The 228,566-nt window shown below is 59.7% G+C and carries 206 protein-coding genes (2 of these 206 only partly in view); 95 read left to right on the forward strand and 111 right to left on the reverse strand.

Going from position 1 to position 228,566, the window contains the following annotated elements:
- From thiL to ACN0SY_RS02875, 14 genes are all read right to left on the reverse strand, one after another.
- On the reverse strand, positions 1–453 hold the 5' portion of the coding sequence (thiL, locus tag ACN0SY_RS02810) for a thiamine-phosphate kinase (RefSeq protein ID WP_417684251.1). The gene continues 570 nt to the left of window position 1, outside the view; only the first 453 of its 1,023 coding nucleotides appear in the window; its start codon is at positions 451–453; the stop codon falls past the left edge of the window.
- A gap of 2 nt (positions 454–455) precedes the next feature.
- Entirely contained in the window at positions 456–1,004 is a 549-nt protein-coding gene (nusB, locus tag ACN0SY_RS02815) for a transcription antitermination factor NusB (protein WP_417684253.1), read from the reverse strand.
- Between the two features lie 4 nt (positions 1,005–1,008).
- Positions 1,009–1,458: a 6,7-dimethyl-8-ribityllumazine synthase gene (gene ribH, locus ACN0SY_RS02820; RefSeq protein ID WP_417684254.1), complete on the reverse strand. Its 450-nt coding sequence runs from the start codon at positions 1,456–1,458 to the stop codon at positions 1,009–1,011.
- A gap of 154 nt (positions 1,459–1,612) precedes the next feature.
- Positions 1,613–2,227: a riboflavin synthase gene (locus ACN0SY_RS02825; RefSeq protein ID WP_417684255.1), complete on the reverse strand. Its 615-nt coding sequence runs from the start codon at positions 2,225–2,227 to the stop codon at positions 1,613–1,615.
- Positions 2,228–2,261: 34 nt separating this feature from the next.
- The gene (ribD, locus tag ACN0SY_RS02830) at positions 2,262–3,386 is read right to left on the reverse strand and encodes a bifunctional diaminohydroxyphosphoribosylaminopyrimidine deaminase/5-amino-6-(5-phosphoribosylamino)uracil reductase RibD (RefSeq protein ID WP_417684257.1); all 1,125 of its coding nucleotides are present in this window, start codon (positions 3,384–3,386) and stop codon (positions 2,262–2,264) included.
- A gap of 72 nt (positions 3,387–3,458) precedes the next feature.
- Positions 3,459–3,935, reverse strand: coding sequence for a transcriptional regulator NrdR (gene nrdR / locus ACN0SY_RS02835; protein WP_417684259.1), 477 nt, complete (start codon positions 3,933–3,935; stop codon positions 3,459–3,461).
- Between the two features lie 116 nt (positions 3,936–4,051).
- Positions 4,052–5,368: a serine hydroxymethyltransferase gene (glyA, locus tag ACN0SY_RS02840; protein ID WP_417684260.1), complete on the reverse strand. Its 1,317-nt coding sequence runs from the start codon at positions 5,366–5,368 to the stop codon at positions 4,052–4,054.
- A 198-nt stretch (positions 5,369–5,566) separates the two neighbouring features.
- Positions 5,567–5,806 carry a DUF6898 family protein gene (locus tag ACN0SY_RS02845; RefSeq protein ID WP_417684262.1) on the reverse strand — a complete coding sequence of 80 codons (240 nt, stop codon included), beginning with the start codon at positions 5,804–5,806 and terminating at the stop codon, positions 5,567–5,569.
- A gap of 189 nt (positions 5,807–5,995) precedes the next feature.
- Entirely contained in the window at positions 5,996–7,354 is a 1,359-nt protein-coding gene (locus ACN0SY_RS02850; protein ID WP_417684264.1) for a L,D-transpeptidase family protein, read from the reverse strand.
- A 317-nt stretch (positions 7,355–7,671) separates the two neighbouring features.
- Positions 7,672–8,184: a transcriptional regulator LdtR gene (gene ldtR, locus ACN0SY_RS02855; RefSeq protein ID WP_417684266.1), complete on the reverse strand. Its 513-nt coding sequence runs from the start codon at positions 8,182–8,184 to the stop codon at positions 7,672–7,674.
- 156 nt (positions 8,185–8,340) lie between these two features.
- The gene (gene mmsB / locus ACN0SY_RS02860; protein ID WP_417684268.1) at positions 8,341–9,252 is read right to left on the reverse strand and encodes a 3-hydroxyisobutyrate dehydrogenase; all 912 of its coding nucleotides are present in this window, start codon (positions 9,250–9,252) and stop codon (positions 8,341–8,343) included.
- A 47-nt stretch (positions 9,253–9,299) separates the two neighbouring features.
- On the reverse strand, positions 9,300–9,713 hold the full coding sequence (locus ACN0SY_RS02865) for a DUF6163 family protein (RefSeq protein WP_417684269.1): 414 nt from the start codon (positions 9,711–9,713) through the stop codon (positions 9,300–9,302).
- A gap of 21 nt (positions 9,714–9,734) precedes the next feature.
- Complete coding sequence (locus tag ACN0SY_RS02870) at positions 9,735–10,769, reverse strand: enoyl-CoA hydratase/isomerase family protein (protein ID WP_417684271.1); 1,035 nt, start codon at positions 10,767–10,769, stop codon at positions 9,735–9,737.
- A 137-nt stretch (positions 10,770–10,906) separates the two neighbouring features.
- The gene (locus ACN0SY_RS02875) at positions 10,907–12,046 is read right to left on the reverse strand and encodes an isobutyryl-CoA dehydrogenase (protein ID WP_417684273.1); all 1,140 of its coding nucleotides are present in this window, start codon (positions 12,044–12,046) and stop codon (positions 10,907–10,909) included.
- A gap of 356 nt (positions 12,047–12,402) precedes the next feature.
- Between ACN0SY_RS02875 and ACN0SY_RS02880 the strand changes: the two genes are divergently transcribed.
- The 6 genes from ACN0SY_RS02880 (at position 12,403) to ACN0SY_RS02905 (ending at position 20,330) form a co-directional block, all read left to right on the forward strand.
- On the forward strand, positions 12,403–14,601 hold the full coding sequence (locus ACN0SY_RS02880; protein WP_417684275.1) for an EAL domain-containing protein: 2,199 nt from the start codon (positions 12,403–12,405) through the stop codon (positions 14,599–14,601).
- A 116-nt stretch (positions 14,602–14,717) separates the two neighbouring features.
- Positions 14,718–15,755 (forward strand): porphobilinogen synthase, encoded by a 1,038-nt coding sequence (gene hemB / locus ACN0SY_RS02885; protein ID WP_417684277.1) that lies wholly within the window; start codon positions 14,718–14,720, stop codon positions 15,753–15,755.
- The gene (locus tag ACN0SY_RS02890) at positions 15,752–17,005 is read left to right on the forward strand and encodes a threonine ammonia-lyase (protein ID WP_417684278.1); all 1,254 of its coding nucleotides are present in this window, start codon (positions 15,752–15,754) and stop codon (positions 17,003–17,005) included. Before hemB ends, ACN0SY_RS02890 begins: the two co-directional genes overlap by 4 nt.
- Before the next feature lie 100 nt (positions 17,006–17,105).
- Positions 17,106–17,597, forward strand: a complete 492-nt coding sequence (locus tag ACN0SY_RS02895) for an RDD family protein (RefSeq protein ID WP_417684279.1) — start codon at positions 17,106–17,108, stop codon at positions 17,595–17,597.
- 125 nt (positions 17,598–17,722) lie between these two features.
- Positions 17,723–19,555, forward strand: a complete 1,833-nt coding sequence (locus ACN0SY_RS02900; RefSeq protein WP_417684281.1) for an SLC13 family permease — start codon at positions 17,723–17,725, stop codon at positions 19,553–19,555.
- A gap of 28 nt (positions 19,556–19,583) precedes the next feature.
- Complete coding sequence (locus tag ACN0SY_RS02905) at positions 19,584–20,330, forward strand: arginyltransferase (RefSeq protein WP_417684283.1); 747 nt, start codon at positions 19,584–19,586, stop codon at positions 20,328–20,330.
- 13 nt (positions 20,331–20,343) lie between these two features.
- On the opposite strand, the gene ACN0SY_RS02910 is transcribed toward ACN0SY_RS02905, so the two are convergent.
- The gene (locus tag ACN0SY_RS02910; RefSeq protein WP_417684285.1) at positions 20,344–20,997 is read right to left on the reverse strand and encodes a uracil-DNA glycosylase; all 654 of its coding nucleotides are present in this window, start codon (positions 20,995–20,997) and stop codon (positions 20,344–20,346) included.
- 7 nt (positions 20,998–21,004) lie between these two features.
- The gene (locus ACN0SY_RS02915) at positions 21,005–21,595 is read right to left on the reverse strand and encodes an NYN domain-containing protein (RefSeq protein WP_417684286.1); all 591 of its coding nucleotides are present in this window, start codon (positions 21,593–21,595) and stop codon (positions 21,005–21,007) included.
- Positions 21,596–21,977: 382 nt separating this feature from the next.
- Here ACN0SY_RS02915 and rpoZ point away from each other — a divergent pair, with 382 nt between their 5' ends.
- From rpoZ to recO, 9 genes are all read left to right on the forward strand, one after another.
- Complete coding sequence (gene rpoZ / locus ACN0SY_RS02920; protein ID WP_417684287.1) at positions 21,978–22,379, forward strand: DNA-directed RNA polymerase subunit omega; 402 nt, start codon at positions 21,978–21,980, stop codon at positions 22,377–22,379.
- A gap of 105 nt (positions 22,380–22,484) precedes the next feature.
- A complete protein-coding gene (locus ACN0SY_RS02925; protein WP_417684289.1) occupies positions 22,485–24,722 on the forward strand; it encodes a RelA/SpoT family protein in 2,238 nt (745 codons plus the stop codon).
- 31 nt (positions 24,723–24,753) lie between these two features.
- Complete coding sequence (gene pyrE / locus ACN0SY_RS02930) at positions 24,754–25,335, forward strand: orotate phosphoribosyltransferase (RefSeq protein WP_417684291.1); 582 nt, start codon at positions 24,754–24,756, stop codon at positions 25,333–25,335.
- Positions 25,336–25,381: 46 nt separating this feature from the next.
- The gene (locus ACN0SY_RS02935; protein ID WP_417684293.1) at positions 25,382–25,981 is read left to right on the forward strand and encodes a DUF2062 domain-containing protein; all 600 of its coding nucleotides are present in this window, start codon (positions 25,382–25,384) and stop codon (positions 25,979–25,981) included.
- Positions 25,982–26,033: 52 nt separating this feature from the next.
- On the forward strand, positions 26,034–26,459 hold the full coding sequence (acpS, locus tag ACN0SY_RS02940; protein WP_417684295.1) for a holo-ACP synthase: 426 nt from the start codon (positions 26,034–26,036) through the stop codon (positions 26,457–26,459).
- A 113-nt stretch (positions 26,460–26,572) separates the two neighbouring features.
- On the forward strand, positions 26,573–27,322 hold the full coding sequence (gene lepB / locus ACN0SY_RS02945) for a signal peptidase I (protein WP_417684296.1): 750 nt from the start codon (positions 26,573–26,575) through the stop codon (positions 27,320–27,322).
- A 26-nt stretch (positions 27,323–27,348) separates the two neighbouring features.
- On the forward strand, positions 27,349–28,056 hold the full coding sequence (rnc, locus tag ACN0SY_RS02950) for a ribonuclease III (protein WP_417684298.1): 708 nt from the start codon (positions 27,349–27,351) through the stop codon (positions 28,054–28,056).
- Between the two features lie 80 nt (positions 28,057–28,136).
- Positions 28,137–29,066, forward strand: coding sequence for a GTPase Era (gene era, locus ACN0SY_RS02955; RefSeq protein ID WP_417685855.1), 930 nt, complete (start codon positions 28,137–28,139; stop codon positions 29,064–29,066).
- Between the two features lie 53 nt (positions 29,067–29,119).
- The gene (gene recO / locus ACN0SY_RS02960; protein ID WP_417684299.1) at positions 29,120–29,890 is read left to right on the forward strand and encodes a DNA repair protein RecO; all 771 of its coding nucleotides are present in this window, start codon (positions 29,120–29,122) and stop codon (positions 29,888–29,890) included.
- On the opposite strand, the gene ACN0SY_RS02965 is transcribed toward recO, so the two are convergent.
- Positions 29,891–31,819, reverse strand: coding sequence for a putative bifunctional diguanylate cyclase/phosphodiesterase (locus ACN0SY_RS02965; protein ID WP_417684301.1), 1,929 nt, complete (start codon positions 31,817–31,819; stop codon positions 29,891–29,893).
- A 414-nt stretch (positions 31,820–32,233) separates the two neighbouring features.
- Here ACN0SY_RS02965 and parC point away from each other — a divergent pair, with 414 nt between their 5' ends.
- Positions 32,234–34,483, forward strand: coding sequence for a DNA topoisomerase IV subunit A (gene parC / locus ACN0SY_RS02970; protein ID WP_417684303.1), 2,250 nt, complete (start codon positions 32,234–32,236; stop codon positions 34,481–34,483).
- Positions 34,484–34,543: 60 nt separating this feature from the next.
- Here parC and ACN0SY_RS02975 read toward each other — a convergent pair whose 3' ends face one another.
- A complete protein-coding gene (locus ACN0SY_RS02975; protein WP_417684305.1) occupies positions 34,544–35,443 on the reverse strand; it encodes an AraC family transcriptional regulator in 900 nt (299 codons plus the stop codon).
- Here ACN0SY_RS02975 and ACN0SY_RS02980 point away from each other — a divergent pair.
- The 3 genes from ACN0SY_RS02980 (at position 35,442) to ACN0SY_RS02990 (ending at position 37,557) form a co-directional block, all read left to right on the forward strand.
- On the forward strand, positions 35,442–35,849 hold the full coding sequence (locus tag ACN0SY_RS02980) for a DUF2000 family protein (RefSeq protein ID WP_417684307.1): 408 nt from the start codon (positions 35,442–35,444) through the stop codon (positions 35,847–35,849). The two genes, ACN0SY_RS02975 and ACN0SY_RS02980, sit on opposite strands and share 2 nt — an antisense overlap.
- 104 nt (positions 35,850–35,953) lie before the next feature.
- Complete coding sequence (locus ACN0SY_RS02985) at positions 35,954–37,117, forward strand: iron-containing alcohol dehydrogenase (protein WP_417685857.1); 1,164 nt, start codon at positions 35,954–35,956, stop codon at positions 37,115–37,117.
- A complete protein-coding gene (locus ACN0SY_RS02990; protein ID WP_417684308.1) occupies positions 37,114–37,557 on the forward strand; it encodes an acyl-CoA thioesterase in 444 nt (147 codons plus the stop codon). Before ACN0SY_RS02985 ends, ACN0SY_RS02990 begins: the two co-directional genes overlap by 4 nt.
- A 77-nt stretch (positions 37,558–37,634) precedes the next feature.
- On the opposite strand, the gene smpB is transcribed toward ACN0SY_RS02990, so the two are convergent.
- Both smpB and dapA read right to left on the reverse strand, forming a co-directional pair.
- A complete protein-coding gene (gene smpB / locus ACN0SY_RS02995) occupies positions 37,635–38,114 on the reverse strand; it encodes an SsrA-binding protein SmpB (RefSeq protein ID WP_417684310.1) in 480 nt (159 codons plus the stop codon).
- Between the two features lie 61 nt (positions 38,115–38,175).
- On the reverse strand, positions 38,176–39,054 hold the full coding sequence (dapA, locus tag ACN0SY_RS03000) for a 4-hydroxy-tetrahydrodipicolinate synthase (protein ID WP_417684312.1): 879 nt from the start codon (positions 39,052–39,054) through the stop codon (positions 38,176–38,178).
- 188 nt (positions 39,055–39,242) lie between these two features.
- Between dapA and ACN0SY_RS03005 the strand changes: the two genes are divergently transcribed.
- Positions 39,243–40,154 (forward strand): alpha/beta fold hydrolase, encoded by a 912-nt coding sequence (locus ACN0SY_RS03005; protein WP_417684314.1) that lies wholly within the window; start codon positions 39,243–39,245, stop codon positions 40,152–40,154.
- Between the two features lie 130 nt (positions 40,155–40,284).
- Here ACN0SY_RS03005 and ACN0SY_RS03010 read toward each other — a convergent pair whose 3' ends face one another.
- The 5 genes from ACN0SY_RS03010 to parA all read right to left on the reverse strand — a co-directional run bounded on the left by ACN0SY_RS03010 (position 40,285) and on the right by parA (position 52,135).
- A complete protein-coding gene (locus ACN0SY_RS03010; RefSeq protein WP_417684315.1) occupies positions 40,285–41,490 on the reverse strand; it encodes a porin in 1,206 nt (401 codons plus the stop codon).
- 450 nt (positions 41,491–41,940) lie between these two features.
- The gene (locus ACN0SY_RS03015; RefSeq protein ID WP_417684317.1) at positions 41,941–43,041 is read right to left on the reverse strand and encodes a porin; all 1,101 of its coding nucleotides are present in this window, start codon (positions 43,039–43,041) and stop codon (positions 41,941–41,943) included.
- A gap of 715 nt (positions 43,042–43,756) precedes the next feature.
- A complete protein-coding gene (pbpC, locus tag ACN0SY_RS03020) occupies positions 43,757–45,847 on the reverse strand; it encodes a penicillin-binding protein 1C (RefSeq protein ID WP_417684318.1) in 2,091 nt (696 codons plus the stop codon).
- A 13-nt stretch (positions 45,848–45,860) separates the two neighbouring features.
- Complete coding sequence (locus ACN0SY_RS03025) at positions 45,861–51,404, reverse strand: MG2 domain-containing protein (RefSeq protein WP_417684320.1); 5,544 nt, start codon at positions 51,402–51,404, stop codon at positions 45,861–45,863.
- 92 nt (positions 51,405–51,496) lie between these two features.
- Positions 51,497–52,135, reverse strand: coding sequence for a ParA family partition ATPase (parA, locus tag ACN0SY_RS03030; RefSeq protein WP_417684322.1), 639 nt, complete (start codon positions 52,133–52,135; stop codon positions 51,497–51,499).
- A gap of 149 nt (positions 52,136–52,284) precedes the next feature.
- On the opposite strand from parA, the gene ACN0SY_RS03035 reads away from it, so the two are divergent.
- On the forward strand, positions 52,285–53,253 hold the full coding sequence (locus ACN0SY_RS03035) for an aldo/keto reductase (RefSeq protein WP_417684323.1): 969 nt from the start codon (positions 52,285–52,287) through the stop codon (positions 53,251–53,253).
- 18 nt (positions 53,254–53,271) lie between these two features.
- Here the strand turns inward: ACN0SY_RS03035 and ACN0SY_RS03040 are convergent, their stop codons facing one another.
- The 5 genes from ACN0SY_RS03040 to phnC all read right to left on the reverse strand — a co-directional run bounded on the left by ACN0SY_RS03040 (position 53,272) and on the right by phnC (position 58,673).
- The gene (locus ACN0SY_RS03040; protein WP_417684325.1) at positions 53,272–54,483 is read right to left on the reverse strand and encodes a lytic murein transglycosylase; all 1,212 of its coding nucleotides are present in this window, start codon (positions 54,481–54,483) and stop codon (positions 53,272–53,274) included.
- A 106-nt stretch (positions 54,484–54,589) separates the two neighbouring features.
- A complete protein-coding gene (gene phnE / locus ACN0SY_RS03045) occupies positions 54,590–55,924 on the reverse strand; it encodes a phosphonate ABC transporter, permease protein PhnE (protein ID WP_417684327.1) in 1,335 nt (444 codons plus the stop codon).
- Positions 55,925–55,936: 12 nt separating this feature from the next.
- Positions 55,937–56,785 carry a phosphonate ABC transporter, permease protein PhnE gene (gene phnE, locus ACN0SY_RS03050; protein WP_417684328.1) on the reverse strand — a complete coding sequence of 283 codons (849 nt, stop codon included), beginning with the start codon at positions 56,783–56,785 and terminating at the stop codon, positions 55,937–55,939.
- A 79-nt stretch (positions 56,786–56,864) separates the two neighbouring features.
- On the reverse strand, positions 56,865–57,779 hold the full coding sequence (gene phnD / locus ACN0SY_RS03055; protein WP_417684330.1) for a phosphonate ABC transporter substrate-binding protein: 915 nt from the start codon (positions 57,777–57,779) through the stop codon (positions 56,865–56,867).
- A gap of 51 nt (positions 57,780–57,830) precedes the next feature.
- Positions 57,831–58,673, reverse strand: a complete 843-nt coding sequence (phnC, locus tag ACN0SY_RS03060) for a phosphonate ABC transporter ATP-binding protein (RefSeq protein ID WP_417684332.1) — start codon at positions 58,671–58,673, stop codon at positions 57,831–57,833.
- Between the two features lie 312 nt (positions 58,674–58,985).
- Here phnC and ACN0SY_RS03065 point away from each other — a divergent pair, with 312 nt between their 5' ends.
- The 3 genes from ACN0SY_RS03065 to ACN0SY_RS03075 all read left to right on the forward strand — a co-directional run bounded on the left by ACN0SY_RS03065 (position 58,986) and on the right by ACN0SY_RS03075 (position 60,963).
- On the forward strand, positions 58,986–59,615 hold the full coding sequence (locus ACN0SY_RS03065; RefSeq protein ID WP_417684334.1) for a DapH/DapD/GlmU-related protein: 630 nt from the start codon (positions 58,986–58,988) through the stop codon (positions 59,613–59,615).
- Positions 59,616–59,786: 171 nt separating this feature from the next.
- On the forward strand, positions 59,787–60,380 hold the full coding sequence (locus ACN0SY_RS03070; RefSeq protein WP_417684336.1) for a L,D-transpeptidase: 594 nt from the start codon (positions 59,787–59,789) through the stop codon (positions 60,378–60,380).
- A gap of 121 nt (positions 60,381–60,501) precedes the next feature.
- Entirely contained in the window at positions 60,502–60,963 is a 462-nt protein-coding gene (locus tag ACN0SY_RS03075; protein ID WP_417684338.1) for a hypothetical protein, read from the forward strand.
- A gap of 6 nt (positions 60,964–60,969) precedes the next feature.
- Here ACN0SY_RS03075 and ACN0SY_RS03080 read toward each other — a convergent pair whose 3' ends face one another.
- Entirely contained in the window at positions 60,970–61,551 is a 582-nt protein-coding gene (locus ACN0SY_RS03080; RefSeq protein ID WP_417684339.1) for a TetR/AcrR family transcriptional regulator, read from the reverse strand.
- 363 nt (positions 61,552–61,914) lie between these two features.
- On the opposite strand from ACN0SY_RS03080, the gene ACN0SY_RS03085 reads away from it, so the two are divergent.
- From ACN0SY_RS03085 to ACN0SY_RS03095, 3 genes are all read left to right on the forward strand, one after another.
- Complete coding sequence (locus ACN0SY_RS03085; protein ID WP_417684340.1) at positions 61,915–62,379, forward strand: DUF1348 family protein; 465 nt, start codon at positions 61,915–61,917, stop codon at positions 62,377–62,379.
- Positions 62,380–62,402: 23 nt separating this feature from the next.
- Positions 62,403–63,047, forward strand: coding sequence for a pyridoxamine 5'-phosphate oxidase family protein (locus ACN0SY_RS03090; protein ID WP_417684342.1), 645 nt, complete (start codon positions 62,403–62,405; stop codon positions 63,045–63,047).
- A gap of 63 nt (positions 63,048–63,110) precedes the next feature.
- Positions 63,111–64,076 (forward strand): hypothetical protein, encoded by a 966-nt coding sequence (locus ACN0SY_RS03095; RefSeq protein WP_417684343.1) that lies wholly within the window; start codon positions 63,111–63,113, stop codon positions 64,074–64,076.
- Positions 64,077–64,157: 81 nt separating this feature from the next.
- Here ACN0SY_RS03095 and ACN0SY_RS03100 read toward each other — a convergent pair whose 3' ends face one another.
- On the reverse strand, positions 64,158–64,532 hold the full coding sequence (locus ACN0SY_RS03100) for a gamma-butyrobetaine hydroxylase-like domain-containing protein (protein ID WP_417684345.1): 375 nt from the start codon (positions 64,530–64,532) through the stop codon (positions 64,158–64,160).
- A 95-nt stretch (positions 64,533–64,627) separates the two neighbouring features.
- Positions 64,628–66,067, reverse strand: coding sequence for a cryptochrome/photolyase family protein (locus tag ACN0SY_RS03105; protein WP_417684347.1), 1,440 nt, complete (start codon positions 66,065–66,067; stop codon positions 64,628–64,630).
- A gap of 391 nt (positions 66,068–66,458) precedes the next feature.
- Here ACN0SY_RS03105 and moaA point away from each other — a divergent pair, with 391 nt between their 5' ends.
- Positions 66,459–67,448, forward strand: a complete 990-nt coding sequence (moaA, locus tag ACN0SY_RS03110; protein WP_417685859.1) for a GTP 3',8-cyclase MoaA — start codon at positions 66,459–66,461, stop codon at positions 67,446–67,448.
- A gap of 3 nt (positions 67,449–67,451) precedes the next feature.
- Positions 67,452–67,778, forward strand: a complete 327-nt coding sequence (locus tag ACN0SY_RS03115; RefSeq protein WP_417684349.1) for a hypothetical protein — start codon at positions 67,452–67,454, stop codon at positions 67,776–67,778.
- 18 nt (positions 67,779–67,796) lie between these two features.
- On the opposite strand, the gene ACN0SY_RS03120 is transcribed toward ACN0SY_RS03115, so the two are convergent.
- A complete protein-coding gene (locus ACN0SY_RS03120) occupies positions 67,797–68,495 on the reverse strand; it encodes a DUF3306 domain-containing protein (RefSeq protein WP_417684351.1) in 699 nt (232 codons plus the stop codon).
- Entirely contained in the window at positions 68,485–69,024 is a 540-nt protein-coding gene (locus tag ACN0SY_RS03125) for a DUF3305 domain-containing protein (protein WP_417684353.1), read from the reverse strand. The genes ACN0SY_RS03120 and ACN0SY_RS03125 overlap by 11 nt, the downstream gene beginning before the upstream one ends.
- 190 nt (positions 69,025–69,214) lie before the next feature.
- On the opposite strand from ACN0SY_RS03125, the gene ACN0SY_RS03130 reads away from it, so the two are divergent.
- Positions 69,215–71,296 (forward strand): 4Fe-4S dicluster domain-containing protein, encoded by a 2,082-nt coding sequence (locus tag ACN0SY_RS03130; protein ID WP_417684354.1) that lies wholly within the window; start codon positions 69,215–69,217, stop codon positions 71,294–71,296.
- Between the two features lie 47 nt (positions 71,297–71,343).
- On the opposite strand, the gene ACN0SY_RS03135 is transcribed toward ACN0SY_RS03130, so the two are convergent.
- The 15 genes from ACN0SY_RS03135 to apbC all read right to left on the reverse strand — a co-directional run bounded on the left by ACN0SY_RS03135 (position 71,344) and on the right by apbC (position 85,703).
- A complete protein-coding gene (locus tag ACN0SY_RS03135) occupies positions 71,344–72,579 on the reverse strand; it encodes a multidrug effflux MFS transporter (protein ID WP_417684356.1) in 1,236 nt (411 codons plus the stop codon).
- 83 nt (positions 72,580–72,662) lie between these two features.
- A complete protein-coding gene (locus ACN0SY_RS03140) occupies positions 72,663–73,547 on the reverse strand; it encodes a DMT family transporter (protein ID WP_417684358.1) in 885 nt (294 codons plus the stop codon).
- A 35-nt stretch (positions 73,548–73,582) separates the two neighbouring features.
- Positions 73,583–74,596: a DUF6352 family protein gene (locus ACN0SY_RS03145; protein WP_417684360.1), complete on the reverse strand. Its 1,014-nt coding sequence runs from the start codon at positions 74,594–74,596 to the stop codon at positions 73,583–73,585.
- A complete protein-coding gene (locus tag ACN0SY_RS03150) occupies positions 74,596–75,090 on the reverse strand; it encodes a DUF6505 family protein (protein WP_417684362.1) in 495 nt (164 codons plus the stop codon). Before ACN0SY_RS03150 ends, ACN0SY_RS03145 begins: the two co-directional genes overlap by 1 nt.
- Before the next feature lie 23 nt (positions 75,091–75,113).
- A complete protein-coding gene (locus ACN0SY_RS03155) occupies positions 75,114–75,881 on the reverse strand; it encodes a biotin/lipoate--protein ligase family protein (protein WP_417684364.1) in 768 nt (255 codons plus the stop codon).
- A 32-nt stretch (positions 75,882–75,913) separates the two neighbouring features.
- A complete protein-coding gene (locus ACN0SY_RS03160; protein WP_417684366.1) occupies positions 75,914–76,105 on the reverse strand; it encodes a DUF6494 family protein in 192 nt (63 codons plus the stop codon).
- Between the two features lie 212 nt (positions 76,106–76,317).
- On the reverse strand, positions 76,318–76,452 hold the full coding sequence (locus ACN0SY_RS03165; protein WP_417684368.1) for a hypothetical protein: 135 nt from the start codon (positions 76,450–76,452) through the stop codon (positions 76,318–76,320).
- Positions 76,453–76,478: 26 nt separating this feature from the next.
- The gene (locus tag ACN0SY_RS03170) at positions 76,479–77,858 is read right to left on the reverse strand and encodes a c-type cytochrome (RefSeq protein ID WP_417684370.1); all 1,380 of its coding nucleotides are present in this window, start codon (positions 77,856–77,858) and stop codon (positions 76,479–76,481) included.
- Positions 77,859–77,882: 24 nt separating this feature from the next.
- The gene (locus tag ACN0SY_RS03175; protein WP_417684372.1) at positions 77,883–79,031 is read right to left on the reverse strand and encodes a formate dehydrogenase subunit gamma; all 1,149 of its coding nucleotides are present in this window, start codon (positions 79,029–79,031) and stop codon (positions 77,883–77,885) included.
- Between the two features lie 130 nt (positions 79,032–79,161).
- Complete coding sequence (locus tag ACN0SY_RS03180; protein ID WP_417684374.1) at positions 79,162–79,368, reverse strand: hypothetical protein; 207 nt, start codon at positions 79,366–79,368, stop codon at positions 79,162–79,164.
- An 88-nt stretch (positions 79,369–79,456) separates the two neighbouring features.
- Positions 79,457–80,056 carry a formate dehydrogenase FDH3 subunit beta gene (fdh3B, locus tag ACN0SY_RS03185; RefSeq protein ID WP_417684375.1) on the reverse strand — a complete coding sequence of 200 codons (600 nt, stop codon included), beginning with the start codon at positions 80,054–80,056 and terminating at the stop codon, positions 79,457–79,459.
- A 14-nt stretch (positions 80,057–80,070) separates the two neighbouring features.
- Positions 80,071–82,968: a formate dehydrogenase subunit alpha gene (locus ACN0SY_RS03190; RefSeq protein ID WP_417684376.1), complete on the reverse strand. Its 2,898-nt coding sequence runs from the start codon at positions 82,966–82,968 to the stop codon at positions 80,071–80,073.
- A 91-nt stretch (positions 82,969–83,059) separates the two neighbouring features.
- On the reverse strand, positions 83,060–83,251 hold the full coding sequence (locus ACN0SY_RS03195) for a twin-arginine translocation signal domain-containing protein (RefSeq protein ID WP_417684378.1): 192 nt from the start codon (positions 83,249–83,251) through the stop codon (positions 83,060–83,062).
- Between the two features lie 93 nt (positions 83,252–83,344).
- On the reverse strand, positions 83,345–83,953 hold the full coding sequence (locus tag ACN0SY_RS03200; protein ID WP_417684379.1) for a TorD/DmsD family molecular chaperone: 609 nt from the start codon (positions 83,951–83,953) through the stop codon (positions 83,345–83,347).
- Between the two features lie 559 nt (positions 83,954–84,512).
- Positions 84,513–85,703 carry an iron-sulfur cluster carrier protein ApbC gene (gene apbC, locus ACN0SY_RS03205; RefSeq protein ID WP_417684381.1) on the reverse strand — a complete coding sequence of 397 codons (1,191 nt, stop codon included), beginning with the start codon at positions 85,701–85,703 and terminating at the stop codon, positions 84,513–84,515.
- 306 nt (positions 85,704–86,009) lie between these two features.
- Between apbC and ACN0SY_RS03210 the strand changes: the two genes are divergently transcribed.
- From ACN0SY_RS03210 to glp, 9 genes are all read left to right on the forward strand, one after another.
- Complete coding sequence (locus tag ACN0SY_RS03210; protein ID WP_417684383.1) at positions 86,010–87,989, forward strand: bifunctional 2',3'-cyclic-nucleotide 2'-phosphodiesterase/3'-nucleotidase; 1,980 nt, start codon at positions 86,010–86,012, stop codon at positions 87,987–87,989.
- A gap of 224 nt (positions 87,990–88,213) precedes the next feature.
- The gene (locus ACN0SY_RS03215; RefSeq protein ID WP_417684385.1) at positions 88,214–88,891 is read left to right on the forward strand and encodes an SDR family oxidoreductase; all 678 of its coding nucleotides are present in this window, start codon (positions 88,214–88,216) and stop codon (positions 88,889–88,891) included.
- A 43-nt stretch (positions 88,892–88,934) separates the two neighbouring features.
- Positions 88,935–89,531 carry a GNAT family N-acetyltransferase gene (locus ACN0SY_RS03220; RefSeq protein WP_417684387.1) on the forward strand — a complete coding sequence of 199 codons (597 nt, stop codon included), beginning with the start codon at positions 88,935–88,937 and terminating at the stop codon, positions 89,529–89,531.
- 193 nt (positions 89,532–89,724) lie between these two features.
- Positions 89,725–90,183 carry a BLUF domain-containing protein gene (locus ACN0SY_RS03225; RefSeq protein ID WP_417684389.1) on the forward strand — a complete coding sequence of 153 codons (459 nt, stop codon included), beginning with the start codon at positions 89,725–89,727 and terminating at the stop codon, positions 90,181–90,183.
- Between the two features lie 123 nt (positions 90,184–90,306).
- Complete coding sequence (locus ACN0SY_RS03230; protein ID WP_417685861.1) at positions 90,307–91,479, forward strand: benzoate/H(+) symporter BenE family transporter; 1,173 nt, start codon at positions 90,307–90,309, stop codon at positions 91,477–91,479.
- A 107-nt stretch (positions 91,480–91,586) separates the two neighbouring features.
- Positions 91,587–92,465, forward strand: coding sequence for a formate dehydrogenase accessory sulfurtransferase FdhD (fdhD, locus tag ACN0SY_RS03235; protein WP_417684391.1), 879 nt, complete (start codon positions 91,587–91,589; stop codon positions 92,463–92,465).
- Entirely contained in the window at positions 92,462–93,112 is a 651-nt protein-coding gene (mobA, locus tag ACN0SY_RS03240) for a molybdenum cofactor guanylyltransferase MobA (RefSeq protein WP_417684393.1), read from the forward strand. The genes fdhD and mobA overlap by 4 nt, the downstream gene beginning before the upstream one ends.
- Entirely contained in the window at positions 93,109–93,630 is a 522-nt protein-coding gene (gene mobB / locus ACN0SY_RS03245) for a molybdopterin-guanine dinucleotide biosynthesis protein B (RefSeq protein ID WP_417684395.1), read from the forward strand. Before mobA ends, mobB begins: the two co-directional genes overlap by 4 nt.
- The gene (glp, locus tag ACN0SY_RS03250; RefSeq protein ID WP_417684397.1) at positions 93,623–94,885 is read left to right on the forward strand and encodes a gephyrin-like molybdotransferase Glp; all 1,263 of its coding nucleotides are present in this window, start codon (positions 93,623–93,625) and stop codon (positions 94,883–94,885) included. Before mobB ends, glp begins: the two co-directional genes overlap by 8 nt.
- 13 nt (positions 94,886–94,898) lie before the next feature.
- Here the strand turns inward: glp and ACN0SY_RS03255 are convergent, their stop codons facing one another.
- Positions 94,899–95,546 carry a glutathione S-transferase family protein gene (locus ACN0SY_RS03255; protein ID WP_417684399.1) on the reverse strand — a complete coding sequence of 216 codons (648 nt, stop codon included), beginning with the start codon at positions 95,544–95,546 and terminating at the stop codon, positions 94,899–94,901.
- A 216-nt stretch (positions 95,547–95,762) separates the two neighbouring features.
- Between ACN0SY_RS03255 and ACN0SY_RS03260 the strand changes: the two genes are divergently transcribed.
- A complete protein-coding gene (locus ACN0SY_RS03260) occupies positions 95,763–96,188 on the forward strand; it encodes a hypothetical protein (RefSeq protein WP_417684401.1) in 426 nt (141 codons plus the stop codon).
- Positions 96,189–96,248: 60 nt separating this feature from the next.
- Here the strand turns inward: ACN0SY_RS03260 and ACN0SY_RS03265 are convergent, their stop codons facing one another.
- Positions 96,249–97,238 (reverse strand): MBL fold metallo-hydrolase, encoded by a 990-nt coding sequence (locus ACN0SY_RS03265; RefSeq protein ID WP_417684403.1) that lies wholly within the window; start codon positions 97,236–97,238, stop codon positions 96,249–96,251.
- Between the two features lie 145 nt (positions 97,239–97,383).
- On the opposite strand from ACN0SY_RS03265, the gene ACN0SY_RS03270 reads away from it, so the two are divergent.
- The 5 genes from ACN0SY_RS03270 (at position 97,384) to ACN0SY_RS03290 (ending at position 102,275) form a co-directional block, all read left to right on the forward strand.
- On the forward strand, positions 97,384–98,346 hold the full coding sequence (locus tag ACN0SY_RS03270) for a LysR substrate-binding domain-containing protein (protein WP_417684405.1): 963 nt from the start codon (positions 97,384–97,386) through the stop codon (positions 98,344–98,346).
- A 204-nt stretch (positions 98,347–98,550) separates the two neighbouring features.
- Positions 98,551–99,327, forward strand: coding sequence for an ABC transporter substrate-binding protein (locus ACN0SY_RS03275; RefSeq protein WP_417684407.1), 777 nt, complete (start codon positions 98,551–98,553; stop codon positions 99,325–99,327).
- 119 nt (positions 99,328–99,446) lie between these two features.
- Positions 99,447–100,160, forward strand: coding sequence for an ABC transporter permease (locus ACN0SY_RS03280; RefSeq protein WP_417684409.1), 714 nt, complete (start codon positions 99,447–99,449; stop codon positions 100,158–100,160).
- Positions 100,157–100,987, forward strand: a complete 831-nt coding sequence (locus ACN0SY_RS03285) for an ABC transporter permease (RefSeq protein WP_417684411.1) — start codon at positions 100,157–100,159, stop codon at positions 100,985–100,987. Before ACN0SY_RS03280 ends, ACN0SY_RS03285 begins: the two co-directional genes overlap by 4 nt.
- Before the next feature lie 136 nt (positions 100,988–101,123).
- On the forward strand, positions 101,124–102,275 hold the full coding sequence (locus ACN0SY_RS03290; protein WP_417684413.1) for a trans-sulfuration enzyme family protein: 1,152 nt from the start codon (positions 101,124–101,126) through the stop codon (positions 102,273–102,275).
- On the opposite strand, the gene ACN0SY_RS03295 is transcribed toward ACN0SY_RS03290, so the two are convergent.
- Positions 102,272–103,168 (reverse strand): LysR family transcriptional regulator, encoded by an 897-nt coding sequence (locus ACN0SY_RS03295; protein ID WP_417684415.1) that lies wholly within the window; start codon positions 103,166–103,168, stop codon positions 102,272–102,274. The genes ACN0SY_RS03290 and ACN0SY_RS03295 overlap by 4 nt on opposite strands.
- 370 nt (positions 103,169–103,538) lie before the next feature.
- Between ACN0SY_RS03295 and ACN0SY_RS03300 the strand changes: the two genes are divergently transcribed.
- On the forward strand, positions 103,539–104,420 hold the full coding sequence (locus tag ACN0SY_RS03300; protein WP_417684417.1) for an NAD(P)-dependent oxidoreductase: 882 nt from the start codon (positions 103,539–103,541) through the stop codon (positions 104,418–104,420).
- Positions 104,421–104,458: 38 nt separating this feature from the next.
- On the opposite strand, the gene ACN0SY_RS03305 is transcribed toward ACN0SY_RS03300, so the two are convergent.
- Positions 104,459–104,977: a DUF302 domain-containing protein gene (locus ACN0SY_RS03305; RefSeq protein WP_417684419.1), complete on the reverse strand. Its 519-nt coding sequence runs from the start codon at positions 104,975–104,977 to the stop codon at positions 104,459–104,461.
- Positions 104,978–105,113: 136 nt separating this feature from the next.
- A complete protein-coding gene (locus tag ACN0SY_RS03310) occupies positions 105,114–105,596 on the reverse strand; it encodes an Lrp/AsnC family transcriptional regulator (protein WP_417685863.1) in 483 nt (160 codons plus the stop codon).
- Positions 105,597–105,829: 233 nt separating this feature from the next.
- Between ACN0SY_RS03310 and ACN0SY_RS03315 the strand changes: the two genes are divergently transcribed.
- Positions 105,830–106,801: a sulfurtransferase gene (locus tag ACN0SY_RS03315; protein WP_417684421.1), complete on the forward strand. Its 972-nt coding sequence runs from the start codon at positions 105,830–105,832 to the stop codon at positions 106,799–106,801.
- Between the two features lie 39 nt (positions 106,802–106,840).
- On the opposite strand, the gene ACN0SY_RS03320 is transcribed toward ACN0SY_RS03315, so the two are convergent.
- The gene (locus tag ACN0SY_RS03320; protein WP_417684423.1) at positions 106,841–107,473 is read right to left on the reverse strand and encodes a uracil-DNA glycosylase family protein; all 633 of its coding nucleotides are present in this window, start codon (positions 107,471–107,473) and stop codon (positions 106,841–106,843) included.
- Between the two features lie 136 nt (positions 107,474–107,609).
- Between ACN0SY_RS03320 and ACN0SY_RS03325 the strand changes: the two genes are divergently transcribed.
- A complete protein-coding gene (locus ACN0SY_RS03325; RefSeq protein ID WP_417684425.1) occupies positions 107,610–109,145 on the forward strand; it encodes a sensor histidine kinase in 1,536 nt (511 codons plus the stop codon).
- An 82-nt stretch (positions 109,146–109,227) separates the two neighbouring features.
- On the opposite strand, the gene cobT is transcribed toward ACN0SY_RS03325, so the two are convergent.
- Complete coding sequence (gene cobT, locus ACN0SY_RS03330; RefSeq protein ID WP_417684427.1) at positions 109,228–110,253, reverse strand: nicotinate-nucleotide--dimethylbenzimidazole phosphoribosyltransferase; 1,026 nt, start codon at positions 110,251–110,253, stop codon at positions 109,228–109,230.
- Positions 110,254–110,452: 199 nt separating this feature from the next.
- Here cobT and ACN0SY_RS03335 point away from each other — a divergent pair, with 199 nt between their 5' ends.
- The 4 genes from ACN0SY_RS03335 to ACN0SY_RS03350 all read left to right on the forward strand — a co-directional run bounded on the left by ACN0SY_RS03335 (position 110,453) and on the right by ACN0SY_RS03350 (position 113,569).
- On the forward strand, positions 110,453–111,235 hold the full coding sequence (locus tag ACN0SY_RS03335; RefSeq protein ID WP_417685865.1) for an adenosylcobinamide-GDP ribazoletransferase: 783 nt from the start codon (positions 110,453–110,455) through the stop codon (positions 111,233–111,235).
- Between the two features lie 131 nt (positions 111,236–111,366).
- On the forward strand, positions 111,367–112,605 hold the full coding sequence (locus tag ACN0SY_RS03340; RefSeq protein ID WP_417684429.1) for an alpha/beta hydrolase: 1,239 nt from the start codon (positions 111,367–111,369) through the stop codon (positions 112,603–112,605).
- Positions 112,606–112,676: 71 nt separating this feature from the next.
- Entirely contained in the window at positions 112,677–112,865 is a 189-nt protein-coding gene (locus ACN0SY_RS03345) for a DUF1289 domain-containing protein (RefSeq protein ID WP_417684431.1), read from the forward strand.
- A complete protein-coding gene (locus ACN0SY_RS03350; protein ID WP_417684433.1) occupies positions 112,865–113,569 on the forward strand; it encodes a TIGR02281 family clan AA aspartic protease in 705 nt (234 codons plus the stop codon). Before ACN0SY_RS03345 ends, ACN0SY_RS03350 begins: the two co-directional genes overlap by 1 nt.
- Positions 113,570–113,583: 14 nt before the next feature.
- Here ACN0SY_RS03350 and ACN0SY_RS03355 read toward each other — a convergent pair whose 3' ends face one another.
- The 7 genes from ACN0SY_RS03355 to ACN0SY_RS03385 all read right to left on the reverse strand — a co-directional run bounded on the left by ACN0SY_RS03355 (position 113,584) and on the right by ACN0SY_RS03385 (position 120,494).
- A complete protein-coding gene (locus ACN0SY_RS03355) occupies positions 113,584–114,432 on the reverse strand; it encodes a sulfite exporter TauE/SafE family protein (protein WP_417684435.1) in 849 nt (282 codons plus the stop codon).
- Positions 114,433–114,543: 111 nt separating this feature from the next.
- Positions 114,544–115,575 (reverse strand): tRNA dihydrouridine(20/20a) synthase DusA, encoded by a 1,032-nt coding sequence (dusA, locus tag ACN0SY_RS03360; protein ID WP_417684437.1) that lies wholly within the window; start codon positions 115,573–115,575, stop codon positions 114,544–114,546.
- 52 nt (positions 115,576–115,627) lie between these two features.
- Entirely contained in the window at positions 115,628–116,326 is a 699-nt protein-coding gene (locus tag ACN0SY_RS03365) for an aspartate/glutamate racemase family protein (protein ID WP_417684439.1), read from the reverse strand.
- Positions 116,327–116,340: 14 nt separating this feature from the next.
- Positions 116,341–117,180 carry an ABC transporter permease gene (locus ACN0SY_RS03370; RefSeq protein ID WP_417684441.1) on the reverse strand — a complete coding sequence of 280 codons (840 nt, stop codon included), beginning with the start codon at positions 117,178–117,180 and terminating at the stop codon, positions 116,341–116,343.
- A 6-nt stretch (positions 117,181–117,186) separates the two neighbouring features.
- Positions 117,187–118,062, reverse strand: coding sequence for an ABC transporter permease (locus ACN0SY_RS03375; protein ID WP_417684442.1), 876 nt, complete (start codon positions 118,060–118,062; stop codon positions 117,187–117,189).
- Positions 118,063–118,140: 78 nt separating this feature from the next.
- Complete coding sequence (locus ACN0SY_RS03380; RefSeq protein ID WP_417684443.1) at positions 118,141–119,433, reverse strand: ABC transporter substrate-binding protein; 1,293 nt, start codon at positions 119,431–119,433, stop codon at positions 118,141–118,143.
- Between the two features lie 68 nt (positions 119,434–119,501).
- Positions 119,502–120,494, reverse strand: a complete 993-nt coding sequence (locus ACN0SY_RS03385; RefSeq protein ID WP_417684445.1) for an ABC transporter ATP-binding protein — start codon at positions 120,492–120,494, stop codon at positions 119,502–119,504.
- Positions 120,495–120,748: 254 nt separating this feature from the next.
- Here ACN0SY_RS03385 and ACN0SY_RS03390 point away from each other — a divergent pair, with 254 nt between their 5' ends.
- Together ACN0SY_RS03390 and ACN0SY_RS03395 are read left to right on the forward strand one after the other, a co-directional pair.
- Positions 120,749–121,483 carry a GntR family transcriptional regulator gene (locus ACN0SY_RS03390; RefSeq protein WP_417684447.1) on the forward strand — a complete coding sequence of 245 codons (735 nt, stop codon included), beginning with the start codon at positions 120,749–120,751 and terminating at the stop codon, positions 121,481–121,483.
- A gap of 65 nt (positions 121,484–121,548) precedes the next feature.
- Positions 121,549–122,835, forward strand: a complete 1,287-nt coding sequence (locus ACN0SY_RS03395; protein ID WP_417684449.1) for a S8 family peptidase — start codon at positions 121,549–121,551, stop codon at positions 122,833–122,835.
- A gap of 15 nt (positions 122,836–122,850) precedes the next feature.
- Here the strand turns inward: ACN0SY_RS03395 and ACN0SY_RS03400 are convergent, their stop codons facing one another.
- The 4 genes from ACN0SY_RS03400 to cydD all read right to left on the reverse strand — a co-directional run bounded on the left by ACN0SY_RS03400 (position 122,851) and on the right by cydD (position 130,882).
- Positions 122,851–124,944, reverse strand: coding sequence for a trypsin-like peptidase domain-containing protein (locus ACN0SY_RS03400; RefSeq protein ID WP_417684451.1), 2,094 nt, complete (start codon positions 124,942–124,944; stop codon positions 122,851–122,853).
- Between the two features lie 143 nt (positions 124,945–125,087).
- Complete coding sequence (locus ACN0SY_RS03405; RefSeq protein WP_417684453.1) at positions 125,088–127,115, reverse strand: TonB-dependent receptor domain-containing protein; 2,028 nt, start codon at positions 127,113–127,115, stop codon at positions 125,088–125,090.
- A gap of 306 nt (positions 127,116–127,421) precedes the next feature.
- The gene (locus tag ACN0SY_RS03410; RefSeq protein WP_417684455.1) at positions 127,422–129,116 is read right to left on the reverse strand and encodes an amino acid ABC transporter ATP-binding/permease protein; all 1,695 of its coding nucleotides are present in this window, start codon (positions 129,114–129,116) and stop codon (positions 127,422–127,424) included.
- Complete coding sequence (gene cydD / locus ACN0SY_RS03415; protein ID WP_417684456.1) at positions 129,113–130,882, reverse strand: thiol reductant ABC exporter subunit CydD; 1,770 nt, start codon at positions 130,880–130,882, stop codon at positions 129,113–129,115. Before cydD ends, ACN0SY_RS03410 begins: the two co-directional genes overlap by 4 nt.
- A gap of 868 nt (positions 130,883–131,750) precedes the next feature.
- On the opposite strand from cydD, the gene ACN0SY_RS03420 reads away from it, so the two are divergent.
- Positions 131,751–132,074 (forward strand): hypothetical protein, encoded by a 324-nt coding sequence (locus ACN0SY_RS03420; protein WP_417684458.1) that lies wholly within the window; start codon positions 131,751–131,753, stop codon positions 132,072–132,074.
- 43 nt (positions 132,075–132,117) lie between these two features.
- Here the strand turns inward: ACN0SY_RS03420 and ACN0SY_RS03425 are convergent, their stop codons facing one another.
- Positions 132,118–132,873, reverse strand: a complete 756-nt coding sequence (locus ACN0SY_RS03425; RefSeq protein WP_417684460.1) for a hypothetical protein — start codon at positions 132,871–132,873, stop codon at positions 132,118–132,120.
- A 91-nt stretch (positions 132,874–132,964) separates the two neighbouring features.
- Positions 132,965–134,464 (reverse strand): CoA-acylating methylmalonate-semialdehyde dehydrogenase, encoded by a 1,500-nt coding sequence (locus ACN0SY_RS03430; RefSeq protein WP_417684462.1) that lies wholly within the window; start codon positions 134,462–134,464, stop codon positions 132,965–132,967.
- Positions 134,465–134,648: 184 nt separating this feature from the next.
- On the opposite strand from ACN0SY_RS03430, the gene ACN0SY_RS03435 reads away from it, so the two are divergent.
- Together ACN0SY_RS03435 and ACN0SY_RS03440 are read left to right on the forward strand one after the other, a co-directional pair.
- Positions 134,649–135,530, forward strand: coding sequence for a LysR family transcriptional regulator (locus ACN0SY_RS03435; protein ID WP_417684464.1), 882 nt, complete (start codon positions 134,649–134,651; stop codon positions 135,528–135,530).
- 97 nt (positions 135,531–135,627) lie between these two features.
- Positions 135,628–136,260: a thioredoxin family protein gene (locus ACN0SY_RS03440; RefSeq protein WP_417684466.1), complete on the forward strand. Its 633-nt coding sequence runs from the start codon at positions 135,628–135,630 to the stop codon at positions 136,258–136,260.
- 70 nt (positions 136,261–136,330) lie between these two features.
- Here the strand turns inward: ACN0SY_RS03440 and ACN0SY_RS03445 are convergent, their stop codons facing one another.
- Positions 136,331–136,732, reverse strand: a complete 402-nt coding sequence (locus ACN0SY_RS03445; protein ID WP_417684467.1) for a hypothetical protein — start codon at positions 136,730–136,732, stop codon at positions 136,331–136,333.
- 264 nt (positions 136,733–136,996) lie between these two features.
- Here ACN0SY_RS03445 and ACN0SY_RS03450 point away from each other — a divergent pair, with 264 nt between their 5' ends.
- From ACN0SY_RS03450 to ACN0SY_RS03470, 5 genes are all read left to right on the forward strand, one after another.
- Positions 136,997–137,920, forward strand: coding sequence for a pirin family protein (locus ACN0SY_RS03450; RefSeq protein WP_417684469.1), 924 nt, complete (start codon positions 136,997–136,999; stop codon positions 137,918–137,920).
- Positions 137,921–138,124: 204 nt separating this feature from the next.
- Entirely contained in the window at positions 138,125–138,832 is a 708-nt protein-coding gene (locus ACN0SY_RS03455) for a class II aldolase/adducin family protein (RefSeq protein WP_417684471.1), read from the forward strand.
- Positions 138,833–138,834: 2 nt separating this feature from the next.
- Positions 138,835–139,728 (forward strand): ROK family protein, encoded by an 894-nt coding sequence (locus tag ACN0SY_RS03460; protein ID WP_417684473.1) that lies wholly within the window; start codon positions 138,835–138,837, stop codon positions 139,726–139,728.
- A gap of 83 nt (positions 139,729–139,811) precedes the next feature.
- Positions 139,812–140,771, forward strand: coding sequence for a glycosyltransferase family 2 protein (locus ACN0SY_RS03465; RefSeq protein ID WP_417684474.1), 960 nt, complete (start codon positions 139,812–139,814; stop codon positions 140,769–140,771).
- 171 nt (positions 140,772–140,942) lie between these two features.
- On the forward strand, positions 140,943–141,707 hold the full coding sequence (locus ACN0SY_RS03470) for an FKBP-type peptidyl-prolyl cis-trans isomerase (protein WP_417684476.1): 765 nt from the start codon (positions 140,943–140,945) through the stop codon (positions 141,705–141,707).
- 24 nt (positions 141,708–141,731) lie between these two features.
- Here the strand turns inward: ACN0SY_RS03470 and ACN0SY_RS03475 are convergent, their stop codons facing one another.
- Entirely contained in the window at positions 141,732–142,742 is a 1,011-nt protein-coding gene (locus ACN0SY_RS03475) for a DMT family transporter (protein ID WP_417684478.1), read from the reverse strand.
- Between the two features lie 216 nt (positions 142,743–142,958).
- Between ACN0SY_RS03475 and ACN0SY_RS03480 the strand changes: the two genes are divergently transcribed.
- The gene (locus tag ACN0SY_RS03480; RefSeq protein WP_417684480.1) at positions 142,959–143,489 is read left to right on the forward strand and encodes a MarR family winged helix-turn-helix transcriptional regulator; all 531 of its coding nucleotides are present in this window, start codon (positions 142,959–142,961) and stop codon (positions 143,487–143,489) included.
- Positions 143,490–143,526: 37 nt separating this feature from the next.
- Here the strand turns inward: ACN0SY_RS03480 and sthA are convergent, their stop codons facing one another.
- A complete protein-coding gene (sthA, locus tag ACN0SY_RS03485; RefSeq protein WP_417684482.1) occupies positions 143,527–144,927 on the reverse strand; it encodes a Si-specific NAD(P)(+) transhydrogenase in 1,401 nt (466 codons plus the stop codon).
- 402 nt (positions 144,928–145,329) lie between these two features.
- Here sthA and ACN0SY_RS03490 point away from each other — a divergent pair, with 402 nt between their 5' ends.
- Entirely contained in the window at positions 145,330–146,595 is a 1,266-nt protein-coding gene (locus tag ACN0SY_RS03490; protein WP_417684484.1) for a hypothetical protein, read from the forward strand.
- A gap of 24 nt (positions 146,596–146,619) precedes the next feature.
- Here ACN0SY_RS03490 and ACN0SY_RS03495 read toward each other — a convergent pair whose 3' ends face one another.
- On the reverse strand, positions 146,620–147,651 hold the full coding sequence (locus tag ACN0SY_RS03495) for an LLM class flavin-dependent oxidoreductase (protein WP_417684486.1): 1,032 nt from the start codon (positions 147,649–147,651) through the stop codon (positions 146,620–146,622).
- A gap of 392 nt (positions 147,652–148,043) precedes the next feature.
- Between ACN0SY_RS03495 and gmd the strand changes: the two genes are divergently transcribed.
- From gmd to ACN0SY_RS03535, 8 genes are read left to right on the forward strand one after another with little or no spacing between them, the layout of a single operon-like run.
- The gene (gmd, locus tag ACN0SY_RS03500; RefSeq protein ID WP_417684487.1) at positions 148,044–149,114 is read left to right on the forward strand and encodes a GDP-mannose 4,6-dehydratase; all 1,071 of its coding nucleotides are present in this window, start codon (positions 148,044–148,046) and stop codon (positions 149,112–149,114) included.
- 4 nt (positions 149,115–149,118) lie between these two features.
- Entirely contained in the window at positions 149,119–150,069 is a 951-nt protein-coding gene (gene fcl / locus ACN0SY_RS03505) for a GDP-L-fucose synthase (protein WP_417684489.1), read from the forward strand.
- The gene (locus ACN0SY_RS03510; protein ID WP_417684491.1) at positions 150,069–150,857 is read left to right on the forward strand and encodes a DUF268 domain-containing protein; all 789 of its coding nucleotides are present in this window, start codon (positions 150,069–150,071) and stop codon (positions 150,855–150,857) included. Before fcl ends, ACN0SY_RS03510 begins: the two co-directional genes overlap by 1 nt.
- Before the next feature lie 9 nt (positions 150,858–150,866).
- Complete coding sequence (locus ACN0SY_RS03515) at positions 150,867–151,808, forward strand: alpha-1,2-fucosyltransferase (protein WP_417684493.1); 942 nt, start codon at positions 150,867–150,869, stop codon at positions 151,806–151,808.
- A gap of 20 nt (positions 151,809–151,828) precedes the next feature.
- On the forward strand, positions 151,829–153,037 hold the full coding sequence (locus ACN0SY_RS03520) for a glycosyltransferase (protein ID WP_417684495.1): 1,209 nt from the start codon (positions 151,829–151,831) through the stop codon (positions 153,035–153,037).
- 19 nt (positions 153,038–153,056) lie between these two features.
- Positions 153,057–153,884 (forward strand): NAD-dependent epimerase/dehydratase family protein, encoded by an 828-nt coding sequence (locus tag ACN0SY_RS03525; protein ID WP_417684497.1) that lies wholly within the window; start codon positions 153,057–153,059, stop codon positions 153,882–153,884.
- Entirely contained in the window at positions 153,877–154,674 is a 798-nt protein-coding gene (locus tag ACN0SY_RS03530) for a glycosyltransferase family 2 protein (protein ID WP_417684498.1), read from the forward strand. Before ACN0SY_RS03525 ends, ACN0SY_RS03530 begins: the two co-directional genes overlap by 8 nt.
- Positions 154,675–154,680: 6 nt before the next feature.
- Positions 154,681–155,841, forward strand: a complete 1,161-nt coding sequence (locus tag ACN0SY_RS03535) for a DegT/DnrJ/EryC1/StrS family aminotransferase (protein WP_417684500.1) — start codon at positions 154,681–154,683, stop codon at positions 155,839–155,841.
- Between the two features lie 272 nt (positions 155,842–156,113).
- On the opposite strand, the gene ACN0SY_RS03540 is transcribed toward ACN0SY_RS03535, so the two are convergent.
- Positions 156,114–157,037, reverse strand: coding sequence for a glycosyltransferase family 2 protein (locus tag ACN0SY_RS03540; RefSeq protein WP_417684502.1), 924 nt, complete (start codon positions 157,035–157,037; stop codon positions 156,114–156,116).
- A 301-nt stretch (positions 157,038–157,338) separates the two neighbouring features.
- Here ACN0SY_RS03540 and ACN0SY_RS03545 point away from each other — a divergent pair, with 301 nt between their 5' ends.
- The 3 genes from ACN0SY_RS03545 (at position 157,339) to ACN0SY_RS03555 (ending at position 161,800) form a co-directional block, all read left to right on the forward strand.
- Positions 157,339–158,349, forward strand: a complete 1,011-nt coding sequence (locus ACN0SY_RS03545; protein ID WP_417684504.1) for a glycosyltransferase family 61 protein — start codon at positions 157,339–157,341, stop codon at positions 158,347–158,349.
- A 77-nt stretch (positions 158,350–158,426) separates the two neighbouring features.
- Entirely contained in the window at positions 158,427–159,314 is an 888-nt protein-coding gene (locus ACN0SY_RS03550) for an NAD-dependent epimerase/dehydratase family protein (RefSeq protein WP_417684506.1), read from the forward strand.
- 308 nt (positions 159,315–159,622) lie between these two features.
- A complete protein-coding gene (locus ACN0SY_RS03555) occupies positions 159,623–161,800 on the forward strand; it encodes an anthranilate synthase component I (RefSeq protein ID WP_417684508.1) in 2,178 nt (725 codons plus the stop codon).
- A 64-nt stretch (positions 161,801–161,864) separates the two neighbouring features.
- Here the strand turns inward: ACN0SY_RS03555 and ACN0SY_RS03560 are convergent, their stop codons facing one another.
- Entirely contained in the window at positions 161,865–162,962 is a 1,098-nt protein-coding gene (locus ACN0SY_RS03560) for an alpha/beta hydrolase family protein (RefSeq protein ID WP_417684510.1), read from the reverse strand.
- 138 nt (positions 162,963–163,100) lie between these two features.
- Here ACN0SY_RS03560 and ACN0SY_RS03565 point away from each other — a divergent pair, with 138 nt between their 5' ends.
- Positions 163,101–164,147: a helix-turn-helix domain-containing protein gene (locus tag ACN0SY_RS03565; protein ID WP_417684512.1), complete on the forward strand. Its 1,047-nt coding sequence runs from the start codon at positions 163,101–163,103 to the stop codon at positions 164,145–164,147.
- Positions 164,148–164,376: 229 nt separating this feature from the next.
- Here ACN0SY_RS03565 and ACN0SY_RS03570 read toward each other — a convergent pair whose 3' ends face one another.
- The 4 genes from ACN0SY_RS03570 to ACN0SY_RS03585 all read right to left on the reverse strand — a co-directional run bounded on the left by ACN0SY_RS03570 (position 164,377) and on the right by ACN0SY_RS03585 (position 169,048).
- Positions 164,377–165,537, reverse strand: a complete 1,161-nt coding sequence (locus ACN0SY_RS03570) for a methyl-accepting chemotaxis protein (protein WP_417684514.1) — start codon at positions 165,535–165,537, stop codon at positions 164,377–164,379.
- 45 nt (positions 165,538–165,582) lie between these two features.
- Positions 165,583–166,134, reverse strand: coding sequence for a PAS domain-containing protein (locus ACN0SY_RS03575; protein WP_417684516.1), 552 nt, complete (start codon positions 166,132–166,134; stop codon positions 165,583–165,585).
- Between the two features lie 297 nt (positions 166,135–166,431).
- Positions 166,432–167,523 (reverse strand): metal-dependent hydrolase, encoded by a 1,092-nt coding sequence (locus tag ACN0SY_RS03580; RefSeq protein ID WP_417684518.1) that lies wholly within the window; start codon positions 167,521–167,523, stop codon positions 166,432–166,434.
- A gap of 154 nt (positions 167,524–167,677) precedes the next feature.
- Positions 167,678–169,048 carry a PLP-dependent aminotransferase family protein gene (locus ACN0SY_RS03585; protein ID WP_417684520.1) on the reverse strand — a complete coding sequence of 457 codons (1,371 nt, stop codon included), beginning with the start codon at positions 169,046–169,048 and terminating at the stop codon, positions 167,678–167,680.
- Between the two features lie 152 nt (positions 169,049–169,200).
- Between ACN0SY_RS03585 and ACN0SY_RS03590 the strand changes: the two genes are divergently transcribed.
- From ACN0SY_RS03590 to ACN0SY_RS03600, 3 genes are all read left to right on the forward strand, one after another.
- Positions 169,201–170,064, forward strand: coding sequence for a DMT family transporter (locus tag ACN0SY_RS03590; protein ID WP_417684522.1), 864 nt, complete (start codon positions 169,201–169,203; stop codon positions 170,062–170,064).
- A gap of 162 nt (positions 170,065–170,226) precedes the next feature.
- On the forward strand, positions 170,227–171,051 hold the full coding sequence (locus ACN0SY_RS03595; protein ID WP_417684523.1) for a hypothetical protein: 825 nt from the start codon (positions 170,227–170,229) through the stop codon (positions 171,049–171,051).
- A gap of 59 nt (positions 171,052–171,110) precedes the next feature.
- Positions 171,111–171,329, forward strand: a complete 219-nt coding sequence (locus ACN0SY_RS03600; protein ID WP_417684525.1) for a hypothetical protein — start codon at positions 171,111–171,113, stop codon at positions 171,327–171,329.
- A 69-nt stretch (positions 171,330–171,398) separates the two neighbouring features.
- Here the strand turns inward: ACN0SY_RS03600 and ilvD are convergent, their stop codons facing one another.
- Positions 171,399–173,243, reverse strand: coding sequence for a dihydroxy-acid dehydratase (gene ilvD, locus ACN0SY_RS03605; RefSeq protein WP_417684527.1), 1,845 nt, complete (start codon positions 173,241–173,243; stop codon positions 171,399–171,401).
- A gap of 315 nt (positions 173,244–173,558) precedes the next feature.
- On the opposite strand from ilvD, the gene ACN0SY_RS03610 reads away from it, so the two are divergent.
- Positions 173,559–174,797, forward strand: a complete 1,239-nt coding sequence (locus tag ACN0SY_RS03610; protein WP_417684529.1) for a GGDEF domain-containing protein — start codon at positions 173,559–173,561, stop codon at positions 174,795–174,797.
- Positions 174,798–174,936: 139 nt separating this feature from the next.
- Here the strand turns inward: ACN0SY_RS03610 and ACN0SY_RS03615 are convergent, their stop codons facing one another.
- Together ACN0SY_RS03615 and ACN0SY_RS03620 are read right to left on the reverse strand one after the other, a co-directional pair.
- A complete protein-coding gene (locus ACN0SY_RS03615; protein ID WP_417684531.1) occupies positions 174,937–176,037 on the reverse strand; it encodes an alkene reductase in 1,101 nt (366 codons plus the stop codon).
- Between the two features lie 104 nt (positions 176,038–176,141).
- Positions 176,142–176,762, reverse strand: a complete 621-nt coding sequence (locus ACN0SY_RS03620; RefSeq protein ID WP_417684533.1) for a TetR/AcrR family transcriptional regulator — start codon at positions 176,760–176,762, stop codon at positions 176,142–176,144.
- Between the two features lie 122 nt (positions 176,763–176,884).
- Here ACN0SY_RS03620 and ACN0SY_RS03625 point away from each other — a divergent pair, with 122 nt between their 5' ends.
- Positions 176,885–177,895 (forward strand): LLM class flavin-dependent oxidoreductase, encoded by a 1,011-nt coding sequence (locus ACN0SY_RS03625; protein WP_417684535.1) that lies wholly within the window; start codon positions 176,885–176,887, stop codon positions 177,893–177,895.
- 3 nt (positions 177,896–177,898) lie between these two features.
- On the opposite strand, the gene ACN0SY_RS03630 is transcribed toward ACN0SY_RS03625, so the two are convergent.
- The 5 genes from ACN0SY_RS03630 to ACN0SY_RS03650 all read right to left on the reverse strand — a co-directional run bounded on the left by ACN0SY_RS03630 (position 177,899) and on the right by ACN0SY_RS03650 (position 182,478).
- Positions 177,899–178,603 (reverse strand): ABC transporter ATP-binding protein, encoded by a 705-nt coding sequence (locus ACN0SY_RS03630; protein ID WP_417684536.1) that lies wholly within the window; start codon positions 178,601–178,603, stop codon positions 177,899–177,901.
- Positions 178,600–179,355: an ABC transporter ATP-binding protein gene (locus ACN0SY_RS03635; protein ID WP_417684538.1), complete on the reverse strand. Its 756-nt coding sequence runs from the start codon at positions 179,353–179,355 to the stop codon at positions 178,600–178,602. The genes ACN0SY_RS03630 and ACN0SY_RS03635 overlap by 4 nt, the downstream gene beginning before the upstream one ends.
- Entirely contained in the window at positions 179,352–180,299 is a 948-nt protein-coding gene (locus tag ACN0SY_RS03640; RefSeq protein WP_417684539.1) for a branched-chain amino acid ABC transporter permease, read from the reverse strand. Before ACN0SY_RS03640 ends, ACN0SY_RS03635 begins: the two co-directional genes overlap by 4 nt.
- A complete protein-coding gene (locus tag ACN0SY_RS03645) occupies positions 180,296–181,213 on the reverse strand; it encodes a branched-chain amino acid ABC transporter permease (protein WP_417685867.1) in 918 nt (305 codons plus the stop codon). The genes ACN0SY_RS03640 and ACN0SY_RS03645 overlap by 4 nt, the downstream gene beginning before the upstream one ends.
- A gap of 95 nt (positions 181,214–181,308) precedes the next feature.
- Positions 181,309–182,478 carry an ABC transporter substrate-binding protein gene (locus ACN0SY_RS03650; RefSeq protein WP_417684540.1) on the reverse strand — a complete coding sequence of 390 codons (1,170 nt, stop codon included), beginning with the start codon at positions 182,476–182,478 and terminating at the stop codon, positions 181,309–181,311.
- Between the two features lie 236 nt (positions 182,479–182,714).
- On the opposite strand from ACN0SY_RS03650, the gene ACN0SY_RS03655 reads away from it, so the two are divergent.
- Together ACN0SY_RS03655 and ACN0SY_RS03660 are read left to right on the forward strand one after the other, a co-directional pair.
- On the forward strand, positions 182,715–183,248 hold the full coding sequence (locus tag ACN0SY_RS03655; protein WP_417684542.1) for a hypothetical protein: 534 nt from the start codon (positions 182,715–182,717) through the stop codon (positions 183,246–183,248).
- Positions 183,249–183,399: 151 nt separating this feature from the next.
- Positions 183,400–184,581 (forward strand): lytic murein transglycosylase, encoded by a 1,182-nt coding sequence (locus ACN0SY_RS03660; protein ID WP_417684544.1) that lies wholly within the window; start codon positions 183,400–183,402, stop codon positions 184,579–184,581.
- 51 nt (positions 184,582–184,632) lie between these two features.
- On the opposite strand, the gene ACN0SY_RS03665 is transcribed toward ACN0SY_RS03660, so the two are convergent.
- The 6 genes from ACN0SY_RS03665 to ACN0SY_RS03690 all read right to left on the reverse strand — a co-directional run bounded on the left by ACN0SY_RS03665 (position 184,633) and on the right by ACN0SY_RS03690 (position 191,665).
- On the reverse strand, positions 184,633–185,127 hold the full coding sequence (locus tag ACN0SY_RS03665) for a cupin domain-containing protein (protein WP_417684545.1): 495 nt from the start codon (positions 185,125–185,127) through the stop codon (positions 184,633–184,635).
- Between the two features lie 58 nt (positions 185,128–185,185).
- Positions 185,186–185,953 carry an SDR family NAD(P)-dependent oxidoreductase gene (locus tag ACN0SY_RS03670; protein WP_417684547.1) on the reverse strand — a complete coding sequence of 256 codons (768 nt, stop codon included), beginning with the start codon at positions 185,951–185,953 and terminating at the stop codon, positions 185,186–185,188.
- 247 nt (positions 185,954–186,200) lie between these two features.
- Positions 186,201–187,559, reverse strand: coding sequence for an adenylate/guanylate cyclase domain-containing protein (locus tag ACN0SY_RS03675; RefSeq protein WP_417684549.1), 1,359 nt, complete (start codon positions 187,557–187,559; stop codon positions 186,201–186,203).
- Positions 187,560–187,689: 130 nt separating this feature from the next.
- Positions 187,690–188,514: an MBL fold metallo-hydrolase gene (locus ACN0SY_RS03680; RefSeq protein WP_417684551.1), complete on the reverse strand. Its 825-nt coding sequence runs from the start codon at positions 188,512–188,514 to the stop codon at positions 187,690–187,692.
- 11 nt (positions 188,515–188,525) lie between these two features.
- Positions 188,526–188,981 (reverse strand): cyclic nucleotide-binding domain-containing protein, encoded by a 456-nt coding sequence (locus tag ACN0SY_RS03685; RefSeq protein WP_417684552.1) that lies wholly within the window; start codon positions 188,979–188,981, stop codon positions 188,526–188,528.
- Positions 188,982–189,070: 89 nt separating this feature from the next.
- On the reverse strand, positions 189,071–191,665 hold the full coding sequence (locus tag ACN0SY_RS03690) for an ABC transporter transmembrane domain-containing protein (protein ID WP_417684553.1): 2,595 nt from the start codon (positions 191,663–191,665) through the stop codon (positions 189,071–189,073).
- A 196-nt stretch (positions 191,666–191,861) separates the two neighbouring features.
- On the opposite strand from ACN0SY_RS03690, the gene ACN0SY_RS03695 reads away from it, so the two are divergent.
- The 5 genes from ACN0SY_RS03695 to ACN0SY_RS03715 are packed head-to-tail and all read left to right on the forward strand — an operon-like array spanning position 191,862 to position 197,458.
- Positions 191,862–193,076, forward strand: coding sequence for a glycosyltransferase family protein (locus tag ACN0SY_RS03695; RefSeq protein WP_417684555.1), 1,215 nt, complete (start codon positions 191,862–191,864; stop codon positions 193,074–193,076).
- 33 nt (positions 193,077–193,109) lie between these two features.
- Positions 193,110–194,330 (forward strand): glycosyltransferase family 4 protein, encoded by a 1,221-nt coding sequence (locus ACN0SY_RS03700; RefSeq protein WP_417684556.1) that lies wholly within the window; start codon positions 193,110–193,112, stop codon positions 194,328–194,330.
- 49 nt (positions 194,331–194,379) lie between these two features.
- Positions 194,380–195,537, forward strand: coding sequence for a glycosyltransferase family 4 protein (locus tag ACN0SY_RS03705; RefSeq protein ID WP_417684558.1), 1,158 nt, complete (start codon positions 194,380–194,382; stop codon positions 195,535–195,537).
- Complete coding sequence (locus ACN0SY_RS03710) at positions 195,534–196,688, forward strand: glycosyltransferase family protein (protein WP_417684560.1); 1,155 nt, start codon at positions 195,534–195,536, stop codon at positions 196,686–196,688. Before ACN0SY_RS03705 ends, ACN0SY_RS03710 begins: the two co-directional genes overlap by 4 nt.
- Positions 196,685–197,458, forward strand: coding sequence for a polysaccharide deacetylase family protein (locus tag ACN0SY_RS03715; protein WP_417684562.1), 774 nt, complete (start codon positions 196,685–196,687; stop codon positions 197,456–197,458). Before ACN0SY_RS03710 ends, ACN0SY_RS03715 begins: the two co-directional genes overlap by 4 nt.
- A 282-nt stretch (positions 197,459–197,740) precedes the next feature.
- Here the strand turns inward: ACN0SY_RS03715 and ACN0SY_RS03720 are convergent, their stop codons facing one another.
- The 3 genes from ACN0SY_RS03720 to ACN0SY_RS03730 form a co-directional block, all read right to left on the reverse strand.
- Positions 197,741–198,139, reverse strand: coding sequence for a hypothetical protein (locus tag ACN0SY_RS03720; RefSeq protein ID WP_417684563.1), 399 nt, complete (start codon positions 198,137–198,139; stop codon positions 197,741–197,743).
- Positions 198,136–198,651: a hypothetical protein gene (locus tag ACN0SY_RS03725; protein WP_417684565.1), complete on the reverse strand. Its 516-nt coding sequence runs from the start codon at positions 198,649–198,651 to the stop codon at positions 198,136–198,138. Before ACN0SY_RS03725 ends, ACN0SY_RS03720 begins: the two co-directional genes overlap by 4 nt.
- A 78-nt stretch (positions 198,652–198,729) precedes the next feature.
- The gene (locus ACN0SY_RS03730; RefSeq protein WP_417684567.1) at positions 198,730–198,993 is read right to left on the reverse strand and encodes a hypothetical protein; all 264 of its coding nucleotides are present in this window, start codon (positions 198,991–198,993) and stop codon (positions 198,730–198,732) included.
- Positions 198,994–199,379: 386 nt separating this feature from the next.
- Between ACN0SY_RS03730 and ACN0SY_RS03735 the strand changes: the two genes are divergently transcribed.
- Positions 199,380–199,832, forward strand: a complete 453-nt coding sequence (locus ACN0SY_RS03735; protein ID WP_417684569.1) for a methyltransferase family protein — start codon at positions 199,380–199,382, stop codon at positions 199,830–199,832.
- Between the two features lie 9 nt (positions 199,833–199,841).
- On the opposite strand, the gene ACN0SY_RS03740 is transcribed toward ACN0SY_RS03735, so the two are convergent.
- Positions 199,842–200,738, reverse strand: a complete 897-nt coding sequence (locus ACN0SY_RS03740; RefSeq protein WP_417684571.1) for a LysR family transcriptional regulator — start codon at positions 200,736–200,738, stop codon at positions 199,842–199,844.
- Positions 200,739–200,834: 96 nt separating this feature from the next.
- On the opposite strand from ACN0SY_RS03740, the gene ACN0SY_RS03745 reads away from it, so the two are divergent.
- A complete protein-coding gene (locus ACN0SY_RS03745) occupies positions 200,835–201,122 on the forward strand; it encodes a DUF1330 domain-containing protein (RefSeq protein WP_417684572.1) in 288 nt (95 codons plus the stop codon).
- A gap of 641 nt (positions 201,123–201,763) precedes the next feature.
- Here ACN0SY_RS03745 and ACN0SY_RS03750 read toward each other — a convergent pair.
- The 8 genes from ACN0SY_RS03750 to ACN0SY_RS03785 form a co-directional block, all read right to left on the reverse strand.
- Positions 201,764–202,360 (reverse strand): class I SAM-dependent methyltransferase, encoded by a 597-nt coding sequence (locus ACN0SY_RS03750; protein ID WP_417684573.1) that lies wholly within the window; start codon positions 202,358–202,360, stop codon positions 201,764–201,766.
- 71 nt (positions 202,361–202,431) lie between these two features.
- Positions 202,432–203,610, reverse strand: coding sequence for an ABC transporter permease (locus tag ACN0SY_RS03755; RefSeq protein WP_417684574.1), 1,179 nt, complete (start codon positions 203,608–203,610; stop codon positions 202,432–202,434).
- Complete coding sequence (locus ACN0SY_RS03760) at positions 203,607–204,632, reverse strand: ABC transporter permease (protein WP_417684576.1); 1,026 nt, start codon at positions 204,630–204,632, stop codon at positions 203,607–203,609. Before ACN0SY_RS03760 ends, ACN0SY_RS03755 begins: the two co-directional genes overlap by 4 nt.
- 110 nt (positions 204,633–204,742) lie before the next feature.
- A complete protein-coding gene (locus ACN0SY_RS03765; RefSeq protein WP_417684578.1) occupies positions 204,743–206,641 on the reverse strand; it encodes an ABC transporter substrate-binding protein in 1,899 nt (632 codons plus the stop codon).
- On the reverse strand, positions 206,638–208,524 hold the full coding sequence (locus ACN0SY_RS03770; RefSeq protein ID WP_417684580.1) for a dipeptide ABC transporter ATP-binding protein: 1,887 nt from the start codon (positions 208,522–208,524) through the stop codon (positions 206,638–206,640). The genes ACN0SY_RS03765 and ACN0SY_RS03770 overlap by 4 nt, the downstream gene beginning before the upstream one ends.
- 161 nt (positions 208,525–208,685) lie before the next feature.
- Positions 208,686–210,572, reverse strand: coding sequence for an adenylate/guanylate cyclase domain-containing protein (locus ACN0SY_RS03775; protein WP_417684581.1), 1,887 nt, complete (start codon positions 210,570–210,572; stop codon positions 208,686–208,688).
- A 172-nt stretch (positions 210,573–210,744) separates the two neighbouring features.
- Positions 210,745–211,938 carry a CaiB/BaiF CoA transferase family protein gene (locus ACN0SY_RS03780; RefSeq protein WP_417684583.1) on the reverse strand — a complete coding sequence of 398 codons (1,194 nt, stop codon included), beginning with the start codon at positions 211,936–211,938 and terminating at the stop codon, positions 210,745–210,747.
- A gap of 40 nt (positions 211,939–211,978) precedes the next feature.
- Positions 211,979–212,470, reverse strand: coding sequence for a class I SAM-dependent methyltransferase (locus ACN0SY_RS03785; protein WP_417684585.1), 492 nt, complete (start codon positions 212,468–212,470; stop codon positions 211,979–211,981).
- A gap of 151 nt (positions 212,471–212,621) precedes the next feature.
- On the opposite strand from ACN0SY_RS03785, the gene ACN0SY_RS03790 reads away from it, so the two are divergent.
- From ACN0SY_RS03790 to ACN0SY_RS03800, 3 genes are all read left to right on the forward strand, one after another.
- Positions 212,622–213,455 carry an alpha/beta hydrolase gene (locus ACN0SY_RS03790; protein WP_417684587.1) on the forward strand — a complete coding sequence of 278 codons (834 nt, stop codon included), beginning with the start codon at positions 212,622–212,624 and terminating at the stop codon, positions 213,453–213,455.
- 65 nt (positions 213,456–213,520) lie between these two features.
- On the forward strand, positions 213,521–216,163 hold the full coding sequence (gene pepN, locus ACN0SY_RS03795) for an aminopeptidase N (RefSeq protein ID WP_417684589.1): 2,643 nt from the start codon (positions 213,521–213,523) through the stop codon (positions 216,161–216,163).
- A 170-nt stretch (positions 216,164–216,333) separates the two neighbouring features.
- Complete coding sequence (locus ACN0SY_RS03800) at positions 216,334–218,700, forward strand: ATP-binding protein (protein WP_417684591.1); 2,367 nt, start codon at positions 216,334–216,336, stop codon at positions 218,698–218,700.
- Between the two features lie 160 nt (positions 218,701–218,860).
- Here the strand turns inward: ACN0SY_RS03800 and ACN0SY_RS03805 are convergent, their stop codons facing one another.
- From ACN0SY_RS03805 to ACN0SY_RS03825, 5 genes are all read right to left on the reverse strand, one after another.
- Positions 218,861–221,878 (reverse strand): bifunctional [glutamine synthetase] adenylyltransferase/[glutamine synthetase]-adenylyl-L-tyrosine phosphorylase, encoded by a 3,018-nt coding sequence (locus ACN0SY_RS03805; protein ID WP_417684593.1) that lies wholly within the window; start codon positions 221,876–221,878, stop codon positions 218,861–218,863.
- The gene (locus tag ACN0SY_RS03810) at positions 221,850–223,316 is read right to left on the reverse strand and encodes an ATP-binding protein (RefSeq protein ID WP_417684595.1); all 1,467 of its coding nucleotides are present in this window, start codon (positions 223,314–223,316) and stop codon (positions 221,850–221,852) included. The genes ACN0SY_RS03805 and ACN0SY_RS03810 overlap by 29 nt, the downstream gene beginning before the upstream one ends.
- A gap of 9 nt (positions 223,317–223,325) precedes the next feature.
- Entirely contained in the window at positions 223,326–224,018 is a 693-nt protein-coding gene (locus ACN0SY_RS03815) for a response regulator transcription factor (protein WP_417684597.1), read from the reverse strand.
- A gap of 182 nt (positions 224,019–224,200) precedes the next feature.
- Positions 224,201–225,748, reverse strand: coding sequence for a Do family serine endopeptidase (locus ACN0SY_RS03820; RefSeq protein ID WP_417684599.1), 1,548 nt, complete (start codon positions 225,746–225,748; stop codon positions 224,201–224,203).
- A 181-nt stretch (positions 225,749–225,929) separates the two neighbouring features.
- Positions 225,930–226,577, reverse strand: coding sequence for a glutathione S-transferase (locus ACN0SY_RS03825; protein ID WP_417684601.1), 648 nt, complete (start codon positions 226,575–226,577; stop codon positions 225,930–225,932).
- A 223-nt stretch (positions 226,578–226,800) separates the two neighbouring features.
- On the opposite strand from ACN0SY_RS03825, the gene ACN0SY_RS03830 reads away from it, so the two are divergent.
- Positions 226,801–227,877: a DUF2336 domain-containing protein gene (locus tag ACN0SY_RS03830; protein ID WP_417684603.1), complete on the forward strand. Its 1,077-nt coding sequence runs from the start codon at positions 226,801–226,803 to the stop codon at positions 227,875–227,877.
- Between the two features lie 121 nt (positions 227,878–227,998).
- Positions 227,999–228,566, forward strand: partial view of a DUF2336 domain-containing protein gene (locus ACN0SY_RS03835; protein ID WP_417684605.1) — the 5' portion only. 428 nt of this gene lie beyond the right edge of the window; only the first 568 of its 996 coding nucleotides appear in the window; it begins with the start codon at positions 227,999–228,001; its stop codon lies beyond the right edge, outside the window.

The raw sequence follows: 228,566 nt of genomic DNA on the forward strand, positions 1-228,566 counted from the left end.
GGGCACCTCGCCTATCGCAGTAATGGAAAGCTGCAAGCCGTTGCCGGAGCGGATGGTGTCACCACCGACAAGCGTGATACCGAAGGCCGCCTGGTCCCCGGACAGCCCGCAGCAGAAGCGTTCAAGCCAGTCAGCCTGCCAGTCGTCGGGCAAAGCCAGTCCGAGCAGATAGGCCCTTGGTTCGGCCCCCTTGGCGGCAAGATCGGACAGATTGACCCGCAGCGCCTTGGCCGCAATCGCCTCAGGCGGGTCGTCGGCAAAGAAATGAACGTCTGCGGCCAGCATGTCCTTTGTCAGGACGAGTTCGAAGCCGGGCCGAGGCTTGTAGACGGAGGCGTCGTCGGTCAGCCCGAGGCTGCCGGGATCACTGGCAAGCGGAGCAAAAAAGCGGCGGATGAGGTCAAACTCACCCGGCCGCCCGTCTTCTGTTTGCTGGGGCGTTTCCCCGGCCATGCCTATTCCCCGTCGGCGTCCGCGTCGTCACCCTCATCGCTCACCGGAGCCGGGACGTCCAGCTCGCTGTTGCGAAGGTCATGGGCCAGACGGTCGAGAATGCCGTTGACGAGGCCCGGCTCGTCGTCCTGGTAGAAAGCCTTGGCGACATCGATATATTCGGAAATGATCACCTTCGGCGGCACATCCTTGCGGCGCAGCAGCTCATAGGCACCGGCACGCAGGATCGCGCGCAGCAGGCTGTCGATGCGCTTCAGCGGCCAGTCTTCGGTCAGAGCGGTATGGATGAAGGGATCGAGGAACTTCTGGTCAGCGACCACACCGCGGACGATGCTCGCGAACCACTGTTCGTCGGCGTCGCGGTACTGTTCGCCGTCCAGTTCCTTGCCAAGGCGGAAGGCGGTAAATTCGCTGATGACGCTGGAAGCCGGAGTTCCACCGACATCCATCTGATACAGCGCCTGCGCAGCCGCGAGACGCGCCGCGCCCCGCTTGTTCGCCGGGCGCGCTTCCCGCGTCTTCGGCTGTGCCTGTTCGACCTTGTCGGTCATATTCTTATACTCCGAGCCTCTCGCGCAGCGCGATCATTGCCAGCGCTGCCTCGGCGGCTGCGCCGCCCTTGTTCTTGTCGTCCACCTTGGCGCGCGCCCAGGCCTGCTCGCCGTTTTCCACGGTCAGGATACCGTTGCCGACGGCCAGATCCGCATCCACCGTCAGGTCCATGATCACGCGGGCAGATTCATTGGCCACGATGTCGTAATGCGAGGTTTCGCCGCGGATCACGCAGCCCAGAACGACGAAGCCATCATAGATCTCGCCGCCATTTTCCATGGAGGTCATCACCATGGACAGGGCAGCCGGAATCTCCAGCACGCCGGGAACGGAAATCCGCTCATAGTGGCCACCGGCCGCCTCGATTGCCTGGATCGCGCCTTCGGCCAATGCATCGGCAAGGTCGGCATAGAAACGGGCTTCGATAATCAGAATCTTCGGCGCAGAGCTCATGGGTCCATTCGTCTTTCTTGGGGGCCGCGACAGGAACCATGTCCGTCCGGCTTTGTCCACCCCGAATGCGGAGCCGGAATGGCTCGGCTGGGGAGAAATGAAATCTCTGGTAAACGCAGCTCAAGGCAGCCGCGCCCGTTCACTTGCGTCTCTGTTACGCCTCGCGAGCGAATTCCGCAAGCCGTGCCGCGTAGCGGGCCATCATATCGACTTCCAGATTGACCAGATCGCCCTCGCCGCGCTCGCCCCAGGTGGTCACGGCAAGCGTGTGCGGGATCAGGAACACGGAGAACAAAAGTCCGTCTGCCTCGTTGACGGTCAGTGATGTTCCGTCGAGACAGATCGACCCCTTCTTGGCGATGAATGGCGCGCTCTCGCGGGACGCCTCGAACTGGAAATAGACGCTGTCGTCATGGTCGACGCGCCTGGTGATCCGCGCGGTACCGTCGACGTGACCAAGAACCAGGTGACCACCGAGTTCCGCTCCCATCGCCAGCGAGCGCTCAAGATTGATCTTCTTGCCTGGCTGCCACGCACCGACGGTGGTCAGGGCCAGGGTTTCCGCAGCCGACTCCACCTCGAACCACCGGGTACCGTCCGCATCCTCGCCCTTGGCAGTCACCGTGTGGCAGGGCCCGCCGCAGGCAATCGATGCACCGATATCGATGCCCGCCGGATCGTAGGCCGTCTTGATGCGGGTGCGCAGTCCCGCCGGGATCTTCTCAACCGACAGGATTTCGCCGAGATCGGTGACTATACCGGTGAACATTCGCGTCCCCACTTCATGCTTCGTGCTTCAACGCCTACGCGCGCTTGCGCAGGTATACATAGGTATCCCGGCCGGAATGGCCGCGGTCGATCCGCTCATATCTGGGATCAGCCAAGATGTCTTCAAGGCTTGTTCCCTGCAGAGGCGGTATGCCGCCAGCGCCGATCTCCACATCTCCGGTGACGATGCACAGGTCATCGACGCAGTCCGCAATGAGGAAGGCACTGGCGATACGTGAGCCGCCTTCCACCATGAGACGGGTGACACCACGCGCTCCAAGCGCCCTCAAGGCCGTGCGCGGATTGATCCGGCCATTCTCAAGCGGGATACGGATGACAAGTGCACCGGCCTCGCTCAGCGCCTTAACTCGACCGGTGTCTGCGTCGTTGCCAACGATAACCCACATTGGGACATCGGCGGCACCCTTCACCATGGCCGACGTGACGGGAAGCCTGGCCCGGGCATCGAGCACCACACGCACGGGCGACCTGTCGGCCATGCCTGGAAGCCGGCAGGTCAGCATCGGGTCATCGGCAAGTGCGGTGCCGATCCCTACCAGGATCGCATCATGGTTGGCACGGAAGCCGTGCACATGGCGCATGGACAATGGCCCCGAAATCATGATCTGTCCCTCGCCTTCACGGCCAATGAAGCCGTCTTTGGATACCGCCAGCTTCAAGAACACATGCGGTCTCTGTTCGCTGATGCGCAGGGAAAACCCGTGATGCAGGGCACGGCACTCCGCTTCCTCGACACCGAGCAGGACGTCGACGCCAGCGTCCTGGAGCATCTTGATGCCGCGTCCCGCAACACGCGGGTTCGGATCACGCATGCCGATGACCACACGGGCCACCCCGGCTTCGATCAGGGCGTTGGAACAGGGCGGCGTACGGCCGAAATGGGAACAGGGTTCGAGCGTGACGTAACAGGTCGCCCCCCTTGCGCGGCTTCCCGCCTGACGCAGGGCATTGACCTCGGCATGGGCGCTTCCGGGCCGGGAGGTGACACCCCGACCGACGACCACCGGTTCGCCGCGCTCGTTGTTGCCCACAATCAGCGCACCGACCGACGGGTTCGGCCAGACCTTTCCAAGCCCCCGGCGGGCAAGCCCGACGGCTGCGAGCATGAAACGGGAATCCTGCTGGGCAAAATGGGTCATGAAAAATCAGGTCCGGCTGGTCATGAAACAAAGTCGGAAAACCGGACGCCTCACGGCGCCCTGACGTCTTTCCTAAAGATCCACCAGAGGTTCCCCATCCGGTCCACTCAATTCATCGAGAAGTGCCTCGAAGTCCTTGGCTTCACGGAAGTTCTTGTAGACAGAGGCGAAGCGGACATAGGCGACGTCGTCAATGCCCTTGAGCCCTTCCATGACATGGTTGCCGATGGTCTCGGCAGTCACGTCGCTCTCGCCAGAACTTTCCAGCTGCCGCACGATACCCGAGACCATGCGCTCGATGCGCTCGGGCTCGACAGGGCGCTTGCGTACGGCGATCTGGACGGAACGCATGAGCTTCTCGCGATCGAACGGAACGCGGCGGCCGGAACGCTTGAGCACGATGAGTTCGCGTAGCTGGACGCGCTCGAATGTGGTGAAACGACCGGCGCAGGTGTTGCACACCCGGCGTCGGCGAATGGCCGTATGGTCCTCGGTCGGGCGGGAATCCTTGACCTGGGTTTCCTCGCCGCCGCAATAGGGACACCGCATGGGTTATTGCTCCGATGCCACAATCGGCATTCTTCGGACCGTGCCGAAAGCGCCAAGCCGACTGATTTGAGAATTTGAGGCCTCCTGCACCATCCGATGCAGGAGGCCCAAGAGCTTTAGAGGGTCGGGTAGATCGGAAAGCGGGCCGTGAGAGCCTCGACCTTGGCCTTTACCGCTGCCTCGACTGCCGCATTGCCTTCCTCGGAATTCGCGACCATGAGCCCATCGAGCACTTCGGCGATCAGATGGCCGATCTCGCGGAACTCCGCGATCCCGAAGCCACGGGTCGTACCGGCCGGAGTTCCAAGACGGATACCGGAGGTGACGAACGGCTTCTCGGGGTCGAACGGAATGCCGTTCTTGTTACAGGTGATGTTGGCGCGGCCGAGTGCCTTTTCCGCGACCTTGCCGGTGGCGTTCTTCGGACGCAGGTCGACCAGCATGGAATGGTTGTCCGTGCCACCCGAGACGATGTCGAGACCCTGTTCCTTCAGGGATTCGGCCAGAGCCTTGGCATTGGCGGCAACCGCCTGCGCATAGGTCTTGAATTCCGGCTGCAGGGCTTCCTTGAAGGCAACTGCCTTTGCCGCGATGACATGCATCAGCGGACCACCCTGGAGGCCCGGGAAGATCGCCGAATTCAGCTTCTTGGCGATTTCCTCGTCGTTCGACAGGATCAGGCCGCCGCGCGGACCGCGCAGGGACTTGTGCGTCGTGGAGGTAACCACATGGGCATGCGGGATCGGAGACGGATGAACGCCACCTGCGACCAGACCGGCGATGTGTGCCATGTCGACCATGAGGTAGGCACCGACGCTGTCAGCGATCTCGCGGAAACGCTTCCAGTCCCAGATACGCGAATAGGCCGTGCCGCCGGCGATGATGAGCTTCGGCTTGTGCTCTTCCGCCTTGCGGGCAATGTCTTCCATGTCGAGGAGGTGGTCGTCCGCACGTACGCCATAGGAAATGACGTTGAACCACTTGCCGGACATGTTGACCGGGGAACCGTGGGTCAGGTGACCACCGGAATTGAGGTCGAGGCCCATGAAGGTGTCGCCCGGCTGCAGCAGGGCGAGGAAAACCGCCTGGTTCATCTGGGAACCGGAGTTCGGCTGAACGTTGGCGAAGTTGCAGCCGAAGAGCTGCTTGGCGCGCTCGATTGCCAGCGTTTCAACGACGTCCGCATATTCGCAGCCGCCGTAATAGCGCTTGCCCGGATAGCCTTCGGCATACTTGTTGGTGAAGATCGACCCCTGAGCTTCCAGAACAGCTCGCGAGACGATGTTCTCCGAAGCAATCAGCTCGATCTCGTGCTGCTGGCGACCGAGTTCCTTGCCAATGGCGTCAAAAACTTCCGCGTCGACACCAGAAAGCGGACGGTTGAAGAAATCATGGATGGAAGACTGGTTGGCTGCGGAATCCGTCAAAGACATCGCACCGTCCTTTTCAGCTGGAGCTCGACACTGTTGGGGCGTTTAGCCCACGGAATTGCGGCATGTTCGCGCCGCGTCATTCGCGTTGGCGAGGGAGTTACCATAGAGCGGCGTCCGAACCAAGAGGCACGCCGACGCACCACCGCATAAATACGGCATGGGCCGCCGGGGTCACACCCACCCGGACAGGACAGGGGATCAGACGATTTTCCCGCGTTGCACCGGAGGCTCTTCCGCACTGCTCGCCGTTTCCTGTTCCAGACGCCTTTGCAGCTTACGGATAGCCAGCGCTTTCAGATCCGACTGTCCAGCGGTATGCGGACCGAAAACAACCACTTCGAGACCGCTTGCGGCGTCGATCGCCGTCACACGCACCTGTCGTCCGACGGCCTGGAACTCCAGGTAGACTTCACCAGGGGTGGGACGATCTCGGTTCATCTGGTCTTGCTCACATCATGCTCTTGCAGGCAAAGGCGTGTTTCAGGTTTTGAGGAAACGGTTCGCCCTGGCCCAACGGCAAACGGCCGCGACATGGGTGCTGCGGCCGGATCAGTTTTCATGAGCTAGAAAGCCACGGGTTTGACGTTCTGGCAAGTGAAGAGCGTCAAACCCGCCTTGAGCCTTGGATCAAAGGCGCGCCTGGGTTTCCACCAGACCGGCCGAATTCGGATCGGCATAGAGCCCATCACGATTGTAGATGTCGTCACGGAAATGCACGACGCCGTCGGCATTGGCCCAGGCAGTGATATAGGTCAGGTAGAGGGGAATGCTGGACTTCAGCTTCACGTCCTCGCGCGCGCCGGTCCGGATCACGTCATCGACCTTCGAACGGTCCCAGTCCGGCGTGGTCGACTGAAGCAGCCAGGTGACCAGTTCCTTGACGTTCTGAACGCGAACGCAGCCGGACGAATGGAACCGATAGTCGCTGCCGAACAGCGTCTTTGACGGCGTGTCGTGCAGGTAGACCTGATGCTGGTTGTGGAAGTTGATACGTACTGAGCCAAGCGAATTGATCTCGCCCGGTTCCTGGCGGAACTGGTACTGGGTCGCCTCTTCCGTGTTCCAGTCGATCTGTTGCCAGGACAGCTCGTTGTCCTTCCAGTCGAAGATGCGAATCTTGTTCTTCGCCAGGTATTCCGGATCTTCCTTCATCTTCGGGATCAGGTCCTTGCGGATGATCGAGACCGGAACCGTCCAGTACGGATTGAAGTTCAGCTCATAGATCTTGGAATTCAGGATCGGTGTCTGACGATCGATCTTGCCGACGACGGCAGTATGGCGGGAGCGAACCAGCCCGTTCTCGACAGCCTCGATTTCGGCCGCCGGAATGTTCACCATCACGTAGCGGTCGCCGAGGAAACCCGACATGGACCGCAGACGGACCAGATTGGTCTCGAGCTGGCGCAGGCGTACTTCCGCCGGAACGTTCAGCGCCGTGACCGTGGAATCGCCGAGGATCCCGTCCGGCAGCAGGCCGTGGCGAAGCTGGAAACGCCGAAGCGCGGCATCGACGTAGGAGTCGAACGTATCGGACATGCCGGCTGTCTGCTCCAGATCGCCGGAGACCATCAGGCGCTTGCGCAGGTCAACGACCTCGCCACCCTTTGCGCCGATCCTCAGGGGACGGCCGCCCGTGGACCTGATCTGCCCCCATCCACCGTATTGGACGATGCGCGAATAGGTGTCGATCGCGACAGCTATATGATCGGCCGTCTCGGGCGACAAGGTCGGTGCACCCGACTTCATCTCGCGCAGGGATTCCATCGTCTGGTCGAACTTGTCTTCCCACTCGACACGCTGGCGGTGCTGCCGGAGCGCTTCGAGCGGCGAATCAGCCTGTGCAGGGACTGCGGACAAGCCGGAGATCACGACCGCTGCCAGCGCCGAAGTGCCCAACGCGAGGCGCGACAACTGCTGCGTCAACGGCATTGCCGGGTTTGCGATCTTGCTCAGGCGGGCCGTCCGGCAAAGGCTCAATACGTTCATCGTGCAGGTCACCAATCGATTTCGTGCAGCGCGGAATCCAGTCGCCTGGATTTATCATCGGTTTGCTTAACAAATTGCCGCGGCGCTCGCCCAAGCTGGCACAGCACACGTGTCGGCAGGCGTCGAACAAGCCATTTCAATGTGTCGAGATAATGTCGGACACCAGAGATCTGCCGGCAAATAAAAAGAAAATGATGTGGCACGAAGCCTTGAGCGAGTACCAGGACCTTGTGGCATCCGGCTCCGTTAAAATGGAAACGCCGCCCCAGCTTTGCCGGGACGGCGTTTCAAGTCATCTGGATCGGCCGCTAAATCCTTTAGAGGCGATACAGGATCTGATCGGTCCAGAAACGTTCCAACCGGCGCAGTGACCTGTTCAGGGTCACGAAATCCTCTGCGCCGATTTCTCCAACCTGTTCGACGGAAAGCATGTGCCGCTCGTAAAGCTCGTTCACGATGCGAGCGACCTCATGGCCCTTGTCGGTCAGCGACACGCGAACCGAACGACGGTCCATGCGCGAGCGCTGATGATGGATATATCCGGTCTCGACCAGCTTCTTGAGGTTGTAGGACACGTTCGAGCCGAGGTAATAGCCGCGGGTGCGCAGCTCGCCTGCCGTCAATTCAGCATCACCGATGTTGAACAGAAGCAATGCCTGCACGCTGTTCACATCGGACCGGCCCATGCGGTCAAACTCGTCCTTGATGACGTCTAGGAGTCGACGATGCAGTCGCTCGACAAGTGTCAGAGCTTCCAGGTAGAGCGGTTTGATTTCCGTCTCCCCTTCGCCCTGTACCACTGCATCGACTGCCCTTGTTGCGGTGATCATATGTTTGCGCCTCTTAGTACCTGTCTTCAGGTGGATATTGTTCCCACCTTGCTAATCACCCTACAGATGCGCTTCTAAGATCCGCTTAAGAGACACGCTGAATCATCCGTTAAATGTTTCAAGACATTTCTCCAAAGCCTTGAAACGTTTGATTCATCATGTTCCCCGCAAGTATTTCACGATGCCCGAGAAGTCTACGCCCTCGCCTCCTGAATTGACGAACATGGAATAAAGCGCGGCGGCCTGTGCGCCGAGCGGGGTAGCGGCTCCCGACGAATGAGCCGCATCCTGCGCCAGTTTCAGATCCTTGAGCATCATCTCGGCAGCAAAGCCCGGCTGATAGTCACGGTTCGCCGGCGAGGCCGGCAGCGGCCCCGGAACCGGGCAATAGGATGTCAGAGCCCAGCACTGGCCCGACGCGGTGGAGGAAATGTCGAACAGCTTCTGGGCATCAAGACCGAGACGCTCTGCGAGCACGAAGGCTTCGCTGACACCGATCATGGAGATACCCAGGATCATGTTGTTGCAGATCTTTGCCGCCTGGCCGGTTCCTGCATCTCCCGTATGGACGATGGTCTTGCCCATGATCTCCAGATAGGGCTTTGCGGCATCGTACGCCGCTTCCGGACCGCCAACCATGAACGTCAGGGTTCCGGCTGCCGCACCGCCAACACCGCCGGAAACTGGCGCGTCAACCATCGGCATGCCCTTCGCCTCAGCCGCAGCAGCGACAGCGCGTGCGCTGTCCACGTCGATCGTCGAGCTGTCGATCAGGAGCGTGCCGGGCGTGGCGTTGTCCAGAACACCTCCCTCGCCCTCATAGATCTTGCGCACATGTTTGCCCGCGGGAAGCATGGTGACGATGATGTCGGCACCGGCAGATAGGTCCGCAACGCTGGCTGCCCGACTGCCACCGGCTTCTTCCAGAGCCTTCAATGCGGCTTCCGACAGATCGAAGCCGGTCACCTTGTGACCAGCCTTGACCAGATTGGCTGCCATCGGACCGCCCATGTTGCCGAGACCGATGAAACCGATTGAGCTTGCCATGATGTTCCTCCCGATGAACATGACGTTTGTCCGGCGAGAACCAGACCAAGGATGGGCCGCTGGCGCGGCTAATTTTTCCGTATCTCGCGTTCCATCAGGTACATGAGCAGCAGATAGATCGCGATGGTGAGGATGTAGAACGCGATTTCATACGGACGGCGTCCGTAGATATCGGCAAAGAGCGAGTGCATGACGATCTGGCTCATGGCTCGGAAAAGCCACATCACCGTGCCCCAGGACACGGCCAGCCACAGACCGATCGCGGCCACCAGATCGAGCACGGCAAAGAACACCGTTGCTGCCTGCCATTCGACGGGCATGTCCCAGAACCACAGGCCACGCCAGGGCACGAAGCCGACGATGCGCGCCCAGTGAATCACTCCACCGCCAATCAGCAGCAGTGCAATTGCTCTCAGATACCAGACCAGCACCGTGCTCCAGGGCGGGCGCGTCTTTATCAGATCCTGAAAGCTTGTGATCATGGGCGGTTCCGATCCGTACGGTCAGTCGAGGGGCAGGTCCCCACCGACGGGCCTTTCGAAATACGCCTGCAGGTCGGCCGTGTCCACCTGATCAAGGCGGTCAGGCGTCCATTTCGGTGCATGATCCTTGTCGACCAGAACGGCACGGACGCCTTCGAAGAAATCGTGACCTTCAACGACCCGGCTCACAATGCGGTATTCCAGCTTCATGCAGCCGTTGAAGTCGAGGTCCGCGCCGCGGCGCATCTGCTCGAATGCCAGATGAACGCTGGTTGGCGACTTGGCGCGGATCTGTTCCGCGGTCCTGACGGCAAAGTCCTCATCGGAAGCATCCAGCCGTTCCATGATGCCTGCCACGCTGCCTGCCGAAAAAGCCGTCTCGATGAGATCGCCGTGGATCATGAGATCCGATGCGCCCGGATCGACGGCATAGGCCTCGATGGCGGCATCCACGTCAGTAGCTGTTTCGAGGTCGGCCAGAAGCGCGCCGACATTTTCACGATCCATGGCGTGCGTCAGGACTCCAGTTGCCAGAAGATCGGCCTGTTTCAGCCGGCCCGCGCTCATCGCACAGTATGTCCCGGTGAAGCGCGGCATGCGCGGCAGGAAATAGGTGCCCCCGACATCTGGGAAGAAGCCAATGCCGGTTTCCGGCATGGCAAACATGACGAACTCGGTGCCAACGCGGTGCGAGCCGTGAACCGACAGACCGACGCCGCCGCCCATCACAATCCCGTCGATCAGGGAAATATAGGGCTTGGGATAGGACTTGATCTGCGCATTGAGCATGTACTCGTCGCGAAAGAATTCGGCCAGCCCCGGCTCTCCCGACTGTTTCATGTCGTAGATCTTGCGAATGTCGCCGCCGGCACAAAAGGCCTTTTCGCCAGCACCTGTAAGCACAACGTGGCGGACGCTGTCGTCGTCGGCCCAAACGTCGAGCTGTCTGGCAAGCGCACTCACCATCGGATGGTTGAGAGCATTCAGCGCCCTGGGCCTGTTCAGCGTCACGACACCGGCATGGCCACGTTTTTCAAACAGAATTTCGTCGGTCAAACCGGCTCTCCTCCTGGGCAACGGTCGGGTGGCTCTGAACACTTCCCGACCTGGTTGCCTTTAATCTACGTCACAAACAACCGGAGCGTCTCCGCATCCGTTGTGCAAAATCCAAAGCAAGGCCTGGCAGGCCAGCGCTATTCCGACAGAAGCTGACGGGCGATGATCAGACGCATGATCTCGTTGGTGCCTTCCAGAATCTGGTGCACGCGCACGTCGCGCAGGTATCGCTCGATCGGATAGTCGCGCAGATAGCCGTAGCCACCGTGCAACTGCAGTGCCTCGTTGACGACGTTGAAGCCCGTATCCGTGGCAAGGCGCTTAGCCATGGCCGCCGTCTTGGTGGCATCGGGCGCCTTGGCGTCAACAAGGCCAGCCGCCTTGTGAAGGAGCAGCCGCGCGGCTTCAAGCTCTGTTGCCATGTCCGCCAGCCGGAACTGCAGGGCCTGGAACTCTGCCAGAGCCTTGCCGAACTGCTTGCGGTCCTTCATGTAGGCGATCGACCTTTCGAGACAGGTTTGCGCGGCGCCAAGCGAACAGGCGCCGATGTTCAGGCGCCCTCCGTCGAGGCCGGCCATGGCGATCTTGAACCCGTCGCCCTCGGCACCGATGCGATTGGTCTTCGCGACACGGCAATTTTCGAAATTGACCTGGGCGGTCGGCTGGCTCTTCCAGCCGAGTTTGACTTCCTGTGCTCCGAAGGAAAGCCCCGGAGTGTCCTTTTCGATCACGAGACAGGAGATCCCCTTGGGACCCTCCACACCCGTTCGCACCATGGTGACATAGACATCACTGACGCCGCCACCGGAAATGAAGGCCTTGGATCCGTTGACCAGATAGTGATCCCCGTCCTCCCTGGCCGTGGTGCGCAGGCTTGCCGCATCAGATCCCGACCCCGGTTCAGTCAGGCAATAGCTTGCGAACCGCTGCATTGAGCACAGGTCCGGCAAATAGGCCTGGCGGATCTCGTCCGATCCATAGGTATCGATCATCCATGCGGCCATGTTGTGGATCGAGATATAGGCAGCGGTCGAAGTGCACCCCTTTGACAGTTCCTCGAAGATAATGGCGGCATCGGTCCGGGTCAGCGCCGACCCGCCAACGTCCTCGCGCACATAAATGCCACCAAAACCGAGAGCTGCCGCCTTGCGCAGGGTCTCAACGGGGAACGTGCTCGTCTCATCCCAGTGGCGGGCGTGAGGTTCCATTTCCTCGCGCGCAAAGGCACCAGCCATGTCCTGAAAGGCACGTTGGTCCTCATTGAGGGAAAAGTCCACGATCGATCCTCCCCAGATCGGGCCCATGTCCTCCCATGGGCGATTGGCTCCTGGGGAAATCGTTACGCCGTTTTGACGTAAACGTCAAACAAGGCCAAAGGAAACTTGTTTTAGAGCACCTTGAGTGCGGAGCCAGACCGCTGCACCGCGACAAACGTCACGCATGCGTCAAAAAATGCAAAGCATCGCGATTCACCCTTCAAAAAAATCGCATGCATAGAAAAATACATCGCTTCGAGTTCAACCGCTTTATCTTATTGTTTACCTTTCGAAAGCACAGAATGCAGATCTCAAAAGGTTGTAACTACTGACAATAAGACCTTTCCCTTTTTGTCGCGGACCAAAAAACAAAGAACATGCGCACGGGTTCCGGGTCTTCCGGCTTCCAGAACAAAATCTACGACGCAGCTGAAAGGCTCGGGCAAAATCACGGCCTGATCGCCCTGCAACGCGGGCTGGCCATAACCTTGCCCTTGATTTCTGTTGGAGCCTTCGCGCTGCTTCTGCGCTATCCGCCCTTCGGGACGTTCGGGATCGAGCTTTCAGAGGCATACTACGAAGCTTGTGAGAGCTTTATCAGTGCGACCTTCGGCATTGCCGCCCTTGTCGCCCTGATCGGGTTTTCCATCACCTTCTCCCTGCTCCACAATCAAAAATACAGTCCCAACTTCGTCAGCCCGGGCGTTACGGCCACCGTCGTTCTATCCTGCTTTTTCATCGCCTTTTCAGACGGCAACGTCCTGCCAGACCCCGAAATGTTTTCCTTGAGCCAGGGATTTATGGGCGCGCTTCTGGTCTCCATGGTCAGCGGGGCAATGTTTCTGCGTCTATCGCGTATCGACCGCCTGAAACTGCCCCTGGGTGCGCTTGGAACCGACCCCCTGATCGGCGATGTGTTCCAGCTTCTTCCTGCGGCTGCCCTCACAATCGGCATTTTCGGCGGCGCCAAACTCGCCTTCGCTGATGCGGTCATTCCTTCCTTATCCGCTCATCTTGACGCCCTGCTGACCTGGGTCCTGGCGTTCGGAACCGATTGCCCGATCTTCTCGGTTGCCTATGAAGTCCTTTCGCAGCTGCTATGGTTCTTCGGCCTTCATGGGCCAAACGCACTCCACGAGGTTCACGATCAGATCCTTCGCCCCGCGTCGGCTGCGAATCTTGCCGCACATGCCAGCGGTCAGGAGCTACCCTATGTCTTCACGGCCCAGTTCTTTGACTTCTTCGTCCGCATGGGAGGGTCCGGCAGCACGCTTTCGCTGATAGTTGCCCTGCTGATCGCCGGACGGTCGCAAACCATGCGCAGGCTGGCACTCCTCGCCCTGGTCCCCGGCCTGTTCAACATCAACGAGCCCTTGCTGTTCGGTATCCCGCTTGTCCTCAACCCTCTCTATTTCATCCCTTGGCTGTTCGCACCGCTGTGCCAGGCGCTGATGACATACGGCGCCATCATCTTTGAGGTGATGCCGAAGACGAACGGGATGGTGACATGGACGACACCTGTGCTGATCAGCGGATACCTCGCGACAGATTCGATCATGGGTTCCGTCGTCCAGCTGGCGGGACTGGCGACGGGTGTCCTTATCTATCTGCCGTTTGTGCGGCTATCGGAGCGGATTGCCGAGGAACGCAGCCAAAAACTGATTGATCGCCTTTCCTCATCAGATCGCGGCGTGCGAACCTCGCAGCACGACCGATTGCTTCACCTCCATGGGTCGACCGGGCGCATGGCCATCTCGCTGGCCCATGACCTGCAGCAGGCCCTGCGCAAGCGCTCGGACGAACTGTTCCTGGAGTACCAGCCACAAATCGACATCTGGGACCAGACCATCGCCGGAGCCGAAGCTCTTCTTCGCTGGGAGCATCCTCTTTACGGCCGCATTCCGCCGCCATTGATCATCGACCTGGCGGAAGAGATCGGTCAGCTCGACACGCTTGGTCTCCTCGTGCTTCAGGAAGCCTGCCGGCAGTATCGGGAATGGCAGGTGCGACTGCCCTACAACTTCACCATTTCCGTGAACGTTTCACCGGCACAGCTTCGCCATCCCGAGTTCGTCTCCCGTACGCTCAAGATCATCAAGGATGCAACGCTGCATCCAAAGATGATCGAGCTTGAAGTCACCGAGACGGCTGCGCTCCTTCCCGAACAGGATTCGGTCCTGGCACTTCACGCATTGCGCAAAGCCGGCGTGCGGATCGCTCTTGACGACTTCGGCATGGGTCACACCTCGATCCATTACCTGCGCGAACTGCCAGTAGACACACTCAAGGTCGATCGCTCGCTGACGACCGCAAGCGGCAACAACGCCAATGAGCTGATCGTCCAGAGCCTTGTCGACATCGGCAGGTCACTCGACGTTCAGATCCTGATCGAAGGCATTGAGGACGAAGACCAGCTTGAACGGTTCACCGCTCTTGGCTGCAAGGTTTTCCAGGGCTATCTCTTCAGCAAGCCGCTCAGCGCCAAGGCATTCCCTGCCTATGCCCGCGCCCTGATGGAACAGCGTCATCGTCAGCAAACGGCACACGGTCCCGGTTCAAACAGCGCAGTTTCCTGACCGCAGATTTGCGGGCATCATGCCTTGACGAACACCCGTCAGACGCGCCATTGAGGACGGGATTTGCCTGATTGCGCAGCGTGGTCGGGCCCCAATGCCACACAGGATCCCACCCTATGTCAGCCGACCACCGTTCCCCGTCGATCCAGCAGAGCCAGATAGATGAAATTCTCGGCGGCAGACGGATGCGCCGGAACCGCCGGGCAGACTGGTCGCGGAGATTGGTCCGTGAAACCGTTCTGAGCGTCGATGACCTGATCTGGCCAATCTTCCTGATTGAGGGAAGCGGCATACGGCAGCCGGTCCCCTCGATGCCCGGTGTTGAAAGGCTGTCGGTTGACGAGGCTGTCCGCGACGCGGTCAAGGCAGAAGCGCTCGGGATCCCCGTCCTGGCCCTGTTTCCGTACACTGACGACGCATTGCGTGACGCAACGGGCAGCGAAGCGCTCAACTCCGACAATCTGGTTTGCCGCGCCTGCCGTGAAATCAAGAAGCTCGGCCTCAACATCGGCCTCATGACCGACGTTGCGCTGGACCCATATACCAGCCATGGCCATGACGGACTGCTATCCGGCGACAAAATCCTGAATGATGAAACCGTTGCCCAGCTGTGCCGTCAGGCGTTGACCCAGGTCGACGCTGGTGCCGACATCATCGGTCCATCCGACATGATGGATGGCCGTGTGGGGGCAATCCGCATGGCTTTGGACGACGCGGGCATGCGCGACGCACAGATCATGTCCTACTCCGCCAAGTACGCCTCAGCCTTCTACGGCCCCTTCCGCGACGCCATCGGCACAAACGCGACGCTCATCGGCGACAAGCGCACTTACCAGATGGACAGCGCCAACACCGACGAAGCCCTGCGCGAGGCAGAGCTCGACATCGCCGAGGGTGCCGACATGATCATGGTGAAGCCCGGCCTGCCCTATCTCGATATCGTCTGGCGCCTGAAGGACACCTTCCGCATGCCGACCTACGCCTATCAGGTGTCGGGCGAATTCGCGATGATCGAAGCGGCCAGTGCAAACGGCTGGATCGATGGAGAACGGGCCATGCTTGAAAGCCTGATGGCCTTCAAGCGCGCGGGTGCCGACGGCATCCTGACCTATTTCGCTCCGCGGATCGCAGACCTCCTGGCTCGCGCGAAATGAACGCCGCCTTCGAGCACTCCGACCCGGCGCAAATCACCATAGAGGGCGTGCGTGCAGCCGCGGCGCTGATCAAGGGATCGATCCTCGCCACGCCATGCCTGCCTGCCCCCAGGTTTTCGAAGCTTACGGGTGCGGACGTTTTCGTGAAATTCGAGAACATGCAAGTGACGGGCGCGTTCAAGGAACGCGGGGCGATCGTCAAGCTTTCGAGCCTGTCTGAAGAAGAACGCAAACGTGGGGTGATCGCGGTTTCAGCGGGCAACCATGCCCAGGGCGTTGCCTATCACGCAGGCCGGCTTGGCATTCCCGCTACGATCGTCATGCCAGCACTAACGCCCTTCGTGAAGATCGCGGCGACCCGGGAGTACGGCGCCGAGGTGGTTCTTGTCGGCGATACGCTGGCGGAAGCCAAGGCCGAAGCCGACCGGCTCGCCGAAGAACGCAATCTCGTCTGGGTTCACCCATACGACGACCCGCATGTCATCCATGGACAGGGCACGATTGCGCTGGAAATGCTGGAAGCGGTTCCCGATCTCGACACGCTCGTCATTCCGGTCGGAGGTGGCGGCTTGATCTCGGGCATGGCAGTCGCCGCCAAGGCGATCAAGCCGGACATCGAGATCATTGGCGTCGAGACGGTCCTCTACCCGGGCATGTGGGGGGCACTTCACGGACGCGAGGTCCGCTGCGAAGGAGCGACGATTGCCGAGGGCATTGCGGTCCGGGATATCGGCCTTCTGACCCAGGAAGTCGTCAAAAACACCGTCGACGAGATCGTGCTGGCCAAGGAAAGCACGATCGAGCGCGCGATCAACGCCTACCTGACGCTCCTGCGCACCATTGCCGAGGGTGCAGGCGCTGCCGGGCTTGCCGGCATGCTGACCGATCCGGAACGGTTCCGGGGCAAGCGAGTCGGCCTCGTCCTGTGCGGCGGCAATATCGACCCGCGCCTTCTGTCCAAGATCGTGGTGCGCGAGCTTGCGCGCGACGGGCGAATGGTCTCCATCAGGATCGATACACCAGACCGCCCAGGCGTCCTGGGCGAAATCGCAACGCTCATCGGTGAGATGCAGGGCAATGTGGTCGATGTCGCACACCACCGCCTGTTCCTGAACGTCCCCGCCAAGGGCGCCACCCTGGACATCACCTTCGAGGCCTTCGACCGGCCGCACGGAGAAGAGGTGGTCAACGCCCTGCGAGAGCGCGGATTTACGGTCCGGCACCTGGAAATCGGCGAAAGAATGGAATGAGCGCGCGCGGATTTGCGTTTCGCGCGTTCCTCACCACATAGATTGCATGCTCGGCATCGTTTGCACGTAACGCCGGCAGGAAGCCGAAGGAGACCGACCGATGTCTGCAGACCTCGCAACACCACACGCCGACCGTCGCGACATGTTCGATCCGCTTGCGCGGCCGGAGTTGTTCGAGGGCGTGCGGACCCGCCGCATGTTTGCCTTCTGCATCGACGTCATTGCCGTGGCCATCCTCACTCTCATGGCGGGCATCCTCATTTTCTTTCTCGGCATATTCACCCTGGGTCTTGCCTGGTTCTTCTACGCGTTTCTCGGACAGGCCGTCGCGCTGATCTACACTGCCTTCACCCTCGGCGGCCCAAATGCAGCGACACCCGGCATGCGGGCGATGGGACTGGAAATGCGCCTTTGGTACGGCGCAAAGCCTTATCCGCTGCTTGCCGCGATGCACGTTCTCCTGTTCTGGTTCTCCTTTGCGCTTTTGACACCGCTGGTGCTGGCCGTGTCATTGTTTTCAGACCGCAAACGCCTCCTGCACGACATCGTTCTGGGCACCCTGGTGATGAACGCAGAAGGCTTGCGCGCCTGAGGTATCAGCGCGCAAAACCATTTCATTATCCCCGGTGAAGACCAGAGATCGTTCTTTCCCTTCAACGATCCGATGCTCTAAAGTGCCATTTGATCGATTTCGATCAGGTGGCAACGGGCAGGTGAATGCTGGCAATCGACTTTCCAATGGCGCTGACCTTTCTGGTTCTCGCCGCAACGGTGGTGCTTTACGCAACCGAGCGCTATTCGATTGAAATCATTGCCTTAGGGTCTGTGGCCGCCTTCCTGGCGCTGTTCATGGTCTTCCCGTCTGAAAGCGGCGGGCGCGCCATCTTGCCGGCCGACCTGCTGGCCGGATTTGCAAACCCGGCGCTGATCACCGTCATCTGCCTGCTCATCATCGGCCAGGGACTGTTCCAGACCGACGCCCTGGAAAAACCGGCACAGATAATCGTGCGCTGGAGCCGCGGAAGATCGCATCTGGCAACGGTTCCGGTGCTGATCGCTGTCGCGATCCTTAGCGCCTTTTTGAACAACACGCCGGTCGTGGTCATGTTTCTGCCGATCCTCTCCGCTGTGGCCGCGACGATGGGGCAGTCTTCGTCACGTGTTCTGATGCCGCTATCGTTCATCGCGATCCTTGGCGGCATGACAACTTTGATCGGGTCCTCGACCAACCTCCTGGTGGCGAACTTCGCCGCGCAGACCTCCGGCATCGTCCTGAGTTTCTTCAGCTTTACCCCGATCGGCCTGCTCATGGCGGCCGCCGGTGCGGTGTACGTTCTCTTCATCATGCCGCGGCTTCTGAAACCGCGGAAGACGATGGCCGAAGAGCTCCAAAGCTCGTCAGGGAAGCAGTTCATCGCGCAGATCAACATCACCTACGGCCACCCGCTCGTGGGCGTCGAATCCGTTTCCGGGATGTTCCCGGCCCTGAAGGACATGACGGTCCGTCTTGTCCAGCGAGGAGAAAAGCCGATCCTTCCTCCGTTCGAAAATGTTGTCCTGTCGCCCGGCGATACGGTGATCGTGGCTGCCACCAGAGCCGCTCTCGCCAATGCGCTGGCACGTCGCCAGCCCCTCCTGGACACGGATGCGACGGGTCAGATCGAGAACGGCGAGGCGCTTGCCGCCGCCCCGGGGACGATGACACTGGCCGAAGTGGTGGTGGCACCCGCCTCGCGCCTCATGGGAAGGACATTGCTCCAGTCCGGCTTCCACGCGGAAACCGGCTGCGTGGTCATGGGAATCCAACGGCGCAGCCGCATGCCCCGCATGGCGATGAACGACATGCGTCTTGAAGCCGGCGACGTTTTGCTCGTGGCTGGCAGCGACGACCAGATTTCAGGCCTGCGCGGCAATCGTGACGTCCTGCTTCTGGATTGGTCGACGGCCGAAGTGCCCCGCCGCCGGTTTGCTCCCCGCGCCCTCGCAATCTTCTGCGCTGTTGTCGGCCTCTCCGCATTCGGGGTCGTTCCGATCGTCGTCGCCGCGGTTGCCGGCACATTTGCCATGGTGGCATCGGGCTGCCTGAACATCCGACAAGCCATGCGCGCGATCGACAGCCGGATCTTCATGCTGGTAGGAGCCTCTCTCGCCGGCGGCCTGGCTCTGGAGGCGACTGGCGGAGCGGCCTTCATTGCCGAGGGACTGGTCACTGTCCTTGATGGCAGTTCGCCCGCCGTCATGCTCTCGGCCTTGTTCCTGATCGTGATGATCCTGACGAACTTTCTCTCAAACAACGCTGCGGCCGTTCTCTTCACACCGATTGCCGTGGATATCGCCCGGCAAATCGGCCAGTCGCCCGAAGCGTTTATCGTCTGCCTGATCTTTGCCGCCAACAGTTCGTTCGCGACTCCCATCGGCTACCAGACCAACCTGATTGTGATGGGTCCCGGGCACTACCGCTTCTCGGACTTTTTAAGGGCTGGGACACCTTTGGCGATTATTCTCTGGTTGACGTTCTCCATAGTAGCACCATGGTATTATGGGCTCTGATACGCTTTGGGGAGGCTGATTTAGGCAAGTGACACGGCATCCGACTGATCATCCGCAGTTCTATCTGACGGCTCCGGCACCCTGTCCCTATCTGGAGGGGCGCCAGGAGAGGAAGGTGTTCACGCATTTGATCGGCCAGCATGCTCCGGCACTGAACGATGTTCTGACCCATGGCGGGTTTCGCCGCAGTCAGAATATTGCCTACCGGCCTGCCTGCGAGGAATGCAGGGCCTGCGTTTCAGTCCGTGTCTGTGTCGGCGATTTCCGCTGGAGTTCTTCGTTGAAACGCCAGTGGAAGCTTGGTCAGGAGATTATCGGCGCACGATTGCCGGCAGCCCCGTCCGCAGAACAGTACGATCTTTTCCGCACCTATCTGGAAACCCGCCACGAAGATGGCGGCATGACCGAGATGAGCGTCCTCGACTACGCCATGATGATCGAGGACACACATGTGGAGACGATGGTGATCGAGTATCGCCGGCGCGGTCCCGACAGCTTCATCACCGGCATGGGGGAAGGCCCGCTGCTGGGAGTGGCCTTGACCGACCAGCTCGCCGACGGCCTGTCCATGGTCTATTCCTTCTACGACCCTGCTTTCTCAGGTTTCAGCCTGGGCACCTACATGATCCTTGACCATATAATGCGGGCCCGGCAGATGGGCCTGCCTTACGTCTACCTCGGGTATTGGGTCGATGGCTCGCCGAAGATGGCCTACAAGTCGAGGTTCAAGCCCCAGGAACATCTGGGCCCGAATGGCTGGTCACAGGTCGGCTAGGCGCTAAAGCCTATCATGCATCCGGGATGAAGCGCCGGATATCCTCAAATACGGAGCGGAACATCTCCGTCGTCAGACGGCCTGTGTTCGTGTTGTATCTGGAGCAGTGGTAGCTGTCGAAAAGTCTCAGGTTCCGCACGCCGAGTTCATGACCCGCGCCATGGGCAAAGGTGAAACTGGATCTGCGCAAGTCGAGCGCGGAAAGGAACGTTTCATGCGCGATCCGTCCGAGGGCAAGCACCGCCCTGACCGACGGGTTTGCATCCAGCGTGGAAAGCAGGAACGGGCGACATGCCTTGATTTCCCCCCCTGTCGGCTTGTTCTGTGGCGGCAGACAGCGCACCGCATTCGTTATCATCGCATCGCGCAGACGCAAGCCGTCGTCCGGCCGCGCTTCGTATGATCCGGTCGCGAAGCCGAAATCCAGCATGGTCTCGTAGAGAAGGTCGCCGGCATAGTCGCCGGTGAACGGCCGTCCGGTGCGGTTAGCACCTTTCATGCCGGGCGCGAGCCCGACGACGAGCAGTCGCGGGCTCGGAGATGTAAAGGAAGGAACCGGCGCGTTGAACCAGTCCGGATGCTGATCGTTCACTTCATCGCGAAAAGCGACCAGCCGCGGACAGATCATGCAGTCCAGCGGCGGATCAACCAGTACTCGTGCCGTCATTCCGATCTCAGTAGTCGTCGTCTTCGTCGTCCAGATCGTCCTGTGCCGGAGCCGGACGTGCCGGCCGCTCGGACGGATCACGTCCGATCTTGTTGGCGAGGCTGGCCAGATCGATGAAATGGTCCGCCTGGCGACGCAGGTCGTCCGCGATCATCGGCGGCTGGGTCTTCAGCGTGGAAACGACGCTCACCTTGCGGCCCTTGCGCTGCAGCGCCTCGACCAGGGAGCGGAAATCGCCATCGCCCGAGAAGAGTACGATGTGATCGACAGTATCGACGATCTGCATGGCATCGACGGCAAGTTCGATATCCATATTGCCCTTCACCTTGCGCCGACCGGAGGAATCCACGAACTCCTTCACCGGCTTGGTGATAACCTTGTATCCGTTGTAGTCGAGCCAGTCGATCAGGGGGCGGATCGAGGAATATTCCTGATCTTCGATCAACGCCGTGTAGTAGTAGGCTCGCAGCAGGTAGGCCTGCCCCTGAAATTCCTTGAGCAGACGCTTGTAGTCAATATCGAAGCCGATGGCCTTCGCCGTCGAGTACAAATTCGCGCCATCAATGAATAAAGCAACTTTTTCGCGTGCATCAAACATTCGCTAGGGAACCTTTCTTATTGTTGTACAGCCTCCCGGAGCAACGATTATGCGACATAGGACTTCAGTCCCGTGACCCTAATCACGCTGGATGTAGCCATTAACCCGGGTCGTTTTCGACCCTTAGTCTTGCCCTTATTATTTACCCGCACGGTCAAAATTTTTCGTTATTTCAATGACCGACACATTCGCCCTACACCATATTTGCACGAGCAAGCAACGCCAAACGCACGAGGTACGAACCTTATTATAAGGTTTTTGCCCCAAACTTGACATGATCAACCACGAACCGGTGGGTGGCTGCGGCCAGCAAGGGGTTGCTTTCGGTCGGCACGATCAGTATACGCTGATCAACTGGTTCCCTAACTTATGGAGACGTCGTATGGCGCGCGTGACCGTCGAGGATTGTATCGACAAGGTCGAGAATCGTTTTGAGCTTGTGCTTCTGGCAGCTCATCGCGCTCGCATGATCTCAAGCGGCTCCCCGCTGACCCTGGACCGCGACAACGACAAAAACCCGGTCGTGGCCCTGCGTGAGATCGCCGAGCAGACCGTCAGCCCGGAAGACATGAAGGAAGACCTGATTCACTCCCTTCAGAAGTATGTCGAGGTCGACGAGCCTGAGGCAGAAGCTGTGCCGCTGGTTCCCTCGAATGCATCTCAGCAGGCGACCCAGGTCAATCAGGTCGACGACAGTGCAGTCGAATTCGACCGCATCTCGGAAGAGGACCTTCTGCGCGGCCTGGAAGGCCTTGTCCCGCCGGAGCGTTCGGACGACATCTGATTTGCAATCGAATGAGATTTCCCAGGCGGCCCATGCGGCCGCCTGTTTTCACGGAGCGGACGGCTCCATTCATGTTCCCGGCTATCATGCGAGTCGGTTCCGGCCATGATGCGCCAATACGAACTCGTTGAACGAGTTACACGCTACAATCCTGACGCTGACGAAGGTCTTCTGAACAAAGCCTACGTCTATGCCATGCAAAAGCATGGACCCCAGACTCGTGCCTCAGGCGATCCTTACTTCTCCCATCCGCTCGAAGTTGCCGCGATCCTCACCGATCTGCATCTGGATGACGCAACCATCGCCGTTGCGCTGCTGCATGACACCATCGAGGACACCGACGCAACCCGCGCCGAGATCGATTCCCTCTTCGGTGAAGAGATCGGCAAGCTTGTCGACGGGCTGACCAAGATCAAACGCCTGGACCTTGTTTCCCGCAAGGCCAAACAGGCCGAGAACTTCCGCAAGCTTCTTCTTGCCATTGCAGACGATGTCCGCGTCCTGCTCGTCAAGCTCGCGGACCGGCTCCACAACATGCGCACGCTCGACCATATGCCCGAGCACAAGCGCGGGCGGATCGCCGAAGAGACGATGGAAATCTATGCGCCGCTGGCCGGCCGCATGGGCATGCAGGACATGCGTGAAGAGCTGGAGGACATTTCCTTCCGCACGCTTAACCCGGATGCCTACGAGACCATCACCGAGCGCCTTGCAGAGCTGCGGAAGAACAACGCCGGACAGATCGTCGAGATCGAGAAAGTCCTGACCGAGCGCCTAGCAGAGCGTGGCATGGCGGCGCTCGTGAAGGGCCGCGAGAAACGCCCCTACTCCATTTTCCGCAAGATGCAGCAGAAGTCGCTTGGCTTCGAGCAACTCTCCGACATTTACGGCTTCCGCGTCACCGTCGGCACCGTCGAGGCGTGTTACCGGGTTCTTGGCGTGATCCACACAACCTGGCCGACCGTTCCGGGCCGGTTCAAGGATTACATCTCCACGCCGAAGCAGAACGACTATCGCTCGATCCACACGACCATCGTCGGCCCATCCCGCCAACGCGTCGAGTTGCAAATCCGCACCGCATCCATGGACCGTGTCGCAGAACTCGGCATTGCCGCCCATGCGCTCTACAAGGATGGAGAGACGGGCGGACGCAACATCGCCCAGTTGACCGAAGAGAGCAAAGCCTACGAATGGCTGCGCCGGACCATCGATCTGCTGTCGGAAGGTGATACTCCGGAAGAGTTCCTTGAGAACACCAAGCTGGAGCTGTTCCACGACCAGGTCTTCTGCTTCACGCCGAAAGGACGGCTTATCGCCCTGCCGCGAGGAGCCACGCCTATCGACTTCGCCTATGCTGTCCATACGGGCATCGGCAACACATGCGTCGGCTGCAAGATCAACGGCAAGATCATGCCGCTGGTCACAGAACTGAGGAACGGCGACGAGGTGGAGATCATCCGCTCGCAGGCGCAGACCCCTCCCCCTGCCTGGGAGGCAATCGCTGTAACCGGCAAGGCCCGCGCCGCGATCCGGCGCGCGACACGAGAATCCGTTCGCAAACAGTATGGTGCGCTCGGCGAGCACATCCTCAAACGCGCCTTCGCACGCGCGGACAAGACATACACGGAGACCCTTCTTGAGACCGTCCTCGCCGATATCGGATTTCCGAGCGTCGGGGAGCTCCTTGCCGCTGTCGGCCGCGGCGATGTCAGCGCTCAGGATGTTCTGAAGTCGGCTCATCCCGAATATCAGGACGATCGCTCGTTCCACGCGGTCACCAAGCCGGGCGATGGCTGGTTTGACCTCGAGAAGGGCGCCGGTCTCAAGTTCCGCATCCCGGTCGGAGAACTCGATGGTGACGCCGACGCAGACGGCGCGGACCCGCATGGCCCTGCCCTGCCGATCCGCGGTCTATCGGGCGACATTCCGGTCAGCTTCGCCCCGGATGGCGGCGCCGTGCCCGGCGACCGCATTGTCGGCATCCTGACGCCTTCAGAAGGTCTGACGATCTATCCGATCCAGTCGCCTGCACTGAAAGAGTTCGATGACCAGAGCGAGCGGTGGGTCGATGTCCGCTGGGACATCGATATCGACAAGCCGGAACGGTTCCCGGCGCGCCTTTCGATCGCTGCCGTCAACGAACCCGGCTCCCTCGCCTCCATCGCCCAGACGATCAGTGACAACAGCGGCAATATCGATAATGTGAAAATGATGCGGAAAGCACCAGATTTTCACGAGATGATCATTGATCTTGAGGTATGGGATCTGAAACACCTGACCCGGATCATCAACCAGCTTCGGTCGAAGCCAAATGTTTCCAGCGTCTCCCGCGTAAACGGATGATCTGGAAGGTCGAAAAGGATACATTGGGACAATGACACGCGACGAGGTGCTGCAGGAATTTCGGGAATCCGGTGCCATACTGGAAGGACACTTCATCCTCTCATCCGGACTGCGCAGCTCGATCTTCCTGCAGAAGGCGCGTGTCTTCATGTATCCCGATCGGACCGAAAAGCTCTGCAAGGCACTGGCCGAAAAGGTCCGCGATGCCAATCTCGGTCAGATCGACTATATCGTCTCGCCTGCCCTTGGCGGCCTGATCCCCGGCTACGAGACTGCGCGTCATCTGAAAGTGCCGGCGATGTGGGTCGAGCGCGAGGGTGGCGAATTCCGCCTGCGCCGCTTCGAGCTGCCAAAGGGTTCCCGCGTAATCGTCGTGGAGGACATCATCTCCACCGGGCTTTCGAGCCGTGAAACGGTCGAGGCGCTCAAGGGTATGGGCGCCGAAGTTCTCGCAGTTGCCTGCCTGATCGACCGCTCGGCGGGCGAGGCAGATGCGTCTGTGCCTATTGTTGCCCTTGCCGAATACAAGGTACCGGCCTATCAGCCGGATAACCTGCCGCCTGAGCTGGAAGCCATCCCGGCGGTCAAGCCTGGCAGCCGCGGACTGTCGTGATGGGCCTGAAACCCGCCCAGTGAGTTGAGAGAGTAGCCGTCGCCACATGCTATTTCGCCGCAGACATAGTCCTACAAGGATCGAGCGACTGCGTGTCGCGGTCTGGCCGCGGCACAGCTGGGTTCGCTCAACCCGCTACTATGGCAAGCGGGTTCTGCGGCTGACGGCAACGCCACACGCCATCGCCATCGGCTTCGCGGCAGGTGCGTTTGCCTCTTTCACGCCTCTCATCGGCTTTCATTTCCTGATTTCATTTGCCCTGGCTTACGTGATCGGAGGCAACCTGATCGCGGCGGCCCTCGGCACGTCTGTTGGCAACCCGCTGACATTCCCATTCATCTGGGCCTCGACGTTCAAGATCGGCAGCTGGATCCTTTACGAAAGGCCGGCGGTTCCACACCACGATCTGCACGAACAGTTCCAGGAACGGCTTTTGACCAAGTCGCTCGACGTGCTCCTGCCGATGCTCAAGCCGATGCTGGTGGGAGCGTTGCCCCTCGGCCTCATCGTCGGCACCATCAGCTATTTCATTGTCCTGAAGAGCGTTGAAGTCTATCAGCGCAGACGCCGCAAGACACTTGCGCGCAAGCGCGGCCTTCCCGATGCTGTCCTTCAGGACATGGACGATCCGGACGCTGCGGCCTGAACCCGGCGACAAGGGGCCAGCAATTGGCAATGAGCTTCGAAGGAACGGCGCGATGATCCTCGGAATCGGCAGCGATCTGATCGACATCAGACGCATTGAAAAGACACTGGAGCGTTTCGGCGACCGGTTCACCAACCGTGTCTTCACCGAAATCGAGCGGAACAAGTCCGACCGGCGCGCTGAGCGATCTGCCTCCTATGCCAAACGGTTCGCTGCGAAGGAAGCCTGTTGCAAGGCGCTTGGCACCGGCATTCGCATGGGTGTGGCATGGCGGGAAATGGGCGTCGTCAACCTGCCATCCGGCAAGCCGACCGTCGCACTTGCCGGCGGTGCAGCACAACGGCTTGAAGCGATGACCCCGAAGGGGTTCAAGGCGAGAATCGACCTGACGATCACAGACGACTACCCCCTGGCGCAGGCTTTTGTCGTGATCACCGCATGGCCGGAAGACTGGCCAATTGCCCCCAATCCCGACTGAAGCCTTCAGACAGCGGATTGCCACAGGCAAACCAAGCGGATAAGAGTTTCGCGGGGCTATCTGATGAATTCCACGTTGCCGCACGTCTGCGGCGCATCAAGCCAAAGGACGACATGAGCGTGAGCGACAGCAAGACGGAAAAGGACGGCGGCCTCTACGAAACCGTCAAGATCATTGTGCAGGCACTGCTGCTTGCCTTGATCGTGCGGACCTTTCTGTTCCAGCCGTTCAACATCCCCTCCGGCTCGATGAAGGACACCCTGCTGATCGGGGACTATCTCTTCGTCTCCAAATACAGCTACGGCTATTCGCGCTACTCCTTCCCCTTCGGACTCGCTCCGATTTCCGGCCGGATCCTGGGATCCGAGCCCGAGCGCGGCGATGTGGTCGTGTTCAAGCTGCCGAAGGACAACTCGACCGACTACATCAAGCGCGTGATCGGGCTTCCGGGTGACCGCGTCCAGGTCAAGGACGGCGTGGTCTACATCAACGACGTTGCGGTCCCCCGCGAGCGGATCGACGATTACATCGAAGACACCGGGTTCGGCATCCAGCGCGTGGCGCGCTACCGCGAAACCCTGCCCAACGGCGTCACCTACGACACGCTGGACCTGACAGCACGCGGCACCCTCGACAACACGCGTGTTTACGAAGTGCCCGAGGGCCACTACTTCATGATGGGCGACAACCGGGACAATTCGACGGACAGCCGTGTATTGTCTGCTGTCGGTTACGTGCCTTACGAAAACCTGGTCGGAAGAGCCGAGGTCCTGTTCTTCTCGGTTGCCGATGGTGAACCGGCCTGGATGGTCTGGAAATGGCCTTGGACCGTTCGCTGGGACCGTTTGTTCCGCGGTCTTTGACAACCGACTAAACCTGAGGAAACCCCATGCCGCGCGATGATTCCGGCAAGGCAGTGTCCGAGCTTGAAAGACGGCTCGGGCATTCGTTTGCCGATCGCTCACTGCTTACCGTAGCGCTTACGCACGCAAGTGCCCTCGACCCGTCGGACAGCGTTGCCGGGAGCTACCAGCGTCTGGAGTTTCTTGGCGACCGCGTCCTTGGACTTGCAGTTGCGACCATGATGCACCGGCATTTTCCCAAGGCGGACGAAGGCGAGCTCGCCAGACGCTTCAACCACATGGTCAAGCGGGAAACCTGTGCAGAGATCGCCGTCGAGCTGAAGCTGGGCGATGCCATGCGGATTGGCCAGAGCGAAGCCCAGACGGGCGGCCGCAAGAAAGTCGCCCTCCTTGCCGATATCTGCGAGGCGGTGATTGCTGCAATTTATCTCGACGCCGGGTTCGATGCGGCAGAGGCATTCGTCAAGCGCCTTTGGGAGCCGCGTATGCTATCCTGGAGCGGTCCCTTGCGGGATGCCAAGACAACCTTGCAGGAGTGGGCCCAGTCCAAGGGTCTGCCGACGCCTCGATATGACGTCGTCAAACGGGAGGGGCCGGACCATGCGCCGAGCTTCGTCGTTGGCGTGACGGTTCAGGGCCTTGCCCAGGGCCAGGGCAAGGGCGGGTCTAAACGCACGGCCGAACAGAGCGCCGCGGAGACCGTGTTGCGCCGTGAAGGCGTCTGGAACGAATAGGAAGCGACTTGAACCAGAACAACGACAACAACGACGGCGACTTTGACGACGACCTGCCGCAAAAGGCGCCGCGGTTCGACATGCCCCTGCCGGATCCCGATGTCGCTCCCATGCCCAGCGATACCCGTGCCGGTTTCATTGCCCTGATCGGCGCACCCAATGCCGGCAAGTCGACGCTTGTCAATCAGCTCGTCGGCACCAAGGTCTCCATCGTCACCCACAAGGTGCAAACGACACGCGCGATTGTTCGCGGCGTTGCCATGCATGGCAAGGCACAGCTCGTGTTTGTCGACACGCCCGGCATCTTCCCGCCGAAGCGGCGTCTGGACCGGGCCATGGTCGATACGGCCTGGGGCGGTGCGCGCGACGCAGACGTGATCGCTCTCCTCATCGACGCTCGCAAGGGTATCGACGAAGAAGCCGAGAAGATCATGGAGCGTCTCAAGGACATCAAGACGCCGAAAGTCCTGATCCTGAACAAGATCGACGTTGCCAAGCGCGAGAAGCTGCTCGACCTCGCGCAAAAGGCCAACGAGATCATGACCTTCGATGAAACCTTCATGATCTCCGCCCTGACCGGAAGCGGAACGAATACGATCCTGGACTATTTCGCCTCGAAAGTGCCGGAGGGGCCGTGGCTCTACCCGGAAGACCAGCCCTCGGACCTGCCGCTGCGCATCCTGGCCGCCGAGATTACCCGCGAAAAGCTGTTCGAGCGACTGCACCAGGAACTGCCTTACATCTCCACGGTTGAGACGGAACAATGGCAGACCCGCAAGGACGGATCCGCCCGAATCGAACAGACGATCTATGTCGAGCGCGACAGCCAGAAGAGCATTGTCCTCGGCAAGCGCGGACAGACGATCAAGGCCATTTCGCAGGCAGCACGAGAAGAGCTTTCCGAAATCATCGAGGCGCCGGTGCACCTGTTCCTGTTCGTCAAGGTTCGCGAGAACTGGGCCGACGACCCGGAGCGATACCGGGAAATGGGGCTGGAGTTTCCGAAGTAGGATTGCCGTTTGAGGGCAATTCAAATCTGTCCTGAATCGGCTAGAGTCCCGCAATGGAATGGAGCGCCCCCGGCATCGTGCTCGGCACACGCCGCCACAGCGAAGCAGACGTCATCCTTGAAGTCATGACGGCCGAACACGGCCGTCATCTTGGCTTGGTGCGCGGCGGCCGCTCCCGGCGGCAGCAACCGGTGCTGCAGCCCGGGAACGAAGTCCAGCTGACGTGGCGGGCACGGCTTCAGGATCATCTGGGCATGTTCACGGTCGAGCTTGTGAAACCGCGCGCGGCCGAAATGATGGCGTCAGCCGTTGCGCTGAATGGCGTCCAGCATCTTGCATTCCTTTTGCGCCTCGTTCCGGAGAGGCACGCAAACAGCAGGCTTTTCAATGCTCTGGAGCTTGTCCTTGAACATCTGAATCAGGCCGACATTGCCGCCCCCCTGATGGTCCGCTTTGAACTGGAGCTTCTGCAGGAACTGGGCTTCGGACTGGATCTCACATCTTGTGCGGCGACAGGCCGGACCGACGATCTTGCCTATGTGTCTCCGAAATCTAGCCGCGCGGTCAGCCGCGACGCGGGCCGCCCCTATCACGACAAGCTCCTGCCCCTTCCCTCGTTCCTTGTGGAAGGGCAGCGTCAGAGCGGTAGTGAAATCAGCTTCACCGATATCGCCGAGGGATTCAGGCTGACGTCCTACTTCCTAGAGCGCCACGTGCTGGCGCCAAGAGCGATTGCGGCGAAGGACAACCGATCCGCCCTGGTCGGGGCGCTGGAGAAGCACTATCGGCTCGAACAGCCCTGGAATTTCATCGACAGTCCCTGATCAGGACGCCATTGCCGCCGGTTCATCGCGATGCTGCAGGAAGGCTGCTACCTCATCGTCGGGCAAGGGCCGGGAATAGTAGTAGCCCTGCACGTGAAGCCCACCGAGGCTCTTGACCACTTCCAGTTCTTCGGCGGTTTCCACCCCCTCGACGATACAGCCGATGCCCATCTCCTGGCTCAGGTTCAGCAACGACTTGACGATGCCATAGCCTGGGGAGCCTGCATGAATATTCGTCACGAAGGATCTGTCGATCTTGATCTTGTCGAGCGGAAAACTGTGAAGATGCTTGAGGCTCGAGAAACCGGTCCCAAAGTCGTCCAGGGAAATTCGCACGCCGATCTCCTTCAACGTGGAAAGCACCGCATGAACCTGGGCGAAGTCGTATATCATCGCGGTCTCGGTGATCTCGAAATCGATGCGGTGCGGATCGAAGCCGCTTTTCCGGATCTGGCTTGCCAGCCGACCTGCATATTGCAGGGATGCGATGTTCTTGGCCGACAGATTGAAGGACAGACGTATCTGCTCCGGCCACTGAACCGCCTGCTTGAGTGCCTTGTCGAACAGTATTTCCGTCAGGGTGTCGATAAAGCCGCAACGCTCGGCAATGCCGATGAACTGGTCCGGTGCGACCCGACCGAGCAACGGATGATCCCACCGGGCAAGGGCTTCGAACGCTATGCAACGGTTGGTGTTCACATCCACGACCGGCTGAAAGACAACCGAAACCTGATCGATGAAGGCCGGTTCGTCGAACCCGCGTTCGATGAGCCGTTGACGACTGATCTCGGCCTGATGCTCGGCACTGAAGACGAGAGCGTGGCCACGATCTGTTTTCTTCGCCTGGAAAAGCGCATAGTCCGCCAGTTCGTAAAGCTGGCTCGAGCTCGCACCGGTTGGCGGACATCGGGATAGTCCGAGAGAACCGCCAATGTTGAGATCTGCGTCCTGATGCTTGAACGGCTCCTGCAGGACGTGGCAGATCTTGTCGCCCAAGGCCTGCAGAGCGCTGTCGCAAGACTCGTTTGTGATCAGGATACCGAACTCGTCTCCTCCCAGGCGGGACAGGAAAACATTGTCGTTCACGACCGAACGCAGCCGCGCGGCAACATCTACGAGCAGACGGTCGCCGACAGCATGGCCGTAATAGTCGTTCACCGCCTTGAAGCCATCCAGGTCCAGAATGCCGATGGCCAGCGCTTCGTCCTTCCCGGCGATATGTTCAAGGCATTTTTCCAGCCGGGCGAAGAAACTGCGCCGGTTGGGCAGATCGGTGAGGCTGTCCAGATTGGCCAGACGGAAGTTCTCATCGCTGAGCTTCTGTGTTTCCTTCTGCCGCTGTTCAAGGGCCTGCTGCTGAATGGTCAGAACTTTCTTGGACACGATCAGCGATTCAAAATCTGCAAAATTCGCCCAGATGATCGCCAGCATCGCGCATGAAACCAGGAGCACATTCAGACCCTTGAATGCAAAAACCGGATTTCCCGACAAAACGATCAGAACCAGGAATGACAGGTTCGCGATGATGGTGACCGACAGCGCGGCGGAGCGTACGTGGGAAAGGCAGAAGATACAGCCGACCACTGTTACGCCAATGAAGAACGCTGCATGCCCCTGTCCGTAGGCATCGCCGTAGCTGAAGAGCGAGATCCCCCAGATGCTGAAGCAGACCCCCAATACGGCCGCAACGCGATTGGTACGTTGAAGACGCTTCAGTGCCAGTTTCCCGTCCGGCTCGTCCTTGCGGGACCGCCACCATGTCACCATGCGCAGCAAGGCAATGGCACTGAGCAACGCGGGAACATGAAAGGTCAGGTAGGCAGGCGCGGCGTCAAAACTTGTTGCGACCAAGGACCAGGCATTGACCACGATCAGAAAATAGAGCAGCGGAATCTGTCGCGTATTGGCCTTGTGCTGGGCAAGGATCAAGTCGCGGTTGCTGCTTGGAATTTTGAATAAGTCAACAATCCTGGAAATAATCAAGAAAACCATCCACCCGGTACTTTCGTCACCGGTTTTTTCCCGCGCCCAGAGGTCCGGGACACTAGCTGCTCCGCCTCTTTCCTTAACGGCAGCACATTTAAAGCTGATTAATCGAAAGCGTTAATCGCACGCATTTCGCGAATAAAATTAGTGAGAATTGCCAATATCCAGGCGTCTGCCGTCTGGAACTGCAGAAGTATTCTCGCGTTTTGCGGGAATCCATCGCGAAATTGGGCAGGGGCGGACACTTACAAACCCGTTGAGGGCCGGTGCGCCGGGATTGGGAAAACCGTTGGATTTCCGCCGTTTTGGCACCCACCATCATTGTGCGAACGCAACAGACGCGGTACCTGATACCTCATGGGAAATGAGTTGATTCCGCCAGGTGGCGTCGATGGCATCGATCTTAGGGAAGCGCTGGAAGAGCGCTATCTCGCCTATGCCCTGTCCACCATCATGCACCGTGCGTTGCCGGACGTCCGTGATGGTCTGAAGCCAGTCCACCGGCGCCTTCTCTACGCGATGCGCCTGTTGAAGCTTGATCCGGGTGCGGGCTTCAAGAAATGCGCCCGCGTTGTCGGTGACGTGATCGGTAAGTATCACCCCCATGGTGACCAGGCGGTCTATGACGCGCTTGTGCGCCTTGCACAGGACTTCGCGCAGCGCTACCCGCTGATCGAGGGTCAGGGCAACTTCGGCAACGTCGACGGCGATGGCGCGGCTGCCATGCGTTACACCGAAGCACGCATGACCGACACGGCCAAGCGTCTGCTGGACGGTCTCGACGAGAACGCCGTCGACTTCCGCGAAACCTATGACGGTGAGGACAAGGAACCAATCGTCCTTCCGGCCGGTTTCCCGAATCTTCTCGCAAATGGCTCCTCCGGCATTGCCGTGGGCATGGCGACGTCTATCCCGCCCCATAATGCCTATGAGCTCTGCGAGGCCGCACAGTACCTGATCAAGAACCCGAGCTGCGAGAGCGAGGATCTTCTCCAGTTCATCAAGGGTCCGGACTTCCCGACCGGCGGCCTCTTGATTTCCGATCCGGCCGCAACGCGTGAGGCCTATGTCACGGGCCGTGGTACCTTCCGCGTTCGCGCCCGCTGGGAAAAGGAAGAGCTGGAGCGCGGCCAGTGGCAGATCGTCGTTACCGAGATCCCCTATCAGGTGCAGAAATCGCGCCTGATCGAGAAGATCGCGGAGCTTTTGATCGCCAAGAAACTGCCGCTTCTCGATGACGTTCGCGACGAGAGTACGGAAGACGTTCGTGTCGTTCTGGTGCCGCGTTCGCGCAATGTCGACCCGGCGATCCTGATGGAAAGCCTGTTCAAGCTGACAGATCTGGAAAACCGCTTCAGCCTGAACATGAACGTTCTGTCCAAGGGCAAGGTGCCCATGGTGATGGGCCTGAAGCAGGTTCTGCGAGAATGGCTCGACCACCGGCAGGAAGTCCTCGTCCGCCGGTCCGAGCATCGCCTCGCGCAGATCAACCATCGTCTTGAGGTTCTGGAAGGCTACGTGATTGCCTATCTGAACCTAGATGAGGTGATCCGCATCATCCGCGAGGAGGATGACGCCAAGGCGGAGCTCATTCGCACCTTCAAGCTGACGGACGTTCAGGCCGAAGCCATCCTCAACATGCGCCTGCGGTCCTTGCGCAAGCTCGAAGAGCTGGAAATCCGCAAGGAGCACGACAAGCTGTCGGAGGAAAAGGACAGCCTGACCGAGCTGCTCGGTTCGGACGCCCGCCAATGGACTCGTATCGGCAAGGAAATCGGCGAGATCGCTGTTGCCTACGGTCCGGACACCGAAATCGGCAAGCGCCGCACCCACGAGACCGACGCCCCCTCACAGGATCTGGCCGACATCCAGCAGGCGATGATCGAGAAGGAACCGATCACCGTCATCGTCTCGGAAAAGGGCTGGATCCGCGCGCTGAAGGGCCATCAGGCTGACCTCAGCAGCCTGTCGTTCAAGCAGGGGGACAAGCTGAAGCTGTCCTTCCATGCGGAGACGACTGACAAAATCCTACTGTTCTCCAGCGGCGGAAAGTTCTTCACGCTTGGCGCCGACCGGCTGCCCGGCGGGCGCGGGCATGGCGAGCCGATCCGGCTCATGGTCGAGATGGACGAGGCGCAGGACATCATCAGCGCTTTCGTGCACAAGCCGGGACGCATGCTGCTCCTGTCCAGCAACGAGGCACGCGGGTTTGTCGTGGCTGAAAACGACGTCATCGCCAATACCCGGAAGGGCAAGCAGGTCCTGAACCTGACCGCACCGGCCGAGGCAACGCTTTGCGTAGAGGCCAATGGCGATCAGGTCGCGATTATCGGCCAGAACCGCAAGCTGCTCGTCTTCCCGCTGGCCCAGGTCACGCAGATGTCGCGCGGCCGCGGTGTCCGGCTGCAGCGTTACCGCGACGGAGACGTTGCCGACATCCGTGTATTCAAGGGCGAGGAAGGCCTTAACTGGACCGACAGCTCCGGCCGCAGCTTTACCCGGTCGATGGAAGAGCTCGCGGAATGGCGCGGCGAACGCGGTCAGGCAGGCCGATTGCCGCCGACAGGGTTCCCCAGAAGCAACAAGTTCGGAACACGCGAACTTTGATCGAACCGAACAAGGGCCGGATAAAAAATCCGGCCCTTTTCCTTGCCTGAAGCACCGGGATCAGCCCACTGAACACAGGGCGCGCCAGTGTCCAGGAGCCATGCCATAGGCCTGCTTGAAATGACGGCTCATATGGCTTTGATCCGCGAAGCCCGCGTCAGCAGCGGCGTCAGCGAGCCCCTGCCCCTTCCGGATGGAGTCCTTTACCGCTTCCAGCCTGCGCAAGACCTGGTAGCGGTGCGGTGACGTTCCGAATGCCTTGCGGAACTGGCGAGCGAGCTGGAAGCGGTCCAGATCGGTGACCGCTTCCAGATCGGCCGAGAGGACATCCTGCGAAAAATTGTCCCGCAGATAGTCGCGGCAGGCCTTCATGCTTTTCCAGTCGAGCGCTTTACGGGTGGTGTGACGATCATCAGCATGACGCTGCAAGCCTGCAGCAAGAGCCGCGACGCAGCTGTCGAGCTTCAAGGATCCCATCTCCAGATCTAGATCCTGGACCGCTTCCACGAGGGCCTGCCTTAGCTCCGGGTCGTCGACAACAGGTTCTGGAAGGAAGGGCAATCCGCCGCCGGGCCATCCCGTCGCCTCCGCGATCAATTCGGGAGGAACATAGATCATCCGGTAGAACAGGCCTGCGTCACTCCCCGCTGCGCCGTCATGCACCTCGTCCGGGTGAAGGACGATGACCTGACCAGGCATGGAGAAGCGTTCTGCACCTCGATAACGGAAAGTCTGCACGCCGCTAACGGTCAATCCGATCGCATAGGTATCGTGGCGATGGGGCTCAAAGCCAGACCGCTGAAACCGCGCAAGGATCCGTTCCACCCCTTCCTCGATCGAAGCTGAGTGAATTGCGTCGGTGCCGATCTCGCACAAACGTTCAAGACGGTCCGTTTCCTGCCCGGCTACGGTCCGGGCATCGAATTCATCTCTTAAACCACGCGAGGAATTGCTCGACATGTTCGACACCAAGTTCGTGATCATCGTCCGCGAAGACCTGGCAGTCTGGCAGAAGCTGAATGTGACTGCGTTTCTTTCATCGGGCGTTACCGCGGGCATGCCGCAGATTATCGGTGAGACATATCGCGATGCCGCCGGTCACGTCTACAACGCGCTGTGTGCCCAGCCGATCATCATCCTTTCTGCAGACAGCAACACGCTGTCAAAGATCCACGACCGGGCAATCGGTCGGGGCGTCTCCACGTCGCTCTATATCGAGGAGATGTTTGCAACAGGCCACGATGCGGCCAACCGGGAAGTCTTTGCCAAGTATGACCCGGCAACTGCCAACGTTGTCGGCATCGCGTATCATTGCGAGCGAAAGGCCGCCGACAAGATTTCGAAGGGCGCACGGAGGCACGGCTGATCCGAACAGGTCGCTCAATTCCCCGGACAGCCTCTTTTCGCTCGACGCAAGCCATTGAAAACGTCATGTTATTTCGAGGTATGATCGATGGCTGGGGGAGACAGATGATCGGTGGCTTCGCATTCAATACCAGTGCGCGAATCCTCTTTGAGAACGGTGCATCGGCCAGGATCAGCCGGAGCGCTTCGCACCTGCTTGGTCCACGCCCCTTCGTCATCACCGACCGCGGCATCATTGCCGCAGGGCTTCTTGAAAAGACGCTGCAAGACCTAGCAGACAGTGGGTCGACGCCAGGTTTATACCAGGATGTCCAGGCGGACCCTGCACGCGCCCTGGTAAACGCCGCCGTCGATGCGGCTAGAGCACACGAGACGACCTCCGTCATCGGCTTTGGCGGAGGATCATCCCTGGACATTGCAAAGCTCGTCGCGCTGCTTCTCGGCAGCGGCGAGGATCTTGACGAGGCCTGGGGAGTGGGAAATGCAAAAGGACCCCGCCTGCCGCTCGTCCTCGTTCCGACAACCTCCGGGACAGGCTCCGAAGTTACGCCAATTTCCATCATCACCGTGGAGGATGACGAAAAACGCGGTGTGGTCTCTCCGGTCCTCCTGCCCGATCTGGCAGTACTCGACCCGCTGCTGACCCTAGGCCTGCCCGCGCATGTCACCGCGGCGACCGGGATCGATGCCATGGTGCATGCCATCGAGGCCTATGCCTCGCGCAGTGCCAACAACAACCCGGTTTCGAAGGCGCTCGCAGTCGAAGCCCTCAAGCTCCTCGGCGCCAACATCGAGACGGCCGTCTTCGACCCGGCAAACGAATCCGCTCGAGGTGCCATGCTGCTGGGCTCGATGCTGGCAGGCATGGCTTTTGCGAACGCACCGGTTGCCGCCGTTCACGCCCTCGCCTACCCGATCGGCGGTCGGTTCCATGTTCCTCATGGTCTTTCGAACGCCCTCGTTCTGCCGCATGTTCTGCGCTTCAATGCGCCGGAGGCCGCAGACGCATATGCGGAACTGGCGCCGACAATCTTCCCAGAACTTGCAATGGTGCCGGACAAGATGGAACGCGCCGAAACTCTTGCTGACGAGCTAGGACGACTGACCGAGCGGCTCGGCCTGCAAACGACCTTGCGCGAAGTTGGCATCACAAGCGGGCATCTTCCGGGTATGGCGCGCGACGCCATGAAACAGACGAGGCTTCTGGTGAACAATCCGCGCAACGTCACGGAAGATGATGCCCTTGCGATCTACGAGGCAGCGCTGTGACCGCCGCTCGCCCGACGCCGATGCCCCGGGACCGCTTTCCACTGTTCCGCCAGATCCCGACCCGCTGGCAGGATGTGGATATCTATGGCCACGTCAACAATGTGCAGTACCTGAGTTTCTTCGACACCGCAGTGAACAGCTGGTACATCGAAGAGGGGCTGCTTTCGCCCGCAAACTCCCAGAACATTTTTCTCGTCGTCGAGACAGGTTGCCACTATTTCTCCGAGCTCGTGTTTCCGGAAGTCGTGGAGGCAGGCCTGTCTATCGATAAAATCGGTTCTTCTTCAGTGATTTACCAGATCGGTCTATTTCGCGAAGAAAGCGCGGAAACGGCGGCCATCGGCCGTTTCGTGCATGTCCTTGTGGATCGCGATACAAGACGCCCGGTTCCGATCGACGGGCATTTGCGTGAAAAACTGCAGACGCTGATTTCCGACTGAGACCCTGGATTTTCAATCCTGTGGCACCGATGATCAGATGTCACTTTTCCACAGGTTGAGAACAGGTTCCCAACAGCTTATCCAAAGTTCTTCATGACGCGGGCCTTTTCCCGCTGCCAGTCGCGTTTCTTCTCGGTCTCGCGCTTGTCGTGGACCTTCTTGCCGCGCGCCAGGGCAATTTCCATCTTCGCCCTTCCCTGCTCGTTGAAGTAGAGCTTGAGCGGGACGATGGTCTTGCCTTCCTTCTGCACAGCGCCGGCGAGCTTGCCGATTTCGCGCTTATGCAACAGGAGTTTACGCGGTCTGCGCGGTTCATGGTTGAACCGGTTCGCCTGAAGATATTCCGGGATATAGACGTTGTAGATCCAGATTTCGCCGTTGTACTCGGCAGCATAGGACTCGCCGATATTGGCCTTGCCCGTGCGCAGGGATTTGACTTCCGTCCCCTTCAGCTCGATGCCGGCCTCGAACGTATCCTCGATCTCGTAATTGAAACGGGCCTTCCGGTTGTCGGAGATAATCGTCCGGCCCGGAGGCCCTCCGCGCTGCGAGGCCATTCCAAAATTCCCTTAGGTTCCGGCTCCGGATACATCTCCGAAGCCGGTATCGTTATCCAAATCAGTTGATCAGACCGGCATGAACCATGGCTGCCTTGATCACCTGCTGTGTAGGCTCGCTGACCGGGACCAAAGGCAGGCGCACTTCATTGTCCAGCTTGCCGAGAAGTGACAGGGCATATTTCGCTCCCGTCGGGTTCGGTTCGATGAACAACGCCTGGTGCAAAGGAGCCAGACGGTCCTGGATGGTCAACGCCTTGGCATAGTCCCCTGCCTGACATGCAGCCTGGAACTCGGAACACAAGGCAGGAGCGACATTGGCCGTCACCGAAATGCAGCCCGTTCCGCCGTGGGCGTTGAACGCCAGCGCCGTAATGTCTTCACCGGACAACTGAACGAAATCCGGTCCACACAGATGGCGCTGCATGCTCGCCTTTGCAAGGTTCGCCGTTGCATCTTTTACGCCAACGACGTTCTTGCAGGTCTTGAACAGCTCCGCCATCGTTTCCGGCGCCATGTCGATCACCGACCGGCCCGGGATGTTGTAGATGTAGATCGGAATGCCGACGGCATTGTCGATCGCGCGATAATGAGCCTTCAAGCCTTCCTGGTTCGGCTTGTTGTAATAGGGCGTCACCACGAGCAGAGCATCGGCACCAGCCTTTTCGGCAAATTGCGCAAGATCAATGGCTTCTGCAGTGTTGTTCGACCCTGCACCCGCCATGACCGGCACGCGGCCGCCGGCTGCTTCTACACAAAGCTCTACAATGCGCTTGTGTTCGTCATGGGTCAGCGTCGGGCTTTCACCGGTGGTGCCAACGGGAACAAGGCCGTTGCTGCCCTGTTTTATCTGCCAATCAATGAAGTCCTGAAACCGTTTCTCATCGAGCGCTCCGTCCTTGAACGGCGTAATAAGCGCTGGAATCGATCCCTTGAACATTTCCGGTTTCCTCGAAAGAGTGGCAGTAGAATTCAGACGGACGCCTGAATGGATCGGCACCATAATGTCCTGCTCGCGCAGGAGCAATCCCAAACCCCTCGGCCTGCCGTCTAACTTGACTTTTCCCGGCGAACAACGGGCAATGATGTACGAATTTTCACTTCGATTGCCCTTTCAGGATCCAGCATATGGCCCTTTCCGACACGACAGAACCACACAGGTCCGACACTGAAATTTACGGCGAGCCGTTCAACTACAACAGCGTCGACGGGCTCAACCTTGCAGGTCGGCGCTGGCGCGGCCGGAACCTCGAAGACGACCGGGTTCCGGTTCTTTGTCTGACAGGGCTGTCTCGGAACACGAAGGATTTTCAAGCTGTTGCAAGCTTCCTATCCGCGCATGGGCACGAGGTCATCGCGCTCGACTATCGTGGACGCGGCGAAAGCGATTGGGACCCGAACTGGGAGAACTATTCACTGCCGGTAGAGGCCTCGGACATCGATGCGGCCGTCGAACATCTCGATCTTCAGCGCTTTGCCGTTCTTGGAACCTCGCGCGGCGGCCTGCACGCCATGACAATGGCAGGACGCCTCGGTGCCGACCAGTTGGCGGGTATCATCCTGAATGACATTGGCCCGAAGATCGAGGCGTCGGGCATTCAGCGCCTGGCGACAAGCATTGGAAAAACAATGCTGTTTCGAGACGCTGCTGACTGCGCGGAAAAGCTGGCGGCTGGGTTGCGGAACCAGTTTCCGTCCCTCGGACCAACCGATTGGCTGCGCTTTGCCAGCCAGCTCGGTGCCACGTCGCTAGCGGGGTTCCAACTGGAATACGATCCGGCTCTGGCAAACACGATTGCCGCGATGGATGACGGAGCGCCCTTGCCGGACCTCTGGCCGCTCTTCGAGACCTTGGAGGACATTCCCCTCCTGATTCTGAGAGGCGAGCACTCCGACATTCTAAGCAAAGAAACGGCGGATGAGATGGTTGCCCGGCACCCTCGAGCAGTGCTTCATTCTGTCGAAGGAGAAGGTCACGCACCGCTTCTTTGGGACCGAGCGACGCAAGAGCGCATCGGCAGTTTTGCTGCGTCCCTTTGAGAGAACGCGCCTGTACCACAGCGCCGTGACCTTTAAGGTCGAGAGGTCTAGCGGCGCCACCCCACTGACAACAAAAGAAAAAAGCCCGGCGATGCCGCCGGGCTTTCCTTCAGCTCCGAAGAGAACCGAATTAGAAGGTGCGCTGTACGCGGAAACCGACGCGGATGTCGTCGTAGTCGTAGTTTTCGACTTCGGTGTTGGCGTAGCCCATGTCTGCACCAAGCTCGAGGCCGGAAACGGGGGTCCACTTGACGGAGCCGTCGATCGCCCAGCGGGTGACATCGATGGAGTTCGGTGCACCTGCGATCATAGCAGCGCCCGAGTTGGCCAGCTCGATGTCCATGTAGGAACCGTCAAGCGCGATGCCGATGGTGGAGGTCGCCTGGTGATAGATACCACCGGAGATGGAGAAACCGGTCGAGGTATCGCCCGTGGTATCTGCATCCCAGAGGCTGGCCGTCGAACCCAACGCATTGCTTACAGTGCTCGGAGCGCCGATGTAGGAAAGAGCGCCGTCAGCATACTGAGCCTGGAAGGCCAGGTTCGAGCCGGACGAGAGCATCGGCAGGTTGATGATCACACCACCGCCAACGGCCCAACCAGTTGCACCTTCATAGGCAGCAACAGAATGACGAACGTTATGAACAGCACCGGAGAGCTGTGCGGAACCCCAGCCCTGGTCTACGCGCAGGTTTGCGACGAGATCCGGCATCTTGTGGCCACCATAAGCAACGGTGGTCGTGTTCGCCAAGGTAACGCCGGTAACGGTGCTTACGCCGGTGTTCCGGTATGCGCCATCTTCGATGGAGAGCGTTGCCGAGAAACCGTTGCCGAAGGCCGCAGTATAAGCTGCAAGATCAACGGTGGTATCGGACCAGTTACGTCCAACAACGCCGATGAAGGCCTGACCGGTGAAGAAGTCGAAGAACGACGTTGCGTGACCGAAGGTCAGTCCGCCCCACTGGATGTAGGCCTTGCCGAGGAAAACTTCGTTGTCGGATTCAACTTCGATCTCGGTGAAGGTGCGCAGCAGGCCGAATTCGGTTGCCGTGCGGCTGTCGAGATAGAGGTAACCTTCTGCGTTGAAGTCGAGAGCTTCACCACGGCCACCCCAGGTGCCATCGTCAGCAAAGTTGTTGGCAATGTAGTTCGCACGAACACGGCCACCAACGCGCAGGCAGGTTTCGGTACCCGGGATGTAGTAGAAGCGTGCGCCGTAGGCGTCACAGACGCGAACGTAATCAACCGGCTCCGGAGCAACCGGAAGATCGGCGGCATGAGCGCCGGTGGCGGCGGCTGCAGCAGCAGCGCCGAGCATAAGGCTCTTAAAGTTCATTTCTGACCTCCAAATCAGTCATGTTTAAGATGACTCCTCTCAGGAGGGCGGCGGCGCCGCTCAAGTCATCGTAATCCCCGCGAAAATCTCTGAGTTCAGCAAGCGCCCGAAGGTTGGAAGTTCGGGATTGCAAACCAGCGCGGCCCGAAAGCCGCTCGCAGGTTGACCATACGCATCGAGGTTGGAGGTGCAACTGGCAATGAGCCGAAGCGGCCGCCAGAGGCATTGTTTCAAAAACGACTGTTGCCGGAATGACACAAAATATGTGCCCCGGCTAAGATTTCGGTAACGATTTCACCCAGATCCGGACCCTAGAGCCTGAACGAGGCCCGATTTCTCCGGAATCGCCCTCTCTTGGAGGGGACGACCCGGCGGTTTGGACGCCGCCGGGTCGCATGACTGATCAGAGGTTCAGAAGAATTCTCAGATCAGAGCTATCCAATCCGGAGATTAGAAAGTGCGCTGCACGCGGAAGCGAGCCTTGACTTCGTCGGTGTCCGTGGAACCAACTTCGTTGTTGGCGTAGCCGACAGCAACACCCATTTCGAAGCCAGAAACCGGAACCCACTTAGCCGAACCGTCGATCGCCCAACGGGTGATGTCGGCAGCAGCAGAACCCATGTCGATGTCCATGTAGGAACCGTCGAGGGACAGACCAACAGTGGAAGTTGCCTGGTGGTAGATACCGCCGGACAGGGTGTAGCCCTTGTTGTTGTCGCCAGCCGTTGCGTTTGCAGCGGTCGAACCGATGTAGGACAGAGCGCCGTCAGCATACTGAGCCTGGAAAGCCAGGTTCGAGCCGGAAGACAGCATCGGGAGCTTGACGATTACGCCAGCGCCAACTGCCCAGCCGAGTTCGCTGTCAACGGTTGCGTCTGCAGAGACGTTGTCGTGGATAGCACCGGAGAGCTGTGCAGAACCCCAACCCTGGTCAACGCGCAGGTTAGCGACGAGATCCGGGTAACGCTTGCCACCTTCGTTAGAAGAAGCGCGAACGCCAGCGTCTTCAAGAGACACGGTAGCGGACAGGCCGTTGCCGAAAGCAGCGGTGTAAGCGATCAGGTTGGTGGTCTTGTCGGACCAGTTACGGGTAACCGGACCTGCGAAGGACTGACCGGTGAAGTAGTCGAAGAACGACGTAGCGTGACCGAAGGTCAGGCCGCCCCACTGGATGTAAGCCTTGCCGAGACCGACAGCGTCGCCGCTGCTGAGTTCGATTTCGGTGAAGGTGCGCAGAAGACCGAATTCGGTGTTCGTGCGGCTGTCGAGGTACAGGTAGCCGTACGCGTCGAAGGTGTAGTTCGCATCAGCGCGGTCACCGAAGCCGTCGGTGTTGTCTTCGCCGAAGTTGGACGTGGTGTAGTTGGCACGAACACGGCCACCAACGCGCAGGCAGGTTTCGGTGCCCGGGATGTAGTAGAAGCGTGCGCCGTAAGCGTCACAGACGCGAACGTAATCGACCGGCTCAGCAGCAACCGGAAGATCGGCAGCCTGAACGCTGGTTGCAGCAGCTGCAGCAGCAGCGCCGAGCATAAGGCTCTTAAAGTTCATTTCTGACCTCCTAAAGTCAAATCTCAAAGGCGCCGAGCGAAATTCTTGCATCCCTGCAAGGCACCATTCCCCGCGAGTTTCGACAAGACAGGCCGAAGGGCTCCTTTTCAGATAACCATTCGGAATGCTTTGAAGGCGGCTCTGCGCCGCTCGCTCAGCCAAACAACCAAATCACGGCACCAACATCAAGACGATTTGCCACCAGCACAGCACGGCAGCCACCAGCCGTGTTCATTTTGCAACACATTGATTTAGTGGACTTTTTTATTTTCTGTAATGCACTTAATACGTGCAACAAAAATATTTCTGTCAGCTCAACAGAATAATTATCAAATCAAATCCCTCATATTGAGCTATTTCATTTCATAATTTTACATTAATCAAATATAGTACATATGTACTATCGCTTAAATGGGAATGTATTAGTACATATGCACTACCCGTATTTTCGTTCTCGTTCAAATTTTTTATTTTATGCCTATCGACACACTGGCCTTATGAGCGACATAAAGACTTCGACGCAGGGTTTCGCCGAACTCTGATTGCGCCGAAAAAGAGGCTCGATGCTGTGGGAAAGCGCTGTTTTGGATATTGCACGCGGAGCCGCCAGTGCCGGTTCTCAGGTCGCCGCGACGCGTAGATCACAAACGGTCGACGCACCAAGACCGCACGATCTGAGCGATTTTCGTGATTTCTTCGGAGATTCGCGCCGTAACTAGCGCAGGAAGGCTTCCACGCTGGCTGAAGCGCCGGTCTGGTCGACAACCGTGATCCGGACCACGCCGGCGCCACGGGGCATCAGGCTTGCGGACGACCGGAAGTCGTTCTCGGCCACGGGCGTTCCGTCGACCAGCCACGTGTAAGGCCGTTTTCCACCACGAACCTTGACGACAAGAGCCTGGCTGGATTGGTGACCGGTCAGGCCGAGGTCGATTGTGCTCGCCGCCGGAGGATAGCTGATTTCGAGCGGAGCCTGGCGCGCGTCGACCGCCCGGACCCGTGCATTGCGCAATGGCAGCGGCAAGGCGGCCGTCGTGGCCTTCAAGGTTCCCTGCGGCGCGGGCGGCAACGGTACCGGAGCAGGTTTGAGCCGCTGGAAGGCATCGAAGAGAATCGGAACGGCAACTTCCGATCCGGTCATGCCCGGAACCGGGGTGCCGTCGACCCGCCCGGCCCACACGCCGATCACATGGCGTCCGTCAAATCCAAGCGCCCAGGCATCGCGGTACCCATAGGCCGTTCCCGTCTTGTAAGCGATGTGAGCGTCCGCAGCGAACTTTGGCTGCGGCAGGCCGGTCAGTATGTCGGCCGCATGCCATGCAGCGACATCCTCGAGAAGGCGCAATCCGGTCCGTTCAGGCGCCAATCCGCTCTTTATATATAGAGGTGTGACACGCCCCCCATTTGCGAGAGAGGCGTAGAGGCCGGTGAGGTCACGCAGACTGAGGCCGAGGCCTCCCAATCCGATGGCCAGTCCCGGAGCTTCCCGCCCGCCGATTGCCAGCTCCGCGCCGCCGCGCTTCATCCGCGCCACGAGCCGGGCCGGGCCGACAGCCTCGAGCAACTGGATCGCCGGCGTGTTCAGGGACATCTGCAGGGCTTCGCGCACACTGACCTGTCCCTGGTAGGCCAGGTCAAAGTTGGTCGGCTTGTAGCCGCCGATGTCGATCGGCCGGTCATCGATCAGGCTTTCGGGGTGGGCGATTCCTTCCTCGAACGCCAGAGCGTAGATAAATGGCTTCAAGGTTGATCCGGGCGAACGCACGGCACCGGTCATGTCGACATGGCCAAGCCTGTCATCGTCCAGAAGATCCGGAGAGCCGACACTGGCCAGAATTTCGCCCGTCGAGTGGTCGGCGACGATGATCGCGGCGGAACGCTTCGGCCCAAGCGCCCCGACGCGGGTTTTCAATAGCGACTCAAGAGCGCTTTGGAGATCGGCATCAAGGGTTAGCAGATGCTGCTGCAGGCCGGGGCTCGCCAGTGTTTCGCTGCGTGCGACATGCGCCGCCAGGAAGGGCATCGGCCGTCTCACGGACGGCATGGCCTCGTTTCGGGCGGCGTTCGAATCGTCTTCCGACAGGACACCTGCCACTACGGCCCGCTCCAGAACACGGTCGCGCGCAGCCTTGGCCGCCGCCCCGTGGCGATCCGGCCTCCGGGTTTCCGGAGACTGCGGCAAGGCTACCAGCAGCGCAGCCTCGGCTGGAGTCAGACGTTTGGGTTCCTTGCCGAACCAGGTCAGGGACGCGGCGCGGATGCCTTCCAGATTGCCGCCGAAGGGCGCACGCAATGCATAGAGCTGAAGGATCTGGTCCTTCGTCAGATCTCCTTCGAGCTTCAGCGCCAAAAGAAGCTGCCGGTATTTGGCGGACAGGCTACGGGTAGGCTGTTCCTCCAGCAGCCGGGCGACCTGCATCGTCAAGGTCGAGCCCCCCGAGATAATTCTGCCGTTGAGGGCAAATTGCATTGCGGCACGGGCAAGCGCCTTGAAGTCAACGCCGTCGTGTTCCTCGAACCGCCGGTCTTCGTAGGCCTTGAGCATTGCCCAGTAGAGCGGATCAATATCCTCCACGGACACCGGAAGACGCCATTTTTCATCCGGGGTTGTAAATGCCCGAAGGAGACGGCCCTTTCGATCCAGAACGACCGTCGAGGTTGTCACCTCCGAAGGCAAGGGACCGCGCTCCAATGCGTGGAAGTCGGTAACGAACTTGCCGGTGGTGAGAGCGCCGGTCAGGCAAAGACCCGCGACACCGGCGAGTAACCACCAGCGCCGTCTATCAGTCTTACGAGGCCTGGCCACCGCCCTGCCCTGACTACCGCGACGGACCGAGCACGGTCAGCTGGCCCGTTTCGGTAATTGCGCGCCGCTCCGGCCGGTACATGTCCTCCACGGACGCCGGCGGATGGGCGTAATGCCCCGGTGTGACGGCTCGCGCCAGATAGGCAAAGGCGAACTCGGTTCCGCTCCTCTGCTTCTCATCAAGCGCCACCTCGAACCGGTCGCTGAAGAACTGTGCATGGTCGGGCTGCTCGGCCAGTTGCAGCCACTGCAGAGCTCCGACTTCCCCCGACCGCAGAAGACGCGGATTGTCGATGGCGAAACCTGCCGGGATCCGATCCACGACCATCAGTCGTCCGGGAACCTCGCTCAAGGCCCGAACAGTCATGACGACGGCGACGCGCGTGTTGACCGGTATGGCTGAAACATCGAGGACATTGCCATCAAGATCAAAGAGCTGGCGCTCAATGGCGTAGTCGGTTCCGCCGGCAGGTTCAGCCGCAAACGGCTGACCCGTCACAGAAACCAGAAGCTCGGTGGGCTCGGCACCGCGATTCTCGACCTGGGCGCGCTCACGGGCAAGGTCCTCGCCCTCGAACGACCACAAGAGGCGTCCCGGCGTCTCCACGCCATTGACCGCGATCTTCGATGCCTTCGCGTGCTCGTTGAGCTCGCGCGCCGCCATCAGCAGCCATGCCATGTCCTGGGTCGAGTAGTACTGACGTCCTTCCTGGGCATTTCGAACGAAGTCACTCGCCCGGTCCATATCGGCCCTGCTCGCCGCATTGGAGGAGACATAGGAAAGAACGCCTGCCCCGTCGCGCAGGACGGAGCCGTAGTCCGAGCGGTAACCGCCCGGGCGCCGGTCGCCCAGCGCAAGAACAGCGGCCTCAAATCCCTTCCGGGCCCGTTCAGTCTCGCCATAGAGCGCAAGACTTGCCGCCAGTTGCGCCTTGGCAAGCGGGGTCGAAAAGGCGCCGAGCTTTGCATCCAGATAGTAGCGCAGGTCGCCCATGGAAGCCCGTCCGCTGCGGGCAAGGACATAGAGCCCGTACGCGATTTCCTCGCCGCCTTCGGAAAAGTCCGATGAATAGGCGAGCCGGTTCTCAAGATTGGCCAGGGCCATGTCAAAGGCCCGATCGGGAACCTCGTAACCCTCTTCCCGCGCCCTTGTCAGGAAGTCTGCGACATAGGCATCGAGCCAGGGATCATAGCTGCTGTAGCTGTTCCAAAGCCCGAATGACCCGTCGGACGACTGATTCCCGAGAACCCGGCGAATGGCCTGAACCACACGGCTCCGGATTTCAGTGTCGTCACCAAGGCCGGCTGCCCGAGCAACCTGGTTGAGATAAAGCAGCGGCAAGGCGCGGCTGGTCGTCTGTTCCGTACAGCCGTGCGGATAACGGTCGAGGTCTTCGAGAAGGCCGGCAACGTTGATCCGCGCGGCGCCTCCGGCGGTCACCTTCACGGCGACGCTCTCCGGGCGCAATCCTTCAAAGACCGCGGGGTCCAGAACGAGGCTCGAACCCGCCAGCAAGGGGAAGGTAGAACGGCGAACCACATCCGGGCGCGTATCGCGTACGTCGAGGCTCAGGCGCTTGACGACCTCGGTGCCGTCGGGTCCGCTCAAGCTTGCGTAGATTGTGCTTGTTCCGATCGACTGCCGAGCCTGCAGCGGAACGAGCACGGCCGACTTGCCGGACGCCTGCAACGCCAACTGACGGGTTCCGGCAAAATCCGCGGCAAGCTCCACGGGGCCTTCGGAAGACAGAGTCAGTTCGTAGTCGCCCTCGGGTCCATCCACATTATCAATGTCGAGGCGCAAGCGTGAGCTGTCGCCAGGGGCAAGGAACCGTGGCAAGCTCGCTGTCACGACAACCGGCGACCGGACTTCGACGTCGCGACTTGCATGCCCACCCCCCTGCGCGCTCCAGGCAACAGCCATCAACCGCAAGGTCCCGTTGAACTCGGGAACGTCGAAAGACACTTCCGCGCTACCGTTCTCGTCCAGTCTGACCAGACCGGAGAACAGCGCAACGGGTTCCTGATCGGGCGGCGGTGCATCGAGACGCATCCCCATCGCATCGCCGCCGGAGCGGACGCGGCCACGGGTTCCGGCCATACGGTCGATGAGCTGACCGTAGAGATCGCGGATTTCGGCTCCAAGACGGCGCTGACCGAAATACCAGTCTTCCGGCGCGGGCGGCTCATATCCGGTCAGATTGAGAATCCCCAGATCGACCGCCGCGACGGTGATATATGCCTCGGTTCCGGCTTTGAGGCCGCTTATTTCGACGGGAACCGTCAAGGTTTCCAGGGGCCTCAGAAGATCGGGTGCAGCCAAGGCGACATCCAGGTCCCGGTCCCCCGGCTCGATCTGGAGCCAGGACAGGCCAACCGACCGCGACGGCATGCGCTTTGCGTCCAGATCCATCGGGCGATAAAGGCTTGCGGTGACATAGGCGCCCGCCCCCCAATCGTCGCTTACGGTCAGCTCAAGTTCGGCCTCTCCGCCCTTTACATCCAGAGTGTGCGTGGACAGGACACCACCGGAAACCACGTTGACGGCGGCAATGCCGTCCATTTGGGAGGTCAGGCGAACAATCGCAGTCTCGCCTGCGCGGTAGGATTTCCGGTCAAGGCCGACGTCAAGGTAGTCGGGCGTTTCCGACGTGGCATTGGCCGTATACCAGCCGGCGGAAAACTCGATGCTGCTCGCCGTTGCCTCAACGCCGGACGACTGAATTTCGAGACGATACCGGCCCCAATCGACAGGAAGGTCGAGCGTCGCGGGTTTGCCGGCCAACGTGTCCAGCGTTCCGTTTGCTACGCGCGTGGTCGAGACGATCGGTTCATAGTTCCAGGAGCCGTCGACCCGGTACCACTGATAGCGCCGGTTGATCTTGGAAAGCGTCCAGGTCAGGCCTTGCCGGTTGATCTCGGAGCCATTCCTGTCCAGAACGACGACGTTGAAGACTGCCGGACCGCCCTCGTCAACACCTCCATTGAACAGAGGCTTTATGCCGATCTTCTCCGCTTCCAGAGCAACGGGCAGTTCCAGGCGGCGCTCCACGTAACGGCCTCCAGCCTCCACGAGGCGCGCGACCAGTTCAGCACGGTAAAGGCCGGTCGTCTCGGCAATCTCCGGAAGCAAAAGGTCGAAATCGAGGGAGCCGTCGATATCCGTGACCACACCGGCAGGCAGGCTCTCGCGGGTTGGATAGGTCGTATCGTCGGCGAGGCCAAAGACATAGCCGGGGTGCGATGCCAGTTCGCGGGTCGGGCTGACGATGATATCGCCCTCCAGCTTCTGCCCGCTCGCCGGCGAACCGTAGAGGAACCGCGCCGAGAGGGAGACCGGGGTCGGTACCGCGCGATCGAAGGTCTTTGCTGCACTCTCCAGATCGAAATCGACCCTCTCAGGCTGGTAGTCCTCGACCAGGAACGTTGACTGCGAAAGAGCGTCGCCCTTCGGGTCGACATGCACCTTCCACGTCCACACACCCTGCTGGGCGCTTGCCTCCAAGGTGAAGTCCTGCAGGTGACCTCCAAGGCCGCCATCCTGAACCACATGGCGCGAGTGTTCCACGCCATCCGGACGCTCCAGAATGAACGTCAAGGGCAGTCCCGATTGGGCAATGGCCTTCGACGTGCGAAGCAGTGCCTGGGCGTGAACGGTCTCGCCGGCCTTGTAGACGCCGCGGTCGGTCCAGGCGAAGACGTCAAGCGGTCCAGGTGCCGGGCGGCCCTCAACGCCGCGGTCACTCAAGTCGAAGGCGGGCTTGCGCATATCGAGGAAAGAGTAGTCGCCGTCCGTCGTTTCGGCGACGATCAGGCTCGGAGCCATGCCCCCACGGCCACGGCTGAGGCCCGGTGCGAACCGAGCGTAGCCGAGGTCGTCGGTCTTCGTTTCGCCAAGGATCTCGTTGTTGATCGCGACAAGACGGACGGTAACGTCCCGCTTTGCCGTCGCGTCGGTCAGGGAGCGTACGTTCACCGCGATGCCATCCGTCCCGCTAAGCGTCGAAAGACCAAGGTCGGAAACGATGAACCACTGGGTCGCCATCGGGCCCCACTCGTTCTGCTTGTCCAGCCGCGAGCGTGCGGTCATGGCGTAGACACCCGCCCTGATCTCGAGCCCAAGATCGTTCAGCGGGATACCGGTCGTGATGTCCTCGTTGAGCCGGTTTTCGGTCTCTACGACGCCGGACCAGACCTTTTCGCCGTACTCCTCATCAATCTCGTCGGCCCTGTAGGACGACATCTGGCGCAGGAACCTGCCATCGCGAACCGCCCCTGCCAGAGCACGGTCACCGATCCGGTAGACAGAGGCGTCGACCTCGGACGTGTTGACGGAAACGATCGGGATCGTTGGGTCGCCGCCAGCGGGAAGGACGTAGGCTTGCCCCAGGAAATGCACGCTTGGAGCGCGATCGCGCACATATATGTCTAGCCGCGCGGACTTCTCGAGCTTTTCGCCGTCTGCGGCCGGAATGCCACTGCGGACGGTCAGTTCATACCGTTCGCCATGCCGTACGCCGTCGACGCAGAGTTCGGCCCCGTCTGCCTCGACCGAGGTAGATCCCTTTCCTGTTGCCGCAAGATAGGGAGCGAAATCCGTCCCCGCCTGCAACGTCGAAGAAAACACAAGGCAGATGCGCGGCGCGGCGGCGTCAGCCGACACAGTGTGGCTCAGGATCCGGAAGCCGTGCTCGGCGACCATCTGGTCGTACCGGCGTCGCACGTCCGGGTCATCGGACAAGGAAAGCGCGGCCCTCAATGCCTTGATTGCAGGCTTCCAGTCGCCCTGACGGGCAAGCGACTGTCCAACCAGATCGAGCGCCCTCGCCCTCTCGCTCTCGCCGAGGGCGCGAAGATAGGTATTGATCGCGGCCGAGGTCGCATCTTCCAGCTTCGCCTGCCGTTCCTGCCAGTTGCTGGGGTTCTGCAGCATCAGCGCGATGGCGAGCTGCGCCCATGCACTGAAATCTCCCGGTGCAAGAGCGACTAGGGATTTCAGATCGCCTTCGGCCAACGCACCGTTGTTTATGCGGATCGCCTCACGGGCGCTCACGCGCAGATCGTCGACCGTTCGTCCACGGTCAGGCGTTGCCGCCTGAAGACGCGCGCTCAAGGTGAGCGCTTGCTCGATCTGGCTGCGATCGATAAAGGTCAACTCCGCCTTGCGGTCAGCCTCTCGATTTTCACGCTGCACCTCGACAGCCACCACGCGCCCGGCCACCGCGCCCTGGAAACTCTGCAGCTGCCCAAAGTCTGATTTCAGGAAACACCAGCCGGCGGAGGTGTTGTAGGTGAAGGCCCGGCACATGTTGTCGTCGAGACAGGCTGCCTTGCACGCCTCAAGATCGACTTCCTTGACCGTCCGATAATCCGCGCCGAAATAGTCCGCGTCATCGATGGTGACAATCCGCCTTTCCTGCGCCTGGGCCGGCAGAGCCAACATCACGCCCAGAGCGAAGAGCGCCGGGAAACGAGCTAGTCTCATGCGCCCGGTTTCACCGGAGGCTTCGGAAATATCAGAAAAAATCGACGACGAAACAGACTTGATGGACAACATGAGCGCCTCCCGAACACCCGGCTAAAAAATCGTGCCAAGAGATACGGTACACGCGATCATGACAATGCCAAGGCAAAACGGAAAACGTTGCGTCAGATCTGCTTGCGAAGCTCCGCAATCAGTGCGTCGACCTCCTGTGCAGCCTTGCCCGTGGGCTGCGTTTCCATCACCGTGTGACCGGACCCCATGGATGATGCATAGCCGGTGCGGTTGCCGAGCCGTGCCGTCAGGGTGCTGTAGCCGGACGCCGCGATGGCATCGGCCATTTCCCCGGTAAGCGCTGCGCGGGGCGGCACGCGGTTAAGAATCAGGATCGCCGGTGTGTCTTCCCGCTCGGCAAGACGGATGGTCTGTTCCGTGGCCCAAAGATCCACCGGCGTCGGCTGGATCGGAACCACGACAAGGTCCGCAGCTTCCATGGCGGGTTTGGCGTCCGCATCGGTTTTCGGCGGTGTGTCGATAATGACAAAATCGTGGTCGCGTGCCATGGAACGCGCTTCGCGACGTGCTCCCCAGCCTGAGGCAGTACGGAACTCAAGTCCTGTAGCGTCCTCGCCATATGCGGTCTCGCGTGCTTCGAACCACGTCCCGAGGGAGCCTTGCGGATCGACATCCAGAATCGCAACGGATTTGCCGCCAATGCGGGACAGTGCAACTGCGATATGAGCGGCAAGAGTCGTTTTGCCTGAACCGCCCTTCTGCTGGGCTACCGTCAGTATTTTCCCCGTCATTTCGGACCTCCTGGTTGGTCGCAACGCCATATTGCGCCGCAATATACACAAAGACAACAGTTGTTCTTCCGGGGCGAAAATCTGCGACTGGACGCGGGCACCTGGATGCGATCTGCTAGGCGCCCATAGGCAAGCGTGGGAGGGCTGTCATGAAATACGTTCCGCTTGGACGAACCGGAATCAAGGTATCGGAACTTTGTTTTGGAACCATGTCCTTCGGGGGGGACGCTGACGAGGCTACGTCGCGTGCGCTCTACCGCTCCTGCCGCGACGCCGGGATCAATTTCTTTGACTGCGCCGATGTCTATTCCAACGGAGCTGCGGAGGAAATCCTTGGCCGCCTGATCGCCAGTGAGCGGGACGAGCTGGTGATCACCTCCAAGGTCTTCGGATCCATGATGAAAGGCGCCAATCCGGGCGGCACAAACCGGAGGCACGTCGCGCTTGCCATCGAAGCCAGCCTCAAGCGGCTCGGCACCGACCGGCTGGATGTCTATTTCGTCCACCAGTTCGACCACGCGACACCGCTGGAGGAAACCCTTCGCGGCCTGGAGGATGCGGTCCGCGCCGGCAAGGTGCTCTATATCGGCGCCAGCAATTATGCCGCCTGGCAAGTGGCGAAGGCACTCGGCATCAGCGAGCGACAAGGCTGGAGCCGGTTCGACGTGCTGCAGCCCATGTACAATCTGGTCAAGCGCCAGGCAGAGACCGAGATCCTGCCCCTCGCCCAGTCGGAAGGCCTGGGCGTGATTTCCTACAGCCCTGTGGGCGGTGGTCTGCTCTCGGGCAAGTTCCGACCCGGAGACAAGCCCTCCGGAACCCGACTGTCGGAAAATGCCATGTATGCGGCACGCTATGGCGAGACCTGGGTGTATGAGGTGGCAGAGAAATTCACTGTTTTTGCCGACAAGCTGGGCGTTCACCCGGTGTCACTGGCCGTTTCGTGGGTTGCCGGCCATCCCGGTATCACCGCCCCGATCATCGGTGCGCGCAATCCCGAACAGCTTGCCCCTGCCCTCAAGTCGGTCAACGTCAAGATGACCGATGAGCTTCGTCACGAGATCTCGTCCCTGTCGCGAACTCCCCCACCGGCAAATGACCGGCTGGAGGAGCAGTAAACCCCATTCAGGCGGCCTCTACTGCCCGCCAAGCTGCTGGTAAATTGCCCAGCCGGGACGGCCCGTGACCGGCATGCCATAACGTGCCTCGGCCTGTTTGATACCGGATCGGGTGGCGGGTCCGACCTTGCCGTCCGGCTCGCCGACATTGAAGCCGGCCTTGTTCAGGAGTTTCTGGAGCTCCAGTCGCTGCACCCGGGAAAGCCCGGGATCATTGGTCGGCCATGGCGTCCTGAACGGCTCGCCTCCGGACACGAGCTCTGACAGGAGCGCGATGGCCAGCCCGTAGGACTGGGACGCGTTATAGGAGCGCAGGGCGTCAAAATTGCGTGTCACCAGGAAGGCCGGGCCATTGCTGCCAGCCGGCAGGATCAGGCCGGCCTCAAGTTTCCCGGACAGCTTCCTGCCGTCGACATGGGTCAGACCGCGCTTGTTCCAGGTCGATAAAGACGACCGCTTCGTGCGCCCGGTCGGCCCTTTGTATCCACTCGGCAGCTTGACCTCGTACCCCCAGGGCCTTGAGTTCTGCCAACCAGCATCCTTCAGGAAATTCGCTGTTGATGCCAAGGCATCCGGGATCGAGTTGACCAGATCCTTGTGACCGTCACGATCGAAATCGACGGCAAGGCGGGTATAGGTCGTCGGCATGAACTGTGTCTGTCCGAAAGCCCCGGCCCAGGACCCCTGGAACGCATTGACCGGCACGTCTCCGCGCGAGGCAATCTGGAGCGTCTTGATCAGCTCGCCCTTGAAGTATTTCGCGCGCCGCCCGCCGGCGCATACGAGATTGGCAAGTGCATGCGGTGTGTAGAAATCGCCTCGAAACTGGCCGTAATCGCTCTCGATTCCCCACACGGCCAGAACCACGTGGCGATCGACACCAAAACGTTTCTCGACCGAGGCAAGTGTCGACTGGTGCTTCTTCAGAAGCGCCTTGCCATCCTCGATCCGCTGCGGGTCGACCAGAAAGGCCATGTAGTCCCAGATCGGCGTCTCGTATTCCGGCTGGGAGGTGGAGAACCGAATGACTTTCTCATCGTACTTCGCCCCATCAAGCATCTGACTGGCAATTTCCGGCTGCACGCCCGATTTGACGGCCTCGGCCTTGAGCGAGGACACGCAGCGGTCAATCGATGCCGCCAGTGCCCCGCCACTGCCCGTCGCCAAGCCCAGGAAGGCCGAAACCAGGAAGGTCGCCCGCCCCGTTCCGTGGTTCAGTGTGAAAATCATGTTCTTCGCTCCGCCGCTCGCGAATCTCGTTGCCAAAAAGACTCGCAAGGTCCCGCGACGGAAATAAGGCAGGCGGCATTGGCTTGCCGCCTGATCGAAACCGGCCTTACTTTCCCTCGATCAGCTTGCGGCGGAGCCAGCTCGAAGCCTGATCCATCGCGATCACGACAAGTATGGTCATGATGATGATGTAGCTGGTGTTTTCCCAGTCACGCGACGTGCGCATGGTTTCCACCAGCATCAGGCCGATACCGCCGGCCCCCAGAGCGCCGATGACGGTGGCAGACCGGGTGTTGGATTCCAGGTAATAGAGCACCTGGGACACGAACACCGGCAAGATTTGGGGAATGACGCCGAAGCGGTATCGCTGGAGCTGGTTGGCGCCGGTGGCCCGCACGCCTTCCACCTGCTTGTTGTCGATGTTTTCCAGCGCTTCGGAGAAGAGCTTGCCGAGGGTACCTGTATCGGTAAAGGCGATGGCGAGCGCACCGGTCAGCGGCCCGAGTCCGAAGGCCCGGATGAAAATCAATGACCAGATCAGCATGTCGATGCCGCGCAGGAAATCAAAGACCCGGCGAACGCCGAACCGGATCACGAACGAGGGCGTGAAATTGCGTGCAGCCAGAAAGGCGAGCGGCAGGCCAACGAGTGCCGCTGTCAATGTGCCGAGGACCGCCATCATGATGGTCTCGAACAGGGCGATGAACACCGCCTTGTGCTGCCAATCCGGATTGGTCAGGAACTCGTTGAAGATGAACGACAGGTTCGAACTCTCAGGATCGATCCGGTCACTGCTCGTTGCCAGGGCCCAGAGCTGCGACATGGACATGCCATGCAACTGAGACCGGAACGGGAACCAGAAGTTCTCCCAGCCGCCGAAGTAGTTGTGCACCTCGATCTTGGTCTTCGTCACCTGGACGCGCCGATCTAGGGTCGGGCGGGCGTCGAACTTGCGCGGATCGTCCTTCACCCAATCCGGGACCGGCCCACTCGGCAAGAGGGTCTCGACACCGGTCTTGGTGCCGGTGACCTTTATGATGCCGTAGTCGGGCACGGTGAAGCGCATGGTCTTGCCGTCGATCTCGATCAGGTAACCCTCGCCGAGATCGACGACCGCGTTTTCGCCATCCAGCTTGACCCAATCCGGCGCAGTGCCCTGTTCGTAGGTCGCGGTACGCTCGCCCTCGACGGCGATCTCGAGACCGCCGCGGCGCAAGTCCTTGGTCACGTGGACCTTGTGGGCGACAGCGTCGGTGGCGAGGATGACGGCGCGCTCCGGCTGGGCACGCTCAAGCAGATCCGGCACGCCGAAGGCAAACCAGGTGTAGAGAAGATAGGTGAGGATCAGCAGCGGGAGTCCGACGGTAAAGGCCGTGCGACGACGGATCTGCGAGAAGACCGTCTGCGGATCGATGCCAGGCTGGATCGTTGCGTCAGTCATTGACATGTCTCCTCAATGCCCCCGGCCGTTGCCGACAAGCTTGCCGCGCAAATAGGACGACGTCTGGTCGATGATCATGATGGTGGCGAACAGCAGAACGAAGATGGCGGCCGTCTCGTCGCCCGACCCCTGCCCCCAACCGATGGTCCGGCGCAGCTCCGCACCGATGCCGCCGGCGCCGACGAAACCGAGAATCGCCGAGGCGCGGACGTTGATCTCAAAGCGCAGCAGGAAATAGCTCAGGTAGTTGGGCGCTACCTGGGGCAACACGGCAAAGCGGATACGCTGGAGCCAGTTGGCGCCGCAGGCCGACAGGCCCTCGATGGGCTTGCGATCGATATTCTCGTTCACTTCGGAGAACAGCTTGCCCAACGCCCCGGCGGTGTGGAAGGCGACTGCAATCATGGCCGGGATCGGCGAGGACCCAAGCACAAAGATCAGGAACAGCGCAATGATCAGCTCGGGAAAGGCGCGCATAATGTCCATTGCGCGGCGGACGACCGGGATGAGCGGACCGTAGCTGTCGACGTTTCGCGTCGAGGCCATGGCAAGGACCACCGCCATCGCGCCGCCGATCAGCGTCGCGACGCCCGCGATGTTCAGCGTCTCCAGCATGAAGGGAACGAAATGAATGATCAGGCCGAAAAAGTCCGGACCGGCCTGCCAGGCCTCTTTCACGATCTCGCCAGGATAATCGAAGAACTTGCTCAGCCCCTCGACGAAGCTGCCGGAATTCATTGCGTTCGACTTGGAATAGCCGGAAACGAGAATGGCGACGGCCAGCAGAATCCCGATCAGGGAGTAGAGCTGGCGCCGGTTGCGCATCGACAGGATTTCCTGCTCCAGAGCGGCAACGGCCATGCGGGACACCTTTATCAAGAGACAGATACAAGAAAACGCGGACCGGAAGGCCGGTCCGCGTTCTTGGAATTGAGGCCGATCAGTTCTTGGCCTTGCGGGCTGCGACGATGGATTCGTAGGCAGCGTGCGTGATCGGCATGAAGCCCTTCGCCTCGCCGGCAGCAACGCCGTAGAAGCACTCTTCATCCATGGACTTCAGGGACGCCATAAGGCCGGTCATCTTCAGCTTAACGTCTTCCGGAAGCTTCTTGGACAGGACAACCGGACCTTCCGGGATCACCGGCGAGCGCCAGATTTCGTGGATTTCGGTCATGTCGACGAGACCGGCATCGGAAGCCTTACGCAGGGCACCGGAATTGTAGCCGTCTTCCCATTCGCCGAGGCCGTCGGCCCAGGTCACGCCGCCGTCGATGTCGCCGTTTGCGACTGCAACGATGGTCTGCTCATGACCGCCGGTGAACTTGACTTCACCGAAGTATTCGCCGGACTTCATGGAGTAGCCCAGCTTCGGGATCTCGATAGACGGGATCAGGTAGCCGGAGGTCGAGTTCGGATCGCCGAAACCGAAAACCTTGCCCTTCATGTCGTCGAGCGAATTGATTTCGCTGTCGATGCGGGCAAAACCGATGGAGTAGTAGCCGTAGCCACCATCGTTGTTGACCTTGACGAGAACCGGATCAACGGCTTCCGGGTCGGTCAGGTAGACCTTGGCGTAACCGGATGCACCCAGCCAGGCCATGTCGAGGTTGCCGCCGAGCAGGCCTTCGATGACGCCGTTGTAGTCGGCCGGCGCGAAGAGCTTGACTTCAACGCCCAGCAGGTCGGCGGTCTTGTCCACAAGGCACTCATAGGCGCGCAGGCGATCGGAAGCATTTTCACCGCCGAGGATGCCGATGCGGAACTCGGTGATCTGGTCCTGGGCAAGGGCGGAGGTTGCGTTCAGGGCGAGCATGCTGACAGCGGCAAGAGCTGCGGTCTTGGAGAGGAATTTCATCTGGGGTTCTCCCGAAAAGATGGATCTTGATGACGTTGGTCCGGGCCGGGACTAGACCGCGGCCGCGACCGCCGGCGTCATCACACCGGCAGGATCTGAAATTCGGACAGGCTTCGTCCGGGTCTCGATGGAGGTCGACGTCGCGGCTTCGTTGAAGCTTTCGTCGGCGCCGTAGATCTCGCGCGCCACTTCGGTCGTCAGCGCCTCGGGCGCTCCATCGAAGACGATGCGGCCGTCACGCATACCGATCACGCGATCGCAGTAGCTGCGGGCCGTATCGAGCGTGTGCAGGTTGCACACGACAATCTTGTTGTCGCGCTCATGGATCTCGCGCAGGGCATCCATAACGATCTTCGCGTTCATGGGGTCGAGCGAGGCGATCGGCTCGTCGGCGAGCACCATGTGCGGGTCCTGCATCAAGGCGCGGGCGATGGCAACGCGCTGCTGCTGACCACCGGAGAGTTCCTCGGCCCGCTTCGTGGCCTCCTGGGCGATCCCCAGACGGTCAAGCGCCGACAGGGCCGTATTTACGTCTGATGCGCTGAAGACGTTGAAAAGGCTCTTGAAAGTGGACTGGGCATTGAGGCGGCCCAGCATCACGTTGGTGACGACGTCGAGACGCGGAACCAGGTTGAACTGCTGGAACACCATGGCGCAGTCGCGCTGCCATCGCCGCATCGCGCCGCCCTTCAGGCTCAGGATGTCCTGACCGTTGAACAGGATTTGGCCCGAGGTCGCGGGCGTCAATCGGTTGATCATCCGCAGGAGCGTCGACTTGCCGGCACCAGACCGGCCGATGATGCCGACCATCTGCGGTCTGTCGATGGTAAAGCTGACGCTATCGACGGCGGTACGCACGCCAAAGGTCTTTGTCACATTCTCGAAATGGATCACCCGAGAGCCCTGTCGCTGTTGTTATTTGCTCAGCGACAAGAGCCACGGCTCCATTACAAACGCATGACAAGAGACCTGCAAGACCCTTGAAGTTTTGGCGACAGTTTCATGACATGCCCATGACGCTTTGCCGTGTAGGTCGCAAGATCCATTGAAAGCAAGCACTTGTCATTTACACCCGGACGACGCCGGATCCAGATGAAAGTCTTCGAAGGCTGAAAGTGATCGAAATTTCATCGTTTCATCATGGAACTGTTACACAGGGCACAAGCGCGAAACCTAAAAGGCAGAAACCCAAGATTGGATACTGCCATGACAAAAGCTGCTGAAAAAGAACGACTCACGTCCGCCCCGAACATTCACCCTGATGCGCAGGTCCTGAATTGCGAGTTGGGTGCCTGGACCGAGGTTGGCGCCTTCACCGAAATGCGCGAGAGCCAGATGGGCGACTATTCCTACATCGTCCAAGGCGGAGACGTGGTCTGGACCACGATCGGCAAGTTCTGTTCGATTGCCCGAAATGTTCGACTCAATCCCGGGAACCACCCGACCTGGCGCGCCTCGCAGCACCACTTCACCTATCGCGCGGCCGCCTTCGACATGGGAGCCGATGACAGCGCCTTCTTCGACTGGCGCAAGGAAGACTGGGTCACCCTTGGACACGATGTCTGGATCGGACATGGCGCGACCGTGCTTGCCGGCGTAACGATCGGAACCGGTGCTGTGGTGGCAGCAGGTGCCGTCGTCTCGAAGGATGTTCCGCCTTACTCCATCGTCGGGGGTGTCGCGGCGCGCCATATCAAAAGGCGCTTCTCGGAGCGGCAGGCCGACGCTCTCATGGAAATTGCGTGGTGGAACTGGGACCATGCAACGCTCAAGCAGCGGCTTCCCGACTTCAGGGATCTGGAAATCGACGCTTTCATCGAGAAATACGGGATATAAACGAAGGCCCATGCCGAAAACCACGCGTCTGCGGCGTTCACATTCCCGTTATCCCTGCAGGCAAGTCCAATGAGAGTATTACCATTAACGCTGCGTAAAGGCTAGAATGGCAGGGTTCGTCTGGTGTTTCGTGTGCGCAAATTATATTGGAATGATCTCAAAGGTACGACGATGGCTAAAGGATTACTCGCAGCTTTCGCGCTGTTATTCGCAGTGACGTCGGGAAGCGCATTTGCTTCCCCCGGCGGACAATTTTTCGACCTGGAAAAAAAGCAATGGGTCAACTACGGCCCGTCCTATGGCGGCAAGTCGCCAGTTCGCCGCAAGAAAGTCAGCTATGACGGGCCTTACAGCCCGGGAACCATCATTGTGGATACCGCCGAGCGGCGCCTCTACCATGTACTTCCGGGCGGCAAGGCGATGAAATACGGCATCGGCGTCGGCAAGGACGGCTTCCAGTGGGCCGGCACCCACAACATCACCCGCAAGGCAGAGTGGCCGGGTTGGACCCCCCCGCCTCAGATGCGCGCCCGCGAACGCGCAAAGGGCCGGATCCTGCCTGCCCACATGCCCGGCGGACCGAACAACCCTCTTGGAGCACGTGCCCTTTATATCGGCAGCACGCTCTACCGCATTCACGGGACAAACCAGCCGTGGACGATTGGCAGCGCGGTTTCTTCCGGCTGCATCCGGTTGGCGAACGAAGACGTTATCCACCTCTACAACAGTGTTTCGGTCGGCTCGAAGATCGTCGTGAAACGATAAGCTGCCATCCGAGCATCGTGATTGGGAAAAGCCGGCTCCTCGCCGGCTTTTCTGTTTCCGGCTTGCCCTTTCTGTGATCTTGCGCCAGCCTTTCCGGCAGCAGTCAGGAAGGAGTAGCCAGATGCCAGGGAGATGCCTTCGGCACCATCAGCCATCCGCAACGTCAGTCCCGGGACAGCTTATCGCTCTTGCGTTTGGGGTGTTTGCGGCCCTCACGGCTCTTTCCATCCAGCCGGCCCTCGCCTCGCCCACTGAAGCGCTGCAGCAAAGAGGCTTCGAACTCTCCAAGCTTCACTGTGCCCGCTGCCACATCATCAGCGAGAAAGACCGTTTCGCGGGAACCTCGTCCACGCCCTCATTCAAGATCATGATCGAGTTTCTAAAGGACTGGGAGGACCGTTTCGACACCTTCATGGCCCGGAACCCGCATCCGGCACATGTCCGGCTTCAAGGTGATGGTCCCAGACCGGACAACCTGCCCGCCACGATCCAGGAAGTCATTCTTACCCTGGACGATATCGAAGCGATTCTCGCCTATGTCGACCAGATGGCGCGAGAGCTGGGCAAGCAACCTTCCGACTAAAACTGCTTAGGCAGCTTCCGCTTCCGGGCCCAGCGCATCTTCCAGAAGTGTTCGAGCGGCTGCCTTGGCGTCCCCGGCAGGATCGACTTCGTATCCCATATGCTTGGCGATGATCGAGCCTTCCTTCAACAACAACAGCTGCCTTGCCAGATCTCCGGGCCTTTTTGCCCCAGCCTGACGTGCAACAGCATCGAAGTACTTGAAGAGCAGCCGCTTGTGCTCGGCCGACTGCGCATGGATAGGGTGATCGGGATCCTGGTATTCCCCTGACGCCTTGATGAACATGCAGCCACGGAAATCCGGTTGCTCGAACCACTCGGCAAGAACGTCGAATAACGCAAGCAAGCGCCCGCGCGGGGATGAGGCACGTTCTTCCACTCGCCTGATGATCCAATTGCGGAAATTTTCGTCGCGAAGCCGCAAGACGGCCAGGATCAGCTCTTCCTTGGAGCTGAAGTGCTTGAACATCGTAGTCTTCGAGATGCCGGTCGCCGCGACAAGAGCGTCCATCCCCGTTGCATGGAATCCTCCACGATAGAAAACCTTCAGGGCTTCTCGAACCAGTTCGTCGCGTTTGCTCGGACGCATCACAATACCTTTCTGTACCGATCTGTAATTTAATTCACTTCACCTCATTTTTCAAGTTCCGCAATAAACACAGCAATTTAAGCGCTATTTGATCCAATCTTCCAGCGTCCGGACGGGCAAAATAGCTCGATTTCGCCATTCTCCCCCTTGCATAACTGAACAGATCTGTACATATTCCAATTATCAAAATGAACAGATCGGTACTTATTGAAGTCAGGGAGGTCGGAAAATGCTCCTCAGAAAATATCCAGCCCCAAGGTTTCTACGCTGGTTCGCAGCATTCACTGCCCTGGCCCTGACGCTTGCCGAAAAACTCAATTCACAGCTCTGAACGAGCGATGCCTGCGCACAAGGAAATAATTCATGTCACGTCCGCCCCTCCCACCCTTCACCCGCGACACTGCAATCACCAAGGTGCGTGCTGCGGAAGATGCCTGGAACAGCCGCACTCCCGGCAGTGTCGCGCTTGCCTATACGCCCGACACCGTCTGGCGGAACCGATCCGACTTTCTTACCGGACGAAGCGCGGTCGAGGCCTTCCTGACGACGAAATGGCAGCGCGAGCACAAGTATCGCCTGATAAAGGAACTCTGGGCCTTTACCGACAATCGTATCGCCGTCCGCTTTGCCTACGAATGGCACGATGCGGCTGGGCAATGGTTCCGCTCTTACGGCAATGAAAACTGGGAATTTGCCGAAGACGGCCTGATGCAACACCGCATCGCCAGCATCAACGACCTCAGGATCTCCGCGGACGAGCGCCTGTTCCATTGGCCGCTCGGACGACGTCCGGACGACCATCCTGGCCTGAGTGACCTATCCCTTTGATACCCACAATCTGAGAACTGACGATGACACGCGCATTCGCAGACATAGCGTTCACTCCCTCGGTCAAGGTCCGGCAGGATCAGGAAGGTTCGCGCTCGGCCTACGCCGCACTCGACTGCGGAGACTTGATCACCCGCGACACAATCACCGAGATCGAGGCGCAGTTCATCCACGAAAGGGACGGCTTCTACCAGGCGACCGTTTCAGAAACGGGCTGGCCATACGTCCAGTTCCGGGGCGGCCCGGCGGGTTTCCTCAAGGTTCTGGACGAGCAGACAATCGGCTACGCCGACTTCCGCGGAAACCGTCAGTACATCAGTTCGGGCAATCTGACCGGCAATGACCGTATCAGCCTGATCCTGATCGACTATCCGAACCGGCGAAGACTGAAGGTCTTGGCGCGTGCCCGGCAGGTCGCAGCGGCGGATGACCCGCTGCTCATCGAGCGCCTACGTCCGGACGGGTATCGCGCACTGCCTGAAAGGGCGGTCCTGTTGAGTGTCGAGGCATTTGACTGGAACTGCCCCTCCCACATTCCACAGCGCTTCACCCTGGCGGACCTGGAACCGCAGTTGGGCAGCCTGCGGAGCCGTCTTCAGCAACTCGAGACCGAAAACGAAGCTCTCAAACGCCAACTGGCTGCTGCGAGCGGAACAAGCAACGCGTAGCGGCAAGGACTGCCTTGCCGGGTCCACCCGTTCCAAAACGTCGATTTCCATGGGGGCACGCACATGATCCAGATGCCTGATTTTTCGAGAACATCCCTCGCAGCTTCCGCTGTGGTCGCGGCATTTTCCGGTTTCGACCAAGCTGTAGCCTCGCCGGAGTATTATGCTCCCGGTATCCCGGACCATTTCATCGAACTGCGCGCCGACGATCTCCCGATCAGCTTTTTGCAGGCCGGAGATCCGAGCAACCCGACGCTCGTGGTTCTTACTGCTCCCGGTGACGATGCAGGGATGCTGGCGACGCTTTCACCCAGCCTGATCCACGAGTTTCATGTCCTCGCGGCGGACTACCGGCATACACGGCACCACGATCTGGATGCGACGTCTGAGCCGGATAATGTTTCCCGCGCGACCGCCCTTGCTCTCCAGACGATGCTCCGCCGAAATGGCATCTCGCGTTATGCATTGTTCCTGTCGACACAGACCACTGACCTGGCCTATCGCCTCTTCGAACTGGATCCTGAAAGTGTGACCGGACTGATCGTCAGCGCGAGGCTGGACTACCCGCACTCGCTTGCCCGCTTCTGGCAACCGGTCAAGGCGCAGTGGCAGCAAGACTCCCTGCTGGAAGACGCAAGCATGCGGGCCTCCCTCAACGTTCAGGATGGCCGGTGGCAGTTCACGGTCGGCATGCGAAGCCCGGATGCCACAACTGACGATGATTATTGGTACGCCCAGTTCCTTCTGGACCAGACGCCCGAAGACGGGCTCGACCTTGCCTATTTCCTGACAGGTGAGCGTGAAAGTGCCGTCTACTCAAATTGGCACGAAGCCCTCGCGACGACGACGCCCCCGGCTCTGGTTGTCTGGGACGAGCCAAGCGCGACAAATGCAACTGACCCCAACTACGAGCAGCCGATCACCAGCGCCTATTCCACATCCATGAGAAATTCCGCGAACGGCAGCGTGCAGAACCCGCTTTTCCGCCGGAAACTGAATGCCTTTCTGGACACCGTCACATCCAGGTAGGTGCCTTTCCTGCGGCGTCGTTGCCCTCAAATGCCGCAGGAACCCCGGCCCGGACCGCAGTCTCCTCCGGGCCACCTGGCCTCACCTTTCGCGGGTGAGGCCTTTTTCTTTCAGTTCGCCAAGGTAGCCACCCCAGTGCTTTTCGCGCTCACTGGCGAGCTCCAGGAAATAGTCCCAAGTGTAGATGCCGGTATTGTGCATGTCGTCGAAATGGATGCGCACAGCGTAATTGCCGACAGGCTCGATGGTCATGATGCCGACATCGATCTTTCCCGGCACGGTCTTCTTCTGCGATGGAGAGTGGCCCTGCACCTCTGCTGAAGGCGAACAGACGCGGAGGTATTCCGCCGAATACTCATGCGATTCACCGTTGTCGAAGGCAACGTGCAGCGTCTTTTTGTCATTCTTCAGCCGGATTTCCGTCGGCCAGGCCTTTTGGTCTGTCACCTGTTTCATCTCCCCGAAAAGTCGCGCGGACGATAGCCACGTGGCCCGCCAGCATTCAAGCCCAATCGCTCGAGTAACCGGCACCTCACGGATTTAATTGCAGGTCAGGCGGCGGCTTCTCCACCACGCTTCACGGCTTCATAGCCTTCGAGCGCGGCGTCACGAGCGGCAAAGTGCTCGACGATGGGATGGGGGTAGGTCTTGCCCAGCGTCACACCCGCCTTGATGAGCGCTTTGTCCGGAGCGTCGAAAGGGGCGTGGATATAGGCATCGTCCAACCCTGCAAGCTCGGGCACCCATTGGCGGACATAGGCTCCGTCCGGATCGAATTTGGCACCCTGGCTCATTGGATTGAAGATGCGGAAATACGGGGCGGCATCCGCACCGCTTCCGGCGACCCACTGCCAGCTGGCAGAATTGTTCGCCAGATCCGCATCGACGAGGGTATCGCGGAACCAGGCCTCGCCGTGACGCCAATCGAGACGCAGATGCTTGACCAGAAAGCTGGCAACAATCATGCGCACCCTGTTGTGCATGTATCCGGTCTTCCAGAGTTCGCGCATGCCGGCATCGACAATTGGATATCCGGTTTCACCCCTTTGCCAGGCCCTGAGGTCGGTTTCGCTTGCGCGCCATGGATAGGCGTCGAAGGAGGGCTTGAAGTTGTCGTGCGGCAAGGTCGGAAAATGATAGAGCAGATGATAGGAGAATTCGCGCCAGCCGATCTCGCTGATGAACTTGGCGCCATCCTTTTTCAGCGCCGGCTCGGCATCTTCGACCGAATTGGTTTCATGACGGATCTGTCGCGGTGAAATCTCGCCGAAGTGCAGATGCGGCGAAAGGCGCGACACATTCGGCAGGTCCGGACGATTGCGAAGCTCGCCATACCCCTCAAGGCCATCGGCCAGGAAGTCCTGGAGCCGCTTCATCGCACCCTCTTCCCCCGGTTGCCACAGGTCTTCCCAACCTTCTGCCCAATTCGGCGATCTTGGCAGCAGATCGAGGTCGTCAATCTGCTCGCCGGTGTTGGGCAGATCGGCAATCACGAGCTTTTCCGGCCGGGGCAGCGGGTCGGCAACAGGTTCCTGCAACGCGGCCCGCCAGAAAGGCGAATAGACCTTGAACGGCCCACCGGACTTTGTTTCCAGCTCCCACGGCTCGTGCAGAAGGCTGGCGTTGTAGCTGTTTACCTCGATCCCCTGCTGCTTCAGTTCTGCCTTGATTTCCGTATCCCGCTCGACTGCATGAGGTTCGTAGCAGCGGTTCCAATGGACGGCTGTCGCACCTGTCTCATGGGCCAAAGCGGGAATGGCGACACGGGCATCCCCCCGCAGGAGCAGAAGCCCTCCGAGGGACTTGGCCAATGCCTTCAACGAATGGTGAAGCCACCAATTGCTTGCACCCCCCATGGGGTGGCGTTCACCCGATCTCTCCGGATCTTCCAGGATGAAGACGGGAAGCACCGGGCCTTTGGCTGCTGCCTCGAAAAGGGCTGGGTTATCGGCAAGGCGTAGATCCTGACGGAACCAGACGATCGTAGTCATGGGGCTCGCATAGATTTGGATGGTTTATGCAGTCTACGTCACCGGAAGGCTGCGGATCACAACATTGCGGTTTCCGGAAGGGTTTCCACACCTTGAGACGCCGACAGCCCACAGAGAAACCGCGACCGCAACGCGAGGGCCGTCCTGGGCCAGCGCGTCGAGGTCGGCCGGGCCTGTCTCAAGTGCTTCACCATCGAAGATCTTTGTCCGATCTGGATATTGTGCTTGTTTCAAATTGCACTAGGTTAGAGCTCAGTGCCGAAAAGGTACCCGGCCGAACCCGGCGCCGGAATCGAGGGAGAAAAATATGACGGGTGGAACGACGGATCGAACGTTGTCTGCAGGCGCTCCGATTGACCTGAGTGGATCAACCGCCAATAGCAAGCCGCTGATGATCGACCCCTTCGGCCGCGCAGTCACTTACCTGCGGGTTTCCGTCACTGACCGCTGCGATTTCCGCTGCGTCTATTGCATGGCAGAGGACATGACGTTCCTGCCCAAGCGTGAAGTGTTGTCGCTGGAAGAACTCGACCGGCTCTGCACGGCCTTCATCGAAAAGGGCGTTCGCAAGTTGCGCCTGACCGGCGGCGAACCCTTGGTACGCAAGAACATCATGAGCCTGATCCGGGGCCTCTCCCGTCATATCGACAGCGGCGCCCTTGAAGAGCTGACAATCACCACCAACGGTTCCCAGCTGACCAAGCTTTCGACCGAGCTTTACGACTGCGGCGTCCGCCGTATCAATGTGTCGCTCGATACGCTTGACGATCAGCGTTTCAAGGCGATTACCCGCTGGGGCGAGCTTTCCAAGGTCATGGACGGCATTCAGGCGGCCAAGGACGCAGGTCTGAAGATCAAGATCAACATGGTCGCACTCAAGGGTGTCAACGAGCACGAGATCGTGCCGATGATGGAGTGGTGCCATGCCAACGGCCACGACCTGACCCTCATCGAAACCATGCCGCTTGGCGAGATCGATGGTGACCGGACAGACCAATACCTGCCGCTTTCACTGGTGCGCAGCCGGTTGGCCGAACAGTTCACCCTGGAAGACATTCCCTACAAGACCGGTGGACCGGCGCGCTATGTCGAAGTGAAGGAAACCGGCGGCCGCATGGGCTTCATCACGCCGATGACGCACAATTTCTGCGAAAGCTGCAACCGGGTGCGCGTCACCTGTACCGGCCAGCTCTACATGTGCCTCGGCCAGGACGACATGTCGGATCTCCGCGCTCCCTTGCGCGCTTCTGAAGGCAATGAACTCCTGAGTGCCGCCATCGACGAAGCCATTGGACGCAAGCCGAAAGGCCATGACTTCGTCATCGATCGCCGTACGAAGCAACCGGCTGTCTCCCGCCACATGAGTGTTACAGGCGGCTGATCCATGGAACCGGTGCGGAGCCCCAGCCGTCTTGACGGGCGCACTGCGCGCCTAACCGCATTGGTGATCGCACTCTCAGCACTTGCGCTGATGCTTTGGCTCGGACGCGAGGACGTCGGTTTCGTACGCGCTGGGGTTTCCATGGTCACCGGAGAGGATCCGGCCAAAGCCGCCTCGACCGGAAACCCGGAGCTTGATGCCTGCCTTGCCCAGCGAGTGGGCGACGTGGACAAGCTGCTCGCCGAGGGCATGATCAAGGAAAGCCAGTACCAGGCTTTCAAGCGCCGTGCATCTTCCTACTGCGAGACACAGTTTCCGGTCGCTCGCTGACCCGGATGCAGCCTGGATCTATTCTGTCGTAAAGCTCATCCGGCGACGGCTCGGGATCTTCGCCTTGGCCGGCATTTCCGTCTCAACGTCAACTTCCGCCACCTCGATATCGACCGGAGCGGTAGCATTGGCATCGTCATCTGCCTCGCCATCGCGCGACAACTCCGCTGGCTGGCCATTGTCGGCAAGGTCTTCTTCGCCGGGCTTTCCTGCGACCGGAGTGGCTTTCTCGCCTGCCGCAAGGCGTTCACGCTCTTCTGCCAGGCGGGCCGATTTCGCTTCCATCTCGGCAGCGACTTCCTCGGCCTTGTCGGCATAGCCCTTGCCGACCTTCCAGGCACTTTCGAACTGGCCCATGACGCCTTGCGCTATTCGATAGTCTTCGTCGTAGTCGTTAAGGCCATCGAGAACTGCAAGCACGGGATTGCTGCGCCACAGCTTCTGAAGCGCCGCGTTCTTCAAGGCCGCCGGCACGCCATTCTTCATGAAAACGGTGAAGTCGGATTCGTAAGTCAGCGTTTCCAGATCGACCGCCTCCGCTGCCTCCCTGTTGGCAACCAGCTCCGGATCTTCCTGCGGCTCGGTTCCATGTTCGTCGCCTTCGGAGGTCTCATCAGCAACCACCTGGAGTTCGGCGGCTTCGCTCTCCTCCTCGACACCGCGCTTGCGGCGGGACCAGCGTGACAGGAAACCCTCGTCCTTATCGTTACCCGTCATGCTCGTCGCCCTCGCGTCGCCCGCCCTGTTCGAAGATCGGAATCTTCCCGAATTTCTGTTCCTCGGTCTTGTGGGATACTCTTCTACGTTTCCGGAACTTTTCGGGATCGGGCATCTGTTTCAGATAGTCGACCATCCAGTGCAGGATCTCGACAGGCACAGGCATGCGCTCCACCAGCCCCTCGCCGGAATCCAGAACCCCCATGGCTTCATATGGATCGACGGTGACGCCTCGCACCTTGTAGGGAACAGGCTCCGTGTCGGCATCGTCGAGCATTACCCATAGAGCAGGGTTCTCGGTCTCGATATTCGCGTCATAGGCCTCGCCCATCTTCCGGTGAAGGGTCAGCGCAACCGGGCCATACTGGAACAGCCGGCGTTCCTCACCGGTCTCTATCTCCTGCCAGCCACCGGTCTGAGGCGGGTCTACGAGGATTGCGACCGGCGTCCAGATGTCGCCGCCCCAGCGATGCGTGCTTTTCCTTTTCTCAAGGACGATGCCGACATGCCGCGTGATCTCTACTTCCAAGGCGCTCTCCCAAACTTGGCTGAGGTATATTTTATGCCATGCGATCGATCTGGCAAACCATTGAAAGCGTTTACATCATGCCATTTCCGTCGCAGCACTTTCATCGGCAGAAAGCTTGCAAAAAGCCGCCTCCGATATAAACTTGGAATAATTATAAAAAACAGGGCTTTGCCCACCCCGGAGAACGCCAATGCCAGCCAATGAACCGCAGGTCCGCGACGAACGCCTGCTGTTGTGCAACTGTTTCAAGACGATGGACCTTACGGCAAGTGCCGAGGCTCTTGCCGACCGATTGGCCGCCCCGACCTGCAGCCAGTTGTGCCGCGATGAAATAGGCACGTTCGAGACGGCGCTTGGCGAAGGAGGCCGGCTCCTCGTTGCCTGTACCCAGGAAGCGCCGCTATTTCGGGAAATCGCGGAAGAGGCCGAGGCAGACGACCGGGTTCGCTTCGTCAACATTCGTGAGACCGCCGGCTGGGCCGCCAAGGGCAGCAATCCGACGCCGAAGATCCGCGCCCTGATTGCCGACGCAGAATTCCAGAAAGGCATGCGCCCGACCCCCTCCAAGCCGATCAACTCAGACGGCATGTGCCTTGTCTATGGACGTGGTCAGGCCGCACTCGATGCCGCCATGGAACTTGAAGGGGACCTTTCGGTCACTCTCGTGCTGACCGCCATCGACGACATCGTGCTTCCGGCCGTTCTGCCCTTCCCGATTTTCTCCGGCCGAATCCGATCGCTCTCCGGCGCTCTGGGATCGTTCGAGGTTGTCCTGAACGGCTATGCCCCGATGCTGCCCTCGTCCCGTGGCAAGCCGGAATTCCTGATGCCGCGCGACGGTGCAAAATCGAAGTGCTCGGTCGTTGTCGATCTCAGCGGCGAGACGGCGCCGATCACCGCTCCGCAAAAGCGCGACGGATACCTGCGGGCAGAACCTTCCGACACAGTCGCGATTGCCGAAGTTCTTCGCGAAGCGGCCACGCTTGTCGGCGAATTCGAAAAGCCGCTTTACGTCGCCTACCAGGCCGATATCTGCGCTCACAGCCACGCTGGCAAGACGGGTTGCTCCAACTGTCTGGATGCCTGCCCTGCCGGAGCGATCCAGTCAACGGGCGAGAAAATCGCCGTGGACCCGGCAATCTGCGGCGGCTGCGGAAGCTGTGCGGCGACCTGCCCGACCGGCGCAATCACCTACCAGTATCCTTATCGCGCGGACCTTCTGGGCCGTGTGCAGACGCTGCTAGGAACCTTCATCGAGGCGAGCGGCAAGACCGCGAACCCGCCGGTTCTTCTGCTGCACGGCAATGATCATGGCACGGAGATGATCGGAGCGCTGGCACGCTTTGGCGACGGCCTTCCCGACAACGTTCTTCCGCTCGGCATGCACGCGATCACCGGCTTCGGCCACGAGGCGATGATCACGGCATTCCTTGCTGGGGCCCGGCGGATCGTTCTCCTCGCCGACCCCAAGGAAGCCGATGAACTTCTGCCGATCCAGAACGAAGCGGCATTGGCAAAGGCCCTGCTCGCCGGAATGGGGCACGATGCGGAGGATCGCATCGAAATCCTGGTGACGAGCGATCCGGACGAGCTCGCCAACACTCTTTTGGTGAAGGCCGGGAGCGCTATCGTCGAATCGCCGCGCAGGATCGCTGCAGCCGGAGGCAAACGAGATGTCTCCCGGCTGGCGATCTCGGCGCTGCACGGCGCTTCGGCAAATGCACCGGACATCATTGCGCTGCCGGAAACAGCTCCCTACGGACGGATCAACGTCAATTCCGAGGGTTGCACCCTGTGCCTCTCCTGCGTGTCTGCCTGTCCGGCGGGAGCCTTGAGCGACAATCCCGACCGGCCGCAGATCAGCTTCGTTGAAACGGCCTGCGTTCAGTGCGGCCTTTGCCAGACCACCTGCCCGGAAAAGGTGATCACGCTGGAACCGCGCTTCAACGCTTCGCCTTCGGCAATGCAAAGCGTTGTCCTGCACGAGGAAGAACCGGCCTCCTGCACCTCCTGCGGCAAGGCCTTCGGCACCCGCTCGACGATTGCCCGGATCAAGGAGCGTCTCGCCGGCAAGCACCAGATGTTCCTGTCGGATGCCCAGGCGAACCTGATCGAGATGTGCGACGACTGCCGTATCAACGCTCAGTGGAACATGGACGAAAGCCTGCTTCATTCAGGCGGCCCTGCCCGGCCGAAGATCCGCACGACGGATGACTATCTCGACGCGGCCAAGAGCGGCCTGTCAGTCGAGGACTTCCTGAAGGAACACTAGGGTTCGAACCCTGAACAGTGCCGCGCCAAAAGCGCGGCACATGCTTGTTACGCGTCTGTGCGGTTTTCGAAGCGCCAGGCGGCAATGCATCCCGCCCAGGTAGCGACGATGCAAAGGGCCATGACAAGAGCCATGGGCCAGACAGCTGCCGGCCACATGGCTTCCGACAACATCCAGGCAACCAGGGCGCTCGTGGCGCCGCCAAGGCCAATCTGCAAACTTCCGCTCAATCCGGACGCAGCGCCAGCAAGATCCGGCCGGACGCTGACCGCACCCGCAATCGCATTCGGCAGGCAGATACCATTGCCGAGGCCGACGAGGAACATGGGGGCGAACAGGGCGAGCGCACTGGTTCCGAACAGCCCGAGCCACATGTCGATGATCAGAAAGATCACGGCCACGGTGGGCAGGGCAGATCCTATCAGGACCATCCGCAAGACTCCGAGGCGGGCAGAGGCGCGTCCGGCAATACCATTGCCGATGATGTAGCCGACAGCCACGATCATGAAGTAAACGCCCATCTCGGCCGGCGTCATTCCCAGCTTGTCTGCGGCGATGTAGGGCGCACCGCCCAGATAGGCGAAATAGACGGACGAGGTGAACATGGCTGTGAGCGCAAAAGCCCAATAGAGCGGCACCTCAGCAAGGGCGCGGTAGTTTCGCCACAGGCCCGACAGGCCTCCATTCGCCCTCTTGTCGTGATTGGTCTCGTGGAGATTGATCCAGGCGGCGAGCAATACCACCGTACCGAGACCGAGCATCAGATAGAATCCCCCCTGCCAGCCATAGCTGGCATCCAGGATCCCGCCCATGACCGGACCGATCATCGGCCCGACCGTCATCCCCATGGTGACATAGCCGATCATGCTCGCAGCCTCTTCTCGGTGATAGAGATCGCGAACGATCGCCCGGCCCAGTGCGATGCCGGTACAGGCGCCTACTGCCTGGACGAGGCGCGCCAGGACGAGCATCTCGATGGTCGGCGCCATGAGGCAAAGGGCGCTGCCGAGAATGTAGATCACCAGCCCGCCCAGAACGACGGGCCTGCGGCCATATCTGTCGGACAAGGGCCCGACGAAGATCTGCGCAATCGCAACGGCCGCGAAATAGAGCGACATGGTCAACTGAACGCGTGCCGTCGTGGTCTCGAACGCATCGACCATGCCCGCCAGCGATGGCAGGTAAACGTTCATGGACACCGGTGCGACCGTCGAAATTGCGATCAAGACGGCAATAGACGGCACCTTCCGCTGTGCCGGATCAGACGAAATATGACTTGGCATTTGGCCGACTTTGGCCTCTTCAAAAGGTGGGTTCGGGCAGAGTACGGCTGAGTTCGGGTAATGGCAAGCGACTCACACGCGTATCAACCGGCGCTGCGGCGCAAGCTACCCTGACGGTGTTCGCGGACAAACGTGTAGATACCCGTGGCGACGACAATCGACGTTCCCGCCATCGTCATCAGGTCGGGGATCTCTCCCCAGAAGGCATATCCGAGACCGAGAGCCCAAAGGACGGCCGAGTACCGGAACGGCGCCACCACCGATATGTCGCCTGAGCGCATGGCCAGAATGATGAAGATATAACCGCAGAGCACGAAGCCGGCAGCTGCAAAGAGGATCCCGAGTTCCTGCAGGCCGACCGGCTCCCAGCCTTGCGTTGTCATGAGGCCACCACCCAGGACCGTCACGCCGATGGCGGTTGCCAGGCTGACACCGAAGGTCGGGATCTCGCGCGGCATCTGCCGGGTCACAAGATCCCGCAGGGCCATGCTGAAGACACCCGCGAGTGCCAGCAGGGCCCAGGCATCGAAGCCCTCGAAACCTGGTCTGACGATCAAAAGGACACCGATCAGACCGACACCGACCGCGCTCCAGCGCCGCCATCCGACGTGCGCGCCGAGAAAGATCGCCGCGGCAGCAGTGACCACCAGCGGCAGCGCCTGCAAAATCGCCGTCGCGTTTGCGATCGGGATGCGTGTCAGGGCATTCAGATAAAGCAGGGTTGCAACGACTTCGGCCAGTGTCCGGATGACGACCTTCGGGCTTGCCAGAACCCGAAAGGACCGGAAGACGCCGGTCGCAGCACAGACGCCGCCGATCAGAAAGATCGTGACTAGGCCGCGTAAAAAGATGATCTGGCCAAGCGGCAAGCTGCCTGAAACCAGTTTGACGAGAGCGTCATTGATGATGAAGGCGCCATTTGCCACCAGCATCGCGATAATTGCACGTTTGTTGTCCTGCAGGTCCACAGATCCCACTCCCGGGCGTCATTGCACCTTGTCCGTCAGCTGCCTGAGGCCAGTGGAAGGTTCACCAGAAGGTTCTGCGGTTTCATACGGATCTTGTTGTCCTTCGACATCGCGAGCCCGAGCCAGACGGGCTTTCCGCGCAGATCGGAACGCATGTCGGTGCGATGTTCGAAGTCCATGCGGAACAGGCAGAGAATGCGCAGGTTGTCGGCCTCGGACAGGCCTTCCTCATTGTAGAGCGCATTCAGAATAGCGGTGGCGTCTGCATCAAGGCCGATATGCCAGGACCAGTGTTCGTCCCGGATCTTCTGCACCGGCTGCACGCGCACATCCACCTTGGCGAAGTGGCGTACCCAGTCTTCCAGCACGCGGGCAAAGGCGTCAGGCCCGGGCTGCGTGAACCGGAAGTCGAGAGCGGTATCGAAACGGTCGGAACGGTCCCAATAGATCTCCGCGTTTTCCTCACCCAGCACATCCAGCGCCACTTCGCGCATGGGGGTGCCCGATTCCATCAGCAACGCGCCCAAGCCGCCGAGCCCGCCGGTTTCAGACATCATTTCGACGATCTCGGCGTCGGCGATGGTGACTACGCCTTCGCTCAAGGTGACGACCTGCTCCCGGAAGAACAGTTCCGCGGCGCGCAGGCGCAGGGGATCCTGACAATTGCGCAGAATATTGCGCAGGATCAGGTGCACCATCTGATCGATGAAGACCGGGGGAATGGAGATCGAGCCGGCACGGAACAGGGCTGCATAGGCCCCCTCCACGGTCTTGTGGCGCACGAGATGATCACGGAACCCGAGCACGACGCGGTAGTTGTCCACAGTGTCCTGATCTGCCATCGGCGCCAGGTCGTCATCAGTCAGCTGCGTCAGAGGATCGGTCATCAGCCGTTCGAACAGCCGGTGTTCGACTTCGCACGATTCCTCGACCGGGTGGATTTCCGGACGAGTCAGATAGGCCCGTATCAGATCCGGCGTGACCCGCAGCCAGCCATTGGCTTCGCGCTCGACAAGGTGATAACCGGCTGACTTCCAGAATGGCCGCATCAGGGCTCCTCCACCACATCCCAGATCCGAGCATGCGGCTTGTCTCCAGGCGGGGTTACGATGTGAAAACTTTCCTTGAGCTCACCGTCGTCGCCGATTTCCCGGCTCAAGGCAAGCAACGTGTTGAGAGCTGCCCCTTCGGCAAGCTCCCGCGCGAAGGCGATTTCCTCCCGCGCCGCCGCCCGGGCTGCCTCCTCGCTCGGGGCTCCGACGTTGCTCGCGAGATATTCTGCAAGAACATCTTCGCAGTCCGCGATCTGCTCTTCGCTCGCATCCGCGACGCTGACGATGGTCGAGAAACCGAAGGAGCCGAGCGCGAGAAAGCCGCTGACCAGCGCCTGACGCTCCTTGCCGCTCAGATCAGCAGGCGGTCCGAACCGCCCCAGAGCAAAAACGAAGCTGCCAGGGATGGCCCATTCGTTTTCGAGCGCGGCGGCCGGAAAGACATGACTATCTGAGGCATCGAAACGGATCGCGCGAAGAAATCTCGGCATCAGGCGTGGCTCCCTTGCGCCGCTCAGGCGTCTTTTTCGACAGCCGCCAGGGGTCTGACCAGGTTGCCATTGGCGATGAAGTCTACGAGTTGCAGGGCCGCGGTCTCGCCGCCCGTTTTCAGGAGCAGATTGCCCGTGTCGTCGAGACCGACAAAGGTGCCGGTCACCGATCCTGTATCGACCTCCTTGCGATAGCCGTCACAGCGGAAAAGCCAGGCCTCATGCACCGGTTTGAAACCATCGGTTTCCCATCGATGCACCCAGGTCAGGAAATGACGCGAGAGCGATTCGAGTGCCGGCACGGCTTCGACATCAACTCCGCCCTCGTCCCACAGCGTGGTCCGTCCCGGGGTCTTGCCAGGTTCCACGCTGTCGACCGGCTTCAAGGCCAGCTTCAGTCCGACGACCATCCAATCGGGAGCGCCGTTTTCATCGTCCTCCGGGCTGACAACCATACGGGCTTCGCCCAGCCTTGCGCCGTTGCCGTAGATCGCCGTGGGCCAATTCCAGGTGATCGCCAGTTCAGGCGGGCTGATTGCACCCAGAGCATCGGCGCACGAGACCATCAGAACAAACAGCATCTCCTGAACGCTCCGGCGTTCGACATCCGGCTCGAGCACAATGGCGAAGGAGATGTTTTGCGTTTGGCAGGACCAGAACAGGTCACCGGCCTCCGCCTCGCCTGCCCCGGCTGCGCTGACGGCCGCCTCGAAGGGATCATGAGGCTCCAGCACCGGACGGCCACTCAGCAATGGCGGGAATGCAGGATCGAAATTCAATGGCTGGTTCATGTTCACGGACATCTGATGGGCTGACCGACGTTTCAGTCGAGATCGATCTTGCCGTTGACTTCATGGACGAAGTCGGAGCCTTCAAAGGTCAGGGTAACCTTTGCCTTCAGCTGGCCGGAAGTCAGCCCAGCGGTGCGGACGTGTTCCTCGATAGCCTGCTGTGAGGTGACGCCAACCTGCTTCAGGAACTTGCGCATGGACATGTTGAAGGTGTCGTTGTTCATGAGAGAGGTTGCTCCATTTTGGTTGACCGACCGTGGAACGTCGCAGCGCCCATGATGTCAGGTCATATGTCTGCTCTCGGCTCGTCATCGGGGACAGGTCCGGTATCTTCTCCTGATACCGGTTGTTCTGACAATGTGATTCAAGCCGTTGAAAGATTGATTCAAAGCCTTGGGGGTTTGAGTCAATCAACCCACGCAGGCTATTGTTTCAATTAGTGATCTCGCTCCGCGGCCATGCCGGGATCGAGGCGCACGCTGTCGTTCTTGTGGCTGGTGTTTACAGTCATGGCGGAATAGTCGAGTTGCTCGGTCAGCACATACCATGCACCGACACTAATCACGACCATGCCAAGCACTCCAGAAATGAACGCCTTCATTGGGCTGTTCCTCCGTTTGTTGCGGGACCGCCATCCGGGTCCGTCGCGCGTTTCAAGAATGCCACCAGGGCATCGCGATCCTCGACCGATTTCAGTCTCTGGATCGGCATTTTGGAACCCGGCGTTACCACGTCCGGGCCGTAGTCGAAGAGATCCGAGATGGTTTTCTCATCCCAGACGAAATCCGCCTCGAGAAGGGCCTTTGAATAGGGGTAGCCCGGGAGCGTACCTGCCTTGCGGCCAAACACGCCGTAAAGCGTCGGCCCTGCCCTATTGCCTCCATCGGGGCTCAGAGTATGGCAGACGGAGCACTTGCGGGCGAACTGCAGCTCGCCCGGATCATCCGTGTTCGCCACCTGGAACCGGCGAGGAAACTCCACGTCGACCGTCTCAAACGGCTTGCGCGGCGCGACCTGCCAGAGATGTATCTCGTCATCGAGCCCAACATAGAAGAGCTCGTTCGCATTGGTCGTGAAAGCCAGTCCCCATACTGGACCGTACGGGTTCTGGAACTCCTCCAGCAACTCCCAGTCCTTGGCATCATAGACCCTGATCACACCGTCGCCGCCACCACTTGCGGCCCTCTTGCCGTCTGGAGAAAGGGCAAGAGACAAGATCGGACGGGTATGCGGCGGCAGGATCTTTACCTCAGTCCCGGTCTCGACATCGAGCACGCCCACCTTGCCATCTGTAACTCCGAAGAACAGGCTGCCCCCGTCCGGCAGCACCTTCAGCACGTTGACACCCCAGCCGAAATTGATGATTTCGCGCTTCAAAGTGCCGGTCAGAACATCGAATTGCCGAACGCCGCCGTCATAGGACGCCGTGAAAAGATCCGTTCCGTCGACGGAGAACGCAACCGAGTTCACGTTGCCACGATGGGTGGACAGAACCGCGTGGGCTCCGTGTGCGTCGCTCTCAAGGTCGTAGATCCGCGCTTCGTTCTCCCAGGAAGCTACCGCAACGAACCGTCCGTCGGGAGACACGTCCAGGCTCAGCACCTTTTCGCCCCGACCACGATAGCGACGGAGTTCCTTGCCAGTCTCGAGGTCCCAGATGATCAGATCGCTGTCGTCTGAAACGGTCGCGGCACGACCTCCCGGCAGGAATCGGACGTCGTTGACCGCAGCATTATGTCCTGTCAGGCGCAGGGGCGCGCCCGGCGCACCATGTGCGCCCGGTTCACGCCACAACAACGCAGTGTAATCAAAGGAGGTCGACAGAAGACGTTCGCCGCTTGCGTCGAGATCGACAGACTTGACCGGCCCTCCGTGACCGACGAGCGCCTCAGGCCATTCGGCCCGTGCGAGGCTGACACCGTGCGCGAGGGTCAGCGCCCCCAGCGCACATGCCAGCAGTTTCGCACGGCTGCGCATTCGCGCTTCCGACATTGGACAGACCTATTCTGCGGGTTGCGGAGTTCCGCGGTCGCCAGAGCCCTGATGAATATCGCCCTGGTGCTCCTCGACCCAAAGCGAATGGTGTTCCTTGGCCCAGTTCAAATCGACTTCGCCTGTTCCCATGGCATCGAAGGCGCCTTCCATGCCGAGCGAACCGATATAGATGTGGGCCAGGATAACGCAGACCATGAAGATCGCCATCACGGTGTGCCACAGCTGGTTCAGCTGCTGCTCCTGAAGAACCGAGAGGACCGTCGGAAGCTCGGTCCCGAAGAGCATGTTGATCTTGCCAAAAGTGCCGGCGAAGAAGTGGGTCGTGAAGGGGAACATCAGCGCCCAACCAGAAAGGGACAGCGAGAAGCCACCGATGATCACGGACCAGAAAATGAGTTTCTGACCAGCGTTGAACTTCTTCGCGGGCGGATGAAGGTTCTTCGAGAACAGGCCGCCAGCCTGCAACAGCCACTTGACGTCGGTGCGGTCAGGCAGGTTGTGCTTCACCCACATCACGAAGATCATGACCAGACCTGCCATGAAGGCGAATGCCAGGTAGTTGTGAAGGTACTTGCCGACCTGTGTGATGAAACCGAAGGCGCCGTCACCGATCAGCGGCTTGAGCACATAACGTCCATAGAGCACGTTGAGGCCGGTGAGACCGAGGATGATGAAGGATACCGCCAGCATCCAGTGGCCGAAACGTTCGACAGCCTTGAAGCGCGTGATGGTCTTGTCGGACGGGCCATGCTCGATACGGATGCGGCCGCGAATGGCATAAAACAGCCCGAGAAGCACGATCGTACCCAAAAGCGCCCAGCTGGCATAAAGCGACAGCGGACCGTTGCGGATCGAGCGCCAGGCTTCGCCTTCGGACTGGATCAGCGTTCCAGCCTTCTTGTCCGGGATGGAAACGTTTCCCTGAACGCCGCTTCGGACCGCACGCCAGTAGTCAGTGTCCGAGGTCAAGCCAAGAGCTTCACCGGGAACCGCACCACCTGTCGGCGCTTCGCTCTGCACGGCCTTGGGCGCCAGCCCCTGCTGCGCGTTGCCATGCCCCGGCAAGGCCAGCACTATCGCCAGCAGAAAGCCCACAAGCGCGACCGCCCGCCAGAGGGCGTTGAGGTCGAATGTCTTAATCCGGTTCCCGTCCATCGGATCCTCCTGAGAAAACGTTCGCCGCCCCTGCCGCGGCAATCCGGCCTGATGCCGGCTTAATGTTCGAAACCGCGGCCTGCTGCAAAGAGTGCGAAACAGCGGCTGCGGATGGGGATCGGTTACCCGATCAGTATTTCTGGTTCATGCCCCGCGCGCGCAATTCGCGGCGCTGATCTTCGCTCAGGGCGGTGTCCTGCGGACCGGCGTATTCGCCCTTCTCCAGCTTGATCACCCTGTTCTCTTCAGATTCACGGCATCCCGTCAGAGCCGTTAGTCCCATCACACATAGGGCCAGGAGCGCTGTCGCCGGCCGCTTCATTCTGGTGCTGGTCATCAATGCCTTCCCGATGTTTCAAGGCAGAGAACGGAGACAGCCAGCCAGCTGCCTCCGTCCTACAAGTCTTCAGATCATTGACCGCAGCTTAGAAGTTGCCGGCCTTCTGGTCGTAGGCGGTGCCCCAGCCCCATGCGCCGGAGCCGAAGCCACGGGCAACCACGCGCTCGCGGTAGATGGCGGAGACAACGTCACCGTCACCGGCCAGGAGAGCCTTGGTGGAGCACATTTCCGCACAAAGCGGCAGCTTGCCTTCCGCCAGACGGTTGCGACCGTACTTCTGGAACTCGGCAGACGAGTTGTCGGCTTCCGGACCACCGGCACAGAAGGTGCACTTGTCCATCTTGCCGCGCGAGCCGAAGTTGCCGACCTGCGGGTACTGCGGAGCGCCGAAGGGGCATGCGTAGAAGCAATAACCGCAGCCGATGCAAAGATCCTTGGAGTGCAGCACCACGCCCTCATCGGACTGGTAGAAGCAATCCACCGGGCACACTGCCATGCAGGGTGCGTCGGAGCAGTGCATGCAGGCGACGGAAATCGACCGTTCGCCCGGCTTGCCGTCGTTGATCGTGACAACGCGGCGGCGGTTGATGCCCCAGGGCACCTCGTGCTCGTTCTTACATGCGGTAACGCAGGCGTTGCACTCGATGCAGCGTTCAGCGTCACAGAGGAATTTCATACGTGCCATGAGTTTTTCCTCCCTTAAGCCACACGCTCGATGCGGCAAAGAGTTGCCTTTGTTTCCTGCATCTGGGTCACGCTGTCGTAGCCGTAGGTCTGCGCCGTGTTGGTCGCTTCACCAAGGACGTACGGATCAGCACCTGCCGGGTACTTGGACCGAAGGTCCTCACCCTGGAAGTGACCGCCGAAGTGGAACGGCATGAAGGTTACGCCGCGGCCGACACGCTCGGTGAGCATGGCCATGACCTTGACCTTGCCGCCTTCCGGACCGTGCACCCAGACCATTTCCCCGTCGCGAACACCAAGGTCGTTGGCGTCGGCCGGATTGACCTCGATGAACATGTCCTGCTGCAGCTCGGCAAGCCACGGGTTCGACCGTGTTTCGTCGCCACCGCCCTCGTATTCGACCAGACGGCCCGAGGTCAGGATCATCGGGAAGTCCTTGGAGAAATCGTTCTCCTGGATCGACTTGTAGGCGGTCGGAACACGCCAGAAAGTCTTGTCCTCGTAGGTCGCATACTGCTCGAGCAGGTCGCGGCGGTTGGTGTAGAGCGGTTCGCGGTGCAGCGGCACCGGATCCGGGAAGGTCCACACGACCGCACGGGCCTTGGCGTTGCCGTAAGGCGAACAGCCATGCTTGATGGCGACGCGCTGGATACCGCCGGAAAGGTCGGTCTTCCAGTTGGTCTTGTCACCGGCGACGGCTTCGATGGAAGCACGTTCTTCGTCGGTCAGGTCACCATCCCAGCCAAGGCTCTTGAGCATGGCCATGGTGAACTCGGGATAACCGTCCTCGATCTCCGACCCGACCGGATAGGAGCCTTCAGCGAGCAGGTTGTCGCCGTTGCGCTCGACACCATAGCGGGCACGGAAGCCCATGCCGCCTTCGGCGACCGGAAGGGACGTGTCATAAAGGTTGGCAGAACCGGGATGGCCCATTTCCGCCGTTCCCCAGCACGGCCACGGCAGACCGTAGAAGTCTCCGTCAGCCGGTCCGCCGAGCGCACGCAAGGTGGTGCGGTCGAAGGTGTGCTGGTTTTCCATGTGAAGCTTCAGGCGCTCCGGCGACTGGCCGGTGTAGCCGATGGTCCACATGCCCTTGTTGAACTCGCGAGTGACGTCCTCGACGAGCGGTTCGTCGTTCTCGACCTTGATGTTCTTGAACATCTCGTCCGCGAAGCCGAGCTTCTTGGCGAGCATGTACATGATCGTATGGTCCGGCTTGCTCTCGAAGAGCGGCTCGACGACTTTCTCGCGCCACTGCAGGGAGCGGTTGGACGCCGTAACGGAACCGTAGGTTTCGAACTGGGTCGCTGCCGGCAGCAGGTAGACGCCGTCCTTGCGGTCGGACAGGACTGCCGAGAAGGTCGGATAAGGATCGATCACGACGAGCGTGTCGAGCTTCTCCATGGCGACCTTCATGTCGGGCAGACGGGTCTGCGAGTTCGGAGCATGGCCCCAGAACACCATGACCTTGGTGTTGTGCGGCTGCTGCAGCTTGTCTTCGTCTTCCAGAACACCGTCGATCCAACGGGACACCGGAATGCCCTTTTCGTTGATCATCGGAACGTCCTTGCCGTCGGCACCCTTCATGGTGGCGAAGCGGCCGCGGATATAGTCGATGTTCACATCCCAGACGCGTGCCCAATGTGCCCAGGAGCCGTCGGCCAGACCGTAGTAGCCCGGCAGGGTATCTGCCAGAACGCCGAGGTCGGTCGCGCCCTGAACGTTGTCGTGGCCGCGGAAGATGTTGGTGCCGCCGCCGGCCTTGCCCATGTTGCCGAGGGCAAGCTGAAGGACGCAGTAGGCGCGGGTGTTATTGTTGCCGTTGGTGTGCTGCGTGCCGCCCATGCACCAGATGACGGTGCCCGGACGGTTGTTGGCCAGCGTACGGGCAACGCGATGGAGCTGGGAGCCCGGAACGCCGGTAACGCGTTCGGTTTCCTCAGGGTTCCACTTCGCAACCTCGGCCTTGATCTCATCCATGCCCCAGACACGCTGGCGGATGAATTCCTTGTCTTCCCAGCCATTTTCGAAGATGTGCCAGAGAATACCCCAGATCAGGGCAACGTCCGCACCCGGACGGAAGCGCACGTACTCGCTGGCGTGGGCCGCCGTACGGGTGAAGCGCGGATCGCAGACGATCAGCGGTGCGTTGTTCTCTTCCTTGGCCTTCAGCACGTGCAGCAGGGAAACCGGGTGAGCTTCAGCCGGGTTGCCGCCGATGATGAAGATGGCGCGGGAATTGTGAATGTCGTTGTACGAGTTCGTCATCGCGCCGTAGCCCCAGGTGTTCGCAACACCTGCAACCGTGGTCGAGTGACAGATACGCGCCTGGTGATCGACGTTGTTCGTGCCGAAGAAGGCAGCGAACTTGCGCATCAGATAGGCCTGCTCGTTCGAATGCTTTGCCGAACCGAGCCAGTAGACGCTGTCCGGACCGAATTCGTCGCGAACAGAGTTCATCTTGTCGCCAAGCTCGTTGATCGCCTGTTCCCAGGAGATGCGCTCCCACTTCCCGTTGACCAGCTTGGTCGGGTACTTGAGGCGGCGCTCGCCATGGGCGTGCTCACGCACGGATGCGCCCTTGGCGCAATGGGAGCCGAGGTTGAACGGGCTGTCGAAGCCAGGTTCCTGACCCACCCAAACGCCGTCCTTGACCTCTGCAAGCACCGTACAACCGACGGAGCAATGGGTACAAACGGACTTCTTGATATCGACCTTGCCAACGGCTGCTGCCTGGGCCTGGGCCTTTTGAACCATTCCGCCGGAGGCTGCGGTTACGGCCGCAAGGCCGCCTGCTGCCACACCGGACCTGCGCAGAAACGTTCTGCGGTCCATGGTTGCCGATCCAAAGTCGGCAAGAGCAGAGGAAAGCCGGCCGCGCCGCGCGACTCCACTTGTCTTTTTCCTGAGCATACTGTCTCTCCCTCAATCGGACAGAAGCCGGCAAACCCGCCCCAGTCCGCTCCGGCGCCTCGTCGCGTCACGAGGTCCGGAAATGATTGGCTTAGAAGCGTGCGGTCTCGTAGACCTTTTTCACGTGATCGGTTTCCCGATATCCGGTCGCAGATTCCAGATCCGCTTCAACAGCCTGAGCTGAGCCGCCCACGATGGTCGCACCGCTTGCGATCGTGCCCAGGCCGGCCAGCTTCAGGAAATTGCGCCGATCGGCAACATCCTGTGTCTTCTTGTCGGTCATCGTTCCTCTCCAGCTTTCGTCCTCACCGCCGCCCTGCCCTCTCACTTGCGAGGCGACTGATCCGAACCTGCCGAGCGCTCTCCAGCGTCCCGGCTATTGCGCCATGGCGAAGGCCTCGGCCTCCACCGCCATGAATTGTTCACCTAGGGCACCGACCGCTGAATAGAAGCGGCTTGTTCCCGATGCGGCCAGATCCTTGAAGAAATGACCCGCCCAGGAACCGATGTGCGCAGTGAAAAACTGCTTCTGCTCGTCAAGGCTCGCGACCTGGCCAAACTCGCCCAGGATCAAGCCCTCCATCATCTGCATGAGCGCAGCGATATGATCTTCCGGCTCAGACACACCTTCAGCGCGCTCGATGCCGAAACCAGCCATGCTGGCACGCAATTCGGCCAGCGGCTTCTCATGCAGAAAACCTGTGAGATAATAGGAACCGAACGGCACGAATTCGCCGCGCCCGAGACCGATAAAAAGATCGTGGTAGTCGCGCGCAAGATCAACCGCCGCGACATCTCGCGCAGATGCGGAAATCTCGCCCAGCAGCAAGCCCATGGGCGTATCGTCAGCACTCAGGCTGCGCAGCACGGCAAGGTCATCGTCACTCGGAGCAGCCTGAAGCATGCGCCCAAGGAACCCGTACATGACCGCCCGATCCGCGTCCTCAGGCGAAATCTCATCTCTCATCGACGTCAAATTCGACATCTAGTCATTCTCCCTCAATGCAGAAGAGTGCGCCGAACCCTCTACAGTCGCAAATGAAATTAGTTTTGCGCTGCACATCACCCTGTTTAATGCGTTTTTTTCGCCAAATTTTTGCATATCTTGAATTTAGAACATGAAATTGCATAATTTATCACTTCTTGCTGCGTCGCGGCATTTTCCCACCATTTCATTCGCCGATTCAAAATTGCCCTGATATTCCAATGAGCACTTCCAGACGTGCCGCACATCACAAAACATGACCTTTTGATGCATGTTTCACCAGCCGAACACGCGTAGAACAATATCAATATTGTTGTTTATATTCAATGCGTTATCATACACACGCAGACCCGCGAATCCGGAAAAACATTCCCCTGCGATATCTACCAAGTCCGAGAGGAAAGATTGGTTCTTGGCGTCGGGACGACGGCATTGCTGCAGCGCACAAAAACATTTTCGAAAAAGAGTTGTTCAGCGATAAAAAAGTTGATCCTAATAATCATAAAAGCCGGACTGATCGCTCAGCCCGGCCCTCATGTTGACGTCATTGCGCTCGTGCTTATTCGAAAACAATCCTGGGAGCCGTGCGCTCGCCTTCGCCTTCGAAACGGGCCACTTCCGCCATGACCTTTCGCGCAATATCGCGGTAGATCTTCGAATGAGATCCATCCGGGTCGGACACCACGACCGGCGTGCCGGCATCGGAAGTCTCACGGATCTGCATGTCGAGCGGGACCTCACCGAGGAACGGGACGCCGAGCTTTTCGGCCTCTGCCCGTGCCCCGCCATGACCGAAAATGTCGTGCCTGCCGCCACAATCCGGGCACAGGAAATAGCTCATGTTCTCGACGATGCCGAGAACTGGAACGTCGACCCGGCGGAACATGTTCAGTCCCTTGCGAGCATCGATCAGTGCGAGATCCTGCGGCGTCGAAACAATCACCGCCCCGGCGAGCGGGACCTGCTGTGCCATGGTCAGCTGCGCATCCCCCGTCCCCGGAGGCATGTCGACCACCAGGACATCCAGTTCGCCCCAGGCGACTTCGCGAAGCATCTGGGTCAGTGCCGAGATAACCATCGGTCCGCGCCAGATCATCGGAGTTTCCTCCGCGACCATGAAGCCCATGGACATGACCTTGACCCCATAGCCCTCGAGCGGCTTGAGAATACGACCTGTTACAGGCTCCGGACGACCGGCCACATTGAAAAGGCGCGGCACGGACGGGCCGTAGATATCTGCATCCAGAACGCCGACCTTCAAGCCATTGGCCTGCAAAGCCAGTGCGAGGTTTGCCGTGGTGGTGGACTTGCCCACCCCACCCTTGCCGGATGCAACGGCTATGATGGACTTCACTCCAGGAACGCCGGGCTTTTGCCCCGGCTGCTCCGCCGGCTGGGCGCCAGCCCGTGCCTGCATCGGCGGAGGAACCGCACCGATCTGCGCCTTGCTGGGAGCAGGACGCACGGGAGCGGCAGATTGGCTATTGGCGCTTCCAGGTGCCCGTTCTGCGGTCAGTGCGACCATTGCCTTTTCGACGCCATCCACCTCAAGAACGACCTTTTCAGCAGCCTGCCGGAGCGGCTCCAGCTGCTGGGCCCGTTCAGCGGGGACCGTGATGGAGAAGGCAACCCGGCCATCGGATACGAAGACGTCCGATACAAGGCCAAGCGAGACGAGATCTCCCTCAAGATTCGGCCCCTTCACCTTCGACAGCCGCTCAAGCACAGCTTTCCTTATTGCTTCGCTCATTAATTGCTCTTTCTGAACTCGCGTCCGGCCGGTGCGAAACCAGCCACGTTCCCGGCCTAACGTAGTCACAGACAGCACGGCGTCAATTGCCACCGCGGTCGCAAGTCTGTTTCCGGGAAGTTGCCCCCAGCCAGCCGCGCCGCCGTCAAACCCAATGAGAGCGGGCTTGGGCAACGTGCACTCTCTTGCCATTCAACTTTCGGATGACAGCATCTGTGGAGACTGTCATGCTTCTGATGCGATTACCGGTTTCTGCTTGCCTTTACATCTTTTGTGAAATCCCCCTTCCAGTTCAGGAGTCGTGTCATGTCCCTGTTTTCGACCACCGCAATGTCCCGCCGCACGCTGTTAACGGGCGCGGCCGCCACCGGCTTCATCGCTGCCATGCATCCCTTCTCCCTGTTGGCAAAGGAAGGCTCGGCGCATTTGCGACTGATGGAGACGACGGACCTGCACGTCCACGTCATGCCTTACGACTACTACAGCGACAAACCGGTCGACACGGCAGGCCTTGCCCGAACGGCAACCCTGATCCGGAATATCCGGGACGAGGCGACAAATTCCGTGCTCGTCGACAACGGCGACTTTTTGCAGGGCAACCCGATGGGCGATTTCGTTGCCTATGAACGCGGTATGAAGGAAGGTGACCTGCATCCGGTCATCAAGGGCATGAACGTCCTTGGCTTCGATGCCGGGACACTCGGAAACCACGAGTTCAACTACGGCCTCGATTTCATGATGAAGGTGCTGGCCGGCGCAAACTTCCCCGTTGTCTGTGCCAACCTTGCATCCGGATCCCTTGCCACGAGCGCGCGCAACGACAGCCTGATGCTCAACCCCTATGTCATCGTGGACAAGACGGTGACTGACGGCGCGGGCAAGACCTATCCGATCAAGATCGGCTTCATCGGTTTTGTTCCGCCCCAGATCATGAACTGGGATCGCCGGCACCTGGAGGGCAAGGCCAGCGCTCGCGACATAGTGCAGTCGGCCAAGGCCTTCGTACCGGAAATGAAGGAACAGGGGTGCGACCTGATTATTGCTCTCTCCCACTCCGGCATCGATGCCAACGACTATTCGGAAGGGATGGAGAACGCATCGCTGCACCTGGCAGGCGTCGAGGGCATCGACGCCGTCTTTACCGGTCACCAGCATCTCGTTTTCCCGGGACCGGCCTACGCGGGGTTGCCGGGTGTCGACGTCGATCAGGGCACGCTCTTCGGGAAACCGGCAGCCATGGGCGGGTTCTGGGGCTCGCATCTTGGTGTCATCGACCTGATGATCGAGCGCGACGGCAATTCCTGGCGCGTTGCCGGCTTCACGACCGAAGCCCGCTCCATCTATGAAAAGGACGGCCGGAACGTTACTCCGCTGGTGGAAAGCCAGCAGGACGTGCTCGACGCGGTCAAGGAAGACCACGAGGCGACGCTGGCCTATGTTCGCCGCCCGGTCGGGGAGACCTCAGCACCGCTGCATTCCTACTTCGCCCTCGTCGCCGACGATCCGAGTGTGCAGATCGTCTCCCAGGCACAGACCTGGTACATCGAGCAGATGATGAAGGGAACGGAATGGGAAGGATTGCCGGTCCTGTCCGCAGCGGCTCCCTTCAAGGCAGGCGGGCGCGGTGGACCCCAGTACTACACCGACGTCCCGGTTGGAGCCGTTGCAATCAAGAATGTAGCCGACCTTTACCTCTATCCGAACACCGTACGGGCGGTCGCCATTTCCGGTGCAACGGTGAAGGACTGGCTGGAACGCTCAGCCGGGATCTTCCAGCAGGTCGAGCCCGGTGCAAAGGACGCACCGCTCATCGACCCGGCTTTCCCAAGCTACAATTTCGACGTCATTGATGGGGTGACGTATCAGATCGACCTGAGCCAACCCTCGAAATACGGCCCCAAGGGTGACCTCATCAATCCGGACGCCAACCGGATCACGGATCTGAAGTTCAACGGCGAGCCGATCGCCCCGGATGCCAAGTTCATCGTGGCCACCAACAATTACCGGGCGGGCGGCGGCGGCAATTTCCCTGGCATCACCGATGATGTCGTGGTGTTCGTCGGACCCGACACCAACCGCGACGTCCTGGTGCGTTACATCGTAGATCAGGGCACGATCAACCCATCCGCGGACGCGAACTGGACCTTCAAGCCAATGTCTGACACGACGGTCCTGTTCGACACCGGCCCAGGCGGCAAGGAACATGCGGCTTCGGTCAAGGGCGTTGCGATCGAGCCCGCCGGCGACGGTGAGGAAGGATTCGCCCGCTACCGCATAACGCTCTGACGAATTAGTCTGAGGCATCCATCTGCGTGGCGGCCCTGCTGCCACGCTGTCCCGCTCCCGCGTATAACGCGCTGCAACGCTTCGTCGGATGAACTTGCCCATCCCTTGACGTAGTTTTCGAACCGCATCTGAATCGCACATCTCAGATCGCTGACATGCAGCCGACCAGCACGCGGGTTTTCATCACTCCGCTGACCATCATTCTATCCTGACAGGACATTTCCATGACGACCATCCTGATTACCGGCGCCAACCGCGGCATAGGTTTTGAACTCGCCCGGGCTGCGCTCGAAAAAGGCTGGACCGTCTACGGCTCGGCAAGAACTCAAGGCAAGGCTCACGACATGGCCGCAAGCCTGCCGGGATTGAAGGCCCTCGTGTTCGACGTCTGCAACAGGGCGGAGATCGCGGAAGGCTCCAGACGGGTGGATGGTCCACTCGACATTCTCATCAACAATGCAGGCATCATCGGCCCTGACCGACAGTCGACGCTGGATATGGATTTCGATGGCTTCGCTGAAACGCTTGCGGTCAATACGCTGGCACCACTGGCCATCGCACAGGCGTTTCTGCCCGCGCTTCGCAGAGCAAGGACCGGGCGCATCCTGACCGTTTCCAGCCAGATGTCGTGGATGGGCTACGGCGCCTCGGACCGGATCGCCTACCGGGCGTCGAAGGCTGCGGTCAACAAGGTGATGCAAGGCCTTGCGACGGACCTTCAAGCGGACGGCATTCCGGTGGCCCTGATCGATCCGGGATGGGTCAGGACCGACATGGGTGGGAAAGCAGCAGACCTTGAGCCGGCAGAGGTCGCGCGTGGCATACTCAAAGTCGCGGAAAACCTGTCACTTACCCACACGGGAAAGTTCTTCAAGTGGACGGGCGACGAGCGAGCATTCTAGTCTTTCGCTCCAAGATCAAAGATTCGTTCCAAGGGCGCCCTTCATGTGCTGGCCAAACCCATTCTCCACTCAGGGGAAATTCGTCCGCCTCGTGCCGCTTTCGCAGGATCACGCCGAGGACCTGGCAAAGGCTGCCGAGGACGGAGAGATCTACAAGCTCTGGTTCACGAGCGTTCCACACCCCAAGTCGGTTCCGGCAGAAATCGAGCGGCGACTTGGTCTCCAAAAGGACGGCTCCATGCTGCCCTTTGCCATTGTCGGCAAGTCGAGCGGCAAGGCTGTCGGCATGACAACCTACATGAACATCGATGCGCTCAACCGGCGTTTGGAGATCGGATCAACCTGGTACCGGAAAGCCGTTCAACGTTCCCCCTTCAACACCGAGTGCAAGCTGCTGCTGCTCAGACACGCTTTCGAAGAGCTCGGTTGCATTGCCGTCGAATTCCGGACCCACTTCATGAATCGTCCCAGCCGTGCCGCGATCGAACGGCTGGGGGCAAAGCTCGATGGCATATTGCGTTCTCATCAGCTGATGGAAGACGGATCCCTGCGCGACACCGTCGTCTACTCGATCATCGCGAGCGAGTGGCCGGCTGTTCGGGCAAATCTGGAATGGCAAATGGAAAAGCCGCGCAGCTGATTAAACGTCACCGGAATTACGCAAGGCCCAGATCTTTATTCCACTCCTATTGTCATCATTACCAATAATACTCGTCTTGCTCCGCTTTTTTCATCGTAGCACCGTCGATTTGTTCAGATATTATTTAGATACCCTGACGAGTCTGTAGCGCACAGATCTTGTTACCGCACCAATCGCCTCGCGAGGGGTATAGATGAGCGACCTTTATTATCTTTGCTACAGAAGCGAAACATCTTCGGAACTGAATCCGGATGAACGCAGCGACGAGGTAGAACATATCCTTGCCTCTGCCCGCAGGAACAATTCCGCTGCAAAGGTCACTGGCTGCCTTCTCTTTACACATGACTTTTTCTTCCAGGTGCTCGAAGGTCCCAAAGAGGCGGTGTGCGCCACCTTCAAACGCATTTGCAACGACCCCCGGCATCGCGCAATCAACGTTCTGAGCGAAGGCTCCCTGGAGAGGCGAAAGTTTCCCGAGAACTGGATGGGCTTTTCCGAATACGCGGTTCCGTACGACGCATTGATCTCTGAAATAGGCGACGCCATTGCCGAATCCCAGGGTAATCTGAGCTATGCCGAGGCCATGGTAATCCTGAGCAATGTGGCGCACCTCATGGATCCCTCGAGCGACATACGCGCGACCGGCTCGTAAATCCGGATCCACGCAAAGCGAATTTTATAAAAGAATTGTAGCGCGGCGCCCCCGGGCGATTGCATGGGTAGCGGACTTCCGTCACAGTACGATGCCCTTCCGTTGTTCTGCGACTTTCTTTTCATGGCAACTCCCTACCCTTCTCTTCAGGCGGCGTCCGCAGGCATTCTTGCGGCCATCGTTGGCTCCGCCAGTTCATTTGCCGTCGTGGTACATGGCCTCAGCGCTGTCGGAGCAACTCCCGAGCAGGCAGCAAGCGGACTGATGGCCTTGTGTATCGCACAGGGACTTGCCGCAATCCTTGCCTCACTGGTGACACGCATGCCGATCAGCATGGCCTGGTCCACGCCTGGTGCAGCGTTGCTGGCGACAGGCGGAGCAGTTGAAGGCGGGTTCCCGGCAGCTGTAGGCGCCTTCATCGTCTGCGCATTGCTGATTATCCTTGCCGGCCTGTTCCGGCCGCTCGGCCGGGCGGTGGCGGCAATCCCGCTTCCCCTTGCCAACGCGATGCTGGCGGGCGTTCTGTTCGGACTATGCCTTGCCCCGGCCAAGGCCGTCGGTACCTTTCCGCTCGAGGCCCTGACGATCATCGCCGTATGGGCGGTGGCGTTTCGCTTCAAGCGCTTGTTCGCTGTTCCCATTGCAGTCGCGACCACGGCTATCCTCATCTACCTGACGAGCGACCCTGCCCAGTTCCAGGGCATAGCAGGTCTGACGAAGCCCGTTTTCGTCATGCCGGACTTTACGCCTGGCGCCGCCATTGGGATCGGCCTCCCGCTTTTCATCGTGACCATGGCGTCGCAGAACATCCCCGGAATGGCCGTCCTTGCCGTGAACGACTATCGCCCGGACGGAGGGCGCCTTTTCTCGCTCACCGGTTTCTTCAGTCTTCTCGCCGCGCCCTTCGGCGGCCACGCCGTCAATCTGGCGGCAATCACCGCGGCCATGTGTGCAAACGAGGATGCCGAACCCGACCGGACGCGGCGATATTGGGCCTCGACGATCTGCGGCGCGTTCTACCTGGTATTCGGGCTATTGGCCGGCACCGCAACCGCCTTCATCTCGATCGCGCCTCCAGTGCTGATCGAAGCCGTTGCCGGGCTTGCCCTGATCGGGGCTCTGTCGGGTGCGATCATCGGCGCGACAAAGGATGCCGACACGCGCGAGGCGGCCGTAATCACCTTCCTTGTTACCGCTTCCGGCCTCAGTTTCTTCGGGATTTCAGGCGCATTCTGGGGACTGATCGCAGGCGGCGGTTTCATGGCACTGCAGAGCTGGCGTGGCAAACCCGCCTGACGATCATCGGTGGATCCGGACATTCATGCGGCACAGGAGGCCCTGCGCCCCTTGCGCTCCAATCTTGGGCTCCCATAAATTGAGGCGAAGTTCTACGGAGTCGTTTCTTGACTGACAGTTACATCCTGCGCCCGGATCCACTTGCGACAGGCCTGTCCACCGAGGTGGACGGCATCGATCAGGACGGAAATCCGGTGACGACCAAAGTCGTCCATGAGAAGGCGCTGACCCTCTTTCTGAATTCGCAGGAAGTCGTCACCATGATGACGATCGGCGACCATCCGGATCTGCTCGCCGTCGGCTACCTGAAGAACCAGAACATGCTGCGCGATGACGACGTCATCACCGGCATCGACTATGACGACGATCTGGAAGTGGTGGTCGTGCGCACGGAGCGCGAGACCAACTACGAGGAAAAGCTGAAGAAGAAGGTCCGCACGTCCGGCTGTGCCCAGGGCACGATCTTTGGCGACGTAATGGACAGTTTCGAGGAGATCGAGCTGCCTGCTTCAGCTGAACTGAAGACATCCTGGCTCTACGCTTTGACCAAGGCCATCAATACGACGCCATCGCTCTACCTGGAGGCAGGCGCCATTCACGGCTGTGTCCTGTGCCAGGGCGACAAGCCGCTGGTCTACATGGAAGACGTCGGACGCCACAACGCGGTCGACAAAATCGCCGGCTGGATGACGCTCAACAATGTTTCGCCAGACGACAAGATCTTCTACACCACAGGCCGTCTGACCTCCGAAATGGTCATCAAGACCGTCATGATGGGCATTCCGATCCTCGTTTCCCGCTCGGGCTTCACAGCCTGGGGCGTGGAACTGGCCCGACAGGCCGGACTGACCCTGATCGGCCGCGCCAGAGGCAAGCGCTTCGTGGCGCTGGCCGGGCAGGAACGCATAACGTACGACATGGACCCGGGCACGGCCGACGAGGAGCCTGAACGCGCCAGGCGCAAGGGGAGCTTTGCCGCAGAATGACCCAGGCACCCCGGATTCCGGTCGAAAACGTTCTCGCGTGCGTGCTGGCTGGCGGACAATCCCGCCGGATGGGCGGCGGAGACAAGACGCTGATCGACATCGGCGACAAGCCCATGCTTGCCCACATTCTCGATCGCCTGCGCCCGCAGACCAAAAACATCGTGATCAACGCAAACGGCGACCCGGAGCGCTTTGCCGACTATGGCCTGCCCACCGTTGCCGATACGGTCGATGGGTTCGCAGGGCCCCTTGCCGGGATCCTGGCGGGGATGACCTATGCCAGAGAGCACTGCCCGTCAGTGACCCATGTCGTCTCGATTGCTGGCGACACGCCCTTCTTTCCGAGGGACCTTGTTGAGAAACTCTGCGCGGCCGTCCCCGCGGATCACGCAGTGATCGCGATGGCAACCTCCCATGAACGGTTGCATCCGGTTTTCGGATTGTGGCCCGTAGCCCTTCTGGACGACCTTCAAGATTGGCTTGCCAGCGGACAGTCCGGAAAGGTTCTGGCCTGGACGGACCGCCACGACAGCATCGAAGTTCCCTTTGGCGACGATCCGGACACCGGTCTGGACCCCTTCTTCAACGCCAACCGGCCCGACGACCTGAATGTCGCCCGCTCCGCCGTGAAAAAGGCATCGGAATGAGCAGGAACCGGGTATTTGGTGTCACCGGCTGGAAGAATTCCGGCAAGACCCTTCTGGTCGTGAGACTGGTGGAGGAACTGACCCGCCGGGGCTACCGCATCTCGACGGTCAAGCATGCCCATCACCATTTCGACATCGACAAGGAAGGCACCGACAGCTACCGGCACCGACAGGCCGGAGCTGGTGAGGTGGCGCTTGTTTCCGGCCGCCGATGGGCCCTCATGCATGAATTGCGCGAGGAAAAAGAACCGCCGCTGGAGGCCATTCTTGAACGCCTTGCGCCGTGCGATCTGGTCATTATCGAAGGCTACAAGCGCGAGAGCCATCCGAAGATCGAGGCACGTCGCCTGGAAAGCCGAAACCGTGCGCCGCTCTCGGAGGAGGATCCTGCCATAGTAGCGATTGCTGCAGATCACCCTATCTCCGATGAAACACTGCCGGTGTTTGATCTTGACGACATTCCGGCAATCGCCGATTTCGTCGAGAAGGTCTCCGGCCTGAAGGAAAAGAATGCCTGATCCGCGTCCCCTGCTGAACGATTGCTTCCTGCACGACAAGGACCGCTTGCGCCACCACGAGGCGCTGGCCATCCTCAAGGAACGGATTTCATGCATCGCAGACACGCAAACCATTTCGCTGGCAGATGCTGGAGGACGGATACTTGCGCAGGATGTCACCGCGCCGAGAAATGTACCCCAATCCGACAATTCCGCGGTCGACGGTTACGCCTTCCGCCATGGCGACCATGACGAGGCAGGCGGCTTCTTCCGGCTTGAACAGCGTATAGCTGCCGGACACCCGAGCGATGCGCCCTTAGGGCCATGGGCGGCGGCCCGCATCTTCACCGGCGCGATCATGCCCGAAGGTGCCGATACCGTTGCGATGCAGGAGGACTGCGAAACCCATCAGCAGGACGGCCAGTCCTTCGTCATCGTGCCAAGTGGACTGAAGCGCGGCGCCAACCGCCGGAAGGCAGGCGAAGACGTCGCCAAGGGTGACATCATTCTGTCTCCTGGCCAGCGCCTTCGCCCCCAGGATGGTGCCGCCATTGCCTCCACCGGCCTGGCGGAGATCGAGGTCTACCGGAACCTTCGCATTGCGATCGTTTCGACCGGTGACGAGATCCGGCGACCGGGGACTGAGCTAAAGGCCGGCGAAGTCTATGATTCCAATCACTATCTCTTGCGTGGACTGGCCGAAGCCCTTCCGGTCGATATCGAAGATCTGGGTGTCCTTCCGGATCGGGCAGAGGTGGTTGAAAGGACCCTCGCAGACGTCAGTCAGCGCGCGGATGTGATCCTGACAACCGGTGGCGCCAGCCGGGGCGAAGAAGACCATATGCTGACCAGCCTTGATCGGCTCGGCAGCCGGCACATGTGGCAGCTTGCGATCAAGCCGGGCCGCCCGATGATGTTTGGTCAGATCGGAGATTGCGTCTTCCTCGGCCTGCCGGGCAACCCGGTCGCCGCGATGGTGTGCTTCCTGCTCTATGGACGGCCGGTAATTAGCGCTCTTGGCGGTGGCGGTTTCATTGAGCCGCTGCGCTATCAGGTTCCTGCCGATTTTGAGGTCCCGAAGAAGAAGCCGGATCGCCGCGAATTCTACCGTGGAACGCTGGTGACCGATGAAGCCGGGCGTACTCTGGTACGCAAGTTCGAGCGGGACGGATCGGGCCTTATCACCGGTCTGCGGGAGGCGGATGGCCTTATCGAGATCCCGGAAGAGGCCACTTCGGTCGAACGGGGTAGCCTCGTCGACTTCCTGCCGTTCTGACCGAAAACCAACGTCAGATTTCGCTAGCGGCAACGACCCACGGTTCGGCATCGCCCGCCTGACGCCATGCCTTCCAGGCAGGCAATGCGGTCACACGCGCCATATAGGCCAGAGCATCGAGATTGCCGGTGAGCTGATAGGTCTCGAACCGGCTGACGACTGGTGCGTACATTGCGTCAGCAATCGAGAACGAGCCGAACAGAAACGGACCGCCCGAGCGTGACAGGCAATCCCGCCAGATATCGACGATGCGGGCGACATCGGCCTGAGCAGCTTCGCTCATCGCAATGGACGACGGTGTCCTTCGCATGTTCATCGGGCATTCGGCGCGCAGGGCCGAGAAACCGGACGCCATCTCCGTTGAAACGCTGCGAGCCCGTGCCCGCGCCCCGGCCTCGGCCGGCCAAAGACCGGCTTCGGGAAAACGCTCGGCGATATACTCCAGGATCGCAAGGCTTTCCCAGACCAGCAGATCTCCCGCTTTCAACAAGGGCACCTTGGCGCTTGGCGAAACCTTGCGGATTTCCATGTTGCCGTTGGCGAAGTCGAACGGAATGACGGTTTCGGTAAACGGGATTCCGGCCTGCGTCATGGCAATCCATGGCCGCAGCGACCAGGATGAATAGTTCTTGTTTCCGATGACCAGTTCCAGCTCCGACATCGTTCGCTCCTGTTCGCGAGGTGCAGACAATCCTGCCGGGCAACATCTGCCTTCGGGCAAGGTCCATCATGATTAGGAGCCGGGAGCCAAGAGTTCAAATTCAATAAACTCATGAAAACGATAAGAAACTCTCATCGTTGATCGCAGGCACATGACTTGCATGGAAAATTCCGGCTGCGACCTGCTCCGCAATCTTGGTCATTTACAGGATCCTGCATGACGACGATCACCAGTCCCAACTCCGTCCCCCAGAGCGCCGGATCATCTCCCCAGGCAGAAGCCGCGAGGCCCGGCGGTTTCGACATGGATGCGTTTCGACAGATCCTGCGCGAACGCTACCTTGACTGGCTAGACTTGCCGGAAGCCGAGCGGATCAGGCATCAGTACCTGTCGAGCCATGGCCTCGATGAGGCAAGCCTCGACCTTCTGCCGGCAGCTGAAAAGGCTGCTCACGAAGAAAAGATTTCCGAGCGGACAAAGCAGCCGCAACTAAGCCTTGCGATCGAAAACACGGATCAGGATAAGGCGCTCCGCCGCCCGGTTCTCACGCTTCAGTCAATTTTGGAACTGGCGCAAAAGGTCGAGGGAGAGGCGCATGTCGATCACAGCCTGTTCGCGGCAGTCGATCCAAAGACGCTATAGCTCTCGAAGCAAGCAGGTTCTCCGGACGCCGTGTTGCGCCCGGAGAGCCCTTTCCTTTCATCAGGCGTAAGGCCATTCTGCCGCGACAAATCGGTAGGCATCGCCATCACGCGCGACGTGACCGAATCCCGGGAACGGGATGTGGGCACCGGCAAACATGACCCGGTCGCTTGCTGCCTGATCGAAGAACCGCTTGCGGGTCGCAACCGCAGCTGCCGGGTCAACGTCAAAGGCAATGCCCCATTCGGGATGTGCGAACTGGTACGCTGCCGCGTGCATGATATCGCCCGCAATGATCAGCGTCTGACCGTCGCTGTCGAGAACAAAGCCGGAGTGTCCCGGCGTATGTCCGGGAAGCGCCAGCGGTCGAATGCCCTTTATCAGCTCGGCCTCACCCGAAAAGAGCGTCTGGCGGCTCTGATAGGCATCGGCGGCGGCGCGGGCTCCGACGAAGAACGGGCGAACGGATTCGGGCGCGGCGTTCATGTTGGCATCGTCATACCAGAACGCCCTGTCTGTTTCAGGCAGAACCAGCTCGGCATTCGGGAACAGCTTTTCGCCGGTCGGCGTCAGAACCCCGAAAAGGTGATCGGGATGCATGTGGGTTATGAAGATCGCGTCGATCTGGTCTGGAGTGACACCCGCGGCCTGAAGGGCGGTCGCGACCTTGCCCAGCGTCGGCCCCATCTTGTCGGAGGTGCCGGCGTCAATCAGGATCAGTTTTTCACCCGTATTGACCAGATACGCCGAGATCGGAATGACCATTCCGGTCTCAGGTACGAAGGCCGCTTCCCTCAGTGCGGCGGCGGTGGCTTCTTCGTAGCCGATTATGAGTTCATGGCCGACCGGCAGGTAGCCGTCCAGCAATGCCGTGACTTCAAAGCTTCCGACCTTGCGGCGGACGACACCCGGTAAAGGCGTACCTGCCAAGGGAGCGGCTGCCTGTGCTGTTCCCAGGGAAAGCGTTGCCCCCCCGATCACACCAATCGTACCGGCAGCAAGCGCTGCCCCACCCAGAAAGCCACGCCGGCTCAATGTTCTTTCGTCCATTTCAAGACACCTTCCCTGATAGGCCCGCAAATCGGTTCTGCAGGCGACGAAGGGAATGTCATTCATTTTCTCTGGTTTTGAAGTGGCGAGATACTTATAGTTTTTCAAATCACAGCTTATGAATAGGCCATTCACGAGACGCATCATGGACAAGCTTAGTGCGCTGATCAGTTTCACACGTTCCGTCGATCTCGGCAGCTTTTCGGCTGCGGCCGGCCACCTCGGCGTTTCGCAACCCGCTGTCAGTCAGCAAGTGCGCGCGCTTGAGGAAAGCCTTGGGGTCAGGCTTCTCAACCGAACCACCCGCAGCCTTTCGCTGACCGAGGCCGGCGAAAAGTATCACGCCTTTGCCATTGATATCCTGTCCCGACTCGAGGAGGCGGAACGGTCGGTGCAAAGCGCGGAAGCCCAGATGTCCGGCCGCCTGGCGGTCGGGCTGCCGATCGGCTTTTCCGATTCCCTGCTCGGCGAGTTCCTCATCACCTTCAAGACCAAGTATCCGAACCTGATTCTGGACGTTGCCATATCGGACGCCTTCGTCGACCTCATAAGCGCAAAGCTCGACGTGACCCTGCGGGCCGGCATTATCCGTGACGACAGCCTCATTGTGAAAAAACTCGGCGATGTCGAACGCTGCCTCGTTGCGGCACCGGATTATCTTGACCGCGCCGGGAGGCCGGAACACCCGGCTGACCTGACCCGCATGGATTACCTGCTGTACAAGGGGATCGCCACGGGGGACCTTGTTACCCTGACGGGGCCATCCGGCGCGAAGGTGAGCGTCGATGTCACCCCGACCATGTTCGTCAACAACGCTCTGGCGCTTCACAACGCATGCGTCCGGGGGCTCGGGATCTCCATGGCCAAGAGGTGGCAGGTTGAACCGCTGATGGCTTCAGGCGTTCTGGAGGAAGTGCTTCCAGACTGGGAGTATCCTTCGCAGCCCATGCATGCGGTCTACCCATCCAACCGCTACATCCCCCTGAAGGTGAAGGTGTTCGTTGAAGAGATGGACGGGTTCCTGCGAGAGATAGGAGCGTTTGCGACCCGGTCCCAGCGATCCCCTCAACCAAGGTCAGTCTCCCACAGCGCGGATTCCGAAGGCTGAAAGGTCACCGGCCCGCATAAGTTTCCACATACCCGGGCGAGGTATCGATAAGGCACTCAACCCAAGCGTGTCAAAGTCCGCTAAAGCCCCATGTTTTTTCGTGGCCATGGTTGAATTTTGCTTCAAAGTGTATCGAATATGACAGACGGACTTGCGCAGGAACGAACCCTGCACGTCCGAACCAATATACATAGGGGAATTCATATGCGTATCATGCGTTTGGCTGCCGCTGCTGCCGCTCTACTGGCTGCCGTTGGCGCCGCTGAAGCAAAGGACTGGTCGAAGGTCCGTATCGGTACCGAGGGCGCCTACCCTCCGTTCAACTCCCTGACAGCAGACGGCCAGCTGGTCGGTTTTGACATCGACATCGCCAAGGCGCTTTGCGAAGAAATGAAGGTCGAGTGCGAATTCGTCACCCAGGATTGGGATGGCATGATCCCGGCTCTGCAGGCCGGAAAGTTCGACGCCGTGATCGCGTCCATGTCGATCACCGAAGAGCGCAAGCAGAAGGTCGACTTCACCAACAAGTACTACAACACCGGCCCAGCGATCGCCGTCCCGAAGGACAGCAAGCTCGCCGGCGTAACCGATGCCGACCTGAAGGGCGCGCTTCTGGGCGCACAGTCTTCCACGACGCACTCCAATTATGCGGAAGAAAAATTCCCGTCGGCCGATCTGAAGCTCTATCCGACCCCGGACGAGTACAAGCTCGACGTTGCCAGCGGTCGTATCGACGCGGTCATCGATGACGTCGTGGTCCTGTCCGACTGGCTGAAGACCGACGACGGCGCATGCTGCAAGCTCCTTGGCGCCCTGAAGGCTGATCCGGTCATCAACGGCGAAGGTGCCGGCATCGCCATCCGCAAGGAAGACGGTGACCTGAAGGAGATGTTCAACAAGGCCATCGCAGGCATCATTGCCAACGGCAAGTACAAGGAAGTCAACGACAAGCACTTCGAATTCGACGTATACGGCGACTGATCGAAGCACTTGAGCGGTGATATTCGAGCGCGGCGGCATCTTCGCCGCGCTCGTTCCGTTTCTCCGCCATCCCTGGCAGACCGTTGGGCAGACCCTAGACAGAAAGCAGCACCGAAGGCATGAATGAGGCACTGACGCTCATATCATTCGGCGACGCCGGATGGGGAGATGAAATCGCGGCCGGGGTGGTCATCACCATTTCGCTAGCCCTTGCCACCCTCCCCTTCGGACTTTTGCTCGGCTTCGTCCTTGCCCTTGCCAAGAAATCGGACGAGCCGTCATTGCGGATGGCCGCGAACATCTACACGACCCTTTTTCGGGGTCTGCCGGAGCTCCTGACGCTGTTCCTGGTCTATTACGGCGTCCAGATCGGCCTGCAGCAGTTCATGCAGCTCCTCGGCTTCGATATCTACATCGAGGTGAACTCCTTCGTCGCCGGCATGGTCGCGCTTGCCTTCGTGTTCTCCTCCTACGCCTCCGAAGCATTCCTTTCTGCGTTCCGCGGCATCCCACAGGGCCAATACGAGGGTGGATATGCGCTCGGGCTTTCCAAGAACCTGACGATGCGCCTGATCGTCCTGCCGCAACTGATCCGCCTTGCTTTGCCGGCCCTCGGTAATCTCTGGCTGATCCTTTTGAAGGAAACGGCGCTTGTCTCCGTCATCGGACTTGCCGATCTGGTTCGTCAGGCCGGGATTGCGGCCCGCGTCACGAAGGAACCGTTCCTGTTCTTCGGCGTTGCCTGCGCGATCTATCTCGTCCTGGCAATGATTTCCTCCGGAGCACTGTCGCGCATCGAGCACTGGTCCAAGCGAGGAGATACTGCGCGATGAGCATGATCTCCGACTACATCGAGCCACGCCCGGCACCCACTGCGGCAGCAACTCCCTGGACCCGGACGAGGGTTCTGGGCCAGGTGCTCATGACGCTCTGGATCATCGCCGGCGCGTACCTGCTCTACTATCTGGCGGTCAGCGCCTTCAGCCCGTTTGTGGAGAAGTACTGGACGAAGTATCTGGACGGCTTCGTCATCACGTTGCAGATCGTAGTCGTGTCGCTGGCGCTCGGAGCGCTGCTGTCCGTGCCGATTGCCCTGGCCCGGTCATCCCGCCTTGCGATCATCCGCTGGCCGGCCTATGCCTATGTCTACTTTTTCCGGGGCACGCCGCTGCTTGCCCAGACCTTCCTGATCTACTACGGCGCCGGTTCGTTCCGAGATGGCCTGACGGATATCGGCCTGTGGTGGTTCTTCCGCGATGCCTGGTACTGCATCATCTTCGCCTTCACTCTGAACACGGCAGCCTATCAGGCGGAAATCCTCCGCGGTGCCGTGGAGAACGTGTCGAAGGGACAGTGGGAAGGCGGCATGGCGCTCGGGCTCTCGCGGCCGGTCATTTTCTTCAAGGTCATCCTGCCCCAGGCGCTGATGGTTGCCCTGAGGCCCTATGGCAACGAGATCATCCTGATGATCAAGGGCTCCGCGATTGCATCAATCGTGACGATCTATGACCTGATGGGCGAGACCCGGCGCGCCTATTCCCGCTCCTACGACTTCCAGTCATACATCTGGGCAGCTGTTTTCTACCTGCTTGCGGTGGAAGTCCTTCGCCGCGTCTGGGAGAGACTGGAAGCCCGGCTGACACGTCACCTGAAGCGGTAGCGCGAATACCAATCGAACGACACCGCCGCCCGATGAATGGGCCGTGTCGTTTTCATAAGAAAATCAAATGACAACGATTGACCGCCTCTGTTCTCGATCTGCTAGACAGGGGCCTCAATCAACGGTGGATTCCCCAATGGCACGCTCTACCCTTCATCCCGACAGCCTGCTTGCCCATGCCGGTGGCGGTTCCGACCCGCAGACCGGTGCCGTTGTACCGCCGATACAGCCGTCAACGACGTTCGTGCGGGATGAAAATTATGAGCTGATCAGCTCCGGCCACCTTTACAGCCGCGACGACAACGACCTCTTCCGGAAGACGGAGGGCCTGCTTGCAGCGCTCGAAGGCGCCGAGGACAGCCGTCTGTTTGCCTCGGGAATGGCGGCAATCGCCGCGATCATGCGCACGGTCAGGCCTGGTGAAACGATCCTGCTGCAATCCGGCATCTACTGGGGAACCACGGTCTTCTTCCGCCGCAACACCGAGCGCACGGGTGTCAGGCTGGTCGAGGTCGATGCGACCGATCTGGATGCCCTATCGGCAGCAATTTCCGAGCATTCCCCGAAGCTCGTATTCCTCGAGGTGCCGAGCAATCCGTTCCTGAAGGTCGCCGATATCCGCGCGGCGGCAGATCTCGCCAAGTCCTGCGGCGCGACAGTCTGCGTCGACGCGACGGCCGTGACGCCATTGATCATGAAGCCGCTCGCCCTCGGCGCCGACCTCGTCGTCCACTCGGCGACAAAGGCTCTCAACGGCCATTCGGACGTCCTTGGCGGTGTCGTATCAACCTCCCGAAAGGACAGCCCGGACTGGACTTTCATCGCCCAGGAACGTCATGACGCCGGCGCGGTGATCGGGTCCTTCGAAGCATGGCTCCTTCTGCGTGGCCTGCGCACCCTCGCCTTGCGGGTCGAGCGGATGAATGCCAACGCGCAGGCATTCGCCGCGCACTTCGATGCCCATCCGAAAGTCGAGAGCGTTCTTTATCCCGGCATCTCCAGCCATATTGGCCATGACCTTGCCAAGGCACAGATGACCGGCGGCTATGGCTCGCTGATGAGCCTGCTGGTCAAGGGAAGCAAGGCAGACGCTCTCAAGGTTACCGGTGCGCTCAACCTGTTCCAGCGCGCAACGTCGCTCGGCGGCGTCGAGAGCCTTGTCGAACATCGCGAGACCATCGAGGGTCCGAACTCCGGAATTCCCGGCACCCTGCTGCGCCTCTCGATCGGCATCGAGCATATCGACGACCTGATCAGTGACATGGAACAGGCTCTGGCAGCATTCTAACGGCAGCAGGCCTCTGCCTCGCGTGCGCGCTTCTTGAGCCATGTGACGAACGTCTTCAGGGGCGGACGTTGCACGCCCGGACGCACCACCATGTGGTAGCCGGAACCACGCGGGCGCACGTCCTCGAACAGCACTTGCAACGCGCCTGACTGAATGTCTGCCTCGACGAAGATGCGGGCAGTGGCCGAGATGCCATCTCCCCTGCGAAGTCCGTCGAGCACCATGTACCCCGGCAAATGGGTAACGTTCAGCCTCGAGCGCGGCACGACGCCCTGCCGCTCCAGCCAGATCGACAACTCGTTTGTTCCTAGCTCCTGCAACCATGGGAAATCCTGGATCTGAGACGGATCGGTGATCTGGCGTTCGCCGATCAACTTACGTGCACCGACAACCACATAGTTCGACGGCAGCAGAAGTTCCGACTGCAGCCCCGGCCAGCCTCCTTCGCCGAAGCGGATGGCAAGGTCGACGCCACCGGGTGCGAACTCGACAACCTCGGCTGTCGGGTTCAGCATCAATTCGACTTCCGGGTGCTCCTGCCGGAAGTCGGAAATGCGCGGCATCAACCAGCTGACCGCGAAGGAAGGTGTCATCGTTATGTTGAGCGGCCGTTCCTGATCGCTCTTGCGCAGACTTTCGACCGTATCCAGCATACGCGCGAATGCTTCTCGCAAACCGGCCGCCAAATGCTCCCCATCCGGCGTCAACGCGACTCCTCGCCCTTCCCTGACCACCAACGAGGTTCCAAGCTGGTCCTCAAGTGCCCGCACCTGCTGGCTGACCGCCGCGTGCGTAACGTTCAATGACCGTCCGGCAGCCGACAGGCTTCTTGTTTCGGCCACTTCGGAAAAGGCTCTCATGCTGGAGAGCGAGGGCAACTGACGCCAATCCATATGTAAATTTTTCTTACGTTTTAGAAATTTTGCTGCCTCGCATCAAGTCACCAATCCAGCCATATTGCAAGCATCGAAACCAAAGATGGATGCAAGAAGATGTTTGAAAGATTTACAAATGCGCTGAGGTACGCAAACCGGATGACGCCATTCACCCGTCCCGACCCGCTTTCCGGTACACCGTTACGGTTTGTGGAGGGCGACCGCGCCGAACGCGAACGGGAAGCATGGGCACAAGTCAGGCGCTTCACGTTCTGGGTCTAGGTCTTTCGCCTGACAAGCAGAAATGAATGCGCTACAAAAACTCCAGTTAATCGACAGGCCCGGTCATCTGCCGGGCCTTTCGCTGCAATGAGGAGGAGCCGGGGATATGGCAAAGGTTGCATTCATCGGACTTGGGGTCATGGGCTATCCGATGGCCGGATACCTGAAGACCAAGGGCGGTCATGACGTCACGGTCTACAACCGCACGACCGCAAAGGCGGAAAAATGGGCGGCTGAATATGGTGGTTCCTTCGCGACAACACCGAAGGAAGCCGCCGAAGGCTGTGACTTTGTCTTCGCCTGCGTCGGAAATGACGCGGATCTGCGCTCCGTAACGACCGGAGAGAACGGTGCATTCCACGGTCTCAAGGAAGGCGCGATCTTCGTCGACAACACCACCGCATCCGCCGAAGTCGCCCGCGAGCTCCATGCCGCCGCAAAGGCGAAGGGTTGTGGTTTCATCGACGCACCTGTCTCCGGTGGACAGGCCGGCGCCGAGAATGGCGTTTTGACGGTCATGTGCGGCGGCGACCAGGACGCCTTTGACAAGGCCAAGCCGGTCATCGAGTGCTTCGCCAAGTTCGTCGGGCTGATCGGCGACAGCGGCGCTGGCCAGCTGACCAAGATGTGCAACCAGATCTGTATCGCCGGGCTGGTTCAGGGCCTCTCCGAGGCCATTCACTTTGCCAAGCAGGCAGACCTTGACGTCACCAAGGTCATCTCCGCCATCAAGGGCGGCGCTGCCCAGTCCTGGCAGATGGAAAATCGCTGGGAGACCATGCAGGCTGGCAAGTTCGAGTTCGGCTTTGCCGTCGACTGGATGCGCAAGGACCTCGGCATCTGCCTGAAGACCGCCAACGACACGGGCGCCCGCCTGCCGGTAACGGCATTGGTGGACCAGTTCTATGCGGAAGTTCAGGCCATGGGCGGCAATCGCTGGGACACGTCCAGCCTGATCGCCCGGCTGGAAAACGCCGACAAGAAATAAGCCGGCGCCTTCAGTCAGCTCACATCAGAGGCAGCCGGTCACTCTCCGGCTGCTTCCTTGACGATGTCGTCCAGCAGCGTGTTGATTTCTGCAATTGCCGCCTTGGATGCATCCGACCCCGTCTCGTCCAGACGGCGGAAACCCACCAGGACGCTACCGGGATCCTCGGCCTTCTCGTAGGCGAAGACCGCATATGGGCAATACGCGATATTGCCGGGATCTGCTTCCATCATCTTGCGCGACAGGTTCGCCGAGCAGAAAAGCATCGATACGGCGTTGGCGTAGAGATCCTTCGTGCCACCGACGTCTTCCTTGGTGCGAGCAAGCATGTCCCCAATGTGAGAGACATAATCGATCACCAGCCCCCGGTTGACGATGGCCGTTTCGAGATTGAAACGCACATCTTCGAACTCGGCGCCGGTGGCATAGGCGGTGACACCGGGCGGTACGGCATCAGCGGCCATGTCGGCAGCGTTTACCGAGGTCGACAGCACACCAACCGCCATGGCAAGCGAAAGTCCTGTACCAAGCGCAACCTTCTTCATCATCTCAATCATTGCAGGTCCTCCCGAAAGGTAGATCTGAGCGATCCTAACAGCCTTCACGGCTGCATCGGATGATACATATCAACTTTCGAATGCTTCCACACGCTTTGCTTGGAGGCCGTTGCGCGGCGAATGCCGCACGTCACGCTCAGTCCGACTTGGGCTTTTGCGCAGGAATGTAGCCGAGCGGAAGTTCCGTCGTGTACTTGATCTGCTCCATGGCGAAGGTCGTCGAGACGTCGGAAATATCGATCTTGGCAATGAGCTTCTTGTAGAAGGCGTCGTATGCCTCGATGTCCGGCACCGCTACCCGCAAAAGGTAGTCGACCTGACCAGCCATGCGATAGAACTCCACCACTTCAGGGAACTCGCTAATGACATCTGCGAATTTCTTGAGCCAGTCCTCGGAGTGCTGGCTCGTCGTGATGGCGACGAAGGCCGTGACCTTGGCATTGACCTTGGCCGGATCCAGAAGCGCGACGCGCCCGGTAATGACCCCGTCTTCTTCCATCTTCTGAATGCGACGCCAGCACGGTGTCGTCGAGAGGCCAACCCTGCGCCCGATCTCGGCGACCGGGACGGTGCAGTCCTCCTGCAGGATCGAGAGGATACGGCGGTCGATACGATCGATCATGATGTGAACTTCCACTGCTGACGCCCGGCCGGCGATTTTCCGTCCGGATTCTCATTGCTGTACTTATGGCAGTTTTGAAAACAAATTTTCAAAACAAACAACACATGCAGAATTTGAGATTTTTCTTCTAACCCCAGCCTCGACAAAGCTTGTCCTTGCTCATTTAGAGTGCCAAATAGCGCTCCACAAGAAAATTTTTCTTCACATCACCATGATCTGGAGAGGTTCGGATGCGCATTCAAAAGACAGCACTCATCAAAAAGTTCGCCGGACTATTTGCGGCAGCGACGCTTTTGGCGACGCCGGTGGCAGCTGCACCGGATGTCACACCGCTCGTCTCCACCCAGTGGCTTGCCGAAAACATCGATAGCGACGAGATCCTGGTGATCGACACGCGCTCGAAGGTCGCCAAGTCAGGCAAGGAAGACTACCTGAAGGGCCATATTCCTGGCGCCATCTGGTCGGAATACCCAGGATACTGGCGCACCGAGCGTGACGGCGTTGCCGGTGTCCTGCCCTCGGTCGAAAAGCTCGAGGCATCTCTTTCGGAGCTCGGTCTGTCGGAAGACAAGGCGCTGATCATCGTACCGGCCGGCAGCTCCAGCCTCGAATTCGGCGCAGCCGCGCGCATCTACTGGACGCTCAAGTACCTCGGCCATGACGCCGTTGCGATCCTCGATGGCGGTCATGCCGCATGGGTAAAAGAGGGCCGTCCGCTTGAAACCGGCAATGTCACGCCGGAAGGCGACCTCTTCGTCGCCGACGTTCGGGAAGAACTTGTGGTCTCTACCGGCGAAGTCGCCGAGACCCTCGGCACCGACACGCTTCTCCTCGATGGCCGTCCCAAGGCACAGTTCGAAGGGCGTCAGAAGCATTCCGAAGCAACGCGATTCGGGCATATTCCAGGAGCCGTGAACTTCGATCAGGATCAGTTCTACGACAAGGCCAGCAATCGCCTCAAGGATGGCGCGACCCTCGCCTCCCTGCTTCCGGCCTCCCTCAAGCAAGACGACACTAAGGTCATCTCCTACTGCAACACCGGCCATTGGGCTGCCACGAACTGGTTCGTTCTGACGGAACTGCTCGGCAAGGAGAATGTCCGGCTCTATGACGCCAGCATGGTCGGCTGGAGCCGTGCGGAAGACCTTCCGATCACGGCGACCGCGGAACCGGATCCGGTCAAGCAGCCGAAAACAAACTGAGGCTAGCGCCTTCGCAGAATCGATTAACGATCGCCCGGCTCACACGAGCCGGGCGATTTTGTTTCTGAGGACCGGCAACAGCTCTGCTTCGAACCACGGATTCTTTCTGATCCACGCATTGTTGCGCCAGGAAGGATGCGGCATGGGCAGAACCATTGGTGTTCGCTTGGCGTCGAGATAGGTCTGCCACTCCTTCACCGTCTCCGTAAGGGTCCGCTTCCGATCGCCGCCAAGATGATAGGCCTGCGCATACTGACCGATCACAAGCACAAGTTCGATTTGCGGCATGGCGGCAAAGATGCGGTCATGCCATTTCGCCCGGCATTCCGGACGGGGCGGCAGGTCGCCGCCCTTGTGATCAAGCCCGGGAAAACAAAGCCCCATGGGAACGATGGCAACCTTGTCCGGATCGTAGAAGACCTCGGGCCCTATCCCCATCCAGTCTCGCAGGCGATCTCCGGAGGGGTCGGTAAAGGGTCGCCCGCTCTTGTGGACACGGGTTCCGGGAGCCTGACCGCAAATGCAGATCCGGGCGGCGGACGACAACTGGATCACCGGTCGAGGCTCATGCGGCAAGGGCTGACCCTTTGGCTGTTCCAGGCAAATCCGGCAGGCCGAAATCTCGGTTGCCAGTCCTTTCAAGCCGTTCTCGCCGCTATCTGCCGTACCCACTGATCCGCACCCAAGTTCCTTCAATCGCTTACCTTTCGTTTACCACAGTCCTGAGGACCATCTTAAGAAATCCTGAGTCACAAATGCGAAAGTCATCCAATGGCGTCAATCTTTCGCAAAGGCTCGGATCCGATAGATGGGAAGTGAAGCGCGCAACTCTTCCGACGGAAAAACCGAGATCAACCGGCAACGGGCGATCCGTCGGCGCGAGGTCGCGCGCACCGTTCGGGATGTTCGCAGCCGGATCGGATCGAAAGACGCTTCGATGAACGATTTCGAACTGGAGCGTCAGCACCTTTTTGCCGATACGCGCATGAACTCGGCCTTTGCCGTTCCCATGCTCGCCTTGATCGTCGCAGCCATTTCGTCGCTCTGGATCAATACATACCTTGTCGGGGCCTGGTTCACTGTTGTCCTGTGCATGCATCTGCTGTGCGTGGCGACCTGCCGCACTTACGAGAAGACACCCTCTTCAAAGCGGCGTGTCCGGCTTTGGTTGCGCCGCTTCACCCTGTCCGACCTGCTCTACGGCAGCAGCTGGGCGCTGTTTTACCTGCTGCCCAAGGAAATTGCGGCCGGTGACGGTTTCCTGGTCTTCCAGTTTGCGACCATGCTGATTGTAGTGGCCATGAACACGATGCAGTCGGCGACCCTGCCGCGCGCGCTTTTGGCATCGACCCTGCCCGTCTCCCTGATGGTGACGGCGACCTTCCTGAAGCAACCGCAACCGATCCACTACACGCTCGCTGCCATGGCAATCGGCGCCCAGGGCTTCTTTTTCATCCTGGGAAACCAGCTGATCAAAAACGCCAACACGATGCTGGAATATAGGGCCGAGAAGGATCACCTGATCGCTGAGCTCGAAACCGCAAATGCGCTTTCAGACGAAAGCCGCCGCCGCGCCGAAGAGGCGAACCTTGCCAAGTCCCGTTTCCTGGCGACGATGAGCCACGAGCTGCGGACTCCTCTCAACGCGATCCTGGGTTTTTCGGAGGTGATGAAGGACGAAGTGCTCGGCCCGATGCACAACTCCAACTACAAGAGCTACGCTGGCGACATCCATTCCTCCGGATCGCATCTGCTCAACCTGATCAACGAGATCCTTGACCTGTCGCGCATCGAGGCAGGACGCCATGAATTGCAGGAGGAAGCGGTAAACCTGCAGGATGTCATCGAGGAAAGCTGCAACATGATGCAGATCCGCGCGAAGGCGAAGGACATCAAGATCTACCAGAGTTACGAGGACCATCTTCCGAAGGTCTGGGGGGATGAGCGCGCCCTGCGCCAGGTGGTCCTCAACCTTGTGTCCAATGCGGTCAAGTTCACCCCTGTGGGCGGCGTTGTGCGCATATCACTCGGCCGCACGCGCGACGGCGGACAGTTTGTATCAGTCCGCGACAATGGCCCGGGGATACCCGAGGACGAAATTCCGGTCGTGCTGCAGGCGTTTGGGCAGGGCTCGGTTGCAATCCAGAGCGCGGAGCCGGGCACCGGCCTCGGTCTTTCCATCGTTCAGGCACTCGTCTCGATGCATGGCGGGAGCTTCGACCTGCGCTCGCGCCTTCGTGAAGGCACTGAGGTGATGTTCACATTGCCGAAGGAACGGGTCATGGAAACCATGCCTGCATATGACGTTCCCAAAAGCAGAAACGCTGCCAAGTGGCCCGCCTGATCTACGCGAAGACCCGCGAATGAAAAAGGCCGGTGCGTCTCCGCCCGGCCCCTCTCCGATTTACTGATGCCCGAGGCGGGCGTTATTCGGATTTCGTTGCAACGCCGGCGTCGGCGAAAGTCGCCATACCGGCGTGGGTCTCGGCTGCTGCCTTGACGATGCCGGCTGCAATCGCCGCTCCGGATCCCTCTCCGAGGCGCATGCCGAAGTCCAGGAGCGCTTCCTTTTCCATCGTTGCCAGCGCCCTGCGATGCCCGGCCTCGGCCGAGACATGGGCAAAGATGCAGTGGTCGAGACCTGACGGGTCCATCGCGTAGACAACACCGGCAGCCGCCGTGGTGACGAAGCCGTCCACGATGACCGGGACGCGCTGGAGGCGGGCCGCGATGATCAGGCCGACCATGGCGGCGATTTCACGACCGCCGATCTTGCGCAGAATCTCCAGCGGGTCTTTCTCGCCATTCAGGCGGGAAACGGCCTTGTCGACCGCAACGCGCTTGCGCTCAAGACCCTCGTCGTCAACGCCGGTTCCGCGTCCGATCCAGTCTTCCGCCGTACCGCCGAACAGTCCGTTGAGAACGGCAGCTGCGACGGTCGTATTGCCGATGCCCATCTCGCCAAGGCAAACCAGATCGATGCCGCCTGCCAGCGCTTCCATGCCATAGGCCATGGTGGCCGCGCAGTTGGCTTCATCGAGTGCATCTTCTTCGGTGATGCAAGGTGTCGGCATGGAGACAGCCAGGTCGAAGACCTTCAGGCCGAGATCATTGGCTCGGCAGAGCTGGTTGATCGCGGCACCGCCGGCAGCAAAGTTCTCGACCATCTGCTGATTGACGGAGCTTGGAAAGGCAGAAACGCCCTTGTCGGCCACACCATGTGCTGTCGCGAAGATGGCGACCAATGGACGGCTTACCTTCGGGGTGCTCTTGCCCGACCAGGCGGCTAGCCACTCGGCGATCTCTTCCAGGCGCCCAAGAGACCCCGCCGGCTTGGTCAGCTGCGCATCGCGCGCTCGAACAGCCGCCAATGCTTCGTCATCCGGCCCGGGCATGGAGCGAACCAGATTGCGAATGTCGTCGAAGGGCAAGGCGGTTTCAGATAGGGACATCGGGAATTGCTCCGGTCTTGGGCCTTATATCGGCAGCCTGTTGAGAGCCAGGGGTGCATCGAGGCAGCACGCCGGGGCCCTCTGCAGGCCTTGGACTGGCGGTTGCGCCGATCTATAACGACCGGTGCTTGAAATGGAAAGACGGGGAAACGGCATGGAGGGCAGCGCCAAGCGGCAAATGACGGGTCTCTTTCGTCTAATGATCGACCTCGCCGATGATACGGCCGCATGTGTCCGATTCTTTTCGCGTATGCCAGTGCCTCGCCTGACGTCGAGCGACGATCCGCAGGCCATTCCCGACTTCAGAAAGATCGCACGCGCCATACCGTTTGCCGGCCTGATCGTTGCGCTTCCGGCCGCCGCCGCGGGTCTCTTGCTAGGCCTCACCAACCTTCCCTCGCTTGCTATCGGTTTCATCGTGACCGGATTGCTCGCTACCGTCACGGGCGCCCTTCATGAAGACGGGCTTGGCGACGTCGCGGACGGGTTCTTTGGCGGACATACGCCCGAACGGCGCCTGGAGATCATGAAGGACAGCCGGATCGGCGCTTTCGGAGCTCTGGCCATGATGATCACAATCGGACTGAAAGCGGCTCTGATTGCCGCGCTTCTCGACCGCTTCGGCCCCCTTGGTTCAATGACCATCCTGCTTGGCGTCGAGAGCTTCAGCCGCGCATTGATCGTCTGGCAATGGGTGAAGCTGCCGCCAGCACGCCCTGAAGGCCTGGGAAGCCGGTTCGGAACCCCGGACCGCGCCGCATTGCTTCAGGCCTTCGCGGCGGGTGCTCTCAGCCTGCTGGTCGCCCTCATTTCGCTTCCGCTTTCAAGCCTTGCACTGGCCCTGCTCCTCGCAGTATTTGCCGCGTCAGGAACTGGCCTGCTCGCAAGGGCGAAAATTGGCGGTTTCACCGGAGATGTACTGGGCGCAATACAGCAGGTCTCTGCCCTCGCCTTCCTGGTCGGGACGCTGGCAATCAGTTGAGGTTGAACACGCAGAAGTTGGTTCGCGTCCTGCACCGGGCATATCGCCTTCCGTAACGAAAGCCATTGCATCGGCAAACTGCAGGTGGCATTCCTCGTGGCTTACGTTTGTCCTTCCCTCGAAACGGATGCATGTCAGGAATGCTTGGCGGAGACAGAGTTGCCCTTGGAGAATTTGGTCCCGTTGCTCTTCGCCGATCCGGCCGCGCAGCGGCGTTCCTGATTTGCCTGCTTTTGGCTGCCTGTTCCAGCCGCCCGGAAAACGGGGCTCTGATCGTCAACAACACACCTTCGGAAAATGCGCAGGTTCAGGACATACTGATCGTAACCACCCGTCAGCGCGACAACCGCCCGAACACCTACTTTAATGGCGAACGCGCTTCAGAGGCCGACTACGCGAAGGCAAGTATTTCCGTCCCGGCCAGCCACCAGAACGGCATCGTGGAATGGCCCTCGTCCCTCCCCGGCAACCCTGATAAGGAATTCGTCACCCGTTCCGCTGAGTTCATTCCGGGACGCGAGGCAATGCTAGACGAGCTAAATCAGCGGCTGATGAAGCTGCCGAAGGGGGAGCGTTCGGTCTTCGTTTTCATCCACGGCTACAACACGCTCTTTGCCGAAGGTCTCTACCGCTTTGCGCAGATCGCCCACGATTCGGACTATGGCGGTGTTCCTGTCCTCTTTACCTGGGCCTCGCGCGGCGATCTCACCGACTACGTTTACGATCTCAACAGTGCGATGTCGGCGCGTTCGGCGCTTGAACAGACGGTTGAAGACCTCGCCCGAAGCAAGGCAGAGCGGATCTTCATCCTCGCCCATTCAATGGGCAACATGCTCCTGATGGAAACAGCTCGGCAGATCACGCCAGAGCAGCGGCGCAAGCTCGCACCGAAGCTCGACCAGGTGGTGCTTGCGGCCCCGGACATCGACATTGATGTCTTCAAGGAACAGCTTCGCGCCATCAAGGGAAGTGGCGGCAGTCCGCAAAAACCCTTCATCATCTTCGTGTCGCAGGACGACAGGGCGCTGCGGCTTTCCAAGCGGATCGCCGGTGGCAAAAGCCGCGTCGGCGCCTACGAAGATGACAGGGAGTTGGCGGAACTGGGCGCGATCGTTGTCAACCTGACAGATCTCGATTCACTCGACAGCGCCAATCACGCCAAATTCGCACAGGTCGGCAGATTGAGCCCGGAAATCCGGAACGTCCTGAAACAGCGTGAACTGCAGGCTGGCGGCCCCGAACAGACCGGCCAACTCAGCCAGGCTGGTCAGGACCTGGGAACCTTTGTCGCGAGCACCGCGCAGGTTGCGATTACGCTGCCCGTGACACTGATCACCGCCCCGATCGCGCTGGCGACCGGCGGCCTCTAAGGGCCAGATGTCTCAAGCTGGAGCACCGGATCCTCTGGCCGCAGCCGTCGGAATTTCCTATATGAACGGTCATGAAAACACCCTGCACCAAGATCTGCCAGATTGACCGGACGACCAAGCTTTGCCTCGGCTGCTACCGTACGCTCGATGAAATCGGCGGCTGGTCGACGATGACCGATGCGCAGCGCAATGCTGTGATGAGTGATCTCGACCGGCGGCGCGCCGCCTCTGACGTGGCCGCAGCTGGAGGCATCAGGTGATGCGCGGAATACGCGGCGTCGCCCTGGGGCTCGTGATCACCGCGGTTCTGGGTGGGATTGCCTATAATTGTTTCGGCTCACGCGAAGTTCCCGAGAGTTTCGATCTGGACAACACCGGCCCGCGTGTCGTTGCCCTATCCATCCTTGCATTCGTCTTCATGGCAAGCCTCGTGTTCGGCCAGCCGAAGGTGCGCGACATTCTGAAGGGAACCCTTTTCTGGGGCGGTTTGCTGGTCCTTCTGGTCACCGGCTACACCTTCCGGCACGATCTGGTCCAAGGCGGCTACAGGGTTCTTGGCGCCCTCGCCCCGGGTCTGGCCGTAGATCAACCGGACGGGACAATCCTGGTCGTCAAGGATGTCAGCGGGCACTTCGCACTCGAGGCGCGCGTCAATGGCGCCAATACGCGATTCATGCTCGACACGGGAGCAAGCACTGTTGTCCTGACCTATGAGGACGCACTCAGGGCGGGCTTCGAGGCGGAGGACCTTTCATTCTCAATTCCCGTCCAGACGGCAAACGGACGGGCTCTCGTCGCGCCGGTCCGCATCGACATGCTATCGATCAATGAGCTGCGGCTAAGTGAAGTCCGCGCCTTCGTTGCCCGGGAAGGCGCCCTCGACACCAGCCTGTTCGGCATGTCGGCCCTCGACCGCCTTTCAAGCTGGCGCATCGAAGGCGACCGGCTGATCCTCGTACCGTAAACGGGCGCAGTTTCCTAAAAGCCGTTCAGGCTCAGGATAAAGCGGACGGCGACCACCATGAGGAAGATGCCGAAGAAGACTTCCATTTTCCGGCGTGGCAGGGAATGAGCGACCTTTACCCCGAAAGGCGCAGCAAAAGTCGTCACCGGAATGATCAGGGCAACGCCAAGCAGATTGACGTAGCCAGCCGAGAACGGCGGCAGTTCCGGCGCACCCCAACCGGCCCAGATCAATCCGATCGTGCCGGGGATCGAGATCATCAGGCCCGTGCCGGACGAAGTTGCCACGGCCTGGTGGATAGGTCGTCCATAAAGGGTCATGAACGTGTTGTTCATCACCCCTCCGCCGATGCCCATCAGGGTGGAAAAGAAGCCGATACCGGCACCGCAGAGCGGGCGGATCGGAGAGCCCGGAATATCATTGCCCAGCTTCCAGTGCTCCTTGTTCAGCAGCATGCGCAGGCCAAGCACGAAGGCAATCACTGCAAAGATGCCTTTCAGGCCGTCCCCGGACACATATGCGGCGACCAGCGACGCGGCTACGACACCGAGCGGCAGCGGGATAAGCCAGGATTTCAGAAGTTCCAGATCCGCCGCCCCGCGCTTCTTGTGCGCAAGGAACGATCGGATCGACGTGGGGATGATGATGCCTAGCGAAGTCGCGACCGAAACATGCATGCGCACGCCCTCGTCCACGCCAAGAACAGTGAGGAACTGGTAGAGCACCGGGACCAGCACCGCGCCGCCGCCAATACCGAACATGCCCGCCAGAAACCCGGCGACAAGGCCGGAACCGATCAGGGCAAGACCGAGGCCAATTACCTCAAACAATTGGCCATTTGACGTTAAACTCGTGAGATCCATGGTCCGACGCTCCGCAAAACCGAACCAGACAGTACGCCGATTCGAGCGCCAGATCATCAGCCGTCATAAGGCAAAGACCTTTGCCACCAGTCACTGGATGGCACGACCACGTCAGGCAGCGCTTTCGGTATCCAGGTTGTCCGGCAAGTCATGAGGACGGACGGCGGCAAGCGCCTTTTCGACGACCTCAGTCCCCGCGCCGGGCTTGATCGCCTCGACGGTCAGGATCCGGCGCCAGGAGCGCGCACCGGGACGGCCATGGAACAGACCGAGCATGTGGCGGGTCATGTGGGCCAGCTTGACGTCCCGCGAAAGCTGATCCTCGATATAGGGCATATAGGCTTCGACCGCCTGCCACGGGGAAACATCGTCGCCCGTCTCGCCGTAGAGGCGCCGGTCGACCTCGCCCATGATCTGCGGCGTGTGGTAGGCAGCGCGCCCAAGCATGACGCCGTCGAGGTCCGGCAGAAAGGTTTCCGCCTGGTCGAGGTCGGCAATGCCGCCGTTGATGCCGATGAAACGGTCTGCAAAACGCTGTTTCAGACGGCGCACACGGTCATAGTCTAGCGGCGGGATGTCCCGGTTTTCCTTCGGGCTGAGCCCCTTGAGCCAGGCCTTGCGGGCATGAACCCAAAGCGCGTCACAGCCAGCTCCAAAGACCGCATCAGCCATGGCGTCCAGCGCCGGTCCTGGATCCTGTTCGTCAACGCCGATCCGGCATTTGACCGTCACCGGGATCGAGACCTCGGCTTTCATGGCGGCGACGCATTCGGCCACAAGTGCCGGTTCCTGCATCAGGCAGGCGCCGAAACTTCCGGATTGCACGCGGGCGGAGGGACAGCCAACGTTGATGTTGACCTCGTCGTAGCCGAAGCCCTCGACGATCCTGGCGGACGTCAGCATGTCCTTCGGATCGGAGCCGCCGAGCTGAAACGCCACCGGATGCTCGCAATCCGAAAAGCCGAGCAGATGGTCGCGATCGCCATGAATGACCGCACCGGTCGTCACCATCTCCGTGTAGAGAAGCGCATTGCGGCTCAGCTGCCGGTGAAAGGCCCGGCAATGGCGGTCGGTCCAGTCCATCATCGGAGCCACGGCAAAGCGAGGCTGATGGCCGGAATAGAGGCGGTCATGTTTCGTCATCGGCCGCTCAATACCATCAGAAGCGCCCTCAGGGAAGCGGCCGTCTGGTACGTCAACCGGGGCGAACGCCCACAAGAAGTTCTGCCAGCCTGACGGCAGCCGAGACGCCATCGATCACGCGCATGGAGAATTTGCGGCTCAGGTCCTCCGCCAGATCCGCCATCCCGGCACAGCCGAGCACCATGGCACCGATTTCATCTTCTGCAATCGCCCGCTCGATCTCCGCTTCGACTTTCGCACGGGCATCGCTTGCAGGGTCTTCCAGATCGAGAACCGGTACTTCTGACGCCCGCACTTTCGCGCATCTTGGAGCAAGCCCGATCTGTGTCAGGTTCTGCTCAAGAACCGGAACAGAGACGGATAGGGTCGTCACCACCGAGAAGCGCTGCGAGGCAAGAGCCGCCACGTGATAGGCAGCCTCTCCTATTCCGATCACAGGCACGGGCCATCTCCGCTTGAGCTCCCAAAGACCAGTGTCGTCGAAACAGGCAATCACGATCGCATCCGCCGGGTCGTTTGAAGTCATTTGCGCTTCGATCAGTGCAAAAAGGCCGGGGAGAGCGGCTGCGCCGTCGGCTGGTCCCTGAATGGCCGCCGGGCCCTCATCCGGATTTATGGCCGTAATCCGGATGCCGGAACCAGCAGCGGCGCGCGCCGCCTCCCCGATCTTTTCGGTCATCGACGCCGTGGTGTTCGGGTTGACGACCAGAATGTGCCTGTCGCGGCTGTGTATGCCTGGTTCTTCTTGCATGCCGGTGCGGCCCTTCAGACCATGCCGCTTCCGGCATCGGACCCGCGTCTGGCCTGCCGTGATCGCATCACCGCGACCACCGCCAGGAACGTTCCGATGATCAGGAAGGAAAATAGGGTTGTCAGAGTGCCCAGCGCATAGAGAACCGGCGACGTGACATTTGTCGTCATGCCGAAGATCTCCAGTGGCAGGGTGTTGTAGGATCCCGCGGTCAGCAGCGTCCGGGCAAACTCGTCATAGGACAGGGTGAAGCCGAAGAGTGCCACGCCGATCAGCATGGGCGCGATGATAGGCAACACTACGTGGCGCACGGTCTGCCAGGAGGAAGCCCCAAGATCGCGCGCCGCTTCCTCGTAGGATTTGTCGAAGCGGTTGAATACCGCAAACATGATCAACAGCCCGAAGGGCAGCGTCCACGTCAGCTGAGCCCCGAAACCGGATGTCGCCCAATGCACCTCCAGGTCGAGGATGTTGAAAATGAGCCCTACCCCGAGCGAGACCAGGATCGAGGGAATGATCAGACTGGCGATGATGACGTAGAACAGCACGCTCGATCCGCGAAATTTCTTGCGGAATGCCATGCCGCCCATGACGGACAGGACAACCGTCACCACCATCACCATCAGGCCCAGCGCGAAAGAACGGCGGAACGAGCCCCAGATGTCACCAACCGCCTGCTTCTCGAACAGGTCGTAGAACCAGTGCATGGACACGCCGTTCATCGGGAACGTCAGACCGCCGTTCGGCCCCTGGAAAGAGAGAATTCCGATGGTGATGACGGGACCATAGAGAAAGACGACAAACAGCGCGAAGAAGGCTGCCAGAAAGTAGAAAGAGCGAGAACGCGGTTCCATGATAGCTCAAAGCTCCTTCCGGATGTCGACGAAGCGCATCATCACGCCAATCATGAGCAGCACCGTGCAGAGCAGGACGACTGAAGACGCGGCTGCGGCGGGATATTGCAGCAGGGAGATCTCATTGGAGATGATCCGCCCGACAGAGGCACTCTGACCGCCGGACATGTGGCGCACGGTGATGAAGTCACCCATGACAAGCGTCACGACGAAGATAGAGCCGATCATGATACCGGGCTTGGCCAGCGGAATGATCACGTTGGTGAGGATCTGCAAGCCGGAGGCACCGGCATCCCGCGCTGCTTCGATAAGGGATTTGTCGATGCGCATCATGGTGTTGAAAATCGGCACCACCATGAAAAGCGCATAGAGGTGAACGAATGCCAGCACGACTGCAAAGTCAGAATAGAGCAGCCACTCGAGTGGTTCATCGATCACCCCGAGACTGATCAGGGAGGAGTTGGCGATGCCGTTTCTTCCCAAGAACGGGATCCAGGAGATCATGCGAATGATGTTCGAGGTCCAGAACGGGATCGTACATACGAGAAACAACGCGATCTGGGCCGGAAGCGTGCGCACGTGAAAGGCGAGAAAATACGCCACCGTGAAGCCGATAGCCGCGCAGAAGATCCATGTCAGGGCCATGAACTTGAGCGTCTTGAGGTAGGTTGCCCAGGTGACCGCGGAGGTCAGATGGAAGACGTAGTTGTCCAGGATGAAGTCCGGAAAAAACGACCACTCGTTGTAGTTCCAGAAGCTGACCACGACGATGGTCAGGATCGGCATAAGCAGGAAAAAGCCGAGGACGCAGGCCAGCGGCGTTACCAGCATCCAGCTGATGCGCTCGGCGCGTTTCGACGGATCGAGTCTGGTCTTCTTCATGGGGTCCGGTCGGCCTGAATTGGGGAAGGGCCCTGCCCGGCCAAGTACCGGACAGGGTGCATTGATGAGTGCGCGGCCTCAGGCTGCGATGAACTCGTTCCACTTGCGAACCATGTACTGGTTCTCGTCCATGACGGCGTTCCAGCAGGCAACGGCCCCCATGCGCTCGTAGAAGGAGCCGCCGTCGCGGGTCTCGCCCGCTTTTGCCAGGGCGTCACCGAACGGGTTCTTGATGGTGTCGGTGGCTTCCTTGCCCTCGAACCAGTAGCCCCACTCATTCTCGTCCATGAACGCCTTGGAGGTCTCTGGCACGGCGGAGTAATAGCCCTGGCGCATGAGGAACCCGCCAACCCAACCGGACAGGTACCAGTTGATGTACTCGTAGGCGGCTTCCAGCTCGAGGCCGGTAAGCGCTGCGGACAGGCCGAGACCGCCGCCCCACGAGCGATAGCCTTCCTTCAGCGGCTGGTAGACGCATGGAATACCCTTGGACTTCACAGCCGTGATCGCCGGCGACCACATGGACTGGATGACGACTTCGCCGGAAGCCATCAGGTTGACGCTTTCGTCGAAGGACTTCCAGAAGGCGCGGAACTGGCCGTTCTTCTTCGCCTCGGTCATGATCGCCATGGTCTTGTCGATCTCTTCCCGGGTCATGTTGCCCTTGTCGCCATACTGGATCTCGCCCATGGCTTCGCAGACCATGGCCGCATCCATGATGCCGATGGAAGAGATGTCGAGGATCGAGGCCTTGCCCTTGAACTCCGGGTTCAGCAGCTCCGCCCAGGTGTCGATCGGACGGCCGATGAGATCGGGGCGTATACCGAGCGTGTCGGCGTTGTAGATGGTCGGGATGAGGGTCATCCAGCCGGTTTCGGTCTCAGCGAAGGTCTTGCCGTCAGGACCATCGACGAAGCCGACCGTGTGCGGCGCCGTGCCCTGAGCGATGACGCTTTCAGGTGTCAGCTTGCCCGACTTGAAGATGCCGACGATCTTGTCGTAATTCTTGATCTTGGAGGTGTCCATGGCCTGCAGGTTGCCGGCACCCCAGACCTTCTTGCAGATCCAGTATTCGATGTCGGCAATGTCGAAGGACTTGGGCTGCGTGGCTGCACGCTGGGTAACGCTGTCACTGTCGAGTGCGGTCATTTCCAGGGTAAAGCCCAGGTCTTCCTTCACCTTCTCGGCAACCTCGTTGAGGTTGGATACGCCGGTACCGAACTGGCGCAGCGTGACATTCTTGATGTTCTGCGCCCAGATGGTCGGGAACCCGGTGATCGCACCGGAACCCAGAGCCGCGCCTGCGGCGGCTGCACCGCCCTTGAGGACACTGCGGCGGCTCAGTCCCTTGCTATCCAGCTTGATCGTCATGACTTCCTACTCCTCTTCCCCTTTGGAGGTATTTGACCGGCGTCTCTGGCCTGGTCGTTGCAGGCGGTTCAGGCCGCCAACGCATGGGCGTCAGCAGCTCTCCAGCTCAGGAAAACCGTTGCGCCGATTTCGATCGGATCACTGAAGAAGGTCTCGTCCGGCAAGGCGGCGGTCAGGTCGCCTGCACTGCCGGCATCAAGAGCGAGGTTCACGGTGGCTCCGAGATACTCGACGTCCTTCACGGCTGCGGTAAGCAGCGCATCGTTTCCAAGCGCCTCACGCTTTACGTGAAGGCGGTCGGCGCGCACCGCCACGGGCATGCCGTTGACGCGCAGAACGTTGTGCCCACCAATGAATTTCGCCACGAACTCCGTCGTCGGTGCATTGAACACCTCCCGCGGACTACCCGCCTGTTCGATCCTGCCGCCGTTCATGACGATGATGTCGTCCGCAAGGGCCAGTGCCTCGTCCTGCGAGTGCGTGACGTGGATGAAGGAAATACCGAGCTCTCGCTGCAGCCGCTTCAACTCCAGACGCATCTTGATCCGCAGGAACGGGTCGAGTGCGGAGAGCGGCTCATCGAGAAGAAGAACCGATGGCTCGGTGATCAGCGCCCGCGCAAGTGCGACGCGCTGCTGCTGACCGCCGGACAGCTGGGCCGGAAGGCGCTCGGCATATGGCGCCATGTCGACAAGTTCCAGCAGCTCCATTGCGCGCTTCTTTCGAACCGATTTGCCGACCCCCTTCATCTTCTGGGAGAAGGCAACGTTGTCGACCACGGAAATATGCGGGAAAAGCGCGTAATTCTGGAACATCATCGCGGTGCCCCGGGACGCGGGCGGCAGATCCGTGATGTTCATGTCCCCCAGCAGGATATCCCCATCGCTCACCTGCTCGTGACCGGCAATCATGCGCAGGGTCGAGGACTTGCCGCAGCCGGACGGACCAAGCAGGCAGGAGTAGGTCCCTGTCTTGAACTTGTGGTCGATGGAATCAACCGCGATCGTTTCGCCGTAGCGCTTCGTGGTTGCGACAAGTTCCAGGTCGAGGGTCTTGGACATCTATGATGATCTCGCGTCGCCAGTAAAAACTGGAACGTCATTCGCAACGTCCATGCCAACTCGAAAAAACCCATGATTTTCAATGGAATTTACGACACTTGCAGTCCAAATCAGCTGACACCACCGCCCAAAGGCGCACAATTATTCATCAGTTAGAATACGAATTAAGCAAACATTGTATACGATTTGCATTGCGCCTTGTATGCAGGCAGATATGATCGGGATATGTCCAAATTCAGAAGAGCCATCCACACATGGCCCACCCCATGACCCACGATGGCGCATACGCCTCCTCAGGTCTTCATGACCTCTTCCAGCTGCCTGTGGGACGCACCCTCGATATCTGCCTGAAACTTCACAGCGCCATCCTGGAGCATCGGCTCGAGCCGGGCATGAAGCTCTCCGAAGACGAAGTCGGCGAGATCTACGGCGCAAGCCGAACCGTGGTGCGAGCCGCCCTGCAAGCCCTGGCACACTCGGGCCTTGTCTCGATCGAGAAGAACCGGGGCGCTTTCGTCGCCCGGCCGACGATCCGAGAAGCACACGAGGTGTTCGAGGCCCGTGCCCTGATCGAACCGCGAGTTGCGCGCATGGCAGCGGCGGCGATGACAGACAAGGACTTGAAGCGCCTGCAGGCTCATATCGATGCCGAGCATGAGGCCATTCACTCCGGCGACATGGGCAAGGCTCTTTCGCTTTCGGGCAGCTTCCACACAGCGATCGCCGATATCGCCGACCAGCAGGTGCTTGCCAACATGGTGCGCTCGCTGATTTCGCGCTCGTCGCTTATCATCGCGCTTTACTGGAGGCGCGCCGACACAGCCTGCGAGAGCCATTCCCATCACGCATTGATGAAGGCCTTTGCCAAAAAGGACGGTGACGCCGCGGAGGAAATTCAGAAGAGCCACATCGTCGATCTCCATTCCGGGCTCAACCTGACGCAACCGCGCAACTCCAGCCCAAGCCTCGCCGAGGCATTGCGTGGCTGACGTTCCAAGATGAAGACGCGCTGAGTAGCGATTGACGCGGCGGCGCAGCGAGCTAGGTTTGGCTCATGATCCCAGCTCGCACACTTGTGTTCACATTCGCGGCCCTTGCACTCGCTGCCATTCCTGCTGCGGCCGAACCACCAACCAGTCCGAAAGACTGGATTCTCCTCGCCGTCGAGCAACTGTGCGATCCGGAAGACCCGAAAACAGGCCTTGCGGCCGAGGCGGAATTGCCCGGAAGCTGGCTTCTTTCAGAAGAGCCACTGGAACGGGGTGGCATCCGCTTCGGACTGAAACAGACATTCGCCCTTCCGGGCGGCAACGAGTTGCGACTTGTGCGGTCCGAAGCCAATGGCAGGTTGAGACGGCTGACGCTGGAGGTCCACACCTTGCGCGATGGCTCGCTTCGCCCTGCACTTCAGGCCATGACAGACGGCGGGTGCGCCGTGCAATCCGGCCGGGCGATCATCGAGACCGATAGAGATACACGCCTGCTGCAACAGCTCGACGGGGATCTGGAAACCCTGCGCTGGACCGAGACACTCCAGACGCCCTGGCCAGAGGGCCTAGATCCCGGCGGCATCCGTGTCGCGCTGGTCGACAGCGGGCTTGCATACGACCTCGACATCTTCCGCGATCGCCTCGCGCGCGACGAAAGCGGGCAGCCGCTCGGCTACGACTATTGGGACATGGACCCCCTGCCCTATGACGGCGACATGGCGCGCGGCGATTTCCTGCCGATCCGCCATGGAACAGCGGTTGCCTCAATTCTTGTTCGGGAGGCGCCGGAAGCCAGCCTCATCCCGCTTCGCTACCCCCGGCCGGACATGAGCCGGATGGCAGACGTGGTGGGCCACGCCGCAAGGTCCGGCGCTCGGATCATCGCCATGCCGCTTGGCAGCAAGCGAAAGACCGACTGGACCGGTTTTCAAACTGCGATGGAGACACATCCGGAGCTTCTCGTTATCGTCTCGGCCGGAAACGACGGTATCGATCTCGATCAAATCCCGCTCTATCCGGCCTCGCTCGACATCGACAACATGCTCGTCGTCACCTCCGCCGACGGGTTCGGCAAACTCGCATCCGGGTCGAACTGGGGCGAACGAACCGTCGACATCATGCTGCCTGCGGAAAACCAGCCTGTCGTCGACTTTCGCGGAGCGAGGGGAACCGCTTCGGGCTCCAGTTATGCGGTACCGCGCCTGGCGGCCCTTGCCGCGCGTCTGCTCGCCGCGGACCCGTCGCTATCGGGCCGAGACCTGAAGCAGAAGATCCTGAACCGGGCTGCTCCCTCGCCCTTCGAGTCCCGGCCAGTCGTTTCCGGCGGCTGGATCGCCAACCCGGCAGAGTGATGCCTCCAGCGACCCTTACCCTCTTCTGGCCGGGCGCGGCGGCGGAGTGTCTATGAACCGGCGCGCGGCCTGGGCTTGACGCGGGTCGCTCTTTTCCATGGCTGCATAGGCAGCTTCCGCGAGGTCCATGTCCCCTCCCCAGACCCCCGACTGGATGGCGAACCGAAGTGTCTGCGGATTTTCCGGCGCTGCCTCAAGCATGAAGCGCGCGTGGGGCAGCATGTCCTCGAAGCGGCCAGCGAGCTGCAGCGACACCAGCAGAGACACGCGAGCATTCAGCGAGTTCGGTACCTGTGCGACCGCAGCCTCATGCAAGGCGATTGCGCCTGAAAAATCGCCAGCCTGTCCAAGAACCCGGCCGGCCATCTGCAGTTGCCCCTGGTTCTTCGCGAGGGCGCAGGTATCGGAAATCCGCTCCAGAAGATCAGTATCGACCGTGCCGCGCGGTCGGCTTTCGGCGTCCTCGACCGCTTCCTGGCACAGGGCAAGGGCCCGGCCCAGCGCACCATGAGTGGCAAGAGCCTCACTGTTGTCCCGCCCAGCCAAGAGAGTTGCGATATCCCCGGCCGGAAGTGCCTCGAAATAGCCGGCCCCGCCACCGGCAGCAATGCCGACGAGACGACCTTCCTGATCGACCAGAGCACCACCGCTGACGCCGGGCTGCATGTAGCTGGTGACATGAAGGCGGCCCAGTTCAGCGCCATCTGCAGGCGTCAGGATCATCTGCCCCGGCTGGAATACCCGCACCTGTCGTTGCGCCACATCGGCCCCGACGACCTGCAGCATGTCCGTCCTATCGCCGATCAGGTCAGGCGACAGGATTTCTCCATCCTCCGGCAACCCTTCGACCTTGATGAGGGCCAGATCGCCCGCATAGACGGAGGGAATGACCTCTCCTTTCAGAGGGCCTGCCGGGGTAAAGACCGTTGCGGTCGTCCGGTCGGCGACTGCGTGACGACCGGTGACGATCAGATCGCGCGCGATGCGCACGCCGCTCGCCACGGTAGCGAAGCTTTCCAAAGGGAAAACCGCCTGACGGGTTGCGCAAACGGCCTGCGGATAGGGGCAATCTGCGGTGCCGACATTTGACCTTGACCCAGCTTCAGCGGGTGTTTTAGCGGCCGTGACCGGAAACGAGAGCGCAGCCTCAACCGTGTTGCCGCCACGCAGAACGGTGACGGGCACTTCCTGTCCTGGCAGAACAAGTGCGAGGGCGGAGATGACGTCCCGGGGCCCCTTGATCCGTCGGCCGTTCACAGAAGTCACGACGTCGTCGGTGGAAAGCCCTGCCTCACTGGCGGCCCCCTCCTCAGCCAGAGATGCGATGCGGGCACCGGCCGCCTTTCGAAGGCTTTCCCGCGATGGCATTTCCAGCCCCCAACCGGCCGAGACATAGGTGACCGCGCCATCGTCTGCGAGATCCACGACGACACGCCTCAGGAGCGCCGAAGAGACGGCAAAATTCACACCGATGTTGGTTTCGCCCTTTGAAGCGAAAATCGCCGACACCATCCCGATCAGACGTCCTTCACCATCTACGAGCGCGCCGCCGGAACTTCCCGGATTGGCGGCTGCATCCGTCTGGACGAAATCCTCCACCGGATTGAAGCCAGCATTGGCGACATGAAGCGCGGAGACGATGCCGCAGGTGACGGAGAGATCGAGCCCATAGGCGTTGGAGACGATACAGGCCCGTCCGGCGAGCATGGGCTCCGGTGCGGTTTCAAGCACCGGCAGCGTCTGATCGATTGCCAAGAGCGCGATATCACTGGCCACATCTGCTCCGGCAAGGCGGGCTGGCAAAATGCGACCGTCGGCAAGCCGGATATCGATGCGTTCCGCGGGCTCGATGACATGATAGGCCGTCGCGATGAAGCGGCCATCCAGAACGGCGATGCCCGACCCTTCCGGGGCCGCGCCCGCAGGAGTTCCACCTCCTCCCTGCGGCTTTCCAGGCCAAACGGGCAGGACCGAGACGACACTGTCGAGCACTATCGGCTTGAGCCCCTCGGCATGTACAGGAGCCGAAGGCCGCACCACGAAGAGCGCGGAAACGACAGCGATGCATATGGCTTTCATGGCTCCGCCGCGTCCAGACGGTTTGGTCATCAATTTCCTCCGAAGGCTTGCCTAGCCAATTCTAGAGCAGTCAGGTTCTGCCGCAATCTCTGACAGCCGAAGAAACACACCAACAGAAAAAGCCCGGGCGCTCGGCCCGGGCTCCCCCTCTGTCCAACCTTGGCTCGGCCCGGTCAGAACGTCTTTGCGAGTGACAGTTTGAAGGTCCGTCCTGCCCCGTTCTGGGTGGACAGGTATTCTCTGTACTCACGATCGAAAACGTTATCGATGCCAAAGACGACATTGGTTCCTTCAAGAAGGCCTTCGTCGGGGCTCCAGACAGTTTTGAAGTTGTGCAGGGCATACCCTTTGGTGGCGGTCAATCCGCCGGCCGACGAGGGAACCCGTTCCTGAGATGCTGCGAAAACGGCCTCCCAGCTCAGATCGAGGTTGTAGTCCTCGAACCTTGTGCCGACCTTGATCCGCGTTTCGTCTGCCGGGATATAGGGCAGATATTCGCCGCCGTACTGACCGGAGAGGTCATAGCCACGCATGTGCGAGTGGGTGAGTGTCGTATAGAACCGTCCTGCGTCGTAGCGTGCCTCGATTTCAACGCCTTCCACACGCGCCTCATCCGCCTGGGAGCCGCCGTCGATCATGTTCTTGATGTTGTTCTGGAACACGGTGAACTTTGCCTGGGCAACATCGGCATCGGTGAAGATGTGGCGCTGATCATATGAGACCCCGGCCTCGTAGCTGATCGCCGTTTCGGGCTCCAGTTCAGTCGTGACCGAGGTGGCGAACAATTCGTCTACCGTTGGCAGGCGGTCCGTGTAGGCAACAGAACCGAAGACATTGAAATGGTCTTTCAGTTCATAAAGAGCCTCGAGGCTCGGAGCCCAGGCGATATTGGTCGAGCCGTCCGTCCAGCCAGTGGTGGTTCCAGACCCCGGTTCAATGCTCTGATACTCGAGACGGATGGTCGGAATGAGCTTGAAGCGCTCGTAGATCCGCATTTCATCCTGCACGAATGCAGCGATCTTCCTGCTGGTACCCTCCGGGGCGGAGGAAACTGGCGAGCCATTGTAGTCCGACAGTCGATCGAGGATGGATCCGTCAAAACCATAGATCAGCGAATGCTCAACCGGACCGCTAATGAAATGCGACTTGTTTTCGGCCCGGAAGCTGAAGGTGCGGTTTTCATAGTCTGCCTCGGTCAGCGAGACGGACGGACTGCTCCTCGAGTTGTACTGGTCGATCTGCGTGAGCGCATAGCCGAAGGTGAGCGAGAAATCGATCAGGTCGTTGCCGACCGGATTGTAGCCATAGTCGAAATTGATCCGTGAATCCTTGATGTCGCGATCAATGAACCCGAAGCTGGTTGAAGCCGGGTTGAGCGCCGCAAAGGGAACATCGGTCTGCTTGGCTTCATAGTACTGATAGGTCGCCCCGACGCTGTGTTCGCCGCTTTCACCGAAGGTGTACTTGCCCTTCAGGAGGCCAGATGGCGCACCGAAGTCGGATCCGGTGATATCGTCCCCGGCACCGTCCGTCTGCACATCGCTGTAGCGATAGTTGAAGGAACCAAGAAGCTCGAAGTTCTCCAGCGGCTTTATGGCAAGGATCGTGCTCGACGTGATCCCGTCGCCGTTGCTGAAGTAATCAACCTTTTGACGCAGGGCGAAACGGTCATCTCCGGACAGGAAATCGCCGGCATCCTTGGTGGTCGCGATCACCGCTCCGCCAATGGCACCGGTGGAATAGAGGCCCGTGCCTGCCGGTCCCCGGAACACCTTCACTTCCTTGTAAAGCTCGGGATCCGTAAACACCTGTGAGCCGAGCCGATAGAGCTCGTCACCGCCGTTGGCAACGCCGTCGATCTGGATAGCGACGCGCTGGTCAGAGCCGTAAGTGCCACCTTGGCTACCGAAACCGCGAATATTGATCGCCTGGCCGGCCGGGCTGGAGGAACCGGCGATAGAAACACCGGGTATTGACTTCAACAGCTCGGCGAAGCTGGAGACCTGGGACTGATCGATTTCTTCCAGCGTCACCGTCGTTTCAGAGCGCGGAACATCGGTCGCGATTTCTCCGTCAGCTGCTTGAATGACGATCTGGTCAAGCGCAACGCCTTGCTCCTGGGCCGAAGCCTGGAGCATCAGATACGGGTTTCCAATGACGGTGCCGGCAAGCAGCATCGCCATGCGCGCATGATGAGACATACGGCAAGTCCTTAAGTTGAAAAATTGTGGGGAGGTGCTGGCTGAAGAGGCGCGCATGCGCCGTTCTCATGCTGGCGAAGGCCGCGATCGGCCACGCCCCCGCAACTGCATGTGCAGGCGGGATCCGTATTTATGAGTTATATACTCATGTTTTATATTTGTGGAGTATAAAATTCATATTTTTGCTATTTCATCTATAAATTGCAATAACTTGATGGCACAACAAGATATCAAAATAGCTGGCTCCAGGCCACCTCTCCGGAGAAAAGCCCTCGCTTGTGGCGCCGGTTCGCCGCGTGTTCGAGGCTAGGTGCGGCGCGTAGTATCCGGCGTCAGACCACCCTCTACCTCAAGACGCAGAAGCCGATCGGCGGCTGCAATTTCGGCGGGCTTGTGGGCGATCATCAACACCGGAACGCCGCCGCGGAAGCGCTTGAACCCGTCAAGCACCGCACCTGCCGTTTCATCATCCAGACCTTCGGTAAACTCATCGAGGATGAAAAGCATCGGTCTGGTCAGATATGCGCGCGCAAGACCAAGGCGGCGCTGCTCTCCGCCTGACAATCCAATACCCCCCTCGCCCAGCATGGCTTCAAGGCCCATTGGGTTCTGACGAACACGCTCGGACAGGGCCGCAATGTCCAGCGCCTGCCATAACTGCTCATCGCTCGCGTCAGGCGCCGCAATCCTGAGATTGGCGGCCAGCGTGTCGTTGAACAGGAACGGACGCTGTCCGATGACGGTGATCATGCTGCGAAGTTCGTCTTCGGAATAGGCCGATAGCGGCTTGCCGTTCAGGTGGATGGCCCCCGTATCCGCCTGAAGCAAACCGGCGGCAAGAGCGGAGACAGTCGACTTGCCACATCCGCTGCGCCCGACAACGGCGAGCCATTCACCATCCGCCACGGAAAAGGACAGGGATTCCAACACTTGTCGACCGGCCGAAGGATAGCCGAAACTGACCTCATGGAAAGCGAGGGGCGCGGCCCGACCAGTTTCCGCTTGCGACAGGGCGACCGCCCGCGTCGCGCCGGGAGCAGGTAGTGGCTTGGTGCCAGCAATGGCACGTCGCGCGGCAAGGCGCGTGCGACCGAGGCCGGCCAACCCGGGGACCACGGCGCCGAGTATTTCCGGTAGCGCCACGGCGACCAGAACAGATGCGACGGCAACTGGTGCAGTGATCGCGCCGGAGCGCGTGAGCCAGAACGCAAGCGCCATCGTCAGAACGATGCTGGCCTGTGCGGCAAACCCTGTCCAGGCTGCAAGGGCACTGGCTGCAAGGTCTGTATCCTGCTCTGCGCGAGCCAGGCGTTCATGAGCAGAGCGCACGGTATCGGCTTCTGAATCCAGACCGCCATAAACCGCCAGATCGCGTCGTCCGGCCACGAGGTCTACAGTCCGAAGGCGAACGGCATCCAGCGCTGCCTCCTGCCGGCGAGCTGAACGTCCGTTCCCCATAACCAACGACCGGATAACCAGAATAGCCAGGAACAACAGAAGCGCTCCCGGTCCAAGGGCGAGATAGGCAGATTGCTGAACCGTCCAATGGATCGCGACAAGCCCGACCGCGCCCGCAACGACAATCGGCACCACAAGACGCAAATATACTGCATCAAGTGCGGTAATGTCCGAGGTCAGCCGATTGAGTGCTATGCCACTGCGCCGTTCACGGCCATTTCCTGCGCGATCGGCCTGCCCCTGGAATATCCGGGCACGCAGATTGGTCAGGAACCGGAATGTGGCGTCATGCGTCGCGATACGCTCTGCATAACGGCCGAAGGTACGCCAGAAAGCCAGGACGCGGATGACACTTCCTGGGCCAAAGCCATAGACGAGAAGTCCGCCGACCCCGGCGATGGCCGCGGCGGTGACATACCATCCGGCCGTACCCAGAAGCGCAACCCCGGCAATTGCCGGAACAACAGCCAAGAGCACCCCACCGGCGAATGCCAGACGGTGGTGACGCCATTGCAGCGCGATGAGGCGGAACAGGTCTGTCATGCCGCCCCCTCCTCTGCCGTCGTTGCCATGGCTTCCGCACCTGCATCCAGGCGGATCTGCCGAGCAGTGATGGCCATGAGTTTCGGATCATGGGTTGCAGCGACGAAACTTCGTCCGTCAGCCAACTTCTGCAGTCCGGAGATCACGTCGGCGGCGGTTTCATCATCAAGGCCCGCTGTCGGCTCATCCGCAAGGATCAGCGCAGCGTCTGACCGGATAGCTGCGCGGGCAAGCGCTATCCGCCGCATTTCGCCCACGGACAAGCCGAAGCCATCTTCACCTACAATGGTTCCCAGACCACGAGGCAACCGCTGGACCAGGTCAGTTGCTCCGGCCAGTGCAAGGGCGGTCCACATGTCGTCTTCGTTCGCGTCAGGATTTCCACGCAGGAGATTGGCCTTGAGCGAGCCATGGAAAAGCCGCGGCGCCTGACCAACCCAGGCAACCGAGTTGCGCCATGCCTGCAGATCGAGTTCTGCCGTGGCAGTCCCGCCGATCGAGACTGCGCCGCTATCGAGCCGATGCAGACCGAGAAGGCAGTCGAGCACCGTGGTCTTGCCGGCACCGCTGGGGCCGACAAGAAGTACGCTTTCGCCAGCTTCGATGCGCAGTGAGAGGTTCCTCAGGACCGGCCGCCCGGCGAGCGCCAGGCTTGCATTCTCAATGGAAACTGCAGGTGATACGCGGCGTTCAACAGCTTTCGCGGAGCCAATCGGCTCTGCGATGCTCACCGCGAGCGGCGCGACTTCCGAACTCGTGCTGATCTGCGTGTATAGCGCCGAAAGCTTGTCTTTCGCCGCAAGCCCTGCCGCCCTGTCGTGATAGGCGGCCGCATAGGCTCGGAGCGGGGCGAAGAACTCCGGTGTCAGCAGCAGCACGAACAATCCGGTTTGAATGGTCAACGGAGCCCCCCAGGCACCCGCCTCGAAAGCACCGAGCAGGGACGAGCCGACATAGATCGCGATGGATGCGATCCCCAGGGCGCTGAAGAGTTCCAGCGCAGTGGACGACAGGAATGCAATCCTGAGCACTTTCATCGTACCGACACGAAAGGCCTCGCCAACCGCGTCGATCTGGCTTCGGGTACGTTCGATCGCCCCGAACAGTCTGAGTGTTTCGAGCCCCCGGATCCGATCGAGCAAGAACCCGCTCATGCGGGTCAGCTCGGCCTGCTGCCGTTCACTTGCGGCTTTCGCCCTCATTCCGATAAGCGCCATGAAGACGGGAATGATCGGTCCCGCGATCATCAGGATCAAGGCGGCCAACCAGCTGACTGGCAAAACGGCAAGCGCAATAACGGGCGGCACGATACCCAGGCGGATCTTCTGCGGATAGAAACGCAGGAGATAGGGTCCGAGTGCGTCGACCTGATCTCCGATCTGGGCTGCAACCTCGCCACTTGACGGCATGGGGCTGGCAGGGGAAGCCGATGAAATCGCCCGCAACAGCCGATCCCGAACACGCGTTTTCACTGCCTGCGCTGCGACCATTGCCATTTTGCCTGCAGCGAGGGTCAGCCGTGTACGCACGAAAGCAAGAAGAACGACGGCGGCAAGCTCACCAAAAGGAAACAACGCGGACGCCATCGATACAATGGGAGTGCCAGGCACCATTCCAGCAACGACCGAGGCAATGAGCCACGCCTGGGCGATCCAGACAAGATCCGAGACGGCAAAAAGACGCCCGGCCATTTTCAGCCGGCGCTTTTCGGATGACGACAGCTCTGCAAGCCCGGTTTCCGGCAACTCCTCCGACGTCGCTCTCATGCCCGTTCCCGCATGCTCCACGACGCCACCCGCGGCAGTACCAATGTCTCTCCCGGTGTTACCACCTACGCAATCCTATTCATTCTGGACAGCAAACCTCTTCCGTCTCTTGTAGGCATTCCCACCATGCAAGGCCAGTTGCAAGGCCGCGACATATAGGTCGAATCAACACCGGTCTTTGACACTTCGCAAGCCGGTCACATCTCTCAAGCCTGCTGGAGGGATAACCATCTGCGGATCTAATCAGCAACCGCCCCGGCCCTGCCGGCCGGGCCGATGACGCTCGCGGCCAACAGGTTAAACACGAGCGTCTCAAGGTGCAATCGGGCGGCATACCGTTGATTGCAGGCAGGCATTCTGTACGCTTGCAGTTTCGACCAACCATCACCCAAGCCAGGCCAGACGGCGTAAGGCAGCACGAACTGCGCACAGCTAATCAGCTGACCTTGCTGAGAAAACTCCACAGCCAAGCTTTGCATTCTAACGGGGTAATATTACCCAAACTACGAATACACTGGAAAAAGCGAGTGCAATTCCGCTCTAGGCATGGTTGTATTTGCCAATGTTTACGGTAGCCTGACTGTTCGCTTCCGTAATCATTTCTGGATGTGCCGGCCGCATTGTTTTTGAGCGATCACCGGCAACGGTCCATGCCTTTGTTCTGAAAGGTACCCGCAATAAACTTCAGGGTCGGCATTTCGCCGGCCCTTTTTTTGACCCTGCGGTCAATATTCATACCTATCAACAGCATCAGATACGCTGTTTCTGGCAAGCAAGGGATGACGCTGCTGACGGAGGGCTGTCAGGAGGCCGCTGCTACAAGGTCTCCCGTTGGGCAGAGGCCCTTCACAGAACCTGGAGAGATCACATGTCAGAAACCTGCCTCGAACTTGTCATCTTCAAGATCAAGGACCCGGCCCGTGCGCGGGATGCGCGCCGCGCCGCGCAACAAGTCATTCAATCCTATGACGGCTTCATCTCCTGGCGCGCCTGTGAGGGCGCCGAGGACGCAAACCTCTTTGCAGATCTGGTCGAATGGCGGGATCTCGCCACGGCAAAAGCCGCAGGCGAGCGCATCATGGCTGATCCTGGCGTCGCAGCTCTCATGTCAGAGATCGACAGCGTCGTTGTCATGGCGCACTTCAAAACCGACCGCAGCATCACCGTTTCCTCAGGGGCAGCCGCGGCGTGACACCAAACCGGTCGGCATGGCGTCATTCGCCGTGCCGATCCCGTCAGTTCCTGGTAGCTTCACCAATGGCATGAGCGGTGAGAAACAACGCTACGCCGGGTACGTCACGATTGTGTTCAAGGACCTCGAGACAGCGCTCGAAGCCTCCATTCCCGACATTCATCTCGCTCAGGCGATCATCGACGTATTTCCTGGCCGCGTTCTCCATGGCCCTGCCAAACGCGAACGCGAGAAGGTGTTCGGGATGATCAGCAATGCTCACGGCGGCATCTTCGTGTTCCTCAAAAACCAGCCGGGTCCGAAGCTCCGGAGGAACAGCGCCGATCAACCTCATCCTGGAGTGCTTCAGATCCCTGTGGGCCAGCTCATGCAGCAGGATCCCGAGCAGCATTTCACGGTCATTCCCGCAAAGCTTCACCATCTGATCGCTTAGGGTGACGCCCGTATCAGCATCGGAGAAAAGAACCGCTCCGAGATCGTTCCCGTCAACCAGTGTCAGGAACACATAGGCGTCGTTCGTATAAGGATTGCGGAGTGCGATCCTGTCAAATTCCGCCTGGATTTCGTCGATGCGCGCCCGCGGAAGTTTGGACGTGCCGGTATTGGCGTCGATGGTGTCCCGCGCGGCAATGGCAAGCATCTCGGAGGTGAAGCTCGTGACGAATTCCTGCTCGTTTTCGATCAGAATCATCTTGCTGGCCAACTCCAGGTCGACTGCCTGTTTCTCGACCCTCAGGGCGGCGAAACCGGTAATTGCGACAAGTGCCAAACCGAGGAGAAGCTTTTGCTTTCGTATCATCGTCGCCGTGCCCGTTCATCCGAAGTGAGAAAAGACAAACAAAAAAAGGCCCGCCGATGGCGGGCCTTTGCATTCGCGGCTGGAATTGCCGTTACTTCATCGTCGGAATGGAGAACTCCGCCCCTTCCTTGATGCCCGACGGCCAGCGCGCCGTGACCGTCTTCGTGCGCGTGTAGAACTTGAAGGCATCCGGGCCGTGCTGGTTCAGATCGCCGAAGCCGGACTTCTTCCAGCCACCGAAGGTGTGATAGGCGAGCGGCACCGGGATCGGCACGTTGATACCGACCATGCCGATGTTGATGCGGGACGCGAAGTCACGTGCCGTATCGCCGTCACGGGTGAAGATCGCCGTGCCGTTTCCGTATTCGTGATCCATGGCAAGACCGATCGCTTCTTCATAGGTCTTGGCGCGAACGGTGGACAGAACGGGGCCGAAGATCTCGGTCTTGTAGATGTCCATGTCCTTGGTGACGTGGTCGAACAGGTGCGGACCGACGAAGAAACCGTCCTCATAACCCTGAAGCGAGAAGTTGCGGTTGTCGACGACGAGCTTGGCTCCCTGCTCCACGCCGGAGTTGATCAGGCGCAGGATGTTTTCCTTGGCAGCCTTGGTCACGACCGGGCCGAAATCAACATCGTCGCCGGCGGTATACGGGCCGACTTTCAGCGCTTCCACCCGCGGAACAAGCTTCTCGATCAGACGGTCAGCGGTCTCGTCACCGACCGGAACGGCAACGGAAATCGCCATGCAGCGTTCGCCCGCCGCGCCGTAACCTGCGCCGATCAGTGCGTCGGCAGCCTGGTCGAGGTCCGCATCCGGCATGATGATCATGTGGTTCTTGGCACCGCCGAAGCACTGGGCGCGCTTACCGGTCTCCGCCGCACGGTGGTAGATGTAATGGGCGATCGGAGTGGAGCCGACGAAGCCGACGGCCTGGATCGTCGGATTGTCGAGAATCGCATCCACCGATTCCTTGTCGCCGTTGACGACATTGAGCACGCCGTCCGGCAGACCGGCTTCCTGGAGCAGCTCGGCCAGCATCAGAGGCACCGACGGGTCACGCTCGGAGGGCTTCATGATCATGGCATTGCCGGCAACCAGCGCCGGGCCGAGCTTCCAGAGCGGAATCATGGCCGGGAAGTTGAACGGGGTAATGCCGGCGACGACACCGAGCGGCTGGCGCATGGAATACATGTCGATGCCCGGACCAGCACCATCGGTGAATTCACCCTTCAGCAGGTGCGGCGCGCCAATGCAGAACTCTATAACTTCAAGACCACGCTGAACGTCGCCCTTGGCGTCAACGAAGGTCTTGCCATGTTCCGACGACAGCTTCTCGGCGAGCTTGTCCATGTCGCGGTTGAGAAGATCAACGAACTTCATCATCACACGAGCGCGCTTCTGCGGGTTCTGCGCAGCCCAAGCCGGCTGTGCGGCAGCAGCGTTGGCAACGGCTGCTTCAAGTTCCGCCGTCGACGCCAGCGCCACCTTGGCCTGAACCTCACCCGTCGCCGGGTTGTATACGTCAGCAAAACGGCCAGACGTGCCTTCGACACGCTTGCCGCCGATGAAATGACCGATGGTTTCCATGGCGCTACTCCCTTTGTCGTCGGCGGCTGATGTGCCGTTGCCGAGCGAGCCGCACTCCTGGCGGCTAGAATTGACTGGTGGGACTTTATCCCTTTATTTTTATCACAAACAATCCCTCGGTTTCCGCATCCGTTGTGCAAAAATCAAAGCAACCGGCGCAAGTTTCTCCAGCAGGCAGTCTGACATGAATTGGGATGATACCCGCATCTTTCTCGCGGTTGCACGCAGCGGCCAGATCCTTGCCGCAGCCCGCCGCCTGGGTCTCAATCACGCAACTGTTGCCCGGCGTATCACCGCACTGGAAACAGCGCTGGAGACCCGTCTTTTTGATCGCTCGACCAACGGCTGTTTCCTGACTGATTCCGGATCCCGGTTCCTGGAAAGTGCCGAACGCATGGAAGCGGAAATGCTGGCAGTCCGGGCAGACCTTGGCAGCAACTCCGTCGAGGTGAGCGGGACCGTGCGTATCGGCGCACCGGACGGGTTTGGCGTTGCGTATCTTGCTCCCCGGCTTGCGGAACTCACTCGACAACAACCGGGGCTTACCGTCCAGCTGGTTCCCGTACCCCGGTCCTTTTCCCTGTCTAGGCGGGAAGCCGATATCGCGGTCACCATCGAGCGGCCAGAGCACGGCCGGCTGATTGCTGCCAAACTGGTCGACTACTCGCTGGGGCTTTACGCATCGCAGGACTATGTCGAAAGACGTGGCTCGCCCTCCTCGATTGCCGAACTTGGTGAGCATGACCTCATCGGTTACGTCGAGGACCTGATCTATTCTCCAGCCCTCAACTACGCTGCCGAAATCACCAAGGACTGGCCTTCGCGCTTCGAAATCGCCTCGGCACTCGGTCAGACGGAAGCAGTGCGGGCGGGCGGCGGTATCGGCATCCTGCACAGCTTCATCGCGCGCGGAGACGAGGCCTTCGTGCCTGTGCTGCCACAGATCCGCGTAGATCGCGCCTATTGGACCGTTCAACACGAGAGCACGCGCCCTCTGCGCCATGTCGCGGTGGCGATGGACTTCTTGCGCAAGCGTGTAGCGGCTGACAGAGCCATGTTCGCCTGACAGCCTACGCTTGAACGCAAGATTGTGATGAAGCCGCGCGACCCAATTCGCGCTATGATCTGCCCGCTTTGCCTGGAACGCCTTGGGAGGAACAGCCATGACAATGACGGCCACAAGCATCATCCGGTTCGCCTTCATGGTTTTCCTGGCCCTAGGCAGCTTCAGCTCTCAGGCCTCTGCCAGCGAACAATTGCCGGAGCCGGCGCTCGGCGACAACGGCCTGCACGTCCAATCGTGGTTTCACGAAGGCTTCCTCGAGCTTGCAGACGATCTGGAGGAGGCAGGTAACAGCGGCAAGGATCTCCTGATCCTGATCGAGCAGGCCGGCTGCCCTTATTGCCGTGAGATGCACAAGGTGAACCTGCGCATTCCTGCTGTCGTGGACTACATCAAGGAAAACTTCCTCGTCGTGCAGCTCGACATGCGTGGCTCGCGCGAAGTGACAGATCTCGATGGCGCGGCCATGGAAGAGCGCGAGATCGTCCGGAAATGGGGCGTCGCCTTCACCCCGACTCTGATTTTTGTCCCGTCCGATGCAGTGGAGGGCGAAGGAACGGTCCGCCAGCGTGCAGCCATGGTCATGCCTGGCTACTTCAAGCCCTTCCACTTCGACACTATGATGCATTTCATCGCCGAAGACGCCTATCAGAACGGAGGCGACTTCCAGCGTTATCTTGACGAACGCGCCGCAAAGCTCCGGGCCGAAGGCAAGGACGTGGACGTCTGGTAGCCGGGTGCTGACACCAACAGGCGGGCCCCGAAGGCCGGCGCCCGCCATTTTTTGTCAATGCGTAGCAGGCTTAGCGGCGACCGTGGCCGCCACCGTTGCCATTGCCGCCGCCATTGCCGTGGCCACCGCCATTTCCGTGGCCGCCGCCGGAATTGTTCGCTTCGCTACCAGAGTTGCCGCCACCGCTTGCATCCGCGGTGTGCATTTCGCTCTCCGATGAACCTCCCATGCCGCCGACATCAATCGTGTCGGGACGGCTCTTTCGACCGGTGATCGCGTCGAGCAGCTTGCCAGCAAGGCCACCGCCTCTGAATGGTTCCGCACTGGCATCATCCCGAGTTTCTGCCCGGGCCTGATGAATGCCGCGCGGGTCGTAGGCAGTCCCCTCACCCCACTTGCTTTTGTTGTCTGCCAGAGCAGTTCCTCCCAGCATCATGGTTGTCAGGGTAAAAAGGGCTACGTGCTTGATCATTGCGAGATCCTCCATCGACTCGTCATTAGTCTCAAAACAAATACATTCAAACTTTCGAATGTGTTTAAGTGTAGGCGTGAAAGAGACGATTTGCGGATAGTTTCAGGCACCAATAGGGTGCAGCGACACACGCCCGAAAGGCTCTCAAACAAGCAGAAGTGCAAATGTGCAGCAGGAGGAAACGGTTTGTTTCGCCTCCTTACCTGCCGGACCGGGCAGAGCTTTGCTAGTCTGTGACTTCATGCAGAGCAAAGGCGAAGTGCAATGAGCTGGCTCCACCGACCCGACCCGCTCCCCGGAGCTCCAAGTGCAGGAGATCCAGTCGAGACGGTCGTCGTTCCACGATCAAGTGACATTGGCGGATTCGAAGTACGCCGCGCCCTGCCCAGCGCCCGCCGGCGCATGGTCGGGCCATTCATCTTCCTCGACCAGATGGGGCCTGCGGAGCTTCTGGTTGGCGGTGGAATTGACGTTCGGCCGCATCCTCATATCGGCCTCGCAACGCTCACATATCTCCTTGAGGGCGAACTCTATCATCGCGACAGCCTGGGAACGCAGCAGGCGATCACGCCGGGCGCGCTCAACTGGATGTCAGCCGGGCGTGGCATCGTCCATTCCGAGCGGGAACAGCCTGAGCGCAAGTTGCTTCAGCGCTCGTTGTTCGGCCTGCAGAGCTGGGTAGCACTCCCCACCCAGCTCGAGGAAAGTGCGCCCGCCTTCACCCACCTGCCTTCCTCCGACCTGCCGGAACTGAGCGACCGGGGCCTGTACGTCAAGCTTATTGCAGGTAGCCTCTACGGCGAGAAAGCCCCGGAACCGAGCGCGCTCGACATGTTCTACGCTGATGTAACGCTCCATCCGGGCGCCAGAATTCCTCTCGATGCCTCGCATGATGAACGCGGGCTTTTCTCCATTGACGGCGCCTTGACGATCGCAGGCCAAACTCACGCACCGGGCCAGCTTCTGGTGTTCCGTCCAGGTGACGCCGTGACCATCGAGAACACCTCATCCAAGCCGGTTCGCTTCATGCTGCTTGGCGGCGCGGCAATGCCGGAGAAGCGCTACATCTGGTGGAACTTCGTTTCCTCGTCGAAGGAGCGGATAGAACAGGCCAAGGAAGACTGGAGACAGGCGCGCTTCGATACCGTGCCCGGAGACGAGGCGGAATTCATCCCGCTGCCGGGGTGAGCCTTTTTGAGGCGCCGACGCTCCCAAACTCACTGTCGGCTGCCGTTCGCGTCGTGGACCCGGCTTTCATAGGCTCCAAAGTCTTCTTCGTTCCCGCCTCCCTAGGCTGCCGTTTCCGTTCGATGTCCCGCCCCCTTTCCGCTCTCTTGCAATCACGCGTTCAGGCCGTTTACATGTTCGCTCTTTCAAGGAGGATTCCACCCGGTGAGCGCGAACCTGCCAGATACGCCCGAGCTTCGGCGTGCGGTCATTGAGACTGCGCGCGCCCTTGTCGACAAGCGACTGACACGGGGAACTTCGGGCAATGTTAGCGCCCGCGTGGAAAACGGTTTCCTGATCACCCCGTCAGGCATTGCATATGAAGCCCTGAGCGAAGATCTCATCGTTTTCATGGATCTTGAGGGCGGCTACTTCGGCGAAACGCTGCCGTCGTCTGAATGGCGCATGCACATGGACATCTACCGTGGACACCCGAATGCAGGCGCGGTCGTCCACTGTCATTCGCCAAGGGCAACCGCTCTTTCCTGCTTGCGCCGCGGCATACCCGCCTTCCACTACATGGTAGCAGTCGCCGGGGGCGACCGTATTGATTGTGCTCCCTATGCCACCTTCGGGACGCGCGCGCTTTCGGAAGCAATGCTGCAGGCCCTCGGGACACGACAGGCCTGCCTTCTTGCCAACCACGGACAGATCGCTTTCGGTACGAGTCTGGCAAAGGCACTGTCCGTTTCCGAGGCGATAGAGGAACTCGCGGATCAGTACCTCTCCGCGCTTTCCTGTGGCGAACCCGTCGTCCTTAGCGAGGACGAGATGTCGGAAATCCTTCGCAAGTTTCAGAACTACGGCAAACAGGCGAACCAACAGGATCCGGAAGCGGGCGATGCCTTCGAACTTCCGACAAGGAGAGGATGAACATGCGGCTCGGGATCGACTGGGGCGGAACCAAGATTGAGATCATCGCGCTGGATGACGGCGGGCACGAACTTCATCGCGAGCGGGTCGCGACCCCGCGCGACGATTATGAGGGCTGTATCGAGGCAGTTGCAGGGCTTGTAGCGCGCGCGGAAGCCGCAACGGGAAAGACGGGCACTTTGGGTCTCGGTATTCCCGGTTCCATTTCTCCGGCAACCGGCCTGGTAAAGAACGCAAACTCGACCTGGATGAATGGCAAGCCGCTGGACAAGGACCTGGAGAAACGCCTTGACCGTCCCGTGCGTATTCAGAACGACGCCAATTGCCTTGCTGTATCCGAGGCAACGGACGGTGCGGCAGCGGGCTGCCATTTCGTCCACGCCATCATCATTGGGACGGGATCGGGCTCAGGAATCGCCATTGACGGCAGGGCGCATCGGGGCGCGAACGGCATCGGCGGCGAATGGGGGGCAATACCGGTCCCCTGGCTGAAGCCGGAAGAATTCCCGGGGCCGAGCAACTGGCTGGGTCATCCGGGCGCCATCGATCATTGGTGCTCGGGAACAGGGTTTCAGGCAGATTACACGGCAAGAAGCGGCACTGCCCTGAATGGCCACGAGATCATGGCCAGAAAGCGCGAGGGCGATGCGTTGGCCACCGCGACCTATGAGGCCTATGCCAGCCGCCTCGCCCGTGCCCTGGCAATGGCTGCCAACCTCATGGATCCCGACTGCTTCGTTCTTGGCGGTGGCATGTCGAACGTCGATGAATTATACGAAGACCTGCCCGGCCTGATGGCACCTTTCATCATGTCGGACCACTATGAAGTTCCCATCCGCAAGGCCAAACACGGAGACAGCTCCGGCGTCCGCGGCGCAGCTTGGTTGTGGGAGTAGAATCGGGTGCCGGCACTTAATCCAAACCGCCCAACTTCCATATCGGGCCAAGAACCTTAACCACGAGCAGTTCACCAGTCCCAATGTCAGACCAAGCTTCCCAAAGCGTTATCGCAATTACGCTCTGCACTGCGAATAGACCTGCGTTTCTAACCGCCTGCCTTGAAGGTATCGCGAAGCTCAATCGTCCAGATGGATACACACTCGTATTGTGTCTGGTAGAAAATGGGCCGTCAGCGGAGTGCTTTGAATATGTTAGTCGCTTTGCTGCCGAGTGCGGCTTGAATTTCAAGTATCGCCTGGAACAGCAAATGGGGATTCCCTTCGCGCGAAACACTTCGATAGAGCTTGCACTAGAAACAAAGCCTGACCTTATTGCCTGCCTTGATGATGATGAAGTTCCCTCTCAGGGCTGGTTGATCGAGCACATAGGCGCTCTAGAAAAATTCAGTGCTGACGTGTCGTTTTGCAGAGTTACCAAGCTCTATGAATCCACGCCACCGAAGTGGTATCCCATCGACGTGGAAAAGGATTCACCTGCTGGCACCCCATTGAACTGGGCGGCCACCGGAAATGTACTGTTTTCTGCAAAGCTTGTGAACGACTGCGGCCCTGGACTACGGTTTCAAAAGGGCCTCATGAGTGGCTACGAGGATCTAGATTTCTTTGAACGAGCGTCGGCCATAGGCTTTCGAATTGTCAATTGTCCTAGTGCCCAGGTTTGGGAGAACGTCCCTACAAGTCGTTTAACATCCGAGCGGTTCCTGTTCAAAATCCGCTCGGCTGCCGCTGCACAAGTTCAGGCATACCGGCTATATCATTCAGGGCTTGCAACCACGTGGAAGTTTTGGCGAAGAGCTTTACGCCGTATGGCTTGGGGCGGTCTTCTTATGATCCGAGGAGTCGTTGTCGATCGGATCGCCAATGACAACGAGTATACTGAGTACACTAAAAGCCGTATTATATTCGAACGAGGACTTGGGGCTCTACTAGGTATGTTTGGTATAGTGCCGAAGTATTACGCAGTTATAGACGGCAGCTAGTAAATCACATCCTCTGTGGCAAGCAACGGTCATCAAAGGTAAGTTTGCTGAGGCAATTCAAGCACCTGACTGGTACGCTTTGCCCAATACCGCTGGAAGTCACAAGGCCTTGATGTTGCCGCACCTAGAGGGCCATGTATTTCAAGCTTTTTGAAATCAAGGACACTTCACATGCTGAAACGCCTTTTTACGGCTGTGTTTTCGCTTGTTGCCGCATCATCCTTCGCCGCGGCGGAGGAGCTTAAGATCACCGATCTCGTCAAGGGAACCGGAGAAGAGGCGAATGTCGGAGAGACGGTCGTTGTGCACTACACCGGCTGGCTCATGGACGGGACGAAGTTCGATTCCAGCCTCGACCGCAACGAGCCCTTCGCCTTCACCCTCGGCGAGCGTAGGGTCATTCCGGGCTGGGAACAGGGCGTTGAAGGCATGAAGGTCGGCGGCAAGCGCGAGCTGATCATTCCACCGGAACTGGCATATGGCCGGCGCGGTGCTGGTGGCGTCATCCCGCCGAATGCGACACTGAAATTCGAAGTCGAGCTGCTTGAGGTCAAGGGAAAGAAATACTCCGACCTTTCCAATGACGATCTCAAGTCAAAGATCGCGGCTGGGGTTCCGGTCATCGACATCCGGCGTCCGGACGAATGGAAATCGACCGGTGTCATTGCCGGGTCTCACCTGATCACCTTCTTCGACGAAAAGGGCCAGATCAACCCGCAGTTCGGGGCCGAACTCCAAAAGGTCATTTCCGGCCCCACCGACGAGGTGGTGTTCATCTGCCGGACCGGCAATCGCAGCTCGGTTCTCGCAAAGCACCTTGCCGATAACTCCGGCTTCACGAATGTCGGCAATGTCACAAACGGAATTACAGGTTGGATGAAGGATGGCGGCGAGGTCTCCGTGGCTGCCCTTCCCGACAACTGCTGGCTCTGCTGATCCGCGCTGACCTGCCCTTCCTGATCACCGCCTCCCGCTGACGAGCGCGATCCCTGCCCCAACCAGGGCGACCGCGATCAGCTTTGCCAAGTCAGGCACTTCCCCGAAGAGAACGAAGGCCAGGATCAGTCCGGCGACCGCAGCGACGGATCCGATCTGGCTGAGGAACACCGGACCTGCCAGCTTTTGCAGGCGGAAGTAAAGCGCGTAAAGCAAGGTGAACTGGCCCGTTTGAAGCGCCAGGAGAGCGGAGGCGAACAGCGTCAAGCCATCCGACGGTAACGCAGCTTGCCCGAGCGCCAACGTTACCGGAACGAGCACCAGGAAACCGGCCCCCATCATTCCAGATGAAAGAAGTTCCGGCTGAGCTCCCTCGGGCCAGTAGAGTGTCCGATAGATATTACCCAGCGCGATGATGACCGGCATGGACAGGGCAGCAAGAGCCCAGAACAAGTTGCCGGGTGACGATGCCAGCCCCCCAGCAACCATGGCAATGCCACCGAGGACACCGAGGACGACGCCAGCAATCCTGCGGCCTTTCACAACCTCCAGTCTGAAACTGACAGCGAGGGCATAGGTCAGAACGAGCGGGAAAGCGAAACAAAGCGCCACAAAGCCAGCGCCGACATGGAGCACGGCTGTGAAGGCAATCGCGTTGGGAACCGCAAAGAGTATGCCGGAAACAAGCATATAGCGAACAAGAGAGGCCCTGTTTTCCGCAGCGGTGGTTCCCGATGACGCCGAACCGGAACGGCGCCCCCAAATCACGGCGGCCTGGAGGGTCGCCGCCAAGAGCAAAGACCACTGCAGCAGTGGCAGGGATGACCAGCCGGCCGCAGGCGCCATTCTTGCGACCACTGTGGAGCCTGCCAGCAGGGTGCCCACGACGAGCAGAAGAGTGAAGGCTTCAAAAACACCTTTGGTTTTTTCTGGTGTCCCAGCCTTCCCAGCTTTGTCAGCGATAGACTTCGAATAATCCGGATTCGTCCGCAGCTTCATCGGTGCGGCTACACTCCGTTCCACGTTGGTCGTCATGCCCATCTTCCCTTTTTCGTCGGGCCAGCCTTTGTCCGGCCACAGCCCGTCACCTTTCGTGGGGGAACATAAGTCATTTTATCTTGATATCAAGATACTTTATACAAAGATTCTTGGGCAGTTGACAAATATCGGTCGAGGCAGGCATGCATCACGAGAGAGGCGGGACACCGGCAAGTTCGATGCCCTTCGCGAAATCGAGGGAAACGGGTGCAGATGAGCGACGGCAGATCAGACCAGGGAGAAAAGCCGATCAGCGACCGGGCAGATACGGCGCGACTGCAATGGCAGGCGGAGATGCCAGAGTTGTCGGACAGGCTGGACGCGATGGTGATCCTGGGACGCCTGAATGAAGCCTCGCACCTCGTACTGACCGAGAAATTTGCGCCAATCTTCAAAGATGCCGGGCTCAAACAAGGGGAGTTCGACGTACTGGCAACGCTCGTGCGTTCAGGTCCGCCGTACAAACTGATGCCGACGGATCTCTACAAGTCGACGATGATGAGTTCCGGTGGAATGACCGCTCGCCTCGACCGCCTCGAAAAGGCAGGTCATATCGAGCGATGTCCGCATCCAGGCGACCGACGTGCCCTGATGGTGTGTCTCACACAACAGGGGAAGTCCCTGATAAAGGCGATGATGCCGGACTATGTCGACTGCCAGACGCAATTGACGGCCGGATTAACGGCCGAAGAGCGGGAGACCCTTGCGGGTCTCCTCGACAAATTCCTCAATAACATTCGCTAGACGATCCTGAGCGACCGAACTTCGACGGGCTGACGCCTTATCGCTCGAGGTGAGGCATACGGTTCCATGCGTCTAGCGCCGCAATCTTGTACGCCTCTGCAAGGGTCGGATAATTGAAGGTGTTCTCGACAAAATACTCAAGCGTTCCCTTGAGGTTGAGAACAGCCTGACCGATATGCACCAGCTCGGTCGCGCCCTCGCCAACGATATGACACCCAAGCAGCCGGCGCGTCTTCAAGGAGAAGATCATCTTCAGCATGCCGGTATCGAGACCCATGATGTGACCACGGGAAGTCTCGCGAAAACGGGCAACTCCACATTCGTAAGGGATCCCCCGCTCCTTGATCTCCTCCTCCGTCATGCCGACGGTGGAAATCTCCGGAACTGCATAGATGCCATAGGGGAAATACTCCGGCGGATCGTAGGCCTTTTCTCCAAGCGCATGGCAGGCCGCAATACGTCCCTGCTCCATGGACGTGGAGGCCAGGCTCGGGAACCCGATGACATCCCCCGCTGCGAAGATATGCGGGACATTCGTCTGAAAAGTCATGGGGTCGACTTTCAGCCGCCCTCGGTGGTCCACCTCAAGTCCACAGGCATCGAGATTCAGAGACGGTGTCGCCCCCATCCGGCCTGCGGCGAACAGAATGACATTGGAGCGAATACACCGGCCTCCCTCAAGCCGGATTTCACAATCGGCCGGGCCGTTCTTCGTAATCTTCTCGACCTTGGCCCCGAAGCGCAGGGCGATCCCGCGATCTCTCAATTGGTGCGTAAAGTCGGCCACCAACTCCTGGTCCAGAAAGTCCAGCATCGAGTTGCGCGGTTCGACAAGCGTCACATGAACGTCGAGCGCGGAAAAGATCGAAGCATATTCGACGCCGATCACGCCCGCACCGATGACCGCGATCGAGCGTGGCAGCTCGGAGAGTTCGAGGATCTCGTCGCTGTCCAGCACGTACTCTCCGTCGAAGGGCACATAGTCGGGGCGGAAAGGCTTGGTGCCGACGGCGATAAGAAACTTGTCGGCGCTGAACTGCATCACTTCGCCAGCGTCGCCTTCGACCTCGATGGTGGTCGCATCGGCAAAGCGAGCGTGACCGGATACCGTGTGAACCTTGTTTCTGGCAAACTGGTGCTCGAGAACCTCAACCTCGTGGTTAAGGGTCATGTGCAGGCGGGCGCGCAGATCGCCGGCGCTGATGTCCTCCTTGACCCGATAGGAACGGCCGTAGAAGCCACGCTCGCGCCAACCGGTCAGGTTCAGAACTGTCTCGCGCAAGGTCTTGGAAGGGATCGTCCCGGTATGGACAGAAACCCCACCGACGCGGCGTCCCTTCTCAACCACGAGAACGTTGCGGCCGAATTTCGCCGCCTGGATTGCAGCGCGCCGTCCGGCAGGGCCACTGCCGATCACGATCAGATCGAAATGTTCCATTTACACCGCGCCTGAAACGGCGCCCCCACTTAAGCTCTCCAAGCGCCAACCGTCCGCGGCGCGACCATACGTCTCAGCGCGCAAGATTCGCCGTAAAAGATGAACTTGTCGTCAAGGCCTGCGAGATTGAAGCTGATCTCTACCAATTCCAGCGTAATTCCAAGGCACTCGAGCGTTTGCCCCTTCGCCCCAAGGCCGATTTCTACGCGAAAGGCATCGATATCCGGCGGCTCCGCATCAATGTCGGCCTGCCATCGCCCAGGGTGCTCCCAGGCCTGCCAGAAGGCGCAATCACGCAGACATCACGCAGGTTCGTCAAAATTGTCACTGCTTGGCGTCCGTCGCGACGGGCGAAAGTGCGTGAGAAGTGCACTCAGGTTGCAGGCAACAGGGGAGGATGCCATGGCCAGCTATTTCACACAGATGAACGCCGTCAAGAACACAAGCATCGGGGTTTTCGTTGCCGGGGGCTTCGTCTTCTTTCTTGTGGTGCTCCTGTTCGGCTTCTCGGCCTACATCACGCGCACGACGGCCGATGCCCAGTCGGCCAACGGACCAAACCTGGACAAGCTGATCCACAACATCGAGGAGCTGAACCGGCTGGACGCGGCGCTGAAGCTGTCGAACCTGACGCTGACGGAGCTGATCCAGGCTAAGACCGTGATCGAAAGCGAGATCGAAACCGCAAGGAGGGATCTTTCGGTCTTGAACATTTCGACGGCCGACACTGTCAGCAAACAGCTCGCGGACCTTCTCTATCTTGTCACGCCCAATCCGGACAGTCCGCTCAAGAAAACCATGCTCGACGCATTGTCGAAGGACCGATCAGAGGTCACCGAGGCCCCGCTTTCCTTTAGCGAGACCCGTCGCTTCGTCACCAACATGCAGACCCATCCGTTTACCGAGGACGCCGCCAAGGGCAAGGCGGACGTCATGGTCGCCAGCGTCACGACAACCCTTGCCGCCTACACTGACAAACACGGCCAGCTGCGCTACGAGATTTCACAAAAGAACGTTCAGCGATCCAGGCATGACCTGCAGATCACCTCCGAGAACACTCAGATCGCAGGATTGAAGTCTCGCCGCGAAACCATCGTCGGCGAAATACCGGAAGACGGACGCGCGCTGTTCGCGTCTCTAGACCTTCTGGGCGGTTCGCTTCTGTCCTTCGTCAAGATGCCGACGATCATCCTGACCCTGATCGTCACCATCGCGGCCGGTGGACTGGCGTCGCTTGTCTCCTTCACCCGAAAGTTCCTGCATAACGATCACAACAATGTCGGGGTCAGCCGGCTCCTGTCGAATGTCGCCGAAGGCATTGCCGCCTCGATCGGCATCTTCCTTTTTGCCGGTACAGGCATGCTGATGCTGACCCAGGGTGGGGGTGACGGCGTAAGCCGGGTGGAACTCAGCCCCTATATGGTTGCCTTCATCGCATTCCTGTCCGGCTTCATGGCTGAGAGCGCCTTCGCCAAGATCGAGGACTCGGGCAAGCGGATATTCAAGACCGAGGCCGCGGACGCAGGCAACGAAGGCGCGGACCGCAACGGCGAAGCGGGCGCCGAGACCCCCTCCCCTGCCCCGGCATCACATGAAATGACAGAAGGCAGGGCCGATGATGCCGTTGCGGGCAAAGGCGATGCCATCAAGCAAGGAGAAGCCGCCTGAGCCAGACCCACTCGCCAGTCACCTTCAGGCAAGCATCTCGCGGACCAGCGGCATGACCTTGGTGCCGTAGAGCTCGATGGATTTCATCAGCTGGGCATGCGGCATTGGCCCTGTTGCGTATTTCAGGTCGAAGCGAGCGAGCCCCAGGGTCTTCATTGTATTTGCGATGCGTCGCGCCACGGTTTCAGGCGAACCGCAATAGACGGATCCGTGCCGGACTTCCGACAGGAACATGTCCTTGCCCATCTGAGACCAGCCGCGTTCGCGCCCGAGCCTGTCGTGAAACGCCTTGTAGTGTGGCCAAAGCTGTTCGATCGCCAGTTCGTCGGTCTCTGCAATGTGGCCGGGGGAATGGACGCCGAGCGGCTTCGCCGGATGCTCCATCTGGTCACAGGCCCTGTGGTAGAGATCCACGTAGGGCTTGAACCTGGCCGGATCGCCGCCAATGATCGCCAGCATCATGTTGAGATTGTAAGTCACCGCGCGCACCACCGATTCCGGCGAACCGCCGACACCGACCCAGATCGTCGGCCCTGGCCCTTCAAAGCGCGGATAGACCGTCTGGTTCTTCAGGGGCGGGCGCAGCTGCCCTTCCCAATTGACGACTTCGTTCGACCAGAGCGTCGCCAACAGGTCGAGCTTCTGTTCGAACAGGACCTCGTAATTGTTGAGATCGTACCCGAAGAGCGGAAAACTCTCAGTGAAGGAACCGCGGCCCAGGGTGATCTCGATGCGACCGGGCGCCAGTGCCTCCATGGTCGAAAAACGCTGGAAGACGCGAATCGGATCGTCGGAGGACAGAACCGTCACGCCGGTTGCGACCTTGATGCGCTTCGTACGCGCAGCGAAGAACGCCATCAGAACCTCCGGCGAGGAAATCGCGAAATCTTCACGGTGATGCTCGCCAAGTTTCAGCGCATCGACGCCGGTCTGATCCGCAAGTTCTGCCTGTTCGGCAAGGTCGCGCAACACTTCGGCTTCATGCTTGAGCCTGCCGTCAGCGCCTTGAGTGATATCCCCGAATGTATCGAGGCCGAGTTCGATGGTTCTTGTCATACGATATCCATGTCGCCGTTTTGGCTCTTCGGGTGCACCTGACCCGCGCCCACAGTTCCAAGCCCCAACCTATGTTCCGCCGACCCGGGAAAAAAGGCGTTCTACCCTAGATAAGGGTGAACACTGTGTTCGTAGGCATCCTTGCAATGGAAAGGAACGCCGCGCTGCTGCGCCAGCTCTGTGCACGGAGCAATGATGCCTCAGTCTCAGGTTTCGACTGTCTGACGCCGATCGCTTCGTGGCGTCTGTGGAGCGGAAGCCACACTATCCAATGCATGAACAGCAAGTTTTTCGTACCATGCTCCGACACTCTTTGAATCAGTGAGCAAAAGAGCTACACAGCGGGCATCAAATCGCGCCCGAATATCGAAACCCGATAGGAAAGACAATCAATGACGCAAGCCGCCAAAGTAGCATTGATCACCGGAGTGACCGGACAGGACGGCGCATATCTTGCTCGCCTCTTGCTCGACAAAGGTTATGTGGTCCATGGCATCAAACGGCGCTCGTCATCCTTTAATACGAGCCGCATCGAGGACATCTATCAGGATCCGCACGACACCGACCCCCGGTTTTTCCTCCATTACGGCGACATGACCGATGCGACCAACCTGATACGCATCGTGCAGGAAACCCAGCCGGACGAGATTTACAATCTCGCGGCACAAAGCCATGTGCAGGTTTCCTTCGAAACGCCGGAATATACGGCGAACTCAGACGCGCTCGGCACATTGCGCCTTCTCGAAGCCATCCGCATTCTTGGACTGGAAAAGAAAACCAGATTCTACCAGGCCTCCACGTCCGAGCTTTATGGCCTGGTTCAGGAAATCCCGCAGCGGGAAACGACGCCCTTCTATCCGCGTAGCCCTTATGCGGCGGCCAAGCTCTACGCCTATTGGATCGTCGTCAACTACCGCGAGGCCTACGGCATCCATGCCTCCAACGGCATCCTGTTCAATCACGAAAGCCCCCTGCGCGGCGAGACATTCGTGACCCGGAAGATCACCCGTGCGGCAGCGGCCATCAAGCTGGGACGTCAAAATAAGCTTTATCTTGGCAATCTCGATGCGCAGCGCGATTGGGGCCACGCCCGGGAATACGTGCGCGGCATGTGGCTGATGATGCAACAGGACGCTGCCGATGACTATGTCCTGGCAACCGGCGAAACGACCCGGGTACGTACCTTCGTTGATCTGGCCTTCCAGGAGGTTGGCATCAATCTCACGTGGCAAGGCGAAGGTGTCCACGAGAAGGGCATCGATAAAGCTACGGGCAAAACACTTGTTGAAGTCGACCCCCGTTATTTCCGGCCCACAGAGGTCGAACTCCTGATCGGCGACCCCACCAAGGCACACGAAAAGCTGGGCTGGACCCATGAGACAAGTATCGGCGATCTGGTGATCGAGATGGTTCGCGAGGACCTGAAGACCATGCGGAGCGCACCGATCGACAAGGGAGCCTGAGGCGATGAACGGGCACTTCGACCTTAAAGGCAAACGGATCTGGGTTGCCGGACACCGGGGGCTCGTGGGCTCCGCCTTGGTGCGCCGTCTTCAAAGCGAAGGCTGCGAGATCCTGACTGCTTCCCGCGAGGCGGCGGATCTGTGCGATCAGCGTGCGACCTTCGACTGGGTCAAACGCTTCAAGCCCGACGCGATTATCGTCGCGGCAGCCAAGGTCGGAGGCATCTTCGCCAATGACAGCCGGCCAGCCGAATTTCTCTACGAAAACCTGATGATCGAGGCGAACATCATCGAGGCAGCGCATCGTCAGAAGGTGCAAAAGCTGTTGTTTCTTGGTTCGTCTTGCATCTATCCGAAGTTTGCAGAGCAACCAATCGATGAAAGCGCCCTCTTGACCGGCCCACTTGAGCCGACCAACGAGTGGTATGCCATCGCCAAGATTGCCGGCATCAAGCTCGCCCAAGCCTATCGCAAGCAGTACGGCCGCGACTATATCTCGGCCATGCCGACCAACCTTTACGGGCCGGGCGACAATTTTGATCTGACCAGCAGTCACGTACTTCCTGCTCTGATCAGAAAGGCCCACGAAGCCAAGATCAATGATGCAAAGGAACTTACGATCTGGGGCACAGGAACTCCGAAACGTGAATTCCTCTATGTGGATGACTGTGCCGCAGCGCTGATTTTTCTGCTGAAGAATTACTCCGGCCATGAGCATGTGAATGTCGGCAGCGGAGCGGATATCTCGATAAAGGAACTCACCGAGCTGGTCTGCGAGGTGGTCGGATTTGAGGGCAAGATCAACAACGACCTCTCTAAGCCAGATGGCACACCACGCAAGCTGATGAACAACGAACGTCTCAAGGACTTGGGCTGGGAGCCCCAAACGTCGCTGAGAGAGGGAATCAAGGCTACATACGATTGGTTCTTATCTTCGCCTGAACCGAACGAGTAATGGAAGAGCAAAGCATGAGAAAAAAAATTCGACGGAAACTTGAACGTTTGGTGCATTCTCCCCTGCTGGCCAATCCTTTGGAGAAGGAGGCGCTTCGCGAATTCAACCGGTCGAAAGCACGCTGGTTGGCAGCCGGTGGGCGCATCGACCGGAACTTCGCGATTAAGTCGGATTTTATGGCGGATGCGGGGTCAAACAAGGGGCACTATTTCCATCAGGACCTTTTGGTCGCAACCTTCATTTTCGAGGAAAACCCAGTCCGGCACATTGATGTCGGTTCACGCATCGATGGTTTTGTCGCCCATGTTGCTGCCTTTCGTCCAATTGAGGTTGTTGACGTCCGTCCTTTGCCGAGCACACCTCACAAGAACATTATTTTCCGGCAAGCAAATCTTATGGAAACAGTAGAAGAGGAGATAGCGGACTCTGTCTCCTGCCTTCATGCGATAGAACACTTCGGCATGGGCCGCTATGGCGATCCAACGGACATAAACGGGCATCTCAAGGGCATCGACAACTTGGTTCGCATGCTCAAGCCGGGAGGGAAACTCTACATAAGCTTTCCAATCGGGAAAGAAAACGAAGTTCACTTCAATGCCCATCGTATCTTCCACCCGGAGTTTATTTTTAAGCTTTCGGTCATTTCCTCGGAAATGAGGCTGCTGCGCTTCGACTATGTAGACGATGACGGTGATCTTCACACGAACACCCCGGTCAGTGAGGCAGTCGGAAGATTTAATTTCGGATGCGGAATCTATACGTTCGAAAAAGCCCAAACACCGTGCTGATTCTTATCGATGAATGACACCAAACCCGTGATTACATTCTCCCAGCTTGGCCGGTTGGGACGGTTTGCGAATCATTGCCTTCAGTACATGTTCCTTTCCGCCTACGCGGATAAGCACGGACTCGAATTCAAAACATCACATTGGACCGGCGAACGGATATTCAACGTCAAAAGAGGCACGGATGACCTGCCACCCTTTCCCCGGGTTGAGCAGCAGACAGACGACTTCCAAACCTGCGAGATTGCAGGTTCAGCGCAACCGCTATGCAATATCGACCTATCAGGGTATTTCCAATATAATTTAAGCTATTATGCCGGACGCCAGGACAAAATCCGCGAGGAATTCTCGTTCACCGGCCACTACGAGTCCATCCGCCGGGAGATTGCCGGCGTATTCTCCTCCTACGACGCCCCTGTTGTGTGCTTACACCTTAGGCGCGGCGACTATGGCTACTCACATTTCTTTGTTGCCCCGAACAAATGGTACATTGCGGAACTCAAACGGCTCAAAAGCGAGATTGGCAACTTTGTCGTCTACATAGCCACCGACGACGTCAATTGCATTGGACAAGATTTCAACGAGTTCCAAGTCATCACGTCCGCAAACCTAAGGGCTTCACTTTCTACACAGGTTGCTGAGCAGGAGTTGCACTTCCTTGACTTCATTGCTCTGACACAAGGTGACATGCTGGCGATATCCAATAGCAGTTTCTCGTTTTTCGCCTCCCTCTTGAATACTAAAGCGTCAAAGTTCTTACGTCCATCGCTCGCGGCGATGAAGCTGATCGACTACGATCCATGGGCATCCGATCCAATCTTGCGAGACCAAACGGTAGAACAAGCCGGCTCGCAATTCATGAACCCAGCGCTTGCGAGAAAAGCGCGCCGCAAGCGATGGCGCAATTTAGTCCGTGAGCCGTTTAAGGCAATCGCTCACTATTTTGGCTCGTAAGTTTTCACATCGGAGCGAAAATGCAGACACGGAAACTTCTAATCATAGAAAAGAATCTTATCGCCCATAGTGGCCACTACTGGACCCAAGTAGGGCAGCTGAAAAAGATTCTCCCAAAGCACTCAACCCACCTTCTTGCCGGTGATTGCTATGATGAGAGCTTCGGGAGGGCAGACGCAAAAATTTCTTCGAGAGACATTTTTATAGGAAGGCAGATCGCCCGCATACGCCACGGCTCTATGGCCGAAAAATTTCGCGCAGGTATGAGGCTTGCAAAAAAGGCCAAGGTGAGCGACCTGCGCGGTTCCTCATTACTTCAGGGCCTGCGTGCTACGGCCAAAAGGCTTTCCCTGTCGAGCCAAGACATCATTGTCATCCCGACGGCGGATATTGACGAGCTAGAGGCGGCTGTTCAGTTTGTTAGGCACCGTGACTGTTCAACTCCGATTCACCTGCGCTTCGTTCATCACCTTTTAGGGGAAACTAAAGAGTTGATGCTGGAGAAGCGCTTGGCGGCCGTGCGCCCTCTTCTTTCAGCGCAAATCCATCTCTATTCGGAAACGATCGAAATGGCAGATTTTCTTGCTCAAAAATACAACATAGAGGTTCAGGGCGGGTTTTTCATGCCATGCAGCCTCCCCCCGGAACAACCAATACATGTGCGTGAAAAGCAAGACCTCTTTCGAGTTGGTGTTTTAGGCATGGCACGGAAGGACAAAGGAAGTAGTCGAATCGGGCCAATCTTAGATTCACTGAGCGAGCTTGAAGAATCGCCCCGTGGGCTCAAAAGCAAACTACCAATTGTCTTCGCTATTCAACCGGACACCCCAGATATTGCCGACAGCCCCTATTACGGCAACATTACGCGACGCGATGGGCTGGAACTTCACCCGGCTAGCGCCGGACCCGATTCCTTCCGGGTGCTACTCACCTCTTGCGACCTCCTTTTGCTGCCGTATGACCTAAGTGAGTATAGGGTACGTGGTTCGGGCTTAATTCAGGATGCGGTTGCCGCTGGTATTCCAATCGTCCATACGCGCGGAATGGCTATGCAATCATTCCTGGACCATGGCAATGCACTGTCCGCTGAGACGCCTCAAGAATTCGCGGAGGCAATCCTAAAGGTTGCACGAGACCCAACCAAGTTTAAGCAGGGCACTTCAACCGCCCAGACTTATTATGCGAAGTTGCTTCGCTCATCTCCTTTCGTACCGCCGCTCGATATCTAACAGAATACTAGCAGAAGTTATGAGCCAAAGCATTCTCATCACCGGAGCAACCGGGATCGTTGGCAGGCACGTCAGAACGCGATTGCAAGCATGTGCGCCAAAAGCGATGCTTCATTCATTCAGGGGCGATGTCTGCCAGCCTGATGATCTTGCACGTTTCATCGATAAACTAGAGCAGCTTGACTTAGTGATTAACTTGGCCGCCGTAGTACCTGTTGATCAGGTATCCTCCGATCCGGCCAGAGCCTATGCCGTCAACGTGGGCGGCGGAATCAATCTTCTTGATCAAATTCTCCAAGCCGGTCATCAACCCTATGTCTTTCAATGCTCTTCAAGTCATGTCTACAAGGCGAGCGAAAGCCCGCTCTCTGAGATGGCACCAACCGAACCAGTGTCGGTATATGGCAAAACAAAGCTGATGGCTGAACAGGCAATCTCTGATATCTGTGCCGCCGCTGGCCTAACACTTGGGATAGGGCGTGTTTTTTCCATTCATGACCCGAAGCAAACGGGCTCGTTTCTGCGCCCAAGTATAGAACGAAGGTTGGCAACCGAGGACCTTACCTGCCCCTTTGAGCTTCACGGGGCAGATAGCGTCCGAGATTTTTTAACTGCAGAAGAGGCCGCTGAATTTATCGTTCGGCTCACACTTTCCCGGTATCGAGGCATCATTAATATTGCATCCGGCGCCCCTTTAAAGATCCGCGACTTTGTCCAATCACTGACTAAGGCGCCACTCGACATTCGGCACTTGGGGCCAAAAAATCGACTTGTAGCAGATATCTCTCGGCTGAATACCTTCAGAACGTCGGCTCTCGAAATGAATGGCAGAGAAAAAAATGTTTGAAACCAATCCAACTGTCTCAGTGGTGATTCCGACCTTCAACCGGTCCGATTTACTGCCTCAAGCCATCGACAGCGTTCTTGCACAAACTTATCCCGCAGAGATTATTGTCGTAGACCACGGATCTCGGGACCGAACACCTGAGGTAGTGCAAAATTACGGGGACAAGATTCGCTACTTGCGTCGCGATGAAGACTTTGGGCCGCATTTCTGCTGGTTGGACGGAGTTCTTCACTCCACTGGTGAATTTGTTCATCTTCAATTCGATGACGATCTCTTATCACCGAGCTTCATCGAGAAAACCGTGTCGCTTTTCGACGATGACGTCGGCTTCACATTCTCTTTGGCCGATGTGTTTGACCATGAAACAGAAAAGACACTGAGCACGCAGTTCTCCGACTGGGTGCCTAGAACTGCTGTTTATCAAAACGAGGTCATCGAGAAAAAGATCTTGCAAGGCTTGATCTCTCCCGCGGCAGCGGTCTACCGGAAGCAAGTTCTACTCGATGCTCTGTACCAAGGCAGGCTTCCGTTGGGCGACAACTACTATCACGGGGTAGGGCCCGACTGTTTTGTCACCCTGCTGTCAATGCTTCGATACCCAAAAGTTGGCGTTGTGACCGAAAGTTTGGCGCAATTTAGATCTCACAAAGACTCTATCACCGTGGACGCCTATGCGAATGAGGAAAAAACAAAACGAATTGCAGCCGCTTACAACGACGTCAAGGTCTTCTATAAGGATCTCAAACGCATCAAATGGCTCCGCCAACACCTCCCGTTCCTGCTCAAGTAAGAGATCATGCCAAAGCCCATCACCCTTGCTGAAGACACCATTTCCCACGACGAACTGGAAAACCTTTGCGACTGGATTAAAGCAGGCAATCGGCTGACGAAAGCCGACCAGACGCTTGCCTTCGAGGAAGAATTCCGTGACTGGATGGGTTCTGGGCATGCCGTGTTCACCAATTCAGGATCATCCTCGAACCTTCTGATGATCTATGCACTGAAGGAATCTGGGCGTCTGCGAAACAACAAGGCCGTAGCTGCATCAGTTAGCTGGGTTACAACAGTGTCACCGCTGATGCAGTTTGGTTTCGACGTGACACTATGTGACTGCGACGAACAGAACCTGGGCCTGGACCTCAATCACCTTGAAGATATCTGCAGAACTGAACGCCCTGCTCTCCTAATCCTCGTACATGTACTTGGCCACGCAAATGACCTTGCAGCCATCCGCGAAATTTGTGACCGTTATGATGTTCTTTTGCTTGAGGATAGCTGTGAAGCGCTCGGTAGTACGATCGGAGAAAAGAAGCTTGGAACCCACGGCTTAGCCGGCTCGTTTTCATTCTATTACGGCCATCACATCTCGACGATCGAAGGAGGTATGGTCGTAACCGATGATTACGATCTCTTTCAGCTCATGCTGTCTCTGAGGTCGCATGGATGGTCGCGTGATCTCGCGCCGGAAAGGCGTGAGCGCTTGACCGCAGAAAATCAAATCGACGAGTTCCGGAACCTCTACACCTTCTATCATGCAGGCTTCAATCTCAGATCTACAGATCTTCAAGCTTTTATCGGCCGTTCCCAGTTGAAAAAGCTTGATGAGATAGTAGAAATTAGACAGAAAAATTTCCAAGAATATAAGAAGGCACTTCCAGATTTTTTCTGTCAGTCGAGTGCAACCGACACCCTGTCTTCATTTGCTTACGGAACACTCGTCGAAAACCGGCTTGAGGTATTCCATGCATTGAAGGCCGAAGCTATCGAGTGTCGTCCGCTTATCTGCGGTAACATCGCAAGGCACCCCTTCTGGATCAGAGAAATGGGACCGCGTCGGCTACCTAATGCTGACAAGGTCCACGACTACGGCATCTACCTTCCAAACCATCACAACTTATCAGCCGACCACGTTCGGCGCGTTTCTGCAGTGTTCAGTTCAATCGCACGACCGTTATAAGGTCGTTTTGAGATCATCAGTGACTCTGTATCAAGTGTAGAATGATTCGTAGGGTGATGTTGTCTACGACCGCCACACCAAGTGTTTGGTGTGGCGTACTACTGGTTCGCCAGTAGTGATGCTGCATTCACAGTGAAGGAAGCACGATTGCGATGGTCTCTAGAGGCGCATCAAAACAGCGCATAGCGATCAGCGCCTACAGCGGCTCATCGAGACGTTAATTCGGCGTGGTATTGCGATTTGGAAAAGGTCAGACTTGTATTTGTTGTGTATTAATATGACTTACCAAACAAAATGCTGCTGAGTTTCCTTCGGAACCGGCGAATTGGGCCCTTAGGTTTTTTAAATTTGTAAACATCGCATTCAATTGATTCGTTTAGGTCCGAGTTCACCTCAACCGCAGGATAAACAAGCGGCCATTCCAACGCTTTGAACGGCTGATTAGCGCGTGTGTCGTCTGGATTAAATGTATGAGTAGCAGCTTCGCCAAAGCCGATATTGGAGATGAGGTTTTTTGAAGGAATAGAGCAAAGTCCGCCGCATTTGGTTACAAAATAGAGCCAGACATAAGCCCAACTATCGAGATGCCCCTGGCGGATTTGTTCAAATATTTCCAAATAATAATTCCGGACATAACTCTTCTGAGAAATGCCATTGATATGCAGTGAGTGATCATCGGACAGAAAGACATCGAAGTCAAAATTTTGCCATGCGCGTTTCCAAGTTCCCCAACCCCAGATAAATGGATGGGTGGCAAAATCAAAACTCTTGTCAGATGGAAATGCCCCGGGCAGTGAATTATCGCCACTGACCACCATGACTCGATCATCATCCACATAGTGGTCCAAAAGCTCGCTGCAATAGCGAAAGAAATCCAGATGCGGAAGGCAGTCATCTTCCAGGATTATGCCGCTTTCCTCAGTTTCAAAAAACCAACTGATCGCTCCGCTGACCCCTAGTCGGCAACCCAGGTTCTGATCCCGAAACAACGTCTTGACCTCACAGGGCCAATCGACCTTTTCGGCAATCGCACGGGACTGAGAACATAGCTCAGCCTCTCCCGGGCGGTCCAAGCGCGGACCATCAGCTGCAATGTAGAGACGCGGAGGCTTGGCCTGACGTATCGCTTCAAAAACCCGAACGGTCGTGTCCGGACGGTTGAAAACAATCAGCAAAACGGCCTTATCGCAAACCATGTTTATTCCTTGCCGCTGGTGATGAATGCTCCGCGGTTTCACCCGTCTGGCACTTTTTGTTGCGGTTCACTTTTTCATATTACGCGCTTAACATTTGAAGGCTGGAATTGAAATCAAAAAGGAAAACCATCCCGTGTAGCAAGGGCAACAGGCTCCGACAAACGCCGGGCAGCGCAACGCAAACACATCAGCATGGAGGGGTTCCTTGAAGGACATTTCAATTCAAAATAGACACCCCAAGGCCTTGTGCCACCGTTCATGTCCGCGACCGCAGGAATGCGAGCTTACAAAAGATGAGCCAATGACGTCACTATTTCTGTCCTCCGCCTTCCTTACCAAAAGGACGCTGCCTGAAAACCTGCGGGATCGGGACTATTTTCTTTTCCACAAACACATGGAATATCACGCCCCAAATGCGTCAATCCAAACGCTTGACAACATTTACGCCAGCAAGATGGGCTATCTATTCCAGGGCAACCGGGTTCTTCCGAAATCCTTTGTCGCCGGCAGTCCACCTAACAAGCGCAGACAGCGCAGGGAAGCATACAAGAACTGGCTTATGAGGCCGTTCGCGAAGACTAGGAAAAGCGCGCTTTGGATCACGGACACTTGGAGTCACAATTACTTCCATTGGCTAACCGACTGCATACCGAGGCTTCACACAACTCTCAAGCTGTTCCCAGAGGCCCAGCTCTATCTACCTGCCACGCTGAAACGTGCCGGTTTCCTATCACAGACCCTTGCCGCCTATTCCATTCAAACTCCGAAGTTCGTGGACACATCCATGCCGGTTCGCTTTCAGGAGTTCCTACTCCCGGATCACATCGTTCCGACGGGCAACTACAATCCGGCGCTCATGAAGGAGATAGCGGCACGCTACATCAGGCACTTCTCGGACGACAAACCGGCAACACGGCGCCTGTACATCAGCAGGGCCAAGGCTGGAATGCGCCACATTGTAAATGAAGAAGATATTCTACCGTCCCTTAAAGAGGCGGGGTTTGAGGTCCTTCATTGTGAGGACTTGGGCTTCATCGAGCAGGTCAAAACCTTCAACGAGGCAGAGATCGTCATCGCGCCCCATGGCGCGGGCTTGACCAACACCCTTTTCATGCCAGCGGGTAGCAAGCTGCTTGAAATCTTCCCCCGCGATGACACGATTAACGCTTGCTATTTCAGTCTCTCGGCAGCGCTCGGACACAGATATTCCTACATGTTTGCCTGCCCCGAAACACGCGTTCAAGTGCCTTACTCTTCAAATCTAGTCATTGACACAGAAGCATTTTCGAAAGAGCTTGCTCGCCTTCTTTGATCATGCCTTTGTGTCTGGCCGTAACTGCCGTGATCTGAAGTTCGCAGGCCGACCTAAAAGTCAATCAGGAGCCGAACTTGAAATCGAAAATTCTGGTCACAGGCGGGGCGGGTTTTGTCGGCTCGCACTTGTGTGAACGCCTAGTCCAAGACGACCGCTACGAGGTTCACTCACTCGACAATTATTCAATGGGCAGCGAGGACAATCACGTCCCGGGCGTGGCCTATATAAAGGGCGAAACGTCGGATATCGAGCGGCTGATCGATTTCACGCCGGATATGATCTATCACCTCGGCGAATATTCGCGCGTGGAACAAAGCTTCGACGACATCGAGAAGGTCTGGCGGTATAACAAGGACGGTATTTTTGCCGTGCTTCAGTTCTGCCGCAAGACCGGCGCCAAGCTCGTCTATGCCGGAAGCAGCACCAAGTTCGGCGACGGCGGCCTTGGGCGCAGCCAGAGCCCCTATGCCTGGACCAAGGCGACCAACACCGAGTTGGTGATGAACTACGGCACCTGGTTCAACATTCCCTACGCCATTACCTATTTCTACAATGTCTATGGCGGGCGCGAGATTGCGACCGGCAAATACGCAACACTGATTGCCCTGTTCAAGGAAAAGATTCGCAAGGGCGAATCCTTGACCGTCGTTTCCCCGGGCTCGCAGAAACGCAATTTTACCCATATCGATGACATCATCGACGGCATCGTACTTGTCGGCGAGAATGGCTATGGTGATGAGTTCGGCATCGGCAGCGACGAGGCCTACACTGTTCTCGAAATCGCCAAGATGTTCGGCGGCGAGGTTGAAATGCTCCCTCCCCGCGCCGGCAATCGCATGACGGCAGATGTGGTCAGCGAAAAAACACGCGCCCTTGGCTGGGAGCCTACGCGCCGGATTGCCGATCACATCGCCGATTTCACTGCAGAGTTGACAGCAACGGACAAGCGGCGGGCGAGCTGAACCTTGTGCGCAACGCCGCACCGCATTTCCCATTGCCTCTCCATGCCCGATCCGCTATGCACTTTGGCATGAAAACGGTAACGGCACAGACTTGGTGGTGGCGGGGCGTCTAACGGCGGCCAGCGCTTTTCCATGTCTTGACGTGATCGAAGCAAACTGAAGGCCGCCGCGGGATACCGCAGGCGGCCTTCAGTTTTTCATGACCGGGTTCCGGACCCTTGCGACGCGAAGATCGCAAACACCCCGGGGCCAAGACGGTCCTTCCCTGGGCGTGTTTCCAACCATGCCCGCGCATAAGGATGAATGACATGCCGGCATTGGCCGACCAGAGCTTTGAAACGCCCGGCGGATTTACGATCCGCCGCTCCTCCCGTCCCGCCGACTATGAAGACGGCACGTCGAAATGGATCGACAGGCTGGACGCCGAGCGTGGCGCGGTTCTCTCTTCCTCATATGAATATCCCGGCCGCTACACACGCTGGGACATGGCCCTGGTCAACCCGCCACTCGTCATGGAGGCATCCGATCGAACAGTCGAGATTCGTGCGCTGAACGAGCGCGGCAAGGTTTTGATCCCGGCGGTCGCCCGCCTGCTGAAGTCGCATGCGGACATCGCCACGTTCTCGGCCGACGAAGAGCGCATCGACCTTACCGTCAGGAAGCCCGACCGGGTGTTCCAGGAAGAGGAGCGCTCGCGCCAGCCGTCGACCTTTTCCATCGTGCGGGCGCTGAAGAACATGTTTGCTTGTGCCGACGACCAGCTCGGTCTCTACGGCGCCTTCGGCTATGACATCGCCTTCCAGTTCGAGCCGATCGACCTGAAACTGACCCGCCCGGACGACCAACGAGACGTGGTGCTGTTCCTGCCGGACGAGATCCTGATCGTCGACCACCACGGCAAGCGCGCCTACGTGCTGGAATATGATTTCGAGGTCGACGGCAAGACTACCGCCGGACTGCCGCGCGAGGGCGAGAAAAGCCAGTACATGGCGGCCAATGAGGACCCGGGCCGGGGCGATCATGAGCCGGGCGAATATGCCAAGCTCGTCGAGAAGGCCAAGGACTATTTCCGCCGTGGCGACCTGTTCGAGACCGTGCCGGGGCAGACCTTCTACGAGCCCTGCCCCAACCCTCCGTCGGCCGTTTCCCGCCGACTGCAGCAGATCAACCCGTCGCCCTACTCCTTTTTTTTCAACCTCGGAAACCGGGAGTATCTCGTTGGCGCCTCGCCGGAGATGTATGTTCGCGTGACCGGTGGCCGCCGGGTCGAGACCTGTCCGATCTCGGGAACCATCCGCCGCGGCAAGAACGCGATCGAGGACGAGGCGCAGATCCGCAAGCTCCTGAACTCGGCCAAGGACGAGGCGGAGCTGACCATGTGCTCCGATGTCGACCGCAACGACAAAAGCCGTGTCTGCGTTCCCGGCTCGGTCAAGGTCATCGGCCGTCGCCAGATCGAGATGTACTCGCGCCTGATCCACACTGTGGATCATATCGAGGGCATCCTGCGCGAGGACATGGACGCCCTCGATGCATTCCTCTCCCACACCTGGGCTGTGACCGTCACCGGTGCTCCGAAGCGATGGGCGATGGAGTTCATCGAGGAGAACGAGAAGTCTCCCCGGGCGTGGTATGGCGGTGCCATCGGCGCCGTGCTCTTCAACGGCGACATGAACACCGGCCTGACCTTGCGCACGGTGCGCATCAAGGACGGCATTGCCCAGATCCGCGCTGGAGCGACGCTGCTATACGACAGCGTTCCGGAGGACGAGGAAGCCGAAACCGAGCTAAAGGCCGAAGCCATGCGCGCGGCCGTGCGCGAGGCAGGTCTTGCCACAAAGACCGAAGACAAGACCCAGAAGCACAAGCCGGGTGAGGGCCTGAAGATCCTTCTCGTTGATCACGAGGACAGCTTCGTCCACACGCTGGCCAATTACTTCCGCCAGACAGGAGCGGATGTGGTGACCTACCGAACGCCTGTTGCGGACCATGTATTCCACGACGTCAATCCGGATCTGGTCGTGCTCTCCCCCGGCCCGGGAAATCCGAAGGACTTTGACTGCGCAGCCACCATCGGACGTGCACGCTCGCGCGGTCTGCCGATCTTCGGTGTCTGCCTGGGTCTTCAGGCGCTGTCTGAAAGCTTTGGTGCCGAGCTCGGTCAGCTGGAAGTACCGATGCACGGCAAGCCGTCGCCAATCACGATTTCGGGCAACTCGCTGCTGTTCGAAGGCCTTGATGCCCCCGTTATCGTCGGGCGTTACCATTCGCTCTACGCCAAGCGCGAGACGTTGCCGGCGGACATGCGCGTGACTGCGGAAACGGAAGACGGTGTCGTGATGGCGATCGAGCATGACAAGGAACCGATCGCGGCCGTTCAGTTCCATCCCGAAAGCATCATGTCGCTGGATCAGGATGCCGGCCACAAAATCATCGAGAATGTGGTCGTAAGGCTTGTAAAAGCAAAGGTCGCCGAAGACGCCTAGGGGATTTATGAAAACTTGCGGGAAAAGGCGGCCGATGCCGCCTTTTCTCGTTCTCAAGATAGTGTCAATCGTCACGACCAACCGACAGCTTCAAGAAGCCGGATATCGCGTCAATCACCTGACGATGCACGGCTGCGCGGTCCGCCCCTTCAGGATCATCGCAGATTGGATCGTCGCCTTCTTCCATCAGGATAAAGTGGGCCTTGTCCTTGCAGAGGGCGAGAAAGGTAAAATGTTCGGCAGGGGCGATTTCAACATGGGTCGCATTCGGCAGGAGGCTTGCCATCCCGCTCCCTCTTTCTCCGACATTGACCATCTCCGGCAAGGTGTCCTGATTGCCCAGATTGATAAGCAGTACGGGCTTTTCCATCTGCGAGAGGCTCTCCCTGGTGAAGGCGAAGGGCCAGCCCGGATCAACCGCAATGGTTCCGGAAAAGCGGGGGTCGCCGTAGCTACCGTCGGTAAATCCGATATCGACTTTCCGAAAATCGACACCTCCCTTGCCATAGAAATCGCAGCCCGGCGCTACCGGGTTCTCTGCGCAATAGTCGCCGATCTTTTCCGCCTTCAATTCCAGCCCGACGCTCTGCAAGGCCGCGCTCCCCCCCAGGGAAAACCCGAGCGGATAGATCATCGACCGATCAACCTTCGGCCCGAATTCCGGATCACTCAGGAAGACATCCAAGGCCGCAGACAGATCCCTAACCCTGTCCGAGAAGCGGGCCGAGCGGCGCGGTGAGCTGTCACCGGACGTGCTGCCCGGATGATTGACTGCAAGTACAATCGCTCCGCGCTGAGCCAGCCCCGAAGATAGCCAGCCAAGGTTGTCCATATTGCCGCCGGACCCATGGGACAGAACCACGAGCGGGTATTTTCCCTCCGCAATCTTTGGACCGATCAGAGCCCGCGTTCCGTGAAAGAGCGGCGAGTCGCCGACCGGAACGGCATAGGTTCTGGAGCCAGCCGGATACCAGACCGAGGCTTGCATCAGTTGGCTCCGATGGGCTGACCTTATGTCGAAACGGTCATAGCCCGGCAGTTCGACACCATGGCTTTCATTCATGGATTGCGCAAACAGCAATGCGGCAAGCCCTGCGCATAGCAGGACCGGCTTCATCTGCTGGAAAGCGCCGGAAATCGAGGGAAGTTTGGGAAAAGTCATGTCCATGCCTCTTGAGCTCAATCACGGCCTGAACAATTGTGAATTTGGTCTCTATCGGCGTCCTCAATCCGGTTTCAGGACGTCCGGGAACCGGTTTCAGAACCCTCAAGGTCTCTCGACCAACGCAAGTAAGGCGCCATGCTCTCTCTTCCGATTCCCCTCTTCACCGCTCTGATTCTGGCGTTTCTCGGTCTCAGGGCTGCATTGGAGCAGGAAACGCCGAAGATGGTCGTGGGGCTCATTGCCTTGTGCGCAGGTCAGTCGCTGCTCATATCGCTCACTCAGTATTATGATCTGGCAGTGCTTGCGCCGGTGCAGCCAGTGACGGCAATGATGATTCCGGCCCTGGCCTATCTCACGTTCCTGAGCACCGCCGTTCGTCCGCTGAAGGTCTTTCCCGACGCTCTCCATGGCCTCGCGCCGCTCCTCATTGCAGTCAGCTATATTCTTCGAAGCGAAATGCTCGACGTAATTCTCGTGCTTGGTTTCTCCGGTTACGGAATTCTGCTTCTGAGCCAGCTGCGGAAGGGGCCAGATGGACTGCCACTAGTACGGCTCGACAATGACAACCGAGCGATTACGCTCTGGCGCTGGATGGGCATCGCGCTGATTGCCTCTGCCGCAAGCGACCTCCTGATTACTGTGGTCTACGTTGTGGGGCTTGGCTGGCTGCGCCCATGGATCATTTCCATCTTTTCGAGCCTGTTCCTTCTTCTGATCGGACTGCTGAACCTTTCGGATGTCTTGAAGATAGGAGCCAGCCCCGTAGTACCGTCTTCCAGCGAGAAAAGAGACGCTGATACTTCGCCAACGGACGGGAGCCATCCGGAGCAAGGTTCGGACGATGCGGCCTTGATGGAGCAGCTCCAGACCCTGATGGACGGAGGTCAAGTTTACCTGGACCCGAACCTGTCGTTAAGGCAGATGGCACGCAAGCTCACAGTCCCCGAAAAGCAATTGTCAGCGGCGATCAACCGGTCGACCGGGGAAAATGTTTCCCGCTTCATCAACGGCCATCGGATCGCGCATGCCTGCGCCCTGCTGCAAGCCGGGTCACCAGTCACGACCGCCCTCTATTCCAGTGGCTTCAACACCAAATCGAATTTCAACAGGGAATTCCTGCGGGTGAAAGGCTGCGCGCCGAGCGTCTGGCTCAGCTCTGCCTTGCGCGTAAACGCCGATTGACGGCCCTAAATCCGTCGGCTGCAGACGTGGCCCGTCGCTCAGCCACACCCGGGAGCCTCCCTGTAGATTGACAAGGACGCAGACCACAAGATCATTGAGAATGTGGTGGCCACGTGGGTAAAGGCGAAACCTGGCAAGACCGCCTGAAACAAAAAGCCTCACCGGACTGCTCCGGTGAGGCAATTGATCGAAATGCAGCTCTGCCCCATGGAGATCCGATAACGCTTCCCTAGCCGACCTTCGTCGCCTGCTTGAGGAATTCGTTCATTCCATCGCGCAGCGTCTGGAGACTGCGCTCCTGATCCTGAAGCCGGGTTGCCGCCCCAACGACCCGCTCGCTCTCACGCTTCGTTCCCGCGGTCGCCTCCTGGACGCCAACGATACTGGAGGTGACGTTGGTCGCACCCGTTGCGGCCTCCTCGACGTTGTGCGCGATCTCGCCGGTCGCTGCGGTTTGCTGCTCAACTGCAGCCGCAATCGCCTCGGAAATGGAACTGACGCGTTCGATCGCCTCACTGATCTCCTGATTGGCATCGACCGCTCTGTGCGTTGCCTCCTGAAGACCGGAGATCTGCATGTTGATCTCTTCCGTCGCATTTGCCGTTTGTCCGGCCAGGGCCTTGACCTCCTGCGCGACGATGGCAAAGCCACGCCCCATCTCACCAGCCCGCGCTGCTTCGATGGTCGCGTTCAACGCGAGGAGGTTGGTTTGCGACGCAATCTCATTGATCAACTGCACGACTTCCCCGATCTTTGACGACATGTTCGACAGGCTGTCGATCTCCTTGCTCATCGTGTTCGACTTCGCCACGGCGCTCGACGCGATCCCGGCGGCGGAAACGACCTGACGATTGATCTCGGTGATCGAACTGGTCAGCTCTTCGGTGGAGGCGGCAACGCTTTGCATGTTGGCAGAGGCCTCTTCCGCACCCGATGCAACAATCAGGGACTTCTCGTTGGTGGTCGTACAGGCATCGGCGACGCTGACGGCGACCGTATTCAGCTCATCGACCGATTCCGACACGGAGCCGACGACATCCTTGAGCTGTTGCTCGAAGTCAGCCGCAATGTTGCAGAAGCCCTCGTGCTTTTCCTTGATCGCCCATGTGGCGGTGTTGATGCTGCGGGCGGCATCCTTGAAGCTGCCGACCATGCCCTTTTCGACGATCAGACGGAAATGCTGGTTCCGGCTGACATACTCCAGACAGGCCTTGGATTCGCGCAGATAAGCGTCAGTGCGGTCGATCAGCAGGTTGATGGTGTGCATCAACTCCGCTGCCTCTCCCGTCTCATCGATGTTGGTGATGCGCGCTTCGAAGTCGCCATTTGCTACGGCACGGCACACTTCGGTGGCTTTTTTCAGGGATGATCGCTTGAGACCGAAAAACATGTCAGTTACCCGAAAGACGTTGATTTAAGTCCGAAACCAAAGGAATTAGCGGAAGCCGCGGCGGCGGTTCTGACCGAGCGTCGCGACGAATTCGTCATAACCGACGCCTTTCTGGGCCAACATGTCCAGGATGACCTTTTCTGCCGAATTCATCCCTTCCTTCCGGTTCGCGTGTCGCGCTTCCTCCTCGCGCAGATCCCGGTACATCGGAACGATCAATTCTTCGATGATGTGCTTGTCCGGAACGCGGCGATTGGAGTGGTATCCGACGATCGATCCGTCAGAGGCAAAGCTCGGCGTAACGTGGGCATAGACCCAGTAGTGGTCGCCATTCTTCGCCCGATTGATCACATAGGCGAATATCTCCTGGCCCCCTTCGATGGTTTGCCAAAGCAGCTTGAACACGGAACGGGGCATTCCAGGATGACGGATCATGCTGTGAGGCTGCCCCATCACCTCTTTTTCAGTGTAGCCGGCGATATCCAGAAAAAGCTTGTTGGCGTAGGTGATGCGGCCTTTCAGGTCCGTCTTGCTGACGATGATGTCGTCCTCACCGAAAAACCTTTCAACTCCCGTCAGAAAAACTGGCTTGGCCATGGATGCGCTCTCTCGTTGCCGTCGAACCCGGGGTCGCGGTGACCGGGCCCGGAAATTCACATAGTTGCCAGCATCAACGGCACCCCTTAAGCTTGTACTAACCAAGACATACGGTGTTATACCTACGGTTTTCATGAATATTCTAACGAGAATACTTCTATTTTCGTATTTTCACTAATTTGAAATCTCACCTCATCGTGAAATTTTCCAATTAAATACTCAATAATTCAGAAATATTCACACCGTTACTTATACGGAGTGACGTAATGTTCCCAAGTCTTCAAAAGCACTGAAAAATTATTTTACGTAAGGTACGACGGAACATTTCATCCTCAGACCTGCACTGAGATCTTCAGAACTGCCATCCAGTTCGGCCGCACGGGCGACCATGTTGCCCATGAGGCGGGCGACCAGCCAGTCGCCATCGCCATCTGACATTGCCCTATGGCTCATGTCCCGTACCGGCGTAATCTCCCTGGCACCCGCGCTTTCGATTTCCGCTACGGCAAAGCGAAACACATAGGCCGGTGTCATGCCCATCCTAAGGTCTGAAACAACGATCCGACCTCTAACCTCTTCAGCCTTGAAGAAGCCTCGGCTGAACCAGGCCAGTTTCTCGAAGGCTTCGTTGTCCTCAAGACAAGCGGTCAAATCCGGACGGCGCGGATGGCTGTAGATCTGCGGCTGTTCGTCTCCGTCGAGCAGCGACAGGTAGAGATTGTGATAGGCGTCACCTTCAACGCCGATCACCTTCCAGAGCACGGTATTGAACGGACCGGCTATGGCAAGGACCTTGTCCGGTTGCAGACCTGCGTTCTCGTAAACCGTGCGGGCCCGAGCCTCCATGTGAGCTTGCAGCCCCGCACTGAGGGCAAGATAGCCGGTCGAGAAGACCAGCGCCGCCGCAGTGCCCCTTGCCAGCGCAGACGTCCAGGTCTTTCGAGATAGGGCCCAGATGACAACTCCCAGCAGCGGCAGCGTATAAAGTGGATCTATGATGAAGACCGACCCAACGCCTACCGGATCCTTGTAGAGCGGCCACAGGATACGGGTTCCATAGATCGTCATGGCGTCGAGGAGCGCGTGGGTAGAGAGACAGAGGAAGACCGCGAGCCAGGTTGCCCAGCGATGATCGCGCAGGGGTTTCACAAGGCGCACCAGGACCTCACCGATCAGAGGCGCGGCGAGCGCATGCGTAACCAGCGAATGCGTCCAGCCGCGATGGAGCACGAAGCTGTCGACCGGGTCATCAAACGGCAGGAAGACATCGAGATCGGGCAAGGTGCCAAGGACACCACCGAGGATCGCCGCCTTGCGAGGCCCCAGCTTCGGGCCGAGAACTGCGGTGGAAACGGCGGCACCGAGGACGAACTGCGTCAATGAATCCATGTGTCTTCCAAATAGGTTGAAGTGAAACGTGCCGCCAGAACGCCAGACCTTTCACGCCTATATGGGGCACAAAAGCCCTACCCTCAACCCGGGAAGGCGGAAGACCGCGGGTAATTGGGAGAACAAGCCCGCCACGCTGCTTCGTAGCCGGTGTCTACAGTCCCTTGCGCAACTCTGCCAGTGTGTCGGCAAGGGTCTTTCTTGCCTGGGGATCGAGCGTGTAGACGGCGTTGAACCGCATGAACTGGCTTGCCGACTGAGACACGCTGAAGACGTTTCCGGGGGCAAGAACCACGTTCTTCTTCATGGCGTCCCGAGCCAGCCGGGTGGAATCCACTCCGTCGGGCAGACGGCACCACAGGAAGAACCCGCCGCGTGGCATGATCCAGGGATGAACGCCAAGCCCGGCCAGATGGTTCACCGCCTCGCGCCGGGCTATCGACAGCTTGCGGCGCAATTCCTCCATGTGCTTGCGGTAGGTTCCGCCCTTCAGCACCTGTGTGATGACTTCAACCGCAATCGGGCTCGGCCCGCCGAAGCTCGTCGCCACCTGAAGATCGACAATGCCGTCGATCCAGTCTGGACGTGCGGCGATGTAGCCGCAGCGCACGGAGGCCGACAAGGTCTTCGAGAAACTTCCGATGCGGATTACCCGCTCGAGGCCGTCCAGCGCCGCCATGCGGGTGGATTGCTCGGGTTCGAGATCGCCGAATATGTCATCCTCGACAATGGTCAGGTCGTAGCGCTCGGCCGCTGACAGAAGCTTGTAGGCGACATGTGGCGCCAGCGTAACCCCGGTCGGGTTGTGAATGGCAGAGTTGGTTATGTAGAGACGGGGTCGCTCGGCCTCGAGCACATGTTCAAAAGCATCGACGTCCGGCCCCTCGGGTGTCATTGGAACACCGATGACTTTGACCTTATGAGCGCGCAGCAGTGCCTGAAAGTTGAAGTAGCACGGGTCGTCGACAAGAACCGTTTCGCCCGGACGCAGGAGAAACCTGCACACAAGGTCGAGTGCCTGCGTTCCCGAGCCGGTAAGGACTATGTTGTCCGGGGTTGCTACCAATCCGTCCGCGGCCACTCGGGCCAGAACCAATTGCCGAAGCACCGGGGAGCCACGGGTCGATCCATAGTCGGTCAGATGATGGGATTGGGACCTCGCAATTCCCCTCAGGGCCCGCTGCATGGCCGCTCCCGGCATCCACTCCGACGGCAACCAGCCACAGCCGGGTTTCAGCGCATTTTCTTCAGCATCCAGCGACTGGCGCGAGACCCAGAACGGGTCGACCTCGCGGATCTCCGGCGGCTTGGGTCCGGCCAGCTGCAATGGAGGCAGCCCCCTGTTCGAGACGTAGAAACCCGAGCCACGCTGTGATCGCAGGACCCCATCGGCGACAAGCCGGTCATAGGCTTCGACAACAGTAGACGGCGAGACGCCCATCGTCGCCGCCAAGCGTCTTATCGACGGTAGACGATCGCCGGGAGACAGCGTGCGATTGGCCAGCCGCTCACGAATGACGTCCATCACCCCTTCGGTTCGTGTCCGCGTCGGATTGCCTTGCATAGCGACCTTGATTGTATTGCTAATCGAACCAGTACAGTTCATCAAAACTGTATTGATCTGTATCTGGCATGGCAACGTCCTTTTCCGTAGCAAGACCGGGAAAGCGAGGTTTCATGAACGCCAATTTTTCCGGATGGGGCAACGGCCTTGTCGGTGTACTCATCTTCAGCGGCTCGCTCCCGGCGACCCGTGTTGCAGTCGCCGACTTACCGCCCCTTTTTCTGACCTCCGTGCGAGCGGTGATCGCCACTCTACTCGGTGCCGGCCTTTTGCTTCTCCTGCGGCAGAAAAGACCCGAGAAGCATGACCTGATGTCCCTGGTCTTTGTCGCGCTTGGAGTCGTGATCGGCTTTCCGCTTCTGACGGCCTTTGCTCTTGAAAGCATTTCCGCTTCGCGATCAATCGTCTTTATCGGGCTTTTGCCGCTAGCGACGGCGTTCTTCGGCGTCATGCGCGCGGGCGAACGACCGAAGCCCCTGTTCTGGGTCTTCGCGCTTCTCGGCAGTGCTGCCGTCGCAGGTTTCGCGATTTCGCTTGGCGGCGCCGGGACGCTGTACGGCGACAGTCTTATGATCGCTGCCGTAATCGTTTGCGGATGGGGGTACGCGGAAGGTGCAGTGCTGGCCCGTACGCTCGGCGGCTGGCAGGTCATTTCCTGGGCGCTGGTGATCTCCGTGCCGGTCATGGCACCGGTCGCGTTTCTCACCCTTCCGAGTTCACTGGCGGGCGTCAGCGCTCCTGCTTGGGCAGGTCTGGCCTATGTGTCGCTGTTCAGCATGATGATCGGCTTCGTCTTCTGGTATCGCGGCCTCGCCGTCGGCGGCATCGCGACCGTCGGCCAGTTGCAGTTGCTCCAGCCATTCTTCGGACTGCTGCTGGCTGCAGCGCTTCTGGATGAGAGCGTCAGCCCGATGATGGCTGCCACGACGTTGGCCGTCGTCGCCTGTGTAACACTGGCCCGCTCATATGCACGCTGAAACACCAATCGAACCGCCCAAAGAAAAAAGGCCGGACGAATACACTTTTTCTTCAGACACACCACATAGCTTGCTTGAGCTTCTCCAATCACGCAACCAATGCGAGAGCTCACATTGAATTCTGTCAGGGAAACGTTGCTCGCGTCGTTGGTTCTGATCTGCATGCTGCTGGCCAGCGTGCAGAACAGCACGGCGACTGAAATCACTGAAACCCATCTGCTCTCGATCGGGATCTGCCCGCCGTGGAAACCGCACCCGTCATCGACCTGCACCAACAGCATCAATTCTGTTGGCGAAGGGCTGATCAAGCGCATCGGCATCCGCCCGGAGAACTGGCACAAGCTCCTGAATGCGGACGCCACCACCGCAGGTCTTTTTGAGACCCTTGATACGCTCAGCCGCGAGCTTGGCCCCACAGATCGCCTAATCGTCCACGCGAACCTCCACGCCGGTTCTCTCGACCCATCCAAGCCCGCCGGGCCGGGCAATGATGTCTTCGTGTTGTGGAGTGTGGAGAAGCCAGCCGTTATGGCCTTCGCGGTAGCACAGGGTCTCTGGATACAGGCCAGTGAATTCGCCGGCCGTGTCCACAAAATCCCCGCAGGTGAGGTCGTCCTCATTCTGGACGCATGCGAATCCGGCGCGGTTTCCCCCCTGTTTCTGAATGCGCATTCGGATGACGATAAGGCCCGTCCTGAAGCAGTGGTTACCTCCGCCAAGGCTGACCAACTCGCAAATGTTTCCGCAGACGGAACTTCCGCGCTCTATTCGCAGATCCTCGGCAATACTCTGTTGTCGGAGACTGGCCCCTTTAGCAGGACCCTCTCGGTTGCGGCCAGCAGGGTTGAAGCGTCAGCCATCCCGATTTGTGAAAAACTTGCAGGCGACTTGAAGAAGTTCGGCTTGAAACCCGATGCCTGCAATCAGCAGCCAACCCAACACGATCCCGACGGGATCCTGTCAAGACTGCAGCTGAAGGCCCCCTAAGGGCCCGACCGGAATGCAGCACAATCACCGTTCGTACTTTCTTGAATAGGAGCATCACCATGAAGACAATTCTGCTCTCAGGCGCCTTTATCGCAATCGCGGGCGCAGCACTCGCCGGCCCATTCACCCTGCCCCCATTCGGCACCGAAGATGTTCCAGCCGGGGTTCTGTGTCAGGTGAAGGACGTGACCGTTCTTGCTCAGTCGGCAGAAGACTGCACCAAGATCGGCGGCGCAGCGACCCACACCGTCACCACGGTCAAGACTCCGGTCAAATAGGGCCGATACGACCAAAGAAAAAAGGCCGGACGAATTGTCCGGCCTTTTTGCGTTGACGCTCAGGAAGCCTCAGTCCACCTTGCGAACCGCACCCATGGAGGCGGAGGTGGTCAGAGCCGCATAGGCGCGAAGGGCTGTCGTGATCTTGCGCTTGCGCTTCTCGACAGGCTTCCAGGCGGCGTCACCCTTGGCTTCCATTGCCTTGCGACGCTCAGCCAGAACCTCGTCGGACAGATCCACCTTCATGATGCGGTTCGGAATGTCGATGACGATCAGGTCGCCTTCTTCAACCAGGCCGATCGCACCGCCTTCAGCGGCTTCCGGAGAAATGTGGCCGATGGAAAGACCCGAAGAACCGCCGGAGAAGCGGCCATCGGTGATCAGCGCACAGGCCTTTCCGAGACCCTTGGACTTCAGATAGGACGTCGGGTACAGCATTTCCTGCATGCCAGGGCCGCCTCGCGGTCCCTCGTAGCGGATGAGGACGACATCGCCTTCCTTGACCTTGCCGGTGAGGATCGCGGAAACCGCGCTGTCCTGGCTCTCGAAGATGCGTGCCGGACCGTTGAACTTCAGGATGCTGTCGTCGACACCCGCGGTCTTCACGACGCAGCCGTCGAGGGCGATGTTGCCATACAGGACCGCAAGACCGCCGTCCTTCGAATAGGCATGATCCCCGTCGCGGATGACACCGGTTTTGCGGTCGAGATCGAGCTCGTCCCAGCGGCGCTCCTGAGAGAAGGCCACCTGCGTCGGAACACCGCCCGGAGCAGCCTTGTAGAACTTGTGCACGCTTTCGGAATTGGTCTGACGAATATCCCAGCGCGCAAGCGCTTCCTTCATGGTTGCGGAGTGCACCGTCGGGTTCTCCGAGTGCAGGTGTCCTGCCCGGTCCAGTTCCCCGAGGATGGCCATGATACCGCCGGCGCGGTGAACGTCTTCCATGTGGATGTTCTCGATCGCAGGCGCGACCTTGCAGAGCACCGGAACTTTCCGGGAAAGACGATCGATGTCATCCATGGTGAAGCCGATTTCGCCCTCATGGGACGCTGCCAGAAGATGCAGGATCGTGTTGGTCGAACCGCCCATGGAGATATCCAGGCTCATGGCATTTTCAAACGCCTGGAAGTTGGCGATTGAGCGCGGCAGAACGCTCTCATCATCCTGCTCATAGTAGCGCTTGGCCAGATCGACGATCAGGTGACCAGCCTCGACGAATAGCCGCTCACGGTCGGCATGGGTCGCCAGCGTCGAGCCGTTGCCGGGCAATGCCAGGCCGAGTGCTTCGGTGAGGCAGTTCATGGAGTTGGCCGTGAACATGCCCGAACAGGAGCCGCAGGTCGGGCAGGCGTTCTGTTCCATCTCCATGACGTCGGCGTCAGAGACGCGGTCGTCAGCGGCCATGACCATGGCGTCGACCAGATCGACAGCCTTTGCCACGCCGTTCTCAAGGATCACCTTGCCGGCTTCCATCGGGCCGCCGGAAACGAAGACGACCGGAATGTTGAGCCTCATGGCTGCATTCAACATGCCCGGCGTGATCTTGTCGCAATTGGAAATGCACACCAGCGCATCGGCGCAATGGCCGTTGACCATGTATTCGACCGCGTCGGCAATGACTTCACGCGAGGGCAGCGAATAGAGCATGCCGTCATGGCCCATGGCGATGCCGTCATCCACCGCAATGGTGTTGAATTCCTTCGCGATACCACCGGCTTTCTCGACTTCCCGAGCGACCAGCTGCCCAAGGTCCTTCAGGTGCACGTGACCGGGGACGAACTGGGTGAAGGAGTTGGCAATCGCGATGATCGGCTTGCCGAAGTCATCGTCCTTCATGCCGGTTGCGCGCCACAGGCTGCGTGCACCGGCCATGTTGCGGCCATGAGTGGACGTTCTTGAGCGATACGGTGGCATTGGCGTCGTCCTTGAAATTTTCTTTTCGTTCCGGCTGCTCTCCCGGGGACGATGGTCCCTTACAGCCTCTGGCGTTCGACCATGGTTCTGTCAGGTTTTTGATCCGGTGAAAAGACCGCTTTCGACCAAAACCGTACGCTGCGGTACGATTTTTTGGGGCCACAGACATGACGGAACCAAAGGCAATGAGACCGCTCCGAGTTCAACTTTGCAATAATGGGTAGACGTTATTGTCAATTTTACGGATTCCATAACGAAGTTTTTACAAGGTGATCCTTATCACTATCCGGACATTTTCTTCCTGCAGTCGTATTGATGACACTCGACACCTTCACATTGTTCACCTGCGTTACCGTGGCAAATATCGCCGGGTCGATCGTCCTGTGCCTGCTCGTGCTCGCAATGCGAAACCAGCCCTGGGAAAGCCGTCACAGCTGCATTCTCTGGTCCTCTGCAATGCTGATGGTCGGAATCGGATGCATTCTGGTCGGTCTGCGCGGCGCCGTATCGGACATGTTCAGCGTCGTGGTGGCAAATGCGCTGCTCTTGCTGGGTCAGGGGCTTAGACCCAGCGCAATCGCACAGTTCCACGGACAGCGCCTGCGACATCTCTGGCTCCCGGCACTCTCGGTCGGAGGGTGGCTGGCCTTATGCCTTTTCCCGCCCTTCCGGGAGAGCTACGCCGCGCGCGTGGCCTACGCCCAGGGTTTCCTTCTTGCCTCAACGGTCTTCAGCGCCTGGGCAGTCATCAGGCTGAACCAGAAACGTCTCGTGAGCGCAGGCGTTCTGGCCGGCATCATGGTGGTTGAAGCAACGGCCTTCCTGATGTTCAGCTACAGCCAGTTGACCGGTTTGCACACCAGTTTCCTCGGTGCGTTCCAGACCACGGCAATGTCGATCTACCTTGTCGCCATACTCGGCACCACCGCGCTGGTGCCGATGGCCGTTGCAGCAATGGCGATCGAGAGCGTTCAAAAGATCTTTCATCAGGATGCCCGGCGTGACCCGGTCACAGGCCTTGCCAACAGGCGCGAACTGGACGAGGAAATGCGGCGAGTGCTGCGCAAGTCCGGAAGTAGCCCGCGGCTCTATTCTCTCGCGGTGATCGAAATCGACCAGCTCGACCATTTTCGGGAAACCTATGGGGAATCGATGGGCGATGCCCTCCTGAAGCTCTTCAGCCGAATCTGCCGCGACAGCCTGCCGGCGAAGGGCGTCATCGCTCGCATTGGCGAGCGTCAGTTCGGTCTGTTCCTGCCCGAGCGCAATGATACATTTGCCTGTGCCCTGGCGCGTGGCATCGCGCGCACCTTTACGACTGCCAGCCGGCAGGCATCGGGAGGCCGTATCATGGTAACGCTGTCGACCGGCGTCTTTTCCGGGGAAGGCAAGACCGACGGCTCCCGCGCTCTTGAGATCGCTGACAGATGCCTCATTCGCGCCAAACAGCAGGGGCGCAACCGCGTGGTGGTCAACGAAGACGAGATGTCGATGCCCTTGAAATCGGTCACCGTCGAAGCCCCCTTCTCGACCCATCAGCGCACTGCAGCCTGAAGCAATTTCCAATCGAACGAATGCGAACGGCCGGCGTGGGAGAGGAGGACCACGCCGGCCGCTGGCAGGGCCGCGCCGCCTTGTGGACGTCCATCAGGGGCAATGATGGAGGCGGCGCAGCCGGTTTGAGACTCCGCCGTCAGGCAGCCTTGCTGTCTTTCAGCGTCGGATAGTCGGTATAGCCCTCCGCTCCGCCGCCATAGAACGTGGACTGGTCCCATTCATTCAGCGGCGCATCGGCCTTCAGACGCTCGACAAGGTCCGGGTTGGAAATGAACGGACGGCCAAAGGCCACCAGATCGACCTCGCCCTCATCAACTGCCTTCACCGCAAGTTCGCGGTCATAGCCGTTGTTGCCCATGGTCACGCCGTCGAAGCGGTCATAGAGGGCTTTCAGGCTTGCTCCGTCCGGGATGTCGCGCGGGCCGCCGGTCTGGCCCTCGACCAGGTGCAGATAGGCAAGGCCATAGCCGTTGATCACGTCAACGACATGGCTGAAGAGAGCGACAGGGTCGCTGTCGCCAATGTCGTTGGCATTGGAGAACGGGCTGAGGCGAATGCCGACATGGTCCGCACCGATTTCGCTTGTCACTGCATCCAGAACTTCCTTCAGGAAGCGGGTACGGTTTTCAATCGACCCGCCGTAGGCATCCTCGCGCTTGTTGGAGCCGTCGCGCAGGAACTGGTCGATCAGGTAGCCATTGGCGGCATGTACCTCGACACCGTCGAAACCGGCTTTGATCGCATTGGCTGCCGCCTTGCGGTAGTCCTCGACGATGCCCGGAATTTCAGCCACATCGAGCGCCCGCGGCGTCGGAGTATCGACAAATGCCGTGCCGTCGAAGGTCTTGGACGCAGCCGCAATTGCCGACGGGGCGACCGGATCGACGCCATTCGGCTGGAGAACCGGATGGGAGATACGGCCGACGTGCCAGAGCTGGATAACGATCTTGCCACCCTTCGCATGAACAGCGTCCGTCACCTTCTTCCAGCCTTCGATCTGGGCGTCGGAATGAATGCCGGGGGTCCAGGCATAACCCTTGCCCTGCGGCGAGATCTGGGAGGCTTCGGTAATCAAAAGGCCGGCGGATGCCCGCTGACCATAATATTCGGCCTGGAGCTCGTGTGGCGCATCATCTTCGGCGCGTGCCCTGTTGCGGGTCAGTGGGGCCATTACGACGCGGTTCTTCAGTTCGATCGCGCCCACCTTGAGAGGTGTGAACAGTTTTGCGTCACTCATAGTCGTCTCCTTGGGAGGTTGAGACATTTTTGGAACGAATAGTCCAGAATTGGCCGCACCATGGGATCCTACAGGTACTTCCAATTCCGGCTCTTTCGGGAGCCTCAGGAGGCGACAAGCCCTCTTGCCGCTTCCAGGGCTTTGGAGATCTGGTCGGGAGGAAGACCAGATTTTCGCAATGTGAGCGTCCCTATGGCGAGAGCTGAAAGCGCCCTTGCCTTGTCGCGCCCTTTCGCCGGATCATCCGGAGAAATCGCTTGAGCAAACAGTTCCTCGATCCGCTCAAGATGGTGGCGGCCGATCGCGGCCACCTCTTCCTGGTGCGGCGCAAGCTCGGTGATGCAATTGACCAGCATGCAGCCGCGCGGACCACCGTTAGGATCGGCCAGTGCAGACACCATGGTGCCAACCGCATCATCCCCAGCTTCTCTGGACAGCTCTTCCAGGGCCTCCAGCGCCGCCTCTGAGTAACTCTTCAGTGCAGCGATGAAGACACCCTGCTTCGATCCGAACGCCGAATAGAAGCTGGACCGGGACAAGCCCATGGCAGCGGTCAGATCATCAAGGGACGTCGCCTCATAGCCCTGACGCCAGAAGGTCTGAAGCGCTGCGTCCAGCACTTCAGCTTCATCGAAGGCACGCGGCCGGCCGGGCCCGCACTGGGGCTTTGCGCCAGACCTTGTCACCTTGCCAGAGGCTCCGGAGGATTTCGCCTGATTGCTCATGAAGCGGATATCGGACTAGCCGGTTCAAAAATCAATAGGCGAAGGACTATTATTTTGGACCGGACGTTCCTATTTATCGATCACATCCTCGCGATCACCGCTGAAAGCCAAGAAATCCCTTCATGATTCCTTTCTCCCTTCTCGACCTTTCTCCCGTTCCCGCAGGCAAAAGCGTGCGCGATGCGCTGGCCAACACCAGGGATCTTGCCCAACATGCCGAGCAGCTCGGCTACCGCCGCTACTGGCTGGCCGAGCATCACAACATGCGCGGCATTGCCTCTGCGGCGACCGCCGTCTTGATCGGACACGTGGCAGGCGCGACATCGACGATCCGGGTCGGCTCGGGCGGCATCATGCTGCCGAACCATGCGCCGCTGGTGATCGCCGAGCAGTTCGGCACACTGGCAGAACTCTATCCGGACCGCATCGATCTCGGTCTCGGCCGCGCGCCGGGTACCGATATGGCAACGGCCCGGGCGCTCCGGCGTTCCACGGACAATGCGGACAATTTCCCCGAAGACGTTCTGGAGCTGATGGCCTATCTGGACGATCCGGCTGAGGGAACAAGGATCCTCGCTGTTCCGGGAACCGGCACGAAGGTTCCTGTCTGGATCCTCGGCTCCAGCACCTATGGAGCGCAGATGGCCGCCTATTATGGTCTGCCTTACGCCTTTGCCTCGCACTTTGCCCCTGCGGAACTATCCAACGCGGCGGCGATCTATCGCCGCTCCTTCCAGCCATCGAAATATCTCGACAAGCCGCACTTCATGATGGCAGCGAATGTCTTTGCCGCCAATACGGACGAGGAAGGCGCGTACCTGCGCACTTCCATGCAGCAGGCCTTCATCAACCTGCGCACAGGCAAGCCCGGCCCCCTGCCCGCGCCGGTCGCTGATCTGGAAGCCCTTGTCGGGCCTGTCGCCATCGAGATGGTGGAAGATGCCTTGCGGATTTCTGCCGTCGGCGCGCCCGAGACCGTCAAGGCGAAACTTAAAGAGCTGATCGCCACCTACCAGCCGGACGAACTGATCTTCACCGGCCAGATCCATGACCACACCTCCCGCAAACGCTCCTTCGAGATCGCGGCAAGCGTGATGGGGGAGATCAACGGCGAACGGGAGGCGGCGGAATGACGCTTACGCCCCCAGATAGCGCTCCTTCAAGGTCGGGTCGGCCTTGAGCTCCTCGGTCGTTCCGGTCCAGACCGTGCGGCCCTTTTCCAGGATCACGTGACGCTCGGCGAGCCTTTCCAGGGCCGAGACGTTCTTGTCGACGACAAGGATAGACTGGCCGCGGGACTTCAGTGTTTCAAGGCAGGACCAGATTTCCGCGCGGATCAGCGGGGCTAACCCCTCGGTCGCCTCATCGAGGATCAAGAGCTTCGGGTTGGTCATCAGCGCCCGGCCAATCGCCAGCATCTGCTGTTCGCCGCCTGATAGCTGGCTGCCCAGATTGCCGCGCCGTTCCCGCAAGCGGGGGAACAATTGGTAGATGCTGGCAAGATCCCAGCCGTTCTTCGCCTTGACCGAGGTGGCAACGAGGTTTTCCTCGACACTTAAGGTCGGAAACACCTGACGCCCCTCGGGCACGAGGCCAAGACCAGCTTTCGCGATCCGATAAGAGGGCGCGCCTACCACCTCTTGCCCCTCGAAACGGATGCTGCCGCCCCTTGGACGCATCATTCCCATGAGATTGCGGATCGTGGTGGTCTTGCCCATGCCGTTCCGGCCCATGAGGGTGACCACTTCACCGGCCTCGATGGTCAAAGACACGTCGAAAAGCACCTGCGCTTCGCCATAGGCAGCTTCGAGGTTCTCGATCCTGAGGAGCGGCGCGCTCATGCGTTTTCCTCCTCGCCGAGATAGGCCTCGCGCACCTTCGGGTCGCCGCGGATCTCGTCCGGCGTGCCGCTGGCGACGATCTCGCCATAAACCAGAACGGAAATCCGGTCGGCGAGCTGAAAGACGGCATCCATGTCGTGCTCCACCAAGAGCATCGGGCAGCGGCTCTTCAGACCTTTGAGGATCTCGACCAGTTGCGCGGTTTCCTCCGGCCCTGTGCCTGCCATGGGCTCGTCGAGCAAGAGCAGTTTCGGTTCGACCGCCAAGGCCAGCGCCAGCTCCAGCATGCGTTTCTCGCCGTGGGAAAGGCTTCCGGCTCTCAGATCGGCCCGCCCATCGAGACCTACATCGGTGAGGATCGCCGTGGCCTTTTCATTGAGAGCCCGGTCGCGGGCAGCGTTTCCAAAGAAGCGGAAGGAATGCCCCTCATGGGCCTGAACGCCGAGCGCAACATTCTCCAGTACGGAAAAATCCGGCAGTATCGCCGTGATCTGGAAGGTTCGCCCAAGTCCGGCACGGGCACGGGCGGCAACCGGCCAATGGGTCACGTCGGTTCCGCCGAAGAGCACAGAACCGCTGTCGGATGCGGTCGCCCCGGAAATCTGTCCGATCAGTGTCGTCTTGCCGGCGCCGTTCGGACCGATGACCGCATGGATCTCACCGGGGTGGACATCAAGCGACACGTCCGTGGTGACCACGAGGGCGCCATAGGCCTTGTTGAGGTTTTTGAGCTCAAGGATCGGGGCGGTCATTCGCTCGCCCTCCCCTTGATCATGCCCAGAAGTCCGCCGCGGGCATAGAGAACGACGAGGATCAGCAGCGGGCCGAAGATCAATCGCCAGTGCTCGGTGTAGCCGCTAAGGACCTCTTCGAGGACCATGTAGACTATGGAGCCGATGATCGCGCCATGCAGCGAGCCGAGACCGCCGAGGATGACCATGACGATCAGTTCGCCGGACCGGTGCCAGGACATATAGGCGGGCGAAACGAATTCGGCCTGATTGGCCATCAGTGCCCCCGCAAGGCTTGCGATCATCCCGGCAATCACGAAGGCGACCAGGCGGTAGCGATAGGGGTCGACGCCCATGGCCTCAAGCCGTGGCTCGCTCTGCTTCGCGCCCTTGAGAACCCGCCCAAAGCGGGAGGCCGAGACCATGCGCAACAGGAGGTAGGTCCCGGCAAGGCAGGCGAAGACAAGATAATAAAAGCTTTCGTCGCCCGCAAAGAGCTCCGTGCCGAAGAACTCGGACCGTCCCCACATGGTCAGGCCGTCGTCGCCGCCGTAGGCAGAAAGCGAGGTGGCCGTGTAATAGGCCATCTGCCCAAAGGCCAGGGTGATCATGATGAAATAGACGCCGCGGGTCTTGAGGCTGATCGCCCCGGTGACAAGCGCGAAGACGCCGCCGACCAGCAAGGCAACGGGGAAAGAGACCCAGGCATCCCAGATATCGTGCTCGGCGAGAATGCCGACCGCATAGGCGCCGAGGCCGATATAGGCGGCATGGCCGAAGCTGACCATGGCGCCGAGCCCAAGGATGAAATCGAGACTGACAGCGACAATGGCGAAGATCAGGATGCGCGTGGCGAAGAGCATCACGAAGCGATCGTCGAAGATGCTCGCGTAGAGCGGCACAAGAGCTAGCGCCACGAACAGAACGAGCGGCAATAGCCGGGATTTGAAAACGCTTGCGCTCATGCCGTGCGCACCGGGAAAAGGCCGCTGGGGCGGAAGAACAGCACACCGGCCATCAGAATATAGATCAGCATGGAAGCGATAGCGGGACCGACGTCATTGGCGGCATCCGGCGGCAGGATCAGCCGGGCGATGTCGGTGGCGAAGGACCGGCCGAGCGTGTCGACAAGCCCGATGATCAGTGCGGCCAGGAAGGCACCGCGGATCGAGCCGATACCACCTATGACGATGACGACGAAGGCGAGGATCAGCAGATTGTCACCCATGCCCGGCTCAACGGACAGGATCGGGGCGGCCATGATGCCGGCAAAGCCGGCGAGCATGGCACCAAAGCCGAAGACCAGCATGAACAGGCGGCGGATATTGACGCCCAGCGCTGCAACCATTTCCGGGTTGGAGGCCCCTGCCCGCACGAGCATGCCGGCGCGGGTGCGCGTTACCAAAACATAGAGCAGGACCGCGACCGCCAGCCCCGATCCGATGAGCGCGATGCGGAACACCGGATAGGCAAAGTTCTCCATCAGCTGGATAGAGCCATCCAGCAACTCCGGAACCGGCAACGACAGCGGCGCGGCACCCCAGATGACCTTCACCGCCTCATTCAGAAACAGAATGACGCCGAAGGTGGCCAGAACCTGGTCGAGGTGATCGCGGTCGTAGAGATGCCGGAAGACGAGGAACTCCAGAACCAGCCCGCAGATCAGCGCTGCGATCAGCGCCATTAGCACGGACAGCCAGAAGGAACCGGTCAGCTGATAGGCCGCGACAGCCAGATAGGCGCCGAGCATGTACTGGACACCATGCGCCAGATTGATGAAGTCCATAACCCCGAAGACGAGTGTCAGGCCGGCGGCGATCAGGAACAGGAGAATGCCGAGCTGGAGCCCGTTGAGGGTCTGGACGGCAAGAAGGGTAATGCTCACGGTCTGGTGTCCGGATGGCGAGAACGCCTCGAGAATGCAAACGGGGTCCGGACATGCCGCCCGAACCCCGGGGAAACGGACAAGCCGTATTACTTCAGACGGCAGGAGCCGGCGTAGGCGTCGCCAACGTCGTCAAAGACCTTCTGAACAGTTTCAGTGACGTACTTCCCGCCTTCGCCCTTCACAGCCTTGACCAGGTAGAAGTCCTGGATCGGGAACTGGTTGGTGTTGAAGCGGAAATCGCCACGTACACTTTCGAAGGGAGCGGCAGCCAGCGCGGACAGGAGCGATTTCTTGTCCTTGGAACCGCCGGTCATGGAAACAGCACCGTCGATCAGACGAGCCGCGTCATACCCCTGAGCCGCATAGAGCGACGGAGCATAACCGTATTCGGCCTCGAAGGCGCGAACGAAGCGATTGTTGGCTTCGTTGTCGATGTTCGACGCCCATTCGGCGCCGGAATAAAGGCCGACCGCCATGTCCTTGGTTGCCGGCAGGGTCGTCTCGTCAACCGTGAAGGTGGACAGGAACGGGACGAGATCCTTCAGGCCGGCCTGGGAATACTGCTTGACCAGGTTGACGCCCATGCCGCCCGGCATGAACGTGAAGAGGGCGTCCGGACGTTCGTCGGCAATGCGGGCAAGCTCGGCCGAAAAATCGAGCTGACCGAGCTTGGTGTAGATCTCTTCCACGATGGTGCCGGTGTAGTGCCGCTTGAAGCCGGCAATGGCGTCCTTGCCTGCCTGATAGTTCGGCGCCATCACAACGACCTTGCCGTAGCCCTGCTGCGAGGCATAACGGCCCATGACTTCATGGTTCTGGTCGTTCTGGTACGACGTGGAGAAGAAGTACGGGCTGCAGCCCTTGCCGGCAATCGGAGACGGACCGGCATTGGCACCAATGAAGATCGTCTCTGACTGGATGATCGGCTTGTAGACCGCCATCATGACGTTGGAGAAGACCACGCCGGCCATCATGTCGACCTTGTCACGCTCAAGCAGCCCCTGAACCTTGGTGATCGCCGCGTCCGGCTTCAGCTCGTCATCAACGACGATGACTTCCGTTTCGAGGCCGCCGAGCTTGCCGCCACCCTGTTTGACCGCCAGCAGGAAGCCGTCGCGCATATGCTGCCCCAGAACCGCAGGCGGTCCGGACAGCGTTGCCAGAAAACCGATCTTCAGGCCATCGGCAGCAGCCGGTGCCATCGTTCCGGACAGGACCGCTGCCCCGACCGTCAATGCGGACAAAATGCGTTTCATTCCTCATTCCCCTCGAATACTCTTCTTGGCTATCCGGCAAGTTGGAGGAGTCTTTCGCGCTCCATTCCCTCACCGGATGCCCGTTGCCTGCATTTAAAAGGTAAAACTATCCGGATGTTAAGCCCTTGAGGCCCATTCTTGATCAAGAAACTGCACTGCAAGCCCCGCAAAATACACGAGGGCAGCTTTTACGGGGGTGCAGAGCCGGGTCGCCGACGCCTGGTGGAACGAAAGGCATGGCAATGGACAGTCAATCTGGAAAGACCTTGATCGTCGCCTCGGCGCTCCTTGCCCTGACCGGATCGTTCGGCGCGGCTGTAGCCGACAGCCTGCCGGAACCGGACAACCTGCCCATTCCCCTGCCATCCATTCCACAGACGGTTGATTGTGACGCCTACGCCCGCGCCTATGCCGACAGCTATCTGGGCAGCGGCGACCCGACGGGCGACATCGTCGACGGGGCAATGCGCGGCGCTGTCGCGGGCGGTGCCTGGCAAGGTCCCGGTGGCGCCCGGCGAGGCGCACGCGTCGGTGGAGCCCTCGCCGTCATGGACAATCTCGCCTCCTACCCTGGAGGCTGGCAGGGCCTCTACGACATGGCCCTGCAGATCTGCCAGAATGAAAGCTCGGGCGCCAACTATCGTCCTCAACCGGCTCCAAGAGGATCCGGCGCCAGCGGCTCTTCCCCCTGCCGTTCATCGGCGGGCATGGCAGGAGGCAGGCCCAGCGGCGGCATTTCGGCCCGTTCCGGCGGGGATGATTGCCGCTGAAACGTGGAACACGCGACAAAGGCGCAGAACACCTGTTGACCCGGCGACCGTCCCTACGTCACCCTGTCGTCGATTTGAAACGCGTGATCCGTCCGTACGCCCCGGCAATCGCGCGATCCGTCAGTCCGTTAGATTTGGCCCGAGAGATTTCATGATCCGCGCAAAGCTGCTTGCCCCCACCATTGCCCTTACCGTCATCCTCGCAGCACCGCAGGCGCTTGCAGCCAAATGCGGCGGCGACTTCCAGCAGTTCCTGGCAGAAGTAAAGGCGGAGGCCGTTGCCAAGGGTCTTTCGGCACGCGCTGCAGACAGGACGTTGAACGGTGCGCAGATCGATCGCAAGGTCCTCTCCCGTGACAGGGCCCAAGGCGTCTTCAAGCTCGATTTCCTGACCTTCTCCAAGCGCGTGATTTCAGACTACCGGATGAAGCATGGCGCCGCGAAGATGAAGCAATACGCTCGCACCTTCGCCCGCGCCGAAAAGGACTATGGCGTCCCCGCCCCGGTGATCACGGCGTTCTGGGCACTGGAAACCGACTACGGCGGATTCCAGGGCGACTTCAATACGGTCAACGCCCTGGCCACGCTGGCACACGATTGCCGCCGTCCGCACCTGTTCCGCCCGCAGCTCATCGCGGCCATCGAGATGGTTCAGCACGGCGACCTGGACCCGCGCACGATGACGGGTGCATGGGCTGGCGAAATCGGCCAGGTCCAGATGCTGCCCGAGGACATCATAAAGTTCGGCAAGGACGGCGATGGAGATGGCCACGTCAATCTCAAGACCAGTTCGGCCGATGCCATCCTGACAGCGGCGGCATTCATCCAGAATCTCGGCTGGCGTCGCGGCGAGCCCTGGCTGCAGGAAGTCACCGTCCCTTCCAACCTTGACTGGGAAACGACAGGTCTGGGCAAGAAGAAGAATGGATCGGAATGGTCCCGGTTGGGGGTCAAGGCCCGCTCCGGGAAAATCGCGAATCTGCCCGCCGACCTGCTACTGCCACAGGGGCGCAAAGGCCCTGCCTTTTTGGCCTTCAACAATTTCGCCGTCTATCTGGAATGGAACCAGTCGTTCATCTACACGACGACCGCGGCCTATTTTGCAACAAGGCTTGGCGGGGCACCGCGTTACGACGCAGGCAACCCGGACCCAGGTCTGGGCGATGCGGAGATGAAACAGCTCCAGAACAAGCTGAAAGCCATGGGTTATGACGTCGGCAAGGTCGACGGCATCCTCGGCAGCAAGACTCGCGATGCGGTTCAGGACGTGCAGAAGAAGCTGGGCATGCCCGCGGACGCCTGGCCTACCCCTGCACTTTTGTCGAAGCTCTGAGCGGTTGGGAGAGTTGAACCCTCAGCTCTCCCCCCGCCCCTTTTTCAGGCCTTACTTTGGAGCCTTTTCCGGAACGGTTGGCTTACCGCCGTCTCCCGTCAGAAACACGGCGAGGATCCGGACCGGGCTGTCGCCGGTGTTGTGGCCCTGATGGGTCACGTGCATCGCTTCGAGCAGACCTGTGCCCTGCGTATACAGCTTGTCGCCAATTCCCTCATAGGTGACCGTAAGCTCACCTTCGAGGATATAGGCATAGAGCGGCGCTCCATGCCGATGCCATGCGGTCTTCTCGCCTGGATCCATGGTCACGATCACGGATCTGACGCCGGGGTTTTCCTGAGGGAAAGCGATTTTCTCGCCGGCAATGGTCGTATTGCCGGTAAAGACCTCAACGACCTTGTCATAGGTTGACCCGGTGCCGGGCGCCGGCTGCGCGGTCGCGCCGGGCTTTGTCGCCGGTGTGATGGCCTTGTCCGCGGCAAGGACCGGTCCTGTGCCGGCAACAGTGGCAGCAAGCACACACGCGCAAATATTTCTTACAAACACGACAGGGCCTCCCCATTCCAGAATGAGAAGACCCTGCCACGGCATTATGGAGAAGCTGTTACCTCGGCGCCATACGGATTGCGCCGTCGAGACGGATGGTCTCGCCGTTCAGCATGTCGTTCTCGCAGATTGCCTTCACCAGCTGGGCATACTCGGTCGCCTTGCCGAGGCGAGAGGGAAACGGGACCTGCTGACCGAGACTGTCCTGAACCTCCTGGGACAGTCCGAGCAGCATCGGCGTCTCGAAGATCCCGGGTGCGATGGTGCAGACACGAATGCCGGATTTCGACAGGTCGCGCGCGATCGGCAGCGTCATCCCGGCGATCCCTGCCTTCGAAGCTGCATAGGCGACCTGGCCGATCTGACCGTCGAAAGCGGCAACTGACGCGGTTGAGACGATGACACCGCGAGCGCCATCTGCGTTCAAGGGGTCCTGTGCCGCCATGTTGGTCGATGACAGAGTGATGCAGCGGAAAGACCCGGCGAGATTGACCGCCAGGACCTTTTCAAACATGTCCATCGGATGCGGTTCGCCGCGGGACGTCGTCTTTGCAACGGGCGCGATGCCTGCGCAATTTACGAGGATGCGCTCGGCGCCGTGGGCCTCCCGGGCCTTCTTAAAACCTGCAATGACGCTGTCCTGATCGGTGACGTCAACCTCGGCGAACAATCCGCCGATTTCCTTTGCCACCGCTTCGCCATGGGTCTTGTCACGGTCAAAGATGGTGACCCGGACGCCTTCGCCAGCCAGCATGCGAGCCGTCGCCGCGCCAAGGCCCGACGCTCCACCCGTCACGACCGCTGCAAGATCCTTACCCAGTTGCATGACACCACCTCCACACATTAGCAATTGTTTTTACGATCTTTTTTTCTCTTAATTGACTAGAACGTAAAAGTCATTTTGGATAAATGCCGGGTTTCTTCCCATGGGTCAACTTGTTTTGTGATCGGCGAACCACGGCATCTGGAGCAGAGCGCCTTTGCACAAAGGGCACGAGGTACATGCTCACGGCCGTAATCCGGCAATGAGAAATCGGGTACGCAAACTGCGCGCGACAATTGTCACGAAGGGTCTAGCGGCTCGCCAGGATCACAAGATCGACCGGATGCGCGAGCCCGGGAACGGTCTTCGCAGGCCTGGCCAAAGCATCTTCCGCAACGTAATTCTGATGCACTGCCAGGTCAAACGTTGCCCTGTCGGTAAGAGCCCGACTTTGCTCGACCTTGTTCATGTCCTCGAGTTTCGCTGCCCGGTTCACCGCATCACCGATGACCGTGAACTCAAGGCGATCTGCGGAGCCCACGGTCCCGACCGTGACCATTCCGGCAGCTGCTGCCCCGCCGACCACAAGGTCGCCGGGCCAGCCGGCGGACTGAAACGCTGCCTGCCTTTTCTCAACAACATCGACGACCCGGCACATGGCACGCAAGGCATCGGCTGCATGGCTGCCGGAAGAGCGCAAGGCGCCGAAGGTCGCGAGGATACCATCGCCCAGGAACTTGTCGATCCGCCCGCCTTCCTCCCTGATTATCTCGAGCGCCAGCTCCTGATAGACAGCAAGAACTGCCATGACCTTTTCCGGCGTCATTGCTTCCGCCGTTGAAGTGAAGGAGCGAATGTCGAGATAGAGGATCGTCGCCTCCCGCGTCTTGCCCTGCCCCGCTTGAAGCACCGTTGGCGCTTCCGTGATGGAATCGGCAACTTCAGGCGCGAAGAAGCGGCGCAGATCGGCCACGGCCGCCTGTTGGCGGATCGCATCGAAGAGCATCAATCGCCCCCGATAGAGCGCTGCGCCCAGAACGACGGTCACCGTCAGAATGACCATGGTCTTGTCCAGTTCCGCGCCGATCAGGATCGTGTTCCCAGTCAGGTATTCGACATAGTTGCGGGTTACCCGCATCCGATCCATGTCCGCCAGAACAGCGTAGGCGACGAGCCCGAGCCAACCGGTGACGGCCACCAGTCCGGACGCCAGAACGAATCGTTGATCGAACCGGAGTGCTCTGAGCGCAATGAAAATGAAGACGTACATCAGGGTTGGCGTCTTCAGGTAGAAGGTCGGATGCTGTCCGTACTGGATGTGAAACGAGAAGATGAGCCCAACCAGCAACGCCATGTCGACCAGGATCGACAGGTAGAGATACCAATTCGGCAGCTCGAACCGGTAGGACAGCACCAGACGCAGGACAGTGAAGAGAAAATAGCTGCCGAGGGCCAGTGGCACGAAGTTGAATCCGCTTCCACCTTCCGCACGCGGCGCGATTGCATAAAGGCTGGAGAAGAACAGGACGATGGCTAGCTGCACCCATCCGATCAGACGTTCCGAAGCAATCTCGCGCTGATGAATTTCGACACGGACACGTTCCGGCAATCCGGTTTCAGGCGGACCGCCGCGCAGAAACGACAAGAAGAGATTTCGGGCCTTGGCCATCGCGCGATTGCCTGCACTGTTCCGAATGGACTGATCTCAGATCAAGCTGCGTGAAAGGCGCCGCTTGCGCAAGGTACGCAACTGCCTTTGTGATCTGAGGTGACTTTCGGTGATGGCCATGTCTGAACGGTCACGGGATGAGCAGCATGCCTTCCGTTGCCACGATCGTTCCCGGATATGCGGCATTCGCGGCAGCGGCGATGACATCCAATGCATCGTCATTGCGCCGTGGATCATGGTGAAACAGAACCGGCGTCTTCACCGACGCCGCGGCCGCCAGTTCAACGGCCTTTTGCCATGTCGAATGGCCCCATCCCTTGTAGGTGGGATACTCCTCGTCGGTGAACATGGCGTCGTAGATCATGATGTCGACACCCTCGACGAAACGGCGGACGTTTGCGTCGACCTGCGGGTCACCATGTTCGTGGTCCGTGATGATCGCAATCGACTTGCCATGGTAATCGAACCGGTAGCCACATGCTCCTCCGGGATGGTGCAGGCGAACGGTCGAAACCACCAGATCGTCATCACGCTTGAGCGTCTCACCGGCACGAAAGGTCTTGAACTCGACGGCTTTCAGGGTTTTGGCAGCCACCGGAAAGATCGGCGGCGACATGATCCGGCTGACGATATCGGACAGACAGGTATCATCTTCGAAGTGCCCCGCCCAGGCGTTGACCTGAAAGCGTTCGTCATAGGCGGGTTTGAAAAAGGGCAGACCGCAGATGTGATCGAGATGGGTATGGGTGAACAGGAGATCGAAGGACCGCGGCCCAAGACCGCAAAGATCCATGCCGAGATTGCGGGCACCTGAGCCGCAGTCGATCAGGATGAGCGCCTCACCGGCGCGCAGTTCCAGACAGGTCGTCTCGCCGCCGTAGCGCAGGGTACCAGGCCCGGGGGTGGGGGTAGATCCACGCGCCCCCCAACAGCGAAGCGAAAACTCAGTCGCCAATCAACTTCTCCTTATGCCGCCGCACCAGAGCGCGCCGCAGCCAGATCACGGGTCGTCCTTTCCAGACGTAGTGCCAGTGTCCGCATGACTTCAAGGGACATTTCCGGGAATTCCTTGAGCATCTTGAGGAAATCGTCCTTAGAAACCGTTAGGACGTCCATGTCGCACGCCGCAACCAGTGTCGCCGTACGCGGGACGTCGCAGAGGATGGCGATTTCGCCGACGATCGAATTTTCAGACACCTGTGCGACAGCTCTCTCGCCATCCGGGGTGTTCACAACGACGTCGGCGGCTCCCTTGAGGATGATGAAGGCGCTGTCCCCTTCCTCGCCCTGAGAGCAGAGGCGTTCACCCTGCCGGTATTCAACGCGATCGGAGATGAAGGCAAGCAACCGAAGTTTGGTCTCGTCGATCCCACGGAACAAAGGCACCTTTCGAAGGGCCTCGACTTCAGTTTCCAAAGACACTCTTACCTCCTTTGCCGTTACCGGCGAACCTTTCAGGGCCGCGGACTGGCCGCTGCCTCAGTGCACAAAAGCACCTTGCGTGCAAAGCCTCAAGCATCCTGTTGCTCGTCAGATCTGATACGCCCCTGCTCGAGAACCACCGAGTGGGCGAATTCGCTTGCCACCGCTACGTTAGGTGCCCCGAACAGGAAAATCCGTCCGGAAAGAATCTCGCGAAGAGTTGCTCGCAACGCCACATCCTCTTCCGACGAACTGGTTGCGATATCATCAAGAATTGTGACCTTCGCGTTCTTTAGCAAACCTCGGACCAGCGCCAGCTTGCGCCGCTGTCCGGCTGACAGCCGCGATCCTGAAACCCCGACATGATAATTAAATCCTGCAAAGACGATCGGTTCCCGCAGGCCGGTTTCCTCGACGATGGTCCGAATGACTCCGTCGATCCGCTGCCGCGCGTCGCGCCGGTCGACACGAGGGCGGCCGAACAGCAGGTTGTCCTCGATCGACAGGGGCGGCAGGTAGAGATTCGGGTCAATGGCAACGAAGCTGTCGCTCTTGGCGACGACGAGCTCGTGGAACTGCGCTCTGGCAGCGACGATTTCATCGCGCATGGCATCATCAAGAACGCCGAGACGGTGACGGGCCGGTACAAGCTTGAATGCCAGTGAAATCAACCTGTCGCGGTCTGCCTGCGTCAGTCCGGGCCGTTGCTGCCCGGAACGGGCGATACGGACAATCCGGTCGAACTCCGGCAACTCGTCCTGAGTAATGAAGGAATAGGTTCCAAGCAGGCCGCTATCGCCGCTGACGTTGGCAAAGAGCTCGATCATGGTTTCGGCGATCTTCTGGCCGATATTCTGGAGCTTTGAGGACAACCCGGTCTCTTCGAGGAAGTCCTTGACTTCGGGCAACTCATGGACCGTGGACATGGTCACGTCCGGATCGGTCGGAACGGCGAAGAACAGGTTCTCCGCAAGGCTGGCACTGGAATTGAACCGGCTGACGTCCCAGAGTTCCACAAGCCCTGCAATTTGCGTATCGGCCGCTATCCGGGCGCCGAGTTTGGCACGCACAGCCAGAATACGCTCCGCGAAACCATCATCCATTGCCGGGTCGAAACGTGACTGCAGACCGAGGCGATAGACGTCCGGCTCCAGCTGGACCGCTCTCAGCAGCTCAAGCGCCTTGACGTCGAGGGCCTGCGCATCCGGCACGCCGGCGGCAAGGAAATCGTCCCAGATCGCTTCCAGATCATAGGTGGGATTTCGGGTTTCCCGAGCCTCGGAGAGCCTGCGCTCGAAATCCCTGAGGCGAGAGCCCTCCCGTTCGACCTCCTGCAATGGCCTGTGCCGCAGACCGTAGTAGAGGTTCTCCCTGATGCTGCCAGACCAGATATGCACTGCGCCGCCCACATAGGCAATTTCTCGACCAAGGGTCGACGCACTGAGCGTCTCCAGATCCCTGGCCCCGATACAGACCTTGCCGGAAGCGGGACTGACGAGGCCGGCGGCAAGTTGCAGCACCTCGGCGCGTCCGGAGCCATCCGAGCCGATGACGGCACAGGCTGTTCCCTCTGGCACCTTCATGCTGACATCCGAGACCTCCTGTCCCGCGGCGCCGCCGGAGAATGTGACATTCTCCATCATCAGATCGCCCGTCAGCTCGACCTTTTCATCAGATGTCAGGCGTTCCACAGGGTAGATATCCGGCGGATCGAAGTTCTCGACGACGGTCTGATACTTCACGTCGACATCGGCGACGAGCTGGTAATAGGCCAGCAGTTCTTTCCAGGGGCCGGCAAGATCCTTGTAGGCTGCAATGACGGCCAGCAATGCGCCGATGGAGAGATTGCCCTCGATAACCAGGTAGCCGCCGATCAGGTAGAAGAAAAACGGCGTCAGCTGATTCATGAAGTTATTGAGGAACTTGATGAAATACTTTCGATTGAAGATCTCGTAGCGGATCTTGAAATTCTGGTACAGGCGATCGGACAAATCGGCCGAATGCCAGGCCGCGGCATCATTGGCATGGATCTCGGGAACACCGGCGATGCTCTCGCCGACCTTGTCCGCGATGAGCCGCACGTTCTTGACGCGCATACGCGACAGCTGCACGACCTTTCGCTGCAGCTTCGGGATCACGTAGATCTGCACCGGGTAGGACGAGATGGCAGCAAGGCCGAGCAGAGGATCCTGCATGAATATGAAGCCGAGCTGTACGACCAGCATACCGCCCTGGTAGGCGGGAAGCGCGAATGCTTCGCCGATGAAACCGCCGACATCCTCGACTTCGGAGGTGATCATGGGAATGATCTCGCCCGAACTTACCTTGCGAAAATGGGGCAACCGAAAACGGAGTACCCGCTGGAAAAGTTCAAATCGCAGCCTGCGCAGCATGCGCTCGCCGAGACGGCCCTTGAAAACATTGATGTAGAGTTTCAGGCCGTTGGAGACGACCACGAGAGCCAAAAAGCTGATGCAGAGCAGGAACAGGTAGGAAACCTGGTCGAATTCGAAACCGAAAACCGCGCGCGGAAAGTCATCTCCCTGCACCGCGTCGTTGACGATCAGCTTCGGCAGTTCCAGAAGCACATAGCTGATCGGATAGGACAGGACAGTGACAAGAAGGATGAAAATTTGCTGACGGGCGCTGAACCTCCAAATGAAGCGAAACAGACTTTTTTCCATAACTGCATCCCGCTTGACCCAGCGCAACGTCGTGCACGTGGCGATTTTTTAGTATATTAACCCGCATTGGGGGATGTGCCACTGATGAATACCCCTTAGGGATTTTTTCAGGGAATAGTCAGGTAGGTCCCGATGAGGCGCTTGCAAGGGCAGGCTGTTTCACCGCGAGCTCGAACGGCGCAACGATTGGGGTAACATGCGTTCCAACTCACCGAAGATCCTGATTTATAGCCATGATTCCTTTGGCTTAGGTCACCTGAGGCGTTGCCGTGCGATTGCTCATTCGCTGGTCGAAGCCTTTGACGACCTTTCCGTCCTGATCCTGTCCGGATCACCGATCATCGGCAGTTTCGAGTTCCGTTCGCGGGTGGACTTTGTCCGGATTCCCGGCGTCATCAAGCTTCGCGACGGCGAATATACCCCTCTTTCCCTGCATCTGAACATTGATCACACGCTAGCGATTCGCGCGTCGATCATCGAGCATACTGCCAAGGTGTTCGAGCCGGACATCTTCATTGTCGACAAGGAACCGCTGGGTCTGCGCGGCGAAGTGCTTCCGACACTGGAGGCCCTCAAGGGTACCGATACACGCCTCGTTCTCGGCCTGCGCGACGTCATGGACGACCCGCAGATGCTCCGTAAGGAATGGGAGCGCAAGAACGTCTATCCGGCATTGCAGTCACTCTACGACGAGATCTGGGTCTATGGCCCCGAGGGTATCTGCAACCCGGTCGAAGGCATCGACCTGCCCGCTGGCATTGAAGAAAAGCTGCGATACACCGGCTACCTTCGCCGCAGTCTGCCGGAAGGGGCCGAAACGCTGCCCGAACCGGCACCCTTTGGTGAAGAGCCCTATATCCTCGTCACGCCCGGGGGCGGCGGCGATGGCGTCGAGATGGTAGACTGGGTCATGCGCGCCTATGAGGCCCGCCGGCATCCGCTGTTTCCCGCCCTCATCATTCTCGGGCCGTTCATGCCCGCAGCCGCTGTCGCGCAATTCGTGGAGCGTGCCTCGCACCTGCGCGATGTCGAGGTGATCCGCTTCACGCCGCAAATCGAACCATACCTTGCCAATGCGACCGCGATCGTCGGCATGGGCGGCTACAACACCTTCTGCGAGATCCTGTCCTTCGACAAGCCGACGCTGATGGTTCCGCGCATCATTCCGCGCCGCGAACAGGCGATCCGCGCCGCGCGTGCAGAAGAAAGCGGCCTCCTGAGAGTGCTGCCGATCGACCAGTATCCGGACCCGGAACTGATGACGCGGGCCCTGATAGAGCTGCCGGATTCTCCGTGTCCCTCCAGCGCCGGTGTTGAAAACCTGCTGGGCGGTCTGGAACTGATCGGAGAGCGGGTCGGTGAGATCTTCGACCAGAACCGCACATCAGACCGCAAGCTGGTGAATTTCTAGACCGGCATTCGATACATCACACAAGAGCGTTCCATGTCCCGCATTGCCGTCGTGGTCAAAGGCTATCCGCGCCTTTCCGAGACCTTTATCGCCCAGGAAATTCTCGGTCTTGAGCGCCGCGGTATTCCGATCCTGATCGTGGCGCTCAGAAAGCCTTACGACCCTTTCATCCACGAGCTGCACCGTCAGATTTCGGCTGAGGTCATGTACCTGCCGGAGTACGTTAAGGACGATCCGGCACGGGTGGCGCGGGCGAAACTCTGGGCTGAAAAGCAACCCACATTTGCGGCGGCAAAGGCGCTGTTCGATGCGGACTACGCCAACGAGCACAACGCCAACCGCCAGCGCCGCTGGGCGCAAGGCTGCGTCTTTGCCCACGAGCTACCTGAAGACATCACCTGGATCCATACCCACTATCTGCATACGCCATGTTCGGTTGCCCGCTACGCGGCACATCTGGCCGGGCGGGGCTGGTCGTTTTCGGCCCATGCGAAAGACATCTGGACCAGCGAGGAATGGGACCTTCGCACCAAGCTCGACGATGCGGCCTGGGGCGTCACCTGCACGGGCGTCAACGCTCAGCACCTGAAAAGCCTGAGTGCCAACCCGGACAAGGTGGAACTGGTCTATCACGGCCTCGACTTCGAGGGCTTTCCGCTGCCATCCGACACGCCCTCGACCCGCGACGGGACCGGTGAGCCTGTTCGCATCCTTTCCGTTGGCCGTGCAGTGGAGAAGAAGGGTTACGACGACCTGCTTCACGCGCTTGCGGACCTTCCCGAGACTCTGAACTGGCACTTCACCCATATCGGCGGCGGTGAACTGGACGGCGCACTGAAGACGATGGCCGACGGTCTCGGCCTTTCGGACCGGGTCACCTGGCGCGGAGCACAGCCGCGAGAGGAGGTCATCAAGGCCTGCCTCGAGGCGGATCTTTTCACCCTGCCCTCGAAGCTGGCCAAGTCCGGCGACCGGGACGGCCTGCCGAATGTGCTGATGGAAGCCCAGTCGATGGGGCTTTGCTGCCTGTCGACCGAAGTCTCGGCGATCCCGGAACTGATCATCGACGGAAAGACCGGCCTCCTGGTGCCGCCCGCCGACCGTGCTGCGCTGTCGCAGGCGCTTGCAGAGCTGATTGCCAAGCCCCAATTGCGTGATACGCTCGGCCGCGCCGCTTCCGCGCATGTGCGCAAGAACTTCGCCAGCGCACCGGGCATCGACCATCTGGCCGAGAAATTCCGCAAGGTGCTTTGACGGCTCGCTGCGCAAGAACGGGCGCAGCTGATACAGCAGGACACAACTCTTGAAGATCGCCTTCACAGCGCCGATGAAGCCCCTGGACGATCCGGTTCCCTCCGGCGACCGGACCATGGGCAGGCTCATCGTCAAGGCACTGGAAGCGGGCGAGCACGAGGTCCGCATCGCCAGCAGGTTCCGGTCGTGGCGCAAGGATGGTAGTGAAGACCTGCAACGGGCGGTCAAGCGGGATGCGCTTGCGGAGGCCGAGCGGGTCGCGAAGGAATGGGACGCCGCGAACTACCGGCCCGACATTTTCCTGACCTATCACCTCTATCACAAGGCCCCGGACTGGATCGGTCCGGCGCTGGCCGACCGTTACTCCATTCCCTATGCCATCATAGAGGCCAGCCGCGCTCCGAAGCGCAGGACCGGCCCCTGGGCCTTCGGCTTTTCGGCGGCAGACGAGGCACTGTCACGGGCCGATCAGGTTGCGGCCCTGCACCGCGCCGACAGCGAATGCCTCTCCGATGTCGTGCCTAAGGACCGCTTGCGGGTGTTGCTGCCGTTTCTCGACACCAGCCCCTTCGAAACTGATTCACGTCCTGCGCAAGCTGATTCAATTTCAGGCGATAAACCCCTGAAACTTTTGACAGTGGCAATGATGCGGGAGGGCGACAAGACCCGCTCCTACGAAGTGCTGGCCGCAGCGCTCGGCAAGGTCCGGGACCTGCCGTGGCACCTGACCATCGTCGGCGACGGTCCCGCCCGCGATCATGTCCTGTCGCTGTTCCCACCAGACCGGATCACCATGCGCAGTGCCCTGCCGCCGGAAGACCTGCCCGCTCAATATGCCGCGCATGATCTCTTCGTCTGGCCCGCGATCCGCGAGGCTTTCGGCTTCGTTTTTCTGGAAGCCCAGGCGTCGGGCCTTGGCGTCATTGCCGGGGACACGTTCGGCGTCCCTGACATTGTCATCGACGGCGAGACGGGGCTGATCTCGCCGGAGGGCGATGCGGAGGCCTTCGCGCAAAACCTGCGCAAGGTTCTGAATGACCGGCCGCTTGCCGCACGTCTCGGCGAGACCGCCCGCGACCACATCAAGGCGAACCACCGTCTGCAAGCAGGCACCCGCCGCCTCAACGCCTTTCTGGAGGCAGCGCAGGACCAGTATTGGCATCGCATGCCCTTGGACAAACGCTACGCCGCAACGGATCTGACATGACCCTTTCCGCCTTCATCCACGTTCAGCATCTCCTTGGCACCGGACATGCCGTGCGCGCGGCTGCCATCGGCAAGGCGCTTGCAGCGAGCGGCGTCGAGGTGACGCTGGCAACGGGCAACCTCTTGCCGCCGACGCTGGACACGAGCGGACTGGAGGTCGTCCAGCTGCCGCCGGTGAAAAGCCCGGACGCTGTGTTCAACCGGCTGGTGACCCCGGAAGGCGATCCGATCGACGGGATCTGGGAAGAACAGCGCACTGCCGCCACGCTCAAGGCCTTTACTGCAAAGCCCTACGACCTGCTCCTGACCGAGACATATCCGTTTGGGCGGCGTCAGTTCGAATTTGAGCTTTCCGCCCTGATTGCCACCGCAAAGGAAACGGACAAGCCGCCGCTCATCGCCACCTCCATCCGGGACATACTGGTGCGCAAGCAGGAGCTCTGGAAAGAGGAATGGATGGCGGATCAGGCCTGCGCGCACTACGACCGCATTCTCATCCATTCGGACCCGGATTTCGTCCAGCTTGCCGACAGCTTCCCCTTCGCCGACAAGGTCGAGCATCTGGTGCGCTACACCGGCTTTGTCGACGGCGGCGCGCGGCCCGAACCGCCCGAAGGCCTCGGCGAGGATGAAGTCATAGTCTCCTGCGGCGGCGGCGCCGTGGCGCAAGGCCTGCTCATGGCCGCTCTCGAGGCCCGCCCCCTCTCCCGCCGCGCAGAGGATGCCACCTGGCGCCTCCTCGTTGGTCATGACATTTCCGATATGGCCTTCGAGACCTACGCCAGATCGGCGGGTGAAGGCATCATTGTCGAGCGGGCACGCAAGGATTTTCCGGGGCTCCTGAAACGCGCCCGCCTGTCGGTGTCGCAGGCAGGCTACAACACCGTTCTGGACGTGCTGATCGCGGGCGTTCCGGCCGTCTTCGTGCCCTTTGCTCAGGTGAAGGAAACCGAGCAGACGCAGCGGGCCAACGCCCTTGCCGCCCATGGCCGTGCCGTCGTCACGCCGGAACATGACCTCTCCCCGGAAAAGCTGGCCGCCGCCATCGATGACGCGCTCGCCCTGCCGCGCAAACACCACGAGGTACTGCTTGGCGGCGCCGAGAAAAGCGCCGAAATCCTGCTGGACGACCTGAAGGCGCGCCGCCCATGAGCGCCGAATTCGACCGTTTCAAAGCCGAGCTGACCGCCCATCTCGACTGGTTCGCCGAACGCGGCCAAAAGGTCCGCTTCTGGTGGCGCGACGATGACGCTGTCGAGCCGACCGAAGATCTGGAGCGGCTGCTGGCGATCGCCAATGCCCATGACGTCGATGTGGCACTTGCCGTGATCCCCAAACATGCGACGCAAGCCTTGGCCGACCGGCTCGAAGACGAGCCCCACGCCATTGTCCTGCAGCACGGATTTCAGCACAGGAATTTCCAGCGCAAGGACCTTGGCGAAAAGGCCGCCGAACTCGGTACCCGCCGCGATCCGGACCAGCTGATCGGCGAACTTAAGGCAGGCCGGGAGCGCCTGGAGGTCCTGTTCAACGGCCGTTTCGTGCCCGCCATGGTGCCGCCGTGGAACCGGATCGCCCCGGAGATCGTCCGCCGCCTGCCGGATGTCGGCCTCAGCGGCCTGTCGACCTTCACCTGGATGCATTTCCCGCGCGATGCGGCCCGCCAGACGCAGGTCCAGTCCCATGTCGACATCATCAAGTGGAAGAAGGACCGGCGCTTCATCGGCTGGGAAAGCGCGCGCCTGCGCCTCGATCTGCAGCTCTGCCGCCGACGCACAAATCCCTCCGAACCGCTCGGCATCCTCTCCCATCATCTCGCCCATGACGAGGGCTGTTACGAGTTCCTCGACAGGTTCCTCGACATCGCCGCCTACCACCCGGGAGCAGAGTGGCCACGTGTGAAGGAGTTGTTTGGGGAATAGTCCCGTTTCGCCCGGCCGCGTCCTTCACTCTCCCCCCTTGAGGGGGAGATGTCCGCACATGCGGACAGAGGGGGGCATCGGCGCGGGAAACAGGAAGCCTTCTCTTTTTAGAGGGGTTTACACCCCCCCTCTGTCTCCTGACGGAGACATCTCCCCCTCAAGGGGGGAGAGGAACCGTCGCCGAACGGCTTCGCTTGCCAACCGATGGTCCCAAGCCAGACTGAGCACCTTTGGGCTTTGACAACTCCGTCTTCTTTGGGAGGTCCATTCCGCCCCCCTTCCTCATCCTGAGGAGGGCGAAGCCCGTCTCGAAGGATGGGCATCTGGGAAGCCTTCGCTCCAATTCGCGCACGCTCCCCTGGGCCATTTTGCATTGGCCCGCCGCGACGGCTGCGACACAGATGGGAAGTCCTCGACCTCAAACTTATAGGTCTTGAATTCCGGGTTCAGGGCCAGATTACCGTTCTGGGGCAGAAAATAGCCGTCCGCCTGCTCGAACATCTCTGCTGTTTCGGCGCTGTAGACGATACGCTCGGCAGAGACGGCGGCGTCGGTGCCATCGGCCAGAACCAGCGTGCCTGCACCGCCCGCCATCAGTTGCTCGACCTGGCGGAAGCCGCCATAGGCGGTCAGGAATTCATGGCCCGGTGTGGTGACGAGTTCCTTTTCATCGCCAATCATTCACCTCTGAGACCAATAAATTTTAGAAGTAAAACCAAGGGCTGCAGCAGCAAGAACGACCCCAATGGAACGAAAGCGGATACCAAGAAAGAAAATTTGTAACCAATAAATATTACTGCAAAACCGTAATAATCAATTTCACTCAAATAAATATTCATAGCAAACAATACATAATAAATAATTGCAAAAATCAACAAGCAATAAATTGAGCCATAAAACATATGTATATTAATGTTTAAATCTAAAAAATCTAAAAATCTCATTTTCAGATAAAATAAAATCCCAACCAATACATAAAGAATAATCAATACGTGACAGAAAATTGAACTCACTAAGTACACATTGGAATAAACCGGATCGAGCTTTTTCAGATCGGTGTTTCTAGATGTTTCTACAAGAAAAAAATCACTTAGAAAACCAGCTTCGGAAGTAACACTCAATAGATTCACTGCGGCATAAGTAAAAATTGGAACTAAAAAAAAACCCCCAATAACAATAATGTCGGTAGCCAATCCAAATCGCCTCCGAAAGGCCGGTACGTCTGCAAGCGAGAACGCAAAGAAATTCGACATCTAACGATCACCATTCACCTAATGATAATTCCCACCCACCGTCTTCATCCCGCATCTTCGGAAGAAGCGGTCGGCCTCGGCGGCGTTTTCGCCGTTGGTGACGTGGCAGAGCAGATGGGCGCAGTCGCGGGTCCTGGCCCAGTGGCGCAGGGCCTGCACCAGCCACAAGGCCACCTTGCCGGACAGAAGCGTGCCCGAGAGCCCGTCCGCATCCGCCACAACGCCCTCCCGAAACACTCCATTCATGCGCGGCCGACCGGCATCATCGAATCCCCCAAACACGTGGAGAGACCCTAGCAACATCCGGAAATGTAGCAAGCAATCCACCGTGCAATCATGTGTTGAACCGAATGCCCCCGGAGGCTAGTTCCCGGATCTCCGCTACCGCTACGTCCGGGACGGCGGTGGTTGCACAGCCCTGCCCTCCGCAACACACATCATCCCATGGCTTGACCATGGGATCCATTCCGATCCCTTTCCACCAAAGAGCCGATCTGCGAGCCGGTCAGGCAACGGAATGGATTGCAGGATCAAGTCCTGCAATGACGGACAGAGATACGCGGCCAGCCTTCACGGCCGCCAATTTACTCATCCTGAGGAGGGTTGACGGTGACCGCCGAGGGCCTTCTCATGTCAGCGACTCATCAGTGCGCGCCAGAAGGAATGTCATGAACCTGAAAGTTCCGCCACTGCTGCTGACTGCTCTCCTGTGCGCTGCCCTTTGGGCCTCGGCAACTGCCTTGCCCGCGTCAAGCTTTCGGGTTCCCGGACAATGGATCATCGGCGCACTTCTCGCGGTGCCTGCGGTCCTGTTGATCCTTCACTCCGGTCTTCTGTTCCGGGGTCTCGGCACGACCGTCAACCCGATACGTCCGGAGACATCGACCCGGCTCGCCGTCACCGGTTGTTACCGTTTCAGCCGCAATCCCATGTACCTCGGCATGCTCCTCGGGCTCGGGGCGGTGGCGGTTGCCCTCGGCAGCCTTCTGGCGCTCGTCGTGCTTCCCGGCTTCGTCTGGTACATGAACCGCTTCCAGATCGAGCCGGAAGAACGCGCACTCGGCACCTTGTTCGGGGAGGACTACCGCGCCTACCGCCTGAAAGTCCGCCGCTGGATCTGAGCGGGGCGGCTACTGCCCCTCGCCCATGAACAGCTGCGAACGCTGCCGGAATTCCTCGGCGGCGAAGCGCATGAAGCGGCGGATGCGCTCGACGTTCTTCAGCTCCGGATGGGTCAGCACCCAGATGTCGAAGTAGCGGACCAGTTCGAAGCCCGGAACCCGGACCAGCTGCGGGTCCGTGTCGCCGAGAAAACAGGGCATGCGTCCGATGCCCATGCCGGCGCGCACGGCCGAATGCAGGGCAATCATGTCGTCGCAGACAACAGAGGTCACCGCATTGGGAAACCGGCTGCGGATCTCCTTGGGCGGGCTTTCGCCCCACCATTTGAAGGCGACATAAGGTATGGGCGCATCGTCCTCGCTGCCTGACAGAGCCTCGCCATGGGTGTTGACGAAGGAGCGCGAGGCATAGAAGCCGCGACGCTGGCCGGTAGCAAGGCGGCCGAACAGCCCCTCGTCCGGCCGGTCGGTCACGCGCACGGCCACATCTGCCTCCCGCCGCGTCAGACTGAGCAGTTCATTGGAGGCCAGCATGGAGAGTTCGATCTTCGGATGCGCCTCGGCGAAGCGCGCCATGATGTCCGACAGCCCGGCCTGGAAGATCAGCTGGGCCGCTGTGATCCGCAAGGGGCCTTCCAGTTCGCCGTCCCGCGCGGTGATCCGCGTGTCTAGCGAAAGGACCTCCGCCTCCACGCGCTTGGCGGTGTCCACCGCTTCGCGGCCCGCATCGGTCGGCACAAGGCCGTCGGGCAACCGGTCGAACAGGCGCGCGCCAATGCCCGTCTCCAGCGCGGTCAGACGGCGCGAGACGGTGGAGTGGTTGACGCCGAGCTTGCGCGCCGCCGCCGACAGGTTTCCCGCCTTGGCCACGGCCAGAACGAATTTCAAGTCATCCCATTTATCCATGGCTGTGCATTATTGCACAGATTGATTTCCTATTTGTGGAATTTTTCACAAAGGCATTTCGCGGCACAGTTCCCCCGTCAACAACGGAGGACTGACATGACCGTTCAAGCACTCGCACTTATCACCGTCACCGACAAGGAGGTCCTGGGCAAATACCGGGAAGTCGCCGGGCAAGCGCTGGCAAAGCATGGCGGCAAGGTCATCGCAGGCGATCCCGCCCCCACCGTCCTGGAAGCTGCCTTCGAAGCCCCGACGCTTGCCGCCCTGCTGAGCTTTCCAAGCGTCGAGGCGGCAAAAGCCTGGCGGGAAGACCCTGCGCTCGGCGACATTCACGCGCTGCGCAATTCCGGCGGCAAGTCGACGATCGTCGTGCTGCCTGCTTAAAGTTCCAGACGCTACCGCGCGCGCTCTCCTTCTCCCATCCGGGAGAAGGAGCCCGAAGGGCGGATGAGGGGAGTGCTGAACCTGTAGCTGCGAGCCCCTCACCCTGGCCCTCTCCCCAAGTGAGAGGGAATGCGGCTTTGCTGTGCAGGCAGGCAAGCAGCCTCCGCTCCAACGCCGTCCCGGCCCCCGAGCCGGGACCAACTATCTGCACACCGGAACAGATACCCAAAAGCCCTGTGTGCGGGTTCCCGAATCTTCGCCCTCGCTTCGCCCGGGAAGGCGGATCCGAGGGCTAGCCACCCTCCGACCGGCATCATCCGGTCGCGTATCCCCAGGATCGGGTCCAACGGCAAACCCGGCGATTTGTCATCCCGGACGAAGGCTTCGCCTGAGATCCGGGACCGGCGAGCCGAGGCGTTTGCGGGTGCGCCTGACTGAATCCGATGCGCTTATGGCTCTCCGGTCCCGGCTCGCGCTATGCTTGGCCGGGATGACGACGAAGAGGTTCAGGACGACCAACAAAAAGGGGCGTCCGATTGGACGCCCCTTTGATTCATTCGGACTTTGTAGCCTCTGCGGGCCGGCTTGAGCATGCCCCATTCAGGTCAAGCCGCAACCGGCTTGGGCATGCTCCATTCAGGTCAAGCCTTAACCGGCTTGACCAGGCGCATGCGCCAGGTGACGCCCTTCTTGTCTGATACGAGGCGGTAGTCGTCGAGGACTTCCCACTTTTCCGCGTCGTCCGTTGCTTCCCAGAGCCTGGCGATCAGCTTGTTGGCGCCGCTTTCCGGGCGCTTGGGCGAATACATGGAGAGTGCGATAACGCCGTCTTCCTTCAGGAACGGCACGTAGCGAGACACGACGGCGGCCGGGTCCTCGGCGAAATGCAGCACCTCGTTGAAGACGATGGCGGAGAAGGTCTCGCCGGCCTGCGGCTCGAAGGTATGCATGTCGCCGGCGCGCAGGGAGGCAATCGCCGGGTCGACATTGGCGATTTCAAGGGCAGCGGGCGCCAGGTCCATGCCGACGTATTTCTTCACACCCATGGGCTGCAGGCGCTCGTAGAGCAGGCCTTCGCCGCAGCCGATATCCAGTACCTCTCCCATGGAGTTGGTGAGGTTCAGCCACATGCCGATGATGCCGTAGCGGCCACTTTCGGGCAGCGAGCGCAGGAACGCCCAGCGGCCTGCTTCATATTCCTCGTCCCAACCTTCGGCGGTGCTGGCATTCTTCGACATGGGGTCTCCGGTGGCTTGCTGCCGCCACCCTCATTCAGGGCAGTGGCAACGTTGTAACTGTATCGTCAGGATCACTTATAGGGATCGGCCGCGTCACGCAAACCGTCGCCGAGGAAATTGAACGCCAGAACCACAATAATGATCGGGATCACCGGCGCCATCAGCCAGGGATAGACGGTCACGACCGAGATGTTCTGCGCCTCGTTCAGGAGCACGCCCCAGGACACTGACGGCCGGCGCAGGCCGAGGTTCAGGAACGACAGCGCCGTCTCGCCCAGGATCATCGAGGGGATCGACAAGCTGGCCGAGGCAATGATGTGGCTGGTGAAGCCCGGCAGAAGATGGCGGGTGATGACGCGCTTGGGCTTTGCCCCCATCAGCACCGCCGCCTTGGCGTATTCCTCTTCCCGAAGGGACAGAAGCTTGGAGCGTACGGCACGGGCAAGGCCGGGCCAGTCGAGAAGACCGAGAATTATGGTCAGGCCGAAGTAGATCCAGACCGGGCTCCAGGTGACGGGCAGCGCGGCGGACAGGGCCATCCACAAGGGCAGTTCGGGGAGCGAGCGCATGATCTCGATGACGCGCTGAATGACGCTGTCGGCAATGCCGCCGAAATATCCGGCGATGCCGCCGAAGAACAGCCCGAGCACCAGTGAGATCGCGACACCGACCAGGCCGACGGTCAACGACAGCCGTGCGCCATAGACAAGCCCCGAAAGCTGATCACGGCCGAGCCTGTCGGTGCCTAGCAGGAACAATGTTCCGTTTTCGGCAGGGCAGAACAGGTGGAAATCGGCGTCGAACAGGCCCCAGAACCTGTAGTCGTCGCCACGGCAGAAAAAGCGGATCTTCTGTACCTGGGTGGTGTCATCAGAGAAGACCCACTTCAGGTTCACCATGTCGAGTTCGGACTTCATGCCATAGACGAAGGGTCCGACGAACTCGCCTTCATGAAACAAGTGCACGGCCTGCGGCGGCGCATAGAGATGCATGCTGTCGCGGGTGTTGGGCGTATAAGGCGCGATCACCTCGGCGAAGGGCACACAGAGATAGAACAGGATCAGCACCACGCCGGACCAGACCGCGATCTTGTGGCGCTTGAACTTCCACCACATGATCTGCCACTGGGACGCCTGGTAGAAGCGTTCCTGCTCCGGCGTCAGCTCTTCGGAAACGGTCGGATTGAACGGTGCCGGATCGACGTAATGTTCGACTTCGGTGGAGCCGTTGCGGGTCTCGTTGCTGCTCATGACGCGGCCCTCCCGCCAAGCCGAATTCGCGGATCGAGTACGGCGAGAAGAAGATCAGACACGAGCATGCCGATCAGGGTCAGAACGGCGACGAAAAGAAGAATGAAACCGGCCAGGAACTGGTCCTGGCTCTGCAGCGCTGAAAGAAGCACCGGGCCGACGGTGGGAAGATTCAGAACCACCGACACGATGACGGAACCGGAAACCAGAGAAGGGATCAGGTTGCCGATATCGGCAATGAAGGGGTTAAGCGCCATGCGCAGCGGATATTTGACCAGAAGCTTGCGCTCGCTCAGGCCCTTGGCCCGTCCGGTCGTGACATATTGCTTGTGCAGCTCGTCAAGCAGGTTTGCCCGCAGGCGCCGGATCATGGCGGCGGTGCCCGAAGTACCGATCACGATGGTCGGGATGATCAGGTGGGCAAGAACCGACATGACCTTGTCGAAGCTCCAGGGCTGGTCGATGTATTGAGGCGCCATCAAACCACCCACCGACAGGCCGAACCACCTGTTGAACAGATACAGCAGGATTAGGCCGAGCAGGAAGTTGGGAGTGGCAAGGCCGATATAGCCGAGAAACGTGAAGCCATAGTCGCCCCAGGAATATTGCCGCGTGGCGGAGTAGATGCCGATCGGGAAGGAAACGACGTAGACGAACAGGATGGTTGCGAAGTTGAGAACGACGGTTAGCGGCAGGGTCGGACCGACCACATCCGAAACCGGCTTGTCGAACTCAAAGGACCAGCCCCAGTTGCCCTGCAGCAATCCGTCGAAGCCATGCGGCCCCGGCCACAGACCGACCCAGATCAGGTAGCGTTCGAAGAACGGCCGGTCGAGAGCGAATTCCTTGCGCAGGAACTCGAGCTTCGCCACGGACGACGACTCTCCGGTCGACTTCAGGGCCGCGATCTGGTTGGAAATATAGTCCCCTGCCGGGAGCTCGATGATAAAGAACGTCAGAAAGCTGATGACAAACAGCGTCGGGATCATCGTCAGGATCCGGCGCGTTATGTAATACAACATCGATAATTCCCCAGCAGCCCCTGCCCCCGTTTGCGAGAGCGATTATCTTTTGTTTTTAAATCTTTATCGAATGCCCTGCCGAATTCATCCGGCAGGGCCAGATCGCACGCCTAGCGGCGTGCCTTGTCTTCCAGGTAGAACTCGTCCATCCGGTAGATACCGAAATGCGACCCCGGATCCCAGCCGTAGATGGCGGTCAGCGGGACGTTCTTGACGCCGTTGATGACAACCGGTTGCGGCACTTCGGAGACCAGGCCTATGCGGACGGTTTCCTCGGCGGTGATGTCCAGCATCTCCGTCCAGATCTTGCTACGTTCCTCGGAAGAGGACGAGCGAAGCCAGGCGTTGTAGAGTTCCATCAGGCGTTCGGCCGGTGCCCAGTCGGGCTTCTCACCGCCTTCGCCGCCGGTCTCGTGATAATCGCCCCAGGAATGCCAGGACAAGACTTCGCCGCTCACCGGCGCAAAGTCTGAAGGCGGCATTTCGGATGTCGGAATGCCGTTCTCGATGCCCCACCAGACGGACATGACCAGCTCTCCGGTGATGGAACGCTCACGCAGGATATCCCGCTGGCTCGGCTTCACATAGAGTTTGACGCCGATCTCCTTCCAGGTTTCACCCACCAGTTCGAGCGCATCTTCCTGAACCGAAGCTTCACCGGACGTCTCGATGATGATCTCGAGCGGCTTGCCATTCGCCATCAGGCGAATGCCTTCACCGTTGCGCTCGGTGAGGCCGATTTCATCAAGCAGAGCGTTGGCCTTGTCCGGGTCGTAGGTCGCCCACTTGGTCAGATACTCTGCCTTGTACAGCGGGCTCGCACTCAGCACCGTATCGTTTCCGGCCTTGCCCAGCCCGAAAAACAGCGTGCGATTGATCATCACCCGGTCAATGCCGAGTGAAAGCGCATGACGAAAGCGCTTATCGCGCAGCAGCTCGCGCCAGTCCGGATCCTTGACGGTCAGGTTTGGAAGGATCGCGATTTCCGATCCCTTTGCATTGGCCCAAAGCGCTGTCGTGTAACCTTGCGAGGCTTCGCCCTGCTTCAAAACGGTGATGTCGGAGAACGACAGGTTGCGTGCCTGAAGGTCGGACTCACCGGCCTGGGTCTTGGCGCCAATCAGCTTCTTGTCGGCAACGGTCATGATGACGTTGTCGATATAGGGAAGTTGCTGACCGCTGCTGTCGACCCGATGGTAGAACGGGTTTCGCTCGAGGACGAAACGCTGGTCACTATTGTTGGACTTGCGCACCCAGGGCTGCAGCGACGGCAGATCCGGGTTCTGCGCGTCGTACATGTCGTCCTTCTTGTTGTGCAACGGTGCCCAGCTGCGCGCCTTGACCTCTGCGGCCGCCGTTTCGATGAAGGCCGGGTCGCCGTACTTCTCGTGAAACTGCTTCAGGTAGTGCGCAGGACGGTAGATGAACGGAGGCCGGGACTTTGCCAGCTCGCCAAGGAACAACGGGTTCGGCCCCTCCCAGGAGTAGCGCACCGCGGTTTCGCTCAGGACCTCGAACTTGGGGCCCTTGCCGTCAACCGTAAGGAACGGTGGCAGGCCGGAGGGATTCAGTTCCTCGTTCAGGGCGACATCTTCGAAGTAGTAGCGCAGGTCTTCGGCGCCAAACGGTGCTCCGTCGGACCATTTGTGGCCTTCACGCGTATTCAGCGTGAAAATGCGTCCTTCCTCGACCTCGACGCTTTCCAGGATGTCGGGAACGAGTTCCAGTTTCTCGTTGTAGCCGACAAGCCGGGCGTAACCCCATACGTTGATCAGGCGAACATCCTTGGCCCGGCCGATCAGGGTATCCAGGTTGCCGCCATGAGAGCCGATTGTCCGGCCTCGGCCTGACAGGTCGACGACCAAGGGCTCGGACGGCACCCGTTCCGACACCGGCGGCAGGCTCGCGTCGAGCCCCGGTGTTTCCTTCAGATCCAGGGCGCAGGCCGGATAGGCTGCCAGCCCCGACACGACGAGCGTTGCCGCGCTCAACCCCTTCCAAAACATCATGCTGCAGTTCCCCTTACAGCGCCCGATGGTTTCATCCCCGGTGCGCAAACAAAATGATCTTTCTCAAGCTCGACCAGTGTCGGCTCCACGCCGCGCGCCAAGGTGAAGGGCGCAGGCCAGGCCGCAGGATCGGATGCGCGATGGTCGTCAAGCGCAGCGAAATCGAGCGGAGCTTCCAGATCCGGTTCCGGAACCGCCGACAACAGTGCCCTGGTGTAGGGATGCAGCGGGTTGGAGACGACTTGAGAGGTCTCGCCCACTTCCACCACACGCCCACGGCACATCACGGCAACACGGTCGGCGATATAATCGACCACAGCCAGGTTATGGCTGACGAAAAGGTATGTCAGGCCAAGGTCGCGCTTCAGATCCTGAAGCAAGTTGAGGATCTGCGCCTGGACGGACACATCAAGGGCGGACGTCGGCTCGTCGCAGAGAATAAACTCCGGATTGAGGGCAAGCGCGCGGGCGATCCCGATGCGCTGACGCTGCCCCCCGGAGAAGGAATGCGGATAACGGCGCAAATAGCGCGCGTCGAGACCGACCAGGTTCATGAGGCTCCGCGCCCGTTCGGCCTGTTCAGCCGGGGTTCCGATGCCGTGAATCTGAAGGGGTTCGGTCAGGATGTCGTTCACGGTCATGCGCGGATTCAGCGACGAGAACGGATCCTGGAAGATAAGCTGAACCCGGCGGCGGTAGTCCATCAGTTCCGGACCGCTCAGCGAATTGACGTCCTCTAGCCCATTGCCGCGATCATAGCGAACCGAGCCCTCGTTCAGCTTGATCGCCCGGAGGATCGCTTTGGCCGCCGTCGTCTTGCCGGACCCGGACTCGCCAACAAGGCCAAGACACTCGCCGCGCTTGATGGTCAAGTTGATGCAATCGAGTGCCGTCAACTCGATCGGCTTTGCGGAAAACAAGCCGCTCTTGCGCAGGGAAAACCGCTTTGTCGCGTTGCGCATCTCGACCAACGGCTGCCCCGGGGCCACCTTGCAGTCGATCCGGCGACTCTTGAGATCCTCCGAGCGGACTTCGATCGGACGGATCGGCATCAACCGCTCGTCCTTGTCCATGTTGAAGCTGGGCACCGCATTAAGCAGGGCTTTCAGGTAGTCGTGCTTCGGCTCCGTGAAGAGTTGTCTCGCCGTCCCCTTTTCCATGATCCGGCCGTGATAAATCACCACCACCTCGTCGGCCATGTTCGCGACCACGCCGAAATCATGCGTGATCATGAGAACGGACATGTGCAACTCGGACTGCACATCCTTGATCAGCTTGAGGATCTCGGCCTGGATCGTCACATCCAGAGCGGTCGTCGGCTCGTCCGCGATCAGCAGGGCCGGACGGCAGATCATCGCCATGGCGATCATCGCGCGCTGGCGCAGGCCGCCGGAGAGTTCGAACGGGTAGGCGTTAAGGGCGCGATCGGGGTCCGGAAACTGAACCAGGCGCAGCATGTCACGCGTCAATTCACGTGCCTCGGCAGCGCCCACATTCCGGTGAAGAAGAGCCGCCTCACCGATCTGGTCGCCAATCGTGTGCAGTGGCGACAGGGAGGTCATGGGTTCCTGGAAAATGATCGCAACCTGGTTGCCGCGGATGTGCCGCATCTGCGGCCCCTTGCGATCCAGGGCGGTGATATCGACAGGCGCTTCCGATCCTCTCGGATCCGCCAGCACGACACGGCCGGAAACGATCTGCGCCGCGGACGGCAGAAGCCCCATGACCGTCTGGGAGATCACCGTCTTGCCGGAACCGGATTCGCCGACAAGGGCGACGGTCTTGTTCTGAGGAACCGAGAAAGAAACATTGTCCACGGCCCGGACGTTACCCTCAGCCGTGTTGAAATCGACAGTCAGCCCATCGATCGTCAGAACATCCACCGCGCTTCCCCTCCGCTGTGATCGATCCCCATGCGACAAGACCAGTAGGGCCCGCTCGCGCGGTAAAAGACAACCACAAATCCCAGTTACTTAGCAATGTAAAAGGGGGAAATGATCGAAGTGTGACCCAGATCACAATCCGGCGGCGGAAGCAGCGCTGTCTATTCCGCTGCAGTGGGCGAAATTCCGTAGTCGGCAGGCATGCCGACCGCAAAGGGATCGAGCTTCCAGACTTCCAGCGCCTGGGAGCGGCCACGCAAGGAAAACTCGCCGGCGCTTTCCCGAACGATCTGTTCAGGCAAGCGCGCGACGGTATCTGCGCTGGCAAGGATGACGACCTCTTCACCCGCACCGACCTCGCGTCCGAGCGTCTGCAAGCGTTCGGTCACATTCACGGTGTCGCCGACGACCGTATAGTTCCAGCGATCGAGCGCCCCGACGTTGCCGACAACGGCCATGCCGGTATGGATGCCCATGCGCATCTGGATACGCCGCTCGCCCCTCATCTCGGCTTCATCGTTTTCCCGCTTCAGCACTTCGGCAATCCGGCGCGCGGCGCGAACGGCGGCAGCGGCATTGTCCGGCCTTGCATCCGGGGCGCCCCAGAATGCCAGCATGCCGTCACCTATGAACTTGTCGACCGTTCCGCCTTCCTGCTCCACCGCCTGGACCAGAATGGAGAAATGACGGTTGAGATAGCTGGCGGTTTCCGTCGCACTCAAGCCCTCGGACAGCGCCGTAAAGCCAACGATATCTGTGAAAAGAATTGTCAACTCGGCCTCGCGCGCCTCGGCGGCCTGCTGTCCGCCCAATCGCATGAGCTTTGAGAACAGCGAGCGCGGCACATAGAGGTTCATCGCCCGCAAGCCGTCGACCATGGAGTTGAACGCGAGAGCCACCTGATCGAGTTCGGCGACGCGACTGCGCGGCAAGGGCTCGACGTCGTCAAGGGCAAGGCTTCCGACCCGCTCCGACTGGCGTGCCAGGTTCCTGAGCGGCCGGGCAACCCGCCGTCCCATCCATATGGCGACGAGCACGGCAATCAGGAGCGCCCCTAGGCCGACGGCCGCTGACCCCATCAACCTGCGCACTTCGCGCGACATGCTGACGCCGCGAAAATACTGACCGATGACCCAAGGCTCATCCGAATATCCCGGAATGACCACCCTCATGACGATGAAGTCGTCGTTGGCGGTCTCGACCCGGCTGACGCGAATCCCCAGGTCCGCGGCACGCTTGAACGCCTCGAGCTGCTCCTCTTCGCCGAACGCGGCCAGAACCGGGTCGCCCAGGATGTTTCGATCCGACGGCAGCTCGACCTGCGGCACGTTTCCGGTCTGAAAGACAGACATGTCCGAATGAACAACGACCTCATCGCCGTTGGCGATGATGAAGACCGTCGAATCCTCGCCCTCGTCCATGGACTGAATGCTCTCGCCCAGCGCGGTCAGGGAACTGGCGGCCGTCAAGGTTCCGATCATCCGGCCATCGACAACCAGCGGAACCGAAATATGGGCGAACTGACCGACGTCGTTATGCAGCAGGCGCCCCCAGGTCGGGCCGCTTTGCGCGGTCAGCTTCGGCAGCTTGTAGGTCTCGCGCCCGCCGGCCGGTATCTGGCTCTTGAAGGGCCAGAGCCGGCCCGAAGGCGCCTTGAAGACACCAAAGTTGTCGCCATTCAAGTCCGTGACAACCAGCACGTTGATGCGCGAATTGGTGGCCATTGCCACTGTCAGACGGTCCAGTCCACTGTCCGGATCATCGACACGCAGGGTCCCGGTCTCGAAAAATGGCTTGAGATCGACCACGGCACTTTGCACGGATTGGAAGTGCTCGCGCAGCTGCCGTTCCATGGATTGGGTGATCAGGATCGCCTTGTCGTTCAGCAGCGAGAATGTGTTGTTGTAGTTGGCCTTGACGGACAGGAACAGGACGAGCGAGAGCGAGAGCGCAACAAAACCGCCGAAGCTGAGCGAAATGATCCGCGTCAGGGGCATGTTCAACCTGCCGCGCCGCCGCCTCGCCACGAATTTGCGGATCTTGTTCATGCGCCCGCGCTTCTCCAGCTGTGTTCCGGCGACATGCCGAAACCGTTTCCTGCCCCAGAACTTAAGACCGAATCCCGAAACCGAAAGTCCTTTGCACTCAATAGTAGCGCAAAATGTGACATCGCTCCGAGAACCGGAGGCAGGTTTGCCGCTGCTCGGTTAACGTCCGCCCTCAGCCGTTATCGTTTGCACTGCGTGGCGGAAGTCCCAGTTCGCTCAGGATCTGGTCGGTATGCTCGCCAAGACGCGGGGCGGCACGCTCGAGAACCAGTTGGCTGTCCGAAAAACGGATCGGTGTACGAACAGAGGAAACAGTTGCGGTTTTCGTCCCGGTTGCAGGCAAGTCGACCCTCATGCCGCGATGCCGGACCTGTGGATCGTTGAAGACATCCTCGACAGAATTGATCGGCCCCGCAGGTACACCCTTGGCTTCGAGCTGAGCCAGAAAATCGTCGCGGCAACGCTTGACGATCTCAGCCTCGAGAATTGGAACGAGCGCCAGCCGATTGGCCACACGCGCCGCATTGGTCGCGTAGTCCGGATTGGAGGCAAGCTCGGGCATCCCGAGAATGTCGCAAAGCCTGGTGAACTGGCTGTCGTTGCCGACCGCCAGGATCATGTGTCCGTCGCTGACGCTGAAGACCTGGTAGGGCACGATGTTCGGATGTGCATTGCCGAGGCGCTTTGGAGCCTGGCCGGATACAAAATAATTGAGCGCCTGGTTCGCCAGTACGCCTGTCAGCGAATCCAGAAGCGCCATGTCCACGTGTTCGCCGATACCGGTCTCGTCGCGCTTGCGCAGGGCAGCCAGAACGCCGATGACGCCGTAGAGACCGGTAAAGATGTCGGCAAAGGCGACGCCGATCTTCTGCGGTTCTCCCTCCGGATCCCCGGTCAGGTCCATGATGCCGCCCATGCCCTGAATCATGAAGTCATAACCGGCACGGTGAGCGTAGGGACCGTCCTGGCCAAAGCCGGTGACCGAGCAATAGACCAGCTGCGGATTGATGCGATGCAGGCTCTCGTAGTCGAGGCCGTATTTCGCCAATCCCCCGACCTTGAAGTTCTCGACCAGCACGTCGGCATCCGCGATCAGCTTGTGAACAATCGCCTGTCCTTCCGCGGTTCGGAAATCGACGGTGATCGAGCGCTTGCCACGGTTGCAGGAGTGAAAATAGGCCGCATCGCCCTGCTTTCCGTCAGCAGTTTCAACGAAGGGCGGCCCCCAGCCGCGGGTGTCGTCGCCGTCCGGGCTTTCCGCCTTGATCACGTCCGCGCCGAGATCGGCAAGGGTCTGCCCGACCCAGGGACCGGCGAGAATGCGAGCAAGTTCGATAACCTTCACGCCTTCGAGCGGGGCTGTCATTGAAATCTCCTGACGGTGCGCAGCGCGCGGAACAAGGCGCCTAGCCGTTCTTCTTGTAAAGGTGATAGCGGCCGGGACGGATGCCCTCGGGCTTTGGAAGTTCTTCGAAATTGGCCAGGTCGAGCGCAAGGCCCGACAGGACGTAGCCACCCGGCTTTGTATGCTGGTCGATCAGGGGCGACAACCATGCACAGGTTGCCAGGTCCGTTGTCGGGTCACCCGAACCGAGGTCGCAATGGATGAAGGCCGCCTGTTCCTTGATACGCGGACCGCAATAGGCAAGCGTTTCGCGGATTTCGCCGAAGATCATGTGATCCCCGTCGGGGATGCAGCTCGGATGACAGGCAAGGTCCCGGTCGAAGACGAATATTTCCCGGCCGGGAAGGATCTCCCGGATATGATCGAACGTCCGCCCGTTCCCAAGGCCCAGCTCGAGAATCGGACCCTCAACGTTCTTGACGCGCTCAGCGACGTCCTCGAGCAGGATCTTCTGTGCGGTCAATCGGCGGATGAAGCTGTCCAGGCGGCTCATGATCACTCTCTGTTACCGTGAAGTGACCGATACTTAGCTTGTGCGAACTGCAAGGTCAAAATACCGAGGCTCAAGTTTCGAAAGCCTTTGGGCGCTTGCGCATAAGCCCCCCGCCATGGTTCAAGGTGTCAAAGCCAGTGGGAGAGATGCGATGGCGAGCGCCACGCCAGATATGGAAGCGGAATACAACAACCGGGCACGCGTGCCCGAGCATCCGGAACTGATCGCAGCATGGAAATCAGGCGCGGAAGCGTACCGGACCGCACGCTCCGATGCGCAGCTTGACCTGGCCTATGGCACCGATCTCCGGCAGGTGTTCGACGTGTTCCCGCGCTTGACCGGAACGCCTGAACGAGATCGCACCGCACTCTTCATTCATGGCGGCTACTGGCAGGCACTGGACAAGAGCTTCTTCTCCCACATGGCCCGGGGGCTCAATGCCCATGGCTATGACGTCGTGATCGCCAACTACCGCCTGTGCCCGGCCGTTTCCATCGCCGATATCATCGACGACATGCGCGAATTGGCCGCACGAACCTATGAGCTCATGCACAGGCCTTTACTTGTCTATGGCCATTCCGCTGGCGGGCACCTGGCGGCCTGCCTTATGGCGACCAATTGGGCCGGCCGGGGCCTGCCCGCCGATCTTTGCGACCGGGCGATGCCAATCTCGGGTCTGTTCGATCTGCAGCCGCTGGTCCAAACGTCGGTCAACACGGCGCTGAAGATGTCTGAAGAGACTGCGGCGCAGGCGTCGCCGCTCACAGGCAACCCACCGTCTTCCGGGCGTTTCGTCGCTGTCGTGGGAGGCGATGAATCCTCCGAGTACCTGCGCCAGAGCCGGACACTCGTCGACCGTTGGGCGGGACCGGCGCTGGGCGGCGTACTGGACATCCAGTCCGGGGCGAACCATTTTACCGTCATCGATCCGCTCAGCGATCCGGACAGTGCGCTGACGACAGCGCTTGTCAATCTGGGCGCCTAAGGCACTCCGCCGCCAACTGCCGTCGCTTCTGACAAACAGACACGATCACTCACAAGGAAACCAAGATGCGTCCAGAAACGGCTGTTGCCATTCGTCTTGAGGACTATGAGCCCGCGCCGTACAGGATCGACACGGTTGATCTCGATATCCAGCTCAATCCGACGGTCGCCAACATCCATGCGCGGCTTTTCATCTCGCGCAACGAGGGAACTGCACCCGGAACGCCTCTGGTGCTTGACGGTGACGAGCTGGAACTGACAGGCCTTGCCATCGATGCCATGCCGGTTCTGGACGGTACGTACTCGGCCAGCCACGACAAGCTGACAATCAACCGCCCCCCGGAAGACCCGTTCGTCCTGGAAATCCGCACCCGGATCGACCCTGGCTCAAATACGGAACTCATGGGGCTCTACCGTTCCAACGGCACTTACTGCACCCAATGCGAGGCGGAAGGTTTCCGGCGCATCACCTATTTCCTCGACAGGCCCGACGTGCTTTCGGTCTACACGACCCGGATCGAGGCGCGGAAGGGCGATGCGCCGGTACTGCTCGGCAACGGCAACCTGGTTGACGCTGGCCCGGTGCCTGGAACAGATCGCCATTTCGCCATCTGGCATGACCCGCATCCCAAGCCCTCCTACCTATTCGCCATGGTCGCCGGCGACCTCGCTCATGTCGCGGACACGTTCACGACCATGTCCGGCAGGAAGGTGGATCTGAAAATCTATGTCGAGCACGGCCGCGAGGACCGCTGTGCGTGGGCGATGGACAGCCTGAAGCGCTCGATGAAGTGGGACGAGGAAGTCTTCGGCTGCGAATACGACCTTGAAATCTTCAACATCGTTGCCGTCTCCGACTTCAACATGGGCGCGATGGAGAACAAGGGCCTCAACATCTTCAACGACAAGTATGTTCTGGCAGACCCGGAAACGGCGACGGATCAGGACTACGCCAATATCGAGGCGGTGATCGCGCACGAATACTTCCACAACTGGACCGGCAACCGCATCACCTGCCGCGACTGGTTCCAGCTGTGCCTCAAGGAAGGCCTGACTGTGTTCCGCGACCAGGAGTTCTCCTCGGACATGCGGTCGCGAGCCGTGAAGCGCATATCGGACGTGAGGCTTCTGAAGTCGCACCAGTTCCCGGAAGATGCCGGCCCCCTCGCCCATCCGGTGCGGCCGCGCAAGTACACCGAGATCAACAACTTCTACACCGCGACCGTCTACGAAAAGGGCGCGGAGGTCGTGCGCATGCTGAAGACGCTTCTCGGTGACGAGGGGTTCAAGAAGGGCATGGATCTCTACTTCGAACGCCATGACGGCGAAGCGACGACCATCGAAGCCTTTTTGACCTGCTTTTCCGAAGCGACTGCCACGGACCTCGGCCAGTTCGCCCGCTGGTACGAACAGGCAGGTACACCCCGGATCGACGTGAAAAGCCACTATGACAAGATCGCCGGGGAACTGACGCTGGATATCAGCCAGTCCATTCCGCCGCTGCCGGGTCAACCAACCTCCGAACCTGCCGTGCTGCCACTTCGCTTCGGCCTGATCGGCCCGAACGGCGAGGACATGACGCCAGCGGCGCGCAATGGCGCGAGGTTCCAGGGTGACGTGCTGATCCTGGAAGAGCAACGTCAGAAGGTTACGTTCTCCGGATTGCACAACCGCCCGGTCCTGTCGATATTGCGCGGCTTTTCCGCGCCCGTGCGCTTGGAAACGCATCAGAGCGCCGACGACCTCCTGTTCCTCGCCCGCCAGGACAGCGATCCGTTCAACCGCTGGCAAGCGCTTCAGACGCTGGCGACCCATGACCTGATGCGCCTGACCCGGGACGCCCGCAACGGCGCGGCGCTGGAGCCGGATGCCGCTCTCGTGGTCGCCTTCGGAGACGTTCTGGACAATGAGGACCTCGACCCGGCGTTCCGCGCCCTGGCGCTTCAACTGCCGGGAGAAGCAGACCTTGCCCGCGATATCGGCTCGGACGTCGATCCGGATGCCATTGCCGCAGCACGCCAGGCCCTTCGCGCGGCAATCGGCGGTGCACATGCCGCTGCATTCAAGAGCGCGAGTGCGAGCAAGCCGGAAGGAAAATTCAGCCCCGACGCGGCCAGCGCCGGCATGCGCGCCCTCGCCAACCAGGCACGTTCATTCTATGCCGCAAGCGGTGCCGAGGATGTTGCAGCGGTTGTCGAGACCGCTTTTGCAGATGCCGGCAACATGACCGACCGGATCGCCGCGCTGACGCTTCTGGTTCACGATGGTCTTCCGGGAGCGGAAGCCGCGCTCGAAGCTTTCCGCAAGCGCCATGAGCGCACGGCACTCGCCATGGACAAATGGTTCATGGTGCAGGCGACTGCTCCCAGCGCCGACGGCCTTGAGCGGGTGAAGGCCCTGACGGCTCATCCCCTGTTCGATTTCGCCAACCCGAATCGAGTCCGCTCGCTCGTGCATGCGTTCGCCACCGGAAATCCCACTCAGTTTGCCCGAAGGGATGGCGCCGGCTTCGAATTCGTTGCGGATAATGCCCTTGCCATCGATCAGCGCAATCCACAGGTCGCGTCGCGGCTCTTGACTTGCTTCAGGTCATGGCGAGCGCTTGAAGACAACCGTTCGGCCCTCGCGGAAGCGGCACTTCAGCGAATCTCCAACGTGCAAAATCTGTCACGCGACAGCCGCGATATCGTCGACCGTTGCCTGCAATAGTTGGAACAACTGCAAAAGGTTAACAAGAGAGCAGATAACGTCTTTCGCCGTTAACCATTTTTTTCTTCCCACGCTCTGGACAAAAGCCAAACGGTGGATTCAAATGAACTGATTCGGCGAGCAGAATGCAGCGCCGATCAGGACATCACATCAATCGGGGACAGCTTCCGATGGCGCGGGCATCTGCCGGCAGCGCGTCCGTGCGACGCTTTGCCCGGCTCACAGCATCCAAGACAGGCAGAGCCACGCTGACAGCCCATTTGCGGCTGCTCGCGCAGCCGACCTACAAGCGACTGCTGCGTTCGGAGCCGCTGATGCGCCGCCTTATCCCGGCCCTTTGCATGGTGTTCATTGCCTGCCTGGCCTTTTACCGCATCCTTGAGCTGAGCTACGACTATCAGGACGCAGACCGTCAGGCCCGCGATGAAATAGCCCTGACGGCGACCGTTGTCTCTTCCCATCTGGCAAGCGAGGAAGGCGGCCTGCCCGAACTCGGATACCGCTCCGCACTTCAGCGCATTCTTGCCGACAGCCTGCCGGCCGGTGCGACCAGCAACGGGCGCACGTTTCTGGTCGCCGACAAAGATGGGCTGATCGTTGCAAGCGCACCCCTACGCCCCACCCTTGAGGGCCTCCAGATCACCGACCTGCTCGGCCCGACGCAGCCGCTTACTGTTTTCGGAGCCCGCGCCGGCGTCATGGCCCTGCCGATCACGCTGGACGGAAACGAGACCGAAGAAGTCTTCGCGACGGTCCATCACCTGGACGGACGCCTGGGCATGGTCGCGGTCATCCAGTCAGAATCGGACATTTTCATGCCCTGGCGACGTGACGTATCGGCCAACGTCACCCTGTTCGTCGGCACAGCGGCCATCCTCCTGGTCCTGATCTACGCTTTCTTCGCCCAGTCGACCCGCGCCGAGCAGGCAGACGACATGTACGCCGCAACACGCAGCCGCATCGATGCCGCGCTCAACCATGGCCGCTGCGGACTGTTCGACTGGGACCTGTCCCGCGGCCGTATTTTCTGGTCTTCGTCGCTCTACGAGCTTCTGGGCCGGACACCAAAGGACGACATTCTGTCGTTCGCCGAAGTCACGGCGATGACCCATCCGGACGATGTCGACCTGTTCCAGCTGGCCGAGCGCCTGCTTGAGACCGGAGACGGCACCGTCGACGAAATGTTCCGCATGCGCCATTCGGACGGTCACTGGATCTGGCTGCGTGCACGCGGTGAAATCCAGAACGAGCCGGGTCACAGTGAACCGCACCTGATCGGCATCTGCATCGACGTCACAGAACAACACGAACTGGCTGAGGCAAGCCGGACCGCGGACCTGCGCCTACGCGATGCAATCGAGACAATTTCCGAGGCCTTCGTTCTCTGGAACGCCAAGAACGAACTGGTCATCTGCAATTCCAACTACCAGTCGCTGCACAACCTGCCGACTTCGGTCATCAAGCCGGGCACGCCCTACAACGAGGTCATGGCAGCAGCGGGCAACGGCCAGGTGGCGAGCCAGCCGGTGAAGGTCAGCCATCGCTCGGACGCACCGAACGGCAGCTACGAGGCGCAACTGGATGACGGCCGCTGGCTGCAGATCTCGGAGCGTCGCACCAAGGATGGTGGCTTCGTGTCCGTCGGCACGGACATCACCCCGCTGAAGCAACACGAAGAAAAGCTGATGGACAGCGAGCGGCGGCTCAAGGCGACCATCACGGATCTGCAGAAGTCCCGGCAGACGCTTCAGGTTCAGGCGCAGCAGCTGGTGGAACTTGCCGACAAATACGCCGAGGAAAAGAACCGGGCGGAAGACGCGAACCGCGCCAAGTCCGAATTCCTCGCCAATATTTCTCACGAGCTGCGCACGCCGCTGAACGCGATCATCGGCTTCTCCGACATCATGAACCAGGAGATGTTCGGGCCGCTGGGAACCGATCGCTACTCAGAGTACTGCCAGGACATCCACAATTCCGGCACCTACCTGCTCAACGTGATCAACGACATCCTCGACATGTCCAAGATCGAGGCCGGCCGCATGTCGATCGACGCGGAAGCTCTGGATGCCGGTGAAGCGGCCCGTGACGCTGCCCGGATCATCACCGCGGCGGCAAGCGAGAAGAACATCACGGTGACCTGTGACGTTGTTCCGGAGGACCTGCCGGTTGCAGCCGACCGCCGCGCCCTGAAGCAGGTGCTTCTCAACCTTCTCGCAAACGCAGTGAAGTTCACCCAGGATGGCGGCGACGTTCGGCTGGTGGCACGTCCGGAAGGCCGGATGGTGCGCTTCCAGATCATCGATACCGGCATCGGTATCTCGCAATCCGACATCGAGCGCCTTGCCCAGCCGTTCATCCAGGTGGAAAACCAGTTCACCAAGAGCCACAAGGGCTCCGGCCTTGGCCTTGCCATCGCCCGCTCGCTGATCGAGCTGCACGGCTCGACGCTCGCCATTTCCTCGGAAGTCGGCAAGGGCACGACCGTCAGCTTCGTGCTGCCGCTTGGCGAGAAGGCAGAGGTCGCCGAAAGCGCCTGATCGGCCGCCCAGCGCCCTTGCTTGCAGCGCTCATCCTTTTGCCTGACATGACCCGCGCTCCCGGCGGTAGCAAACCTGGCAGCCTCGACACAGACATGGAACGCCATGCCTGGCGGTGACGGGAGTTAGATCCCCGCACGATGGCGACTGCGAAAGGGAGCTATCCCTTCTCCTTACCCTCCACGACTTCCACAGGCCCGACGATTTCCTCAAACTTTGCACGCACGCCCTGCTGGATCTCGGCGAGTTCCAGTCCGAGCCGGGTCAGGTCCGGCGCACCGCCAGCGCGCACAAGAAGATCGAGAACGCCACGCGGCGCTTCACTGGCCACGAACTTGCCTGCCAGCGCCATGCGCAGCACCTGCGTCAGCCGGTGATACAGCCTGAGAGCGTGGAGCAGCTGATCGGCGTCACCTGCATCCAGAACCCCGGCTTCGCGCAGGTTTTCCAGCGCCTGTTCGGTACCTTGCGCAAGCACCTCAGGATGATCATGGGCGCTTGCGAGCTGAAGGAACTGGGCCAGGAACTCGATATCCACCAGACCGCCTGCGACCTGCTTCAGATCCCAGACGTCCTTGGTTCCCTTTTCCTTTTCGATCCGCGCGCGCATCGAACGAACATCGTCGGCAAGCGCCTTGCGGTCGCGCGGTTTGGCCAGGGTTTCCCGCAAATGGTTCTGGATCTTCTCGGCAAAGCCTTCGGAGGTCGAGGCAATCACGCGCGCCCGGGTCAGCGCCATGTGCTCCCAGGTCCAGGCATCCTTTTCCTGATAGGCGATGAAGCCTCCGAGATTGGTTGCGAGAGGCCCGGCGTTGCCCGAGGGCCGCAGGCGGAAATCCACTTCGTAAAGGCTGCCCTCGGCGGTCGGCGCAGACAGTGCAGTCACCAGCCGCTGGGTCAGGCGGATATAATATTGCGAGATCGCCAGGGGCCGGGGGCCATCGGACTGGGTGGCCTCGTCAGGAGCCTCATAGAGCAGGATCAGGTCGAGGTCAGAGGCGGCCGTCATTTCGCGGCCGCCGAGTTTGCCCATTGCCAGAACCGCAACGTCGCCGCCGGGCACATGGCCGTGGCTTTCGGCCACGTGGTCGATAACCCGCGTCATGATCCGATCGACCACGACTTCTGCGAGACGTGCGAGAGCATGTCCGACCTTGTCGGCCGATAGCGTGTCGGAGACCAGACGCAGGCCGATCAGGAACTGCTGTTCCTGGGCGAAGATGCGTGCCCGGTCGAGAGCCTCTTCGTAAAAGCGGGCCAGATCCAGAGTCCGGTCGAGGCCCTCCCGGAATTCCCTCGCGCTCGGCATGGCCCCGAAAAATGCCGGATCGAGCACGGTGTCCAGCACATGCACCCGGCGTGAGACCGTCTCGGCCATGCGTGGAGCCGCACCCATGACGGTGGCCAGCAGGTTGAGCAATTCCGGGTTGGACTTGAGAAGCGAGAAGAGCTGAACGCCGGCGGGAAGCTTGGCCAGAAAGCTGTCGAAACTCCGGAGCGCCGCATCCGCGTTGTCGGTTCCCGCCAACGCCGCGATCAGGACCGGGTGCAGCTCGGTCAGGCGCTCGCGGGCCTTGGTTGACCGGGTCGCCGCATAGCGGCCGAAGTGCCAGGACTTGATGATATTGGCTGCTTCGTTCGGTTGCTTGAAGCCAAGACCCGACAACGTTTCCAGCGTATCCGGGTCATTGTCGTCGCCGGTGAAGACCAGATTGCCGAGTTCGGAGGAAAGTTCCGGCTCGTCCTCGAAGAGTTCCGCATAGTGGCGCTGAACGCGCTTGAGGTGGCCCAGGAACACCGTCTCGAAGGCTTCCCGGCTGTCGAAGCCGCTGAGATAGGCAATACGCAGCAGACCTTCATCATCCTTGGGCAGGAGCTGGGTCTGCTCATCGTTGAGCATCTGGATACGGTGCTCGACATTGCGCAGGAAGATATAGGCCTCACGCAGCTCCTCGCGTGCGTCCTCCTTGATCCAGCCTGCTTCCAGAAGTCCGTCGAGCATGTCGAGCGTGCGCCGTCCGCGCAGATCCGGGTTACGCCCTCCAGCGATCAGCTGCTGGGTCTGGACAAAGAATTCAACCTCACGAATTCCGCCGCGCCCGAGTTTCACATTGTGTCCGGCGACCGCGATCTTGCCGTGACCCTTGTGCATGTGGATCTGGCGCTTGATCGATTGCACGTCGGCAATGGCGGCAAAATCGAGGTATTTGCGCCAGATGAAGGGTACGATCTCCTGCAGGAAGGCTTCACCGGCAGGAATATCTCCGGCGCAGGGACGCGCCTTGATCAGTGCAGCACGCTCCCAGTTCTGGCCAAGGGACTCGTAGTAGGACAGCGCCCCGGGGACGGACATGGCGAGCGGTGTCGCGCCGGGATCCGGACGAAGCCGCAGATCGGTTCGGAAGACATATCCATCCGCAGTGCGATCCTGCATGATCTTGACCAGCCGGCGCGTCATTCGGACAAACTCGACCGAAGCCTCCGCACTTGCAGTCACCGGTGCCACCTCCGGGTCGTAGAGGACAATCAGGTCGATATCCGAGGAATAGTTGAGTTCCATCGCGCCATGCTTGCCCATCGCGAGCACGATGAAGCCGCTTTCGCGCTCCGGATCATCCGGATCGACCGGTGTAAACTTGCCCTTCGAGGCCAGATCGGTGAGGCAGAACCGGATCGCGGCGGACAGCGCTGCATCTGCAAAACCAGCCAGCGCCCCGGTCACCTGCTCCAGGTCGATCGCGCCGCCGATGTCCGCCAGCCCCAGGGTCAATGCCAGATCCTGCTTCAGAAGGCGAAGATCGCGCATCAGGTCCGCTTCGCTGGCCGCGTTTGCCCTGCGGGCCTCTCCCAAAAGCCGGGCGATCCGATGTCCGGGAATGTCGCTCAGGACGCTCTGAAGCCGCGCGGCGTCGCGAACGGCGAGATCGCGCAGGAAGGGTGAGTTGGAAAGCAGTCCGACCAGGAAGGTGCGAAGCGGGCTTCCGTCTGCAAGACGTTTCGAAAGCGGCCCGCAGTTCGCGTCGGTCGCTGCCTTGTCGACGATATCCTTCAGGAAGAGGTCGCCCTTGTCGGGATCGACGGCCTTCGGAGCCATGCCGAGACTGTCCCATAGAGCCCTTTGACCGGGTGGTATCGACGTGGCCGCGCTATCAATTCCCGCCTTCGTCTCTTGCGCCATTGTCGTCGCCACCCCTGTCGTGTTCGGTTTTCCCTGCCTGAGCCATCCTGAGATCAATGCTGACCTTGAGACCCGGCCCCGCATCCTGCAGATGAAGCTGTCCACCATGCAAGCGCGCAATCGCCCTGACGAGACTTAATCCAAGTCCGTACCCGGGCTCGGTGCGGCTGGCATCAAGACGGACAAACCGTCCGATCACCCGCTCCCGCTCTGCGTCCGGGATACCCTGGCCGTTGTCTCGCACAGTCAGGACCATACGTCCTGCGCCGGGCGCCGCCTTGACGGAGATCACTTGCCGACCTTCGAGCGGACGGCCGTATTTGAGCGCATTTTCGATAAGGTTCACGAGAGCCTGCGCAATCAGATCGCGATTGCCGATGACCTCGCCTGCCAGTGCCACGTCGAGACAAAGTTCGCCGCCCTCATCCTCGACGAGCGGTGCATAGAGATCCGCCATTTCCTCCGTGACGGCCTTAAGGTCGACAACGTCCATCCCGGCTTCCGGCGACATGGCTTCCACACGAGCAATGCGCAGCAATGCGTCGAAGATCCGGATCAGGTTGTCACTGTCCTCTATGGTCGCCTCGAGGGCGTCACGATAGTCCGCCTGCCCCTTGCCTTCCCGCAGCACCGTTTCGACCCGGGTCCGCATGCGGTTGAGCGGTGTCTTCAGATCATGAGCGATGTTGTCGGTGACATCCTTCATGCCCTGCATCAGCAGTTCGATGCGCTCGAGCATTTCGTTCAGATTGGTCGCCAGGCGGTCGAACTCGTCGCCGTTTCCGGCAACCGGCAGGCGGCGTGTCAGGTCGCCGTGCATGATGGTCTGGCTCGTGGCCGACATGGCGTCGATGCGCTTCATCACCCTGCGGCTGACGAAAAACCAGGTGGCCCCGGCCATGACGACGACCGCGATCAGCCAGAACCGCATGGCTCCTGCCAAAATGGAGGTGAACCGAACCTGTTCCCCAAGATCGCGCCCGACGAGCAGGCGAAATCCTCCGCGCAGCTCGAAGATGCGGACCAATGCCTCGCGCTCCACCTCACCGCCGGCTTCGACACGGCCATAGCGCATCCGGCGCACATCGCCATCGGCCTCGTCCAGAACGACGGTCGGGAGGCGGGAGATGTTGCCGACGATGGAATTGCCGGCAAAGTCGATAAGAAGGTAGAGACTGGCATCGGGCCGGCGCGAGCGCCGCTCGATACTTTCGACCAGCGCTCGGACACCGCCGCGCAAATATTCTTCCGACAGACCCGAAATTTCGGCATCCACCGTCTGTACGACCTGACTCTCCATCAGCTCGTTGGTGCTGCGCGAGATATAGACCAGCAGAAATCCCGACAGGCCCGAGAACACTGCGATGTAGAGCAGCGACAGCTTGAAAGCGGTCGTGCGCACCATGCGGGTCAGGCCGTTTTTCGGGAATGCGCCCATGACTTGCTGCTAGGGGTGATCGGCGGGTTCGCGGATCGTATATCCGGCACCGCGAATGGTGTGCAGCAGCGGCTTGTCGAAATCCTTGTCGATCTTGCCGCGCAGGCGCGAGATGTGAACGTCAATCACATTTGTCTGCGGGTCGAAATGATATTCCCAGACGTTTTCCAGAAGCATGGTTCGGGTCACCACCTGACCGGCATGCTGCATGAGGTATTCCAGCAGGCGAAATTCGCGCGGCTGGAGCGGAATATCGGTATCGCCCCTGCGGCAGGAATGGGCAAGGCGATCGAGAACGAGATCGCCAACCTGATAGGTGGTGGTTACCTCGCCCCCGGCCTTGGGACGGCGGGCGAGCGCTTCGACACGGGCCAGAAGCTCAGTGAAGGCATATGGCTTGGGCAGATAGTCGTCCCCGCCAGCCTTGAGCCCGGTGACACGGTCATCGACCTGGCCGAGCGCAGACAGGATCAGAACGGGGGTCTGGTTGCCGCCCTTGCGCAATTCGGAGATGACGGAAAGCCCGTCCCGGCGCGGCAGCATCCGGTCGACGATGAGGACGTCGTAGTCGCTGCCAAGCGCCATTTCGAGTCCTGTCTCGCCGTCGGCGGCCTGATCTGCCAGATGGCCAAGTTCCTTCAGCCCCTTGGCCAGATAGGCCGAGGCTTCCGCATCGTCTTCGATGATGAGAATCCGCAACATAATCTCCTTATACGGAAACTGGAGATCGATTGGCAAAGAAACACCGGCGGTGGATCGGGGGGATCCACCGCCGGATGTAACGGCCGGCATTGGCGGGGATGGGGGCAACGGACGCCAAGCCGACCGATAGGCACATGAGAGAACGATCAGGGGATGAGATCGTTCCCTCCTGTGTTTCCGGCTCAGCCGATTTTCATCGGAAGGGCCACGAAACGGGTCGCGTCGTTGTTCTCGACACGGAAGAGAACTGCCTTGCGGCCGTCCTTTTCAGCGGCGCGTACCGCGTCAATGACATCCGACGGGCTTGAGACCTTCGCACCGCCAACCTGGACGATACGGTCACCTCGGCGCAGCCCCTTTTCGGCTGCCGGACCGTCCGGATCCACATCGGCGACAACCACACCGTCACCATCGACACCGGCCTCACTGGTTGTCATCAGGGCCAGCCCCAGATCATCAAGGCTGGTGCGATCAGCCTTGGAAGCGTCGGCCTGCACCTGCTTTTCTGCGTCTTCGAGCTTGCCGAGCGTCACGCTGATGGTCTTCTCCTCGCCGTCACGCCAGACGGCGACATCCACCTTGGTGTCCGGTTCATAAGCCGCGATGATCTTGGACAGATCGCGCGGACCGTCGACCCTGGTGCCGTCGACCGAGAGGATCGTGTCACCCGACCTGATCCCCGCTTCGGCTGCCGGGCCATCTTCCTGCGCGTCGGCAACGATCGCGCCGCGCGCTTCGTCAAGTCCGAGGCTTTCGGCAATATCGTCGGTGACGTTCTGGATGTGGACACCCAGCCAGCCACGAACTACGGAGCCGTCGTCCTTGAGGTCCATGATGACATCGGTGGCGGTCGAAGCCGGGATCGCGAATGCGATGCCCACATTGCCGCCGGAGGGCGAGAAGATGGCGGCGTTCACGCCAATGACTTCACCCTTCATGTTGAAGGCCGGGCCGCCGGAGTTGCCACGATTCACGGGCGCGTCGATCTGGATGAAATCGTCGTATGGACCGGCTCCGATGTCGCGTCCACGGGCAGAAACGATACCCGCCGTGACGGAGCCACCAAGACCGAACGGATTGCCGATCGCGACAACCCATTCACCGACGTTGGGGGCGCTGTCGGCAAACTTGACGTAGGTGAATTCCTTGTCCGCATCGACCTTGAGGAGGGCCAGGTCGGTGCGCTTGTCGGCGCCGATCAGCTTGGCATCGTATTCCTTGCCGTCATTGGTGATGATGGTGAATTCGGTACCCTTGTCGACGACGTGGTGATTGGTCACCAGGTAGCCGTCCTCGGTGATGAAGAAGCCGGACCCCTGGGACATGCCGTATTGACGTGGGCGCTCCTGTTGGCCGCGAGGTTCGCCGCGCTCACCGCGACCGTTTTCTCCGAACTGGCGGAAGAAGCGCTGCAGCGGGTGATCCTTCGGCATGTCTTCGAAGAAGTCGCCGAAGTTGCCGTCGAAATTCATCATCCGCGGCTCGACTTCCTGCTTCACGCGAACGGAAACGACGGCAGGCTGGACCGCGGTCACGACCGGCGAGAAGTCTGCCGGTCCGGCAACGTCAACCTTGACGGCATCGGCAAAGGCAAATTGTCCTGGTACGATGGTCTGTGCAGTCAGGACACCGGCAACACCGAGTGCTACCGCTCCTGCCATAAGACGGGTCCGCAACCGGCTCGGTGTCTTGCGTGCCGCGTTCTGCGGGTTTTCAGGGTTCTGCATCATCAATGTCCTCTCGTGACAAGCATCTCGATCAGTTCGGGCGATCCTCGCGGGGAAGAGGATCATTCGCCCTGTCACCGTGGACTATGGTGTGCGTCTCCTTACGGCCGCCTGTCGGGCGGATTAAGCTTTTGTAATATTCGGGACAAGCGGTCTCAGCCTGTCAGAGGGCTTCCTGCGCCTGCTACGGAAAGACCAGAACAGTATCTCCGGATTGCCACTTCGGCAGCTTTGCCATGATCGACTGGAAACGGACGGAGGCTTCGAAGTCCGAAAGCCGACGCCTGAGATTTGGCCAGGGCTCGCCGTCGAACCACTGCCTGTCGACATTGGCGAACTGGCGCAGGAAAGGCAGGAAGGCGTAATCGGCAAGGCTCGCGCGCGATCCGAACAACCAGGGTGACCTGGTCAGACGTTGCTCGATGTCGCGCAAGATGCTGGATGCGGCCTCCCGCTCTCCCTCGCGCGAGGCATCCGGATGGCGCGTGTCGTACTTGTAGCGGTCGAGATGACGCTTGAAGTCGCCATCAAGAGCGTTGGCAAGGGCGACCATATCCTCCAGCGTGCCTTCTTCCGGCGTTAGCCAGCCCTCAGGGTCTCTCTGCTCAAGCGCCCAGAGCATGATGTCGAAACTCTCGTCGATGACGTTTGTACCGCTCTCAACGAGGCAGGGCACTGTCTTGCTCGGCGAGACGGCAAGGAATTCGGGAGCCTTGTCCCGGAGCACGATCTCGCGGAGCTCAACGGAAACGCCGGAGGACAGGATCGCCAGCCTGGCGCGCATGGCATAGGGGCACCGGCGAAAGGAATAAAGGATGGGCAACTCAGTCATGGATGACCAGTGGCAAAGCGCAATGGCGCGGTCAAGGGCGCTCGCAACACCGAGCAACCCGACGGGTTCCCACGATATGCGCTCCACATATTTATACTATCGTTATTTCTTACAATATCTGTCTGTTTTTCTCATAAAATCTCAATTAGCAACACCAATATTACCAATACTTAAGCATCCGCATGCAAGAAGGAAAACAGGTAGGAAACCGCGTGGGGATTACATGATTCAGGCACTGATCGAGCTTGCCAGGGAAGGCAGCAGCGACAAGCGGCGAGAACTTCTGGGTCATGTCTCCGCCCTTTTCATCTCGGATGCCGACAGGTACTCCGATGAGGAAATGACTCTTTTCAGCGGTGTCCTGTCGCGGCTGCTGGAGGATGCGGACACAACCGAGAAAAAACGCCTGTCCGCTCGCCTTGCACATGTGAAGGAAACGCCGCACGACCTGGCACTCCAGCTTGCGAACGAGGAAGCGGATGTTGCCAAATTCATGCTGCGCCATTCAACCGTTCTCACCGATGACGATCTGATCAAGCTCGCGCGCGCCAAGGGTCAGGACCATCTTCTGGCCATCTCGCAGCGCGAGCATCTGGAGAGCCGGTTGACCGACATCCTGCTCGAACGCGGTGAGCAGCCGGTCCGTCGCTCCGTTGCCGCCAACCCCGGGGCGCAATTGTCCGACTGGGGCGTACGGCTTCTGATGAAGCTGGCACAGAAGGACCAGCCAATCCATGACAGCATGGTGGACCGCAACGACATTCAGCCGGAGCACTACGAACGCCTGATCGCGATGCTGCCGAAGGAACAGGGCGACAAGCTCCGCAATCTTCATGCAAGGCAGAAGGCTCTCGTTGAAAGCATCCTGCGCGAGGCGGGCGAAGCGGTCGCAGGCAGCATGCTGGAACGCCGCAGATCGCGCATCGATGCCAAGGTCGCGCTGAAGGATATCAAGTCCGGCAACAAGACGCTGAACGAGGTGTTCCTGGCATTTTCCCTGTCACGGAACCTGTTCGACTTGGCCTTCATTCTTGCGCAGGTCTCTCTTATCGAACAGAAGTACGTCGTGAATGTCATGATGCGCTATGACATCGACGGCATTGCCATCCTGTGCAAGTCCCTCGGCATCGGCGCAAGCGAGTTCAACATGTTCTGCAAGGCGCGGGGCGCCCATCTCAAGCTCTCGACGGGAGCCATCGAGAACTGGCGCCAGGAATATTCGCGCCTGAGCGAAGAGGACGCGCAGCGGGCGGTACGCTTCATCAAGGTGCGCCTGATGACATCGGCGCTCGAAAAATAATCATATTTTCAGCCTCTTAGCCAAGTTGCCGCAACGGCTTCAAAGCGCTCCCCCGGGCCCCTATTATCGATTTCTACATATTTGCATGGTTAAAAGGATCTATTGATGGATACCTTCAGCCATGCTCGACTCGCTGATCAAACTAGCTACGGATTGTTCTGACGCGAAGCGTCAGCAGTTTGCTGACGAAGTTTCGAAGCGTTTTGTCGAGCGTGTTCACCTGAACCGGCCGGATGAGACCAGCGCTTTCAACAGCCTGCTTTCCGGTGTCGTCGACAAGATGGACACGTCCGCGAAGGTCACGATTTCCGAACGACTGGCCGATATTGACGCGACCGATCCCGGTCTGGCGGTCAAGCTGGCGACCGACAAGATCGAAGTCGCCCGTCCGATGCTCGAACGGTCCAAGTCCCTGCGCGAGCGGCAACTTCTGGAACTGGCGGAAAGCGCGGATCAGGAACACCTGCTCTCCTTGTCGAAGCGCGAGTACCTGAGTTCCCGCCTGACCAAGAAGCTGGTCGAGCGCGGTAACCTCACGGTCAAGCAGTCGGTTGCGTCCAATCTTGGTGCGGAAATCGACCCGAAGGATGTTGACCGGATCATCAAGGACCTTCCCAAGGAGATGGGCGACAAGATCCGGCATCTGCGCCGGTCGACCGAAGACCTTATCCAGGAAATGTTCCGCGACC

It is taken from the genome of Roseibium sp. (genome assembly GCF_048261595.1).
Lineage (GTDB): Bacteria > Pseudomonadota > Alphaproteobacteria > Rhizobiales > Stappiaceae > Roseibium.

What these genes read in the sequence shown, in the direction of transcription:
- nusB (WP_417684253.1), bottom strand. Translation starts at nt 1,004, where the DNA reads ATGACCGACAAGGTCGAACAGGCACAGCCGAAGACGCGGGAAGCGCGC.
- ribH (WP_417684254.1), bottom strand. Translation starts at nt 1,458, where the DNA reads ATGAGCTCTGCGCCGAAGATTCTGATTATCGAAGCCCGTTTCTATGCC.
- ACN0SY_RS02825 (WP_417684255.1), bottom strand. Translation starts at nt 2,227, where the DNA reads ATGTTCACCGGTATAGTCACCGATCTCGGCGAAATCCTGTCGGTTGAG.
- ribD (WP_417684257.1), bottom strand. Translation starts at nt 3,386, where the DNA reads ATGACCCATTTTGCCCAGCAGGATTCCCGTTTCATGCTCGCAGCCGTC.
- nrdR (WP_417684259.1), bottom strand. Translation starts at nt 3,935, where the DNA reads ATGCGGTGTCCCTATTGCGGCGGCGAGGAAACCCAGGTCAAGGATTCC.
- glyA (WP_417684260.1), bottom strand. Translation starts at nt 5,368, where the DNA reads ATGTCTTTGACGGATTCCGCAGCCAACCAGTCTTCCATCCATGATTTC.
- ACN0SY_RS02845 (WP_417684262.1), bottom strand. Translation starts at nt 5,806, where the DNA reads ATGAACCGAGATCGTCCCACCCCTGGTGAAGTCTACCTGGAGTTCCAG.
- ACN0SY_RS02850 (WP_417684264.1), bottom strand. Translation starts at nt 7,354, where the DNA reads ATGAACGTATTGAGCCTTTGCCGGACGGCCCGCCTGAGCAAGATCGCA.
- ldtR (WP_417684266.1), bottom strand. Translation starts at nt 8,184, where the DNA reads ATGATCACCGCAACAAGGGCAGTCGATGCAGTGGTACAGGGCGAAGGG.
- mmsB (WP_417684268.1), bottom strand. Translation starts at nt 9,252, where the DNA reads ATGTTCATCGGGAGGAACATCATGGCAAGCTCAATCGGTTTCATCGGT.
- ACN0SY_RS02865 (WP_417684269.1), bottom strand. Translation starts at nt 9,713, where the DNA reads ATGATCACAAGCTTTCAGGATCTGATAAAGACGCGCCCGCCCTGGAGC.
- ACN0SY_RS02880 (WP_417684275.1), top strand. Translation starts at nt 12,403, where the DNA reads ATGCGCACGGGTTCCGGGTCTTCCGGCTTCCAGAACAAAATCTACGAC.
- hemB (WP_417684277.1), top strand. Translation starts at nt 14,718, where the DNA reads ATGTCAGCCGACCACCGTTCCCCGTCGATCCAGCAGAGCCAGATAGAT.
- ACN0SY_RS02890 (WP_417684278.1), top strand. Translation starts at nt 15,752, where the DNA reads ATGAACGCCGCCTTCGAGCACTCCGACCCGGCGCAAATCACCATAGAG.
- ACN0SY_RS02895 (WP_417684279.1), top strand. Translation starts at nt 17,106, where the DNA reads ATGTCTGCAGACCTCGCAACACCACACGCCGACCGTCGCGACATGTTC.
- ACN0SY_RS02900 (WP_417684281.1), top strand. Translation starts at nt 17,723, where the DNA reads ATGCTGGCAATCGACTTTCCAATGGCGCTGACCTTTCTGGTTCTCGCC.
- ACN0SY_RS02910 (WP_417684285.1), bottom strand. Translation starts at nt 20,997, where the DNA reads ATGACGGCACGAGTACTGGTTGATCCGCCGCTGGACTGCATGATCTGT.
- ACN0SY_RS02915 (WP_417684286.1), bottom strand. Translation starts at nt 21,595, where the DNA reads ATGTTTGATGCACGCGAAAAAGTTGCTTTATTCATTGATGGCGCGAAT.
- rpoZ (WP_417684287.1), top strand. Translation starts at nt 21,978, where the DNA reads ATGGCGCGCGTGACCGTCGAGGATTGTATCGACAAGGTCGAGAATCGT.
- ACN0SY_RS02925 (WP_417684289.1), top strand. Translation starts at nt 22,485, where the DNA reads ATGATGCGCCAATACGAACTCGTTGAACGAGTTACACGCTACAATCCT.
- pyrE (WP_417684291.1), top strand. Translation starts at nt 24,754, where the DNA reads ATGACACGCGACGAGGTGCTGCAGGAATTTCGGGAATCCGGTGCCATA.
- ACN0SY_RS02935 (WP_417684293.1), top strand. Translation starts at nt 25,382, where the DNA reads ATGCTATTTCGCCGCAGACATAGTCCTACAAGGATCGAGCGACTGCGT.
- acpS (WP_417684295.1), top strand. Translation starts at nt 26,034, where the DNA reads ATGATCCTCGGAATCGGCAGCGATCTGATCGACATCAGACGCATTGAA.
- lepB (WP_417684296.1), top strand. Translation starts at nt 26,573, where the DNA reads ATGAGCGTGAGCGACAGCAAGACGGAAAAGGACGGCGGCCTCTACGAA.
- rnc (WP_417684298.1), top strand. Translation starts at nt 27,349, where the DNA reads ATGCCGCGCGATGATTCCGGCAAGGCAGTGTCCGAGCTTGAAAGACGG.
- era (WP_417685855.1), top strand. Translation starts at nt 28,137, where the DNA reads ATGCCCCTGCCGGATCCCGATGTCGCTCCCATGCCCAGCGATACCCGT.
- recO (WP_417684299.1), top strand. Translation starts at nt 29,120, where the DNA reads ATGGAATGGAGCGCCCCCGGCATCGTGCTCGGCACACGCCGCCACAGC.
- parC (WP_417684303.1), top strand. Translation starts at nt 32,234, where the DNA reads ATGGGAAATGAGTTGATTCCGCCAGGTGGCGTCGATGGCATCGATCTT.
- ACN0SY_RS02980 (WP_417684307.1), top strand. Translation starts at nt 35,442, where the DNA reads ATGTTCGACACCAAGTTCGTGATCATCGTCCGCGAAGACCTGGCAGTC.
- ACN0SY_RS02975 (WP_417684305.1), bottom strand. Translation starts at nt 35,443, where the DNA reads ATGTCGAGCAATTCCTCGCGTGGTTTAAGAGATGAATTCGATGCCCGG.
- ACN0SY_RS02985 (WP_417685857.1), top strand. Translation starts at nt 35,954, where the DNA reads ATGATCGGTGGCTTCGCATTCAATACCAGTGCGCGAATCCTCTTTGAG.
- smpB (WP_417684310.1), bottom strand. Translation starts at nt 38,114, where the DNA reads ATGGCCTCGCAGCGCGGAGGGCCTCCGGGCCGGACGATTATCTCCGAC.
- dapA (WP_417684312.1), bottom strand. Translation starts at nt 39,054, where the DNA reads ATGTTCAAGGGATCGATTCCAGCGCTTATTACGCCGTTCAAGGACGGA.
- ACN0SY_RS03005 (WP_417684314.1), top strand. Translation starts at nt 39,243, where the DNA reads ATGGCCCTTTCCGACACGACAGAACCACACAGGTCCGACACTGAAATT.
- ACN0SY_RS03010 (WP_417684315.1), bottom strand. Translation starts at nt 41,490, where the DNA reads ATGAACTTTAAGAGCCTTATGCTCGGCGCTGCTGCTGCAGCCGCCGCC.
- ACN0SY_RS03015 (WP_417684317.1), bottom strand. Translation starts at nt 43,041, where the DNA reads ATGAACTTTAAGAGCCTTATGCTCGGCGCTGCTGCTGCAGCTGCTGCA.
- ACN0SY_RS03025 (WP_417684320.1), bottom strand. Translation starts at nt 51,404, where the DNA reads ATGTTGTCCATCAAGTCTGTTTCGTCGTCGATTTTTTCTGATATTTCC.
- parA (WP_417684322.1), bottom strand. Translation starts at nt 52,135, where the DNA reads ATGACGGGGAAAATACTGACGGTAGCCCAGCAGAAGGGCGGTTCAGGC.
- ACN0SY_RS03035 (WP_417684323.1), top strand. Translation starts at nt 52,285, where the DNA reads ATGAAATACGTTCCGCTTGGACGAACCGGAATCAAGGTATCGGAACTT.
- ACN0SY_RS03040 (WP_417684325.1), bottom strand. Translation starts at nt 54,483, where the DNA reads ATGATTTTCACACTGAACCACGGAACGGGGCGGGCGACCTTCCTGGTT.
- phnE (WP_417684327.1), bottom strand. Translation starts at nt 55,924, where the DNA reads ATGACTGACGCAACGATCCAGCCTGGCATCGATCCGCAGACGGTCTTC.
- phnE (WP_417684328.1), bottom strand. Translation starts at nt 56,785, where the DNA reads ATGGCCGTTGCCGCTCTGGAGCAGGAAATCCTGTCGATGCGCAACCGG.
- phnD (WP_417684330.1), bottom strand. Translation starts at nt 57,779, where the DNA reads ATGAAATTCCTCTCCAAGACCGCAGCTCTTGCCGCTGTCAGCATGCTC.
- ACN0SY_RS03065 (WP_417684334.1), top strand. Translation starts at nt 58,986, where the DNA reads ATGACAAAAGCTGCTGAAAAAGAACGACTCACGTCCGCCCCGAACATT.
- ACN0SY_RS03070 (WP_417684336.1), top strand. Translation starts at nt 59,787, where the DNA reads ATGGCTAAAGGATTACTCGCAGCTTTCGCGCTGTTATTCGCAGTGACG.
- ACN0SY_RS03075 (WP_417684338.1), top strand. Translation starts at nt 60,502, where the DNA reads ATGCCAGGGAGATGCCTTCGGCACCATCAGCCATCCGCAACGTCAGTC.
- ACN0SY_RS03080 (WP_417684339.1), bottom strand. Translation starts at nt 61,551, where the DNA reads ATGCGTCCGAGCAAACGCGACGAACTGGTTCGAGAAGCCCTGAAGGTT.
- ACN0SY_RS03085 (WP_417684340.1), top strand. Translation starts at nt 61,915, where the DNA reads ATGTCACGTCCGCCCCTCCCACCCTTCACCCGCGACACTGCAATCACC.
- ACN0SY_RS03090 (WP_417684342.1), top strand. Translation starts at nt 62,403, where the DNA reads ATGACACGCGCATTCGCAGACATAGCGTTCACTCCCTCGGTCAAGGTC.
- ACN0SY_RS03095 (WP_417684343.1), top strand. Translation starts at nt 63,111, where the DNA reads ATGATCCAGATGCCTGATTTTTCGAGAACATCCCTCGCAGCTTCCGCT.
- ACN0SY_RS03100 (WP_417684345.1), bottom strand. Translation starts at nt 64,532, where the DNA reads ATGAAACAGGTGACAGACCAAAAGGCCTGGCCGACGGAAATCCGGCTG.
- ACN0SY_RS03105 (WP_417684347.1), bottom strand. Translation starts at nt 66,067, where the DNA reads ATGACTACGATCGTCTGGTTCCGTCAGGATCTACGCCTTGCCGATAAC.
- moaA (WP_417685859.1), top strand. Translation starts at nt 66,459, where the DNA reads ATGATCGACCCCTTCGGCCGCGCAGTCACTTACCTGCGGGTTTCCGTC.
- ACN0SY_RS03115 (WP_417684349.1), top strand. Translation starts at nt 67,452, where the DNA reads ATGGAACCGGTGCGGAGCCCCAGCCGTCTTGACGGGCGCACTGCGCGC.
- ACN0SY_RS03120 (WP_417684351.1), bottom strand. Translation starts at nt 68,495, where the DNA reads ATGACGGGTAACGATAAGGACGAGGGTTTCCTGTCACGCTGGTCCCGC.
- ACN0SY_RS03130 (WP_417684354.1), top strand. Translation starts at nt 69,215, where the DNA reads ATGCCAGCCAATGAACCGCAGGTCCGCGACGAACGCCTGCTGTTGTGC.
- ACN0SY_RS03135 (WP_417684356.1), bottom strand. Translation starts at nt 72,579, where the DNA reads ATGCCAAGTCATATTTCGTCTGATCCGGCACAGCGGAAGGTGCCGTCT.
- ACN0SY_RS03145 (WP_417684360.1), bottom strand. Translation starts at nt 74,596, where the DNA reads ATGCGGCCATTCTGGAAGTCAGCCGGTTATCACCTTGTCGAGCGCGAA.
- ACN0SY_RS03150 (WP_417684362.1), bottom strand. Translation starts at nt 75,090, where the DNA reads ATGCCGAGATTTCTTCGCGCGATCCGTTTCGATGCCTCAGATAGTCAT.
- ACN0SY_RS03155 (WP_417684364.1), bottom strand. Translation starts at nt 75,881, where the DNA reads ATGAACCAGCCATTGAATTTCGATCCTGCATTCCCGCCATTGCTGAGT.
- ACN0SY_RS03160 (WP_417684366.1), bottom strand. Translation starts at nt 76,105, where the DNA reads ATGAACAACGACACCTTCAACATGTCCATGCGCAAGTTCCTGAAGCAG.
- ACN0SY_RS03165 (WP_417684368.1), bottom strand. Translation starts at nt 76,452, where the DNA reads ATGGTCGTGATTAGTGTCGGTGCATGGTATGTGCTGACCGAGCAACTC.
- ACN0SY_RS03170 (WP_417684370.1), bottom strand. Translation starts at nt 77,858, where the DNA reads ATGCGCAGCCGTGCGAAACTGCTGGCATGTGCGCTGGGGGCGCTGACC.
- ACN0SY_RS03175 (WP_417684372.1), bottom strand. Translation starts at nt 79,031, where the DNA reads ATGGACGGGAACCGGATTAAGACATTCGACCTCAACGCCCTCTGGCGG.
- ACN0SY_RS03180 (WP_417684374.1), bottom strand. Translation starts at nt 79,368, where the DNA reads ATGACCAGCACCAGAATGAAGCGGCCGGCGACAGCGCTCCTGGCCCTA.
- fdh3B (WP_417684375.1), bottom strand. Translation starts at nt 80,056, where the DNA reads ATGGCACGTATGAAATTCCTCTGTGACGCTGAACGCTGCATCGAGTGC.
- ACN0SY_RS03190 (WP_417684376.1), bottom strand. Translation starts at nt 82,968, where the DNA reads ATGCTCAGGAAAAAGACAAGTGGAGTCGCGCGGCGCGGCCGGCTTTCC.
- ACN0SY_RS03195 (WP_417684378.1), bottom strand. Translation starts at nt 83,251, where the DNA reads ATGACCGACAAGAAGACACAGGATGTTGCCGATCGGCGCAATTTCCTG.
- ACN0SY_RS03200 (WP_417684379.1), bottom strand. Translation starts at nt 83,953, where the DNA reads ATGTCGAATTTGACGTCGATGAGAGATGAGATTTCGCCTGAGGACGCG.
- apbC (WP_417684381.1), bottom strand. Translation starts at nt 85,703, where the DNA reads ATGAGCGAAGCAATAAGGAAAGCTGTGCTTGAGCGGCTGTCGAAGGTG.
- ACN0SY_RS03210 (WP_417684383.1), top strand. Translation starts at nt 86,010, where the DNA reads ATGTCCCTGTTTTCGACCACCGCAATGTCCCGCCGCACGCTGTTAACG.
- ACN0SY_RS03215 (WP_417684385.1), top strand. Translation starts at nt 88,214, where the DNA reads ATGACGACCATCCTGATTACCGGCGCCAACCGCGGCATAGGTTTTGAA.
- ACN0SY_RS03220 (WP_417684387.1), top strand. Translation starts at nt 88,935, where the DNA reads ATGTGCTGGCCAAACCCATTCTCCACTCAGGGGAAATTCGTCCGCCTC.
- ACN0SY_RS03225 (WP_417684389.1), top strand. Translation starts at nt 89,725, where the DNA reads ATGAGCGACCTTTATTATCTTTGCTACAGAAGCGAAACATCTTCGGAA.
- ACN0SY_RS03230 (WP_417685861.1), top strand. Translation starts at nt 90,307, where the DNA reads ATGGCAACTCCCTACCCTTCTCTTCAGGCGGCGTCCGCAGGCATTCTT.
- mobA (WP_417684393.1), top strand. Translation starts at nt 92,462, where the DNA reads ATGACCCAGGCACCCCGGATTCCGGTCGAAAACGTTCTCGCGTGCGTG.
- mobB (WP_417684395.1), top strand. Translation starts at nt 93,109, where the DNA reads ATGAGCAGGAACCGGGTATTTGGTGTCACCGGCTGGAAGAATTCCGGC.
- glp (WP_417684397.1), top strand. Translation starts at nt 93,623, where the DNA reads ATGCCTGATCCGCGTCCCCTGCTGAACGATTGCTTCCTGCACGACAAG.
- ACN0SY_RS03255 (WP_417684399.1), bottom strand. Translation starts at nt 95,546, where the DNA reads ATGTCGGAGCTGGAACTGGTCATCGGAAACAAGAACTATTCATCCTGG.
- ACN0SY_RS03260 (WP_417684401.1), top strand. Translation starts at nt 95,763, where the DNA reads ATGACGACGATCACCAGTCCCAACTCCGTCCCCCAGAGCGCCGGATCA.
- ACN0SY_RS03265 (WP_417684403.1), bottom strand. Translation starts at nt 97,238, where the DNA reads ATGGACGAAAGAACATTGAGCCGGCGTGGCTTTCTGGGTGGGGCAGCG.
- ACN0SY_RS03270 (WP_417684405.1), top strand. Translation starts at nt 97,384, where the DNA reads ATGGACAAGCTTAGTGCGCTGATCAGTTTCACACGTTCCGTCGATCTC.
- ACN0SY_RS03275 (WP_417684407.1), top strand. Translation starts at nt 98,551, where the DNA reads ATGCGTATCATGCGTTTGGCTGCCGCTGCTGCCGCTCTACTGGCTGCC.
- ACN0SY_RS03280 (WP_417684409.1), top strand. Translation starts at nt 99,447, where the DNA reads ATGAATGAGGCACTGACGCTCATATCATTCGGCGACGCCGGATGGGGA.
- ACN0SY_RS03285 (WP_417684411.1), top strand. Translation starts at nt 100,157, where the DNA reads ATGAGCATGATCTCCGACTACATCGAGCCACGCCCGGCACCCACTGCG.
- ACN0SY_RS03290 (WP_417684413.1), top strand. Translation starts at nt 101,124, where the DNA reads ATGGCACGCTCTACCCTTCATCCCGACAGCCTGCTTGCCCATGCCGGT.
- ACN0SY_RS03295 (WP_417684415.1), bottom strand. Translation starts at nt 103,168, where the DNA reads ATGGATTGGCGTCAGTTGCCCTCGCTCTCCAGCATGAGAGCCTTTTCC.
- ACN0SY_RS03300 (WP_417684417.1), top strand. Translation starts at nt 103,539, where the DNA reads ATGGCAAAGGTTGCATTCATCGGACTTGGGGTCATGGGCTATCCGATG.
- ACN0SY_RS03305 (WP_417684419.1), bottom strand. Translation starts at nt 104,977, where the DNA reads ATGATTGAGATGATGAAGAAGGTTGCGCTTGGTACAGGACTTTCGCTT.
- ACN0SY_RS03315 (WP_417684421.1), top strand. Translation starts at nt 105,830, where the DNA reads ATGCGCATTCAAAAGACAGCACTCATCAAAAAGTTCGCCGGACTATTT.
- ACN0SY_RS03325 (WP_417684425.1), top strand. Translation starts at nt 107,610, where the DNA reads ATGGGAAGTGAAGCGCGCAACTCTTCCGACGGAAAAACCGAGATCAAC.
- cobT (WP_417684427.1), bottom strand. Translation starts at nt 110,253, where the DNA reads ATGTCCCTATCTGAAACCGCCTTGCCCTTCGACGACATTCGCAATCTG.
- ACN0SY_RS03335 (WP_417685865.1), top strand. Translation starts at nt 110,453, where the DNA reads ATGATCGACCTCGCCGATGATACGGCCGCATGTGTCCGATTCTTTTCG.
- ACN0SY_RS03340 (WP_417684429.1), top strand. Translation starts at nt 111,367, where the DNA reads ATGTCAGGAATGCTTGGCGGAGACAGAGTTGCCCTTGGAGAATTTGGT.
- ACN0SY_RS03345 (WP_417684431.1), top strand. Translation starts at nt 112,677, where the DNA reads ATGAAAACACCCTGCACCAAGATCTGCCAGATTGACCGGACGACCAAG.
- ACN0SY_RS03350 (WP_417684433.1), top strand. Translation starts at nt 112,865, where the DNA reads ATGCGCGGAATACGCGGCGTCGCCCTGGGGCTCGTGATCACCGCGGTT.
- ACN0SY_RS03355 (WP_417684435.1), bottom strand. Translation starts at nt 114,432, where the DNA reads ATGGATCTCACGAGTTTAACGTCAAATGGCCAATTGTTTGAGGTAATT.
- dusA (WP_417684437.1), bottom strand. Translation starts at nt 115,575, where the DNA reads ATGACGAAACATGACCGCCTCTATTCCGGCCATCAGCCTCGCTTTGCC.
- ACN0SY_RS03365 (WP_417684439.1), bottom strand. Translation starts at nt 116,326, where the DNA reads ATGCAAGAAGAACCAGGCATACACAGCCGCGACAGGCACATTCTGGTC.
- ACN0SY_RS03370 (WP_417684441.1), bottom strand. Translation starts at nt 117,180, where the DNA reads ATGGAACCGCGTTCTCGCTCTTTCTACTTTCTGGCAGCCTTCTTCGCG.
- ACN0SY_RS03375 (WP_417684442.1), bottom strand. Translation starts at nt 118,062, where the DNA reads ATGAAGAAGACCAGACTCGATCCGTCGAAACGCGCCGAGCGCATCAGC.
- ACN0SY_RS03380 (WP_417684443.1), bottom strand. Translation starts at nt 119,433, where the DNA reads ATGACGATCAAGCTGGATAGCAAGGGACTGAGCCGCCGCAGTGTCCTC.
- ACN0SY_RS03385 (WP_417684445.1), bottom strand. Translation starts at nt 120,494, where the DNA reads ATGTCCAAGACCCTCGACCTGGAACTTGTCGCAACCACGAAGCGCTAC.
- ACN0SY_RS03390 (WP_417684447.1), top strand. Translation starts at nt 120,749, where the DNA reads ATGGCCCACCCCATGACCCACGATGGCGCATACGCCTCCTCAGGTCTT.
- ACN0SY_RS03395 (WP_417684449.1), top strand. Translation starts at nt 121,549, where the DNA reads ATGATCCCAGCTCGCACACTTGTGTTCACATTCGCGGCCCTTGCACTC.
- ACN0SY_RS03400 (WP_417684451.1), bottom strand. Translation starts at nt 124,944, where the DNA reads ATGACCAAACCGTCTGGACGCGGCGGAGCCATGAAAGCCATATGCATC.
- ACN0SY_RS03405 (WP_417684453.1), bottom strand. Translation starts at nt 127,115, where the DNA reads ATGTCTCATCATGCGCGCATGGCGATGCTGCTTGCCGGCACCGTCATT.
- ACN0SY_RS03410 (WP_417684455.1), bottom strand. Translation starts at nt 129,116, where the DNA reads ATGACAGACCTGTTCCGCCTCATCGCGCTGCAATGGCGTCACCACCGT.
- cydD (WP_417684456.1), bottom strand. Translation starts at nt 130,882, where the DNA reads ATGAGAGCGACGTCGGAGGAGTTGCCGGAAACCGGGCTTGCAGAGCTG.
- ACN0SY_RS03420 (WP_417684458.1), top strand. Translation starts at nt 131,751, where the DNA reads ATGTCAGAAACCTGCCTCGAACTTGTCATCTTCAAGATCAAGGACCCG.
- ACN0SY_RS03425 (WP_417684460.1), bottom strand. Translation starts at nt 132,873, where the DNA reads ATGATACGAAAGCAAAAGCTTCTCCTCGGTTTGGCACTTGTCGCAATT.
- ACN0SY_RS03430 (WP_417684462.1), bottom strand. Translation starts at nt 134,464, where the DNA reads ATGGAAACCATCGGTCATTTCATCGGCGGCAAGCGTGTCGAAGGCACG.
- ACN0SY_RS03435 (WP_417684464.1), top strand. Translation starts at nt 134,649, where the DNA reads ATGAATTGGGATGATACCCGCATCTTTCTCGCGGTTGCACGCAGCGGC.
- ACN0SY_RS03440 (WP_417684466.1), top strand. Translation starts at nt 135,628, where the DNA reads ATGACAATGACGGCCACAAGCATCATCCGGTTCGCCTTCATGGTTTTC.
- ACN0SY_RS03445 (WP_417684467.1), bottom strand. Translation starts at nt 136,732, where the DNA reads ATGATCAAGCACGTAGCCCTTTTTACCCTGACAACCATGATGCTGGGA.
- ACN0SY_RS03450 (WP_417684469.1), top strand. Translation starts at nt 136,997, where the DNA reads ATGAGCTGGCTCCACCGACCCGACCCGCTCCCCGGAGCTCCAAGTGCA.
- ACN0SY_RS03460 (WP_417684473.1), top strand. Translation starts at nt 138,835, where the DNA reads ATGCGGCTCGGGATCGACTGGGGCGGAACCAAGATTGAGATCATCGCG.
- ACN0SY_RS03465 (WP_417684474.1), top strand. Translation starts at nt 139,812, where the DNA reads ATGTCAGACCAAGCTTCCCAAAGCGTTATCGCAATTACGCTCTGCACT.
- ACN0SY_RS03470 (WP_417684476.1), top strand. Translation starts at nt 140,943, where the DNA reads ATGCTGAAACGCCTTTTTACGGCTGTGTTTTCGCTTGTTGCCGCATCA.
- ACN0SY_RS03475 (WP_417684478.1), bottom strand. Translation starts at nt 142,742, where the DNA reads ATGACGACCAACGTGGAACGGAGTGTAGCCGCACCGATGAAGCTGCGG.
- ACN0SY_RS03480 (WP_417684480.1), top strand. Translation starts at nt 142,959, where the DNA reads ATGAGCGACGGCAGATCAGACCAGGGAGAAAAGCCGATCAGCGACCGG.
- sthA (WP_417684482.1), bottom strand. Translation starts at nt 144,927, where the DNA reads ATGGAACATTTCGATCTGATCGTGATCGGCAGTGGCCCTGCCGGACGG.
- ACN0SY_RS03490 (WP_417684484.1), top strand. Translation starts at nt 145,330, where the DNA reads ATGGCCAGCTATTTCACACAGATGAACGCCGTCAAGAACACAAGCATC.
- ACN0SY_RS03495 (WP_417684486.1), bottom strand. Translation starts at nt 147,651, where the DNA reads ATGACAAGAACCATCGAACTCGGCCTCGATACATTCGGGGATATCACT.
- gmd (WP_417684487.1), top strand. Translation starts at nt 148,044, where the DNA reads ATGACGCAAGCCGCCAAAGTAGCATTGATCACCGGAGTGACCGGACAG.
- fcl (WP_417684489.1), top strand. Translation starts at nt 149,119, where the DNA reads ATGAACGGGCACTTCGACCTTAAAGGCAAACGGATCTGGGTTGCCGGA.
- ACN0SY_RS03510 (WP_417684491.1), top strand. Translation starts at nt 150,069, where the DNA reads ATGGAAGAGCAAAGCATGAGAAAAAAAATTCGACGGAAACTTGAACGT.
- ACN0SY_RS03515 (WP_417684493.1), top strand. Translation starts at nt 150,867, where the DNA reads ATGAATGACACCAAACCCGTGATTACATTCTCCCAGCTTGGCCGGTTG.
- ACN0SY_RS03520 (WP_417684495.1), top strand. Translation starts at nt 151,829, where the DNA reads ATGCAGACACGGAAACTTCTAATCATAGAAAAGAATCTTATCGCCCAT.
- ACN0SY_RS03525 (WP_417684497.1), top strand. Translation starts at nt 153,057, where the DNA reads ATGAGCCAAAGCATTCTCATCACCGGAGCAACCGGGATCGTTGGCAGG.
- ACN0SY_RS03530 (WP_417684498.1), top strand. Translation starts at nt 153,877, where the DNA reads ATGTTTGAAACCAATCCAACTGTCTCAGTGGTGATTCCGACCTTCAAC.
- ACN0SY_RS03535 (WP_417684500.1), top strand. Translation starts at nt 154,681, where the DNA reads ATGCCAAAGCCCATCACCCTTGCTGAAGACACCATTTCCCACGACGAA.
- ACN0SY_RS03540 (WP_417684502.1), bottom strand. Translation starts at nt 157,037, where the DNA reads ATGGTTTGCGATAAGGCCGTTTTGCTGATTGTTTTCAACCGTCCGGAC.
- ACN0SY_RS03545 (WP_417684504.1), top strand. Translation starts at nt 157,339, where the DNA reads ATGACGTCACTATTTCTGTCCTCCGCCTTCCTTACCAAAAGGACGCTG.
- ACN0SY_RS03555 (WP_417684508.1), top strand. Translation starts at nt 159,623, where the DNA reads ATGCCGGCATTGGCCGACCAGAGCTTTGAAACGCCCGGCGGATTTACG.
- ACN0SY_RS03560 (WP_417684510.1), bottom strand. Translation starts at nt 162,962, where the DNA reads ATGACTTTTCCCAAACTTCCCTCGATTTCCGGCGCTTTCCAGCAGATG.
- ACN0SY_RS03565 (WP_417684512.1), top strand. Translation starts at nt 163,101, where the DNA reads ATGCTCTCTCTTCCGATTCCCCTCTTCACCGCTCTGATTCTGGCGTTT.
- ACN0SY_RS03570 (WP_417684514.1), bottom strand. Translation starts at nt 165,537, where the DNA reads ATGTTTTTCGGTCTCAAGCGATCATCCCTGAAAAAAGCCACCGAAGTG.
- ACN0SY_RS03575 (WP_417684516.1), bottom strand. Translation starts at nt 166,134, where the DNA reads ATGGCCAAGCCAGTTTTTCTGACGGGAGTTGAAAGGTTTTTCGGTGAG.
- ACN0SY_RS03580 (WP_417684518.1), bottom strand. Translation starts at nt 167,523, where the DNA reads ATGGATTCATTGACGCAGTTCGTCCTCGGTGCCGCCGTTTCCACCGCA.
- ACN0SY_RS03585 (WP_417684520.1), bottom strand. Translation starts at nt 169,048, where the DNA reads ATGGACGTCATTCGTGAGCGGCTGGCCAATCGCACGCTGTCTCCCGGC.
- ACN0SY_RS03590 (WP_417684522.1), top strand. Translation starts at nt 169,201, where the DNA reads ATGAACGCCAATTTTTCCGGATGGGGCAACGGCCTTGTCGGTGTACTC.
- ACN0SY_RS03595 (WP_417684523.1), top strand. Translation starts at nt 170,227, where the DNA reads ATGCTGCTGGCCAGCGTGCAGAACAGCACGGCGACTGAAATCACTGAA.
- ACN0SY_RS03600 (WP_417684525.1), top strand. Translation starts at nt 171,111, where the DNA reads ATGAAGACAATTCTGCTCTCAGGCGCCTTTATCGCAATCGCGGGCGCA.
- ilvD (WP_417684527.1), bottom strand. Translation starts at nt 173,243, where the DNA reads ATGCCACCGTATCGCTCAAGAACGTCCACTCATGGCCGCAACATGGCC.
- ACN0SY_RS03610 (WP_417684529.1), top strand. Translation starts at nt 173,559, where the DNA reads ATGACACTCGACACCTTCACATTGTTCACCTGCGTTACCGTGGCAAAT.
- ACN0SY_RS03615 (WP_417684531.1), bottom strand. Translation starts at nt 176,037, where the DNA reads ATGAGTGACGCAAAACTGTTCACACCTCTCAAGGTGGGCGCGATCGAA.
- ACN0SY_RS03620 (WP_417684533.1), bottom strand. Translation starts at nt 176,762, where the DNA reads ATGAGCAATCAGGCGAAATCCTCCGGAGCCTCTGGCAAGGTGACAAGG.
- ACN0SY_RS03625 (WP_417684535.1), top strand. Translation starts at nt 176,885, where the DNA reads ATGATTCCTTTCTCCCTTCTCGACCTTTCTCCCGTTCCCGCAGGCAAA.
- ACN0SY_RS03630 (WP_417684536.1), bottom strand. Translation starts at nt 178,603, where the DNA reads ATGAGCGCGCCGCTCCTCAGGATCGAGAACCTCGAAGCTGCCTATGGC.
- ACN0SY_RS03635 (WP_417684538.1), bottom strand. Translation starts at nt 179,355, where the DNA reads ATGACCGCCCCGATCCTTGAGCTCAAAAACCTCAACAAGGCCTATGGC.
- ACN0SY_RS03640 (WP_417684539.1), bottom strand. Translation starts at nt 180,299, where the DNA reads ATGAGCGCAAGCGTTTTCAAATCCCGGCTATTGCCGCTCGTTCTGTTC.
- ACN0SY_RS03650 (WP_417684540.1), bottom strand. Translation starts at nt 182,478, where the DNA reads ATGAAACGCATTTTGTCCGCATTGACGGTCGGGGCAGCGGTCCTGTCC.
- ACN0SY_RS03655 (WP_417684542.1), top strand. Translation starts at nt 182,715, where the DNA reads ATGGCAATGGACAGTCAATCTGGAAAGACCTTGATCGTCGCCTCGGCG.
- ACN0SY_RS03660 (WP_417684544.1), top strand. Translation starts at nt 183,400, where the DNA reads ATGATCCGCGCAAAGCTGCTTGCCCCCACCATTGCCCTTACCGTCATC.
- ACN0SY_RS03670 (WP_417684547.1), bottom strand. Translation starts at nt 185,953, where the DNA reads ATGCAACTGGGTAAGGATCTTGCAGCGGTCGTGACGGGTGGAGCGTCG.
- ACN0SY_RS03675 (WP_417684549.1), bottom strand. Translation starts at nt 187,559, where the DNA reads ATGGCCAAGGCCCGAAATCTCTTCTTGTCGTTTCTGCGCGGCGGTCCG.
- ACN0SY_RS03690 (WP_417684553.1), bottom strand. Translation starts at nt 191,665, where the DNA reads ATGGAAAAAAGTCTGTTTCGCTTCATTTGGAGGTTCAGCGCCCGTCAG.
- ACN0SY_RS03695 (WP_417684555.1), top strand. Translation starts at nt 191,862, where the DNA reads ATGCGTTCCAACTCACCGAAGATCCTGATTTATAGCCATGATTCCTTT.
- ACN0SY_RS03700 (WP_417684556.1), top strand. Translation starts at nt 193,110, where the DNA reads ATGTCCCGCATTGCCGTCGTGGTCAAAGGCTATCCGCGCCTTTCCGAG.
- ACN0SY_RS03710 (WP_417684560.1), top strand. Translation starts at nt 195,534, where the DNA reads ATGACCCTTTCCGCCTTCATCCACGTTCAGCATCTCCTTGGCACCGGA.
- ACN0SY_RS03715 (WP_417684562.1), top strand. Translation starts at nt 196,685, where the DNA reads ATGAGCGCCGAATTCGACCGTTTCAAAGCCGAGCTGACCGCCCATCTC.
- ACN0SY_RS03720 (WP_417684563.1), bottom strand. Translation starts at nt 198,139, where the DNA reads ATGATTGGCGATGAAAAGGAACTCGTCACCACACCGGGCCATGAATTC.
- ACN0SY_RS03735 (WP_417684569.1), top strand. Translation starts at nt 199,380, where the DNA reads ATGAACCTGAAAGTTCCGCCACTGCTGCTGACTGCTCTCCTGTGCGCT.
- ACN0SY_RS03740 (WP_417684571.1), bottom strand. Translation starts at nt 200,738, where the DNA reads ATGGATAAATGGGATGACTTGAAATTCGTTCTGGCCGTGGCCAAGGCG.
- ACN0SY_RS03745 (WP_417684572.1), top strand. Translation starts at nt 200,835, where the DNA reads ATGACCGTTCAAGCACTCGCACTTATCACCGTCACCGACAAGGAGGTC.
- ACN0SY_RS03750 (WP_417684573.1), bottom strand. Translation starts at nt 202,360, where the DNA reads ATGTCGAAGAATGCCAGCACCGCCGAAGGTTGGGACGAGGAATATGAA.
- ACN0SY_RS03755 (WP_417684574.1), bottom strand. Translation starts at nt 203,610, where the DNA reads ATGAGCAGCAACGAGACCCGCAACGGCTCCACCGAAGTCGAACATTAC.
- ACN0SY_RS03760 (WP_417684576.1), bottom strand. Translation starts at nt 204,632, where the DNA reads ATGTTGTATTACATAACGCGCCGGATCCTGACGATGATCCCGACGCTG.
- ACN0SY_RS03765 (WP_417684578.1), bottom strand. Translation starts at nt 206,641, where the DNA reads ATGATGTTTTGGAAGGGGTTGAGCGCGGCAACGCTCGTCGTGTCGGGG.
- ACN0SY_RS03775 (WP_417684581.1), bottom strand. Translation starts at nt 210,572, where the DNA reads ATGAACAAGATCCGCAAATTCGTGGCGAGGCGGCGGCGCGGCAGGTTG.
- ACN0SY_RS03780 (WP_417684583.1), bottom strand. Translation starts at nt 211,938, where the DNA reads ATGACAGCCCCGCTCGAAGGCGTGAAGGTTATCGAACTTGCTCGCATT.
- ACN0SY_RS03785 (WP_417684585.1), bottom strand. Translation starts at nt 212,470, where the DNA reads ATGAGCCGCCTGGACAGCTTCATCCGCCGATTGACCGCACAGAAGATC.
- ACN0SY_RS03790 (WP_417684587.1), top strand. Translation starts at nt 212,622, where the DNA reads ATGGCGAGCGCCACGCCAGATATGGAAGCGGAATACAACAACCGGGCA.
- pepN (WP_417684589.1), top strand. Translation starts at nt 213,521, where the DNA reads ATGCGTCCAGAAACGGCTGTTGCCATTCGTCTTGAGGACTATGAGCCC.
- ACN0SY_RS03800 (WP_417684591.1), top strand. Translation starts at nt 216,334, where the DNA reads ATGGCGCGGGCATCTGCCGGCAGCGCGTCCGTGCGACGCTTTGCCCGG.
- ACN0SY_RS03805 (WP_417684593.1), bottom strand. Translation starts at nt 221,878, where the DNA reads ATGGCGCAAGAGACGAAGGCGGGAATTGATAGCGCGGCCACGTCGATA.
- ACN0SY_RS03810 (WP_417684595.1), bottom strand. Translation starts at nt 223,316, where the DNA reads ATGGGCGCATTCCCGAAAAACGGCCTGACCCGCATGGTGCGCACGACC.
- ACN0SY_RS03815 (WP_417684597.1), bottom strand. Translation starts at nt 224,018, where the DNA reads ATGTTGCGGATTCTCATCATCGAAGACGATGCGGAAGCCTCGGCCTAT.
- ACN0SY_RS03820 (WP_417684599.1), bottom strand. Translation starts at nt 225,748, where the DNA reads ATGATGCAGAACCCTGAAAACCCGCAGAACGCGGCACGCAAGACACCG.
- ACN0SY_RS03825 (WP_417684601.1), bottom strand. Translation starts at nt 226,577, where the DNA reads ATGACTGAGTTGCCCATCCTTTATTCCTTTCGCCGGTGCCCCTATGCC.
- ACN0SY_RS03830 (WP_417684603.1), top strand. Translation starts at nt 226,801, where the DNA reads ATGATTCAGGCACTGATCGAGCTTGCCAGGGAAGGCAGCAGCGACAAG.